This is a genomic window from Chryseobacterium sp. DT-167, assembly GCF_058310155.1.
The window spans coordinates 57,672-288,357 of sequence record NZ_JBZEEQ010000001.1; the positions used below are offsets into that span (position 1 = coordinate 57,672).

The window sequence follows — 230,686 nt, forward strand, 5'->3', positions numbered from 1 at the left end:
TTTTTAAGCACTTACAACATATTTTTCTATGATAGGTCTATCGCTATTTTCATCCCAAATTAATTTCCAATTTTCTGTTTCAACAACATTAATTTCTTTTTGGCTTTCTTTTTCTTTGGCTTGTAAATGTACTTGAAAACGTATATCAAATCCATTTCTTTCAATTTCCTCGATTATTAAATTTTTAACTTCATGTTTAATTGGAACTTCTAATTTTTCTTTTATTGCGTAGTACCATGCATTAAACTCGTTGTGTCCTTTCATGTTGCCGTATCCAGGAAATGTGAATTCTATATCTTTATGAAGGTATTGAATAAAGTAACCGTTTTCATCTAATCTGTCAAAATGGCTAAACCATTTGTAAATAAAAGTTTCCACCTTTTCTTTATTCCCTTTAGAAAACTCCTGAATTTTTTCAATTAGTTTTTCTGCATGAGCAATAGCATTTTCTTTTACTTCCGACATGGAATTGTATATTTCAGGAACATAAGCATTTCGATAAGAGTACAAAGGCTGATTATAAATCATTTGTATATGATAAATAGACTGCTGCATTGGTTTTAAAATATCTTCTATACTGAAACGATTATACCCAAGAGGTGTAAAAGACTCTTTTGATCCACCCAATGTGACACTTTGTAAAAAATGTTTGCCTTTAAGTTTATCTCCTCCTGTACCATAAGCGAATCCCCAAGTCATCACATCATCAAAATATTTTTTTAAAATAGATGGTGTAGAGTACCAATAAAGAGGATGTTGAAAAATTAGAAAATCTGCCTTAAGCAATGCAGTTTGCTCTGCCTCTATATCAATTTTATAATCAGGATATAACGATTCGAGATGACGCACCTCTAACTGAGATTCTGGGATTGTTTTTTTTATATGTTCTATAATTGTTTTATTGGCTATTGAATTCTCTAAGTCCGGATGTGATAATATGATTAAGATTTTCCTACCATTACGATTGTGAGTCGTTGAATTTTTTGTTGTCATTTTTAAACTATATTAATTATAGTTGCAAAACTATTTTTAAATTTGAACCCAATCAATAACTGTCAAATTTGACAGGTTAAAATAATTTGAAATGAATAGCAAAACATCTATATCAACTAACGAAATTAATGAATTGAAATTCCATTGTGAGATGGACGTTGCCATGCATTATGTAGGCGGAAAATGGAAAACGGTGGTGCTTTGGTATTTAATAGAGGATAAGAAAAGATTTAACGAAATAAAAAAACTCATCCCAAATATCACCGAAAAAATGCTTTCAATTCAATTGAAAAGTTTAGAAGAGGACGGGATTATAAAAAAAGAAGTTTTTAATGTAAAACCGCCCTTAAAAGTAGAGTATTCCTTAACGGACTTTGGCAAAACACTTATTCCTTTATTGCAATATTTGGTTACTTGGGGAGGTTTTGTTGTAAAAGAAAAATCATATTCAATACACACAAAAAAGTAATCCCGAAAGCATAGATACTGCAGATATTTAATCGAAAAACATAAATACTCATACCTTATTTTTCCAGTTTTTTCATGAAGCTGCGGATTTTTTCAATGATTGCTTCACCTTCTTCTTCCATGGCAAAGTGGCCTGTATCATAAATATTATAATCGATATTTTTGACGTCTTTTTTAAACCCTGCTGCACCGCTTTCCGGAAAATACACATCATTTTTACCCCAAACAACGAGTAATGGTGGTTGATAATCACGAAGATATTTTTGCCATTTTGGGTATAGCTTGACATTATTTTGGTAGTCATACCACAGGTCTAGATTTACCTTATGTGCATTGGGGCGAGACATTCGCAAATAATCTAGCTGCCAGGAATCAGGATTTATATTTTCTTTATTTCTGGTGCCGTGCGTGTATTCATTTTTCAGACCTTCAAGAGTAAAAGCTGGTAATAAAACCGATTCTGTTTTCTCATTCCGATCTTTCCATAATTCTCTTATAAGTTTCCATCCCTCACCGAGGCCTTCTTCATAAGCATTTCCGTTTTGTGTTATAATAGCAGTAACTCTTTCCGGATGCTTTGTAGCGATTCTAAATCCAATAGGAGCACCATAATCCTGCATTACTATTGCATAAGATGTTAATCCTTTTTTTTCTAAAAAATCATCTATGGTATTGGCTAAATTGTTAAAGGTATATTCATATTGATCGGGCGCAGGAAAGTCACTATCACCAAATCCAGGATAATCCGGAGCAATCAAATGGTAATCGTCCGATAACTGATCAAGCACTTTTCTGTATTGATGGGATGAAGCTGGATACCCATGTAAGAGTACCAGAGTAGGTTTTTCTGGATTTCCTGCTTCCCGGTAAGCGATATTGATTCCGTTTACCATTAGTTTTCTAAATTTTGTGGTTTTCATATCTGCATCTGTTATAGAATGATTATGTATTTCCGTTAATTTTTTGGATGTTTTATCACATCCCAATAGTAGCATTAATGCAAAAAATAGAATTATTGTGTGTTTCATAATGATTAAAATTATATTTACCAAACGTTCGGTAAAATATGTATTTAAATTTTTTTATTTGATATATCGTTGTTCAATATTTTTCAATGCATTTTCAAAAATAGTTGTATCGTTCAATATTTTAGAAAGAACCAAACTACCTTGAATATCTATTAAATTTTGGATAGCCAATTGTTCTGCAATTTTAGGTGATAAATGAAATGAAAGTCCGATGTTTGTGAATGAATTAATCCATTGTTGCATGCTTTCTTTGAGATTATTCTCAAAAAGTTGTAAACCTGCGTCCATGGATAGTGCTTTAAATATACACATGTTTTCGCCTCCTTTGTAGAGCAGACTGATTTGTTCCAAGCCTGTTTTTAATCGCGTAACTGAATCATTTTTTTTATCCGTTAGTGCAGAAAAAACATGATTTTCCACCCATTGGTCAAGGTATAGCAAAACAGATTCTGCCATTTCTTGTTTTCCATTAGGGAATCGATGATAAAGACTGGCCTTTTTCAATCCTGTTTCGTCTGAAAGTTCCTTTAAGCTGGCTCCTTCATATCCAAATGCACGAAAAGTTTTGGACAGGCTTTCCATTAAATCATTTTCTGATACTTTCTGTGGTCTCATAGTACAAAGTTACTAAATAATTCTAATTTTACCAATCGTTCGGTAATTATTTTATTCGATATTTTAGATATGAACTTTAAATGTAACAATATTTCAACTAATGATAAAAATCCCCGATCGATTGAAATCGGGGATTTCTCTTTTAAGAGACTATATAATAATAGGAAACTTGTCTTAAATAACAAATGACTTTACTTGAATTATTAGTCCATTTTTAAATTTCCAAATATCGCAGTAAGAACTTTCCTTTTCATTGCCAATATTTTCAAAAACGATCTGACCAAGCTCGATGACGATATCTTTTTCTGTGATATGATCTTCTGTTGTAAATGTTATCCCATCATAAGAAGAACTGATATATTTAAGGATTTCTGTTTTACCATTAAATGTACTTCCGCCAACATTAATCCATTTGATATCATCAGCGCAATATTCAATAAATTCTTCATAGTTTCCTTCTGCCAAAGCTTTGTTAGCTTTTATAAAAATTTCCTCGTTATTCATAATCCACTTTATTTAATACATGTTTTAATTACCGATCTGTACACCAATCTTTCCATAAAAATCAGGATCACTATCTCTGAACTCCAAAAGGCTGTGTGCCTTACCTATTTCTGCTAATGGGAAAACTTTGTTTAGGACAGGTTTTAATTTCCCAGACTCGATTAGTTTCGTAAGCTCGTCCAATTTGTTTCTGTTCTGTCTTGTAAATACAAAATGGTAAGTCGCATTTTTTCCCCATGCATGAATCAGATTTTGTGGAATTTCAATATCAACTAAAGTAACGACTTGTCCCATTTGGTTTAGAATCTTTCCGCTGTCCGAAAGGGTAGTACCGCCAATGGTATCAATTACAACGTCTACACCTTTACCGTTTGTCAGCTCCAAAATTGCATCGATATAATTTTCCTTTTCATAATCAATGATATGATCTGCCCCCAATCCTTTAAGGAATTCATGGTGAACACTTCTGGCTGTCGTATAAACAGTTGCACCCATTGCTTTTGCCAATTGAATGGTTGGTATTCCTACACCTCCTGCACCGCCATGTATCAGGATTGTTTGATTAATCTTAAGTTGTGCTCTCGTGTAAAGCATTTCCCAAGCCGTTCCCCCTGCTAAAGGAAATGTAGCGGCTTCCAAATGACTGATGTTTTTCGGTTTGATACCAATGATCGATTCTTTGGCTACGTGATATTCTGCATAGCTTCCATATCCATTAAAAATTTCAGGAGTATAATATACTTCATCACCGACTTTGAAATTATTGACACCTGTTCCAACTTCTACAATCACACCTGAAACATCGTGTCCTGTGATTACCGGAAGTTGTAACTCACTTTTATAATCTCCTCTGCGAACCTGAAAATCCAAAGGATTCACTGATGTTGCCATCACTTTTACTAATACTTCATCAACACCTGGTTTTGGGGTTGGAACATCTAATATTTCAAATTTTTCTACCGAGCCGAACTCGTTTAATACTGCTGCTTTCATAATGATTGTATTTATTTATTATTTATGTATTTACCTATTTAGGCAAAAGTCTAATTATTAATTAAAATTTTTTTATTTATTAATCGTGAATTTATTCTTTCTTTTCTATGTATAAATTTTCCATTACAGATTTGAAAAAGTTGTGACTTAAAAATTTGAACTTATCTTCTTTTTACTAAACAATTTAAATCAACCTGTAATCATAAAACCAAATCCGTTGTTGGATTTGCCTAATTAGGTAAATACCTAAATTTAAATATAAAAATTTTTATAAATCTTCTTTTATCATTCTGGCTAATTCCTGAATTGCTCTTTCATTTCTCTTATAATACGTCCACTGTCCTTGTCTTGTTGCGATCAGAATTTCAGCCGTTGACATTGTTTTTAAATAATCAGAGACCGTAGGAACTGACATTCCTGCTTTCTGTGCTATATCAGATACACAAACCCCTAATTCAGGAGAGTAATTACTTAATTCTTCTTCAGGAAAATGATCGAAAGGATCTTTTAACCATCCAAGAATATTGAGACGGGTCTCATTTGATAATGATTTGATAACTTCCAATAATTTCATACGACTTTGATTTTATTTTACAAATTTAGGTAATTTCCTAAATTCCTACAAATGTTAGGATGTGATTTTTAATATAAGAATTATTGACAATGACTATTATTAAATTATTCTACCGACTGTATATTTTTATTGCTTTTAGCGGTTTTCATGCCCCATTCTGAAATGGATTGAAGGATGGGTATCAGAGTTTTGCCGAAATCGGTTAATTCATAATCAACTTTAAGCGGAGGTTTACTTGTATGAACAGTGCGTTTAATTAAACCGTCTGCTTCCATTTCTTTTAATTGCAGGCTTAAAGTACGCTCTGTGATCATAGGACATTCTTTCCTCAATTCATTATAGCGCTTCTTTTCAATTAGGTGCATCAGGATTACCGCTTTCCATTTACCGCCTATATATTTCATGGTAAGGCTTGTGGTACAGGGGAATTTTTTGTTATCTATACAATACATATGCTACTATCATTTTTATCCGTTATTGCAAAAATAATAAACTATACTTAATTTTGCAACTATATAAAATATAGTTTAAATTTAAAATTAGAAAATATGAATTTTTTAGAGTTGACCAAAAAAAGGTACACTACAAAGAAGTATAATGCGGATAGAAAAATTTCTGCCGATAAAATTGCAGAATTAAAAGAAATTTTAAGATTAAGCGCATCATCTATCAACAGCCAACCATGGAAGTTCTCCTTTATTGAGAGCGAAACTGTGAAAAGTGAATTAGCAAGTGTATCATATTTCAACGAACAGAAAATCAATGACGCAAGCCATCTTGTTGTATTCAGTGCCGTTGATAAGCTACAGGTATTTGAAGAGGAATTGCTACAGAATCTTCCTGATGGATCACAGGGATACTATAATCAATTTTTAAAACCATTACCAGAATCAGAGATAAAGTCATGGTTGCAACATCAGGTGTATCTGTCTTTAGGATTTTTCCTTTCTGCTGCAATCAGTTTAGATTTAGACAGTACACCGATGGAAGGAATCCAAAGCGACAGGTACAAAGAAATATTGGGGTTAAAAGATTACAAACCTTTGTTTGCAGTGGCTCTCGGTTACAGAAATCCCGATGATGTAAATCAGCCGTCCATCAATCCTAAGTCTAGATTGTCTTTGGAAAAAATCATTCAATCTATTTAAAGAGATTTGTAAAGATAATTTTCTATATTTAAGAGTAGCAGCAAAGCTATGATACACTAATTAATATAAGTTTCACAAGTAAAAATTAAAAATATGAAAGCAATAGGGTTTAAAAAATCGTTGCCCATCAGCGATTCTGAAAGTTTCGTTGAATTTGAAACCGATAAGCCAAAACCAACAGCAAAAGAACTTTTGGTAAAAGTAGAAGCTATTTCCGTAAATCCGGTGGATTACAAAATCCGACAGAATAGCCTTAAAGACAAAACTCAGGATGAACCAAAAGTAATTGGTTGGGATGCTGTAGGTATCGTTGAGGAAATTGGAAATGAAGTTACTTTATTTAAAAAAGGTGACAAAGTTTTTTATGCAGGCGACATCACCAAACCCGGCTCAAATCAAGAATATCAACTTGTGGATGAGAGGATTGTCGGTTTTGCACCAAAAAACCTTACCATAGAGGAAGCTGCAGCAATGCCGCTCACTGCGCTTACAGCATATGAAATCTTATTCGACCGTATGGGATTGTCAAAAGAAAAAGATACTGGAAAATCCATATTAATCATTGGTGGTGCAGGCGGTGTAGGTTCTATTGCGATTCAAATAGCTAAAAAATTGTTGGGACTGACGGTCATCACCACAGCATCCAGACCGGAAAGTATAGACTGGTGCGAGAAAATGGGTGCAGATGTGGTAGTCAAACACGCAGATTTGGTAAAAGAAGTACGTAGTGCTGGTTTCGAAAACTTTGACTTCATTGTTGATTTTGTAGATCTTAATCAATATTGGGATGCACTTGTCACGTTAATCAAGCCACAGGGGAAGATTGCTTCCATTAGTGATCCTGCACATCCGGTGGATCTTCGACAACTCAAAGGAAAGAGTGTAAGTTTTTATTGGGAACTTATGTTTACGAGAGCTATGTTTCAGACCGATGATATGATTCGTCAACACGAAATTTTAAATATAATTTCCGACTTATTAGATAAAGGCATTCTAAAATCAACCTTAAATAATACCATAAATGGTTTCTCTTCAGAGAACCTCAAAAAAGCCCATCAGCAATTAGAATCAGGTAAAACAATTGGGAAATTAGTAATAAAGTTTTAAAGGAAATATAATGTTTCAATAACATAACTAAAATGAAGAAAGCTTTGCATTCTGGTTTAGAAAGTTTTTAGGTTTTTGATATACATTACTTCGATTGTTCAATTTAAATCAGATATACAGATTGTTTGAATTTTGTACTTTTATGCAATGATACCACAAACCGTCTTTCCGGATACTTACATCCAGGCAGCCCTAAAGCATAGAGGATTCAAAGTTAGCAGAAGCAAAGTGTCAAAAAGTGCCGCAAGCACATTTGGTAAAAGACATTTCTACAAAATTGTTTTAAGTATAGGCAATGTAACTGTTCTTTATGGAGAAAATTTACTGAAGCTTAACGGTGCTTATCTTTTTGTTTCTAATCCGTATGTTCCCTATTCAGTAGAGATAATATCTGAAGTCCAAACGGGGTATTCTTGTCTTTTTACTCAAGAGTTTATAGAGCCAGCGAGATTGGTTGAGAGCTTGCGGAAGTCTGTTCTTTTTGATAGAGGTATGATTCCTTCTTACAAACTTAGCGATGCGCAATGTTTAAGGATAAGTGATTTATTTGAGAAAATGATTACAGAAGAAACCTCGGGATATGAGAACAAGGATGATATAATGAGGCTATATGTATCTATGTTGCTTCACGAGACAATTAAAATGAGACCTAATGATGAGAGGGTATTACCTGTAGATGCATCCTATAGAATAACAAGACAATTTTTGGAATCATTAGAAAGTCAATTTCCTGTAGAAAACTTGAACAGATCAATAAGTTTGCATACACCACAGGACTTTGCAAACCACTTGGGTATCCATGTGAATTCCCTTAACCGGGCCATAAAAAAAGCAACCGGGAAATCTACCAACACAGTAATTGCCAATAGAATCACTACAGAAGCTAAGTCACTTCTAGAGTTGACAGATTGGAGTATTTCAGAAATTGCTTATGCCTTGGGATTTGAATATCCGAATTACTTCAGCACATTTATGAAAAAAAATACGGGTGAAACTCCAAGATTTTATCGAAAAAGCTAGATTGATAGTTATACTTTTTGGTTTGAAAAGTGTATAAATACAACCGGGATAGCACCTACCTTTGTTTGGCTGTTGAGAGACTGAAGTTTGCCTCAACGGATGAATAAAATAAATTCAATTGATATATTATGGAAAAAAGAAAGGTAGGATCTAGTGGTCTGGAAGTATCGGCTATCGGCTTGGGATGTATGAATATGAGCCACGGATATGGCAATATTGTAGAGAGAAAAGATATGATAAAGCTAATACATTACGCTTTAGATAACGGTGTTACTATGTTTGATACAGCAGAAATGTATGGTCCGTTCACCAACGAAGAACTGTTAGGTGATGCTTTAATGAAAAAACATGAACAAGTAATCATAGCTACGAAATTCGGATTTGATTATGATTCAAAAACAAATGAAATAAAAGGATTGAACAGCCATCCAGATCATATAAGAAAAAGCGTTGAGGACTCGTTGAAACGGCTCAAAACCGACCACATCAATTTACTTTACCAGCATAGAGTAGACCCTAATGTGCCGATTGAAGATGTAGCGGGTACTGTCAAAGAGCTTATTGCTCAAGGAAAAGTAGGATATTTCGGGCTTTCTGCTGCCGATGAGGAGACTATCCGCAAAGCTCATGCAGTTTACCCTGTTACGGCATTGCAAAGTGAATATTCTTTATGGAATCGTGATCTGGAGGAAACCATTTTTCCGACATTGCACGAATTAGGTATTGGATTTGTTGCCTATGGACCTCTAAGTCATGGTCTTCTTACGGGCAAAATTGATGCTGATACAAAGTTCGCAAGCAATGATATCAGAAATCGTTTGCCTCAGTTTTCAGAGGAAAATCGAAAAAAGAATCAATCTGTTTTTTCATTATTTTCTGAGTTTGCAGCAACTAAGGAAGCTACCCCTGCTCAACTGGCCATAGCCTGGATAATCAATAAAAATTCCGAATTTATACCGATCCCTGGGACAACTAAATTTTCTCGATTGGAAGAAAATATCGGTGCTGCACAGATTAAACTCTCACAGAAAGATATTGAAGAAATTGAGCAAATTGTGAAGGTAGAAAAGTAATCTAAACTAAAATCATTTTCATCTTTGCTATCTTTTTAATATTTGATTTACTTAGATTAAATAGGATAAGGGGATATGGTTTAAAATACAATGACAATTTTCAGAATACTCATCTTGGAACAATTGGGAAAAAAGAAAAAGAGATGGATAAAGTTTAAAATAATTAAATCTTGAAAGGAAAAATAAATTAATTGGGTATTAATAAAAATGAATAAAGTAATTTTTGATACAAAGTCTTTCTAAAAATTGATGTTATTTCAGTACGGTCTTACCCAATAATCTAATTTTCTATGACAGTTTCAACAATGGGCTATGGTAAGGTGTTTTTAGTGTTTCTCCATATAGCAATGATGAAATTTTCAAAAAATTTTAGTAATTTTGGAACAGTCGGGTTATAAGCTTCACGTATAATGACGGAATTCGTTGGAAAAAATACAAAAAACAAATCTTAAGAATTTTAACTCAATAACCATGCATCCGCTATTTCATTATATCAATCAATATGTTTTAATTTCCGAAGAAGATTTTGAGATCTTCAAAAGCCATTTTATTCAGAAAAAATTAAAGAAAAAGCAGTATTTATTGCAGGAAGGGGAGATCTGTAAATCTTTAGGCTTTATCGTAAAAGGTGCTATGCGTAAATATTATATAGATGAAAAAGGTGTCGAGCATACTGTAAATTTATATGTTGAAAATTGGTGGGCAGGCGACCGGGAGAGTTTTGTCATGCTAACTCCAAGTGCCTATAATCTAGACGCATGGGAAGATTGTGAATTACTTCTCATTTCCAGAGAAAGTACCTTAAAATTGCGTAATGAATCTCCTGCTTTCAACGAATTAACATTGAAACTCGATGAACAGAGTACAATTTCTACTCAAAAAAGGATAATTTCTTCCATAAACCTTACTGCTGAAAAACGCTATGAAGATTTCGTCAATAACTATCCGCATTTTACTCAGCGGTTTCCGCAACATATCATTGCTTCTTATCTTGGAATTACAAAAGATACACTAAGCAGGGTTCGTAAAAAAGCACTTAAAAAATAAGCTGCAAAACTTATTATTGAGTCACTTATAACTCAACAACATAATCTGAAATTAAAAAAATAATTAGACCAACTTTGTTAAGGGTAGTTTGTATTGATTTGTAGATATTTGTCATCTATTTTGTGGTTTGGTATTGTCTAATTTTGATTATTAATTGAAATACATTGTATGAATAATTAAAACGTAATCAAGACTGTAGCGGTAACTGGCGCAGGTGTTGGACTCGGACTTAAGTTAGCGATAGGATTTGCTGAATCTACTGCAGAAAGGTGACATTTGCACCCATTGTTAAAAATTATTCATTCTTTATTAATCGCTTTCCGCAACATATTATTGCCTCTTACATTGGTGTTAGGAAAGATACTCTCAGTCGGTTGCGCCGTCAGTTGGATAAATAAATGCTTTATTTTTATCCTGTAATTATTAAAGTTTTGAATCGCTAATATAAACTCTGATTAATACTTTTTGAACAACTAGCCCGGCGGAATGGCGGGCTAGATTATTCTTAAAAGAACACTCTGAAGAAGCTTCTTTTGTATTATTTATGATAGACTGCGCACGTTTTTTTTATTTATGATTACGCAATTCTTTTATTTTTTGAATGCCGGTTTCATCCATCCAATGTTCAAAACCAGTTAGTTTTGGCATCCAAGCAGCTATAAATTCGTAATCAATGGGATCATAGCCTTCTTGGTCAATCATTTCAACCAATCGTGCAAATGTTTCACTTTGCTGATAAAGTATTTCTAATGGTACCTGTACGAATTCGATGGGTTGGTTCAGTTTCTCTTCTAATAGTTTTAAGACTTGTTTTGGGGTAAAAAGTTCACCACCAAAATCAACTGTTTTACCGTTAAATGCTTGATAATTCTGAAATATTATTCGTGCAAAGGTACCAATGTCATGTGTAGTTACCCAAGAGATTGCTGTTTCTTCAGGCAAGGGATTGATAAACTTGCCTTCCCCTAATCCGAAACTTGGTAACAATAGATTTTCCATAAAAGAAGCGGGTCTTATTACAGCTCCTTTTAAATTGCTTTCTAACAAATATTTTTCGATGGTAAATTTAAATTTTGGTCTAAATGCATCCTGCTTATCCGAAGCAAGAACTGAAGAATAAAGAACAAATTTAACGCCTTGTTCTTCTGCTAATTTGATTGCTCTTATCCCGAGTTCCGCTTCTTTTTCATCAGTTTCATTGCTGGAAATCCATACTGGTGGAAGGACTAAATAAAGCCCGTCTATTTTTTTAAATAGATCACTTAAAGCTTCAATGTTTTCTAAATCGCCTTTTACCAAAACGGCTCCTGCCTTTTCTAAATTATTAGCTTCTGAAGATTGCGGATTTCTGGTAAGCGCAAATACCTCAAAATTATTTTTCAGCAATTCATATACTGCGGCACTGCCTTGTTTTCCGGTTGCACCTGTAACTAAGATTGTTTTCATTTTAAAATTCTTTTAAGCAAAATTACTTTCATTATTTAGTAATTTTGTGTTTAGTAACCTTTAGGAAAGTGGAAAAGAAAATAAAACCTTGTATAGAAAATGAAGAAATCTTAAAACAAAGATTTTTAGCATTAAGGGATACCTTAGATTTATTAAGTGGTAAATGGCGTTTTTGTATTCTTTTAAATTTACATTACTATGAGAAATTAAGGTTTAAAGATTTTTTTGAAGTATCAAAAGGCATATCGCCTAAAGTACTGAGTTCTGAACTGACTACTTTGGAAGTACATCAGCTCATTAAAAAAAATATTGAATATACCCCTTCACAAGATATTACGTATTATGTGCTGACGCAGCATGCTCAAGAAATCTGGACTGTATTGAATACATTAATTGAATTTGGACTCTCCAATCGTAAAGAAGTCATCAAATCACTATCGGAAAGATAAAGCTTAGTTTATATCAAAAAATCCATATTCTATTTCATATTACACGAAACTAAATACTACTATTCTAAATAATAAAGCTTTAAAATACTTTTTATATCCTTCTTATATCTTATAGCTGACAGTTATTATATAGAAATTCAACCTGCAATATTCACTGATTGCTGCATTTTCTATTTCATAGACATTTGTCTACGATTTTTTCTTTCCATTCGACGCAACTTTGAATTATTAAATTTTAAATCAAAAAGAAAATGGAAAAGTCACCTAAAATTGGTCTTCAGGGTTTACTTCGTCCGGAAGACAGTATCGTAGTGCTAATCGACCATCAACCTTTTCAGGTTGCTAATTTACATAGCCATGAACCTACATTGATTATTAACAATACAGTAGGACTTGCGAAAGCTACAAAAATATTCAACGTGCCAACTATTCTTACTACCGTTACGGAAGAACGAGGAGGTTATATCATTAAAGGTATTCAGGACGTATTCCCGGAACAAAAACCTATTAACAGAACATTCATCAATACGTGGGAAGATCCTGCAGTTACTGATATTGTAAAAGCAAGCGGTCGTAAGCAACTGATATTAGCAGGATTATGGACAGAAGTTTGTGTTGCAATGCCTGCAATTCAAGCTTTGGGAGAGGGGTATGAAGTATTTGTTGTTACAGATGCTTGTGGTAGCGTAAGTACTGAAGCGCATGATATGGCAGTGCGTAGAATGGTTCAGGTAGGTATCGTGCCAATCAATTGGTTAGCTGTGGTTTCAGAATGGCAACGTGATTGGGCTCGTCTGGAAACAGCATCTCAATTGGGACCTATTCTGTTCGATCATGGTGGAGGAAGTGGTGTTGCTTTAGCTTGGGAGTGGCAGTTACTTGCTACAACACCTCCACAACAATAATGTAATATCTCCTATAGTTAGTATTTAGCTGAAAGGCTGTTTCATATTTTTCAAACAGCCTATTAGTTACTTACCGAACGATTTCTTAGATAAAAATAATAACAAAAAATTGACCGTATGAATAATGACTTAGCCCTTCTTATGGAAGAAAATTTAGCTTGGGTATGGAGTGAAAGAGATGCTTCCAAAAGGATGAAATCCATAAAGACTATCTATTCGGATGAAAGCACATTATATCATGTAGGGCATCAGACGACAGGGTATGAGGCTATCAATGAAAGCGTAAATAATATTCTGACTGATATGCCTGAAGAATTTAGCTTTTTTAAATTAAAGCCAGTTGTGATCAATAACAATGTAGGCAGGCTAATTTGGGGAATGGGTCCGAATAAAGAATCAATTGTTGCTACAGGAATGGATATTGCCATTTTTGAAGATGGAAAAATAAAGTCATTATATGTATTCCTTGATTAAGCTAAAAAAAAATGAAAAATAAAGAAATAGTATTAAAAGCAATGAACGAACTGTTTCATGAAAAAGACAGTACAGCCATCGAAAAATATTGGCATGAAAATTATCAACAGCACAACCCATCGATGATGAATGGTCATGAAGGACTAAGAAATCTATTACCTGTTTTAGATTCAAATTTTAACTGGAAGCCAGGCATCATTGTAGAAGAAAATGATATGGTCATTACACATAGTTTGGTTCACGGTTGGGGATCAACTCCGGTTATCGTAGTTGATATTTTTCGTTTGGAAGATGGGAAAATAGCAGAACATTGGGATGTCGTACAGGAAGAAATTCCGGCGTCAAAATCAGCTAATGGAAATTCAATGACTTCTTTTTAAAATTGATAGAAATGAAAAATAAATTAACAGGAAACCGATACATAATGGATGTTGGCGAACTGAAAACCGAGCTCTTTTTCGAAACCGATGAATCTATGATCTTCACGGTTATAGAGGGTGGCTCTTTAACCCAAAGTGGCTACTCAGAAAAAGTAAAGATCACAGTGGCTAAAGTTCGTTCACAAGTATATATGATTGCATGGAAAGAAATTTCAGGAGCTACGGTAACGCATGTGGAAGATCATAAAAATGGAATTATTTACAGCAATGCGACATTGCCTGATGGTAGTTTTTATACCATGAAGGGTACAATAAGCCCCTTAAAAGATTAAAAAAGTAGGATATTACAATTCTGGAAATTATGGAACATTCAAATGAGTCAATTCGTATCGGTTACAGCCTTTCACTTTCAGGTCCGGTAGCTGAAAATACAAAGGCGGTTATGCTCGCACATAGTATTTGGCAAGAAGATATCAATAATAAAGGAGGACTTCTTGGGCGTAAAATAGAGCTTGTCTGCTACAATGATAACGGAGAAGCTTCACAAGTAGCTGATATTTATAAAAAACTTTTGGATGAGGAAAAAGTCGATTTAGTCATCGGCGGTTATGGAACAAATACTATAGCGGCTTCTATGCCTGTTGTTATAGAGCGTAATCGTTTTTTGATTGGTCTGATGGGATTGGGTGTTAATCTAAATCTTAAATATTCAAACTATTTTGCGATGATTCCTACTGGTCCTAAACCTAATTCGGCACTTACAGAAGGTTTTTTTGCCCTTGCAGCTTCCCGGAATCCCAAACCGTTAACTGTAGCAATACTTTCTGCCGATGCCGAATTTTCAAAAAACCCGGTTATAGGCGCCAGAGAAAATGCGGAAAAATATGGTTTTCAGATTGTCTATGAAGAAATTTATCCGCTTTCAACAGAAGATTTTACACCTTTAATAGAGGAGGTAAAAGCAACTAATGCGGACTTATTTTTTATCTGTTCCTATTTAAATGACTCAAAAGGCTTGGTGCGAGCGATTCATAAAAGTGATTATCGACCAAAAATGGTGGGTGGAGCTATGATCGGCCCACAAAGTGCTTCTGTAAAAACAGAGCTCGGACCACTATTAAATGGATTTGTTAATTATGAATATTGGCTGCCGGTTCCAAAAATGAACTTTCCGGGTGTTGCTGATATGTTGGCTAAATATCAAGCAAAAGCCAAAGAAAAAAAGGTAGATGAATTAGGATATTATATGGCTCCTTTAGCGTATGCTCAAATGCAGGTATTGGCGCAAGCGGTTGCTGTTACGGAAAGTCTGAATGATGAGGTTCTTGCAGAATATTGCAGATCGAATACTTTTGAAACGGTAATAAGTAATATTAGGTTCGGTGAAGGAGGTGAGTGGGCTGAGCCACGTGTTGTTCAGGTACAATTTCAAAATATTGAGAATAATGACATTGAGACCTTTAAAGACAGTCGTGTGCAAGTGGTTGTTGAACCTTCGAAATATGCATCTGGGTCGCTGATATATCCATATGCGCCATAATTTCAGTATTTCGACATCAGAAAAATCTGCAAATTGATCCAGCATTGACAGCCTATTATTTCAAAACCTATCTTTATCAATTCTTTTGTTACAGGGATTGCTCCGATCGCGGTAATTTTTTTACTCATGTTGCTTTTATTAATTGGTAATATTTATAATAGAAAGCTTAGTCGGTAATCTGGAAAAAGCCTTTTGCTACTTGAATGAACGCCTGAAGCTTTTTAGGTATTGCAAGTTGATCGGCTTTAGACATACTTAAAACTTCATCTGCCTTTTCTTCGTTCAATGCAAGCTGTACCCAACTCGGATTAATGATAAGTCCATGGCCGACTGCTACCAATGATAATCCCAGATCTAGTGCCTTTGTGGCATCTTCGTGCTGTTTGATGCCTCCTGCAGCGATCACCGGCACTCTATGGTCAACGTGATCGAGTATCAGTTCTAAAATAATAGCATCTCCATTTTCATTATCAACCGGTTTTTGTAAAAGCAGATCAGCCAACGAAACGTGAAGATAGTCAATACCGGATCCGATCAGTTTATCGATCAATGGAAAAGTATCTTTTACCCTGTAACCTTCAGGTTCTTCCGGTGAAATTCTATAACCTATCAAAAATGGTCTGTCCGCATATTTCTTGATGACATCCTGGATCTCCTTCAGAACCTCTACAGCAAAGTTCATTCGTTTTTCGTCAGATCCGCCCCAGTGGTCATCACGCTTATTATAATAGGGAGAAAAAAAGTTCTGCAATAGAAATCCATGAGCGCCATGCAGCTCAATTCCGTCAAAACCGGCCTTTATCGCTCTATGGGTAGCTTCACCGAAGGCTTTTATCATTTCAAGAATCTCTTCATTGGTCAGTTCACGTGATACGACTCCTCCCGCATAAAATGCCGATGGTGCCAACGCAACAGGACTTGCACTTACCGGAATACCATCAGGGATCAGATCCAGAACCGCTTTGTTCCCGGCATGGTAAATTTGAAGTATTGCTGGTGAGCCGCCTTTTTTTGCAGCTGCCGCCAGTTTTTGCAGGCTTGGTAAAAAGGAGTCATCATATGAGGCATATTCATTGTTAAATCCAATTCCGTTTGCTGCTACTCTGGTACATCCTGTGATGACCAATCCAACATTACCGCTACGGGCTTCGTAATGTTTGACCTCATCGTCAGATATGGTGTAATCATCGTTGCTGGCCCAGGTTGTCATGGGTGCCATTGCAATTCTGTTCTTTGTTACGATGCCGTTTTTAAATTCAAAATCTTCGAATAGTTGTTTTGTTTCTGTTTTCATTATAGTACTTATTTATGTTAGTATTGTATTAAAATTGTTATAGTGTGATCCGGGAGATCAGGTAAAAGCTGACCTGCTCAAATGATATATTCGAGTTATTTATTAAAGAAAATCTAATGTTCTGTTCTTCTAGTTTAGTTGATTGTCTCTGAAAACATTGGGGGGAATTCCTACCTCCTTTTTAAAAAGTCTTGCAAAGTAGTTGGCGTTTTCGAAGCCTAGAGAGAAAGATATTTCGGATATATTCATTTTTCCTTCCATCAAAAGATTCTTTGCTTCATCGATCAGATAAATGTGGATGAGCTCTATTGCCGTCTTTCCGGTTTCCTGTTTAAGCAGGTCACTGAGATAACGTGGAGAGACGTTTAACTTTTCCGCCATGTACGCTACAGTTGGAAGACCTGATCGATATGACCTTTGGTCATTGTAATATTCTGTAAGAAGTTGTTGAAACCGACCTGCATAAGCTCCAGTGATTTCTATGCGGTGAATGAACTGCCTTTTATAAAAACGTTGGGAATAGGTCAGTAATGTTCCCAGATGTGAGAGCATAATAAGTTTCGTGAAATCATCGGTATTGTTATGTGCTTCTTTTTTCATGATGCGCACCAGATTCCAGACTGTTTCCTCTTCAGCAGGTGAAAGATAAAGCGATTCATTGGCTTCATAGTCAAAAAAACCATAGTTCTTGATCTCTTTCTGCAAAGCAGACCCCGCTAAATAATCCGGGTGCACACAGATAAGAAAACAATCATCTTCTGATTTGACATTTTTAAATGTGATTTTTTGATGGGGTTTGAAAAATATCATTTTTCCCCTCTGATGATCGAATTCCTTTTTACCATAAGTGATATTCCCGGAGATAAATCGCCGGAAAGAGATCATGTAAAAGCCGGCACTAAAAATAATATCCTCATCAGTGATATCATTTCTGTGCCCGATAATGACACTCAATAATGGATGTTCCGGAGCTTTTTCCCCGATGTCCCTATTAAAATCGCTGATGTCGTTATAATGTTTCATAATCTGATCACTAATATCACAGTACAAATCTCGGTATTTTAAGGATATATGGAGGATACAAAAGTAGTTTATTATAGCACGTTTTTACGTGGAGCTTATCATTTGACAAATTCCTTCGGAACACGGCGTAGTGCCATCTTGATTGGCATTGGCGAACGGACACCGAATTCCCGCGCCTCATAGGAGCATGATGCCACCACGCCACGGTCACCTCCTCCGATGATCACAGGCTGATTCAAGAAAGCACAAAGAGAATATTTAAAGTTTAGGATTCAATTATTTTTAAAACAGATTGTCTTTCGTTTTTGCAGTTTAGACAATTGTTTAGTTGAGTAACACCTAAAGGATAAATATTACCTGAACTTAGGGAATTAGTGGCTTTCTCCTCAAATCTCAGCTTAAATCTTTCTCTGTTCATTTCGACCCGCAAAATGTTCAACTCACCCTATTGCACCGAGGAACACTCCAAAAGCGATTGCATCTTTGTATTGAATTTAAAACTTAATATCAATGCAAAAGATTATTTTAATGGCAACCTGGCTGCTTTTCAGCCTCAACATTTTTGCCCAGACAACCAATGATAAAATTTTGGGTAAATGGACAAACGAAGACAAAACCCGTATCATCGAATTTGTAAAGAGCGGTGATGCTTATGATGCCATCATCCGAAAGGCTGAAGACAATAGCATAGTTGGTAAAAAGCAAATCACAGCGTTGAAAGCAACTGGTACGACTTCATTTTCAGATGGTACACTGCACATTATCAAAAAAGGAAAAACGGCAAAATGCACGGCTTCACTTTCCGGGGATACTACGCTCTACATTAAAGGGAGCTATGGTATGATGTCTAAATCCCAAACCTGGACTAAGCTCTAAATTATTCCAGGCAATGAAGACTATTATTTCAGTACTATTGGGTTTCACCAGTTTCAATGCAATGAGCCAGGTACAGTTTGGCTCATTGCAGGAAGTGCTGGCCTATGCAGATAAAAATGCCATCTCTATCCAAAGTGCGTTGCATCAGGAACAGATAGCTGCTGTAAAAAACAAAGCATCAAAAACAGCCTTATTGCCTACTGTAAATGCATCTGCCGGATTTAATGATAACATTACCATACAACCCACCCTGATTCCTGCTAATTTATTTAATCCTGCTGCACCGGAAGGTACCTTCAATGAATATACTTTTGGAAAGAGATATATTTATAACGCTGGCGTACAAGCCAATTGGGATATTGTGAACTTTCAAAAATGGTTTGATATTAAGACTTCCCAAGCTGCTTTACAATTAAATCAAGCCAATACCATCAATACAAAATATCAGGTTTACAACCAGCTGGCTCAGACCTATTTTTCCATTTTGCTAACGGAAAGATATTTGACCATAAGCAAGGAAAATATTGTAACAGCAGATAATATTTACCAAATAGCAAAAAATAAATATGATACCGGAATTTTCACGGAAGAAAACCTGAACCGCAGCAATATTCAACTAGTACAGGCAAAGCAGCAAGTAAGCAGTCTGGAGTCTTCTTTAGAACAACTTTACAACCAATTGCAGTCACAACTTAACATCGATGAACCACTCGTTTTAAAAGATGAACTTCTGGATAAAGAAATGGATACAGGTGGTGATGCTGCAATAACGACATCTCATCCGGAGATATTGGTGCAGGAAGCACAGGTACAACTAAGCGAAAAGCAACTAGCCCAAACCAAATCATTGCATTATCCAACACTTACATTAGGCTATCAATATAATTATAATTGGGCAACAGATAAGTTAATGGATTTTTCGGGAGCCAATAACCTTCCACAACAATTTTTGGGATTAAAATTGAGTGTTCCTATATTCAACGGCTTCATTACCAAATCAAAAATCCAACAGTCGAAAATACAATTGGAACAAGAGCAAATGATGCTTGACAGTAAGAAGCTTGTGGCAAAAAAAGATGATGACAATCTGCAAATACAGTACAGACAAAGTATTGAGGATTTTAATAAGCAGGAAGAAATATTGCAATTACAATATAAAAATGATACACATTCCAAGAATCGCTACGACAGCGGTATCATTGGATTAGATGAGAGACTGGATAAATTCAGGGATTTGCTGGAAGTCCAAAATCAATATATGCAAAGCCTCAGCAACGAATATATCAGCTATTACAAGCTTTATATGCAGGCAGTTTTAAGTATAAACATAAATGTCATTATAAAATATCAATGAAAACAAATAAAATAATAGTTGGGTTATTCTTCCTTCCAATATTCTGCCTATTGTCTTGCAGCCGGCAGGAGGAGATAACCCCACAATACAAAACTATACAGCAAGCCATTTTTGCAAGCGGACACATAGAGCAGGAAGATGAATATATAATTTCAGCGGCTGCCGATGGTATTGTTCGGGAATTGAACATTCGTGAAGGTGATTATATTTCCAAAGGACAATTACTGGTAAGGATTGATAGCGATGTTTCCAATACACAGTTGCAGGAAGCACAAATAGTTTATAACGATGCAAAACAAAATTCGTCGGCTGATGCACCGCAATTAGAGCAGATAAAATCACAGATTAACCAGTCTAAGACTCAGCTCAATCTGGACAAAATCAACTATCAGCGTTATGCCGATTTGCGCAGGAAAAATTCTGTATCGCAGTTGGAATATGAAAAAGCAGAATTACAATACAAAGCCTCACAAAATAACTTGCAGGTATTGGAGAAAAGTTACAAACAAGCGCAGGATGCATTACAATTAAACGCCGACCGTAGTTTTCAACAAGTAAAAACACAACAAGCCATTTTAAACGATTATCGCATACAAGCAGATAAGGATGGTATTGTGCTGGAGGTTTTAAAAAAGAAAGGCGAACTGGTACGGAAGGGTGAGGTGATTGCCAAAATCGGTAGTGGTAAAAATATCTTGAAGCTATTTGTTGCAGAAGATGATATTGCAAAACTTTCCATAGGTCAGGAAGCGATTGTGCAAATGAACAATTATCCAGACACCACATTTACGGCATCCATCACAAAAATACTTCCAGCATTTGACGAGGCGGAACAATCATTCACAGCAGAGGCAGCCTTTGTAAATCCACCACAGCTTTTACTTTCGGGCACACAGCTGCAGGCGAATATTAAGCAGCAAGGCACAAAGAAAGTTTTGGTCATTCCGTCAGCAGCGGTCATCCGTGGCAAATATGTGGAGTTAAAAAATGGTGAAGAAAAAGAAATAAAGACCGGACAAAAATCAGGCAATTGGGTTGAAGTAAAACAAGGCTTGACCGAAAAAGATATTATTCTGTTACCAAAAGGAAAGCATACAGAAGAGGGCGTTACAATTCCGGGTACTGAATAGAAAGATATAAGTGTATGATAATTTTAAACAGGTATTCGTTTATCGCTTTATTCATTTTTTTAATGATAGACAAATCCTTTGCACAATTTCCGCAAGGCGACAAATGGTATCAGAATCCATTGGGATTTGAACCCTTAAAACTTCATACCAGTATGGGTTTTATTGTTCCAGCCGCAGTTGTAGGTACTGCCTTATTGCTTACCAAAAAAGACAGTACACTACAAGACAGATTGAGTATTTATTCAGAAATGGGTGTAACATTCGGGTACAAATATCCTTACAGCAGCTTAGTACAAAACAGTACAGGCGTAAACCTGATGATACGAAAATGGATGTCCGTTGGTACAGAATTCAGTATCACAGCACCTTTTGATGATTACAACAATACCGTGGGTTTTGCGATAAGACCTTTTGCACGATTTTATGCATTGAATAAACCGGATTGGAAATTATGGTTTGAAGCGGGTGGAGGGATGATATACTTTATTGATAATTTTCCAAATCCTACCACGCAAGACAATCGCCTTGGCACCTACTGGAATGGAACAACCAAGTACGGCATTGGAACATCAATACATCTCAAAAACAATATGGACTTACTGTTTGGTGCAAGACATCTTCATATTTCCAATGGCAATACAAAAGGTACAGAAAGAAACCCGTCACACGACAGCAATGGATTATTTGTTGGATTAAATTGGAATTTAAAAAAAGAAAGAAATGACAAATATAAATAACAAAATATCCTGGACACATCTTACTTCCAAAGTAAAACAGTTGATTGTAGCAGTACTAAGCGTAACATTTGGGATATCGATGTACGTTTTTATGAACAGCTTTATGAACGGTGTTAATAATGCCCAGACCGATATCACATTTACCTCAATGTCACACATAAGAGTTTATAATGACCCTGCCGGGGAACCCACAATACTGCTGTCGCAAAAGAACACTTCGGATACATTGACTATGGTAAGCAATGCCAGGCACATCAATTATACTGAAGGTATTCTCAATGCCGATGAAGTAAAACAAGTATTGCGAAAAAACAAAAACATTGTAGCCATTACCGAGCAGGTCAATCAAAATGTATTCTTCAGAAATGGCGTAACCAAAGTGAGCGGTTCACTTTCTGGTATTGATGTAGCGAACGAAATCCAGATGTTTAACACCACTGAGTATATCACCGAGGGCAATTTAAATGATTTAGACAAACGTTCGGATGCTGTGGTACTGGGCAGTGGATTGGCAGCTAAGCTAAGTGCATCAATGGGCGACAATATATCGCTTACTACAGCCGATGGCGGAAATAAAGTTTTTAAAGTTGTGGGATTAATAGAAACCGGGAGCGGAAGTGTTGATAAGAGCCGTGCAATTATTTCTATCAACACAGCACGACAGTTATTGTCTAAGAATAAAAGTTATGCTACTGATGTGATGGCAAATGTAAAGGACTACAACGATGCAAAAACTATTGCTAATGGAGTGCGTGCAGATATTAAATACAAAACAGAAGCCTGGCAGGAAGGCAATGCCCAATTAGAATCTGCAAATACCCTGCGGGACATCATAGCGGTTGCTGTTTCACTTACCATACTTATTGTGGCGGGTTTTGGAATTTATAACATTATGAATATGACCGTGAGTGAAAAGATACGGGAGATTGCCATCCTGAAAGCAATGGGTTTTGATGGCAAAGACATCGTACACATTTTCCTAGTCCAATCTGTCATCATCGGGTTAATAGGTGGTTTAATAGGCTTATTATTAGGTTTTGCTGTTGCTTCTATTGTAGACAGAATTCCATTTAAGATTGCTTCATTTGACACGTTGCCCATTACCTATCTGCCTTCAGATTATATTTTGGCAATGATATTTGGCTTGGTTATCACGTTTGTTGCGGGCTATCTACCTGCCAGAAAAGCATCCAAGGTAGACCCTGTAGAAATTTTGCGAGGATAATGGGACAGAATAATTTTAAGAAGAAGCTATTACCGAATGAAGGTTCGGAATTCATTTGGCTGACAGTTTTTTTAGGTGTGTTAACTCTACTTCTATATTACCTGGATTGCTATTACTATTACCAGTATGGTTATGAATGCGAATATTACTGGTTTTATGGGTGTTACTATTATTATGGATGTTATTAAAAATTAAAAATGAAAGCATTAACTGCAAACAAAATTACAAAATACTTTCACGACCCTGAAACGTTTCAGGTATTGAAAGACGTAAGTTTTGACGTAAACAAAGGTGAATTTATCTCCATTGTTGGTAAATCCGGTTCGGGTAAATCAACCCTTCTTTATCTACTCTCTACAATGGATACATCTTACGAAGGTAACATTACTATCAATAACACAACGGTTACCGGGTTAACACAAAACCAGCTGGCCAGATTCAGGAATGAGCATATCGGGTTTGTGTTTCAGTTTCATTATTTATTGCCGGAATTTTCCGTTTTGGACAATGTAATGCTGCCGGCTTTGAAGCTTAAAAAGAAATCCAAAGACGAAATAGAAGCCAGAGCAATGGAGTTATTGACATTGCTTGATATTAAAGGACACGAAACCAAAAAAGCATCTAAAATATCTGGTGGTCAGCAGCAAAGAGTCGCTATCGCAAGAGCTTTGATCAACGAACCAGCCATCATTATGGGCGATGAGCCTACTGGAAATCTGGACAGTAAAAACACCAAAATTGTGTTTGATATTTTTCGCCAGTTAGCCAAGGAAAAAGGGCAGACCATCATTGCCGTTACCCACGATGACGAATTTGCTGCCAATTGTGACCGGATTATTGAAATGGTGGATGGGAAAATTATTTACTAATCAAGGTTTTATAGTGGTTAACTGGAATTATAGAACTAGTACATAAAAACTCGATGTCTGTTAATCCATTGATTTAAAAAAACAAAAATGAATAAACAAAAGTGTCTTTTATTAACAATATTCTTATTTGCAAATAGCTTACTTGCTCAGGATAGGGATTTATTGAATGTCAGCTATGCAGTTTCGACATTAAAATACGGCGACACTAATGCTAATACCAATTTATTTGATGTAAAACTCAAACTTCCGGTGTTCCAAAAAAACAGCATACAATTGCCGGAGTATTAGGTTACAAAAATCTATCGTTACAGAATTTCCCGGCGGATTATACCGGCAATTTACACGGTCTCACTTTACAGGGAGCCTGGATTTATAAATTATCAGACAGAAAAAGCCTGACCTTTTTTGCTCAAACAGGATTGTTTTCAGATTTACAGGATGTTAGCGGCAAAGATTTTAGGTACACTACCGGCTTGCGCTACAGAGTAAAACATTCCGAAAAGTTGAGTACAGGTTGGGGATTGGCTTATTCAAGACAGTTTTTTGGTAACCAGATCATCCCATTCATTGATGTAGATTACAGACCCAATGATAAATGGAGCATTACGGGACAGTTTCCCATCAAACCAAAAGTGCTTTACCACTTTAATGATAAGTGGAGTGCCGGGATTGAATTATTCGCAGATGCATCCAGCTACAGGCTTTCAGCGTCAGAAAGTGACAATCAGTTTGTCCAGGTCAATCAATGGACTGGTTTGGCAAAGCTGGAATACCAGTTTGCAAAAATTTGGCAACTAAATATTGGGGTCGGTAGAAATTTTAGACAGAGTTACAAACTTTATGATGATGCAGCAACTACACCCTGGACCATTATTACGATACCTTTAGGTAAAAAGTCCGACCCCATCTATGAAATTGACAACAACGGATTGAATATTCAAGTGGGTATTTCATTTAAACCGTTCTAGAAAACCTTATCTTTTGTAACTTTATCAGAAAAATGAAACTGCCCATAGAAAAAATATTGCCCATTGCCTTATGTATCGTATTTCCGGCTTTAAATGCGATTACGACGAGGGGCATTATCAACATTTTTGATGTTGATTCCTTGATATTGCTTCGGTGGGTTTCTGTTTCCGCAATGCTTTACCTGCTTTGGATGTTGCTTGATTACATTTCAAAAAAAGCGGAAACATACAGATTTCTTAAATCAATCATTGCAGCAACTGTATTACTTATTATAGTTTACAATGTATTTCTGCTCACACCGCTATTTCAAAATAAGAATTTGAAATGGATGTTTGTGGTGAGGTATTTTATTGCCATTATTCCATTTTTAATCATTCAATATGCCTTTCGTGCCAACAAAAAAGTAGCACAATTAGAACTGGAAAAACAGCAGATACAAACAGAAAACTACAAGGTTCAATTAGAAGCATTACGCACCAAAGCTGACCCTCATTTTTTATTTAATTCACTTAATACCCTTCGTACAATGGTGCGGCATCGAGACCCGAAATCTGAACAGTTTATCCTCAGCCTTTCCGACTTTTACCGGCAAACTTTACGTTACAACGAAAGTACATTGATTAAACTGATTGATGAGGTAAAGGTACTGGAATCTTATTTATTTCTAATGAAAAACAGAAATGAGGAAGCCATACAAATCAGTATTCACATTGCTGAAGAACTGTACGAGCACCAAATTCCTACATTGGCATTGCAAACCGTGGTAGAAAACTGTTTTAAGCATAATATGATGACATCGAAAATGCCTTTGAATATTGATGTCAAAAGTACCGACAATTATATTGAAATTAAAAATAATGTTCAATCCAGGATGACCAACAGTTCTTCTTCTGGTTACGGATTGGAAAATTTGAAAAAGAGGTATGAATTGTTAAACATTGAAAACGGAGTGGATATTGAATCGACAGATGATTACTTTCTGGTAAGACTTAAACTTATTTAATGGAGGATGCCATCTAAATTCTCAATTGAAATAATATAATATGAATGTGCTGATAGTAGAAGACGAATTACATACCTCCAAATTGCTGAAAGAAGTAATTGAGCAGGATCAAGATTTTTTGGTAACCGAACGTTTGGAGTCGGTAGCAGAAGCCGTGCAATATTTAAGTAAACACCAGCAAAAATTAGACCTGATTTTTCTGGATATTCAGTTAGCCGACGGACATAGCTTTGAGATTTTCAACCACATTGACATTACTATTCCCGTAGTGTTTTGCACCGCTTATGATGAGTATACTTTACAAGCCATTAAAAACAACGGCATTGATTATATCCTCAAACCTTTCAAGGAGGAAGACATTCACCTCGCACTAAACAAATACAAAAGGCTGGCTCAAACTTTTAGGGATAAATCATCTACACCTTTACAATTTCCTGCTACAACTCAGTACCAGCAAAGCTTTCTGACACAATATCGGGATAAAACATTGGTAAAATATGTAAAAGACATCGCTCTTTTTTACATTGAATTTGAAACTGTTTATATATACACCATTGGTGGCGAAAAATTTTCCTTGTTCAAAAATCTGGAGTACATTGAATCGGTTTGTGACCCTAGACAGTTTTTTCGCATCAACAGGCAGGTTTTGATTAATAAAGAAGCAGTATTGTCTATTGAGCCATATTTCAACAGAAAAGTCATTGTTCAGACAAAGTTCAACCTATCAGAAAAGTTAATTGTAAGCAGATTGAAAGTTACTGCTTTTAAAGACTGGTTAGAATCGTAGTTTATATTCATCCCTATTTACAAGTGATATTTTGATAATTGCTTTCTACTAATTGCTATTTAGCCTTTAATTGAAAAATCATTACAATTAAATTCAATATCTCAAATGTTCAATTGAAGTTTTTGTTTGTTCAATTCATCCAAATTTTGATTTCTTTAAATGGTATTACTTAATAGTTTTGTTCGTATAAACAATAAAATTATTATGTTATGAAGAAAGTATCTATTTTAAAATTAATGATCATTGCAATGGCGGTAACAACTTTAATATCTTGTGATAATGATGATGAATGCTATTATGTAGAACAGGATGCAGCCCGCGGATTAATAGTCAACGCAAGTCCCAACTCGGGAGATTTGTATTTTTTTGCAGATGACAACAAAATCAATAGTAATGCGCTAAACTATGCAAATGCTCAGGGATATTATCGATTTTATGATGGGATGCGGACTTTCACTGTTCAGGATAATAATGGAAACATTCTGGATACTGAGGAAAGAGAAGTAAATGAAGGAGATGTTTTTTCTCTTTTTGCCGTAAACACTTTTAACCAACTGGAGCTTGTTAGTTTCTAGGACCATTTGGAAGCCCCCGGTTTTTATCATGCAGGCATCAGACTGATAAATCTCTCTCCTGATGCTCCGAACGTAGATATTTATCTTGATGGTCATTTGATTACATCCAATATTCCTTTTAAAACAGCTTCATCTTTTGTAAATGTTGAAGATGATGAATATAATGTGGAAATAAAAGATACACAAACTGGTAATACACTATTCCAGAAATCTTCGGTTGTTTTTTATCCTAACAGAATTTATACGCTCTATATGAAAGGATTCGTTAATGCTCCTTCAGGGTCAAACGATAAATTTTCCTTAGAAATTATTCGAAACTATTAAAAAATTGGAGTATCTAAAGTTGGATTTGTCTTGTCTTTACAACTATTTTTAGACAAAGTTTATATACTCTTTATATTAGATGTTTAGATGGTCAGACTTTTTGGTGGATCAAATAAGGACGAAAAGAAGTTTATCTGCTAATGGATTGTTTATTAGTTGCCTTGTCAGATAATAACTTTGATTTTAATTCAAGACCATATTTGTGGAGGTCTTCGTAGATGTTGAAAAATTGATCTTCATCGGACTCATCTAAGGAGGTGTTGAAAAATACGATCACAGCAACCTCTTTGCTCAGGTCAGAAAGCATAAATGTTCTTACACCCAGATCAGAACCGTTATGCCCGATCCTTTTGCCTCCCATTTTCGTTGCCCAGAAAATTCCTGAATTAAGCTTATCAGGTTTGACATTGTCAGGTTTATTAGATTCTGTGAACTGAAAACGGAGCATTTCTTCTGCCTGTTCTTTTTTCAGCAATATTTTATTGTTGTATTTGCCATTATTCAGCAGGATGATAAAAAATCTCGAAAGTTCATCTACTGATGTATGGACACCGCCATCTGGATAGGTTGTTCCTTCATAAAGCGGTATTGACTTTATTCTTCCATTTTCTTTTTGATAAGCTTTGGAGTGGTTCTTTATGTTGAACTCCGATAGGTTCCAACCTGAATTTTTCATTTTTAAAGGGTTGAAAATGTATTTTTTGCTGTACTCATTTAGTTTTTTCCCGGTTCTCAGCTCAATGATGTATCCTGCCAAACCTGCGCCGATATTAGAATAGTCACGATTTGTACCCGGTTTGGAATTTAGAAAATTATCTTTTGAATAATGTTTTCCGCCTTTTACAAAATAGTTTTTCAAGAAATCACCTAAAGGCTCTGGTTTTTGACCGTTAGAAACATAAGTACTGTCCGTATAAAAAGGATAACGATCTGCTAAACCCGAAGTATGGGTCGCCAGATTTCTCAAGGTGATTTTCTCATCGGGGAAATTAGGATTAATGACTTTGAAAGGCAGATAATGATTGATGTCTTCGTCCAAGTCAACCTTTCCTTCTTCTACCGCTTTCATGATGCAGAATCCTGTAAAGGTTTTGCTTATGGATGCAATATTCATAATAGTTTTAGGGGTAAATGGGATATTGTTTTCTTTATCTGCAAAACCATATCCTTTAGTCCAGACCAGTTTTTTATCGATGATAATGGCGGCTCCGATGCCGACGATTCCCGCCTGATCCATTTTCTTTTCGATAAGGCTGTCAATGGAGTTCTTTTTATCATTTTTGATATGGGTACTAATTTGTGCCGACAGATTTTGGATGCAAAGTAGGGCAGTCAGACAACAGATCAGTAAAAGTTTTTTGCTAAGTTTTTTCATAATATCAATGTCTTTTGATTTGTAATTAGCTGAAAATTGGCATGAATTATTTTTTTAGATTTTCAAGAGCCAGTTTAGCCATATCTTTTACCAACTGAGTAGGAGAGTTGCAGTCACAATTGCTGAATCCAAGTACATAAATGTCCTTATTTGGAATATAAACTGCCATTGATTTGAATCCGAAAATACTTCCGCCGTGTTCACGGGTCGGGATTCCGTTGATATTCTTCAAATGCCAACCGTAACCGTATTCTATTTCCTGACCGTTATTAAGTTTGTATTTGGTAAAGGCCTTTGTCTCTTCTTTAGAACTTAATAATAGATTTTGATTTAAAGCATTCTGCCACTTCAGCATGTCATCCAAAGTGGACATCAATGAACCCGAGGAAAATGGAACGCTGAAATTGATCACGGTTTTATTCACATAACCAGAACTTTTTTTGTGGTAGCCGTAAGCTCTGTTTTTTATAACCTTCCTGTCACTGGCGTAATAAGAATTAGTCATTCCAATCTTATCAAATATATTCTTCTTAATAAAATCTTCGTACGTTCCGCCTGATACCAGCTCAATGACATATCCCAGAACGACGTATCCTGAATTATTGTATTCAAATTTTTCTCCGGGAGCAAAATCTGCAGGCTCATTTTTAAAGAAGTCAACCATCTGTTCCGGTGTCATTTCCTTTTGAGCAATGTCTTGTAAGGATTTCATTTTCGTAAAATCCTTAATACCGGAAGTGTGGGTCAAAATATGATGAATGGTAATGTTATTTCCGTTGGGATAAGAAGGAATATATTTCACAACAGGATCACTTATCTTTAATTTACCTTGCTCTTCCAGCATCAAAATAGCGATGGCTGTAAACTGTTTGGTCATAGAACCGATCTGAAATACACTATTTGTATTCAGCTTGGCATCCAATTCAAGATTGGCCATTCCGAAGGCTTTTTCATAAACGGGTTTCCCTTTTTTGGCGATAAGGAAAACGCCACCCGGTCCATTAGGTTCCTTAAATTCGGATTGGATCAGACTGTCAATTTTTCGATTCAGATCCTGAGCATTCGAACGCATACAAGACCAAACAATAAAACTTAATAATAATAGTTTTCGCATTGGAGTTTAATTTTATGCAAAGATATATTTATTTATTAATACTATGTTATGCAAAGTAGTAATTTGTGTAAAAATTTTAGAAACTTTACATAAGCATTAAGAAAATTTTAGCGAAAAGAAAAAGAATTTTTCACCACTGTGTTAGAAAATAGTGTCATATTCTCCTAAGTATATGAAAGGTTTTGACCTTTATGTGTCAATTTGAAAGGGTAATTTTCAGATTTCGGAAATAGCCCTCTGTGCCTACATCGACAAATAAACCTACAGCCCCGGAAATATCTGCGCCATGCTTGAGGTCATTCACAATAAGGGAAGGTTGTTTGTCTTTGTTTAAAAAAAGCTTTGCCTGACTGCCTTTGATCTCAATTTTCATTGAGATCCATTCATTCAGACCCATGTCAGCATAGGTCTCATATTTCTCAGGATTCTCTTTTCTCAGACGTTCATATTTATAATCAGGATAAGAAAAGTATTGAATGGAGTGATTTCGTCTTACCTGATCTTCAGCTCTGCCATTTGTCGGACGTATATATATCGATTCAAATTTGGAATTGGTTTCATTGATCCTGAATGCCAATCCGATAAACCCGCGGTCAGTTGGAGAAGCGGTAGGGAGCAGCCGGCTTAGAACTTCCACCTCGATAATGCCATTTTTAAAATCAGTGTTCTTAATCCGTACAAAGGTAGGTTCGTCCGCTTCTTTCACGGTAGGATCTTTTACGACCCTTAAGATACTTTCACCTTGTGAATTATCGATTTGCATTTTGACCTTATTGGGCAGAAGATTGCTACTATCTAAATTTATTTTTTGGCTGTAAGCACTTTCTGCTGCAAAAAGAAAGAGAAACCAGATTATTCTTATATTTTTCATATTATTTAATACACATAATTTTAGAAACTGTATTGTAGTGCTCATTTTTTAAATAGTCCCGCATTTAATTCTGAACCTGCCGAACCTTCCGCCAATTGCAGGTAATTACGTTTACTCTGATCTTTTTCGATGATAACGGTTCCAGTGGTCTTTATATTTTTCATCTCCAGAAAATCCGTTGACGTGGCATCACTGTCGCTTAACGGGCCGCTTCCATATCCTGCCAGTTTATTGTAATTGACAAAAATGCAATCAGAAGCTTTGTACCTGCGTTTACTTCCTTTTTCCCTTATCCATATGGTACTTGTATTGGCGATGATGTTATGATGAAAGTCGAAGTCATCTCCATCGGTACCCTGTGTTGTCCAGACTCCGCAGAAGTAGCCGCCATAGACCAAAGAATGTCTCATGGCACTGCGACTGCCGGTGCTTTCATCGTTTTTCCAGAAGACAACAGGGATCTTACAGTTGAAAAAAACACAATGGTCGATCACCAAACCATATCCATTGGCTATGACACCGACGTGTAATGGCATTACATCTACGTTCCCGGCGAACATACATTGGGTCACCAGCAAGTCATCCAGTTTTTTTCCGTCACGCCATATAGGGTAGGAGCGGCGTAAATTATTGACATCTATGTAAGTATAATCAGGACTGCCTGTAAACCGTAGGCCTTCAATGGTCACGTGGCTTACCTCGGGTTGTATTCCTTTTGCTTCTTTTCCGCCTATACCGGTTTCAAGAGGTACGGCTGTTATGATGACCGGCATTTTATCGGGTGTCCAGTTTGCGTCATCCGGCATCACTTCGGCACGAATGATAAGACGGTTGTTAACGCTGTATTTATCATTGTTAAATAGCACGGTTTGAGTTAAAATATGAATACCTTCTGTAAGAATGATCGTTGTTTCTCCCTGCACTTTGTTCAAATTGACACGCCTGGCAGCTTCTGAAAGATTCTTTAGCGGTTGGGTTTTTGTTCCGGAATTGGCATCATTACCTTTCAAGGGATCAACATACAATTGCTCTGCCTTGATCCAAAGCAGGTTCATGAACAAGATTAAAAGACCGAATGTTGCAGATTTTATCATATTCTTTTTTCTGTAAAAGTAGAAAGATGCATCGCCTGCAAAAAGGTCATTTTATCTTTAAAGTTGTCATTTTATACTCTTACGGTATTGCTGGGGCGTGATGTGGGTAATTTTTTTGAAGAAACGGTTGAAATTGGAAGGGTCAGAGAATCCCAGTTCATAGCAGATCTCTTTTGCGGATTTATTCTGATGCAGCTGTTTCTTTATTTCTGAAACCAGCTTGTGATGGATCATCTGCTGCGCTGACAATCCGCTGAACTGCCTGCAGATCTTATTGAGGAATCCTGGACTGACGTTAAGCATTCTGGTATAGGACTCAACGGTCTGGTCCTGTAGGAATCTTTTTTCCAGCAGCAAACGGAATCTGTAGAAATCCGCATGAACATACGTATCTGGCTGAACATTGTACGCACCGGCATAATAGCGGTTGAGTACAATAAGCAGCTGGTATAGAATTGACCTGATCATATGATTGCTGTCATTCCTGATCTGTCCGAATTCCTGTTCTATTTCCTGCACAAGTTGCAGGCATTTCCTGAATGATTGTTCATCGATCTGCATTTCAGCGGGATGCGAATACTGATGAAAGTACTGGAACCGGTACAGAAAAAGTTCATCCGAAAAAAAAAGATGGAGAAAATCTTTTTCAAAGAACAGCGTGTATCCCTTGACCTGCTGTTCAATTTCCCAATGGCGAACCTGTCCGGGACTGGTGAAAATGACGGTTTGCGGTTGAATTGAGACTTTATTCTCATCAAGTGCCAATGTTCCGGAACCTTCTGTGATGAAGATAATTTCGTAAAAACTGAGTTGATGCAGTGTACTGTTTAATACATAATTTTTCAGCGTTTCAATACGTCCGATATCCAATAACAGCTCCGATCCATATTTGAAGGGCAGAAAATGATAGGTTTTAATTGGGGGGATCGATGCCATCTTTTATAATTAATTTACCATACAACGGATATGTTAAAAATAATAATTTTTTCCAATTTTCACACAACGTTTAGATATGAAACTCCTATAACTTAGATCAGGTAAGAATAGCAATTTGATTATTTTTTATCCTTTAAATAACCACTTGCATTGGTGTTATTAGGATTAAGTTCGAGTGATTTTTTATAATTGATGATGGCTTCTTTCCGATTTCCCATCGCTTCTAAAGTTTCTGCATAACTATCATAAACATTCGCACTGCTTGGAAATAACAAAGTATTCAATTGAAAAACCTGTAATGCGTCGTTTTTTTTATTTTGTTCCAAAAGTTGATAGCCCCAGGAATTTAATTCATCTTCGGAAAGTTTAAAATCTTTGTTGTTTTTTGTAATTTTCTTATAAATATTAAAAGCGTTCTGAAATTTATTCTCAATAAGTTGCTGACGTAATACTTTTAGATTTTTACTCAATCCAAAACCATTTTTAACTTTCATATCCGGGAAATAGTAACCGGCAATTTCGTCAATGAACCATTCAGGATTGGAACCTTGAAGATTGGTTAAGACCACAATTGATAGATCGTCCTTTGGATATACGAATAATGCCGAACGCATTCCACCAACCGGCGCTGCTGCAGGATGTTCTTCTCTCTCAACCGTTGGCCAGCCCAGCGCATATCCATTGGTCAATTTGTTGAAACCATCGATGTGTCCATCATTAAGTTTTGCGGAAGTGAAAAGCTCTTTTACACTGTTTTTATTGTGCAAGAGCTTCCCGTTTTGCAATGCGATAAGCCATTTGCTTAAATCTTCGGAGGTGGAAATGATGCCTGTAGCAGTTCTGAAGAATACGGGAAATGTAGCAAAAGCATTGTGCAGTTTTCCATCATTGACCCATTTTCCGTCTGTATTGATAATTGTGGAATATGATCCGGCATTGTTTGGGATGATATCATTGGAATCTCCAAACTGCGTTGCTATCATATTGCAAGGTTTGAATTGATTTTCTTCAATGAATTTTGTAAAATGCTGACCGCTTAATTTCGTGATGATTTTTCCTAAAATATAATATCCAGTTTGGTTGTAGCTGAACCTTTCTCCGGGTTTAAATTCCATCGGCAATGTCTTTACCAGTTCCCAGTTTTTCTCTTCAACACCATTACCTAAAACCTGTTCTTTTTCATCGATATTGTTAGGAAGTCCGGATGTATTACTTAATAATTGTGTGATAGTTATAGATTTCCATTCGTTGGGTATGTCCGAAATATATAGAGAAATGGGATCATCTATTTTTAATTTTCCTTGTTCTTGTAATTGCATAATTGCTACTCCTACAAAAGCTTTTGTCATAGAGTTGATAGAGAAAGTTGTTTTTGAATTGGTGGGAACGTGATGTTCCAGATTCGCAAAACCATAACTGTCAAGTTTTTCTAATTTCCCATTTTTAATAATTGCTAACTGAAGTCCGGGGATCTTCATTTGGGTCATTTTCTCTTTGATGAAAATATCGATGCTGTCCGAATTTCTTTGAGCAAACAACTGTTGTGAAAATGTTGTTATGAATAATAACACGATGGTTTTATTCGTTGTAAATAATTTTTTCATAATATTTTTATAAGTGGAAATCAAAATGAAGACAACCATAGCGACCAACTTATTACATTTGGTTGTTCCTATAAATATATTGATCATAGAAGTCTTCTTTACCAATCATTTTTATTTTTTCGTCGCTTCCATATTTTTAAAGTTTCACTAGTAAGTGAAATCAATAGTTTGTTTGGCGGCATCGCTTTGATTAACAAGGAGTTAGGAAATAAAAAAAACGACATAAGAGAGTGAAATCTTCAAATGTCAGTCTTGTGACCAACACGAGCGTATCTTCAAACACTTTTATAGATGATTTGGTTTATTTGAGCCAAATTAAACAAGAATTACAAGGTTCTTTTTTATTAAATAATCTTGTAGATTAAACTTATGTAATTTAGCTTTAATAATTGAAAAGATAAAAATTTGTCTTCAATTTTCATTATTCGGTTATTTTTGGCATGTACTGTCTATAGAAAAGATGTTGTAGGTAACTTTTTAATCAAAAATTTTTCACCAATCCAACTTCTGCTGTTTCATTAATGCTTTAGTTTTTTGTTTCTTTCGGAAATTCTCAAGTTTATGTCAAAATTCAATTTGAGTTTTCGAAATATTTTGAAAATTTTTAAAAAATCTACATAAATATGAGAGTAAATATTAACTTTTACATCTTGATAATTTATTAACTCAATTTCTTCGAAATGTTTTTTCCAATTAGGATATGTTTTTAAAATATCTTTTTTGGATTTTAATTTTCCCGTAATTTTGCTGATGATTTATAATAGTAAAAAGTTCCATAATTTGAACATATTATAATTGGCTATTATCACAAATTTATAAATAAAATGTTTCGGGAGCTCGTTTATATTGGAAGAGTTTCCCATAAAAGTACGAACACAATAACTTAATTGAAAGCTGGAATTGTATAAGAACTGTATTCTATATTTTATATTTGGCATATATAAAGCGGAAGAATAAGTATTAACTTCCGCTTTTGTTATAATAAAAAATGGTACAACTTGCCATATAATATTACCATTTGGCTTTAGGTGACGTTAATTCCAGCGATAGCCATATGTGTTGTTCGTACAGAGAATTTGAAACCGCTGGTAGAATGTGAGTAGTTAGTTTAGATTTTTAAAGTGGACGACAGTTTTATTTTCAGGATCTATAAAGCCAGTGCGTATGATATGACCAATAGTCCAGTAATCAAAGTTAACTTTTCGTACATGGCTTGGCTTATTTTCCCAGGCTCCGTCTGTAAATCTTGGTATAATAAGCATACCCCAAAACAAATTCTCGACACCAAACCATATAGACCATAGATTTTCTTGATTCTTATCTTTAATTCTAATATTATAATGCTTGTAAAAATCACGTTCTAAAAAAAAGAAGAATATATTCCCTAATAGTTTTAACCTTAAATATTCGCTGAATCATTGAAGGGCTTTCCCTGCTTAATATCGAATCCTTTAATCCCATAAGCCATGCTGCAATATAGTCATCATATGTTAAACATTTTCCATGTATTAAATCGGAGATTCTGCGATTTGTTATTACTATTGCAAGAATTGATTAATAAAGTTTTAAAATCCATAAATTTTCTTTAAATTTATAGTCTATTATTACGAAATTCTAATCCGCATGAACAAAATTCCAAATTTAAATCAGGAAGGTAAAATTAATGCAAATGATCTGGCACATCTTAATGTTTCACAAAAATATCAGGAAATACTAAAAGCATTAGGCAGGGCAAATTTTGGAAGTATTTGCATGGTCGATCTAGTGACTGAAAAATTAGAATTTATTTCTGCAAATCCATTTCTTTTCTCTGGTTTGGAATCAAGTGAGGTTGAAAAACTTGGGTATGAGTTCTATCGCCAATATGTTAAACCTGAAGATCTTAAAATACTTGATGCACTTAGTAAATCGGGATTCAAGTTCTTCGAACGGCTGCCCATTAATGACAGAAAATTATACACAATTACTTATGATTTTCATTTAACTGATACAGACAAAGCAGATGTCTTGATAAATCATAAAATTACACCTCTCGAGCTTTCAGCTGATGGTAGAGTATCGAAAGTAGTTTGTATAATTTCATATTCTTTAAATAAAGAGGCAGGCAATATGTGTGTGTCTTCAAATTCATCCAAAACTTTTTGGCGATACAATTATATAACTGGAGAATGGTCTGAAGAAAAAAAAATAATATTGAAAGTCAGAGAAATTGAAATCATCAGATTACATTTGCAGGGTCTGAAAATAGAGGAAATTGCAAAAAAACTTTTCGTATCACCAAATACAATAAAATTTCACCGTGGTAAGCTGTTTGAAAAGATCGGTGTCAATAATATTTTCGAGGCCATTTCCTATGTAGTATCACACAATCTTATTTCAATGGCTCTAACGACGCAATTCATTATCTGAATAAGCATTTTTACTAATAGTAATGGTGAATGGTTTTGGTGCTGCTGGTAATGGCGGTGAAGGTAGAGGCAAATTGTTACTAGTAACGGTCACTTCAAACGGAATTACCGAATCAGGAGACAGATACACAGATTGCGTATAGGCTTGTGTATAATGAAATGGAGCGATCTAGTGTTCTGTATCTCTCTGTGCAAAAAGAGAGCTGAACGAAAGAAAAACTAATACTAAGCTGAGTAGAAATCTTTTCATAAATTATGGAATTAGGATCTTAGTTTGGCTAAAGCTGCACCTATTAAGATGCAGCTTTAGTAAACCTTATGTTTGTTTTATTCTTTAATAAACTTCTTCTGTATATGTCCTTTCACATCTTCTATGTCAATAACATATAATCCGTTAATCAGGCTGCTTACATCAATTGCATTATTCATGATTAAGCCAGTTGATACAAGACGTCCTGAAGCTGAGTAAATCTTGTAATTTGCTTTTGCACTTATATTCTTTACATTTAATAAAGTGCTTACCGGATTTGGATAGATTAGAATATCATTTTGATTAACAGAATTTGGAACAGGAACTTTTGAAATTCTTATGGTATAATCTTCTACTTCACCACTATCGAAGTTTACACAATTTACTGGAATTCCATCCTTCTGCATTGCTACTCTCATGACCACATATTTGTAATCGGTCATACTTACAAACGCATCCGCAGGCACGTTAAACGTTGCAGTAGCTGTGGGACTTGTGTTTGGTCCATCAGCAAGAACTCTTTCGTCAATATCAAAATATCCATTTCTGTTGAAATCAATCCAAACCGCTACTCCAGCAATCGCTCCGTTAGTTAATGTTTTGTCAATAATAATCTGATTGCCAGAAGATCCCTGAACCATTTCAATGTACTTCGTTTGATCTCCTGTAAAGTCAGAGTAATTGGATGCAGGAGTAATATTGATCATTTGCGGTTTGCCAGTTGGTGTAGCCGTTACTTTCGAAATATACTCTGTTGCAGAATTATTTGAAGAAACCTGGCAATAAACAACAGTTGGTGTTGTAAAGTAGTAAAGAGGTGTAAAGTTACCCGGAGTTCCACTACAAACATTTGCAACCTGCATTTCATATTTCGTCAACTCTAACAATCCTGTGATTGTGTAAGTATTTGTATTAGTATTCACGGTCGTCCAGCTAGGAATACCTACTTTTCTATATCTTAAGATGTAACTGCCTGTAGCTCCTGTACCAGTAAAGGCATCCCAAACTACCTCTGCAGTCGTTGGTGTAATTGTGGTGATCGTCAATCCCGGTGGAAGTATTTCACAAACTCTTACCGTTGTAAATGTCTGAGGATTCGACCAAGGGTTTGGAGTCGTTTCACCAACACAAATATTTGCTATCTGCACCTCATACATAACAAAAGAAGATAATCCTGTAATGGTTATAGAATTAGCAGGCGGAAGCGGTGCTGTAAGACTAATCCAAGGTCCTGTACCTACAGCTCTGTACCGGATGATATAAGTCGCACTAGGAACGATTGGGTTCCAAGTTACCACAGCCGAAGTTGATGTAACATTTGTAACTGTAACATTCGGAGGTGTAGGATCACATCTTGTGGTAAATGTTTGCACTGCCGTGTAATTGCCCGCTCCACCATTTCCACACACTGCGGCTATTCTCACTTCATAAGTTGTTGCAGGTATTAAACCTGTAAGCTGTACCGGGGGATTACCACCAAGAACTGAAGCATTGATAACTGTCCAATTTGAAGCAGGTGTTGTAACCGCTCTGTATTCTAAAACAAAAGCATTGTTATTAGTTGCTGAAGTCCAGTTGACAGTAGCTGAATTATGAGTGACAGGATTTATATTTAAATTTGTCGGAGTTGCGTTACTGCACGGTCTCAATTTCACTGCATAATCTTCAACTTCACCATTCACAGGGTCTAAGCAGATTAGAGGAGCACTTCCACGTTTTAAAGCAACCCTCATCGTGGTTGTATAAGGTCCTGTATAAATTCCCGTAGCCGGAACATCAAATGTTGCCGTCACAGGTGTTGTTGTACTTGATGCAGATATCATTATTCTTTCAGAATCTGTAAAGACACCATCTCTATTCCAGTCAATCCACGCATAAACAGCATCTCCATAGGTTGTCCCAACCCATGCTTTTGAAACCGACAGTTGATTTCCTGAAGAACCAACTTCTAAATTAATTAATGTTGCCGGCGTAGTATAACTAATATAATTAGTCTGCAGCGACGTATTATCTATTAAAGGGAAATTCACAGGCGTTACTTTCACATTAGAAATGTAATCGTTGGTACCTATTCCAATCATGCTGCAATAGGTCAATGAAGGAGTGGTGAAATTCACTGAAGCACCGAAAGCTCCCCATGTAGTTCCACATTTTGCTTGAATCTGTACCTGATAAGCAGTCTGCTCAATAAGATTACTAATTGTGTAAAAACTTTGCCCAGCTGCCAATTCTACGTATCCGAGAGGCTGTAACTGCCAAGCTCCTGTAGTTCCCTGTCTCCATCGTATTCTGTAGGTAGCATTAGCTGTAGGTATCCACGAAACATATGCCGTCGAAGATGTCATATTAGAAACAACAGGAACAGGAGTTGTTGTGCTGCATGGCTGTAGATCAATAAACTTGACGGCGTAATCTTCAACTTCTCCGTATGTATTTCCTGAACAAGCTCCAGCTGCAGAAGAATAGGATACTACAACTCTCATCCTAGTTGCATTAGGACCATTATAAGTTACGGCCGGAACATCAAATGTTCCCGAAACAGGTGTTGAAGCATTAGATCCACTGGTATAAATCAATTCACCTGTATCGAAAATACCATTTCTGTCAAAATCGATCCAGACATTGGTGTAATTTGCATATTGAGTACCTGACCAGGTTTTTCCAACCGAGATCGAGTTATTCTGAGTGTTTCTTACAAGAGTAAGCTCTAAAGCCGGATTTGTAGAATAATCAGTATACTGAGATTGTAAAGATGTATTGTTAAGTATTGCGGATCCTACCGGATTTACTGTCACATTAGATATCCATCCATAGGTTGCACTTGTATACTGTGCAGCATGAGGACACCATGCAATTGCTGGTGTTGTAAATTGAACAGGGACTGAATAATTACCCGTAACCCCAGAACAAATATAAGCTACTCTAAATTCGTATTGAACCTGTTCATTTAGACCTATAAGTGTATGAGTACTCACTGTTGGGTTTGGATTCACTGGAATCCAAGCTGAAGCAGGACTAGTTACTGCCCTCCATTCAACAACATAAGATGTTGCTCCTTGAGCAGGCATCCACGATAAAACAGCACTTACAGGTGTAAGATTGGTCGCTGTTAAATTCGTAGGTGCTGCACTTGTACAGGGAACAGGATCTATAAACCTCACTGCGTAATCTTCAACTTCGCCATATGTATTCCCTGAACATGCACCTGCCGCCGCCGCATAAGAAACCACAACTCTCATTCTTGTCGCATTTGCACCATTGTAGGTTATAAGCGGAACATTGAATGATCCCGTAACGGGTGATGCATTGCTGGATCCGCTGGTATAAATCAACTCACTGGTGTCAAAAACTCCATCTCTGTCAAAATCAATCCAAACATTAGTATAATTTGCATATTGAGTTCCTGACCAGGTTTTCCCTACAGAAATGATATTATTCTGCGTTCCCCTTACAAGGGTAAGATCCAAAGCAGGATTCGTAGAGAAATTAGTATACTGAGATTGTATAGAAGTATTATTCAATGGCGCAGATCCCACTGGATTTACCGTCACATTAGAGATCCACCCATAAGTTGCACTGGTATATTGTGCAGCATGAGGACACCACGAAACTCCCGGTGTCGTGAAGGATACCGGAGCAGAAAATGCTCCTGAAGGACCCGTATTACAAACGGTTGCTAATTCAACTTCATATTGGGTAAATTCCAACAAACCATCTATTGTATATGTATTGGTAAGAGGTGTAGTAATGTTAATCGTAGTCCAGGCACCTCCCGGAAGCGATCTGTATCTTAGCACATATGTAGCACCTGCAGCAGGTGTCCATGAAACATTGGCTGAAGTTGCAGAGATATTGCTCACTGCAATATTTGTGGGAGGAGTATTCACACAAGGAGCCAAAGTGCTTCCCACCATCTGGATGATTGGAAGGACAGAGTATCTGCTTGTAGCCGTAGGAGGAGTTACAGGATTAGGATTGGTGGTCGTATTGTAATACAACATTCCCTTGTTTGTTCCGGCAGAATAGCTTCCCCAATTGGCAGTACATGAAGTTCCTGTAGAATTTTCATCCACAGCAATCACAACATTACTTGTTCCGTCCCAAAGGAAAGGCGTGCTCAACGGAATTGTCACCCAGGTGCCGGCAGTCATTGTAGGAAGAGTACCTGTGTAAACCTGAGCCAATTCTGAAAAAGGGATCCAGCTTGTGGTGGTCGCGAAATCAGTTTGGGCAGTATTACCCATATAAACTACCCACTGATTGTAGTTTGCCTGTGTAGCTGCAGTTGTAGAAACATAGAATTTGATGGAGGTAATATAAGTATTGATTCCAACAGCACCAGCAACTTCCGAAGCAGTATAAATTTGTTGAGAATAATTAAATCCTGAACAGGAATAAGCCGGCAAATATGCATGCGTAGAAGTTCCTCCACCAATCTGTCCGGGAGTAAACGGAGTACCTTCTACCCAAAGAGATTTGTCTGTAACCGAGCAAACCGACCTTACCCACCAGTAATAAGTAGTTCCCGGAACTAATGGAGTTACATCAGCCGTTGTTAACGTAGTTAAGGTTCCTGCAGTTCCTGCAACAGGAGGCGTATTGGTTGTAGAATAATAATATTCATATCCGTTTGCAGGGGCAGGTGCAGGAGTCAAAGGCGCAGTCCAGTTGATCGTTCCCGAATTAGGAGTGACATTTGTCACAGGAAGAGTTGTCGGCTCAAAGCAGGTTGGAGCCTGTATTACCTGAACCTCATCAAGTAAGATATCATCATAGAAATATCCACCTCCGAGTACATCTTTATCAACCGTAAATTTTAATTGAACGGTAGTTCCGACATATGATGCAGCCAAAGGAACACCAACAGTTCTCCATTCCGGATCGTTTGTGTTGCTTGCCCAGATTTGAACCCATCCTGATCCACTGTTTATTTCAAGCTTGAGTTGGTTATGTTCATAATTAGGCACCGTACCTGTGAGCGATGTCAAATGATTTTTAAACCATTCAAATTTCACATAAGGATTTGTCAGTCCTGTAAGGTTAATCTGAGGAGTCAGTAATTCTACATTATGCTCATTTGCGTAAGGAGAACTTGCGTCTACCCAGGCAAATGTTCCTGCCGGTCGTCCGCCATTACCAGTAGCGCCATATCCTGCCGTCCCGGAAAATCTCCATTTAACATATAAACTTGTTGATGTCGTTGTAGGATTCTGACTTACCCAGCAATTGGGTAAAGCGCCGGTACTGAATGACTCTAAAAATGGTACCGGAACTGGTGCGCATTGAGATGATATTTTAGCGATGAAAGCTAAGAAAAAAGTTATCGTTAGTAGAACTTTACCCATACTTAAATATTTTAGTTATACATTATTTTTGGAATTGTCGTGCAGTGCTTTTAAATACTATTAGAAAATCTGATGATCTGAAAATAGAAGATACTGAGTTATTCACACTAAATTTCAACATTTCACCTTATAAGTTCTAAGAAAGCGTTAAAATAATAAGTATCTGAAACTTTTCCGCTATACTAAATAATAGTTTTTATTTGTACCAACGAAAGTCATATTCGGCACAAATGGTATCACAATTTGAAATACCTTTTGGTAGGAATTTTATTCGGAATCGTGTTTGTAAAAGCTGAAAGTATGAGGTGGTTCAGAATCCAGGTGATGTCCATTTGCAGTCATTTCACATATATGGTGTGATTGGAAGTGCAGTTGTTACAGGGATGATTTCCGTTTGGGTCATCAAAAAATTCAAAATAAAAACCATTTATGGAGAAAAAATTTCAATTGCTCCTAAAACTTTTAACAAAGGACAAATTTACGGAGGTTTAATCTTCGGGTTTGGTTGGGCCATTACAGGTGCTTGTCCGGGACCTTTATTCGCACAAATCGGAACAGGAGCTTTTGCAGTTATTATTACTTTGGTGAGTGCTGTTCTCGGAACTTGGGTCTATGGATATTTCAGAGATAAGCTACCGCATTGATTTTTAGAATGCCATTTAAATAATTTTATAATATCATTAAGTGGGAAATTTTGTAAATAAAATATTATCATGGTTTCTTTAGCGTACATCACTGATACTGCCTTTGTACGAATATTAATTTTGATTGAAGATTCAACTTAACAGTTGATTGATGTTCTCTTTATAGGTTTGTCCAATTGGTATTTTGTGCACATCAATTAAAATCCTATTACCTTCAATTTGTTTAATTTTATTTTTGGCAACAATAAATGATTTATGGGTTCTTATAAATTCTAATTTAGGAAGCAACTTTTCAAAATCTGAAATCTTTTGAGGGCTAACAATTACATCATTCTTTAAATAAACTTTGATAAAATGTCCGTAAGCTTCTATAAATAATACATCTTCAAAATGGATTTGATGGTGCTTTTTATCAGCTTTTAAAAAAATACTACCGGCATCTGCTTTGGTTTCAGTAATTGATAAAGTCGGTATATTTTTCTTATTTTGAGCAGTAGAAATAGTTTTGTTAATCGCTTTTACAAATCGCTCAAAACTGAATGGCTTCAGTAAATAATCAGAAATATTGAGTTCATAGCCTTCTAAAGCAAATTCTTTGTAAGCAGTAGTAACAATTATTTTGGGTGGATTGGATAGTGTTTTTAAAAAATCGAAACCAGATAATTTGGGCATATTAATATCCAAAAACAACAAGTCTACTGCGTTTTCATTTAAAAACTGCATGGCTTCAAAGGCATTATAACAATTTCCTTTCTTTTGCAGATGTGGTAAATTTTCACAATAGTTTTCAATAATACGATGTGCAATTGGCTCGTCATCAATGATTAAATAGTAAATCATACTGTTTCTATTTTTAGTGTCAATTTATAAATATCATCCTTAACCTCAATTTGAATTTGATGTTTATTGGGATATAATAACTTTAAGCGTTGTTTTAAATTGTCTATTCCAATACCAATTGTCGCATTGGCTTCTCGTTCTTCAAAGTTATTTTCTATGTCAAAATGAATAATGTTGTTCTCAATTTTCATATTAATATGGATAAAAGCATCTTCTGTCAAACTTTCTACGCCGTGTTTAAATGCATTTTCTAAAGGAATAATGAATAGCAATGGAGCAATTTGATAACTTGTGTCCTGAGAATGATTAAAAACAATATCAACCGTTTTTTGATACCGTATTTTATGCAATTCAATATAGTTCTTTAGATATTCTATTTCATTCTTTAATGGCACCAAATCTTCTTTTCCCATATAAATGGTATAACGCATGATATCAGATAATCTTAAAACAACATTTGGTGCGTCATCCGATTTTTCGATTATTAAACCATACAAATTATTGAGGGTATTGAAAAAAAAGTGTGGATTAATCTGGCTTTTTAATAACGATAATTCTGCTTTTGATTTTCTTGCTTCCAACGTTTTCAACCATTTCCATTGCTGATAAAACCACATTAACAGCAACACAAAAAAAGGAGTGGTCAAGATGATTTTAATTTCTTTTTCTTGCTGGAGGTAGCGATTTACATCATCAATATAAACTCTGATATAATAGAAATAGCCAAAAGCTAAAATGTAAAATCCAATGATAATCAATGCGTATTTTTTGAAATAGGAAGGTGCTATAATTGAGAAAAAACATATTCCAATGATTATTAAGCCAGCAAAAGTTATTGGATTATCAGCTATTTTGGAATTTATATCATTTATAATTATAGCTAAAAAAATAAAAATCAATACAATTAACTTTAAACTAATTGTTTTATGTTGTTTTAAAAATGAAAAATAATGAATGGGCAGAGAGATTAGCATCCAGCTAAAAATAAAGCTCAACGTATTTGCCAATACGGCTGAATTGTCTATATAAATAAAATCAAAATGCAATAAAATAATGACTAATACCCGATGGATTAGCAATCCGTATAAAAAGGCTTTGTATTTTTTGAGAAATGCAATCATAAGTCAAAATTAAAGATAATTGAGCTTTTTCAACTGCAATATGCACCAACTTACCCAAAAGTAGCACGAACATTATTTTTTTCTGCATCAACTTAATTTGTGCATACCAGTCAATTGTCTGTGATGATTGAGAACATGTTTATGATAAATATTTTACAGCGTTTTCGTTTACCTATATGTTTGCTCAAAATTTAAACATTAAATATTATGAAAGTCTATTTTAAAATGACGCTATTAATGCTATTGGTAACCCTACAAAATGTAGTAGCACAAGAAAAAAACTCATTGCAAACAAAAGAAAAACGTGAGATTATAACTTCAATAAAAACGCATCTTGCAGAATCCTATATCGATTTAGATTTATCCAAAAAAATGATAACTGAGCTGGATAAAAATTTAAAATCAAATACGTATGACAAAGTAACCAGTCCAACTGAATTTTCTAAAAAACTAACCGAAGATTTGCAAAGTGTGAGTAAAGACTTGCACCTTAAAGTTCGATTTGAACCAGAGCGTATTGCTCAAGAAAAGCTTGTTGTTTCGGAAGAAAAGAAATTAGAAGCGGAAAAAAAAATGGCAATGCAAATGGCAGAAATTAATTATGGATTTACGGAAGTAAAAATATTAGATGGAAATATTGGCTATTTAAATTTACGCACGTTTGCAGATATAAAATATGCCGAAGAAACCGCTACAGCAACGATGAATTTTTTAAGCAACACCAATGCAATTATTATTGATTTGCGCACAAATGGGGGAGGTGTCCCAAATATGATGCAATTATTATCAAGTTATTTCTTTGATGAAACACCAGTTTTATTAAGCGATTTTTATGAAAGAAAAACAGATACAAAAACTCAGCTTTATTCTTTTGCAAAAGTAGCTGGTAAACGCAGTACGAACAAACCTATTTACATTTTAACGAGCAGGCAAACATTTTCTGCGGCTGAGGCATTTGCCTATACTTTAAAATATTTAGATAAAGCTGTTGTAGTAGGCGAAATTACAGCTGGAGGTGCCAACCGAACCAAACGAATTAATCTAAACGACAAGTTTACAATTTCGGTTCCGTATATCAAGTCTATTCATCCGATAACAAAAACAAACTGGGAAGGAAAAGGTGTGCAACCAAATATTAAAACAAATGAGAATGAAGCCTTTGTACACGCTTACATAGATGCCATTAATAAAACGGTTAAAAGCAATAAGAATGATTTTTTGAATAAAATTGGTTACGCCTTTTTGAAAGAAAAATCCGTTGATAATGCGATAATAGTATTTCAGGAAAACGTGAAAATGTCTCCCAATAATGTTAATGTTTGGGATAGTTTAGGTGAAGCTTATTTTATAAACGGCGATAAAGAAAATGCATTAAAATCATATCAGAAAGCTTTAGCGCTAGACCCAAATTCAGAATCGGCAAAATCAATGATTCAAAAATTAGAAACCATTAAATAAAAAAATGGGTAATAGTTTAGTTTCCGTTGCGTGCTATGAATGCAACGGAAACTCATTTTAAGGTTTAACTGGTCTAAGATAAATCAATACCAATAGCAAATACACCTGCAATGCAAACACATTTAGATTAAATAGGGATTTTTGGTGATTTAATATAAAGAGGTTCATTCTATATCTCTTCCTTTTCTCCATTATGCAAAACTCTGTAATATTTATTTCCTTCAATCAGCAGACCTTCTGATTTTTGGTTGGGAAGACTTTTAGAGTAATCTTTTGGGTGTTTTACATCAATTCCTATTACTTTTTCCTTGTATTTTCTATTGACTTTTGATTGTAGTGTATGCCCAACAACGATTGATTTTGCACTGAATTTATTTAATCCTCGTTCTACTTCTTTCTGGGTCAGTTCATCTTTAAAATAGCCTCTGTACCATACAATTCCTTTGTGAGAAGAAATTAACAATTGCTCCAAATTTTTCTGCGGATTCGGATAGTAAGGTTTATAATAATTGCTACGGATAATTTGATTGATTTCGTCCAAATTTGTTTTGTAACCTGCTAAATCTGGATGTATTCCGCCATGTGCAAAGAGAATTTTGTTAATTTTTTCAATTGAATTTTTGCTCGACATCCATCTTCCAAGAAATGAATTGGTACTATACAATTCGGTTTGTTGCTTTTTTAAAATAGAAGCAACGTGATAGTATTTGAGCGAAGTATTTTCAAAATTTCCCTGCATATTTTTCAATTCGTGGTTTCCCAAAATGTAATGAACATTTCCGCCTTTTTCTTTTGCTTCTTGCTCCAGTTTGTAAATAAACCAAAGCACTTGCGTAGTTGAAAAATCTCTGTCTACAAAATCTCCGAGCAAAACAAGGTGCCCATTTCCAAATGTCCAATTTAGCTTATTGTCAACGACTTTATTGGTAATCAAAAAATCACGAAAAGTTTTAAAACCGCTTTCAATATCAGAAATAGCCAAAATTTTAGAATTGTCGTTATACGTATTTTTAGGAATTTCGATTTTGTTATTTAAGGTAAATTCAAATCGTGTTGAATCTAATGGGAAATAGCAATAGGTTGAGATTTTTGAATCCAAAGGATGCTCTTTTTGGTCTAAATAAAATCCGTCATCTTGATTTCCTCTAACGTAATTTACAGTTACAACGCTGTCATTTTTATCAAAAATATATGGGCCATCTTTATCCCAATTCATCATTTCAGGATTTTCTGCATACCGAAAACTGGCTCCGTGATACAATCCGAATGAAACAGCAATAACTCCAATGACTACAAATGTGATAATGATATGTTTTGCATATCTCAAAAATCTCTTTTTCATTTTTCGATTAATTTCTGTAAACTTATTAATGCTTGTTCCGTTTCTAAAACAATTGTGACAAACAACCTCTGTAAATACATAAACAGTATTTGCATAAGTTTAAAGTGTTTTCATCACTCATTTTCATCATTTCAAAACGCTTTGGCTGTCGTTTGTCAACACGCTTGCAGAGGCTTGTTTATAGTCGTAATATTGCAGTATGATGGCTCTGAAAAGAAATATAAAATGGATTGTGATTGCATTATTGGCAATAGCAGTTGTTCCTGTAATGATTACGGCTTATGAAGTAATCTTTACGGAAAACAAATCCGTCGTATTTTTAGGAAATTACCACCCGAAAGTTGCCATCATTGTAATTTGCTACTACGTTTTGCTTTTTTGTTTGGGTGTAGTTTGGTTAGTTCGGGAGATTACTTTTATCACCAAACTGAAAAACGAAAAAATGAAAGCTGAATTGATGCTTTTGAAAAGCCAGGTCAGTCCGCATTTCTTTTTTAATACGCTCAATAATTTATATGGTTTGGTGGCAAAAGACCCCAAAAAAGCACAAGAATTGATACTGAAACTTTCAGATATGATGCGTTACAGTATTTATGAAGGCGAAAAAGAAAGAGTAAAGATTCAGGAAGAAATTGATTTTTTGAAAAACTATGTCGAACTCCACAAAATGCGTTATCATAAACTGATAAGCGTCGATTTTTATTGTAATATTGATGAAAATCGAAAAGTTGCTCCCTTGTTGTTTATCATCCTTTTAGAAAATGCTTTTAAGCACGGAGTCGAAAATTTGAGAGAGAATGCTCATGTCAAAATGAGTTTGATAACTTCACAAAACGAAATCTGTTTCGCCATTGAAAACAATTTTGAAAAAGGGGATAACCAATTCGGGATTGGCTTAAAAAATCTGAAAAGAAGATTAGAATTACTTTATCCCAATCAACACGAATTGACTTTTTCGGTAAATGAAAATATTTATAAAGCTCAACTAATTTTAAAACAATTATGATAAGCTATTTAATCATCGATGATGAACATATCGCCCACGACATCATTAAAGGATATTGCGATTTGATACCAAGTATGCAGTTGATGAAAAACTGTTATGATGCTTTGGAAGCCTTTGAATACCTGAACAAAAATGAAGTGGATTTAATTTTTTTGGACTTGAATATGCCCGTTTTAAAAGGTTTTGAATTTCTGAAAACATTGCAAAACCCACCCAAGATAATCGTAACAACTGCTTATCAGGAATTCGCTCTGGAAGGATATGAACACAACATTTCGGATTACCTGCTAAAACCTTTTGGTTTTGAACGGTTTTTAAAAGCTGTAAATAAATCGATTAGTTCGGTAGGTCAAAAAAATGTTTCTCCTGAAAAAAATGACGTCCCAAAACGAATCTTTGTTCAAAGCAATAAAAAGCACATTCAACTGGAAACAGAAAACATTTTATATATCGAAGCAACAGGTAACTATACCAAAATAATAACCACAACTGAAACCATTACCATTCGTGAAAAATTCTCTATTTTTTTAGAACAATTCACTATAAACGATTTTGTGCAAGTTCATAAATCATTTGCGGTTGCTCCAAAGCAAATCAATAGTGTTGAAGGAAACGTTATATTTATTTCGAATTACCAAATTCCAATTGGCAAAATTTATAAGATGAATATTGTAAAATTGTTAAAGTAGTTTATCTGTTACATTCTTTATCTCGCCACTTTAAGTACAACAAAACCAAATGAGGCAATAATTATTATTGGAATTGCTATATTTAGTATCAAAAAGTTATAACAATCCAAAAGAGAAGAAATACTAGAACCTTAATGAGACTCCAAACCATGCTTCAATACCGGATACCTTTCTTATTAAGCTTTCTTTTGATAAAAGCTTGGAGTCCATTAAATTAAGTGCGGACATCCATCTGCTGCAAAGAGCTAGCAATAATTTGCTGTATAACTGCATAAAACAAAACATAAATCCAGCTGACTGTAACATCAAATTCGTGATTTCTAATGAAAAGGAGTATGTTTTATTTTTTGTATCCGATGATGGAAGGAATGACATCAGATGAAATCACGGCTTTAAAAAAGCGATCGGAATATCTGTCAAAAAGTAATTTATTCAATCAAAAGCAGTACGGATTCAGACCTTATATCGTGGAACAAGTAAAAATACACGCAGGAAACACTGCTTTTAAAAGGTATCAAATAAGAGGGCCTGATGTTATTATTGCTCTTCCAATATAGTAGTTAATTTAAATTTGAAGAATTTGATCAATATTGAATATGGGCTTGTGAACATTATTTTACTTGGTATATTCTAATTACAAGCTTTTCCTACCAATATATTTCATCAATTCATCTTTATAATTAGGAGCGATTACTATTTGTTCTTTTCCGATAACGATATGATTTCTTTCGATAGCTTCAATTTTGTCAAGTGCAATAATGTAGGAGCGGTGAATTCTCATAAAATTTTCAGAAGGTAATTCTTCTTCCAGCTTTTTCAGGCTCATCAAAGTCAGAATCGGTTTGGGATTATCTTTCAGATAAATTTTCACATAATCTTTGAGACCTTCAATATAAAGCACTTCTGAAAAATTGATTTTAATCTGCTTGTATTCCGATTTTACGAAAATAAATTCCTGTTTTCTTTCTGGTTTTGTAACAGAAACAGATTGTTGAGATTCAAAATGATTTCTGGCTTTTGTAGATGTATTCAGAAATTCATTATAATCAAAAGGCTTCAGCAAATAATCGAGTGCATTTACTTTATAACCGTCAATTGCATATTGGTCAAAAGCTGTTGTAAAAACCACTTTACTTTTTTGAGGTAACAGTTTTGAAAACTCAAGACCTGTCAAATCCGGCATTTGAATATCAAGGAAAAACAAGTCAATATCTTTATCTTCTTCCAAAAACTGCATTGCTTCGATGGCGTTATTGCATTTAGCTTTCAGTTCCAGAAAAGGCGTTTTCAGAATATAACTTTCAATGAGATTCAAAGCCATTGGTTCGTCGTCGGCAATCAGGCAGGTTATTTTTTTCATTTTATTTCGTTTTCAATTTCACTTCGGCGATATACATTCCATCATTTAAACAATAATGAAACTCGTGTTTCTCGGGATAAAGTAAATTAAGTCTTTTTTTCAAATTTTCTACACCGATACCTGAGCCGCTTTTGTCAGTATCCGTTTTTGGGAAATTGGAATTAGAAGCTGTTAAATGAATTTCGTCATCCAAGATTTCGATTTTAAAATTAATATCAGAAGGCTGAGTTGCAGAAATGCCGTGTTTGAAAGCATTCTCAACAATTGAAATAAAAAGCAATGGTGCAACTTCCAAATTCGGAATTTTCGTTGGGAAATTGGTATAAACCTTTGTTTTATCATTCAATCTCAAAGACATCAAATCGATGTATTTATTAAGAAAATCGATTTCCTCGGAAAGACTGATTTTATCAACATCGGTTTTGTACAAAAGGTGACGCATCAGTTTGCTCAAACTGTGAAGGCTTTGCTTGGCTCTATCTGGCGCAAAATCTATTAATGAATAAATATTATTGAGCGCATTGAAAAAAAAATGTGGCTGCAATTGGTACTTCAGGTGCTGAAGTTCGGCCTGTAGTTTAATATTATCTGCTTCGATCTTTATTTCTTCAGCTTTCTGCATTTTTTTTCCGGAACTGATGGCAATTGAAAATGCAACAGGAATCAGATAGATCATAAAGTCTATAAAGTAACGCAACCCAACTGGAGGGTTTTTATCCCGGAAACCTCTTGGTTTTCCTGCTTCAAAAAAATCAAAAATTTCGTTTCTGAAATAAATTAAAACAAGAATCAAAGCCATATTTGTAAGAAAATAAACCGATTTTTTGTCCGAAAAAAACCACTTTATCAATATAAAATAATTGACATAAAAAATGATCGCTAAAAAAATCAGCTGTAACCAAAAATGCTGAAAAAGGTCTGTCCAACTTCCTTCTGACCCAATAGAAAATGCCGCGGGAAGAAAGAACAAAACCAGCCAGATCAAAAGATGAAGACTGACCTCTATATTTTTATTTTTAAGGTTTATCATTATTTTTATAATATTAGTAATTAGGTCCTTCGTCTTAAAATTTATACTTGCTCAATCCATTAAAAATTTTGGATCTGTGGAAGTTTCGACGAAGTAAATTTAAGAATTTTCCCAGCATTGTTCTTTTTTATTCATATCTCAAAGCTGTGATAGGATCTGCCTGCGCAGCCTTTCTGGCAGGATACCATCCGAAAAACACACCCGTAATTGTACAAACTGCGAAAGAAAGCACAATAGAACTAATAGTAATGCTAACCGGCCAGCCTGCAAATTGTTTGATGCCAAAAGTAGTCATCAAACCAATGACAACGCCCAAAACGCCGCCTGTAATGGAAATCAAAACCGACTCAATCAAAAACTGCATCAGAATATCTTTACTTTTCGCACCTATCGCCATTCTAAGACCTATTTCTCTGGTTCGCTCTTTTACAGAAACGTACATAATATTCATAATTCCTATTCCGCCGACCAATAAAGAAATACTTGCAATCGCTACGAGGAGAATCGTCAGCATTTCGCTGGTTGAGCTGAACATCGAAATAAGTTCCTGCTGGGAAGAAACATTGAAATCATTGTCTTCGCCAGGTTTTATTTTGTGCTGATTTTCCATAATGGATTTAATCTCATTTACTGCCTGTTCAGAATTTTCCTCTGTTAAAGATGATGCGACAATAGACTGAAGGTAAGTCTGCGCCAAAACTCTTTTCTGAACTGATGTGTAAGGCGCAAGGATAATATCGTCCTGGTCTTGCCCAAAGGTATTTTCACCTTTTTCTTTCAAAACACCTATTACTTTGAACGGAATGTTTTTGAAACGTATCATTTTTCCAATCGGATTTTCATTCGGGAAGAGATTTTTCTGAACTGTTTTTCCAATAACGACCATTTTAGAATAAGATTCAATATCATCTTCTGTGAACATAGAACCTTCTTCCACACCCCAATCCCGGATTTTCAGATAGTCTGTAGATGCGCCGTAAATGGAAGTTGGCCAGTTGTTGGAACCTGCAATACTTTGTCCGTTTCCGTTGACCAATGGTGAAATGTCTTTGATTAATTTCGCCTGAGATTTCAGAGCGTTATAATCTGCCATAGTCAAAGTCTGGGTATCGGATGCATCAGAACGAACGCCGCCCATCATTCCTGCACCGGGACGAATCGTAATAAGATTTGCGCCCATACTGGAAATATTCTTTTTGATACTTTCTTTGGAACCTTCTCCAATCGCAAGCATTGCAATCACAGAAGCGACACCAATGATAATCCCGAGCATCGTCAGCATTGCTCTGGTTTTGTTGAGGAGAATGGCTTTCCAGGCTATTTTTAATAAATTGGTGAAATTCATTTTGATTATTTTTAAAGGCTTCGATTCCGCTCAGCCTGACAGTGTTAAATCTTAGTGTTTTAATTATCAGAGATGTCACTCTGAGCGGAGTAGAAGCGTTTTTGATTTTTGTTTTAAAAAACTTTTTGCAAAACCTACTTCTTCATTGTCTTTTCATTGTCGGCTTCATTTTCTTGCTTCATTGCATCTTCATCTTCGTCTGCATTGTGGTTTTACAAAAAGTAAACTTCATTAATTCCTCTTCATTGAGATTTCTAAGTAATATAATAATTGAACAAATTTCTATTTACTCTGTTTTTGGAAGTTTCAATAATTCGTCTTTGGCAATCCATCGATTTTCTACGATTTTGTCTTCCTTGATGAGTCCGTCTCGCAAAATCACAGTTCTTTTGCTGAATCTTGCAATGTCTTCTTCGTGAGTTACAAATCCGATTGTAATTCCTTCGTCATTCAGTTGCTGGAAAAGATTCATCACTTCATAAGATGTTCTTGTGTCGAGATTTCCCGTTGCTTCGTCTGCCAAAAGGATTATCGGATGATTCACCAAAGCTCTGGCAATCGCCACTCTCTGCTGTTGTCCGCCGGAAAGCTGGCTCGGAACGTGTCCCATTCTGCTTTCCAAACCGACTTGTTTTAAGGCCTTCACAGCGCGATCCCTTCTCTCTTCCGCCGACACTTTGGAGTTGTAGAGCAAAGGCAACTCTACATTCTCCAGCGCGCTGGTTCTGGCCAATAAATTATAAGACTGAAATATGAATCCGATTTTCGTATTTCTGATTTCTGCTAACTGATCTTTGTTCAGACCTTTTACCAAAACCCCATCCAGTTCATAAGTTCCGGAGCTTGGCTGATCCAGGCATCCTAAAACATTTAGGAAAGTTGATTTTCCCGAGCCGCTGGTTCCCATAATCGTCACAAATTCGCCTTCGTTGATGGTCAAATTAATGCCTTTGAGAGCGTGAACGATTTCGTCGCCCATTTTGAATTCGCGTTTCAGGTTTTCTATTTTGATGATGGGTTTCATTTTAGCTAATGGTTTACGGTTGATAGTTGATGGATTTTCTTTAGGTTTAATATTTTACGATTGAAGTCTATCAACTATCAACCGACAACTCTCAACCCAATTAATTTCCTGAAGGCGGAGCTTGGTTTGAGCCAGATTTTTTGTTGCTGCTGCTTGGTCTTTTCGGCATAAACGGACTGCTTCCATCTTGTGATTTTGAAACTGGTTCTGCTTGTTCGTCTAACGAAGTTAAGATTTGTTCAGTTCCAGACAGCCCGCTTTTCACTTGAATATTAATACCGTCATTGATTCCGATTGTGATTAATTTTTGGGAAATACTTCCGTCATTATTTTTAATCCAGACGTATTTTTCTTTGTTCTTTCCGGTTTTGATTTCAGGAATTTTCGCCGTGATTTGATTTTGCTGATAATACTTCTCCAAAATCTCAGTATCCGGACTGAAAGCAATTGCAGCAGCTGGAACAGTTTCTGTATCTTTCAGTTCCTGAGTATAAATCGTAATGGTTGCGGTAAGTCCTGGTTTCAGTTTTTGGTCGGGATTGTCTGCATCGATAATTACCGTGTAAGTCACAACATTGGATTCTGTGGTTGCCGACAAACGAACCTGGCGAACACGACCACTGAATTCTTCCTGAGGATATGCGTCCACCGTGAAACTCACACGTTGACCGACTTCTACTCCTCCGATATCAGCCTCGTCAACATCAGCTTCCACCTGCATTTTTGTAATATCTTTTGCTATGGTGAAAAGCGTTGGAGTTGTCATACTCGCTTGCACAGTTTGCCCTTCTTCCACTTCTCTGCTCAGGATAATTCCGTCAATCGGAGCATAAATATTGGCGTAACTCAAATTGGTTCTCGCCTGCGCCAAAGCTGTTTTTCTCTGACTTACCGTTTGCTGAGAATTTTTCACCTGATAGGCTGCCTGCTCATAATCTGCTTTGCTGATAACACCAGATTTGAACATATTATTTTGACGGTTGTAGTTTTGCTGGTAATAATTAAGCTCGTTAAGCGATGCATTATATTGAGCCAAAGCGTTGTTCACAGATTCCTGAAGATTGGTCTTGTCCAATTCTGCCAGAAGCTGACCTTTTCTCACGGGAGAATTGTAATCTGTATAAATATGATTGATAATCCCGGAAACCTGTGTTCCTACATCCACCTGGTCAACCGGTTCTACAGTTCCAGTTGCAGTAACCGAAGTTGTAACATTCTGCTTCGACATTTTCACTGTTTGAACTGCAATATTGGTCGTTTTTTCCGTTGTAAAATATTTATAAACGAAGAAAATAATGACCGCCGAAACAAGAACGATAACGGAATTTCTGAAGTATTTTTTATATTTTGGATTCATAATCTTGATATTTTTGATTCGTTGATTATTAGTTTGTTGTCAATGGTTTACCTTGATAGAAATTCAGCAATTGGCTGTATAGAACTGCCATATATTTGGATTGAAGATAGGTTTGCTCATTGGTCAGATAAGTGTTTCTGCTTACCGAAAGCTCCGTTGTCGTCAAACCTCCGAACTCATATTTTTTACTTGACAAATCATAGGCGAGTTTTGCATTGTCTCTTGCCACTTTCGATGATTTTTGCTGAGCCTGATTGGCGATTGCATTTTGCCAAGCTGTTTCGATGGATGAATACAAAGTTTTGCTGGCACTTATTTTATCTAGTTTATTTTGTTCGATGTCGATTTGAGCGAGCTTTACATTCGTGTCATTTTGTTTTTTAGAGAAAATCGGAATGTTAAGCGATAAACCAACTGATTTGTTGAAATTATTTTTAAACTGATTCAGATAACTGTAATCCTGCGTACTTGTAAAACCTGTATTCAAACCTGCGGTTGCAGAAAGTGTCGGTAAATATCCTGCTTTTGAAATCTGTAACGCTTTTGCAAGAACCTCATTTTGAGAATCATAAATTTTCAGGTCAGGTAGATTCTCAATGGCTTGAGCAAAAACAGCTTGCTTATCAGGAATTGTTTCCATCAAATCATTTAAAGCAATTTTTTCAATTTGAAAATCCACGCTTGGGTCGAGTTCCAGTAATTGTTTTAGCTTTAAAACCTGTTGGTTGTAAAGATTTTCGCTATTCACAACCGTGTATTGATTTTGCGCATCCTGAGTTTCCACATCTGCCAAATCCAGTTTTGAAAGCGCTCCGTTTTTGTATTTGGTTTGAGTCAGTTTCAATTCTTCGGCTGAGGAATTGGCTGCATATTTTGCACTTTCGATGCCTTCATAATAATATAAAGATTGCAAATAAGCATCCAACACATTTAGAATAATATTGTTTTCCGCCTGTTTTTGGTACAATTCAGATTGTCCGACAAGCATCTTATTCTGTTCGATTAGAAGATTCAGTTTATTTCCCTCATAGATGGTTACATTTCCACTTAAACCAAAACTATTTGACAAAACATTCTGATTCACAAAAGAACTCGTAATCGGGTCGATACTGGAACCGTTAGTTAATCCAACCGAAGAAGAACCGTAAATCGTAGGAAGTTTATTGTTTTTCTGCTGTTGAAAATTAAGCTCTGCAGTTGTTTTGTCCAGAGCTTTCTTTTTGACAGTAATATTATTCTTAACTGCATAATCAAGACAATCCTGAAGCGTCCATACTTTTTGAGCCGGAACAAAAATGCTGATGAAAAATAATATGATGAAATATTGTTGCATTGTGTCTGTTTTACAAAGCAAAATTGCATCAGACAGAATTTAATATCAAATCTAATAGACGAACGGAAGCATTTTATAGAAGGAAAGCGATATTGTTTCGACAGAGAATTTAAACTTTATTGCAATTCATTTTTAAAAAATGAATAACAATCTGCATTGGTATAGCAGAGCTTTAGTTGGCTGTGATTGTCGTACCCAAAAACAAAATCGAACCATTTGGTAGAAGATTAGAAAGAATTTTTTTTAACTTAAAATAGATAATCTATCTTGTGAACTGACAGAACTCTATCCATATCGTTTATTAGCTGATATAGATGACATTTTGAAGATATTAATGGATGTTTAATTTTTATGAGCAGCAATTTCACAATTTAATGACCAACATCACCTCTTTTCGGTCTTGTACCCAATACCGAGGAAATAGCGAAAAATTTTAAAAATTCACAATTATATTTTTGAATTTACTAAAACAAAAAACTAAAATATCACTTGTTTTATAATTCAGGTTCATTAGTAAATAAGTAGTAAATTTTTTTATGTAAAATTACAATTTGGTACATTCAAGTATATTGTCACCAAAATTTTTTAAGATGACTTTAAAATAGAAAATCTTATTTAATACAACTGACCGCATTATTTTCTTTCTAAACATAGAAATTATTCAAAATTTATTTAGCGGTCGTTTCAGTGAGAATTTTTTTGCCGTTTTCATTATTAGGATTTAGATCAATGGATTTTCTGTACATTTCAATTGCTTTGTTCCTATCACCCATTTTTAATAAGATTTCCCCATAGCTGTCATAAACATTCCAACTTTTCGGAAATAGGTAAACGTTGAGTTTGAAGATTTCCAAAGCCTCCTTCTGTTGATTATTTGCCATCATTCGGTATGCCCAATTATTCAGTTCATCTTCCTTAGGGTTAAATTCAGGATTTGCCTTTTGTTCTTTTTTTACAAATTCAATGGCTTTATCAAATCCTTTTTCCCGCAGATTTTTTCTTAAATAGGTTAATGGATCGGCTTTCATGATATCCTGATTATAACATCCTGCGATCTCTTCGATAAAATCTTCGGGAGCACTTCCTGCAAGGTTGGTCAATACGATAATTGCCAAATTATCATCCGGATATACCATTATCACTGATCTGTTTCCTCCTGACATTCCAATCGCTTTGTGACTTTTCCTAAATTTTGTAATTCCCCAGCCACGTGCCCAATTGGTAGGAGCTCCATTATTGAACGTGGCTGGCGACCACAACATATCCAGTGTTGATGACTTTTTAAATAATTTGCCACTTTGCAAAGCGATTAGCCAGTTCCCAATATCTTCAGCGGTACTATTGATACCGGCTCCTGTGCGGGTGAAGTCAGGAAATTCTGTGTAGGTATTGGTCAGTTTCGCTTCACCTTTTTTGCCGTCAAAAAAACTATTGTAGCGATACGATGGTGCATAGTTCGGAACAATATCTCTTGAGTCTCCAAATACCGTATTTTTAAGATGTGCAATTCTAAACTGATTAGTCTCAAAATCGGTTGTAAAAGGTTTTTTGGCAAGCTTTTCAATAATTTTCCCTAGTAAATAATAATTGGTTTGATTATAACTGAATTGTTCTCCTGTTTTAAATTCCAGAGGTAGTGTCTTGAGTTTTCCCCAAATTGCTGATTCAGTTTTTAAAGGTCCTATATTCCCGGTCATAGGATCAAGAAGTTGCAGTATCTCCGGTAGTCCAGAAATATGGGTCAACAATTGGTCCACCGTGATTTTTTGCCACTCAACCGGAATATCAACCAGATATTTGCTGATCGGGTCATTCAATTTGATTCTGTCTTGTTCGACCAACTGCATCACTGCAACGCCGGTGAAAACCTTTGTATTGGAATTGATAGGAAAGATGGTTGTATTGCTTACAGGAATATTGTACTGCAGATTTGCGATTCCATAGGATTTGCTTAAAATAATTTTCCCTTTTTGTATAACTGCCAACTGTACTCCCGGGATTTTTCTTTCCTTCATTTCTCGGTTAATGATTTCATCAATACTGGGGTTCGTTTGCTGCGCAGAAAACTGTAATGAAAATAATAGTAGTAAAAAGTAGATTCTCATAATGTTGAGACAATTAGAACTGACTTTTTATTACATCATAAGAAAAAGACGAATTTATCAATACTTTATTTCTGGGCATATCTTTGAGAGATAAATTAAATTCTTTCCCTAAGCTTTAGTAATTTTTAAGGACAATTCTGGATACTATGTACAGACATATTTACTGTATCTCTCAAAAACATTTTTTCTTATTTATTGATCTATAATAAGCAGATCATTTCAACTGCCACGATTCCTCGTGAGGCGAACTGATTTTCTATAGCAAATATATTCCGTGGTCACTGCGGAAAAAATCTTATGAATACTGATTCTATTCAATTGTTGCCAAAAGTTTATCAAGAGATGATTTATTTTGGTTGATAATAATCAGTTGGCTTTTATCCTCCAAGAGGATTTTGTATACAAACTCTCTGTTTGAAACGTATTTCCATTTTTTCAGTTCTGTAAACTGACTTTTTATCAGACTCAGTTTTTGTGGATTGTTTTTTGAGACGATGATTACTTTGGTCAATGGCGTCATTTTCATCTTTTTTATATTGACAGGAGTTATTTCTGTTTCATTTTCTTCCATGGATCGATAACGAAACTTTCGGCGTATGGCAGTAAAATCATTTTTGTTTTCAGAAATGACATACCTGTAACTCATTATATTTTTAGGTTCATTGATCCAACTGGGGAAATTAATTTCATAGAGATGGATGTACTGATCGACAAAATTCTTATCAATTGACCTTTTTTTAATAATATATTCCTTTACCAATGGATAAATTTTCTTTGCCATTAAGTCGATATATTTATGGAAATACCAATCATTCGCATCCGTTTTCCCATTTAGAGTCTCATAAACATAGCCATTCCCTAAAGCTGTAGCCAAGACCTCATTCATTAGCAGATAGGCATAGTTACTGTATTTTGACGGGTTTTTTTTGAATGCTTCATCAATCTGGACTTTAACCTCAAGTGGTTCTTCGTTGTAAATGATATGATAGGTTTCGTGGAGCATTACACTGAACAGGTCTCCGTAATTTTTTAAATTGGTTTGAATGGCACTGATAAAGTTATTGTAAAATGCCTGAGCTGTAAAATACTCTGAATCAGGAAAGGGGTAGAATGCGATCTCAAACGGAATTGATGAATCCCAGCTCGAATTATAAAATAGTAATCCTGTCTCAAAGTAATTTTCCAGCTGGTGGTTATTGGCGTAGTTCGTAATTTCAGCTAATTGTTTTTCAAATTTTTCCTTGTTGGGCTGATAAATGATCTCATTGTATATCGGTGTAAACGCTGTAATATACGTTGTCAAATCATTCAAAACATTATTTGGGACAATGCCTATGGACCGAAGTTTAAAATCATTGAGATTATTGGTTTCAATGAGATTCTTTTTTAAGATATCTCTCGTTTGCATCGGTGTCTTTGACGCATAGGGAAACTCTTCAAATTGATAACTGTAGTCAATGGAGAGTTTGTCAAATTTAGAGATCAGTTTTTTATAGTCTTCAGTATTATATTTTGATTTTTCGAATTCAGTTTTGAAAACGTTTTCGGGATAATTATCCGAAAGGTTTTGTATAAAGATAAAAACTGCTAACGGTTCAGAATATTTAATGTTAAAATTAATTTTCTGTCCCCATAAAAATGGTGTTAAAACTAGAAGGATAGTGCTTAAAAGTTTATTCTTCATAGGAAAACTATTTAATATCAGTATTTTGCTATTTCACAAATATACAAACACTTAGAATTAGCTCAACCTCTTTTAAGCCTGCGGATGATAAATAATATGGCATCAATGATATAAATATTTTAATTCATGTTGCATTCTGATGTTGAACAGGTGTATTGGTAATGGCTAGTCTAGTGAAATCTTGTGAATGATCCGCTGTGAATTTGAAAGGTAAGTCCTTGTTATCTTTCTTCCGATAATGTTCATAATCGTAGATTTTAAAGATTGTACATTTTGATTTGTTCTCAATCTTTTCTCCGACCCATCCCCTAAAAGCCTTTTAGGCTTCGCTGAATATTTTTCAAAAGAAATACCGGAAAAAAGAAAGCAGATAATCAAAGCGGTCAATGCTGAAAGCCAAAAGGAAACGGAATAATTGGAGGGTACCTTTAGGGAGGAAACAGTTTATACCGTAGTCTTTTGACTGGGAATGACTGGGCTGGACGCTCTACCTTAGTTGCCTTTTTATCGGTTGATTATGAAAGAATAATCATTCAATAAATCCAAGTTAAACCTGATCCATTTTTAAAAGTCAGGATATTTTAAACCATATTTTGTGATCCTGCACGAGCCAATGGCTGCCAAATGAAGTCAGTCTCTTGGGTATGCATCAAAAATTATAATTGACAGGATATCTTGGTGGTTTGCAAAAAGAAATAATGCTAAATTTGTAATTATGCATCCATTGTCGTCCAATCTTTACAGCTCCGTTAAGCATTTAATTGAAAATGCAAAAAGTAAAATCGTCCGAAATATTAAAGGAGACGCTTAAAAATCTAAGTAAACAGCTGATAGAAGAATTTGGAAGAGGATACTCTGTGGACAATCTACAGTGTATGAGGAAATTTTATCTAATATTCCAAAAGAGAATTTCTAATGAAATAACCAAAACTTCCGGAAAATACGAAACACCGTCTCGTAATTCTGTATTTACATTGTCGTAGTCCCATTACATTCAGCTGATGAAAATTGACGATGAGAATGAGAGAGATTTTTACGAAATAGAAGCGACTAAACAATTGGAGTGTCAGAGAACTTACCCGGCAATTTAATTCGGCATTATACGAAAGATTGGCTTTGAGCAAGGATAAGGACGATATAAAACAATTGGCGCAAAAAGGTCAAATTGTCGAAAAGCCCACAGACCTGCTAAAAAGTCATTATGTTTTGGAATTTCTTGATTTAAAACAAGATCATCCCCACTCGGAGAGTGATCTGGAAACAGAGATCATCAACAAGCTGGAGCATTTTATGTTGGAATTAGGCAAGGGTTTCCTGTTTGAGGAGGCAACGCAGGTTCACTTTCGAAGGTGACAACTTTTTTGTCAACCAGGTATTTTATAACCGCTTGCTTAAATGCTTTGTACTGTTCGATCTGAAGATTGGTAAACTGACCCATCAGGATATTGGGCAAATGCAAATTACCTTTCTACTCCGGAGGTTGAAAATGACAGAAGAGCATTCACGGTATGCGGAGAGCAAAAAAAGAAGGCAGGCTAATGGGCATTGCCCCTTATGGCTATATTAACAGAGCCCACGAAAACGGTGAAAAAATATATCGCGATCAAAGAACCTGAGGCTTCAAACATTAGATGGGCTTTTAATGAGTTGGCTAAAGGCCATATTCCTGCTGACCATGTAAGACTTCAGATGAACAAGAGAGATGGAATATCGATGGGGAGAAGTGCGTTTGCCAAAGCCATGAGAAATCCTGTTTACTGCGGTAAAATCTATATTGAAGACTATAAACAGGAAGAGGCTTACTATATTGAAGGGAAACATGAGGCATTGGTCAGTGAAAGGTTGTTTCATCAGGTCCAAAAGGTCATGGACAAAAGAAGGAAAGTAGAGGGTCCCGGCGGGAGGGTACTAGGTAATGAACGTTTTCCGATACGCGGTCTTTTAGCCTGTCCAAAGTGTGGCAAAAATCTTACAGCAAGCGGTGCCAAGGGTAAAGCTAAAACGTACTACTATTATCATTGTCATTACAAATGCGGATTCAGATTTGATTCTGAGAAGTTGAATGAACTGTTTGAGCTGGAAATTTCAAAATTGGAATATAATCCGATCATCAAAGATCTTATGAAAGAGATCCTTTTGGATAATTATAAACAATTTACTTACGATATCGAAGCGAAAAGAAAGTCGATCTCGAAAGAGATCAATTTATTGAATGAAAAAGTTGCCAGTGCGAGAGACAAATATCTTGCGGATAAATTAGATGAAGAAGATTATAAAGAGATCAAAAGTATCACAAGATCACAAATTGAACAACTGGAGCAGGAGATTCAACACATCGTTTCAGAAAGCAAAGAACTTAACATCAGGACAAAAATAGAAAATGCGCTTGATTCAATGGAAAATCTCGCAAACCTATACCAGCAGTGCGATCTGATGACAAAAAGGACGATAGGGTGTTTGATATTTCCCAAAAAAGTAGAATTTGAAGGAAAAAGTTTTCAAACACCTAAAATGAATATTGTTGCCCAATGTATCTATCAGTATAACAATGGTTTAGGAAATAAAAAAAACCGACATAAGAGAGTAAAAACTTCAAATGTCGGTTTTGTGACCTCGACAGGATTCAAACCTGTAACCTTCTGAGCCGTAATCAGATGCGCTATTCAGTTGCGCCACGAGGCCTTTTTTAAAGGTTTGCAAATATAAGACTTTTTTGCTTTCTTTGAAAGATGAAACTGAAATTTTTATTATTTATTGTATTTTTATCGGTAATATCCTGTAAACAAGAGCAAAAAAAATCATATGATAATGTTGTTTCTTTATCTTCAAAACTCAATTATAGGGAAGAAGGAGAAAATTTTCATTTTGAATCAGGAAAATTTAAATATGATTTTAAAACAAACCAAATTCCTTTTAAAAAAGTTATTCTTCTGAATTCCAGTTTGCTGGGTTTTATTTCTGAAATTGGTTCAGAAAATACGGTTATCGGAGTTTCGAGCCCGGAATATATTTATTCAGAAAAAATTAATAATTTAATAACACAGGGGAAAATTCAAAACGTAGGAAACGAGCAGAAATATGATGTTGAAAAGATTATTTCTTTAAAGCCGGATGCGATTTTCACAAACTACATTGCAAGCTTCGAAAATACTTATGAACTTTTGAAAAATAATGGTATCCAGGTTATTTTTTTAGATGAATATATGGAGCAGAAACCATTAGAGAAGACTGCTTATCTTAAACTTTTCGGAAAACTTTTTGGAAAAGAAATAATTGCTGAAAAAAAATATTCAGAGATTGAAAAAAATTACAAAGAATTAAAACAATTAGCCTTAAAATCAAAATCACAACCAAAAGTGTTAGCAAATGAAATGTACGGAGATGTTTGGTATCTTCCTGGCGGAAGAACATTTACAGCAAACTATATTTCAGATGCTCATGCTGATTATATTTTAAAAAATAACTCTGAAGAACAAGCAGTTACGATGAGTTTTGAAGAAGTTTACGCAAAATCTGTTCAAACTCAATATTGGGTGAATGTAGGAAATCATCTTTCTAAGAAGGAATTGCTGAATATCAATCCGTATTATGGAAAGCTTGAGGTTTTCAAAAAAGGAAAAATTTATGGGCTTACCGCCAGAGAAAAACAAAAATCAAATGATTTTTTTGAAAGCGGAGTGGTGCGTTCAGATCTTGTTCTCAAAGATTATATAAAAATCTTTCATCCAGAGCTTTTGCCGGATTATCAGCTGACTTATATGAAAGAATTACAATAGATCGCCGGAATTTTTTATTTTTGCAGAAGTTTTTTAGCTTATGTGGAAAAAAATAAAACAGCTTATTTTCATCGTTCTTGTTCTGAACGTAGTATTCATCATCTGGGGAAGGTTTTTTAATCCACCCATTACCATTACGCAGATTGGCGGACTTTTCGAGTACGGTAAGCTCAATAGAGACTATATTTCTTATGATGAAATGGGAAGTAATGTGAAAAAAGCCGTGATCGCTTCAGAGGATCAGAAGTTTTTTAATCATAACGGATTTGATTATACAGCCATCGAAAAAGCGATGAAGAATAATGAAAAAGGAAAAAAACTGAGAGGAGGAAGCACTATTTCGCAACAAACTGCAAAAAACGTTTTTCTTTGGCAGGGTAGAAGCTGGATCAGAAAAGGTCTTGAAGCGATGTATACTTTTATCATCGAAAAAGTATGGACTAAAGACATCATTCTTGAAAGATATCTGAATTCTATTGAAATGGGGCAGGGCGTTTTCGGAATTGAGGCTGCGTCACATTATTACTTTGGCAAATCTTCAAAAGATCTCAATACCTCAGAAGCAGCGTGGATTGCAGCGGTTTTGCCTAATCCCAAAAAATACGATCCCAAAAACCCGTCTTCTTATCTGAGAAAGAAACATAACTGGATTATGCGGCAGATGAGAAATGTAAGTTTGAAATAGTATCTTTGTACTAATGAAATTTCTCAGTACAAGTACAAAAAATTTTGAAGCTGTTCTTAAAAAATATTTTTCTTTTAAGAATGAAACCCTTTCTCTGGAACCTTTTGCAGAGTTTCTGGAGAGCATAAAGAAAGCCGATTTTACCGACGTTCTCAATTGCTTTAAGGCAAATCCTAGCTTGGCAGATAATTTCAGATATTATATTCATAATATTTTCGAGGGCAGACCTTTCAATTTATCACTTACCGAAGCCAATATTTTATCAGAAAATGCCTTTATTCCGGAATTGAAAAAAAGAATTCTGAATAAAATTTTGCCACCCGTAGAAAACGAGAAAACGGTTTGGTATATGGTGGATAACATCAGTTTTAGACCCAAAAAAGACTTGGAATACCTGCATAATCTTCCTGAAAATGAGATGAATGAATTTTTTCATATTCTTGGAGTTTCAGATTTTATTCAGAAAAAGAAAGTAAAAAGAGAACTTATATTTTCAATGAATATCCTTTCATGGCGCGTCACAGGGATGGCTTTGGAAGTTGAGGTGGTGAGAATGGCTCCGGAGTACAGGAATTTTGACAATCCCTTTTTAGCTTTACAAAATGAGCTTGAAGCTTTGGCCGAAGAATTTAAAATCAATCCTGAAATTCAGCTGCATTCAAAAGACAGCAGATACAAGCAGATTAAAATTTACATAGAGCAATGTCTCGACTTTGTGAACATTGCATTCAAAAACTCTTCTAAATATGGTATTTCGGGAAAGATCAATCAGGCTCTCCTAAAAATCCGTCAGCAGACCCAGAGAATTTTTGAGATCGTACAGTTGTTGGTTATTGATAATGATGAGGATGTTATTGTTAAATCTAAGCAATTGATGTTTAATATTTTAAGCTATAAATCTCACAAAAATAATATTTCAGAACTTTTCAACGACAGTACGAGAATGATTTCTCATCTGATTACTAATCATACTGCAGAAACCGGAAGTCACTATATTACTTCCAATCGCAGACAGTACATGAAAATGTTTATGAAAGCAAGTGGTGGTGGTATTATCGTGGGTGCTTTATGCGTACTGAAAATGTTGTACGGTTTCATGCCCGGAAGCGACTTTTTCCATGCGTTTTTATATTCTTTGAATTATGCGATGGGATTTGTGATGATCTATCTCATGGGTTTTACTCTGGCAACGAAACAACCGGCAATGACGGCTGCAACGATGACCAAAGTTCTTTCTGAGCAGGGAAATACAAAAAGAAACAATACCGAATTCGCAGATCTGGTTTCCAAACTATTCAGAAGTCAGTTTATTGCGTTTGTTGGCAATGTTTTGTTGGCCTTTCCGGTTGCAATGGCAATTATTTATGGTTTGGATGTGTTTTTCTCACAGAATTTAGCGGTGGAAAAATCAGAAAAATTATTGAAAGATTTAGATCCTTTCAATTCTAAAGCGATTCTTCACGCAAGTATTGCCGGCTTTTATCTTTTTATTTCCGGAATTATCTCTGGAAATATTGGGAACAATTCTGTTTTTTTTCAGATTCCTGACAGAATTGCCAAAAACCAGTCTATTAAAAGGGTTTTTGGGGCTAAATTTGCCAAAAAACTTTCCAACTATTATGCTAAAAACTGGGCAGGAATTGTTTCCAATTTCTGGTTTGGCGTTTTTCTGGGTGCCACTGCACCGATAGGATTGTTTTTTGGGCTAGATCTCGACATTCGTCACATTACGTTTGCTGCGGGAAATTTTGCTTTAGGACTGTACGGAAAAGATTTTAACGTAGATTCTTATACATTCTGGATCGCGCTTCTCACGGTTTTCATTATTGGATTTTTCAACTTCTTGGTGAGTTTCAGTTTGTCAATGTTTTTGGCGTTCAGATCAAGAAAACTTAATTTTGGTGAAGTGGGTGAGATTTACCGGGAAATTTTCAGGTATTTTTTAAAAAATCCACTTAAATTTTTTATACCGTTACGCTCAAGTTTTGATTTTAAAACGAATGACATGGTACAAAAAACAATACCTACAAAATCTGAAGATCAGTAAATTTTTCTTCGCCGAATTTATCCTGAAACTTTTTTAAATAAAAGCTTTTACGCATTTTAAAATCATTTTTCAATAACGGAGAATCGATTTTTATAATAATCGTTTTGTCTTCCAGATTTACGCTTTCAATTTCACTGAATAAGCTTTCATCAAGATATTCTTCAAGGAAATCTTTAATTTCAAAAGCTAGTAATTTATCTTCAAAACCATATATTCTGGCAAAAGATTTTACGAGTTCTGAGGATTGAAATTCGCGTTTTTTATTTCGTTTCATTATTGAAGCCTTTATGTTTTGTTTTTAATCCTTTAGAATTATAAAATTTTTCTAGTTTCGAGTAAAAATTATCACACATACTATTTATTTCTAATGATTTTTCTGAATTGAATTGCATTCTGTGACAATCAAAACAAACTTCCAAAATTTCAAAGACTTTATCATTTTCATCATAAAATAAAATAGCATTTCTAGGAAAAAAGCACTTGTTTGTTTCACGCAAATCACTTGAAAATTTACCACAAGTATTATAAAGTAGTTTTGATAATTCAAAAGCTTCTTCGAAATTAAGTATTTTGGTTTGCTTAATTCCTTCCAGATTTTCCCTTTCTAAAATGTCTTTTAATTTAATTGGAAAAGTTTGTTCAGCAATTATTTTTTTTATTATTGTAGAATCACCATCTTTTCTTACCGCTGGTAACGGAATAGGAAATTCACTTAAAAAATCAATATTGTAGGAAACGATTTTAATTTTAGTAGTTTTATTAAACGGAAAGCTTTTCATTATTTCATTCATAGAAAACTTCTTTTGTCCAAAAACCAAAAATGAAAATAATAGAAAAATAAAAAGTAAAAATTTGTTCATTTATTTTAAATCTCAAAAATTATACTTTCTTCATTGATTTTTTTTACTACACTTTCTGTACGTTCTCGATGCGTATCTGTAATAAAAATCTGTCCGAAATTTTCCTGATTAACCAGTTTGATTAGCTGAGCAACGCGAGTATCATCAAGTTTATCAAAAATATCGTCAAGCAATAGAATTGGAGTTTTTCCTGTAAGCTCTTTTACCAAACTCATTTGGGCGAGTTTTAATGAAATTAAAAAAGATTTTTGCTGTCCCTGTGAACCGACTTTTTTAATGAGTACAGAATCCATTTCAAAAAGTAAATCGTCTTTATGAATTCCTTTTGAGGTATAAGTCAGCATTCTGTCTTTATCTAAACTTTCTTTTAATAAATTTTCAAAAGAATCTTGAGATAAATGTGACTCGTAAATCACTGAAACGGTTTCTTTTCCGCCAGAAATAATCTGGTAGAAATTCTGAACAATCGGATTAAGCTTTGCGACAAATTCTTTTCTTTTCTCGAAAATTTTGGTTCCGGATTTTGTGATCGGATCATCATAAATTTCCAGAGAATCTTTGTCCCATACTCTGTTTTTAGCGAAATATTTCAACAAAGCATTTCTCTGCTGAATCGTTTTCTGATACTGAATCAGATCAAAAAGATAACCTGAATCAGTTTGCGAGATCATTGAATCTAAAAACTTTCTACGACTTTCTCCCGAATCAGAAATCAGGTTTGAATCGTAAGGAGAAATCATCACGCTTGGCAAATAACCGATGTGATCTGCCATTCGGTCATAGCTTTTATCATTTTTTTTAATGATTTTCTTGGCTTCTTTCGGTTGAGAGATTTTAATGCTGTCTTCGCTGTCATCGTTCTGAACTTCAGCATCAATGGTAAAAAAATCTTCGTCAGTTTTGATATTATTAATATCGGTATTTCCCAAAAAGCTTTTCCCAACAGATAAGTAATGCAAAGCATCAAGAATATTGGTTTTACCCGCACCGTTGTTACCAACAAAACAGTTGATTTGCGGAGAAAACTCAAACTTTTTCTCAGAGTGGTTTTTAAAATTGTAAAGCGTGAGTTTTTTGATGATCATTTGTCAAAAATACTCCATTATTATTAAAAATAAAAAAGGAAGTATAGAACAAGATTCTACCCAAAAAGAAAAATAAGAATCGTTTCTTTTATTCTCTGAAAAATAAATTAAAATAAATGTGATGATCGAAGTGAAGAAAAAAGCAAACGAAAAATTAGTTTTTAAATAAAAGATTGAAATCAAGGAACTAATAAATACTAAAAAATAAGCAAGATATTTTGTATTCTGAATTCCGATAAGCTTTGGGAACGTTTCAATGGTATCACTTTTCATGTCACGAATGTCAAAGGGCAGAACCAAAGCCGTAATAAAAAAGAAGCTGATCAGAAAAATAGGAAGACTAAATTCAGGTAAAGTAAGCCAGCAATTGACCAAAGCCCAAACTAATCCTACATAAAATACTTTCAGAAAAGGAATTTTTCTTATATAATTTTCAAGGAAAAAACTATTGTAAAGTAAACCTAAAACTACGATAACAAACCATTTTATCAAACGTATTTCATTATGGTTTAGAATAATTAAAACGGCAGAGACAATTCCGGCAATTACATTTAAGATAAAAATTTTATAAAAATGTTTTGTGTTTTGAAATTTCGTATATAAATATCCGCTGAAATACGTTATAAATATCAAAAGCACAGACGGAAAACGGAATGTGTTTTGCTCAAGCATGAAAAATACTGCGAAAAAAGTTCCCATCAAAGAGACGTATAATTGGCTGTCGATGACAGAATTTTTCAGTACTTTTAAGAAATTCATTTATCAAAAATAACATTTATGCAAAGATTTTCCAAGATTTTGTTCCTCTTCCTTCTGTTGTTGAGTTTTTCTATAGCTTTTTCACAAAACTATTACGATCAGCAATGGAAAAAAATAGAAAAAAATAGTCAGGAAGGAACTTTTAAATCTAATCTTCCCATTGTTTTAGACATACAAAAGCAGGCCATGAAAGAAAATAATGCATTGCAGCTCATTCGTTCTCTCAAAGCTGAATTTACTATCACAAATCAGATTAATGATGACGATCAAAACAATTCTGTTTCAAAGTTTTTTGTCAAACTTCAAAATTCAGAAAAGAATTTGCAAGGCAATGATCTTTTATTTTACAGAGTTTTGTTGTCAGGTTTTTTTCAGGATTATTATAATGAGCATTTTTATGAAATTGACGGGAGAACCAATCTGAATTCTCAAGATTTGACACAAATTGAAACCTGGAGTAGACTTGATTTTAAAAATTATTTGAATAAGAGTTTTCAAAAGCTTGACACCGAGAAAAGCGAGATGAAAAAAATCTCACTTGAAAACTATAAAGTAGCCTTTTCAAATACCGATGATATTTCTTATTTCCCAACATTACTCGATTGGTATTTATTGAGAAAAGTTAATTTTTTGTCTGAAAGCAGAGTATTTACTGCAAATGAATTAAAGGAAAACAGATCTCAGATCAACGATGTTTTTGACGAACTGATTGCTCAGAATACAGGAAATTCAAAACTGTATTTTATACATAAAAAACTTCAGGAAAACTGTACGTATAATAATTGTAAAGATAAATTAGAGCAACTTCAGAATTTAGTTAGATCTAATATTGAAGGTGATTACAAAGTTCTCGTGATAGAAGAAATCATGAATGAATTGATTGAGAAAAATAAACAAAAAGAAGCTTTATCAATTGGTAATCAAGCAAAAAGCCAATATCCAAAATCTGCTTTTTTAGAAAATATTAAAAATAAAGAAAATCAAATTACAAATCCTCATTTAGCTCTTAAGTATGAAGAGCAAACACAGCCCAATTTACCGATTCATTTGGTTGCTGAGTTTAAAAATGTTTCAGATTTCTTATTAAATATTTATGAAGTAAAAGATGATTTTTCTTCGTTTATAGAATATACTAAAAACCCTTACATCAAGGATTTTGCAAAATTAAAAAAGACTTTGGTAAGGAAAGAAAATTATCAACTAAACGATCCTAAAGATTATCAACTTCATAAAACTTCACTCGAAATCAAACCACTTGCTTCGGGAATTTATGTCGTAGAATATTTGGTTGGAGGTGCAGGTACAAAAGATGATAACTCTAGGCAGAATTTTTATTTTTTGGTATCGAATAATAAAATTATTTATCAAAACAAGGATGAAGGAAACCAGGTTCTAAATGAATTGAAATTGGTAAATGCTGAAAATGGAAAAGTAATTGATAATGAAAATATTACATTTTACGAATTTTTAGAAAACAAAACTTTAAATAAAATTGCAGGTAAAACCAATGAGCAAGGATTGTTTAAATTTCCAACAACGGATAACAAAAATTATTATAGAAGCTTCCTGATTCATCAACCGAAAACTAATGATTTTCAAATCATGCAATTATATGGTTATAATCGCATAAATAATAATCCTAATAAAGAAACGCGAACAGAAGCTCAGATATTTACAGACAGAGCGATTTACAGACCAGGACAAACAGTTTATTTTAAAGTGATTAATACCAAAATTGATAAAGAAGTTGAATCTGTCATATCCGGAATAAACCAGAAAATCACATTAAATGATGCCAATTATCAGGAAGTAAGTTCTCAAAATTTCATAACAAATGAATTTGGCTCATATCACGGAAGTTTTGTGCTTCCAAAAGGAAAATTGAATGGAAGATTTTCTTTACAGACCGATGGCGGAACTAACGGCTATGCAAATATTAGAGTAGAAGAATACAAACGTCCCAAATTTGAAGTCACTTTTGACCCTGTAAAAGACGAATATAAATATGGACAAACCATTGAGCTAAAAGGAAAAGCAATGATGTTTTCAGGAGTTGCTTTGAGCAATACGAATGTCAGTTATGAAATTAAAAAACAAAATATTCGTTGGAGATATTTTCCATGGTATGAGAATAATAATGATGATAATGAAAATTCAATTCTTGGCGAAGTAAAAACCAATGAAAAAGGAGAGTTTACGATAAAACTAGACCTTAAAAAAGATGAGAAATTAGAAGGAATTCAGATTGATAATTATCTGATCAACGCATCGATTACTGATATTAATGGCGAAACGCAGTCTGCAGATACCAATCTTAAAGTAGCCTCAGTTTCTCATTACATCAAAGCAGATGAAATTAAAAACACTTTTGCTGATGAAAGTGTAAAACTAAAAGTGGAAACTAAAAATTATAACGAACAAAGTCTCAAAAGATCTTATCAGGTTAAATTGTCAAAACTGGAATCTCCGGACAGAATTTTCAGAGACAATTTTAAATCGGAAGTTCAGAATTTGCCTAAGTTCTCCAAAGAAGAATTTATAAGTAAATTTCCTCATGATTTGTATGATAAAAATGATGAATTAAAAAATTGGAAAGTTTCTTCCGTCATTTTGAATGAAACAAAAAGAAGCGAAGAATCTCTTGATCTCGGAAAACTTGATGCAGGAGATTATCAGCTTGAACTATACAATATCGAAGGGAAAGATACTATAAAATCTTCTCAGAATTTCAGTGTTTGGGATAAGAAATCTCTGAAGCCAAATCAAAAAACCTTCTTAACCGTTTTAGAACCTAAAAATGAATTTTCAAGAGGGGAAAAAGCGACGATTTATGTATATTCTGCAATTCCGGATGCTTTGGTCAATATTTTTATACAAGATGGCTTAGGAAAAACGATTTCAGAAACTCAAAAATTTAAAAATGGGATTTTAGAATATTCAGTTGATATTCCAAAAGAAAAAAGTGTAAGCAATCTGAATATTCAGTTTCAGTTGGTTGCATTCAATGACGTACAGACGGAAACGATCAATTTGAAAATAAAAGATGCTGAACAAGCTTTGAAAATTGAAACCATAACTTTCAGAGATAAGTTAGAACCAAATTCTAAAGAAAAATGGTCAGTAAAAGTTTCAGGAAATGAAAAGGAAAAGATCAACGCAGAAGTTTTGGCAAATATGTATGATATGTCTTTGGATCAGTTTGCTGTGAATACTTTTAATTGGGAGAAATTATATGTGCCTTATTCAATTGTAAATTCTTATGAAATTAGTGGAAATTTAGAGCAAAAATATTATCAGAAAAGAATGAAATATTATAATGGGAAATATGTTGATGTTCCACTATTTAATTGGTTTAATGATTATGAAGAATATTACAGAGGAGATAAATCAACAGCTTACGCCGAATATGCTCCTACTCCCGCGGTTGTTGCCAAATCTGCCGGATCACCAAGAATGAGATTGCAATCTGTGAGAATGGACGATCAGGCAATTGAAATTGTAAACTCAGGTAGAAAACTAACAGAGCAAGAAAGAGTGGAATATACGGATGTTGTTTACGATGGAACAGATGGTGACGGCGTTTTAGACAAAGATGATGAACCTTTAGAAAAAATTGCAGTCCGTCAAAACCTGAATGAAACAGCCTTTTTCTACCCAGACTTAAAAACAGACTCCGAAGGAAACGTAAGCTTCGAATTCACCTCTCCGGAAGCCTTGACAAAATGGAAATTAATGTTTCTTGCTCACACAAAAGACGCAAGAGCTGCAACACTGGAAAAAGAAGTCATTACACAAAAAGAATTTTCAGTTACACCAAATTATCCGAGATTTTTGAGAGAAGGTGACGAATTGAATTTACAATCAAAACTATCCAACTTAACGAGCAAAAAATTAAGCGGTTCTGCAAGTTTACAAATTTTAGATGCTTTTACCAATGAAGATATTTCATCAAAATTTGGATTGAATTCAAGTGTTCAGAATTTTGATTTAAATGAAAACGGAAACTCAGCTTTGACATGGAAAGTGAAAGTTCCGGACAACGTTTCATCCATTATCTTAAAAGTGGTTGCAAAAGCAGGTCAATATTCCGATGGTGAGCAAAAAGCGGTAGCAATCTTACCCAATAGAATGTTGGTGACAGATGCAATTCCTGTTTTTGTAAAAGAAGGAGAGACAAAAACGTTTGAATTGGAGAATCTTAAAAATGCAACTTCAACAACGATTTCAAATGTTTCAAATACGTTGGAATTGACCACAAATCCGATTTGGGAAATCATGTTCGCGCTTCCGAGTCTGAAAAATGATCAGAACAATTCCGCAGATGTGATCTTTAATAAATGGTTTGCAGATGTTTTGGCTTCGGAGATTTTTAAAGCTAATCCGAAACTGAAAACTGTTTTTGAAGAATATCAAAGCAAAGGATTGTTAAACTCAAATCTTGAAAAAAATCAGGAACTAAAACAGCTTTTATTAGATGAAACTCCGTGGGTTTTGGAAAGTAAAAATGAAGAAGAACAGATGAAGAAACTGGCATTGTTGTTTGATGCAAATACAATGAAAAATTCGATTAATCAGGATTGGGATGACTTTAAAAAACTGCAAAATCCCGATGGTGGTTTTTCCTGGTATCAAGGTTATCCGAGTTCGTATGGAACTTCATTGTATATTCTGAAAAATTTAGGGAAAATCAATGTTTGGTTGAAAGATAATGTGAAAGATTATCAGAGTGCGGATCAGAAAGAATTGGTTGCAAAATTAGTTCAATATGTTGACAACGAAATCAACAAATATGCAGATCTTACTAAAGGGAATGTTATCAATAACTGGACTTTAGATTATCTCGACACCCGAAACTATTGGGAAAAATCATATCCGTTGAAAGGAAAAGGAGCAACCTTGAAAAATTTAGTAAAACAAAAAACAAAAACTACGAAAATTACAGATTTCACTTTCTTCGGATTGCATCGTACAGCTTTATTGATGAGTGATTATGGCTTGAAAGATGTTTCCGATAAATTATTAAATTATTTAAAAGAAACTTCGGTAGACTCAAAAACCCAGGGTGTGTACTGGAAACAAAATCTTAATGATTGGGGTTGGTTCAGCTCAAAAGTCGTTAATCATGCAGGAGCTTTGGAAGCTTTCAACAAATTAAAGCCAAATGATCAGAAATTCATTGAAGACATGAAAATCTGGCTGATTACACAAAAAGAAGTGAATTCCTGGGGAAGTTCGAGAGGAACATCGGAAGTGATTTTTACGATTTTAAATTCAGGAAAATCCTGGACTACTTCAGAAAGCGATAAAGCAACCATTATTTGGGGCGGAAAAGAATTAAAACCTGAAACACAGGCAACAGGTTACGTGAAATCTACTGTAAAAACCGACGTTTTAGATAAAAACTTAGCAACAGTTACCATTACAAAACCTGGCGCAGGAATTGTTCAGGGAGGGTTATTCTGGCAATATTATGAGGATTTGGATAAAATAAAATCGTCTGAGAATTACATTTCGATAACGAAAGAACTGTACAAAAAAATCAAAACGGTAAACGGAGAAGAACTGCAGAAAATCTCACCTCAAACTCCGTTGAAAGTTGGTGATAAGATTACTGTACGAATGATTTTGAATACCGACAGAGCGATGGAATTTATTCACATCAAAGATATGAGAGCTGCAGGATTTGAGCCTTTAAATGTTCTTTCGGGCTATCAATGGAAAAATAGTTTAGGATATTATCAATCGACAAAAGATGCATCCACAAACTTCTATATTGAATCGATGCCGAAAGGGAAATATGTATTTGAATACGATTATGTAGCCAATGCATCCGGAAAATTCTCAAACGGAATTACCACCATTCAGAATTATTATGCGCCACAGATGAATGCGCATACAAAAGGAACAAACGTTATAATTGCAGAATAATTTAACATTAAAAAAACGTCACATTGTATTTGTGACGTTTTTTTATTTTTTTCTAAGAAATCCAGCTTGATACCACTCTTACACTCCAACCTTTTTTGGTTCGGGTAATTTCATATGTTCTGCCGCTGTATGATGCACTTTCTCTGAGAATATAGGTGTCTTTCTTTGTGTCACATTTAAAAAGCGGTGAAAAATTTTGTTTTATTATTTTTGATTTATTTTGTTTCTCATATTCTTTATATTCCTCTGTGGTAAGAATGATTATTGTTTCGTTTGGTGGAGCGATCTGTTGAAGATTTTTGTCATCGGTCACGATCATTTTTATAGTGCTGAAAATCTCTTTCATTGCTTCAAAATCAGGATCTTTTCCGGAATATAATTTTGGATTATTGGTGTCAATATCAAATTCTTCAAATAAACCTTTTCCACGAACTTCGTAATCTCCATACATTAACCCTTCATATAAAATGGTAAACTCGTTACTGCCTTTTTTGAATCGTGGATTCGTGTCTTTATGATCAGGAATTCCGTCATTATCGGTATCTGTGGAATTGGGATTTAAGAACAGTTTTTTCTCAGTAATATCATTGATTCCATCTCCATCGCTGTCTTTTAAGATTTCATTAATATCCATTATCACCAACGCATTATCTTTCACGGTTTCATATTCCGGTGGTAACGGATGCCCCATTTGATCGGTCATTCTTACAATATCAGCTTCGATTTGAATGTGATGATCATCTTTCCAAAGCGGAAGTTTTGAATTGGATTTGAATACATAATTATTTCTTTCTGAAAGCCCTGTATAATTGTATTTCCAGTTTTTTCCTGAATCTTCAGAATAAGCAAGCCAGTATCCGGCTCCGAAAGTAAGCAGTTCATCATATTTGAAATCGTAATATAAAATCGCCCATTTATTGTTATTCTTCTCGCTTTTTATTACTTTCGGTTTGCTTAGAGGTCCAACTGATTTTTTTGCTTCAATACTTCTGATGGAATCTTCAATGCTCATATACTTTTCAAAGCCATCCATATACGAAGTGTTGCTTTTTTTCTTTTTACCATCTTTTTCTTCAGAATAACCAACATCCATCAGATAATCGTATGCTTTCAATTTTATGTGTACAGAATCTATAATGTCCGAACTCTTTGCAGGATGATCCAGAAAATCAGTCGTTATAAAATTAAAAGGAGCTTTTACTGCAGAATCTTTTGAAATGGGTTCAAATTTATATGTTCTCCATTTTTTTTGATTTTCCTGGTCATACTTTTCAAGCTCCGAACATTTACAGGATTTTTTTTGTGCATTTAAAAGGTTTAATGATTGCAGGAAAATAAAAAAGAGAATGAGTTTTTTTCTATTCATCATAATTTTTTGATTTAATAAGTGATTTTTTTACGATAAAATATGGTTTTCAAATTTAATATTTTTCATCGTTGCCTGAAAAATTAAAATTTAAGATACTATTCTATATGAGACCAGTTTAATGATCTGGAATAATTTTTGACTTTAAGGAATTGATAATTTTTAAATACGTTAATTATGAAATTTTTAAAGGCAATATCTGCAGTATTAGTAATGTTTTTCATAGGAAATATTTCTGCTCAGAAGAAAACAGAAAAATTTGAAAAACTTCAGATTGAGATGTTTCCAGAAGCTAAAGAAGGATTTAAACAGGTTTACATTCAATTACCAGTAGCAAAAAATGAAAGTGATCTGAAAGTTGAATTTTTCGTGGGTGTTGAAAAATTACTGGATTGCAACAAACATTTTCTGATAGGGAAAGTAACAACTCAGGATTTGCAAGGTTGGGGTTACAATTATTATGAAGTGGAATCCAATGGTGAAACTGGCGGAACTTTAATGGCTTGTCCGGATCAGAAAAAAACAAGGAAATTTGTTTCTCTACAACCCGAAATTGTGAGATACAACAGCAAATTGCCTTTGGTTTTTTATGTGCCTAAAGATTTGGAAGTGCGTTACAGAATTTTACGTCCGGATGCTGCAATGAAAAAAGCAGTTCAGAAATAATATAGAAAATCATTTCAAAAATAGTCGGCTCCTCACAAATTTTGTGGGGAGTCTTTTGTTGTAGATTGAAGCAATGATTGTTCAATAATTCACAATTGAAGATTAAAAACAATTTTTAAAATCAGCCGAAATAATATTATATTTGTTTCTATACAATTTGATAAACTATGGAAAACGTATTTGATGCGAAAGACGCTCAGAATTATATCAATAGAATAAATAATTTAGTAGAAGATACACACGGTTTATGGGGAAGAATGACGGTAGATCAGATGTTGGCGCACTGTTGCATCACTTACGAGATGGTGTATGAGCCGGAAAAACATAAAAAACCGGGAGCTATTGCAAAATTTATTTTAAAAAGATTTGTAAAACCTAAAGTGGTCGGAGAAAAAGCCTATCCCAGAGATTCTCCTACAGCACCTCAGTTTGTAATCGCTGGAAGAAGAAATTTCGATGATGAAAAGAAACGGTTGATTGGCTTTATTCAGAAAACACAGCAATTGGGAGCGTCAGCGTTTCATGAGAAAGAATCTCTTTCTTTTGGTAAACTAAAATCTGATGAATGGAATAATATGTTTGCAAAGCATCTGAACCATCATTTGGCGCAGTTTGGAGTTTAAACAGATGGGATGAAAATACTTTTATTGTTATTTTTTCCTTTCATTACTTTTTATGCACAAACCAATAATTTTCCTCTGAAAGATCAGGATTTCAGTAAAATTTTATTAAATGAAAAATTGGGTTTTGACGGTGAAATTGACGGAATGAAAATAGACGTGAAATTTGAAACCGTTTCTAAAGATGGTAAAAAGCCGGAAAATTATCTATTAAAAGGCGTTTATACATTGAATGGTAAAACATTAACTTGTGCAGGAAAACTGACCTTCAATTATGTATTTAATGTGAAAGACCGTGCTGATGAAATGCTTGTTTTTGGAGATTTTCATTTAAATGGAACTCAGCCAGATATTGATGACGGTTTTTTCAAAGGGAAATTCCGTATTCAGACAAGAAAAGATATAAATAAGAGAGGAAATTATTCTAGTACGACATTCAAAGGAATATATACGAATTTAGAGAGTGGAAAAGAATCTGAAGCCTGGTTCAGCAACTTCTCTCACGATGATATTTCTAAAGTAATATTTAAATAAAAACAACAAGATGAAAAAACTTTTACTTCTCCTCGTTCTGATTTCCAATTTTGCATGGGCTCAAATGCCGAACATTGCAAATGTCTGGACGAATAATTCAAAACCGTACACCGGAACTATAGGCGCCGCAAATGAAGCCCTCAGACTTAAAGTCGAACTTTCCGAACAGGATAGAAAAAATGATCAGGAATACTTTGTTTCAGGATATTCTGTAGTCGAAAATACGACATCGAAATACGAAGGAAAGATCAGAATAACCAAGTATAAAGACGGAAAAAAGAAAGGTACTGTATATGGTGACTATGAGTTTGCCGAAGAAAACAGAGGAAAACATTCCGGCATTTTCACAGGCAAATTTATTTATACATTCAGCTGGAACAAAAAAACCGAGAAAATAGAAAATCCTTACATCGAATTCATCGGAAACTGGAAAAGCTATGACGGAACATTAGATTTTAAAACAAGACTAAAAAACCAATAGCTATGTTGCGAAAAATATTAGCAGTGATTGCCGGGATCATTTCCGGAGGAATAAGTGTCGGAATCGTTCAGACAATCGGGCATCATTTTTATCCGATGCCAAAAGGAATGAAAAGTGATGATATGGTAGCGATGAAACATTATGTAGAAACAGCACCTTTTATGGCTTTGTTTTTTGTGATAATTTCATATGCTGTTGCAGCATTAGTTTCCGGATTTGTTTCTACTAAAATTGCGAACGACGGCAAGAAAATTTATGCTTTAGTCTGCGGAATTGTTTTCCTGATACAGTCTATTTACATGATGTCTGTACTTCCTACACCAACCTGGTTCTGGATTTTGGGAATTTTGTCGTGGGGGTTGGTTTTTGCAGGATACAGATTGGCTTTAAATAAAAAATATAATATACAATGAAATTAGGAGCATTTTCCATAAGCTTAAGTGTAAAAGATTTAGAAAAGTCTAAAGATTTTTACGAGAAATTAGGTTTCAGTACGATGGGCGGAAGTATGGAAAGCAATTACCTGATCATGAAAAACGGGACCACATTGATCGGGCTTTTTCAGGCAATGTTTGACGGGAATATGCTGACTTTCAATCCCGGTTGGGATGAAAATGCCCATAATCTGGAGTCTTTTGACGACGTGCGCGAAATTCAGAAACATTTAAAAGAAAATCAGGTAACATTAGAAAAGCAAGCTGACGAAACGACTTCAGGACCAGAACATATTTTCCTGAAAGATCCGGACGGAAATATGATCCTGATTGATCAACACCGATAACATTTAACTTAAATATAAACACAAAAATTTTAAACTAAAATTATGGCAACAGTAAACGTTTATTTAACATTCAACGGCGATTGCAGACAGGCATTCGAATTTTACAAATCAGTTTTCGGGGGAGAATTTCCTTACATCGGAACTTTCGGCGAAATGCCTCCACAGGATGGGAAAGAAATGCCTCAGGAAGACAAAGATAAAATCATGCATGTTTCTCTTCCGATCTCTAAAGAAACAATCTTGATGGGAAGTGACACCGGTGGAGAATGGTCTTCAAATCTGAAAGTCGGAAACAATTTTTCCGTTTCAATCAATGCTGATTCTAAAGAAGAAGCCGACAAATTGTTCAACGGATTGTCTGAAGGCGGACAAGTTACAATGCCACTTGCAGATACTTTCTGGGGTGCGTATTTCGGAATGTTTACCGATAAATTCGGCATCAACTGGATGGTAAATTATGATGATCCTGCTAAAATGCAGCAACATCCTTAAATTTTTCAATTTTTAAAGAAAAATAATATTAAAATAACCGGCAGATTAATTTGCCGGTTTTCGTTTTAAATATATTACAGAAATAAATTATAAAAAACACAAACAATCTGGATAGCTTAGATCTGACTAAAGCTTCACCAACAAGGAGTGGAGGTCTAGAAATACTTATTTTTGATAATAACGGAAACGATATTTTAAAAGAAAAAGTACATTCATAATTCAGCCTGTTTTTGCTACCTGAATTCGGCTTGTAATTTATTTGTTATTATTGATTTAAAGCATTAATTTTGTTGTTAATGATAGATAATAGTAATAAATAAGTATAGAATGAGTATTTTCAGGCAATTTTCTTTTTTAATTATAATTAGTTTTTCATCATTCTTTCATGCTCAGAAAAGTGATCTTGGAGCGTGGTATATGTATTTTGGAAACAACAAAATCAGCAAAAAACTTAATTTTCATAACGAAATTCAATACCGTAATTTTGACGGTATCGGAGACTTAGAGCAGCTTCTCATCCGTACCGGAATAGGATATGATCTTACGGAAAACAATAATAATATTTTATTGGGTTATGGTTTTATTTTGAGTCAGCCTTATGTAAACGAAGAAAAAACTGAAAATATTGAGCATCGAATTTTCCAGCAATATATTACAAAGCAGAAATTCGGTCGTTTTAATATTCAGCATCGTTACCGTTTGGAAGAACGTTTTCTTCAGGATGATTTCAGGATGAGGTTTCGTTATTACTTAGGTTTTAACGTTCCGGTTACCAATAAAGAAATGTTGCCAAAAACTTTATATATTTCAGCGTACAACGAAATTTTCCTGAATCTTGACAGTCCGGTTTTCGACAGAAACAGAGTTTACGGAGCTTTAGGTTTTGTCATCAACAAAAATATAAGAATCGAAGCGGGTTATATGAATCAGATTCAGGAAAATAAAAACCGTGGACAGGTACAAATCGGTTTTTACAATAATATTCCGTTTACCAACAATTAATTTCATTAAAAAAACTAAAACTAAAAAAATGCATTCAGGAAAAAGATTCGGACCGGTAGAATTTATCATGTGGACAAGAAGAAGTCTTTACATTTTATTTATTATGTCGGCAATTCCAACTGTTCTTTATTATTTAGGATTTACTTTTGTTTCGTTTCCGTGGCAGCCGATTGCGATTATGGGAACAGCGGTTGCTTTCATTGTCGGATTCAAAAATAATGCGAGTTACAGCAGACTTTGGGAAGCAAGGCAGATTTACGGAGCGATCATCAATGACAGCCGAAGTTTCGGATATATTCTCAGAGATTCTTTGTCAGAAAAGAATTCAGATAAAGTAAAATTGATGTTTAAACGTCATTATGCCTGGTTAACGGCACTTCGTTTTCAGCTTCGGGAATCCAGAAACTGGGAAAATATGAGTACAGCACAGTTTAAAGAATATGCTCAGAAATATGAAATTCCGGAAAGATTGTCAACCTTGGATGCCGAACTGGAAAACTATCTTTCAGCTGAAGAACTTCGATATGTTTTAGGTAAAAAAAATCGTGCAACACAATTGATGGCGTTACAAAGTAAGGATTTGTCTGAAGCTTATGCTCAAAGTGAAATTAACGATTTCCAATGGTCTCAGATCAATCAGCAACTGGTGAAATTTACCGATAATCAAGGAAAAGCAGAGCGCATCAAAAACTTTCCTTATCCGAGAAATTTTTCTTCAATTACAACATATCTTTTGCATATGTTTATCATTTTTGTACCGTTCGGATTAATAAAAGAATTTGATAAAATGGGAGAGGGAACTGCATTGGCAGATTATACTTTGTGGTTTAATATTCCTTTTTCGCTATTGGTGACTTGGTGTTTTCATACGTTAGACAGTGTTGGCGAAGCTTCGGTAAATCCGTTTGAAGGAAGTCCGAACGACGTTCCGATTACTCAGATCAGCCGAACTATTGAAATTGATATGAGAGATATGTTGGATGAATCTGATCTTCCTGCAGCAATTGTTCCAAAAAATAATATTGTACTTTAAAATTTTTAAATATTAATCGAAAATAAGTAGCCACGATCTTTGTCATTCCGCAGGAATCTAGACAATTAATTTTTAATAAAATAGTTGAGATTCCTGCGGAATAACAAAGGGTGCTAGAATTGAAAATATTTTGATTGTTTTTAAACTTCTATCATTAACAAAAATAACACTAAAACAAAATAATATGATTCACACCTACGTCATTATATCCATTGCAGTTTTGCTTTCTGTGATGATATTGGTAATGATCGGGCAAAAGCTCAAAGTAGCTTATCCGATTTTTCTTGTGATTGCAGGATTGATTATCAGTCTGGTTCCGGGAATGCCGCATATTGAGATTGAGCCGGATCTGGTTTTTCTGATTTTCCTTCCGCCGATTTTATTTGAAGCGGCTTGGTTTACTTCTTGGCAGGATTTCCACAAATGGCGAAAACAGATTTTCTCAATGGCTTTCGGATTGGTTTTTCTGACCTCAATTGTGGTTGCGTACCTTTCTTCATCAATAATTCCTGGACTTACCGTAGCAATGGGATTTTTGTTAGGTGGGGTGAATTCTCCGCCAGATGCGGTTGCTGCAACTTCAGTTTTAAAGCATATGAAGATTCCAAAGAAAATAACAAGTATTCTCGAAGGAGAAAGTTTAATCAACGATGCATCGAGTTTAATTGTGTTTAAATTTGCTTTGGCAGCGGTGATTTCCGGACAGTTTATCTGGAGAGATGCGATCGGAGATTTTTTCAGCATGGCAGTTGGCGGAATCGCAATCGGAATTGCTGTCGGTTTGCTTTTCGGGTTCTTTTTAAGACTGATTCCATCGAACTCAAATATTGATACCGTCATTACGCTTATCGTTCCTTACATCTTGTATGTAGGAGCAGAACATTTTCACTTTTCGGGTGTTTTGGCGGTCGTTGCAGGAGGATTGCTGATGTCTTATAATTCGCATTGTTATCTGAGTCATACATCTAGAATTCAGTCCGGAAACGTTTGGAGTGTACTTATTTTTGTGATGAATACGATAATTTTCATTTTAATAGGTTTAGAATTGCCAGTTGTAGTGGCTGCAATGAAAGATTACACCATTTCAGAAGGTATTTTCTACAGCATCGTCATTGGCGGAGCGATTATTTTCACCAGATTGTTTTATAGTTATTCCATTATGTATTTTCCGTGGTTTTTGTCTAAAAAGTTAAGGTCAGAAAACCCGAAACCCGATTGGCGGGAACCATTTATCATCAGTTTTGCAGCGATGCGTGGAGTCGTTTCTTTGGCTGCAGCACTTTCTATTCCTGCATTTTTGCCAAATGGTGAAGCATTTCCGCACCGTAATATTATTTTATTTGTGACTTTCGTGATAATTTTGATAACTTTAGTCGGACAGGGATTGATGCTGACTCCGATTTTAAAATTGTTAAAAGTTGATGATGCCGGAAGTGATTTACCGGAGGAAAAACAGGAAGTCATTCTGATGAGAAAACTGAAGGAAACGGCTTTAAATAAACTGGAATCTGATTTTTCTGAACTGACAGTCACCAACAGTATGGTTCGTCATCAAAAGCACAGACTCGAAAATGAAATGCTGATGATGGCAGATAAATCGCAATGTATGGCTTCGACAGGAGATTACGTTACAGCAATGAATGAAAATAAAGATGTTGTAAGACAATTGATACAGGCTCAAAGAAACGAACTTCACCGAATGAAACGTGAGAAAATATTTGACGATCACGTCATGAGAACCATCGAGATGCAGCTCGATTTTGATGAGGCTAAAATTACAGGATTTGCCCACAGTTAATTTGATTTAAATTAAAAAATACAAAAATGAAAACTTCGATTATTGTCACAAAAAAGATCACTGCACCGATCGAAAAAGTCTGGAAGGCATTGACAGATAAAAACGAAATGCAGTCATGGTACTTTGATATTCCGGATTTTGAAGCTGAGGTTGGAAAATCATTTGATTTTCACGAACCGGGAGAAGAAAAAAAATACCTTCACCGGATCGAAATTTTAGAAATTATTGAAAATCAAAAACTGAAACATACATGGTTTTATCCTACATTTTCAGACGACAAAACGATTGTAACTTGGGAACTTAAATCAGACGGAGAAGATACAAAAGTTACTTTGACACACGAAGGAACAGAAAATCTGAAAGATTTGGGAGAAGGCTTTTCAAACGAAAGTTTTACTCAGGGTTGGAATGAAATCGTAGGTCAAAGTCTGAAACTTTACCTGGAAAACTGATGATGAAATTCAATTCGTTTTTTCCAGTGATCTGGACAGAAAATTTTGAAGAAACCATTGGTTTTTATCTGCATATTTTAAAATTTTCATTGGTGGATGCCAATTCCGGAATGCAATGGGCTTTTTTGGAAAAAGACAACGTCAGAATCATGATTTCAAAACCAAATAAACATGAAAAATTTGATAAAATCGGTTTTTCAGGCTCATTTTATTTTAATGTAAATGATGTGAATGATCTCTGGCAAGATCTGAACACAATCACCAAAATCTGTTATAAAATAGACAATTTTGACTGGGGAATGAGAGAATTTGCCATTTATGATAACAATGGCTACATATTACAATTTGGTCAACCTCTTGCTGAAATTAGTAAAGAGTGATAAATTTTGTTATTTTTGGGGAAATATTTTTAGAAAATAATAATGAAAAATAAAATAATAACAGGTTTTGCAGCACTTCTGTTGTTCGTGTCTTGTAATAATGACGAAAAAATACTGAATTCATTAGCTGATTACAACAATTCTATGGAAACCAAAGGTTATCATTTTGGTGATAAATTAGATCTTCCGAAAGATGTTCTCGATAATGCAGAAAGTATCTCAATAAGTTTTGGAGACAAAGAAACTTCAAATCTCGTAGTAGATTCTAAATATTTTACGCTGGGTGACAATGCTGTTACTTTTAATATTAAAACAAAAAGTGGAGAGGTTTTAAATCAAGATGCAACAATTAATGTTTTTGCGAAAAATCCTGAAGTGAAGATGACTTATACTTTGGTTGCAGAATATCCACACAACCCTACGAGTTTCACAGAAGGTTTTTACATGGAAGGAAATACAGTTTATGAAAGTGTGGGACAAGAAGGTGCGTCTAAATTTATGAAATATGAACTAGGAAGCGAAACTGTTACAAAAGAAGCAAAACAACCGGATACTGTTTTTTCTGAAGGCATTTCTAGTCTTGGAAACAAGATCTATCAGTTGACTTATAAAGAGAAAAAAGGATTTATTTATGATAAAAATACTTTTGAGCTTATTAGTGAGTTTGCTTATCCAAATGTAATCGGAGAAGGTTGGGGAATGACGACTGACGGAAAATATCTGATGGTCTCAGACGGAACAAAAAATATTTACTTCCTGAATCCGAATGATCCTTCAAAAATGGAAAGATTTATTTCTGTGGCAGGAAATTCTGAAGTTTATGACCAAATCAACGAATTGGAATATCACAAAGGATTTATCTACTCAAACGTATGGCATAAAAATATAATTCTGAAAATAAATCCTGCAAATGGTGAGGTTGTAGGTAAATTTGATTTATCTCAAATTGCGGATCAGTACACAAAAGCAAACAGCGAAAATGTGTTAAACGGAATCGCCTTCAAAGGTGACAATATGGTGATTACAGGTAAAAACTGGCCAAAAATATATGAAGTTGCCATTAAATAATTTTAAATTATTCAATTCTTTTAAACAAAATAAATGTAAATTGGTAGCGTTCCCCATGGAGCGCTATCATTCGTAAAATAGTTTTTTTTGAAATTAGTACAATTATTATTGGTTTTCATTTTCTGTTCGCTTTCTGCGCAGAGAGTTCTTCCTTTTGATACCCTGAGGATCAAAGAGGTGAGAGACTTGTTTGCGGATGATTACGGAAATATTTATCTGTATAAAAACAAAGATTTCAGTTTTACAAAATATGATTCTTTAGGAAAGCAGCTTGGCAAACTGATGTTTACTGTTCCTTTCAAAGTTCAGGGGGTACAAAATCCTTTAAGTATTGCGCTTTTCTCTGAAAATGCTCAGGAAATGAAGTTTGTGGATCAGAATTTAAATGAAATTCAAAAAATAGATTTCAAACAAAAATTTACTTACATCAAACATGCTTATGCTGAAGATCTTCAACAAATCTGGCTGCTCGATGAAAGCACAAAACGTCTTCTTCAGTACAATTTCAGGAATGATACAACCATTAATTCTTATCCCTTTGATGCGAGTTTCGATGAGTTGATTGATCTGTTGGTTTTTGAAAATAAAGTTTATATTTTAACCAAAAATCAATTCAGAATCTATAATCTGAAATTTGAAAAATTATATGAAGTTTCTGTCGAAAATGGAAAGAGACTGAGAAGGGAAAACGAGTTTGTTTTGATCGTAGCCAAAAACTCGGTGTTTAAATATATTCCGGAAAAAGAGCTGATAAAAATTTTCGAAGATCCCGATGTACAAATTGTGGAAAAAAACTCGCTTGCATATTTTGAAATCAAAGGCAACAAACTTTATCTTTACAATCTGGGAAATATCAAAGATTCTAAAATGCAGACCGTAATTGAAAGTCCGAAAAATGATACGGAGAAAACTGTAGACGAACTGATAAAAGAAAAGTCTGAAAAACCTGATATGCTGAAACTCTTGGACGAAATTCAGGATCTTGGCTTTTAGAATCAATCAATTTTTAAATAATAATACAGAAGACGAAGTATGCACATTGCAGTTACCGGAAATATTGGAGCAGGAAAAACGACCTTAACGACAATGTTGGCAAAGCATTATGGTTGGGACGCACAATTCGAAGATGTAGATCACAACCCTTATCTGGAAGATTTTTATGCAGATATGAGCAAATGGAGTTTTGCACTGCAGATTTACTTTTTGGGAAGCAGATTTCGTCAGGTAAAAGAAATCAGAGACAGCGGTAAAAACATTATTCAGGATCGTACAATTTATGAAGACGCTCATATTTTTGCAGAAAACCTCAATGATATGAAGTTGCTTTCAGATCGTGATTTTAAAAATTATGCTTCTCTTTTTGATTTGATGAAGACATTCGTTTCCGCTCCGGATTTGTTGATCTATCTGAAATCTGACGTTCCGAATCTGGTAAAGAAAATTTATAAAAGAGGAAGAGAATATGAAGCGTCGATCAGCATCGAATATTTGTCTAAACTGAATCAGAAATACGAAAAATGGATTTCAAATTATACAGAAGGAAAGCTTCTCATCATTGAAGTGGATGATCTCGATTTTGTAGAAAAGCCTGAAGATTTCGGTTTGATTCTAGAAAAAATTGAAACAGAACTGAACGGTTTGTTTTAGAAAATTATTTAGAAAAAATTAAATCCAGAATGAAGTTTTTTGGTGCTAAATTTGTTTAAGAAAATTTAGATTTTCATTTAAAATAAAAATAAAATGCTGGTAAAAGTTCTGCATAACGGAAATTGCTCAAAATCAAATGCCGTGTTGGAGTATCTGGACGAAAACGGAGTGCCATTTGAAATCATCAACATGACAGAAGATCCCTTGAGCGTTCAGGAGCTGAAAACGGTTTTGAAAAAGCTTAATGAAAATGTTTCTTACATCATCAGAAAAGAAGAGAAACTCTATCAGGAAAAATATGCCGGAAAAGACTTAACAGAAGATGAATGGCTGAAGATTTTATCAGAAAACCCTTCATTGATCCAAAGACCAATTCTTATTAAAGGCTCAGTAGCCATGCTTGGGAGACCGGTGGAAAATGTGAAATTCTTTATTGAACATTAAGATCAGAAATAAAAAGTCAGCAATTATGCTGACTTTCTTTCTTTTATAACAGAATGACCTCTTCTATTTTTGCCACTTCTTTGTAAATGTTCACTACCTGATCTGCATCGAGTACAAATGCATTGATATTGCAGGCGGTATATTTACCGTTTTTACTTTCGCGATTTCCAAGTGTAAATTTGATTCCGTCAAAAACCCTGTATATTTCTGTCAGCTTTGCCTGATCCGTAGGAATGATGAATTTAAAAAGGTAGTCTTCCGGAAAGTCATGATGACCTTCCAGTTTTTCCTTTAGTGAAATATAAAAATCTTCAGGATTTGCATGTTGATTTCCTTGTAATATGTCCATTATTGATACAAATTTATATAAATATAAGGAAAATTTAATTATTTTCCAAGTGGTCCGAGGAGAGACGCTGAATTTTGCTTTTCGTGATCTTCAATGATATTGAATAATCCGTTGACAATCTGCTCAGAAGCAAGCATGCTCAATCCTCCTGCATTAACATTGCTTTTACTGCCTCCCAATAAACTGCCCAGAAGATTACTTCCTGACAACGCGGTATTGATGGTCTTTACAATGCCGTATTTATTAAGCTCCTGCTCAACTTTTGGTGCGATTGCTGCAATGAGTTGTTGGGAAGTTTTTTCTTTTAAAATTAAAGTTGCGGTACCTTTTTCACCTTGAATAATTCTTGTCACATCCTGAGCGTTTAAGCTGTTTACTGCATTTTCGAGAATAGGTCTGGATATATTTACGGTATAAACTGCTGCATCAGCAATATATTCTCTTTCTTTTGCAACGAGTGACGGAGCGATCTTTTCTAAGGTAGTATTAATGTCTCTTAATTCTTTAGGTAAGGCTTTATCTACAAGATTGTTTTGGAGAAAAGCTTCTCGGTTACCGTAGATACTCATTCCCTTATTAATTCCGCCCAATAAAACTCTTTTGATGACTGCCAATCCCAAATCAGATGTGGCAAGTGTAGAGCAAGATTGTAATGTGGTATTAATTACTGCGCCTGTTCCAAAAACCAATGCAATGGCTATAATATATTTTTTCATTTTCAATTTTTTTATTATTGTCAAATAATACACCAAAGGTAAAAACAAATGTATGTTTAACAAAAATTAGTTTATAACTATTCTACGAAGACTATTGTAAATTGATTATTTTGCATACGCTTCCAAAATGAAATTAATTGTTGTTTAATTTATTGAAAGTAGATCATTTTAAAAGTCTAAAGTTAATTTTTGGTTAATATCTGACCTTTTTTAGGCTTTGCTTCAATATGAAATATTCATTTATATTAAAAAATTATGATTATAAATTTATTAAAATTTATAATATATTAACATAGTTTACAATTTAACAGGTTAATTTTAAAATATTTAAGTAAATTTAACATCATTTGATATTTTTCATATTTTTGAACAAAGTCTTCTTTTGAGAAAATAAATGAGACTGAGTAATTACACATTTGATTTGTACAAGATAAAATTAAACTATATGAAACAAACTAATTTAAAGTATTCTTGCCTGATTGCTGTTCTCTACTTCGGTATGAACGTCAACGGACAAACGACTCCACAAGATACGCTGCCAAAAGAGCAGAAGATTGAGGAAGTTGTAATGATTGGGTATGGTAGTAGAAAGGCTGTAGATAATACAACTGCTGTAAGTTCTTTAAAGGCAGAAGAAGTATCAAAAACTAAAGTTTTGAATGCATCTCAAGCCATTCAGGGTAAAGTAGCGGGTGTGCAAGTAACAGCTTCTGACTTACCGGGTTCGACTCCTACAATTTTAATCCGTGGTTTAGGTACTGTTGAAGGTGGAAGAAGTCCATTATATGTTGTTGATGGATTATTTGCTGATAACATCAATAATATCAATACCAATGATATCCTTACGTATGATGTTTTGAAAGATGCATCTTCATTGGCTATTTACGGTAACCGTGGTGCTAATGGTGTAATTATCATCACCACAAAATCAGGTCGTGGTAGAGGAGTTACAGTCGAATATGATGGATTTATTGGTGTTAGAAATCCTTTGAAAAAAGTTAAGATGGCTGGAAGCAATCTTTTTAGTCTTTATAATAACTTAGCACTCGGAACAACAAGATTTTCGCAAGATCAGCCAGTTAATACGGATTGGTTTGATACAGTTACAAGAACTGGCGTCTACAATCAACACAACGTAAGTATTTCTGGATCTTCTGAGAAGGCAAAATATTTTTTAAGTCTAAATAATTATGATGAAAAAGCAATACTAAGAGGAACTGATTATAATAGAGCAACAGTAAGAACGAATAATGAGTTCAAAATCTCCAAAGGGATCACTTTAGCACAGAATTTAAGTGTTGCATTTTCTAATATTACTCCTAAGCCTTTAAGTGTATTTACTTCAGCGTATAAGCAGTCTCCAATAGTTCCTGTATATTTTGCGGATGGACAATATGGTGTTTCAATTGTGGGGGCTGATGGTTTTGCATCTCCCACCGGTGTTTCTTCATTCAACAATGTGGGAAATCCTCTTGCTCAACTTGAGCTTAATAATGAAAGACAGAAATCAATGCAGTTGCAGGGTGGTCTCAAATTAGATATTGATTTATTTGATGGTTTAAAATTTACTTCTCAATTTAGTGGAGAGTATTATAATTTTAAAGGGTATGCATTTGATAATGGAATAAGACTAATAGGGCAAACTCCTGCAACATTTACAAATCAGCTTACTAATACCAACGAAAATTATTATAACTGGCAGCTTACAAATTATTTAACATATAGTAAGACATTTGCAGAAATCCATAACATAGAAGCAACCGCGGGTACAGAAACTTCATTCAGATCAGGTATTGATAGATTGAGAATGGTAAGACAGAATCTTTCCGGAAATAGTAATTACTGGAATTTAGATGGTATTGACTATGTAACGAACGGCAGTTTGAAAAACTTTAATAGTGTTGACTTTAACGAGAATAGAACAGTATCTTATTTTGGTAGAGCTCAATATAAATTAATGAATAGGTATTTGTTAACAGCAACAATCAGAAGAGATGGCTCTTCTCAATTTGCTGAAGGTCAAAAGTGGGGAAACTTTCCGTCATTTGGAGCAGGATGGATTGTGTCTGAAGAAAGTTTCTTGAAAGATAGCAATGTTATAAATCTTCTTAAACTTAGAGGAGGATGGGGCAGATTGGGTAATCAAAATGTCCCATTGAATGTTCCTACTCTGTCATCCGGAACAGATTATAATTATTCTTTTGGTGGCGCGGCTAATTCAAATGGAACAACTAATAATCAGCTTTTGGATCCTAACTTAGGATGGGAAATAACTGAAGAAACAAGTGGTGGAGTTGACTTTGCTTTTTTAAACAAGAGATTATCAGGATCTGTTGATATTTATAATAAAATTACCAAAAATATTATCTTAGGATCTACGGCACCATCTCCGGCGGGTTTGAGTATTCAGGGATATTCTCATCTTGGACAAGTATCAAACAAGGGTTATGAAATTAGCTTAGGATGGCAAGATACAGTTGGGCAAGATTTTAGCTATTCAATTAATGCAAACTACTCTCAGAATAAAAATAATCTTGATGAAGTGTTTTCAAATGTTAATATCAAGCAGGGAGGTAGTCTTGGAAATGGGCAATTCACAAAATATTTTGGTGAACAAGCGGTAGGACAGCCTTTAGGAAGCTTTTATCTTTGGGAAACTAGCGGTTATGATTCTAACGGAAATATGACATATGTAGATACCAATGGAAATGGAAGAACTGGTTCTCAGGATGCTGAAGACAGAAAATTTTTTGGATCTTATATTCCAAAATCTACAATGGGTATCAATATAGATTTACGTTACAAAAATGTAGATTTAGCAATTAACGGATTTGGTGCTTTTGGACATAAAGTTTATAATGGTAAAAAAGCTCAGCGATTTTCAGGAGAAAATGTAGAATATGATGTAGCATCTGATTTTTGGACGCCAACTAATACAAACGCTGCAAATCCGGCTCCATTTAATGCAGTTCCAATTGCTTCAACATATTATTTAGAATCTGGAGACTTTTTTAGAATTAATAATATAACTTTAGGTTTTAATCTTCCAAAACCTGCAGAATATATCTCTTCACTTAGATTTTATGTGAGTGCAATTAATCCTTTTATCTTCCAGAAATTCTCAGGATTTACACCAGAACTTAACGCTAATGGAAATCCTTATGAGCTTGCAGGGATTGAACTAGATGCATATCCATCCCTACGTTCATTCGTTTTTGGAGTAAATGTTAAATTTTAATTATTAAGTTATCTATTATGAAAAAAACAATCATATTATTATCCTTATTGTCACTTACTTTTATAAACAATAGCTGTAGTGATGATTATCTTGATACCACCCCGACTGAGCAGATTGCTTTAGAAGATATATTGAGTGAATATAACAACAATGAAGGCGCAGAGAGTTTTATTACATCTATTTATGCAAAGTACCTCGATTGGAATATCAGCTCATTTGCTTGGATCGGAATAAGCAGTATTACAACTGATGACGCTGACAAAGGATCTTCTCCAGGAGATTCGGGTTCAGATAAAGATGTATTAGATGCACTTACATTTTCTTCTACAACTCCTTCATTTCAAGATGTGTGGGAAGGACATTATCAAGCAATTAATAGATCAAATCAAGCATTGAAATATCTTCCGCTATTAGATAAAGCTGATGCATCTTTGAGAAGCAGGTTAGAAGGCGAAGCTAAATTTTTGAGAGCTTTTTCTTATTTTATTTTAGTACGAAGTTATGGTGATGTTCCTTTGGTAGATAGAGTTTTTGAAAATACTGAAGAAGATCGTAAAATGGTATTCACAAGAAAATCAAAAGCTGAAATTTATGCTTTTATAGAAAGTGATTTACAGGCTGCTATTGCTGCACTTCCGCAAAAGGGTGCTTATTCGGGTAACAATATAGGTAGAGCATCAAAGGGTGCAGCTCATGCATTATTAGCAAAAGTCTCCTTATATCAGAAAAAATGGCAACAGGTAATTGATCATTGTGATCAGGTAACAGGCTATTCATTGACTCCAAACTTCCAAGATATTTATAAAGTTTCTGGTGAAAACAACGCCGAATCAATTTTTGAGATTCAAGGTAAAGGAGGTCCGAGTCAACCTGGTATTCAGCAATATTCTCAAGTTCAGGGAGCTAGAGGAGCTGGAGGTTGGGGTTGGGGCTTCAATACACCATCACAAAGTTTAGTTGATGCGTTTAATGCTGAAGGTGATACCGAAAGAAGAGATGCTACTGTCATTATCAAACCAACTATATTGTATGATGGTAGAGTAATTCCTTCAACCGTAGAAAACAACTACTATAATTATAAAGCGTATTCATCGGCATTTACAGGAGATGATGATTCTGATGCGAATATTCGTTATTTGAGATATTCTGAAGTTTTATTAATGAAAGCAGAGGCAATGAACGAATTAGGTCAAACATCTAATGCCGCGACCTATTTGAATCAGGTTCGTAATCGTGCTGGTTTAGCAAATACTACGGCTACATCACAATCATCTATGAGAACTGCCATTTATAAAGAAAGAAGATTAGAATTGGCAATGGAGCATGACAGATGGTATGATCTTGTAAGAACAGGGCAAGCTCAAGCAGCAATGGCAGCAAATGGGAAAACTTTTAAAGTAGGAATACATGAGGTTTTTCCAGTACCAAATAAATTTATTTTAGAGGCAAAAGGTCTTGCAGCTCAAAACACAGGATATTAATCACAATATAGAAAAATATGAAATCATATAAAAATTTAAAATATTTTGGTTCTGCTTTATTGCTAAGTGCTATTTTACTAAGCTGTGAAGATAGTATCGATAAAGACAATCCAGCAATTCCGTATGCAGAAATCGGAGGATATTCAAATTCTGACGATATTGCTTCAGGAAATTTAATTACTAAATTAAGTTTTGATAATAATTTAACTGATAGTAAAAATAATATTACGGGGCAGATGCCAGTAGGTGTAACGTATGCTACAGGTGCTAAAGGAATGGCTTATAACGGATCTGCGTCCGAAATGAGATATTCTGTTGGAAATGCTAGTCCTGCGATCACAGGATTAAACGGAAGTTTTACAATCGCATTTTGGATGAAAAGTGATGGAACAGTTGGCACATCTACCCCTGGACAAGGAAAAGGCGCTCAAGGAATCTTCTCAATAGTTCGTCCTTCAGAGTTTTGGGGAGGGATAAATTTGTTTATAGAAAATCCAGATTCTTCAAAGCCAGACAGAATTCGTTTAAAATTAGGTTTAGAGGGTAGTAACCCATCGGCAGCATGGAAAGGACAAAGTGTTATTGCCAATTTAGATGGATATAAAGGTAAATGGGTACATATTGTTTTTGCCTATGACGCATCAACAAGTAAATGTTATGTTTATCAGGATGGTGAAGCAGCTAAAAATTTAGACGGGTTTGCTTATTCCCCAGCAGGTGGAGAGCTTAGTGGGGCAGCCAATTGGTTTGCTTCAGACCCAGGTGGAGCAAATAATCCTAATGGAGCATCTGGTTATGGAAGTTTTCAAATGTCAGGAACCAATGGAAAAGTTGTATTTGGATCTCACCAGTTTGAAACTGTTCCGCCTTTAAATAATGGTTCTCAGCAAGATTGGGCAACAAGTTTTGCAGGTCAGTTGGATGAATTTAGAATATACAATGTAGCTTTAAAATCATCTGAAGCCATTGCTTTATACAAACTCGAAAAAGATAACCGATAATCTCAAAAGAGCCCTTATCGGGCTCTTTTTTATATATTTGAATATGAAAAAGTTTACAGCAGCAATATTTTTTTTAGGATTGATTGTTAGTTCGTGTTCATCTGAAGATAGTACACCAAGTGCAGGTACACCTATTGGAGGTGGTGGAGGAACAGAAGTTCCTAATAACTACACAGACACTCAACTTCTCGGAATGGTTCAAAAAGATGCCTTAAAATATTTTTGGGATTATGCAGAAAGCAATTCAAAACTTGCCAGAGAAAGATACCATACCGATAATCCGGGACAAGATGCTAACGTTGTTTCGGCGGGAGGATCTGGTTTTGGATTAATGACAATTCTGGTAGGAATCAAAAATGGCTATGTCGCAAAAGCAGAAGCAGTTTCCAGACTTACGACAGCACTGAACTTTCTTCAGAATGCGAACCGATTTCATGGAGCATGGCCACATTGGATGAATGGTACCAATGGTCAGGTCATTCCGTTCAGTCCACAAGATGATGGCGGAGATTTGGTGGAAACAGCTTTTTTAGCTCAAGGTCTTATTTGTGTGCGTGAGTATTTCAAAAATTCTACAGATTCTTCGGAACTTGCACTGTCTCAAAAAGCAGATATGCTTTTCAAAGGTATCGAGTGGAATTGGTATACCAAAGGTGAAAATACATTGTATTGGCATTGGTCTCCAAATTTCAATTTTCAGATGAACATGCAGTTGAAGGGTTTTGATGAAACATTAATTACCTATGTAATGGCAGCAGCTTCACCTACTTCTACCATTACAAAACCAGTTTATCAGCAAGGTTGGGCACGAAGCGGCGCAATTGCAAATGCTGGTTCACAATATGGTTTCCCTCTAACTGTAAGTCACAACGGAGCTGCAAATACTGTAGGACCGATGTTCTGGTCACACTATTCTTTTATAGGGCTTGATCCAAGAGGTTTGACGGATGATTACGTTAATTATGGTAACGCAACAACCAATCATGCGAAAATTATGTACCAATATTCAGTAACCAATCCAAAAGGTTGGCAAGGATATAATTCTAAAAGTTGGGGATTGACAGCAAGTTACTCACGAAATACAGATGGCTCTACAGGATATTCTGCACATCAGCCAAATAATGATTTGGGGGTGATTAGTCCGACGGCAGCACTTTCAAGCATGCCTTACACACCGACAGAAAGTATGAATATGCTAAGGTTTTTATATAACGAAAATTACAGCAAATATATTGGAGTTGCAGGACCTTATGATGCCTATTCAATACATTATAACTGGGTGACCCCAAGATATTTGGCGATCGATCAGGGAACAATTGCACCAATGGTCGAAAATCATAAGTCGCAATTTCTTTGGCAACTGTTTATGAATGCTCCTGACGTGAGACAGGGTCTTATTAAATTAGGATTTCATTCTACACAGCACGGTTTTTAATCTATTACTTTGTTAAAGTTTAAAATCTTTAGCAAAGTTTTTTACATATAAAATTTAAAAATGAAAAAAATTGCATTGACAGGAGCTTTAGCATTAACATTGCTTTCCTGCAAAACAAATCAAAATGCTCAAAATATTACTACAAATAATACCGTTAAAAGCAATATTACTGATGAGCAATTGATGGATAAAGTTCAGAAAGATGCCCTAAAATATTTCTGGGATTATGCAGAGCCAAATTCAAAATTAGGAAGAGAGCGCTATCACGAAGACAATATCTATCCGGATAATGATAAACACTTTATTACAACGGGTGGATCAGGATTTGGATTAGCAACAATACTGGTGGGCGTTGAAAGAGGTTTCGTCTCAAGAAAAGATGCAGTAAAAAGGCTAAATACAATGATGGACTTCTTGGCGAAAGCTGATCGTCATAAAGGAGCCTGGTCGCACTGGATCAATGGAGAAACAGGAAAAACCGTTCCTTTCGGAAAGAAAGATAACGGAGGAGATTTAGTGGAAACAGCATTTCTTACTTCAGGAATTTTAATGGTTCGCGAATATTTCAAAAACGGAAATGCCGAAGAAAAAGCTCTTGCCAAAAAATGTGATGAACTTTGGAAGGGGATTCAATGGAACTGGTACACAAAAGGAGGCGAAAAAGTTCTTTATTGGCATTGGTCGCCGGAATATCAGTGGGAAATGAATTTTCCGTTACAAGGCTATAATGAATGTCTGATTACCTATATTTTAGCTGCTTCATCACCTACTTATTCCATCGATGCGGAAACTTATTACAAAGGCTGGACGAGAAACGGAACTTATCTTTCAGACAAAGAAAAATACGGGCTTCCATTGTATGTAAAACACAACGGAGCTGAAGAATACGGAGGTCCTTTATTTTGGACACAATATTCTTACATCGGTTTAGACCCGACCAATTTATCTGACAAATTAATTAAAAATTACTTTGATTTAAATAAAAATCAAGTTCTTATCGATTACAAATATTGTATTGAAAACCCAAAAAAATGGAAAGGTTATGGACCAAATTATTGGGGACTAACTGCGGGTTATTCTAGAAATAAAGACGGAAGCGTGGGTTACGATGCTCATTTTCCGCAGAATGATCGGGGAGTAATAACTCCTACTGCGGCATTAAGCAGTTTCCCGTATTCGCCAAAAGAATCAATGGATTTTTTAAGATTTATTTATACGCAAAAACCAGAATTTATTGGTTCTGCAGGACCTTATGATGCAACTTCGATCAATTATAATAATTGGACGACTCCAAGATATTTGGCGATCGATCAGGGAACAATTGCTCCGATGATTGAAAACTACAGATCAGGATTTTTATGGAAATTATTCATGAATGCACCTGAAATCAAGCAAGGATTAAAGAAATTAAGCTTCAAGTCTGAAAAGTATAACATTAAATAATTTTTTTCAGGAGCTGTTTCCCGCTTTCCGCACTCGCTATTTTTTGTGTATCGGCACGGCGGCTTTGCCGCCGCGCCGATACACAAAAAATGAGCTCAAACAAATGCTTCAATCGGGGCTATTGAGTGAGCCAAAGCATTTAAGGTTTAATCTGTAAAATGCTCTAGAGCAAATAGTATTAACTCTTTAATAAAAAGGAATTAATTAAATTGGTATCAGTCAAAACTTAGAAATTCTCATAATGAAATTTAAACTAAAACATACTCTTCTTTTATTTCTGCCATTTTCTATAAGCCTAAACGCTCAGGAAATCAAAGCCGAATTAAATAAAGAAATACAAAGACAGGAAAAAATCTCTTACATTTTAGATTATCCCCAAAAAGCAAAAGGGAATGTTCCTTTGATTATATTTCTTCACGGCTCGGGCGAAAGAGGAACTAATCTGGAAATCGTAAAAGCACACAGTCCGTTCACGTACAAAAGTCTGATCAAAGAGCCTGTTGCAATTTTGGCACCTCAATGTCCGGAAAATAGGTGGTGGGATACGGTGACGGTTTATCATTTGATTAAAGAAATTCAGTCAAAATATAAGATTGATGCTTCCAGAATTTACCTTACTGGACTGTCTATGGGAGGTTGGGGAACATTAAAACTGGCAATGGAGCATCCCGAAATGTTTGCAGCAGTGGTTTCAGTTTGTGCTCCTACGGACCGGGTGATGTATGCGAATATTGATCAGTATAAGAATTTGAACATGAAAATTTTTCATGGAGGAATGGATGATGTCGTTTTACCCGAAAATGCATTCAATTTTTATCAAAAACTTCATCCTGTAAATCCAACTGCAGAATTGACGATTTTTCCAAATGACAACCACAATTCCTGGGATTCGACCTATTCAAATCCGAAGTTATACGAATGGATGTTGTCAAAAAGGAAAGAAAAATAATTCATTTAAAATTAATATCATTAAAAAATAACTGAATATCCGTTTTCAACCTAAACTATTCAAGTAATGGAAAGCTTTGTGTTCTTTCTTAAGTAGAACGCCTTTGTGTAACTTAAAAGCAATTAGTAGTCAAAAAATCTTTGTGAACTTTGCGTTTAAATTAATTTTAGGTATTAAAAATGGACAATCAAATAAATAGAACTATAATTTAAGAAGATAGATTTATGAAAAAGTTAATTGTAATTGCAACTTTAGCACTTGCTCCGGTATTTTCGGCGCAGGAGATGGTGACGAAGCCCGTTCAGTCTTATCAGACGGCTCAATATCAGGCTAAAAAGAAAGCCTTTGTAGATAATCTTTTGTCGAAAATGACTTTAGATGAAAAAATCGGACAGCTGAATTTACCAAGTTCAGGTGATTTTACTACAGGTTTGGCTAAAAGTTCCGACATCGGGAAAAAAGTTGAGCAAGGTTTAGTCGGTGGACTGTTCAATATAAAAGGGGCTGATAAAATCAGAGCCGTTCAGAAAGTTGCTGTTGAAAACAGCCGTCTGAAAATCCCTTTGATTTTCGGGATGGACGTAATACACGGTTATGAAACCACTTTTCCTATTCCATTAGGTTTAGCGGCTTCCTGGGATATGAATTTAGTTCAACAATCGGCAAGAGTGGCTGCAAAAGAAGCTGCTGCTGACGGAATCAACTGGACGTTCTCGCCAATGGTAGATATTTCCCGTGAACCAAGATGGGGAAGGGTTTCCGAGGGTTCCGGTGAAGATCCGTATTTAGGAAGTGAGATTGCCAAAAACATGGTGTATGGTTATCAGGGAAAAGATCTTTCTGTTGGTAATACGATTTTAGCCTGTGTAAAGCATTTTGCATTGTACGGAGCAGGTGAAGCAGGAAGAGATTATAATACGGTTGACATGAGTCATGTGAGAATGTTTAATGAATATTTTCCGCCTTACAAAGCGGCTGTAGATGCAGGGGTAGCCTCTGTAATGGCTTCTTTCAACGAAGTTGACGGAGTTCCTGCAACCGGAAACAGATGGTTACAAACTGAAGTATTGAGAAATCAGTGGAAATTCAAAGGTTTCGTAGTAACTGATTACACAGGAATCAACGAAATGGTTGACCACGGAATGGGAGATCTTCAACAGGTTTCAGCTTTAGCTTTAAAAGCGGGAATCGATATGGATATGGTCGGTGAAGGATTTTTAACAACACTTAAAAAGTCTTTATCAGAAGGAAAGGTGACTCAGGCTGAAATCGACATGGCTGCAAAAAGAATTCTTGAAGCAAAATACGATTTAGGATTGTTTGATAATCCGTATAAACATGGAGACGCAAAGTTAGCTGCAAAAGAGGTTTACAATATGGAAAACCGAAATATTGCAAGAAATGCCGCAGCTCAGTCAATGGTTTTAATGAAAAACGATAACCAGATTCTTCCGCTAAAAAAATCGGGAACGGTTGCCGTGATTGGTCCGTTGGTAAACAACTCTCTAAACATGGCAGGAACCTGGAGTGTCGCTGCTCAACATGATAAAGCGGTTAATTTAATGCAGGGTCTTCAGGCGAATTTCGGAAAAGAAGTGAAATTTATTTCTGCGAAAGGTGCCAACATCGATTATGATGCGAAATTAGAAGATATTTATGCAGCTCACGGTAAGAAAACTGATAGAGACAGCCGTTCAAAAGAAGCTTTATTAAAAGAAGCGGTTGATATTGCCAATAAAGCTGATGTTATTGTTCTGGCAATCGGAGAATCTGCTGAAATGAGTGGTGAATCTTCTTCAAGAACAGAAATTACAATTCCTCAGTCTCAGATTGATTTATTGAATGAATTAAAGAAAACAGGAAAACCAATCGCAGTCGTACTTTTCACGGGTCGTCCTTTAGCTTTGACCAATATGAAAGATGTTCCTAATGCCATTCTTAATGTCTGGTTTGCAGGTTCAGAAGCAGGAAATGCAATTTCTGATGTTCTTTTCGGAAAAGTAAATCCTTCAGGAAAATTGCCAATGACTTTCCCAAGAAGTCTTGGGCAGGTTCCGATTTATTATAATGCTAAAAATACAGGTCGTCCTTTAGATCAAAAACTGGTGGATAAATGTGAATATCAGAGATTCCGTTCAAACTATATGGATGAGTGTAATACGCCATTGTATCCGTTTGGTTTTGGGTTGAGCTACACGAAATTCAATTATTCTGATATTACGGTTTCCAACGCAAATCCGAAAGGAAATCAGGCGATTCAGGCTTCAGTAACAGTAACAAACTCTGGAAACTATGATGGAGCGGAGGTGGTTCAGTTGTACATCAGAGACTTGGTGGGAAGCATTACAAGACCTGTGAAAGAATTGAAAGGATTCCAAAAAGTGATGTTGAAAAAAGGAGAATCTAAAAAAATTACTTTCGACATTACTCCTGAAAATCTGAAATTTTACAACGGAGATTTGAAATATGATTGGGAATCAGGAGAATTTGACATTATGATCGGAACCAATTCCGAGGATGTAAAACATTCAAAAATCAATTGGGCAAAATAGAGATCAATACAAAGCCATTCGAAAGAGTGGCTTTTTTATTTTCATATTCAGATTATTTTGAAGCTGTTTCCCGTTATCCACTCATACTCCTCACTCCAAAGCTTAATCCCATCACTTGCTGTGGGGTAACCGTTCCTACCGGGGCTAGGTTTGAAGACTTTATACTTCGTATGGTTTGCATAAGAAAAAGTTAGTTATCTATTTAAATTTACCATTTACAATTCACTAATAAGTTTGCAATTCGTTATTTTTGTTAAAATTAAAATAGATGAGGAAAGCAATTTTACTCGCAACAGTCGGTTTGGGACTGCTGTCCTGTACCACCCAAAACATCAGAAAAGATATGGATTTACCTACAGAATGGAAACACACCACTAATATTTATGAAGTCAATCTAAGACAGTATACTCAGGAAGGAACCTTCAGAGCATTTGAAAAAGAAATGCCACGCCTTAAAAACATGGGTGTGAAAACCTTGTGGTTTATGCCCATCACTCCAATTGCCCAACTTAATAAAAAAGGAAGTTTGGGAAGTCAGTACGCTGCTTCAGATTATACATCGATCAATCCCGAATTTGGTACGATGGATGATTTTAAACATATGGTGAACGAAGCGCACCGTTTAGGTTTTAAGGTAATTATAGACTGGGTTGCCAATCATACAGGCTGGGATCATGTCTGGACAAAAACTCATCCTGAATTTTATTTAAAAGATCCCGACGGAAGTTTCCATAAAGCTTCCGGAATGGATGACATCATCGAATTGGATTATAAAAACAAAGAAATGAGAAAAGCCATGATCGATGCCATGAAATTTTGGGTGAAAGAAACCAATATCGATGGTTACCGGTGTGATCTGGCATCTTGGGTCGAGGTAGATTTTTGGCAAGAAGCCAGACCCGAAGTTGAAAAATTGAAACCACTTTTTTTTATAGGTGAATTTGATGAGCTTGAAAATCCTGATTACGGAAAAATTTTTGATGCAAGTTATTCCTGGAAATGGATGCACAAATCTGCAGATTATTATAAGAAAAATGAACCTATTACTGAATTAACAGATTTACTCAAAAAATATTCTGCAATCGGAGATTCTTCTATGAGAGCATGGTTTACGACCAATCATGACGAAAACTCGTGGAACGGAACAGAATTTGAAAAATATGGTGATATTACTAAACCAATGGCTGTATTTTCTGCGACCTGGAACGGAATTCCGCTTTTATATTCCGGTCAGGAACTTCCAAATATGAAGAGACTCGAATTTTTTGAAAAAGATGTTATCGAATGGAACGGAAAGTATGAAATGGCAGATTTCTATAAAACCTTATTAAATTTAAAATCTTCAAATCCGGCGTTGAGAGGAGGAGATGCAAATGTAGCAACCTATCTTCTGAATACTTCAGCCAATGACAAAATTTTGGCATATATTAGAAAAAACGGAAAAGATGAGGTTTTAGTGGTGTTAAATTTTTCAAAAGAACCTGTGAATTTTTCCATTCAGGATGAAAATTTAGATGGAATTTTTAAAAATGTTTTTGATGAAACCAAACGAGATTTTACTGAAAGCAAAGATTTTAATTTTAAAGTTTCAGACTTTACTGTTTTTGAGAAATGAAGTTAAATACTTTTGTCTTACAGAACCTTTAATCCTTTAATCCTTTCACCCTGCCAGCGTTTTAAACGCTGGCAGGGTGAAAGGATTAAAGGTGGGTAAATTAAATTGAATGATCAACTATAAATTATTGCTATGTTGATAGATAGTATTGAAGAGGGCTACTTTTATCATATTTATAACAGAGGAAACAATAGCGGAAATATTTTTTTTGATGAAGAAAATTATGAATATTTTCTTAAACTGTTGGCAAAATATATAATCCCGGTCGCAGATATTTATTGCTATTGCCTTCTCAAAAACCATTTTCATTTAGTGGTTAGTATTAAAGAAATTGCTGATATTAGAAGTGATGAATTAAGTTATAAAACTACAAAAAAGCCTATATCTGTTAATGCTTCAAAACAATTTGCCCATATGTTTAATGCTTATGCGCAGGCAATTAATAAAAGGTATTTTAGAACCGGAAGTCTTTTTGAAAAACCTTTTGAAAGAAAAAGAATTACTAATGAAGATTATTTAAGACAAGTAATTTTATATATTCATCATAATCCAATCCATCACAGCTTTTCAAGCAGTATTGAAAACTATAAATGGAGTTCTTACAAGTCTATACTTTCTACTTCTGCGTCTAAAATAAAAAGAGAAGAAATTATTCAATTATTCGACAGTGCCGAAAACTTTATTTATTGTCATAAAAATTATGATTTTATAAATTCTGAATTTTAAGATAGTAAATAAAGTGAACCCTTCCAGCGTTTTAAACGTTGGAAGGGTTTCCAAGGTTGCAGGGTTAAAAGATTAGTAATAAAAAAGATGAAGTAAAAATCAAATGAACAAAACAAAAATATTAAATCTTTTAAAAGACAAAATAGCACACAAAGTTCAGGTTTTTGAAAATCTGATTGCCGAAACACGTGCTTCAAGCAATGATACCAAAAGCTCGATGGGTGATAAGTATGAAACCGGTCGTGAAATGCTTCAGCAGGAAATCAACAACGTGCAGAGACAATTGAATGAGACTTTGAATCAGCAGAGTTTTCTTCAAAAATTGAGTGCTGAAACCTGCTCAAAGGTTCAGAACGGAGCTTTGGTAAAAACCGACAAAGGTTTATTTTATATTTCAGCTTCTCTTGGCGAAATCACTTTTGAAAATCAGAAAATCATGACGATCTCAAGCGAATCTCCTTTGGCAAAAGAAATGTTCGGAAAAAAAGAATCTGAAACTTTTATCATGAATAAAATAAGTCAGACTATTGAAAAAATTTGGTAAAATATGAAACATCTTAGAAATTTTTTTCCGGTTTTATTTTTAGTCCTTTATTCTTTGGTTCAGGGGCAAATCATTGCAAATGTTTCTGCAAAAAACTATGATTTACAATCTGTAGATATCACAATTGGGGATTTGATCGTACAACTTAATAGTGTTGGTGAAATTTCAGGTTTTCATCCAGACAATTCTGACGGAGATGTCGATTATTATGATAGATCAAATTTTGATGAGTATAGATCTGGAAAATTAAAAACAATTGGGAACTTAAAAATTGATTATTGGGATATTTTAGACAAGAGTGATAGAAGATTTGGCAAAATTAAAAACATCGGAAACATTTCGATAGAATATTACGACAATTTTGATATTGAAAAATCTGGTAAGGTAAAGAAAATCGGGAATGTCCAGATTGATTATTGGGACAAAGATGTGATTGATAACAGCAGACTTGGGAAATTGAAATTGGTAGGGAATGCCTCAGTAGAATTTGGTTTGAAAGATAATATTGATTCGGGTAAATATAAAAAACTCATAAAGTTCGGAGCGGTGAATGTAGAGTATTGGAATGACAAAATTTTTGACAAAGAAAAATTCGGAAAGTTGAAATCTATAAAAGGAAATACGAAGGATGTGTCATTAAGACTGGTTTGGTAATAAAATTTAAGAAAAATTTATCATTGCTTCATATTGAATCTAAAATTGATTGTCGTAAATTTATTATATAATTAAAATGGACAAAAAATCTTATCAATATGGGAATTTTAAACAATAAAGTGGCTCTTGTTACAGGAGCAGGTTCAGGAATCGGATTGGCAATTGCTCAATCTTACGCAAAAGAGGGCGCAAAAGTAATCGTATCAGATATTAACGAAGAACACGGAAATCAGGCTGTTGAAAAAATAAAATCTGAGGGTGGTGAAGCTTCTTTCGTAAAAGCAGATACCTCAAAAGCTGAAGAAGTGGAAGCTTTGATCAAATCGACTGTTGAAATCTACGGAAGATTAGATATAGCTTGTAACAATGCCGGAATCGGAGGTGAGCAGAAACTGACCGGAGAATACGGACTTGATAGCTGGAGAAAAGTTTTAAGCATAAATTTAGACGGTGTTTTCTACGGTTGCAAATATCAATTGGAACAAATGGAAAAAAACGGAGGCGGAGTAATTGTCAACATTGCTTCAATCCACGGAACGGTTGCAGCACCTCTTTCATCAGCTTACACAGCGGCAAAACATGCTGTTGTTGGTCTTACTAAAAATATCGGAGCAGAATACGGACAAAAAAATATCCGTTGCAACTCTGTTGGTCCGGCTTACATCGAAACTCCTTTGCTGGAAAGCATAAGTGGAGATATGAAAGAAGCTCTGATTGCAAAACATCCGATGGGAAGACTTGGAACAGCACAGGAAGTTGCCGAGTTGGTCTTGTTTTTAAGCTCTGACAAAGCATCCTTTATGACGGGAGGTTATTATCTTGTTGATGGTGGTTATACTGCAGTTTAAATTTATAATAAATTTATTTCAATAGAAAACGGGCTTTAGCCCGTTTTTTCGTTTTTAAATGAAAAGTTTTAGCCAAATGTAATTTGCAAAATAAAACACCTGTAATCACAGGTGTTTTAATTTATCTCTCAATTGAATTATTATCTTTTCTAAAAGCTTCAATCATCTGATCTCGTCTTTCTTTTGTGAGACTTTTTCTTTGAGGGTAAGGGTTACTTTTAAATTCTTCTTTCTTTTTAAGATATTGTTCTCTAGTTACAGGAATTCCTGTTTGTAAAGGTGCTATCTCGATCTGCTTTTTTTCAATTCCTATAGCTTTAAACGAATGAAAATTGTTTTCATCATTAAGTTCTAAGATAAGACCTGTCAATCCTTTGAATCTATATGGTCCTTCAGATATTGGAATATCTTTGGTATACCAAGCAGTATAAAGTCTTTTATTAAAAACTGTAGTAGCTTTGTTACATACATATCCAAGAATAGTTTTGACGTCATTATAATTCGTATTCCATTTTAAATAACTGTTCTCAAACGTAAAAGAATCACGATCTATATTTGCCGTAACAAAAACTTTTGAATTTTGCCTAAATACATAATAACCTATATTATATTTGGGTAGATCCCCAGTATTTATATTTGTTTGTCTGTTGTTTTGGGCATCAATTGCTGCTTGTATAAAAACATTACGTGCAGCCATATATTGCTGGCTATAAAATAGTGATGTATTAGAATTCAAATCTAATAACATCAGTTCTCTTACCCGATGACTTTGATCTAAATCTGTAGTGTCCCGAACGAAAGAATATTCATACTTAATTTGAAGTTCGGAAATTATTTTACCATCCTTTTCTTGGGAAAAAAAAGTGACAAAAGAAAATATTAAGAGAATTAAAAAATATTTGTGCATACTATTTTTTTAGGATACTCAATATTATGCTAAAATTGGGTTATAAAATGGTGCTGCACATTCTTCTTCCATTTGTGCTGCATCTACTAGAAAACAGAATGGATCATCTTCTGGAGTAACTTCTACAATTTCTACATAACCACACGAAGAAGTGAGCGTAATTGGATGATAAAAAACTTGCGTTTTAGAATCAGCTTTACTTTCAACTTTTGAAACATTTTCTTTTGTTTCTTTAATTTCCGAGTTTTTTGCACTCATCAATCCTGCAACTCCTAAAGCTGCTAAAATAACTAATTTTTTCATTGTGTAAATTTTAATTTGTTAGTAATGCAAATATATACAGTTAGAGATTAAGATAAAAATCAGTTCTGAATAAATTTCATTCAAAACTGAATAAATAAGTTAAATTTTAATTATTTTTAATAATTATCATATTAATAATCTTATGGTTTGTCATTCCGGAGGAATCTCAACAGAGTATTTAATGTAAAAATTTAGATTCCTCCGGAATGACAAATTGTGAGTAAATTTTGTTTTCGTATTGAAAAAAGGGTAATCAACAAAATGAATGTCGGTAATTAGTAATAAGTTAGTTTTTAACGGTTTGTTTGTCATTCCGAAGAAATCTCAATAGAAAATTTAATGTAAACGTTTAGATTCCTCCGGAATGACAAATTGTGAGTAAATTTTGTTTTCGTATTTAAAAAAGGGTAATCAACAAAATGAATGTCGGTAATTAGTAATAAGTTAGTTTTTAACGGTTTGTTTGTCATTCCGGAGGAATCTCAATAGAAAATTTAATGTAAAATTTTAGATTCCTCCTGAATGATAAATTGTGAGTAAATTTTGTGTTTTATTCAAAAAAGGGTAATCAACAAAATGAATGTCGGTAATTAATAAGAACTTAGTTTTTAACGGTTGTTTGTCATTCCGGAGGAATCTCAATAGAGCATTTAATGTAAAAATTTAGATTCCTCCGAATGACAAATTATGAGTAAATTTTGTTTTCGTATTTAAAAAAGGGTAATCAACGAAATGGAAGTCCGTAATTAGTAAGAACTTAGTTCTTAACGGTTGTTTGTCATTCCGGAGGAATCTCAACAGAGCATTTAATGTAAAAATTTAGGCTCCTCCTGAATGACAAATTAAGAGTAAGTTTTGAATTATTATTCAAAAAAAGGAATTGATAAACATTACTTTTCAATAACATTTCCGAATAGAAATTTCTTAAAGAAACTAAAAAAACTATATTTGTATTAAAAATTGCAATGAAGCTTTCAGATAAACTATTTACCACTCGTACTTCAAGAAAACTTTCTAAACAAGAGGTCGCAGATATGTTGGGCATGGATGTAACTACTTATGGCAGGGTAGAAGCGGGAAAGAGAAATCTCGAAATAGATAAACTGAAACTTTTACCGGAAACGTTGGGTATAAAAGCCGAAGAAATATTAGAGCTTTTAGAAATAGAGAAAGGAAACATTTTCAATATAAACGGAGATTACGCATCTAATGGTAGTGGAAACGGTTATGTAGAAAATGTATATAATGAAAATAAAGAAACCTTAACAGAAGTAAAAAGTTTATACTCTGAACTTCTCAATCAAAAAGATATGATGATCGAATTTTTAAAGCAGGAAAACGACACCTTGAAAAATGCATTAAAAAAATAATTATGCAAAATTACTTAGACCTTTTAGCACATATAAAAAATAACGGAACAGATAAAACCGACCGCACAGGAACCGGAACGAGAAGTATTTTCGGGTATCAGTTGAGGTATGACCTTTCAGAAGGTTTTCCTCTGGTGACAACTAAAAAAGTGCATTTAAAATCAATTATTTACGAATTGCTTTGGTTTTTGAAAGGCGATACCAACGTAAAATACCTGAATGATAACGGAGTAAGCATTTGGGATGAATGGGCAGATGAAAACGGTGATCTGGGTCCTGTCTACGGAGCGCAATGGAGAAGCTGGAGCGGAGCCGATAATAAAGTGGTTGACCAGATTTCTGAGGTGATCGATCAGATCAAAAAAAATCCTGATTCAAGAAGATTAATTGTTTCTGCCTGGAATGTTGCAGAAATTCCGAATATGGCTTTGGCGCCTTGTCATGCATTGTTTCAGTTTTACGTAGCAGACGGAAAATTATCGTTGCAGTTGTATCAGCGAAGTGCAGATGTTTTTTTGGGTGTTCCGTTTAATATTGCGAGTTATGCATTGTTATTGATGATGGTTGCTCAGGTTTGTGATCTTGAAGTGGGAGATTATGTACATAGTTTTGGCGATGTTCATATTTATAACAATCATTTTGAGCAGGTAGAAAGACAGCTTTCAAGAGAGCCAAAACAGCTTCCTACAATGAAGCTTAATCCCGAAATAAAAGATATTTTCAGCTTCAATTTTGAAGATTTTACCTTAGAAAACTACGATCCTCATCCGGGAATTAAAGCTCCGGTAGCAGTTTAATTTTAAGTAATAAATTCATTAACTTTGATTTAAATTCAGAAATTATGGAAATTAAAATCAGTTTAAACGAATATGCAGATGTTCCTTTTATCAAAAAATTATTGTCACAAATAAAAGATATTAAAAGTATTGAAATATCAGAAGATGACAAAACCTATTCGTGGGAAGAGATTGAGAATTCTGATGAATTTAAAAAACTAATTGAAAAAAGTCGTAATGAATTCAAAAACGGAGAATATGTAGAATATTCGGAAGAATTGATGGATTCCATTTTTAAAAAGTAATGAAAATTATATTTTCAAATACTGCGATTGAAAGCCTTAAAGAAATCATAGATTTTTTGAATGAACGTTGGACTCAAAAGGAACTTAAGTTATTCAATAAAGACTTAGAAAAATTAATTGAGTCATTTAATGATCAATTAATTTCATATCAAACTATAGATTCAGATAATCAATTAAGATTTACATTGTTGGGAAAGAAACAGGTAAAGGTATATTTTGAAGTAAAAAAGGAATGTGTAGAAATTTTATTATTTCTTCCTTCAAAAGGTAATCCTGAAAATATTCAGAAATTATTAAATAAATAATATAAAGTGAAGCCTAAAAACTTCACTTTTTTTGTAACTAATCCTCACTTTTTACAACTCATCTATAAAAAATCTGGTATGATTAAGAAGCTTTATTTTTTAGTTGCTGTTAGTATTTCAGCGGTTGCATTTTCTCAAAATAATACGAGAGAAAAGTTAAGTAATTATCTTGATTCTCTGAATGTTCATCACAAAATCATGGGAAGCTTTGCCTTTGCAGATAACAGTCAGACTTCTTTTATAAAAGTTGTAGGATTTTCGGACGTAGAAAACAAGCAGAAAGCCAATATGAATACGCAATACCGTATTGGTTCGATTTCAAAGACTTTTACGGCGGTTTTGGTGATGAAAGCCGTGGAAGAAAAAAAGCTGACTTTAACTACAAAATTATCTCAGTTTTTCCCTGAAATTGTAAATGCTGATAAGATTACAATTGAAAATCTTTTACAGCACAGAAGCGGAATTCATAATCTCACGGATGAAGAAGAATATATGCAATATTATACTCAAACCAAGACTGAGAAAGATTTAATTAATATCATTAAAAATTATAAAAGCGATTTCAATCCCGGAATTAAATTCGAGTACAGCAATTCAAATTACATTCTTTTAAGTTTTATTTTAGAAAAAATTTACAAAAAATCTTACGCTGAATTAATTAAAGATAAAATTGCAAGACCTTTAAAACTGGCTTTAACGGAAGCTGGAGGCAAAATAGATTCCGGTAAAAAGCAGGCAAAATCTTATAATTATGAAGACGGAAAATACAATTTATCTCCCGAAACCGATATGAGTATTCCGATCGGTGCAGGAAATATCATTTCAACTCCGACAGAACTCCTTAAATTTATTTTAGGTTTGGAAAACGGAAAACTGATCACAAAAGAAAGTCTGAAGCAAATGAAAAATTTCTCAGATAATTACGGATATGGTCTGGTAAAAATTCCTTTCAACGAACACTCAGGTTTCGGACATAACGGTGGAATCGATGAATTCAGATCTTTTCTTTATTATTTTCCTGATTTAAAAGTTGCGGTGGCATCAGTGACCAATCAATCAGATTATGACAACAATGAAATCGCGATTAATATGTTAAAGGTAGCTACAGGAAAAGATTTTAGTATACCAAATTTAAAATCACTTCCTGAATCCGAATTACAACAGTTTGTAGGTATATATTCTAATCCGGAAATCCCTGTTAAATTTAATATTTTCATTAAGGATAAAACATTGATGGCTCAGGCAACGGAACAAAGTGCATTTCCACTGGAATCGACCTCGAAAAATAGCTTTAAATTTGATACAGCAGGAATTGTTGTTAACTTTGAACCTTCCAAAAAACAGTTTACCATCATTCAATCTGATGTAGAAACTGTTTTCACAAAAGAATAATCTTATGAAATATTTAAAAATAAATACTGAAGAAAAAGCCGATCTGGAATTGCTTCAAAATGCAATCCTTCAACTGAAAGGTGTGAATTCTGTTGAAATCATTGATGAAGAAAATCCTGAAAGCGAACTGAAAAAAGCTTTTGCCAAAACCAAAGAACAGCTCAAAAAAGGCGATTACGAAACTTTGGTTAATGATATTTTCGAAATAATTACAAAAAATAATACAAAAAAATAAGAAGAAAATAATGAAGAAAGTCATTTTATCTATTGCAATATTAGGAGCTTTGTTTTCCGGAAATGTATCTGCACAAACTGAAACTTCGGGCAGGGAAAAAGTATACAGAGCAACATCTGCAAAAGTTACTGAGCTTAAGCATACCAAGCTAAAAGTCAGTTTCGATTATCAGAAAGAGCAGATGAACGGGGAAGAATGGTTAACAGCTTCACCCTATTTTTATGCAACAAACGAGTTGATTTTGGATGCAAAAGGAATGTTGATTCACGAAGTTGCTTTAGATAACAATAGTAAAAAATCTCCTTTAAAATATGATTACAAGAATGATGTTTTAAAAATTTCCTTAGATAAAACTTATCAGAAAAATCAGGATTATACGGTTTACATCAAATACACAGCTCGTCCGAACGAGGTAAAGCAGGAAGGAAGTGCTGCGATCAGTGATGCAAAAGGTCTTTATTTTATTAATGCACAGGGACAAGATCCCGACAAGCCAACACAAATCTGGACACAAGGCGAAACTGAATCATCGTCTGCATGGTTTCCCACAATAGATAAATCGATTCAAAAGACGACTCAGGAAATCTTTATGACCGTTCCTGATAAGTATGTTACGCTTTCAAACGGTATTCTTAAAGATTCTCAGAAAGAAGCAAACGGCTTGAGAACCGACCATTGGGTGATGGATAAAAGACATTCAACCTATCTTTTTTTCATGGGAGTCGGTGAATATGCGATTGTAAAAGATAAATGGAAAAATATTGCCGTTGATTATTATATCGAAAAAGAATATGAACCATATGCAAAGCAGATTTACGGAAACACTCCTGAAATGATCGAGTTTTTCTCTAAAAAATTGGGTTACGATTATCCGTGGGCGAAATATGCACAGATTTCTGGTAGAGATTATGTAAGTGGCGCAATGGAAAACACAACGGCAACACTTCACGGAAGTGATATTTTACAAAAACCCGGACAGTTAATCGATGAAAATAAATGGGAAGATACCATCGCTCACGAATTATTCCATCATTGGTTTGGAGATTTGGTGACTGCCGAAAGCTGGAGTAATTTAACGGTGAATGAATCTTTTGCCAACTACTCAGAATACCTTTGGAACGAATACAAGTACGGAAAAGATCAGGCAGATTACCACCAGATGAGTGATGTGAATATGTATATACACAATCCTTCAGATTTTAAAAAAGATTTGGTGAGATTTGACTATGCTTCGCGCGAAGATGTTTTCGATTTGGTAACTTATCAAAAAGGTGGTGGAATTCTTCATATGTTGAGAAATTATTTAGGTGATGAAGCATTTTTTGCCGGAATGAATGATTATTTAAAAACCTACGAATATAAAAATGCTGAAGCCCATCAACTGAGATTATCATTCGAAAAAGTTTCAGGAAAAGATCTCAACTGGTTTTTCAATCAATGGTATTTCGGAAGCGGCCATCCGAAATTGAATTATTCTTACACTTTTGAGCCAGTGAAAAAACAGGTAACTGTTGTTGTGAATCAATCCCAGGAATTGCCTTTCGAATTTCCTTTAACGATCGATGTTTTCGATAACGGGAAGCCAAAAAGACAGCAGGTTTGGGTGAATGCAGCTGCAAAAAATACATTCAGTTTTGATGTTTCAAAAAATCCGGATTTAGTGAATATCAATGCAGACGGAATATTGGTTGCTGATATTACCGAAACCAAAACTCCTGAACAGAGTCTGATGCAGTTTACAGGATCTAAAGAATTTAAAAGCAGATATAATGCTTTAAATGCTATTAAAGATCAGGTTGGCAAAAATCCTGCAGCTACGAAATTATTATCTGTAGCGTTGAAAGATCCTTATTTCAGAGTAAGACAGAAAGCTTTGGAATTAATGGATTTATCAAATGCCGAACAAATGAAAGCCTTAGGTGGAGAGGTTGAAAAATTAGCTTCCAATGATCCTAAAACTTTGGTTCAGGGGGCAGCGATTGCGGCTTTGGCAAAAACAAAAGATAAAAAATACCTTCCGGTTTTTGAGAAAGGTGTTAATGCAGTTTCAAATTCTGTAAAAGCAAATTCTGTGGCGGCAGTTTTGGCTGTAGATCCTTCAAAAGCAAATACTTTGGCAGATAAAATCGATTTGGAAGGTGCTTCTGATGAATTATTGAGCCAGATGTTGCCAATCATTGTTAAAAATAAAGTGACATCGCAAATGTCGAATATTGTTCCGTTAGTTGCTTTTTATCCTTTCCTTAAATTCCAGAACCCTGAATTGGGAAAAGCTGCGGAAGAAGGATACAACTGGATCATGACTTCCGATAATTTAAAAGCTACGGAGAGCATTACCAAAATTTTAGGACAGGCAAAAAGTCAGATGGGAGATAATCCTCAAGTGAAAATGATGATCTCGCAAATGTTAAAAGACGGTTTGGTAAAAAAGATGGAACTTCTGAAACAGAATCCTCAAAAAGCTTCAAGCATTAATCCACAGATTGATGCGATTAATAAGGCAATCGAAAATTTCAAATAAGAATAGATTAAAATAATCTACATAAATAAAATTTTAATGATAAAAACCGCTGTATTTACAGTGGTTTTGTTTTTTTAATATATTGATTAATTGCTTATTTGTGGTAATTTCGTTGTTGTATTTTTATTTATTTTAAAATAAAATTGTATATTTGATATGAAATATCATTAAAAACTAATTAAATATGAAAACAAAACTATTCTTGTTAAAAGAGAAATTACACTTTTCTTTTTTTGCAACACTGTTATTAATAACAGTTGCCAATGCTCAAATAACCACATTTCCATGGACAGAAAATTTTGAAGACAGTTCGCCAACAAGAGCAAGCTGGACTCAGATTTATGAAGTGAACAATATGTCATGGACATTTGCTACTTCTGCTTCAACAGGAAGTTCTGGCGTAACGGCTTATGACGGGACAAAATTTGCAAACTATCCCGGAACTTCACATAACTTTGATAAAACAAAACTCGTAAGCCCGGTTTTGAATTTATCTGGAGTGACAAGTCCAACGGTTAGTTTTTACTATATCAATCCTTTTTGGAGTCCTGATCAAAACTGGTTAAGAGTTTTTTTCAGAATTTCGGCTACAGATCCATGGGTGCAGATTGCTGAGTTCCATTCAAATATAACAACTTGGACGTCTACCGGAAACATGGGTATCCCTCCAAACACGTATCAGATTGCCATAGAATGCGAGACAGATTATGGGTACTCTACATTAGTAGATGCAGTGGTTGTTACAGGAAGTAATTTAAGTGTCAATGACGCTGAAAAAGTATCAAAATCATCGATTAAGTATTATCCCAATCCTGCAAATGATGTATTAAATTTTGAGAGTAAAGAAAAGATTTCTGAAATTTCTGTTTATAATAATGTAGGACAAAGAATGATGGATTATAAGGTTGATTCAGATAAAGGTCAGATCAATGTTTCTGCCTTATTGAGAGGAACATACATGATCCGTGCTAAAACCGATTCGGGAATTAATACATTTAAAATGATTAAAAAATAATTATTAAATATTTTAAGATTACCAGAGCTACAGCATCTCTTTTTAGAGGTGCTTTTTTATGTTTATATTTTAATAATTCCTCAAAAATTTAGACGATAATGAAGTTTTTTTTGCATTATCTTTTATAAATTCGTTTTAAAATTAAACAATTATGAGTTTTGGAATTGAGGCAGCAAGTTACTATGTGCCATCTTTGTATTTGGAAATTAAAGACTTAGCAGAAAAAAGAGGAATCGAACCTGCAAAATTGGAGAAAGGTTTGGGCTTGCATAAAATGGGTTTTCCGGACGTTCATGAAGATGCTGCTACCTTCGCCGCAGAAGCTTTGTTGAAATTAATCAAAGATTACCAGATCAGTCCAAAAGAGATTTCAAGAATATATTTAGGAACAGAAAGCGCAATCGATGCCGCAAAACCTACCGCTTCCTACGCAATGCAGATGGTAGAAAAAGTTTTAGAAGCAGAGTTTGGTGAAAGATGTTTTAAAAACTGTGATGTTGTTGATCTGACTTTTGCCTGTATCGGTGCAGTCGATGCACTTCACAATTCATTAGATTTTGTAAGAGTAAATCCAGATAAAAAAGCTGTTGTCATTGCAAGTGATTACGCAAAATACGAGTTGGCTTCTTCAGGCGAATATACACAGGGTGGAGGAGCGGTTTCTCTTTTGGTTTCTGCAAAGCCTGATCTTGTGGAAATCGACAACGATTGGGGAGTTGCAACTGAAAGTGTTTTTGATTTCTTCAAACCAAGAAGACATTTCAAGAAAGAAGATTTAACAAATGCTCCCGAAAATTTTCCCGATAAAATTGAAATTTTCACTGACGAACCTGTTTTTGACGGACAATATTCCAATCAATGTTATCAGGATAGAATCCGGGAAGCGTATGAACACTATAAAGAAGTCTCTGGAAAAGAAAAGCCTTATGAAAGCTGGAAATATTTAATCTTTCATCTTCCGTATGCATTTCATGGGAAGAGGGTTTTTACGGAAATCTATAGCTTAGAAAACGGTTTGGATTATTCAACTTCAGAGGAACAAAAAGCGGTTGCAAAATCTGAAGATTATCTGAAATTTATTAATGATAAAATTGAAAAAACGCAACGGGCATCTTCAGAAATCGGAAATATGTACACGGCTTCAATTTTTATGGCATTACTTTCTGCGTTAGAGGTTTCATTTAATGAAAATGAAGAATTAGCAGGAAAAGAAATTGGGTTTTTAGGGTATGGAAGCGGTTCAAAATCAAAAGTTTTTGCCGGGAAAGTTTCTGAAAACTGGAAAGCGGTTGTTTCAAAATGGTATTTATTTGAAAAGCTGAATGATCGTTTAGCTATAGATTTTGATACCTACGAAAAACTTCACCGAAAACAATTGGAACATTCTGTAAAATCAGATTATTCTGGCTTTGGATTACAATCTGTAGAATTGGAAAATCCCGTTTTATTGGGAGCGAGATACTACGGTTATAAAGATTAAAAACTAAAAGAGCATCTCATTGAGGTGCTTCTTTTTTTATTTAGTCTAATTGATCTCTATTGCTTAAAATGAGTAAAAACACTATGATGACAATAAATAAAAAAGACAAATTCAAAATCAAATTTCCTTTTTTAGTCATTTTAATTCCGAACAAAAACTCAATTATTTTTTCTGGAGGAACCATTGTGTAATAGATTAATAAGTAATAATCTTATTCTGATAACTCTTTGGTGTCACGCCAACCAATTGTTTAAAAACCCGTGTGAAATAATTCGTGTCAGAAAATCCTGTCAGAAAAGCAGTTTCCTTGATGCTGTTGTTTAGTGCTAAAAGCTCTTTGGCTCTGTTGATGCGTTCCTGTAAGATAAAATCATTGGGCGAGGTTCCCAATTCATCTTTAAACATTTTAAAGAAATTAGATTTGCTTACATACGCCAGTTTCGCAATACTGTCAATGGAAAGTTTCTGATGAAGATTCTTTTTGATATAATCTACCACAAAACCGATTCTCGATTTATTTTTAGCTAAATTTTTCTCTACCATACTTCTTGCCTGTGTTTGCATGAGTCTTATTAAAAGTTCTTTTAAAGCGAAATCAGCCATGATGTCTTTTTGGGAATTATCATCCATAGCGATTCTCATAATATTGTTTGTAGCCGAAGCTAGTGATTTGTTGTTAAAGAGGAAATATTCGTCAAGTTGAAGATTCCATGTTGAGGTTTCGTCTACTTTTGCAAAATTGTAATTGAGGTGATTAAGAGAGTTTTCAATAAATTCAGGACTTAAACTTAAAGAAATGCATTGTGAAGGAGTTTCATCAGCTTCCGGAAAATCAATCACCATCGTTTCACCCGGAGCGACTAAAACGCTTTCACCGGGTAAATAATCAAAATAATTGGTTTTATTTTCCAGTTTCATGTGTTTTCTGCCCCGAAGCATTGCGGTGAATGCAATGTTTTCAAAATGCAGTTTTACGTCAAAAGCAGCCTGATGTGTTTCGTAGATGCTGAATTCACAATTGTTTAGATTGAATTTTGTCTGGTTTTCAACTATATGCAAAAGCTGATTTTCCTTCTTCAGTTCAGGAGTATTTAATAAAACCTTGTTATTATTCATTTCTAAACATTTTTTGTTGCCACTTCTTTCAAATATAGAAATTAAATGGCGAAAATTTTGTTAATGAAACCATAAAATCATCCTTCTGCACGATTTTGCAGTTTTTTTGTAGGATTTTGCTATCTGATTGTCTGAGCTAAGTGTAATTTGGTTGAAGATAAAAATCAAACAAACAATAATATGAGTACAGCAACAGAACAACAATCAGGTACCACTTTACAGTGGCCTGAGTTCAAAACCCAGTATGATAATTTCATTAACGGTCAGTTTACTGCACCTGTAAACGGAAACTATTTTGATGTTATTTCTCCGGTTGACGGAAGAGTTTTTACAAAAGCGGCACATTCATCGAAAGAAGATTTGGAATTGGCTGTTAATGCAGCGGATAAAGCATTCCAGACCTGGAAAAATACTTCATCTACTGAAAGAAGTATTATTTTAAATAAAATCGCCGACAGAATCGAGCAGAATCTCGAATATCTTGCAATTGTAGAAACGATCGATAATGGTAAGGCGGTAAGAGAAACTTTGGCTGCAGATTTGCCTTTAGCGGTTGATCATTTCAGGTATTTTGCTTCAGTAATCAGAGCAGATGAAGGTTCTCACAACGAATTGGATAAAGATACGGTTTCATTGATCGTTCACGAGCCACTTGGTGTAATCGCTCAAATCATCCCTTGGAATTTCCCAATTCTTATGGCGGTTTGGAAACTAGCTCCGGCTTTGGCAGCAGGAAACTGTGTGGTTTTGAAACCGGCAGAAAGTACACCGATTTCTATTTTAGTTTTAATGGAAATTATTCAGGATCTTCTTCCTGCGGGAGTTGTAAATATTGTTAACGGTTTCGGAGCTGAACTTGGTAGAGCTTTGGTGACAAATCCAAAAGTGAATAAAGCTGCTTTTACAGGTTCTACGGTAACGGGTCGTTTGGTCATGCAGTATGCAACAGAAAATATCATTCCAGTGACTTTAGAATTAGGAGGAAAATCTCCGAATGTTTTCTTTAGTTCTGTAATGGATGCAGATGATGCATTTTTAGACAAAGCAATTGAAGGAGCTGTTTTATTTGCCTTAAATCAGGGTGAAATCTGTACCTGTCCGTCAAGATTATTGGTGCAGGAAGATATTGCAGATGCATTTATTGCAAAAGTAATTGAAAGGGTAAAAGCCATCAAGGTAGGAAATCCTTTAGATAAAACAGTGATGATGGGAGCTCAGGCTTCAAAAATTCAGAAAGATAAAATCCTTTCTTATATCAAATTGGGCAAAGAAGAGGGTGCTGAAGTTTTGGTAGGTGGAGATGTAAATCATGTTGGAGAAGGTTTAGATGAAGGATATTACATTCAGCCAACCATTTTCAAAGGAAATAACAGAATGAGAATTTTCCAGGAAGAAATTTTCGGGCCTGTTTTGGCTTTTACAACATTTAAAGATGAAGAAGAAGGTATAAAAATCGCCAACGATACCATCTACGGACTTGGAGCCGGAGTTTGGACGAGAGATGCGCACCAGTTATACAATGTTCCACGTCAGATTCAGGCGGGTAGAGTTTGGGTAAATCAATATCACTCGTATCCTGCAGGAGCACCTTTTGGAGGCTACAAACAGTCGGGTATAGGTAGAGAAAATCACAAAATGATGTTGGATCATTACCGTCAGACGAAAAATATGTTGATCTCGTACAACAAAAATAAACTTGGTTTCTTTTAATTATTAAATATTTAGGGCGTGTCCGTTTGCCTCATCTGCAATGAGGCAAGACGGTCAGGCTATCCAGGGCTTCACTTCGTTTCGGTGCTCCGTTTCACTCCGCACCGGCTCGTTCCTCGCCGCCCTTCCTATCCTTCACGCAAATACTCACGATTTACTTATCGGTTTTTCCGGATGAGAAAATTTCATATTATCAAAAATCAATTTAATAATTAAGTGAAAATATCGAGCCCTGACAAGGCTTTCAAATTAAGTCAAATAAAAATAAAATATGATCCCAAAAACCATGAAAGCCGCTGTAGTACAAGGATACGGACAGCCTCTTAAAATTCAGGAAGTTCCTGTAAAAGTACCTGGAAGATATGAAGTCCTGGTAAAAGTCATCGCCTGTGGTGTTTGTCATACAGACTTACACGCTGTTGATGGTGATTGGCCTGCAAAACCAAAAATGCCACTGATTCCCGGACACGAAGGTGTAGGAATTGTAGTCGCTTGCGGTCCGGAAGCTTATGTGAAAGAAGGTGATGCAGTCGGAGTTCCTTGGTTGTACAGTGCTTGCGGATGCTGTGATTATTGCATCACAGGCTGGGAGACATTGTGTCATACTCAGCAAAATGGTGGTTACAGTGTTGATGGAGCTTTCGCAGAATATGTGATTGCAGATTCAAGATATGTAGGACATTTAAAATCGAATGTTAACTTTTTAGAAATTGCACCGATTTTGTGCGCGGGAGTTACCGTTTACAAAGGATTAAAAGAAACTGAAACAAAACCGGGGGAATGGGTTGCCATTTCAGGAATTGGTGGATTGGGACACGTAGCTGTACAATATGCTAAAGCAATGGGAATGCACGTTGCAGCAATTGATGTTTCAGATGACAAATTAGAATTGGCTAAAAAGCTTGGAGCAGACCTCGTGGTCAATGCAAAAAACACAGATCCTGGAGAATATTTACATAAAGAAGTCGGCGGAATGCATGGTGCATTGATTACGGCGGTTTCTCCCATAGCTTTTAAACAGGGAATTGATGTTTTAAGAAGAAAAGGAACGATCGCATTAAACGGTCTTCCTCCCGGATCATTCGAGTTGCCGATTTTTGAAACGGTTTTGAAAAGAATTACGGTAAGAGGTTCAATCGTAGGAACAAGAAAAGATCTTCAGGAAGCACTTGATTTTGCAAATGAAGGATTGGTAAAAGCTACGGTAACAGCAGCAAAACTGGAAGACATTAATGATGTTTTCGATAAAATGAAAGCTGGGCAAATCGATGGTAGAATTGTTCTCGACATCGCCGGAAGTGCAAACTAAATTATATTGAGTTTTATGGGTTCGGCGAAATTTATTTCGCCGAACTTTTTTAACTTTACTAAAGGAAGTTATTGCAAGAAGCAAAGTAATTCAGCGTCTTTGTTATTCCGCAGGAATCTAAGCGCAATTATTAAAATGCATTATAATCTTGGCTTAGATACAAAGATGCTGTTAAAGATTAATATGTATTTTATCAACGTAAAAATGAATAATCCTACACAAAACAAAGAAAATGGAAACCAAAATATCAAGACTCTCAGTCACAGAAAAAGCCCTCGAACTCATTTGGGAACTTGAAAGAAAACATGGAGAACTGATGTTTTACCAGGCCGGAGGATGCTGTGAAGGAACTCAGCCCCAATGTTTTGAAAAGGGCGGATATTTCCCAAGAATGAATGACGCCATGATCGGAACCATCAACGGACATGAATTCTGGATCGACCGTGATCTGTTTGAATATTGGAAGTATTCTCATTTTACCTTAGATGTTTTGGATGGTTTTGGTCCGGGAGGTTTTTCGTTGGAGACTCCATTAGGGAAGACATTTAAAGTACATTATAAACTTTTCACAACAGATGAATTAAATAATCTGGAAGATGTAAAACGAAGTGAGTAATTTTTATTGATAGCTTTTAAACCGATTGTTTTTCTGAACGATAAAATTTAATTCTCTTTCAAAATCATATTTATCTCTTTTTAAACACCTTTTCAAACCTGAATAATGAATCATGGTTAAAATAATTGGTAAAGCAATGATGAAATAATTATTGGTTTCTTTAATAAGTTGTATAGCAATAATTGAGCTTATCAGAGATACAAAAAGTAGGGCTGTTAGATGTGTGAAAAATGGTACGAATTCTACACTAATCAAAGTTTTATTATTCTCTTCCGAAATATTTCCTTTTATAACGCAATGAAGAACATTGAAATCAAAGAAATGTAATCTTCTTTTAACTGTAAAATTATCTTTATTGATGATTCCCCGATATTCAAACCTTGTAGGAATTCCGTGATCAGGAACAATTGAGATAAATGTTGTATTTGTTTTATATGTTACTTTTTTCAGGCTTTCAACCAACTCAGATTTATCCATCTCAATATTGAAATTTAAATGATCGTATAATCCAATATTTTTGTAAAAAGAAGTCATAACGTTATCATTTAATTAAATCGGGTAAAAAAGCGGCAAGTTTTCTCTCATTGGTTTTAAAAACTTCAATGGGTTTTGATGTTGAATATTAGTGCAATTTGCGCAAAAAGTTAGTGTTATTTTGTGTTTAATTAAAATCACACCTTCACAAACCGATTTACGAACATCGCAGCCACAATATCTCCGACAGCATTCAAAACCGTTGCCAACGGGTCAACCAAAGTCCCGATAATGATTACAGCAGGAACTGCTTCCTGTGGCAACTGATAAACAGAAATCATCAGCATTTCACCAATATAACCACCATTAGGAATTCCACCTGCAACGATGCTTACAAAGACAGTAATTCCTAAAGCTAAGAGAAGATTTGAAGGTTCGAAAAAATCTCTTCCAATGATCTGAAAAGCCACATAAATTTTAATAATAGAAGACATTGACGAGCCATTCTTATGCAAAGTAGTTCCGATCGGGATCACCAGATTGGCAATTGAAGACGGAATACCAATTTTTGATGCAGCTACCAAATTTGAGGGCATTGTTGCAAAACTGCTACACGTACTTAGAGCTGTTAAAGTCGGAAATATTGCATTTTTCCAGAAATCTTTAATTCCGTTTTTTCGGTCGGCAATAAATGCATACAATGAGAAAAAGACAAAGAAATAAATGATTCCTGAAATATAATAAAGACCTAAAGGTTTAGCATAAAACCCAAAAAGCTGAGGTCCCAAAGTTGCCACCTGATAAGCAAAATAAGCTCCCAAACCAATCGGTGCAATTTTCATAATCATTAAAAGCAATTCTTTCATCACTTCATATCCAGATGCAATAAAAACTCTGAAAGGTTTTCCGTTTTCACCGGATTTTCTTGCTGCAAAACCTGTAAGAAAAGCAAAAATCAACAGAGCCAACATATTTTTTCGTGAGAAAACTTCTGTAAATTCTCCCACGGTGAAGAAGCTTACGATTCTGTCGCCCCAATTTTCTTCTTTCGTTGCTTCTGTAATAATTTCAGAACTTCCCGAAATAGATGAAACAGGAAAAAGATACACCATACCAATCGTAAAAATAGCTGCGATCAAAATGAAAAGCAGAAAAGTAAAAGACATGGTGAGAATGATTTTCCCAAATTTCGATTGCTGCTCAAGTGACGAAATAGAATTGGCTACGGCAAAAAACACCAACGGAACGACGCTCACAAAAAGAAGATTCAGAAAAATATCTCCCAGAGGTTTTATATACTCAACGATTTGTGGAGCAATAATGCCGATAATGCTTCCAACGGTAATTCCCAGAAGTAAAAACAGAATTCCTGAGTAGTTTTTGAGTAGCTCTTTCATGTAGTGATTTTTAGTAAAGATAGATTTATTTTTAAGAATTTTTTAGATGTTTTTTCGCCTTAATTTTTCTAAATTTGAGTAAACATTCGTTTCTATGGCTTATATAGATTATTACAAAATTTTAGGCGTAGACAAAAGCGCAACGCAGGACGATATCAAAAAAGCGTACCGGAAACAGGCAAGAAAACTGCATCCCGATCTCAACCCGAATGATAAAGAGGCAGAAAAAAAATTCAAGGAATTAAATGAAGCCAATGAAGTTCTCAGCAATCCGGAAAACCGTGCTAAATATGATAAGTACGGAGAAAACTGGAAACACGGAGAAGAATACGAAAAGGCTCAGCAACAACAAAGACAATATCAAAGTCAGGGGGGAGGAAATTATGGAGGTGGTTTTTCTGGTGCTGAATTTGGCGAAGGTGAAGATTTTTCAGACTTTTTCCAGAGTATGTTTGGTGGAGAAGGAGGAGGGTTTGGAAGAAGTTCGCGTGGCAGTGCTTCAGGTAAATTCAAAGGGCAGGATATTGATGCAGAATTGAATTTAAATTTAAAAGATGCGGCAAAAACGCATCAACAGACTTTTGACATCAATGGTAAAAAGGTAAGAATTACAATTCCGGCAGGAGTTTACGATGGTCAGCAAATTAAATTAAAAGGTCACGGAAATCCAGGTTTCAACGGTGGTCCGAACGGAGATTTGTATATCACTTTCAATATCACTCCAGATCTGAATTTTGAGAGAACAGGAAATGATCTGAAAACTAAAGTTGTTATCGATCTTTACACCGCAGTTTTGGGAGGAGATGTGAAAGTGGAAACTTTAGAGGGCAGTGTTAATCTTAAAGTAAAGCCCGAAACCCAGACCGGAACGACTGTGAGATTAAAAGGAAAGGGGTTCCCTGTCTATAAAAAAGAAGGCGAGTTTGGCGATCTGTTTGTAACCTATGATGTGAAATTACCGACCAACCTTACCGAAAAGCAGAAAGAACTTTTTGAACAACTTAAAAATTCTTAAATCATGGGCGAAAGAATATCACGGGAAGAACTCGTAAAAATATATAATATTGAGATTACTTTTTTTGATGAATTGGTAGACTCGGGTTTGCTGAATATTCATACTGATGACGAAATTCGTTATCTGATGTATGAAGATCTTCCAACATTTGAAAGATTTACTAATTGGCATTATGATCTGGAAATCAATCTTCCGGGTTTAGAAGTAATTCACGATATGCTCGGTAAAATGGAAGATCTTAAAAAGAAAAATCGCGAATTGATGAATAAACTTTCAGCAATTAATGAGAAATTTGAGGATATTTAATTTAGTTTTGTAAACTTTAATATCCAGACAATGTTTAAAATCAACGACGATAAAATCATCAACCTAAAAATCAACAGAAAAGATTTTGAAGAGGTGTATCTTCATGGAAGTCAGGGAAGCCTGTTTTTTTCGCCTTCCGTAAAAGGAAAATTCATTACGACCGTAGTTGTTGCTTTTATTTTGGCGATATTATTTGTTTTTAAAGATGATTTGAGCAAAGAAAAATTCGGGATTCTATATTTTGTAAGCTTCCTTTTTCTGTTGTGTGCGGTTTATCTTTCTTTGGCAATCAACAAAGTTTCAAAATGGAAAAAAGAAGTGGTAAAATACCTGAAAACGCTGGAAAATGCTGAGATTTATCAAATTCAATTTAATGCGAAGGTTTTCAAAGTAAATCTTAATAACGAAAAAGAAACAAGCCTTTGGACAGAATTTACCGCTGCTGAGATTGATGATAAATTTATTGCTTTAGAAGGAAAATTCAATTATATGTTTCCAAAAAAATCAATGCAGTCATCAGATTTTGATTTGTTGAAACAGGCTGTGAAGAATAACGTTTTGAAATAAAAAATATTAATACAATGAAAAACTCAGAGCAAGTACTCTGAGTTTTGTTTTTTATAATGAAAAGCTGCTTAATCCAGCCAACCCATTTCTTTCATCCATTCGTCATTGTAGATTTTCCCTACATATCTTGAGCCGTGATCGTGAAGTAAAACTACAATGACATCATCTTTCGTAAACTGATCTTTCATCTGAACCAAAGAAGCCATCGCACTTCCTGCAGAATATCCACAGAAAATTCCTTCTTCTTTTGCCAGTTTTCTTGCATAGATTGCTCCGTCTTTATCGGTTACTTTTTCGAAATGATCAATAACCGACATATCGTAGTTTTCCGGAAGAATATCTTCACCAATACCTTCTGTAATGTAAGTGTAAGCATTTCCTAAATTGATTTCTCCTGTCTCATGAATTTCCTTCAAGATAGAACCGTATGTATCAACTCCGATGATCTTGATGTTTGGATTTTTCTCTTTGAAGTACATTCCACAACCAGTAATTGTACCTCCGGTTCCTGCTCCAACTAAAAAGTGGGTAAGCTTCCCATCAGTTTGTTCCCAGATTTCAGGAGCAGTTGACTCGTAATGAGCCGCTCTGTTTGATAAATTATCATATTGGTTCACGTACCATCCGTTTTCGGTTTCTTTAGCCAATCTTTTAGAAACTGAATAATAAGAACGCGGATCAGTAGGCTTTACATCAGTCGGGCAAACGATAACTTCTGCACCAACTGCACGAAGAATATCACATTTTTCCTTAGACTGTTTTGCATTGGTTACAAAAATGCATTTGTAGCCTTTGATGATGGCGGCAAGAGCCAATCCCATCCCGGTATTTCCAGAAGTTCCTTCGATGATGGTTCCTCCTGGTTTTAGTCTTCCGTCTTTTTCTGCATCTTCAATCATTTTCAGAGCCATTCTGTCCTTAACAGAGTTTCCTGGATTGAAGGTTTCCACTTTTGCCAAAACCAATGCTGGGAAATCTTCTCCCAATACTTTATTGATCTTTACAAGAGGTGTATTTCCTATGGTTTCGAGAATATTTTCTGCGTATTTCATACATTTTTTTTTCTGCGGGGCAAAGATACGTCTTTCAATTGATTTTGAGGCAGAGTAAAGATTGAATAAATTATTAAGGTGTAAAGAAATGTTTCAAAACAACAAACCGTTTTTTATTTAATTATGGTTAATAAATTTAATTGAGAATAATAAATCAGATGTACTTTCTGTCATTAATTTTTGAGTAAAAACTGCATGATCTCAACGTGGAAAAACGATTTTTATCTCTCATTTAAAAACCTTATTTTTGCATATCTAAAAAGTAAAAGAAAGAATGAATTCCTACAAAAATCCATTGGAAGAGCGCTATTCGAGCGAAGAAATGTTATTTAACTTTTCACATAATAACAAATTCCAGAATTGGAGAAAACTTTGGATTGCCCTTGCTGAAATCGAAAAAGACTTAGGTCTCGACATCACAGACGAGCAAATCGCTGAGTTAAAAGCGAATGCCGAAAACATCGATTATGATAAAGCAGCTGAGTACGAGAAAAAATTCCGTCATGATGTAATGGCTCACGTTCACACATATGGGGATGTGGCGCCTTCAGCAAAGGGAATTATTCACTTGGGAGCCACTTCGGCATTTGTAGGAGACAACACAGATTTAATTCAGATCCGTGACGGACTTTTAATTTTAAAGAAAAAGTTGGTTAACGTAATGAAAAATCTTTCGGATTTTGCCATTCAGTATAAAGATTTACCGACTTTAGGATTTACTCACTTCCAACCCGCTCAGCTAACGACTGTTGGGAAAAGGGCGACACTTTGGTTACAAAGTTTAGTTCTTGATATTGAAGAACTTGATTTCTTCTTAGAAACTTTACGTTTCAGAGGAGTAAAAGGAACGACTGGAACTGCAGCAAGTTTCTTAGAGCTTTTCAACGGTGATTATTCGAAAGTAAAACATTTAGATAAAGAACTTTCAAAAAGATTCGGGTTCGAAAAAGTTTTCGGAGTTTCCGGACAGACTTACGACAGAAAAATTGATGCTAAAGTGGTTGCCTTATTAGGAAATATTGCTCAATCTGCACATAAATTCACGAATGATTTACGTTTACTTCAAAATCTGAAAGAAATTGAAGAACCGTTCGAGAAAAACCAGATCGGTTCATCCGCAATGGCTTACAAGCGAAACCCAATGAGAAGTGAAAGAATCGGAGCATTGGCAAAATACGTTATGTCTTTGACAACGAGTTCTGCAATGGTGGCTTCAACACAATGGTTTGAAAGAACTTTGGATGATTCAGCAAACAAAAGATTGACGATTCCACAGGCGTTTTTAGCGGTTGATGCAATTCTATTGATCTGGAATAATATCATGAACGGAATTGTGGTATATCCGAACAGAATCAACAAACATATTATGGAAGAACTTCCTTTCATGGCGACAGAATACATCATCATGGAAGAAGTGAAAGCTGGTGGCGACCGTCAGGAAATCCACGAAGTAATCAGAGTTCACTCAATGGAAGCTTCCAAGCAGGTGAAAGAAGAAGGTAAAGAAAACGATTTGATCGAAAGAATCTTAAACGACCATTCTTTGAAGCTTGATAAATCAAAATTAAAAGAAGTTCTGGATCCTAAAAACTTTATCGGTTTCGCACCCATCCAAACGGAGGAATTCATTGCCAATGAAGTTCAGCCGATTATTGATGCCAACAAAGACCTGATAGGTTTGGAGGCTGATCTTAAAGTATAAATGGTATGCAGTCTTTTGGGCTGCATATTTTATTTTGAATTAGATATGAAGATTTTTACATTTTTTATCTTGGTATTCTTTCCTGTGATGATGTTTTCCCAGGATTTAAAACCGAATAAGAAAATTAAATCAACAACAGATTTCGAACATTCTTTTTCAGGAATTTCAGCTCCGATGAGTTTGGGAGATTTTTCCAGAACAGAATTGTCTACAAATTCTAAAAATGATAGTGTTTTTGCGGCGGAATACGAAGATCGAAACAATAATTTGTCTTTTAAATTTAAAATTGTACCTGCATCTCTTGATGAAGAAAGACTTTTAAGTCATTATTATAAAGATTTGCAGGAAAGAAAATATTCACCTAAAGAAAATAAAAAAATAAGTAAAGCGGTAACTATTAACGAAGGGAAATTTAAACTTCATGGTATCAGCTCTTATTTTAGCCATCTTGATCGATTGATTAATCTAAGGATTTATGATGCCGGATTTTGGGTTTTTATTTCAGAAGTCAGTCAAAAAGGAAATGATACTTTAGCTTTGAATAAAGCTCAGGATCTGTTTTTAAATAGAATACAACCTGCGAAAATAGTTGAGAAAAATCCGTTGACAAGATATGCCAATATTCTATATGCACCAGTTGCAGCTCAAAATAAGTCATTACTGAGAATCACGATGAGCAGTGCTACAAATAAGATGAAATGGATTTATGAAAATATAGATAAATACGAAAGAGCAGCGGGAATTCCTGGAATACTCTTGGATTTTCAAATTGCCGGAATTAATGGTTTTATTGATTATAAAACAGAGAAAAATCAAAATGCGATAGAAGGAAATAATTCTGCAACGCGATTGATTTCTTTCTTTACAAAACTAAGAAACGATGGTTTTATAGATGAATATTTAATGGAACAGTATTATTATCTGTTAACTCCTCCGGAAAACCATAAGTTCGATTATGAAGGTTATCAAAAATGGAAAGTGGAGAATTCAATCGATTATGATACTTCTAAAAAACTCTATATTATTGTAAATTCACGTAAGAAAACTGATCTGAGCAGAGACTAAAGTATCAGTTACAATAGATCAATATGAAAAAAATACTTTTAATCATATTATTAATGCCTATACTTTCTTTTTCTCAAAGGAAAGAAGTTCTAAAGTATTTTAAATCAAAAGATTCCTTGGTTGGAGTTAAAAATCAGGACGGTAAAATTATTGTCCCTGCACAATTCAAAGTTTTTTCTTATTTAAAAGATGGAGAACCGGTAAAAGGAGAAACGATCTATTTTGATGGGGATAAAAACAACGAAAAACCCGGAAAAAATGAATGGGGATATGTCTACGACAGAAAAGGAAATTTCCTGTACAGACCTTTCTTTTACGACAATGGAGCAGATTATTTCTCTGAGGGTGTAAGAAGGTTTGTCAAAAACGGGAAAGTCGGTTTTGCAGACAGAAATGGTAAAACTGTTATTGAACCCAATCACGATTTTGCGTCACCTTTCAATTATGGATACACAGCTTTTTGTGACGGTTGCGATTGGGAAAAAACCGAGGACGAACACAAAGCAATGGTTGGAGGAATCTGGGGAGTGATGAATTTCAAAGGTGAAATTGTAAAACCTGTTTCAAAATCAGAAAATACAATTGAAGTTGATGGTAAATATTTCCCGAATCCATTCAAATATAACGAAAAAGAGAAGAGTATTCTTCAGTTTTTTGAAAAACAAAATAAACAGCTTTCTGATATTTATTATGTAAATCACTATAATAAATTGTCTGAAAATGAAAAAAAGTTATTCTTTGAGATTGTTGAAAGACCAAAGGAAAATTTTCCATTTTACCAGATAAACAGCTATGATTACAGAAAAATGGAAGCAGGATTCTCGGACTACAAATTTTTAGTTTCAGAAGATGGCAAAAATGTGTTTGCCCTTGACTTTGAAAATGAAAAAATTCCTTTTGAAAAATGGCTTAAAAATGAAGTGAAAGAAGCCGAAAATTTTCAAAAAGAACATCCGGATAATCCTAATAAATTAAGTAAATAAAAGTCTAATAATATAATATCTGACATCTAATGTCTCAAAACAAAAGAATTTTCGTAGAAAAAAGAGGAATTTTCGATGTAGAAAGTCCAAAAATTTTTGATGAAGTAAAAGCGGTGGTTCCGTCTGTCAAAAATGTAAAAGTATACAATGTATACGATATTTTCAATTTGAAAGATGGCGAATTTGAAAAGGTTGTCAACAGCACTTTCGTAGACCCTGTTACTGATATTTTGCATGAAGAAAATCCTGCGGAAGGAATCCATTTTGCAATGGAATTTTTGCCGGGACAGTACGATCAGCGTGCGGATTCTGCTCAACAGTGTATCGCTTTACTGACTGGAAATGAGAAGTCTAAAGTAAGAAGCGGAAAGTTAATCGAGTTTGAAGGTGTTTCCGAATCTGATTTGGTGAAAATTAAAGATTTGTTAATCAACAAAGTAGAATCTCAGGAAAAAGATTTATCAATTTTAGATATTCCTGCAGAAGAAACACCGTCAAAAGTGATTGTTCACGAAGGTTTTATCAATTTTGATGATGCTCAGCTTGAAGAATTTTTTAACAATCACGGTTTTGCATTAGGTTTGGATGATTTGAAATTCATTCAGGAGTATTTTAAATCTGAACAGAGAAATCCGACAGAAACTGAACTTAAAGTTTTAGACACGTATTGGAGTGACCATTGCCGTCACACAACGTTTGAAACAGAATTGTCAAATATTGAATTTGAAGGACAGTTTAAACATACATTGGAAACCATTTTCAATGATTATATTGAAAAAAGAAAATTCTTAGGACGCGAATTAAAACCAATTTCTTTAATGGATCTGGCGACGGTTTGCGGAAGATATTTCCATAAAACAGGTGATTTGGAAAACTTGGTGGTTTCTGACGAGATCAACGCTTGTACAATCCAGATCGAAGCTGAATACGATGGTAAAAAAGAACCATGGTATTTATTATTCAAAAACGAAACTCACAATCACCCGACGGAAATTGAACCTTTCGGTGGTGCTTCAACGTGTTTAGGTGGTGCAATCAGAGATCCTTTGTCCGGACGTTCATTCGTTTTCCAGGCGATGAGATTAACGGGTGCTGCTGATGTTTTAGAACCTGTAGATCAAACGTTACCGGGTAAATTACCTCAAAAAACAATCACAAAACAGGCCGCAAATGGTTATTCTTCTTACGGTAACCAGATCGGTTTGGCGACTACAATGGTTTCTGAAATCTACGATGAAGGCTACAAAGCAAAAAGAATGGAAGTTGGTTTCGTTGCGGGAGCCGTTCCGGTGGACTGGGTAAGACGTGAAAAGCCTGAAGCTGGTGATTCTATCATCATTTTAGGTGGTTCAACTGGTCGTGACGGTGTTGGTGGCGCAAGCGGAAGTTCAAAAGAACAGGACGAAACTTCTATCCACACAATGAGTTCTGAAGTTCAGAAAGGAAATGCTGTTGAAGAGCGTAAAATCCAGAGATTATTCAGAAATCCTGAAGTAACGAGATTGATTAAAAAATCTAATGATTTCGGAGCTGGAGGTGTTTCCGTAGCAATCGGTGAAATTGCTGATTCTTTGGAGGTTAATTTGGATGTTTTACCTTTAAAATATGAAGGTTTGAATGGAACCGAGCTTGCCATTTCTGAATCTCAGGAGAGGATGGCGGTTGTGGTTGAACCAAAAGATAAAGAGCAGTTCATCAAATTCTGTGAAGCTGAAAATATTGTTGCCGTTGAGGTTGCAAAAGTAACAGATTCAGGAAGAATGCAGATGTTCTGGAAAGGCGATAAAATTGTTGACCTTTCAAGAGAATTTTTAGATACAAATGGTTGTTCTAAAAGTCAGGAAGTTAAAATCACTCATCTTAATGAAGTAAAAGAAGAAACTCCATCATTTAATGAAGAGAATTTCTTGAAAATTTTAGGTGATAAAAATGTAGCATCTCAAAAAGGTTTGTTGGAAATGTTCGATTCTTCAATCGGTGCGACTACGGTTGCGATGCCTTTAGGAGGGAAATATCAGCAGACTTTAATGGAAGGAAGTGTTCAGACATTACCGATCATCGGAGCAAAAAATATTGAAACAGTTTCTTTGGCAAGTTGGGGATTCGATGCGGAGATTTCTAAACAGAATTCTTTGTTGGGAGCTTCTTACGCTGTTGTTGAAAGTGTTGCAAAAATCGTTGCGATGGGTGGCGATTATAAAAATATCAGATTTAGTTTCCAGGAATATTTCGAGAAATTAGGTCAGAATCCTGAAAAATGGGGGAAACCGTTGGCTTCTCTTTTGGGAGCATATGATGCTCAAATTAACTTTGGTTTGGCTGCCATCGGAGGAAAAGATTCAATGAGTGGAACATATCAGGATTTGAATGTTCCGCCAACGTTGATTTCGTTTGCTTGTGCAAACGGAGAAAAGAAAAATATTATCTCTCCTGAATTTAAAGGTGAAGGAAATAAAGTTTATTTCTTCAATCATATCGCTCAGGAAAATGGACTTCCGAATTATGATGCCTTAAAAAATATTTTTGAATTAATTTTTGAAAATATTAAGTCTGGAAAAATTGTTTCTGTGAAAACGGTTAAAGAAGGTGGAGTTGCTGTGGCTTTGGCAAAAATGAGCTTCGGAAACAGATTAGGTGCTGAAATTACAGTTGATGAAAAAGTTTTATTAACTAAAAATATCGGTAGTTTAATCATTGAATCAAAAGAAGAATTAAGCTCTACAAATCTTCAATTGATTGGTCAAGTTGTTTTGGATGAGGTTTTAACGATCAACCATCAACCGACAACCATCAACAAATTATTAGCTGCAAATACAAACACATTTGAAAATCTTTTCCCAACAGTTGAAAAAGAAAAATTGACGGTTGAAATCGATGAGAAATTAAACTCAATCAACCCAAGAAATATTATCATTAAAAAGCATGGAATCGCTCAGCCAAAAGTATTTGCGCCGGTTTTCCCGGGAACAAACTGCGAATATGATACGCTGAACGCTTTCGCAAAAGAAGGTGCAGTTACAAGCAGCTTACCTTTAATCAATATCAATCACCAATTATTGGATGAGAGTATTGATGCTTGGGTAGAAGAAATCAAAACTTCTCAGATTTTGGCTTTCTCAGGAGGTTTCTCTGCGGGTGACGAGCCGGACGGTTCTGCGAAATTCATTGTAAACGTTTTGAAAAACGAGAAGATGAGAAATGCCGTTCACGAATTGTTGGACAGAGACGGAATGATCATCGGAATCTGTAACGGTTTCCAGGCTTTGGTAAAATCTGGATTGTTGCCTTACGGAAGAATCAAAGATTTGGATGAAAATTCTCCGACATTGGCTCACAATGCAATCAGAAGACACATTTCTCAAATGGTCAATGTGAAGGTTCTGAATGACGAATCACCTTGGCTGAAAGGAATGAAAGATCAGGTGTTCACGATTCCGATTTCTCATGGTGAAGGTCGTTTTATGGCTTCAGAAGGAGAAATCCAAAAGTTATATGAAAACGGACAGATTGCGACGCAGTATCTCGATTTAGATGGAAACATCGCTCACGGAATGCCGTTCAATCCAAATAATTCATTATTCGGAATTGAAGGAATCACAAGTCCGGATGGAAAAATTTTCGGTAGAATGGGACACCCTGAACGTTTTGCAGAAGGGTTGATGAAAAACATTCCAACTGCGAATTATCACAATATCTTTAAAAATGGAGTGGAGTATTTCAAATAGAATATAAGCTGTGCAATTGGCTTTTGAATCTAAAACCCCTAAGGTTTGATAAAATAACAAAATAAATTATCTAAATTGTTGAAGATTTAAAGATTCATTAACTGAAAGTATATGAAGAAAGATAATTTAAATAAAAAAATGACTGTCATCAATGGCAGTCATTTTTCAAATCTGGAAGGTTTCTACGAAGAAGTTTCCCAACTTTTCATGAAAGATGAGGATTGGAAAGTCGGAACATTGGATGGTTTTAATGATATTCTATACGGAGTAAAGACAGATATTACGTGGAAAAATTCTCAGAAGTCAAAAGGAGATTTAGGGTTTGATGCAACTAAAGAATTTTACGAAAATAAGATCAGACAGGGAAAGCTTTTTAATATTGAATTAATTCAACAAAAACTGGATGAATTGATTGATGATAACGGACAAACCTTATTCGAAATTTTAATCGAAATTATAGAATCGCATAAAAATATTACGCTAATTTTGGATTGATTATTTTCACTGGAATAACAGTTAGTATTAGCAATGTCATGCTGAGCCTGTCGAAGCATCTTAATAATCTTTAACTTCTTAAATTAAAGCCTTAATACTTCAAAATTAATATCATTTAAAACAATTATCAATGCCAAACCTATTTTCCTACGGAACACTACAAAAAGAACAGGTTCAGATCGAAACCTTCGGACGGATTTTGAAAGGTGAAAAAGATATTTTAACAGGATATAAGCTTGAAAAATTGGAAATTACAGATCCTGAAGTGTTGAGAAAAAGCAATCAACAATACCATCCAATTTTGGTTTTTTCCGGTAATAGCGAGGATGAAGTTGAAGGTGTTTTATTTGAAGTGACATACGAAGAAATCCTTCAGGCTGATGAATACGAGGTGGATGATTATAAAAGAATTGAAACTGTTTTTAAATCAAGAAAGAAAGGATTTATCTACATTGGAAAATAGATTTTAACACTAATAGCACTATTTTTTCACGAATAGCACAATCTGTTGATGAGATCATTAACCGAAAATATATTTCCAGTACACGAAAATTCCGACAATAACTGAAACCACTGTCATCAGAATAACTGCACCTGCCGAGACATCTTTAATAAAACCAATTCTCTTGTCAAATTCGGGTTGAATAATATCACAGATTTTCTCAATCGCCGTATTAAAAATTTCTGCACTTAAAACACCGAAAGAGACCATTAAAATAAGAATTATGTCAATACTGGAAAGCTGTAAATAAAAAATAAGAAAAAGATTAATTAAAAAAGCTAAAAACTCCAGCTGAAAATTCCTTTCAGATTTCAACATCATAAAAATGCCACGGAAAGCGTTGATGAAACTCTTATGAATAGGTAGCTTTCTCATTTTTAAAATTAAAGTTTAGCAAAGATAGTTGATTAAATAATTTCATGAAAAATTAAATTCTTTTGATGGTTGTTAATAACTCGCAGTATTATTTTTTTCTATCTGTTTTGTATTTGTTATATTTGTAAAAACTTATTTTTAAATCTATGAAATTTATTATTTCAAGTGGTGAACTTCAGAAAGCATTGCAAACTGTAAGTGGCGTAATATCAAGCTCTCAATCGAGACCAATTTTAGAAAATTATCTTTTTGAGTTAAACGAAAATAACCTTACCATTACAGCGTCTGATGGCGAAACAACTTTGGTGACTTCCTTAGATGTAAAATCTGACGATGCAGGTAAATTTGCTGTTCCTGCTAAAATTTTTCAGGATTTTATCAAGACCTATGGTGAACAGCCATTAACTCTTGTTGTAAAAGACAATGCAGAAGGTACGGGAAGCCAGCTTGAGATTTTAGATGAGAAAGATAATTTTGCAGTGGCATTAGACAACGCAGACGATTATCCTGAGCTTCCGGAATTTGACGCTGCTCAAAGCGTGACGATGCCTGCAGGAGTTTTATCTGAAGCTTTGACCAATACTCTTTTTGCGACAAGTAACGACTCTCTTCGTCCGGTAATGACAGGAGTTTTGTTCCAGTTTGGAGAAAATGAAACCAACTTTGTTTCTACAGATTCTCACAGATTGGTGGTGTACAAAAGAACAGATTTGATGAATGCCGAGCCAATGGAATTCATCATGCCTAAAAAACCTTTAAACATTTTCAAAAATATTTTAGCAAGTTCAAACGAAGACATCACTATTGATTTCAACGAAAACATGGCTAAATTTACTTTTGGTAAACATATCTGGATTTGTAGATTGATCGATGGGAAATATCCGAACTATACTGCGGTAATCCCTAAAGAAAACCCTAACGTTTTGACAATCAACAGAAACTTGTTGTTGGGAGCAATTAAGAGAGCTTCTATCATGTCAAACAAGTCTACGAATCAGGTAAGATTTAAGTTGTCTGCAAACATTCTTCATCTTCACGCAGAAGATACGGAATATGCAAACAAAGCAGATATGCAGATCCCTTGTGACTACAATGGTGAAGATATCAACATCGGATTCAGTTCTAAATTCTTAACAGAAATGTTGGGTATTCTTGGAGCAGATGACATCACGATGAAAATGTCTCAGCCAAACAGACCGGGAATCATCGAGCCTCTTGATGGTCTTGAAGAAAACGAAAATATCTTAATGTTATCAATGCCGGTAATAGGATTGTAATATTTAATGTAAATAAATTTGAAAAGAGGTTGATTATTCAGCCTCTTTTTTGTTTTTTAAACTCAGTTGAAAGGTTAAAAATTTCTCTGTTTCTCAAAAAAACACGACATTTGTAACTTGAAAAAATTCAAAATAAATTTTCAAAATTAAAGGATGAAGATATCAAACAACTGGCTGAAAGACTATATTAAGACGGAACTGAAATCTGAAAGAATCGGTGAATTCCTTACCGATATAGGTCTTGAAGTAGAAGGGATAGAGAAATTTGAAAGCGTAAAAGGAAGTTTGGAAGGTATTGTTGTAGGGAAAGTTTTAACCTGCGAAAAGCATCCGAATGCAGATAAGCTAAAGAAAACCACAGTAGACGTTGGAAATGGAAAGATATTGGAGATCGTTTGCGGTGCTCCGAATGTTGAAGCCGGGCAAACTGTTCCTGTAGCAGTTGTCGGAACCAAAATCTACGATAAAGCCGGAAACTTCTTCGAAATTAAAGCCGCTAAAATAAGAGGTGAAGTTTCACAGGGAATGATCTGCGCTGAAGACGAATTGGGATTAAGCGACGATCACGGCGGAATCATGGTTTTAGATGAAAATAAATATGAGGTAGGGAAAAATTTTTCAGATTATTTTGAATTGACCAATGATGAGGTTTTTGAAATCGGTTTAACGCCAAACAGAACTGATGCCATGTCTCACTACGGTGTTGCAAGAGACTTGTACGCATTTCTATCAACCAATCAGCAGAAAGGTGATTTTGAAAAAGTATCTTCCGTTGCTTTAAATAATGAAGGTTCGCATGAATTTACATTAGAAGTTGAAGATGCTGAATTGACACCGAGATACATCGGAGCCGTCATCGAAAACGTAAAAGTTGCAGAATCTCCTTCTTGGCTGAAAGACAGACTAAAAGCAATAGGATTGAGTCCGATCAACAATATTGTAGACATTACCAACTATATTCTCCATGGTTTTGGTCAGCCGCTTCACGCTTTTGATGCTGATAAAATTGCAGATAAAAAAGTGAAAGTAGGAACTGTTGCCGAAGGAACAAAATTTACGACTTTAGATGGTATTGAAAGAACTTTAAATGGTTCTGAAATCATCATTAAAGACGGAAAAGATAATCCTATGTGTATTGCCGGAGTTTTCGGAGGTGCAGATTCTGGAGTTTCTGACGAGACAACAACCATTTTTCTGGAAAGTGCTTATTTCAATCCTGTTGCAGTGAGAAAAGCTGCGAAAGCACATGGTTTGAATACGGATGCTTCTTTCAGATTTGAAAGAGGGGTTGATCCCAATATCACAAGAACGGCAATTACTCACGCCATCAAAATGATTCAGGATTTGGCGGAAGGGAAATTGGTTGGAGATTTATTGGAAGAATATTCAAAGAAAATCGAAGATAATTATGTGATCATCAGATTCTCAAAAATCGAACAGATTTTAGGAACGAAAATTCACAGAGAAAAAGTAAAAGAAATTTTAAAAGCTTTAGAAATTCAGGTTTTAAATGAAATTCAGAATGGTTTTGAAATCTCTGTTCCTGCTTACAGAGCTGATGTAACCAGAGAAATCGATGTTATTGAAGAGATTTTGAGAATTTATGGGTACAACAAGATCGAAGCTCCTCAAAAGATTTCATTTACGCCAGTAAAGCTGAATGCAAAAGATCAGGATGAGTTAGAAAATAATTGGGCGAGAACTTTACAAGGTTTAGGTTTCAATGAAGTAATGAACAATTCTCTGACTTCTGTGAAAGATGAAACTGATGCTGTGAGATTATTAAATCCATTAAGTAACGATTTGGCGTTTATGAGAAAGTCTTTATTAGAAGGGATTTTGCAGAATGCTGTTTATAATATCAACAGGAAAAATCAGGATCTAAAATTCTTCGAATTTGGTAAAATCTACCACAAAAAAGAAAAATACGAAGAGAGAAAGCAACTGGCAATTTTAGTTACCGGAAGAAATGTTGCTGAAAACTGGTTGCAGCCAAAATCTGCTACAGATTTCTACAATTTAAAAGCTTATGTGAAAGTTTTATTGGAAAGATTAGCAATTGATTACAAAGAAATTGCATTGTCTGACGATAGATTTTCTGATGCTTTAGCTTATGAATCAGAAGGCGAAACTTTGGTAAGAATCGGAAAAGTGGCTTCTCAAATGCTGAAAGATTTTGATATCGACCAGGATTGTTTCTATGCAGAAATTGAATTAGAATTGGCTCAGAAATTACGTTTTAATAAAGAATTGAAATTTAATGATATTCCGAAATTCAACAAAATCAGAAGAGATTTGGCGTTGTTGATTGATAAAAATATTACGTACCAGGAATTGTATCAGACTGCTAAAAAGAACAAATCTCCTTTCATTAAAAATATCAATTTATTTGACGTTTATGAAGGGAAAAATCTTCCGGAAGGTAAAAAGTCATATGCAATGAGTTTTGAATTGTTAAACGAAGAAAAAACCTTGGAAGAAAAAGAAATTTCAGAAGTGATGGATTCTTTGATCAAATCTTTCCAGAAAGAATTCAATGCTGAATTGAGATCTTAATATTTAATGTAAAAAATCAGTAAAATGGGTTTTGCCTGTTTTCTGTTTTTAACTATAAACCCTTTCAGAGTCTGAAAACTCTGAAAGGGTTATTTTTTACTTTTTATACATTCCTTTATTCAATATCTAACTGAGGAGATTCGCTAATTCTTCTTTGGTTTGTTTTTTCCATTCTTCTTTTTTCGTTAGGATCTTCGAAAATCATTCCCTGAAGATTAGACATAGCATTATATTTTACTTCTTTTGCTCTTTTCTTTGTCAGCTCTTTGTAATTTTTATCTTTTGGAAGTTGAATCGATTTTGATTTTTTCTTAAATATTGTGAGTGTAAAAAAGTATTCGGCTTTTTCGTCATACATATTAATTATCAAACCGGGAAGACCAGAAAACTTGTAAGGTCCGTAATTCAGAGGTAAGCTTTCTGCATACCACGCAATCCATTTTCTACCGTATGCATACGTGTAAGCTTTTCTTGTTTTATATCCCGAATAATTTCTGGTGTCTTTAAGGATGATCCATTTTAGAGAAACAGGCTCCAAATACTTTGTTTTTGCGTCCACTGTGTTTTCATATACAGTGAATATATCTTTTTTCCTCACAACTTCCTCACCAAGAGCGGTCATATAATTGAGTCCGGTCATAAAATCGCCATTATTAATTTTCCCGTTTGTTTTTAATGAATCTAAGACGTACTGATTTGTACTTTTATAATAACTTATATTTTCTTTACTATTTATAAATAAAAGAAATTGCTCAGTATTTTTTTGTTTATAAATTGGATATTCTACATTATAAGAAACCAGAAAATCTGTTTTCATATTTTGTGGAAAATAATGGAGACTGAATAAAAGTGAGAATAGAAGTAATAATTTTTTCATCTGGTATATTTTTAGAAAACCATGAAAAGCAGAATGCTATGTTCTGCCTTTCGTTTTTTTAATGTTAAATCTTAACCATTGATGACAAAATGCTTTGGAATTGAGCTGCAAAGGTCATAATTGATTACTGTCAAATATTCTTGCACTTGTTGGCTGTTTGAAGCGTGGCTTTTTTTGCCGCAGGTTGTAGTGATTGTCCAGTTTTTAGCAAAAGCTGCAACTGTCATTAAGAGCATTGAAGCTATAAATAGTTTTTTTCATAAATTGTCTAATTAAGTGAATAATTTACCGTTTAAAATCTGATTTTTATAGAAAAAGTATGTTAAAAATTGTGTTTGTGATAAAAAATTTGTGCACTATGCTTATATTTTCAAATTTGAGCAATTTCTTTTAAATCTGATACAATTTTTTATGGGTTTTTTGTGATTTTTTTCAGATATTGGAAAAAAAGTTTTTAACCAAACTAATGAAAGCGGTTCTATAGGATATGTTGAAACTTTACATCAGGAAAATAAAGAAGTTTATAAAAATCTAAAGATGACCAAATAGAGTTGTTGAAAAAAGCACTTGATCAAAAATAGAACCGGACTTCAGTCCGTTTTTTGTTTTTTAAATATTAAATTAAATCTAACCCTATAAACTGTGTTTGTCATTCGGTAGGAAACTAAGCTGATTTAATAGTACAGTTTAGTTTCCTCCGGAATGACAAACTATAAGTTTTAATCTTTAAACATTAGAGATTTGGATTTCACAAAGCAATAAAATCCCTCTGAAACCCGTTTAGAAAATATAATTTCCGTAAATTTGGTTTAAATCAAAAAGAAAAAAATGAAAAATCTTTTTTTAAGTATATGTACAGTTGCTTTTTTAGCTTCTTGCGGAACAATGGCAAATACTTCTTCATCAAAAGTAGGAAAATCTCAACCTTCAATTGCTGCGACCAAGTGGGTGTTGGCAGATAATGTAAAAGGGAAAACACCAACACTGAATATTGACGGAACAAAAGTAAACGGAAATGCAGGATGCAACAGCTACTTCGGAACACTGTCTACAGATACAGCTTCAGGAACTTTTACCGCATCCCAATTGGGTTCCACAAAAATGGCTTGTGAAAATATGAGTGTTGAGCAAAATTTTATGAGTATGATGGGGAAGGTGAATAAGTATGTGGTTTCCGGAAATACTTTGGAACTGTATCAGGATAATCTTTTATTATTGAAATTTAATAAAGCTGAATAAAATAAAAAAAGGAACTCAATTTTGAGTTCCTTTTTTTATGAGTAGTAAATTAATTGATTATTCTTCCTCTTCTTCGTCGTATTTTGCCAACTCTTCATCACACCATTTGAATGCAGCTTCTACAACCTTTGTAGCCTCATCTGCCATAGTTTCTTCGTCATCGCCTTCCAGATCATCTAACCATTCAACTTCTTCTTCCTCAACATTCAATATGAATCTTGGATATTCTGTATGAACTACGAATAAATCTTCAGGAAATTCCGAATTGTCTGCTAATAAAAACTTTGGTAATTTCATTTTTTTAATGTTTAAACTTTCTCAAAGATATATAAAATTATTGATATTTATTCTTGTCGATTTTAATTTTTTGTAAAACTTTGTAATAGGTTAATGTCTTTCTATTTAAGGTGTCAGAAGGTTTAAAAGTCAGATCTATATTAGGATTTACCGTACTGATCAATTCTGCGATCTGTATCTTTTCCAGATCCTCTTCGTTTTCTATATAATACAGTAAAGGAGTGTTCTCAAGCTTTTCATCTTTCAGAAATTTAGTTATAGCTCTTCGGTTTTCCAGATAATTGCCTTTAGAAAGTATGGTAAACAAAAGCCCTGAACAAAGACTCAGAAATCCTATTGCATACACTTTTGATCCGAAATTCTCAAACATTTTTTTGAAATACAGCAGCCAGATCATAAAAGAAAATGGGGCAAGTAATCTGTAATCTAATGGCGTTATTGCATAAAAGTACTGGATAAAATAAGAACAGATAATTCCGAAGATTCCAATAATTAATATAAATTTTTCTGATTCGTTTAATTTTTTACTTAAAAATAAATAAACCATCAAACAAATGTTGATGATTCCTATTCCGTAAATGGCGTAATTAATCATTCCACCTGCGGGATTTGCTATATGAATAAACGGATTGAATGTGGTCGCCAATCCCTGACCTAATTCTGTAAGCAGTTTTGATGTAGGATAAAGACCAATTTCAAGGAATGTATTCAGGTAACTGGAGTTAAAATAATCGATGAAAAGAAACTTGTACCCAACAACAAATGCCAATCCTACGATTGATGAAGTAATAAAAATCTTTGAGTATGCTTTTTTCCAAAATAATAATCCGAAAAATCCGGTCCCACCGATAAAGAAAAGTGAACTGTATCTTATATTATACAAAGCAATTAAAGATATTGAAAGATAAAAAACAGCTTTTCCGCCTGTCAGTTTTCCGTTGATGATTTGATTTGAACAATAAACAAAAAGAAAAACAAAAGGTAAAATCAAAGCTTCACTCATCGTAAAAGCAAATATGGAAAGAAAGCTGAATAGCGAACAGGTAACAATCGTTTCCTTTAAGAAGAATTTTTTTCTCCAGGCAAAACAAACGATGAACAAAAGAGAAAAAACACCAACGATTTTGCTTGACCAGAATTCGTCAGATCCGAAAAACGTAAAAAATTTAATGAAAAGCGGATATCCAACAGGCGTAGTCGTATTATCTATCTCAGGAAATACGTGCGCAAATCTCATGTAACGGATAGAATCCGGATTTGTCCTGCCTTTTTCATTGAGTAAAAAACGCAAAATGGTCATCACTAAAGTAATGATGACCATTGATATCTGAATGTATTTTTCTTTAAATTTCATTGGTTGCATATGGATTGCAGCCAAATTTATAACTTATAATTCAAAATTAATAACTCAGGAAACTATTTTGAAAACATTTTCGCCACTTTTTCTGCTTTTTTACTTTCAGAATAGTCGTAAAAACCTTCTCCTGATTTCACACCCAGCTTTCCAGCCATTACCATGTTTACCAATAACGGATTTGGAGCATATTTAGGATTTTTGAAACCATCGTACATTACATTTAAAATTGCTAAACAAACGTCAAGACCAATGAAATCAGCCAATTGTAACGGGCCCATCGGATGAGCCATTCCCAGTTTCATTACTGTATCAATCTCTTCAACTCCGGCAACTCCGTTGTATAGAGTTTCGATTGATTCATTGATCATCGGCATCAAAATTCTGTTGGCAACAAAACCAGGGTAATCGTTTACTTCTACAGGAACTTTTCCTAGAGTTTTGCTCATTTCATAGATCGAGTCAAAAGTTTCTTTAGAAGTAGAGTAGCCTTTGATGATCTCAACCAGCTTCATGATCGGAACAGGATTCATAAAGTGCATTCCGATTACTTTGTCTGCTCTTTTGGTAGCCGCCGCAATTTTAGTAATAGAAATTGATGAAGTATTGGTAGATAAAATACAGTTTTCAGGAGCAAATTCATCCATCTGAGCAAAGATTTTCAGTTTCAGATCCTGATTTTCTGTAGCAGCTTCTACCACAAGATCAGCATTTGTTACAGCATCTTTAAGCTCGGTGAAAGTTTTGATGTTTCCTAAAGTTTCTGATTTCTGTTCTTCGGTAAGGTTTCCCTTTGCAATTATTCTGTCAAGGTTGGTGGTGATGGTTTTTATTCCTTTGTCTAATGCATCTTGGGATACATCTACCAAATTTACACTAAAACCGCTTTGTGCGAAGGTATGTGCAATACCGTTTCCCATGGTTCCGGCCCCGATAACTACAATGTTTTTGATCATTTTTCCTTATTTATTTTTTAAATTATTTTTATAGATAATTAAGTTTTTTATTTTTAATAAATCTGCCTTCGTAACCCTCTTTGATGCTTCGAAATTAACGATTCCGTCACTATTTTCATTTCTTTTGCTGTTTTGTGAAGTAATTGCAGAAAGAAGACCTTTAGTGAAATTTGCTTTCTGAATTTTTGATAACTTATCAGTACCGATAAACAGATTAAATTCACCTTCTCTTCCTAATCCGGGTTGCTGAAGAATTTCAAAATCTTTGGTTTTGTTTTTTTTCTGAAAATCAGCAATATATTTCATTACAGGATCTGTTGACGGAGTACCGCAGCAAATACTTGCGTAGCCTATTTCTAGAAAATTTTGACCTTTCTGTGCAAAAACAAAACTGCAACAGAAAATAGCAAAGCTTATAACTGATTTTTTCATATTTAAATTTTTAAATGGCCATTTTAAGATTATTTTAATGGCAATATTCAAGGCTAAAAATAAGCTTTAAAATTTACTTATTAAAATGATCCCAAACTGCCTTCGAAATATCAGAAATCATTTTGCAATTCATAGCATCAGATTCCATAGAATCACTTACAAATACGGCAATTGCGTAATGTTTTCCGTCAGGCAAAGTCACGATAGCGATTTCATTTTCTGCACCTGTTAAGCCTGTATTGTTTTTTCCGGAAGCTCCCGTTTTTCTTGCAACAGGCGTGTTTTTTGGAAGCTGTTCGACCAGTTTATTCAGTCCGGTTGATGTTGAGAGCATCACTTTCATCAGATAGTCGGTAGATTTTTTTGAAAGTAATTTTCCGTCATAGAATTTCTTCAAAACATCAACGGCAGATTGTGTTGTGCTGTAATTTTCATATTGTACGCTCCAGTCTTTATGCATTGCGGCTTCATTATATTTGATCTGGAAACCTTTTACACCTTTAGAATCCATAAATTTCTGCACGTTCCGTGTGCCTCCCAAAAGTTTCAGCATAATATCACAACCGTTGTTATCGCTTTTTGCAACAGTAAATTCGAGAATTTCACTTAGAGGAATTCCGGGATTTCCGTTTGGATATTTATCCCGAAGCGGCGACCATGTATTTTCAAGTAAATTTGATTTGTCTAAAACAATTTTCTGTTCCAGAGAGAGCTTTCCTTTTTCAACAAAATCTAAGACTGCAGCAGCAATATGAAACTTGAAAACACTCTGCATCGGAAGTTTCTTATCTGAATTTTTATTGTATTTAAAACCATTTTTGAGTCCGAGAACAGAAATTCCGATGGTTGCTTTTTTATCTTTTGTAATCGAGTTGATTTTGTTTTCTAATGCTGAGTTTTGAGCCATTGCAAACGCAGAAATTATAAGAAATAAAAGGCTTATTTTTTTCATAATATTTGGAGTTAAAAAATCCCTTTTAGTTTCTAAAAGGGATTTGCAATTTAAGATTTTTTCTTATTTCAATTCAAAATAATTCAGATTGACTCCGTTGTTTTCAAAATAGATCCTGATTTTATTTTCTCCTTTTTTAAGGTTAATTCCTTTTGTGGAAGATGTTTTCCAGCTTTCATTTCCTCCTGTCGAATTTAACGGAACTGTTGCCAATTGTTTTCCTGAAGCGTCTTCAATTCTGATTTTTGCATCATTTTCACTTGAATATTTTATGTCAAAAGTATACGTTTTGTCTGTTTTGGAATTGACGGTATATTGCAGCCATTCTCCGGTTTCCGTTTTTCCGACATAATATTGATTGTCTTTTGTTTTGTAAATGTCAACACCATCATTTCTCAGCTGATTTCCGGAATTCCATTCTGATCTCTTCGCAGGATCACTTACCCAAAGATTGATGAAATCTTTATCTTCATAAGCTAAACCCATTCTTCCCAAATCGTAATCTGTTGCCAATATTTTTCCAGGAGACTGGTGGTTTTTAAATGGTTTTGTAGAATTTTCCTTAGTCTGTCTGAACATTGCATCGATCACATCATTTTTGATTTCAACATTAGAAAATTTATAATTTTCTGCGATTATCATTAATGCTTTTTTTGCAAATTCTTTTGATGGTTTTTCACCCCCGTTTTTCCAGTAATCCAAAAGTTCTTGATATTCAGGCGTGATTTTTACGTTGGTAATTCCTGCGATATTGTCGATTTTTTTCATCGGCCAGAAAGCATAACCAATATTGTGTTTGTCTAAGAGCTGAATCAGTTCTGTAAACCAGACGTTAGAATTTTCTCCGGTTTCACCCAACCAAATTGGCATATTGTGTTTTTCTCGCAGATCTAAGGCAAATTTCAGTGTTTCATCGTCATTATAATTCCAGTATTTATGAAAACTGAACGCCATATTTTTATCCCAAATCGGAATTAATCCGTTGTAATTGTTTCCCCAACCGTTTCCTTCCAGAAATATAATGTGTTTCTTATCGATTTGGCGGATAGCTTCTGTGATGTCCTTCTGTAATTTCCAAAGCGGGGCATTTGACATTTCATCAGTTCCGTTAGGATTTTTTCCTGTGAAATTGATGTTGGGTTCGTTGATGAGATCGTAACCTCCAATCCATACCTCGTCTTTATATCTTTCTGCCAGTTTTTTCCAAAGTGCAATGGTCTTTTTCTGATTTTCCTCACTTTCCCAAAGTGATGGTTTTGATTTGTCATTGTCTGAAATATTGGCATCATTTCCTTGTCCTCCCGGAGCGGCGTGAAGATCGAGAATCAGATAAATCTTATTGTCTTTACACCATTTCAATAAATCATCAGTCATTTTAAAACCTTCTTCCAGCCATGTGTTTTGTCCTTTTACAGATTCTTTTTCAATGGGTAAAGTGTAAAGATTATAATGCATCGGAAGTCGTACAGAATTAAATCCTGCCTTTGCTAAAAAATCAATATCCTGTTTTGTAATTCCATTTTTTAGGTAAGCTTTGTAAAATTCATTCATTCCGTCTTCACCGATCAATTCTGCAATTTTTTCTTTGATTTTAAATTGCGGACCGGCAAAATCTGCGGTTTTCAGCATGTAACCTTCCTGCAGCATCCAACCTCCCAATCCAAGACCTTTCAATTGAATGTTTTCACCTTTGTCATTAACAATTTTCTGTCCGTCTGTTTTCAATAACTGTGATGTCCCAAATTGAGACAATAAAACTGCGGATAATAGGATGGCTCTTTTCATAGTTTTGATTATTTTAAAAATTAGGGAAGTTTGTAAAGTTGAATTTTAAAGTATAAACAAATATATTCAAAATTTGTTGAATAAAAATTAAAATGAAAAATAATTGCAGCTGTAATTTTTTCTGTCATTCCGTAGAAATCTAAACAAAGTCTTTGATCTTTCAATCCTTACGATTCCTACGGAATGACAAAATTGGATGGTTAGGATTTTGTAATCAGATTTTGCTAATGAAAAAACGGACTTGACAGCCCGTTCTTATTGATGTGTATTAGTCATTTTTTGTGTATTTGTGAAAAATATTCTTATGATTTATATTTAAAAAAATTAAGAAATCAGCTTCATAATTTCCAAAGCTACTTTCAATGCCTCAGTTCCGTCTTCCAAAGAAACTTCCACGTTCTTGTCTTCCAAGATGGCATCTGCAAAACTTTCCAGTTCATCCAAAATAGCATTATTCGGCTGAATGTTTGGGTATTCAAATAAAATCTGATTCTTTTCACCTTCCGCATTTTCAATAATCATATCAAATGGAGTAGGATTTTCAGGAGCATCTTTCATTCGGATCACCTCTGCTTTTTTCTCTAAGAAATCGACCGATATATAAGCATCTTTCTGGAAAAACCTGCTTTTTCTCATTGCTTTCATTGAGATCCTTGACGTTGTCAGGTTGGCAACGCATCCGTTTTCAAATTCGATTCTTGCGTTTGTAATGTCGGGAGTTTTACTTACAACACAAACTCCGCTTGCATGAATGTTTTTGACTTTAGATTTTACAACGCTTAACAGAATATCTAGATCATGGATCATCAAATCTAAAACCACCGAAACATCCGTTCCGCGAGGATTAAATTCTGCCAAACGGTGAATTTCAATAAACATTGGATTCTGGATGTAATCTTTTGCCCCGATAAATGCTGGATTGTATCTTTCAACGTGTCCAACCTGTGCTTTAATACCATGTTCGCGACATTTGTAAAGAATTTCTTCAGCCTGTTCAAGAGTTTGGGTAACGGGCTTTTCAATGAAAAAATGAAGACCTTTATCAATGGCTTTTAAAGCATAATCGTAATGATAAATTGTAGGAGTAACGATGTCTAGCATTTCTATCCTGCTCAACAAGTCATCAAGATTTTCAAAATATTTATAACCAAATTCAGCTTCTAATTTCTTACCGTTTTCTGCGTCTTTGTCATGAAACCCGATAAAATCGTACTTATCCGACTGATTTAGAAGTCTTAAATGTATTTTTCCCAAATGTCCGGCGCCTACCAAACCTGCTTTCAACATAGCTTTTTAATTTTTGTAAATATAGTAATTTTAGGTATTAGGAAACAGATGATAGGTTTTAGGTTGACAAGTACTGATTGTTTTGCTATTTTTGTGGAAACTCTTATACAATTACCTAATAACTACTGAATAATAATGCAGGATTCATTCGTACACAAAGGAAAAAGAAAGATTTTGGTTGAATATCTCCGTCAGAAGATCGGAATTTCAGATGAGAACGTACTTTCGGCGATGAATGAAGTTCCTAGGCATCTTTTTATCGAAAGTATTTTCGAAGATTTTGCCTATGAAGACCGTGCGTTCCCGATTTTATCACATCAGACGATTTCGCATCCTTCAACGGTTGCCGAGCAGTCAGAATTGCTGCAGGTAAAAGCTGGTGAAAAAATTCTTGAGATAGGAACCGGTTGTGGTTATCAGACTGCTGTTTTATTAGCGATGAAAGGACTGGTTTATACAGTTGAAAGACAAAAGGAGCTGTTTGATTTTTCGAAGAAAAAATTCAGAGAACTTCATTTACATCCTAAGTTCCAAAGTTTTGGAGATGGTTTTGCCGGATTACCGACTTTTGCACCTTTTGATAAGATCATTGTGACTTGTGGTGCTGCAGTTTTACCAACGGAATTATTAAAGCAACTCAAAGTCGGTGGAAAAATGGTGATTCCTTTGGGTCAGACAGACGAGCAGGTTTTGTACAGATTTACGAAAACTTCACCTACGGAATTTGAAAAAGAAGAATTCGGAGCTTATAAATTTGTTCCGATGTTGAATGATACCAATCAATAATTTTAGTTTGATTTTTTTTTAGAAATATTCTTTGTCATTTCGTAGGAATCTCAGCAGAGTTTTTATAATTTAATTTTCACAAAATGAGCTTGGATTCCTGCGGAATGACAAAAACCTAAACAAATTCTTTTAAATTAAATCTAAAAACATGAATCTCAAAATTCAAAATTATAACAGTTTACAGGCTGAATCTGATCAGGAAATCTGCTCAAAATTATCTGAATTAATTGATGAAAATTTAAACAGTTCGGAGTCAAAAATCTGGCACGGTCATCCGGTTTGGTTTTTGGAAGGAAATCCGATTGTGGGTTACAGCAAACAGAAAAAAGGAATCCGATTAATGTTCTGGAGCGGGAAATCTTTTAATGAAGAAAAACTGAATGCAGAAGGTGAGAAATTTCAGGATGCGTCAATATTTTTTAATGATAAAAATGAAATTGATGAAGATGATCTGAAACGTTGGCTGGAAAAATCTAAAGAAATCCAATGGGACTATAAAAATATTGTAAAAAGAAAAGGCGAATTGATCAGATTAAAATGATTTGCTTTCTAATGCATCACAAAAGTAAGATATAAATCATTTCGGAATAAAAATTGAATTGATTTTTAAACCTAATCACATAAATCTTATTATTATGGACACTAACAGATTCAAATCGTCTCACGATTTCAGTAACATCGAAAAAAATCTGCGCAATAACCCTGGTTACACTATAGAAAGTTTTTCTCAGCAGGCAAAAGACTACATCAATGATATGAGAAGCCAGAATCAGGAAGCTACAAAACAGGGGTTTTTGTCTCACGCTCAGAAAACAGCACATGAAGTTTGGGAGGAAATTCAGGAAATGGCTTCAGAAGGGTGGGATAAAAATAAAGATCATTCAGATTTAGAGAAAGAAAAATAATCTTAAGTACAAAACGAATCTCACTTTTAAAAGGAGTGAGGTTTTTTATTGAATAAAAATAAGTAAATAATGAAAGTATTCATCAACAAAAGAATTCCGGAAATAGGAATCAAAATGCTGGAAGATGCAGGGCTTGAAGTTGTGATTCCGGAAAGCAGCGATCTTTCGCAGGAAGAATGGCGGCAATACTGCAAAGACTCGGATGCTATTCTGAATGTAGGGCAAAATAAATATAACAGGGAATTTTTTGAAGAATTTCCTAATATAAAAGCAATTGCTTTGTATTCTGTTGGCTTTGATCATGTTGATATTAAAGAGGCTAACAGAAGGAATATTCCTGTCGGAAACACACCGGACGTTTTAAGCAGGGCAACTTCTGACATAGCATTTTTGCTGATGCAGTCGGTTGCGAGAAGAGCGGGTTATTATTTTGAAAAAGTAAAATCGGGTGACTGGGAAGATTTTGATCCGCTGCACGCTTTAGGTCAGGAATTATACGGAAAAACGTTAGGTATTTTTGGCTTGGGAAGAATAGGGTTTGAGATGGCTGAAAAATGTAAAAAAGCTTTTGATATGAATGTCATTTATCATAATCGAAGTCATAATGAAGAAGCTGAAAAAGAGCTTAATGCAAAATATGTTTCTTTTGAAGAATTGATCGCTCAGTCTGATGTTTTAAGTATTCATGCAAATTTCACAGAAAAACAAAAAGAACTTTTCAACAGTTCTGTTTTTGAAAAAATGAAACCGAATTCGATTTTCATTAATACGGCAAGAGGTGGTTTTCATCATCAGATTGACTTATACAATGCACTTCTGGAAAAGAAAATCTGGGGAGCAGGTCTGGATGTGACCAATCCTGAACCGATTTTACAGGATGATCCGATTTTGAGACTTTCAAATGTCTGTGTTTTGCCGCACATTGGTTCTGCTACTGTAGAAGCACGAAACGGAATGGCAAAACTGGCTGCTGAGAATATTATTGCTTTTTCAAAAGGTGAAAAAATGCCGCACTGTGCAAATCCGGAAGTTTATCACCAATAATCACAGGTTGGAATCATTTTTGTCTTATCAATATCAACACTAAAAAATAATATTATGATTCCACAAGACAATACTGAAGAGCAGGAAAGAAAATTGGAAGAGATGGATTACAATCCGGGTGAAGATATTTTCAATAAAGAAAAACATATTCCTTTAGATGGAGACGGAAACCCTATTATTAATCCTAATCATGTAAATGACGGAATGCCTTACGGACTTGATGTTCCGGGTGCAGAAGATGATGATAATTTTGAACAGATTATTGATCAGCTTCCGGATGAGGAAAATGAATTTTACGGCAGAAGTGACAATGAAGATGATCATGAGGAAGAAAATGATGATATTGTAAGCTGATCTGTTATTAATAAAATTAATTAAAACTGTCTCAATCGAGGCAGTTTTTTTATATGAATTAAATATTAATTATATATAAATAAATATTTATGATTTAATTTTTTGTAATTAAAAAGTATTATTTTTGATAACAATTTATTTGTAAATGATTATTGTTTAATAAAATATTAATTTTTTAATTTTTAATGAAAAAATATTTATCGGCTTTATTAATGTTTATCGGTGTTTTGATCTTTTCCCAAATTCCTCTTCAGGTGAAAATAAAAGATGCTGCAGGAAATGAGAATTTTCATGTAACCTGTACTAATGATCTCGATGCCAATGGATGTCTGCAGCTCCATACAGAATATCCGATTTTAAAACAAACTACTTCTTATGCGTTGACATCGGAAGTGTATAATCCATCAATACCTTTAAACCAAGGAACAGCTTTGAATGCAAATTTTGACGATCTTTTTGCTGTAAAGCTTGATCTTCCGTTTTCTTTCTGTTTTTTTAACCAGAATTATAATGCTTTGGTAGTCGGCTCAAACGGAATGGTTACTTTTGACCTCGGTCAGCTTGGAAATATAAATTATCCCAATGTATACTGGCAAAATCCGAATGCAAGCCTTCCGAAAAATTCAATTTTCGGAGTCTATCATGATATGGTTTTTGCGGCAGGAGATTCTTCTGAAATATATTATTCTACGATAGGAACTGCGCCGTACAGAAAATTTGTCATCAACTTTTATGACGGAAGAGTAGCGGGATGTACAGACCGTTCTTCATCGCAGATTGTGCTGCATGAAACAACAAATATTGTAGAAGTTTTTGTCGATAAAAAACTGACTCCATGTCCCACGAGAAAGTTTGAAAATGCTTTGATCGGAATAATAAATAATGACGGAACTTTAGGCTATTCTCCGGCTTCAAGAAATACCGGAAACTGGGAGGCGTTGCAGGAAGCGTATAAATTTACCCCAACAGGAAACACCATCCAGCCGGAAGTTATCTGGACTAATTCTGCAGGACAAACCGTTGGGAATGGTGTACAGACTACAATTTGTCCCACTCAAAATGATACATATACAGCGACCGTTAAATTCAATGTCTGTGGAAGCAGCTTTCTGACTTTTACGGATGATTTTATTCTCGATTTTGATGCAGGTTATCCGGTTTCGAAAAATTATACACAAAGCTTTTGCGGAAACGCTCCCGTAAATCTTAATCTGAATAGTTTTAAGCCCAACCTCACTTCTCAGAATCCTTCAAATTTCAATTTCAGTTTTCATTCTACCTTGCAGGATGCACAGTCTGGTCAGAATGCTTTATCAACAACTTACAGCCTTAGTTCTAATGCTGTTTTCTATGTAAGAATTCAGAATCCGAATGTTCCGGGTTGCTTTAGGGTGGCAGTTCTTACACTAAATTTTCTTACTAAGAATTTAGTTAAAAATACGATCGAAATTTGCGATACAAACAATGACGGAGTAGAAAACGGATATGATTTAATTCTTTTAAATAATCAGATTCTACCACCAGGAACTACCGGAATTTCCTATTATCTTACACAGACTAATGCACAGAATAATACAAACTCTGTTTTAACGGCAAATATTACTGCATCTACACAAATCTGGGTGAGAATTCAGGATCCGGATTGTGCATATGTTTTAGGGCCGGTTAATTTCCAGTTTAAACCTGGAGTAAATGCCAATCTAACGATCAATTATCCGTATACAATCTGTGACATTAATGCTGATAATACAGAGCCATTTGACTTTGCTTTAAATATCGGTTCTCTTATTTCTACACAATCCGGAGCGATATTTACCGTATATAATACGTACAATGAAGCTTATACGGGAATCGGAACTGTTTTGAATACGATAAAAAATGGGAATTATCAGGTTTTTGTAAGAGTAGAAATTCCGGGAGGATGTTTTGCTGTCGTTCAGGTCAATATGAATGTGACTTTTACGGAAATCAGAGTGAATGAAAAAAACGAATACATCTGTTTCAACGGGACTGAAGATGTGAGTTTTAATTTACAGACACTTTCTGCAAATATGCTTGTTCTGCCGACTACTGTTCCTGTAACTGATTTTTATGCTAATTACGCCGATGCAGAGCTTGAAACCAACCCTATCTCTCCCAATCAGACGATTACAACCAACGGGGATTTCGTTACTCAAACCTATTTCGTGCGTTTTGAGCAATCTAATACATGTTATACAATCAGACCGTTGAGTGTGCATCTGGTTCATCCTGTCGTTGTAACTTCCAGTTTCAGCACTTGTGATTTTAATAATGATAATACAGAAAATGTTTTGCTAAGCCCGTTTTCGGGAGCAATCATCGGAGGTCAGAATGCAACTGTTTTATTTTATCTGAATCAGGCAGATGCACAGTCGGGAAATAACCCTGTGACAAACGCGATGATTACGGGAACTACACAGGTTTTTGTAAAAATCAATTCTTACAACTGTACCCGGATTTATCCTGTAAATTTTAATCTCATTTCAACACCGGCAGTAAATTCTACAGTAAATGTTGTTCTAAACAATATTTGTGACAACAATAATGATGGTGTAGAGAATTATAACCTTACTCTTGCTCAGCCTCAGATTTACAACGGTTCTGCCAATGTGACTTTTACTTATTATAGCTCTTACAATCAAACAACTCATGTTTTTTCTGGGGAAATCACTAATCCTGCTCAATTTCCGGTGCAGGGAAGTGCTATGGTGTTTGTAAAAGTGAAATTTACTGGCAACGAATGCTTTTCTGCTGCCCAGCTAAATATACAGATGTCTTTTTTACCGGCAGTTGTTTTGTCTAATGCAGTCTTAAATACCTGTGATGAAGATTTTAATCTGAGCGAAACTTTCCAGCTGAATGATGCGGTTTCGCAATTATTTGTACAGACTCAGAATACGTATTTACTTTCTGATATGAATATTTCGTATTACCTCACCTCAGCTGATGCCAATGCAGGGAATACATCCAGCCAGATAGGAAATACATACACTGCGAATATTTCAAGTGTGCAGGTTTGGGCGAGATTTCAATCTAAAACTACGGGATGTTTTTCTGTAGCTCCCATTCAGCTGAATACCTATTTTCCTCCAAAAGCGATCAACTCAACCATTACGGTTTGTGATGAGAATTTAGATGGAAGTTATGAGGTCAATCTACTGAATTACACCAATCTGTATGTGGATATTTCAAATACGATGAATACGTTCAGTTTTTATCTTACACAGCAGGATGCCCAGAATGGGGCGAATGCCATTCAGAATCCGCAGAACTTTACAGCTCAGCCTTTTCCGGCTCAGATTTGGGTAAAGATTCAGAATATTCCAGGTTGTGATGATATTGCAAGTATTAGTTTTATATTTGGAAGTAAAGTTGTTCTTCAGGATCCAGGACCATTTCAGATCAATGTTTGTGATACAGGAAATGATGGAATCGAGAATGTTAATTTAACTCAGTTTCAGCAATATATCTATTCAGGAAGCAATGCTGCTTTTACCTATTATCCGTCTTTGGCAGATTTAAATGCAGGAACGAACGTGATAAATAATCCATCCAATTATTTATTTAATCAAAATACAGGTTCAAGTACAGTCTATGTTAAAATAAGTGTTCCTGGTTCTTGTCCGCAAATGGTTGTGATCAATCTTTCACTGAAACCTACTCCTTTCTTTGATATTCCTACATTATATTTTTGTCCGGATGGTAGTTTAAATTATACTGTAAAAGTAGAAGGATATCAGATTACAAATTATGTATGGACAAACCCTTCAGGACAGGTAATTTCAAATACAGATACCATAACGGGAGTTACAGCTGTTGGAACTTACAGTCTTACAGTCACAGCTGCGAACGGATGTACCTATACCGATACTTTTGAAGTGAAACATTATGACGTACCTGTCATTCAGCAATTGGTGGCAAATGGCAATACTTATACAGTTACGGCAACAGGTTCACAAACAATTTTGTATTCTATTGACGGGATTACATGGCAATCATCAAATGTTTTTTATAATTTACCTACTGGAATCACCACTTTTTATGTAAAATATGCTGAAGGAAAATGTATCGTAAAACAGGACGGTCTGGTTTTGGATATTAAAAATGCCATCACACCAAACGGCGATGGAATCAATGATAAATGGATTGTAAGTGACCTTCATGTTTTCGGAAGCAGAATGACTAATGTAAAAGTTTTTGACCGTTATCAGTATTTAATTTTTGAACAGAATACCAATACTCAGATTATCTGGGACGGAACGATTTCCGGGCGACCGATACCAACAGCTAGTTATTGGTATGTGATCACTGTTCCGGACGGAAGAGTTTTCACCGGATGGATTCTTGTGAAGAATAATAATTAAAATCTTCAATAATTGAACGATAAAACCTCATTGATTTTCAGTGAGGTTTTGTTGTATTAAAAAAAAAATCAGCCGGATCTTTCCACAACGCAATTCCCCTCTTCTGGAGGGGTGGTGAAAATTCAAAGAATTTTTGACGGGGTGGTTTTAGATCAGTATCAAACATTAGAATTTTGCCATCCATCACTCTCAAACCACCCCGTCTAAATTTTCCCTGAAAATTTATCCACCCCTCCAGAGGAGGGGAATTGTAGTACATTGTATATTTTCACACATTAGTTGCAGGAATTTTTTAATTTGAATATCTTTAAAACTTTGAAAATCGAAATTTCATTATGAAAAAAGTTCTTACAAAATATCTGTTTTTCGTATTTCTTCTGCCTATTTTAATATTCATTTTAGCTTATTTTTTTGGAACTAAAACAGAAGGTGAAATAAAAACTTGGGGAGTCAATAGAACTATTAATTTTGGAGGAATTGATATTGATGCTATTTTAAGCAATCCGATTTACACGATATCTTTTTTTTATTCATCATATGCAATATATCTTTTAGGCTATTTTATTGTTTTCCTAGCTCAAAGAAGTACAAACCTTTTTTACTCGCTAATAAATCTCATTCTATTTGGAACAAACTATTTTTTACTTGTCATTGATACGATAAGCAAAATCCTTATTCCACTTAGTGTAATTGGTATTATAATTTTCATTTTTAATATCTTTAAAACCACAAAAAAGCCAACAACGATCAACCAACAACAATCAACTATATAATGACTTTCCAGGAACAGATACAACAGGGAATTCCAACAGAATTACCTCAGCCAAAACCATACGAAGCCAATATCAATCACGCACCAAAACGTAAAGAAATTTTAACGGACGAAGAGAAAATATTAGCCTTAAAGAATGCTTTACGTTATTTCGATCCAAAATTTCATGCAGAATTATTGCCTGAGTTTAAAGAAGAATTAGAAAAATACGGTAGAATTTATATGTATCGTTTCCGTCCGGATTATGAGATGAAAGCAAGAGATATAGCTGAATATCCAGGAAAATCTGAACAGGCAAAAGCAATTATGCTGATGATCCAAAACAATCTGGATTATGCGGTGGCACAACATCCTCATGAATTGATTACTTACGGCGGAAATGGAGCCGTTTTCTCCAACTGGGCACAGTATCTTTTGACGATGAAATATCTGTCGGAAATGACAGACGAACAGACTTTAACCATGTATTCCGGTCATCCGATGGGATTGTTTCCTTCGCATAAAGATGCGCCGAGAGTGGTTGTTACCAACGGAATGGTGATTCCAAATTATTCTAAACCCGATGATTGGGAAAAATTCAATGCGTTGGGTGTTTCTCAGTACGGACAAATGACGGCGGGAAGTTACATGTACATCGGTCCGCAGGGAATTGTTCACGGAACAACGATTACCGTTCTGAATGCTTTCAGGAAAATAAATAAAGAACCAAAAGGCGGACTTTTCGTGACTTCAGGTTTGGGCGGAATGTCCGGAGCTCAGCCAAAAGCTGGAAATATTGCTGGTTGTGTTACCGTTTGTGCTGAGGTGAATCCAAAGATCACAAAAATCCGTCACGAACAGAAGTGGGTGAATGAAATCCATGAAAACCTGGATGAACTGGTAGAAAGAGTAAGAAAAGCTCAGGAAAACAAAGAAACGGTTTCATTGGCTTATCTTGGAAATATTGTTGAGGTTTGGGAAAAATTTGATCAGGAAAATTTAAGAATTGATATTGGCTCAGACCAGACTTCGCTTCACAATCCTTGGGCAGGAGGGTATTATCCGGTCGGACAAACTTTTGAGGAATCCAATACAATGATGGCTGAAAACCCTGAATTATTTAAAGAAAAAGTTCAGGAAACATTGAGAAGACACGCTGCAGCCATCAATAAACATACAGAAAAAGGAACGTATTTCTTCGATTACGGAAATGCCTTTTTACTCGAAGCTTCCAGAGCCGGAGCCGATGTCATGTCAGACCATCCAACGATTGGAAGAGAGTTCAAATACCCATCTTACGTTCAGGATATTATGGGACCGATGTGTTTTGATTACGGTTTCGGACCATTCCGTTGGGTTTGTACCAGCGGAAAACCGGAAGATTTACAGAAAACAGATGAAATTGCCTGTCAGGTTTTAGAAGAAATGATTAAAACGTCGCCGGAAGAAATCCAGCAACAGATGAAAGATAATATCCAGTGGATTAAAGGCGCGCAGGAGAATAATCTCGTGGTTGGCTCGCAAGCTAGAATTCTATACGCCGATGCAGAAGGAAGAATGAAAATCGCAGAAGCCTTCAACAAAGCCATTGCAAAAGGAGAGATCGGAGCGGTAGTTTTAGGGAGAGATCATCACGATGTTTCGGGAACAGATTCGCCGTACAGAGAGACTTCCAATATTTATGACGGTTCGAGATTTACGGCAGATATGGCGATTCACAATGTAATTGGTGACAGTTTCCGTGGGGCAACATGGGTTTCCATCCATAATGGTGGCGGAGTAGGATGGGGCGAAGTGATCAACGGTGGTTTCGGGATGTTGCTCGATGGAAGCGAAGATGCCGACCGAAGATTAAAATCAATGCTTTTCTGGGACGTGAACAACGGAATTTCCCGACGAAGCTGGGCAAGAAATGAAGGTGCTGTTTTTGCCATCAAAAGAGCCATGGAAGCGGAACCAAATTTGAAAGTAACGTTGCCGAATTTTGTGGATGAGAGTTTGTTTTAAAATTCAAATAAACTAATAATGTACTGAAAATTTAATAGTTAGAACATGGAAAAACCGTCAAAAATTATAGATTTAGAGAATGAGTATTCTCTTAATTTCATTGAAGTTTTTAAGGTAGAAGAATTATTTCAATATTCTAGAGGGAAAGAAATCGGTAAATATCTAGTAGAGCGTAAACAAATAATTGGGTTAGCAATCTATAGATTTGCTAAATTTAATTTTAATCTTTTAAAACCTTTTACTGAATTAGTATATCTGGATTTAGCATTTAATCAAATTGAAAAAATTGAAAAAATTGATTATCTTAAAAATCTAACTCGATTAGAATTAAATGATAATAATATTACAAAATTAGAATGCTTAGATGGCTTAGAAAATCTAAAAATATTAAAGTTAGATAATAATAAAATTTCTATCATCGAAAATTTGAATTTTCTTAAAAATCTTGAAAAATTAGAATTAAGCCATAACCAAATTTCAAGAATAAGGAATTTAGATAGTTTAGAAAATCTAAAAGAAATTAATTTATACCATAACAAAATTTCTGTTATAGAAAATTTGGAATTCCTTAAAAATCTTGAAAAATTAGAATTAAGCGAAAACCAAATCTCAAAAATAGAGAAATTGAATGCTTTAGAAAATCTAAAAGAAATTCTTTTAGACGGTAATGAAATTTCTGTCATAGAAAATTTGGAATTCCTTAAAAATCTTGAAAAATTAGAATTAAGCGGGAACCAAATTTCAAAAATAGAGAACTTAGATGCTTTAGAAAATCTAAAAGAAATTCTTTTAGGCAGTAACAAAATTTCTATTATAGAAAATTTGGATTTCCTTAGAAATCTTGAAAAATTAGAATTGAATCATAACCAAATTTCAAAAATAGAGAACTTAGATGCTTTAGAAAATCTAAAAGAAATTCTTTTAGGCAGTAACAAAATTTCTATTATAGAAAATTTGGATTTCCTTAGAAATCTTGAAAAATTAGAATTAAGCTATAACCAAATTTCAAAAATAGAAAGTCTAGAAAGTTTACTAGGACTTACATACTTAGACTTGAGTGGGAACAGCATACAAAAAATTGAGAATTTGACTTCGTTGGTTAATCTTGAAATTTTAGTTCTTGGAAATAATAAAATTACAAATATTGAACAAATAGCAAATTTGAAGCTAGTAAAGGAAATAATTTTAAACGACAACCAAATTTTTGATGTCCGATATCTTTTAGAAAATTTTGTTAACAATTTTCATTTTCATTTTCATTTTTTGAGATATCGTGTTTATCCATTTAATGGAGATGATAAAATAATACTTTTAGAAGGAAATCCTTTGGGAGAAGATTTAGAAGTTCGTCTGGAAATAGAAGATTTGGAAGAAAGAAGAAACTCCTTATTAGATTATTATGAAAATATAAAATTAGGTGCTGCTCCTTTTCGAGAAGCTAAACTTATGTTACTTGGAGAAGGTGGCGCCGGAAAAACCAATTTCTCTAATTATATTATGGGAATTCCTTTTGAGAAAGGAAAAAGTGCAACAACAGGAATTAAAATTGACCATTGGAAACCTATCATTAACGAAAATAATTACCGTATTAATATTTGGGATTTTGGTGGGCAATGGATTCAGCAACAAGTTCATCAATTTTTTCTAACTTCTGAATGTCTTTATGTGATTGTTCTAAATGCAAGAAATTTGGAAAAACCTTATAAATGGTTAGATTGGATTAAAAATTATGGCTCCAATTCCAAAACCATCATTGTTGTAAATCAAATGGAAGAAAATGCCAACAGGTATTTGGAGGAAAACAATCTGAAAGCTGAATATTCTTTCATCAAGAGTTTTCATTACATTTCGCTTTTAAAAACTTCAGAAAATGATGATAGAGAAAAGCTAAATATGAATGATTTGATGAAAGATATTGAAAACCAATTAATGTCACTCAAAAATATTCACGCTTTACATCCTATTAATTATCATAATTTAAAATCAGATTTAGAAGATAATTTCCTAGATAAAAATCATTCCTTACCATTTAAAGATTTTGAAGAAAGTTTAATAGATAAACATTCTATTAAAGGCAATTCGGAAATACTTTTGAAAGTACTTCAAACGATGGGCACTCTCAGATATTTTGAAAATCACGACAGATTAATTTTAAGTCCTGAATGGCTGAGTGATGGAGTTTATAAAATTATGATGTCCGATTTGGCAAATAGTAAATTCGGGGTTCTAGAAGAAATTGACATAGTGCAAATAATGAAGGAAAGTGTATCTCAATATGTTTACAAAACATCGGATATTTATTTTTTAAGACAGTTGATGCAAGATTTTGAACTGGCTTATATTGATGAAAATAAAAATTACTTTATTCCCGCTCAATTTAAAACCGATATTCCAAATGATTTTTACATTAAGGAACTCAAAGAAGAGGCACGCTTGGAATTTGTCTTTGAATTTGATACCTATTTTCCAGAAATTCTTATAAGTAAACTGATCGTTTTTTTCTTTGGAAAAGTAAAGGATGATGTCTATTGGAAAACGGGAATATATCTTGAAGACAATGATGCAGATATAGAAAGATCGGTTTCAGCACTCGTCCAATCCTTAGAAAAAGAAAGGAGGATACGAATATTCATGTTTGGAGATGATGTAAGAAATTTCTTTAAGGAAATCCGCAACAAAATACTAGACTATCTGAAAAATACAAATTACACATATATAGAGTTCATAATTCCTGAAAATTTGGATACTAAAGTTAATTATAGGGAACTTATAACTTTATATAAAAAAGGAATTCCAAATAAACAGATTATATATAGGGATGATGTGATAAATTTGGAAGTAGCAAAAATGTTAGGCATGATAAATAATGATAAGGAGTTGGAAGTGCTCAAAAAAGAAAATGAAAAATTGAAGAAGAGAGAAAAATCGTCAGCAACAAACACTTACATCATCAATGGGAATGATGCTATAATACAAACTGGAAACGAAAGTAAACAGGTTAATAATAAGAACACATATAATTTTCAATTAGAATCAGCAAAACAAGAAATTGAGTCTTTTATTGATGAATTAAATGATTTAAAAAACAAAAACCAATATCAAGATAATATTAATGGAATTTTCATTGAACTTTTACAGGAACTATCAGAATTAAATATTAACGATTTAAGTTCTGAACCAGAAAAAGCTAAAACATTTCTTGAAAAATTATATGATAATGGCAAAAGACTAAATGATTGGAAGAATATTACAATACTTCCTTATGAGATATTAGATAAAGGATCTAAAATCATAGAAAGTGTAAAACCTCTCTCCAATATATTTTAGGTTATTATCGTAGATTTACCCAATTCATCTATTGCAATTAATATAAACCCTGTTTTATAGCTTCAGTATGACTTTAGGAAACCTTAGGAGAACTTCTTTGGTTTAAAACAACTCTGTTTGTAACTTCCGGAGTGCTACTGAAGTTTCCTACAAGTTGCGGGAAACCTCCGGAGAACTTCTTTGGTTTAAAACAACATTGTTTTTGACTTCCGTAGCATTCCGTTGATTTAAAATAAAACTGTTTGCTACCACAGAAGTTTTTTTTATATTTGATTTCTAATTTATTAATTAAAAACGCAAACAGATGAAAATTGCACTCACAAAGTTGAGCACTAAAGACCTTGCAACTTTGGCTCAGAGAATTATTATCAACATTCAGTCAGGAAAATATCCTGTGATTTCCAACCATCCTCTTACCGCAACTTTGCAGACTTCCTACAACGAGTACGATCTCGTCTATACCAAGCAGATCTACAGCGGAAAAGGAAATGATGTTGCCGCGGCAGATCACGACAGAGATGTCGCTTACAGCAATCTGAAAGCATTTCTGAACGGTTACCAAAAGATTCAGTCAGCACCCAATTATCAGTCGGCGGAAGATATGTTTGGGATATTTAAGACTTTCGGATTGAATCTCGACCGCTTAAGCTATTCTTCACAGACAGCTCAGATGAAAAAGCTGATCGAAGAACTGGAGATCCCTGAAAATATGCAGAAAATAAGCACTCTTTCTTTGGATGCAGCATTTACGGAAATGAAAACCAAACATGAAGCTTTTGAAACATTGTTTGCAGATCAGGCAGAAGCCAATGCAGACCTCCGAAACATGACAAGCGCAAGTGCCATTCGCAAGGATCTGGAGAAAAACCTGAAATCGTACATCAGTCTATTAACTGCAATGAAAGACGTTCCGGATTGGGAGCTTCTCTACAGCGATACCAATGAGCTGGTAAAGGCTGCGAAAAATTCGATAGTGGAAAAGAAGAAAGAATTATAACTTAAAATGCTGTTGAATTTCAACAGCATTTTTTTGATCAGGATGTAAAAATAGTTTCATGGTGCAGAACGCCTGTTTTGATCATGCATTCTTTCATTTTTTGATAGGTTCGCTCGATGTCATGGTCGAGTCCTATTGAAAATCGGATGAGTCCGTCAGAAATTCCCATTTCTTCCCGTTCTTCTTCGGGTATTTCAGATGAGGTTGAGCTTCCTGAGCAGGAGAATAATGTTTTGTAAAATCCTAAGCTTACCGCAAGATATCCGAGATTTTCCTGCTGCATCATTTCCATGAGTTCGTTGGCTTTTTCGGTTGTTCCGGCATCAAGCGTGAGAAGTCCGCCAAAACCATATTCTTTCTGCATCATGCTTTTCATTAGGTCATGATTTTTATGGGACTTCAAGCCGGGATATGAAACTTTTAAACCATCGTTTTCAAATCTTTCAGCCAGATACATCGCATTGTGGCTGTGCTGTTTCATCCGGATGTGAAGGGTTCTCAGGTTTTTTAGAATACTTGCAGACCTGAAGCTGTCCATCGTAGGACCAAGAAGCATACAGGCGCCGTTGTTTACATTTTTGGTATCATTGATAAATTCCTGCGTACCACAATAAACTCCGCCAACCGTATCACTGCTACCATTAATAAATTTAGTTAAACTGTGAATGACAATATCAGCACCTAAAAGCGTGGGTGATATGGAAAGCGGAGAAAAAGTATTGTCTACGATAAGTTTTAAGTTATGTTTTTTACAGATTGCCGAAAGTTTTCTCAGATCTGCAACTTCCAGAAGCGGATTGCTTACACTTTCACAATAGATAATTTTAGTATTCGGCTGGATCGCATTTTCTATCAATTCAAAGTTATTAATATCTACAAAGCTTGTTTCAATATTAAAAGGTGGAAGAAAGTTTTTAAGAAAAGCATATGTTCCACCATAAATCGTTCTGCTTGAGATGATGTGATCACCGCTTTTACAGATCTGCATCAGAACAGAAGTGATGGCTCCCATACCTGAAGCCGTCACATTGGCAGTTTCTGTGTTTTCCATTTTTGCCAATGCCTGAGAAAGGTAGAGATTCATCGGTGAAGAATGTCTTGAATAGAGATAACAGCCGTCTGCATTGCCTTCAAAAGTATCAAACATGGTTTTTGCAGAAAGAAAAGTGTATGTGGAACTGTCAGAAATCGACGGGTTTACTCCCCCGAATTCTCCGAAATATTGTAAATCCTGAATTTCGTTTGCTGCATTAAAATGATCCATATTTTTTTTGTTTTAAAAATGAATCTTTTTATATTTTGTTACAATAAATTTCTTCTATCTTAGACAATAAATCTATTAAAATCGATTTTGACCGATAAAAAGTTTATTATATTTGAATTTTGTAATTTTTAACCAATGATATTTCTATGCAATTTGACGAAACCGACAAAAAACTCCTCCTTTTTCTACAGCAAGACTGCAAACAAACCACCAAAGAGTTGTCTTATAAGCTAGGCTTGTCGATTACTGCTGTTTACGAACGTATCAGAAAGCTTGAAAACAACGGTGTGATTTCAAAATATGTAGCAATTTTAGACAAAACAAAAATTGATAAAAATTTTATCATTCTGTGTCATGTAAAACTGACTCAGCATAAAAAAGAATATGTGCTGAGATTTGAAAAAGAAGTAATGACGTTAAATGAAGTTACAGAATGTTTTCACGTAAGCGGAGATTACGATTATATTCTCAAAATCTGTGTAAAAGACATGGAAGATTACCGTAATTTTATGCTTACAAAACTCACGACCATTCAGCATATTGCAAGTACACAAAGTTCTTTTACAATTTCTGAAGTGAAAAATACTACTGAACTGGTGCTATAATTTTATTTAAACCAAAACACCATTTTTTGAAGCAATCGGTTCCGGAAGATCATCATTTTCACCGATCATCTGTAGAAGATCAATCTCGATCGTTCTGCAGATAGAAAGCATCGGAACGTCAAACATCAATCCCGCAAAAGGATTTTCGGAGTAATCGCCGACCAGTTCCATGATAATATAAATCCATCCGACGATGACACAAAACGGGATGCAGGTCCAGATTCCCCAATCTCCCAGTTTGCTGAATTCGCTTACCAGACCCAGCGGTAAAAGGATGATGAAAATAACAATAAAAATAAATCCTGAATTGGCAAACTGTCTTGGCGAAGGGAATTTTTTAATTCTTTCAGCCTGCCCCTGATAATCATAAAAATCATTGAGGCTATTCTGAAGCTGCATATGGTCAAAGTCTGTAATGACTTTTTTATTTTTTAGATAGTTTAAATCTTTTGCCTGCTTTGAGTTGAGGAATGTTGCAAAATTTTTGTAATCTTCCTGTACTTCCAATTCCTGCTCTGAAAGGTATTTCTGCTGGAAAAGATGGGTTCTTACATAATCCGGGAAACCAGCTTTGATAAGACGGTTTCTTTTGGTGTTGATCTCTCCGAAATGCCTTTCAAGGCTCATATGTTCCCATTCGGCAGGGATGAGAAGTTGTTCTCTTAAGGTATAAAGCCATGCAATATGACGATAAACAAGCTGCTTTTTAAAATCTTTGATATAGTGCATTTCGCCTTTCCCCGTATCAAAGGCATACAGCATTGAAGTAAATGACCGGCTCGAATTTACAATGGCTCCCCAGATTTTTCTGGCTTCCCAGAGCCTGTCATATGCCTGATTGCTTTTGAAACCGACAAAGAAAGCAACTGCTGTACCTACCAAAGTCAACGGAATCAACGGAATCGTCATCCATTGCCACTCAAAAAAGTAATAGATTGCAGCAACGAATGTACTCCATGCAGTAAGCCAGATAAGGTGCATCCCGGCAAGATTAGCAATTTGTTTGTAATTAAAATATTTTGTTGTGATCATTTAAAAAGTAATTAATAAAACCAAGTTAACAAAAACCGTACAAAAAAACCTCTAAAGGCTATTTAGAGGTTTTATTTTTTTAATATTTCAACATTTCGTCGATTTTCTTCGAAAGCTTTTCAGCGTTTGGAAGCATTTCTTTTTCCAGAATTAAATTAATCGGAACAGCGGGAGTGTCAAGCGATCCCATCGTTTCTACAGGAGCGTCCAGATATTTAAAGCAGTTTTTAGAAATACGGTGTGCAAAAGCTTCAGCAAATGAATTATTTAGTTGTTCTTCTGTAAGAACGATACATTTTCCGTGAGCTTTTACTCTTTCAAAAACCAATTCTTCATCCAAAGGAATGATGGTTCTCAAATCGATTACTTCTACTTTACCGCCGAAGTTTTTCACGGCTTCTTTTGCCCAGTAAACACCCATTCCGTAAGTGATTACGACAACAGTATTTCCTTTTTTAATTTCATTTTCGTCAGCTTCGATGATCACTTTTCCTTTTCCGAAAGGTAAAATATAATCTTCAGCAGGTTCGATGGTTTTTGCATCTTCAGTTCCCGGAACTTTGCTCCAGTAAAGACCTTTATGTTCAAGCATGATCACAGGATTCGGATCATAATAAGCCGCTTTTAACAGACCTTTAAAGTCGGCTGCATTGCTTGGATAAGCGATTTTAATCCCCTTTATATTGGCTAAAATACTTTCAACGCTTCCACTATGATAAGGTCCGCCGCCACCATAAGCTCCGATCGGGACTCTTATAATATTGCTTACAGGGAATTTTCCGTTGCTTAAATAATTTGACTTTGAAATCTCCGTAATCAACTGATTGATTCCCGGATAAATATAATCAGCAAACTGTACCTCAACAATTGGTTTTAAACCAACAGCACTCATTCCCGTGGTTGAACCAATAATATAAGCTTCCTGAATTGCCGTATTAAAAACTCTTTTGCTCCCGAATTTTTTTCCTAAAGTCACCGTCTCCCGGAAAACTCCGCCAATTCTTTCGCCAACATCCTGTCCGTACAACAAAGCTTCGGGATGTTTCCACATAATCTCCTGGATTGCGTGAATGGCTGCGTCAACCATTACTATTTTTTCTCCACCCTCCGGTTCACGGGTTCCCACCTCTTCTGTAATCGGAGTCGGTGCAAAAATATGTTGCATCACCGTTTCAGGCTTTGGATCTTCAGCTTTTTGAGCCCTTTCGAAGGCTTCTTCGGCTTCTAATCTTGCCTTTTTGGTGATTTGCTTTAATAATTCTTCGTCTGTACCAGATTCCAGCAATTGATTTCTAAGGATTTCTCCCGGATCTTTTGCTCTGTGTTTGGATAAATCTTCTTCATCTCTATAGAATTCTCTTCTCACTCCGGAAGTATGGTGGCCAATCAAAACTGTTTTTGCGCAAACTACTAAAGGTTTTCTTTCAGTTCTCACAAAATCTACCGCTTTTTTCATCACTTCAAAACTTTCAGCGAAGTCAGTTCCGTCAACTCTCATTCTTCCCAAACCTTCAAATCCGGCTACAAAATCGTAAGCGTCACAAGTTCTTGCTTCTTCTTTGGTTACAGAGATTCCCCATTCATTATCCTGAACAAGGAAAATGATTGGAAGCTGATGTAAAGCCGCAAATTGCAAAGCTTCACTCACTTCACCTTCAGTCACAGAATTGTCGCCCAGGCTGCAGATGACCACAGGATTGTTTTTAAATTGCTCTAAATTAAAATCCTGAATATATTTGATTCCCTGTGCAACTCCGGTGGTAGGAATGGTCTGCATTCCCGTTGCTGAACTTTGGTGAATGATCTTCGGCATATTTTCGTTTCTGCTCGAAGGGTGAGAATAATACGATCTTCCGCCCGAAAAAGGATCATCAGCTTTTGCCAGTAGCTGAAGCATTAACTGATAAGGTTCAAAACCAATTCCTAATAAAATACTTTCGTCTCTGTAATATGGAGAAATCCAGTCTTCTTTTTTTAGCTGATAAGCAGTTGCCAGCTGAATGGCTTCGTGCCCTCTCGAAGTACTGTGTACATATTTACAGATATTTCTGTTTTCTTCATAAATATCTGCCATTGCTTTCGCAAGCATCATGTGATTGTAAGCCTTAAGTAAAATATCCTGAGAAACTTTTTCGTGAAGTGTATTTTCCATAGAAAGCAAAGATAAACATATTTTGGATTTTGAAAAATAATTACCTAACAATTGATAGGGAAGATTATTTTCAGTAACAAAGTTTGAACGAAGTTGGTATGAAGTCTACTTTTTTCCAATACTTTTTTCTGAAACAGTATTTAATACAACCCTTCCAGCGTTTTAAACGCTGGAAGGGTTACCCAAAATTGCTATAAAAACCAAAAAATACATTAACTTTACATTCTTTTTTAAATAAAAGTCAGAGATAATTTATGTATTTAGTTTTTGACACAGAAACCACAGGTTTACCGAAAAATTTCAACGCACCGCTTTCAGATTCAGACAACTGGCCAAGAATGGTTCAGATTGCATGGCAACTGCATGATGATGATGGTGTCTTGCTTGAAAACCAGGATTATATAATTAAGCCGGAAGGTTATGATATACCATTCAACGCCGCAAGAATTCACGGAATTACTACAAAAATAGCCAACGAAGAGGGGCGTGATCTTCAGGAAATTTTAGAGGAATTTGCTGAAGTTCTCAAAAGAGTACGAGTTGTCTCCGGGCACAATGTTGAGTTCGATTACAACATTGTCGGTGCAGAATTTTTCAGGAAAAACATCAAAGATAATCTTCAGGAAAAGCCGAAAGCAGATACCATGATTCTGGGAACAGATTATTGTCAGCTCGGAGGTGGAAGAGGAGGGAAATACAAATCTCCGAAACTGGAAGAATTGTATGAAAAATTGTACGGTCACAAGTTTGATGAAGCGCACAACGCTGCAGCCGACGTGAATGCCACGGCTCAGGTTTTTTTTGAAATGATGCGTATCGGAATTATTCCTGCTGAGGTTTTGAAAACTTCTGAGGATCAATTGGCGTATTTTAAAACGCTTCATCCCAATCCGATCAAACCTTTTGAGATCGTTATCAGAAGGCAGGTTGCAGATTTTAATAACAAGAAAAAACAATCTGATGTAGGAAGCATTGATGATATTGATCTAGGACGATACTTCAATTTCGACAATAAAAGTGTTTTTTCAACGTTGACGGCAACTTCCAGCATTAATGATTTAATTAAAAAAGCTGCCGAAGAAAATTTCCCTGCCGTCGGAATGGTTGATCTCGGAAATATGATGGGGGCCTTCAAATTTGTTTCTGCTGTAGAATCTGCCAATTCTGACCGTTCAAAAAAACACAAAGAATATTTAGCAAAAAAACAGGAAGCGGAAGAAAACGGAACGGAATTTAACGAGACCGAACCTGTTTCAGAACCTTTGATTCCTGTCGTGGGCTGTGAATTTTTTATTTCAGACCGTTACGAGCAAAAGCAATTTACAAAAGATGATCCGGACAGAAGAACGCAGGTCGTTTTGCTGGCGAAGGATTTTAACGGATATAAAAATTTAGCAAAACTTTCAAGTATCGGGTTTTTAAAAGGATTCTATTTCGGAGTTCCGAGGATCAGCCGTGAATTGATTGCTGAATATAAAGAAGGATTGATTGCTCTTACCTCCGGTATCAACGGAGATATTCCCGATGCGATCTTAAATACAGGAGAACAGAAAGGAGAGGAACTTTTCAGATGGTGGAAAGATACTTTTGAAGATGATTTTTATGTTCAGATTCAGAATCATAAACTTCCAGAAGAAGAGCATTTAAATGATGTACTCTTACATTTTGCAGATAAATATCAAGTTAAAATTTTAGCACAAAACCAAACTTATTACACCGATAAAGACGATTCTAATATTCAGGATATTGTAAGCTGCATCAAAGATGGTGAGAAGCTGACAACACCTGTGGGGAAAGGTTTTGGTAAGAGAAGGGGATTGGCAACAGGAGAATATTATATTAAAAATTCGCATGAGATCAAGGAAGCTTTTCTGAATTATCCTGATGCTTTTGATGCCTATGAAGAATTTACGGCAAAATTCAGTCCTTACACTTTAAAAAGAGATGTACTGCTTCCGAAATTTGAAATACCGGAAGAATTTATTTGTGAAGAGGATGAGATTGATGGCGGAAAGCGCGGTGAAATGGCTTATTTGACACACCTGACGTATGAAGGTGCGAAAAAGAGGTATGTTGAAACCGGAATTACCCCGGAAATCAAAGAACGTCTTGATTTTGAACTTGAAGTTGTCGCTAATACAGGTTATCCCGGTTACTTTCTGATTGTACAGGATTTTTGTAATGAAGCCCGTAAAATGGGAGTCTGGGTGGGTCCCGGTCGTGGTTCTGCAGCTGGTTCAGCGGTTGCCTATTGCACCGGAATTACCAATGTTGATCCCATTAAATATGATCTCCTTTTTGAGAGATTTCTAAACCCGGAAAGGATTTCGATGCCCGATATTGATATTGATTTTGATGATGAAGGTCGTGATAAAATCATCAAATGGGTGGTTGAAAAATACGGTAAAAATCAGGTAGCTCAGATTATTACTTATTCGGTTTTAGGTGGGAAATCTGCGATTAAAGATGCGGGAAGAGTTTTGGATTTGCCAATTCCCGATACCAACAATATTGCAAAATTGATTCCGCCAAGTCCGGGAATGAATATTGCGAAAGCTTTAGCAAAATATGATAAGCTGAAACCTGAAGATCAGATGTTGGTCGACGAGATGAAGTTTGTTTTGGGTAATCCCGATGATCCTCGGCATGATGTTTTGGGAAGTGCCAAAAAGATGGAAGGCTGTATCAGAAATACAGGGATTCACGCTTGTGGAGTAATTATCACGCCTGAAGATGTGAGTAATCTGGTTCCTGTGACGATTGCGGCTAAAGATGCAGATATTTTAGTTTCTCAGTTCGACAACTCGGTTGCGGAAAGTGCGGGGCTGTTGAAGATGGACTTTTTGGGACTTAGAACATTGACGATCATCAAAGACGCTTTAAAATTAATTAAACAAAGACATCATATAGATATCGATCCGGATACAATCCCTTTGGATGATGCAAAAACATATCAGTTATTTAAGGAAGGAAGAACGGTCGGAATTTTCCAGTATGAAAGTCCGGGAATGCAGAAATATATGCGAGAACTGAAACCAACGGTTTTTGCCGATCTTATTGCGATGAATGCATTGTATCGTCCCGGTCCGATCAAATATATTCCAAACTTTATCAACAGAAAGCACGGAATTGAAGAAATCGTTTACGATTTACCCGAAACTGAGGAATACTTAAAAGAAACCTACGGAATTACTGTTTACCAGGAGCAGGTAATGCTTTTATCTCAAAAATTAGCCAATTTCACGAAAGGTGAAGCCGATACGCTGAGAAAGGCGATGGGTAAAAAGCAGATTGAGGTTTTGAATAAAATGTATCCAAAGTTTATTGAAGGCGGAAGAAAAAATAATCTGGATGAAGGACCTTTAGAAAAAATATGGAACGACTGGAAAGCCTTTGCAGAATATGCTTTCAACAAATCTCACTCCACCTGTTATGCTTTAATTGCTTATCAGACTGCATATTTAAAGGCGAATTATCCTGCAGAATATATGGCGAGTGTGATGAGTAATAACATTAACAACACCGACTCGATCACAATGTTTATGGAGGATTGTAAAAGTATTGGTGTAGATGTTTTAGGACCCGATGTGAACGAATCTCAGTATAAATTTTCGGTAAATGAAAAAGGTCAGATCCGTTTTGGGTTGGGAGCAATTAAAGGAATCGGGGAAGGACCGAGTGAAGCTATTACGAAAGAAAGATTAAACGGAAGATTTAAAAATATTTATGATTTTTTTGAAAGAATCTTACCTTCCCAAATGAATAAGAGAGTTGCTGAAAGTTTGGTTCTGGCAGGAGCTTTTGATGAATTTAATATGTATCACAGAGGTCAGTATTTTGATATTGATATGGCAGGAAGAACGAATCTTGAACGACTCATCAGATACGGACAGAGTTTTCAGGAAAGTAAAAATGAGATGGAAAATTCTCTTTTCGCAGACTTTGCCGAAGAGGTTCAGATCGAGCAGCCAAAATTAGCACCTTGCCCGGAATGGCCGAATATGCATAAATTAAACAAAGAAAAAGAAATCATCGGTTTCTATCTTTCTGCGCATCCTTTGGATGAATTCAAATATCATTATCAGTTTATGCAGGGTAAACTGTCAAAAAAAGCGGTATTGGAAAAAGAAGATGAGGTAAAAGTAGTGATTGATGAGGCTCCGATTCTGGAAGTTGATGACAAAGATGAAACGGCAGATATTACAGAAATCGTTTCTGACGATATTGTCGCCGGAGAAGAGGAAATTATTGAAGAAGCTGTTAAAAAAGCTGAGCCAAAAGGTAATTTCGGGTTTTTAAATCTTGATGAAGTTGATGCTTATAAAGAGCAGGCTTTTGCGAATAAACCTGCAGAACTGTTTGAAGAAAAAAAGAAAGACTGGAAAACCCTTCAGAAAGAAAGAGAAAATGGGGGTGGCGGAAAAGAATTTACCGTTGCCGGTCTGATTACTGAATATGTGGTAAAAGATGGTTTTAAAAGTGGAGAGAAAGTGGCATTTTTAACCTTAGAAGATTACTCAGGATCATACTCTTTCCGATTGGGCGACCGTGATTATATGAGATTAAAAGAAAAACTGGAAGTACAGCGTTTCGTTATTTTAAAAATAAAATTTGCACAGGTGAAAGATGGTCGGGTTTTCGTAAATGTTGTCGACGTTATCGAACTTCAGGAAGCATTTGAAAAGTTTGCAAAAAGTATTTCTTTGGTAATGGATATTATGGATTTCAGAAAAGAAGACCTTGAGTTTTTCAGAAATGTACTTGATCAGAATAAAGGTGATCAGAAGTTTAAATTTTTCATTAAAAACCCTGAAGAAGATTCTCATATTGAATTACAATCGATGAAGTATTCTGTTGATTTAAACGGTGATTTGATTAAAGAAATTCAGTTATTGAATAAATATGAGTTTTATCTCAATTGATTGTTGACTAAAATTCTTCAAAAAGCGACTTTTTTAGTCGCTTTTTTTGTTTATAATGATAATAAATTACAATCTTACATGGATAAATCCATTGTTGTTGATTTTTTTTGTATCAAATTAATGTGTTGGAAATCAATATATTGTAAATTTAATTCTAGTAAGTAATTAAATGGATGTTTAAATTATATTTAATTGTTTTTTAGTATTTATGTGTTTTAGATAAAAAATTAGGATAATTTTTGATAGATATTTCAAATATTTAGTAATTTAACTCCCTAATTTTAATTGAACTAAGTATGAAAAAATTAAATCTATTCTTTCTACTTTTAATGAGTTTATTAACTTATCAAAAGTATTGGGGACAAGCCTACACTGTTCCGGTTTGTAACGGAACAATTGGGACGAACAGCTATGGAGCGCCAAATAGTAATGCGACATTAAATTCTAAGAGTCGTGGAGCTTTTATTATTCCGGCATCACAATTAACGGCTATAGCTAATAATTCAATTACATCAACGTATTTGAAAAGGTATACTGCATCAGGAACCCTAAATGCTGATGCTAATTTCAAAATCTATTTGATGAATACCACTGCTACTGATTTTGGGTCAGGAGCGTTAGATTGGGCTACTGCAATTACCGGGGCAACATTGGTGTATGATTCTAATCCTCAAACTGCTGTAGGAAACTCTGCTGGTTTTAAACAATTTGTTCATTCGGTCAACTTTCCTTATACCTCAGGAAGTAATCTTGCCGTATTTACAGAATACAGCCAAACTACAGCGCAAGCTGCAACAATTAACTGGGAATATGAATATTCTTCCCCATGTGTAAATACAAGTAATAGCAATACAACAAAATATGTAACAACAACTTCAGCGTTTGGAGCTACTCTTACTTCATCAGATTACAGAAGACCTCATATTGCATTTGATGTGCCTCCGACCTCCGCTCCGAGTTGTACTACGCTGACTTTCCCTACTGCAGGAGCGATAAACGTTCCTTACTCTCCGACTTTGACATGGAATGCAGTTTCAGGGGCTGGTGCAGCATCAAGCTATAAATTAAGAATTGGAACAACTCCGGGTGGAGCTGATATTGTTGCTAATACTAATATTGGTAATGTAACTTCGTATGCTCTTTCAAATCTTACGGCTTCTACAACATATTATGTAACAATTACTCCTGTCAATATACTTGGTGAAGCTTCAGGGTGTACGGAAACTTCATTTACTGTAGCAGGTCCTCCTGTTAATGATAATTGTGCTAATGCTACTACCTTAACTGTGAATTCAGATATGAATTGTGGGGTAACTACAGCAGGAAATACTTTAGGGGCAACTAATTCGGGGATTACTATGGTGTCTCCGTGTAGTACAACGGCTGTTGGTGATGATGATGTTTGGTATTCCTTTGTAGCTACATCTGCAACACATGTTGTTACCTTGACAAATGTTGTTTCTACAGGAACTACAAGTACTACAGATGCATATTTTCAAGTATTAAGTGGTGCTTGCGGTTCTCAGGCTAGTGTACTTTGTTCAGATCCAAATGCTGCACTGGTAACGGGTTTAACTGCTGGGCAGACTTATTATATAAGAGTGTTTACATTTGGTGAATCTAACGCAGGAGGTAGAAATATTAGCTTTAATATTTGTGTAGGAACACCGCCGCCGCCGCCAGCAAATGATAATTGTTCAGGTGCGACATCTTTAACAGTAAGTACCGGATCTTTATGTGCTAATCCTGTAGCCGGAACTACTTTATCTGCTACGGATTCTGGCATTGCTGTTTCTCCATGTACAGGAACGGCAGATGATGATGTTTGGTATTCATTTGTAGCTACCTCTGCAACGCATACTGTGGCTTTGACAAATGTTGTATCTGTAGGAGTTACTTCCTCAACGTCACTATACCTACAGGTTTTAGGTGGTACTTGCGGGTCATTAACAAGTATTATTTGTGATACATCTTCTGCTACACCCGCACAGCTTACAGGTTTAACGGTTGGTAATACTTACTATATAAGAGTTTATAATAGTAATGGAGCGGGTTATGCCAATTCGTTTAATATTTGTGTTACTACTCCAGTTGCGCCGGCAAATGATAACTGTGCAAATGCTGTTACATTGACTGTGAATCCTGATCTTTTATGTGGTGTTACAACTGCCGGAACTACATCTAGTGCAACGAATTCATCTGTTGCGGTTTCTCCTTGTACAGGAACGGCAGATGATGATGTTTGGTACTCTTTTGTAGCAACAAATGCATCGCATATTATTGCTTTATCAAATGTAATTTCTACGGGAAGTACATCTTCTACAAGTTTATATACTCAAGTATTTAGTGGAGCGTGTGGAACATTAACAAGTGTTGTTTGTGGTACCTCAACCTCTACAACTGCTACTGGTTTAACATTAGGGCAAACTTATTATGTGAGAGTCTATAACAGTAATGGTGCAGGATATAGCAATAGTTTTAATATCTGTGTAGGAACACCACCACCACCGCCAGCAAATGATAATTGTTCAGGTGCAATTGGTTTAACTCCAGGAGCAACTTTCGTTCAGAATGCTATAACAGGAACAACAGTGAGTTCTGCTAATACACCAGCTTTAACAGCAAGTTGTTTAGCTACACCAACAAATGTTGGAGGAAATGTATGGTATAGTGTAATTGTGCCTGCTTCAGGTAATTTAACAATTGAAACAGATGCAGTTACAGGTTCGCCTTTATTAGATACGGTTGTATCTGTGTTTGCAGATTGTACATCAACCACATCTTTAGGTTGTAACGATGATGATGGAAATGGTAATTTTTCTAAATTGGTATTAACGGGTCAAACTCCAGGAGCTACCTTGTATATAAGTGTTTGGAGATTTTCAACTGCAATTGATGGTGCTTTTCAAATTTCAGCTTACGATGCGAGTTTATCGACATCAGAAGTGGTAAAAGTGAATGAAAAGATCAAAGTTTATCCAAATCCATTTGCTGATTTATTAAATATTTCAGATGTAGCTAATGTGAAATCAATTTTAGTAATGGATATTGCAGGAAGAATAGTGAAAACTATAGAAAAACCAAGTTCTACTCTTCAGTTAGGAGAATTGAAATCAGGAATGTACATAGTTGTTCTTAATATGAATGATGGTTCTAGACAAACTATAAAGGCAATTAAAAAATAATATTGCACTTTTAAATATTAATCAATAGCGGCTATTTATAGCCGCTATTTTTTTGAATTATTATAATTAGGCAATGTTTAAGGAAATTATTATTTTCTGGTATTTAATATGGTTAAGTAATTCTTGATTAAAATATATTAATTGTTCTTTGAAAAATTAGTTAAAAAAATCAAATGTTTGTTTGGAAATATTTAGTAGATTTTATTATTTGTTGAAATTTGTATAAAAATTTAAGATAATTTTCAATGTATATTACAAATATTTAGTAATTTCGCCCCCTAATTTTAATTTAACTAAGTATGAAGAAAATTTTACTAACGTACCTTTTATTTATAGGTGCATTTATCTCTGCTCAGGTCACCTTGGGATCTGGTACTACAAGTGGGGGAGTATCCACGTCAGTTGCTACTGTACCTTGGAGTACGTATTATGGCTACAGCTATACTCAGCAGATCTTGACAAAAACCGATATAAACGCAGATGCTGCAGGAAGTATAACGGGGCTCAAGTTTTATTTGGGAGCATCACAAGTAATTACTAACTCAAATGAAGTTGTAGTTTACGTAGGGTTAACAAACAAAACAAATTTCTCTTCCACAACCGACTGGATTCCTACAACTTCACTTACACAGGTTTTTAGTGGAGTAGCAACCAATAACGCAGGAGTTGTGGAAATTACTTTTTCAACACCATTTGCTTATGATAACGTAAATAATTTGGTAATTGCTGTAGATGAAAATAAATCTGGAGATGACGGCGGAGAACATTTTTACACGTATTCAAATGGATCTAATAAGACTTTGTATTATAGAAGCGACTCTACAAACCCTAATCCGGTATCAATTACACAAACTGGTACAAGATCTGCAACACAGTCTGTTGTTACTTTACTTGGTCTTACTCCTAGTCCTGTTCCTAGCTGCCCTTCAGTTACTTCGCCAGCTGCCGCTGCAACAGGTGTTTCTGTCACTCCGACAATAACTTGGGGAGTAATAGGTAATGCAACAGGTTATAAACTTTCGGTTGGTACAACAGCCGGAGGAACTGATGTAATAAATAGTCAAGATCTGGGTAATGTGACTAGCTTTGTTTTTTCGACGTCGCTTGAATATAATAAGCAATATTTTTATAAGGTAACTGCTTACAATGGAACTATTCCGTCAGTAAATTGCGTGGAAAGATCATTCACTACTGTAAATATACCATGTCCTGCTGTTTCTGCTCCTATAGCAAATGCAACAGACGTCCCATTGTCTCCTTCGATCACATGGGCTGCTATAAATGGAGCTACTGGTTATAAAATTAAAGTTGGAACAACAACAGGAGGTACAGATGTTGTAAATAATCAGGATGTTGGAAATGTACTGACGTATTCTTTTGCTACACCATTAAATTCATCTACTAAGTATTATTATACCGTAACTTCTTATAATGCTACAACTTCTTCTACAAGTTGTACAGAACGAAACTTTACTACAATTTGTACGGCGATTACAGCTCCATATGCAGAAAACTTTGATACTACTGCTGTAGGAACTTCTACAAATACCAATGCGCCTACTTGTTGGAGATATCTTGAGCCATCTGGATGGGCTGGATATGGATATGTGAGTACGACTGCTTTCACATCTGCACCTAATGGCTATTATATATATAGTGATGCTGCAAGTACAGGAGGCGGAATGTTAGTGTCTCCACAGACTACAAATTTGACAAACGGAAACAATAGAGTTCGTTTCTCTGCAAATGCTGGCGGAAGTTCATATACTATGGAAGTTGGAACTTTATCAGATCCTACTGATGCAAGTACGTTTGTTGCTATTGGTAGCCCAATAAATTTAACAACAACACTTACTCAATATACTGTAAATATTCCTGCAGGAACAAATCAGTATTTAGCTCTAAGACATGCAGGAGGTGGTACTTATAGATCTGTTCGTTTTGATGATATTAGTATTGAGCCGATTCCGGCTTGTTTAGAGCCAACAGCGGTTGTTGCGTCAGCTATTACTACTAATAGTGCTACTTTAGCTTGGACTGCACCTTCAACTGTACCTGCAAGTGGATATAATATTTATTATAGCACTACTAATACGGCTCCAACGGCTACAACAACACCAACATTAAGTGTTACAGCAACAACAACACCTCTGTCTCCACTTACTCCAGCAACAACTTATTATGTTTGGGTAAGATCAAATTGTGGTTCAAGTCAATCTCCTTGGACGACTATAGTAACATTTACAACTTTAGCACTACCACCAGCAAATGACAATTGTACAGCTCCTACATCAATAACTCCAGGTGCTGCATTTGCTCAAAATCCTGTAACCGGAACTACTATAGGTGCTACACTTACAAGTGATACTACAGCTACAACAGCTTGTCAAACAACAAGGTTTGCTGATACTTGGTATTCAGTAGTTGTACCTGCAAGTGGAAATATTACTATCGAAACTAAATCAGTAGTAGGATCTTCTGTTACAGATACAGTTTTAGGTGTTTATACGGGTTCTTGTGGCACTTTAACTTCTGTAGGTTGTGATGATGATAGTTCTACTGACGGAAACTTCTCACTTTTAAACTTAACAGCTGCAAATGGAATTACTCCAGGTCAAACTCTACTAATAGGTGTTTGGAATTATAGTTCTGCAAATAACGGTACTTTCCAAATTTCAGCTTATGATGCAAGTTTGTCAACTTCAGAAGCTGGTAAGATTAAGAATAACCTTACAGCCTATCCAAATCCATTTGCTGATGTATTAAACATCTCAGATGTGAAAAATGTAAAATCTGTATCGGTTATTGATATTGCTGGAAGATTGGTAAAAACTATAGAAAAACCAAGTTCAGCTCTTCAGTTAGGAGAATTGAAATCAGGAATGTATATGGTTGTTCTTAATATGAATGATGGTTCTAAGCAGACTATCAAAGCAATTAAGAAATAATATTTTCGAAATATTTTATTATAGAGGTAGTCATTTGGCTACCTCTTTTTTATGTACACACTAATGTAATTTAGATGTTTGTGATGTAATGTAATTTTAATATTATTTAATAGTATCCGTATAATAAAAATAATTTTATTTTGGTTATTCAATAGTTTTTTTATAAATTTCGTTATAAATTCAAAAAAAATATATATTTAAATGAAAAAAGCTTACTTTTTGGTGTTTGTCCTGTCTGTAATAGGCATTAGCGCACAAACCTACTGTACACCCGATTATACAAGTGGATGTAGTGGAGGTGATCAGATAGACGATTTTACAATTTCTACAGCAGGATTTAGTCATCTTGGTACGGGATGTTCTTCAGGAACTTACGGTGATTATTATGCAACACAGACTATTACTCTTGCTCCGACTGTCACTTATTCTTTTTCTGCAACGCATGCTTACGAAGGTCAGTATGTGAAAATTTGGGCAGATTTTAACAATGACGGTACTTTTGATGAATCAACAGAACTTATTGGTTCAGGATCAAGTGGTGCTACTATGACTACAAATGGTACAATTACTTTACCTTCGGCAGTTACAGCAGGTATTTACAGGCTCAGAGTTGCAGACCGTTGGAATACGGCACCAATACCTTGCGATACTAGTGGTTATGGAGAAGCGCATGATTATAAACTTATTGTGACTGCGCCGCCTACTTGTATTGCACCATCAGCTTTGACTACTTCAAATATAACTGCGACCAGTATCAGTCTCTCATGGACGGCGCCATCTACAGTACCTACATCCGGATATGATATTTTCTACAGCAATACGGGTGTTGTTCCAAATGCTGCTACTGTTCCAAATATGAATTCTTCTATACCGAGTGCTACAATAACTTCACTTACTCCGGGTAGTAATTATTGTGTCTGGGTACGGTCAAAATGTACGGCAACAGATGCGAGTGTATGGATCAGTACCTGCTTTGTAACTGCATGTGTTGCTGCAAACGTACCTTACTCGCTAAATTTTGAAAACACTACACCTCCGGCAATGCCGATTTGTACAGCTGTTACCAATGCCGGAGCAGGTAATAATTGGGTTATTGCTAATGATCCGGGAAATGGTTTTACTGATAATACGCTAACTTATTACTATAATTATCAGGAAGCAGCCAACTCGTGGTTTTTTACTCAGGGGATAAATTTGGTTGCCGGTACAACTTATAGAATAAAATATAAGTATGGTAATAACAGCGCCAGTTATTCTGAAAAAATGAAAGTTACTTACGGTAGCGCACCAACATCTGCTGCACAGACGAATGTTTTGCATGATTACACAAATATCATTGATGTTTTAAATCCTGTGACAGATTTTTATACATTTACTCCTGCATCAAGCGGTGTGTATTATTTTGGATTCAATGTTTATTCGGATGCAAATATGTTTAATTTGTATGTTGATGACATTCTTGTAGAGGTTAATCCGTCTTGTATTGAGCCAACTGGTTTGTCAGTAACAGCGGTTACAGCATTTACTGCCACAGCAAATTTTACTGCTACAACTCCTGCGCCATCTATTGGATACGAATATTATTTATCAACAACCAATACGCCTCCTACTTCAGCAACGGTTGCTACAGGAACTGCGAACAGTACAGCCATAAGTCTTACATCATTAGTTTCATCTACCACATATTATATGTGGGTACGCTCAGTATGTACTGCGACAGATAAAAGTGCATGGTCATCTGTTGCTACTTTCACAACCGAATCGTTCTGTCCGGTTGTTACAGGTCCTGCAGATGGTATTATCAATACGCCGCTAACTCCTACGATCAGCTGGACAGCTATGACGGGAGCTACAGGATACAGAATAACGGTAGGAACTACATCAGGAGGTTCGGATGTTCTGAATAATGTTGATCTAGGTAATGTTACTTCTTATACATTTAGTGCTCCTTTGGCAAATAATGTTGAGTATTTTTATATCATTAATGCTTATGGAGCAGGTGTTACCTCAACCTCTTGTTCTGTGAGAAGCTTCACTACAGCATGTGCGGCAATTACGCCAAATTATACAAATGACTTCACAAGTATTACTACTTCTTGTTGGGGGCAGGCTTCGGGAGGTTCTGTAAGTGGCGGATCAACCGGTAACAGCAGTAATTGGGAAGAAGACGGATTCCTTAATAATGGAACAACCGGAGCTGCTAAAATCAATTTATATTCTAACAATAAAACGGGTTGGTTGATTTCACCTACTTTCAATTTATCAGGAGCTTCTTATGATCTTAAATTTGATTATGGGATGACAATATGGAATACAACAAATGCTTCAACTCTTGGCTCTGACGATGTAATACAAGTTTTGATGTCAAATGACAACGGATCAACCTGGACGGCTATTCAAACATGGAATGCATCTACAGTGATCTCCAATACTTCTACTCAGTTTACATATACTGTAACTGGCGGAACCAATCAAATGAAATTTGCTATTTTCGCTACGGAAGGTGCAGTAGATGATCTGGAAGATAATGACTTCTTTGTTGATAATTTTGCAGTTACTCAGTCATCATTATCTACAGTAGAAAATTCTTTAACTCAAAACAGCATAAAAGCATATCCTAATCCATTCTCAGATGTTTTAAATATCTCAGATGTAAAGAATGTGAAATCAATTTCTGTGGTTGATATTGCGGGTAGAGTAGTTAAGACATTTGAGAAGCCAAGCTCTGATCTTCAATTACGAGAACTGAATTCAGGAATGTATTTGGTGGTACTTACCATGACTGATGGTTCCAAGCAGACAATTAAAGCAATTAAAAAATAAATACTTAAATAGCTTTTAAATTTAATAATGACGGTCTTTTGATCGTCATTATTGTTTTTGTAACTAATTATTCTTGAAAAATTAAAATCATAAATCGTTAGAATGTCATAAATTCGTATTCATATAGTTAAATGTGTTCGGTTATGAGAAAATTTTTACTTTTATGCCTGTTTTTGTTAAATATGGCTTTAAATGCCCAGATTACTTTGGGTGCGGGAAGTACTGCAGTTGGTGTTGCACCAATAAGTACTTATTATGAATACTCGTATGTTCAGCAAATCTTCACAAAAAATGAGATCAATGCAAATGCAGCGGGAAATATTACAGGTCTTAAGTTTTATCTGAGTCCGTCATCAAGCATTACCAATTCTTCAAGTTGGGTAATATATTTGGGAACCACTTCAAAAACTACTTTCACCTCCGGCTCAGACTGGATTCCTGTCTCTCAGCTCACGCAGGTTTTTTCAGGAACTGTTACCAGCGTAAACGGAGTTGTAACAATTGTTTTCCCGGTACCTTTTGCCTATAATAATTTAAATAACTTGGTAGTTGCAGCCGAAGAAAATTCTGCAGGCTATGATGAGAATGGTTTTGATGATGCTTTTTATGGGTATAATTCAACTCAAGGCTCAGTTTTATCTTATCAGAATGATAATACGAATCCAAATCCTTCATTTCCTCCGGGCGGATCTTTAGATAACAAAAAATCTGTGATTACTTTTAATGGTTTAAATGCAAGTTCAACGATTGCTTGTCCGGATGTTAGTTATCCTTCCAATAATGCAAATTATATCCCGTTGTCACCGACTGTCGAATGGAATACAGTCACGGGAGCGACAAGCTATAAAGTTTCTGTGGGGACAACGAGTGGTGGTTCAAATGTCGTCAATCAACAATCTGTTACTACCAATAGTCTTTTAATTCCGGTAACTTTAGCATCAAACACCATTTATTATATAAAAGTAGTTGCGGTAAATGCTTCAGGGGAATCACAGGGATGCTCATCAGTGATGTTTAGAACAACACCGGGACAGCCTGCAAACGATGAATGTGCCAATGCAATTACATTAACGGTTAATCCTAATGCAGTCTGCACAGCTTCTACACAAGGTTATACTTTAGGAGCAACAAGTTCAGGGCTGGCTCCCGCTCCTTGTTATGGAGATCCTGATGATGATGTCTGGTTTAAATTTGTTGCTACGGCTGCTTCACATAAAATTTCTCTTAATAATATTGAATCCATAGGTACAACTGACAATGATGATCTTTATTTTCAGGTTTTTAGCGGAGTCTGTGGTAATTTGAGCAGTATTTTATGTTCCGATCCGGCTTCTTCTATGGTTACAGGGTTGACTGTTGGAGCAACTTATTATGTCAGAGTTTACAGTTATGATGGTGCAGGGAGCAATCAGAGTTTTAATATTTGTGTCGGAACGATTCCGCCGCCGCCAGTTAACGATGCGTGTTCCGGAGCTTTGTCGGCAACATCTTTTCCATATTCTTATACTCAAACTGATGCTTTAGGAGCTACTAATAATTCAGGATTTTTAACAACCTGTACAGACGGAATGAATGACGGAACATGGTTTAGCTTTGTGGGAAATGGGGGTAATGTTGATGTTATTGTATCATTGCCGGTAGGAAGTTCTTTTGATCCACAGGTTGGTGTGTTTACAGGAAGCTGTACTTCACTTACTTGTATAGATACTGAAGACAGTGGCGGTGATGGTGAAACGGAAATACTTTCTGTACCTACTGTTTTAGGAACTGTTTATTATGTAAATGTTGGGCACTATGACAGCTCAGATAACGAACTGGAAGATACTTTCACAATTAATATTATATCAGATTTCCTGGCAGCTACAGAAGTTTCGCAGGTAAAGACTAAAATGAAAGTTTATCCAAACCCATTTTCTGAGGTGATTAATATATCAGATGCTGAAAATGTAAAATCTGTCTATGTAATTGATATGGCAGGAAGAACTTTAAAAACAATAGAAAATCCGGATTCAGTCATCCATTTAAATAATTTGGAATCCGGGATGTATATTTTAACTTTAATAATGAAAGATGGCTCTAAGCAATCTTTAAAAGTTATTAAAAAATAAATTAGATAAAATAAACTAATAAAAAAGGATGCAGGTAAAATAATTATCTGCATCCTTTTTATATGTATAAAAACTGATTCTATTCTGAAGGTGGTACTGGTTTTATGTCTCCCGTATTCATTAGGTCAAATACAGTCGGGAAAAACATAACGAGTATAAAATAGATAATGATCATCAAGATAACTAAAGCGAATAAGATAATCACTAAACTGTTGGGCTTGTTTTTCTTTTGTGGTTCCATGATTTTTGAGATATTTAGATTAATAGATTATTTGATAAGAAATACTATGCTAATTTCTTGCCACATTGTTTGCAATACCTTGCATCATCATCAATATCTTCATTTCCGCAACGTTCGCAGATCAATTCCAGGTTCTGTCTTTTGTTTCTCATTTCGGCAGTGACAATTCCTGTGGGAACTGCAATGATAGAATAACCGGCCAACATGAGTATCACCGCAAAAAATTTTCCCATGGGTGTAATCGGAGAAACATCACCATATCCTACAGTCGTTACCGTTACTACAGCCCAATAAATCGATTGCGGAATTGTCTCAAAACCGGGTCTTCCGCCTTCCACCATAAACATCAGCGAACCTACGATCACCGAAAATATAATTAAAAATAGAAGGAAAATATAAATTTTTCTCGAACTGTTTTTTAACGCTCTCACAATGACAAAGCCGTCATTCATAAAATCCAGCAAATTAAAAATCCTGAAAATCCTCAGCATTCTCAGCATTCTGAAAATCAGAAAATATTTGGTCACAGGAAAAAAGAAGCTCAGGTAAAAAGGAACCAGTGAAAGAAAATCTATAATCCCGAAGAAGCTGAAAATATAGTGCTTTTTATTTTTTACAACAGCTATTCTCATCCAGTATTCTGCAGTAAAAATTACAGAAATGATCCATTCACAAATAATAAAATAAACATGAAACTTTTTGTCGAGCTTCGGGATACTTTCCATCATAATGATAGAAGTGCTCACAAGAATAAGAGAGAGAAGAGCGACGTCAAACAATTTGCCCAGTTTTGTATCTGAGCGGTAAATAACGCGGTACAGAAATCTTTTCCAGAGCTTATCTCCGGGAACAAGATTGTGTTCTTTCTCCATGATCAGAGTTTTTTTTAAATTTAGCAAATTATCCCTATTTTCGTAACAAACATACATAATAAAATGACAATACAAAAAGTAATTGCAGAGATAGAAAAACACATTGCCATTTCACAGGCAGAAGACTTTGATAACGTAGGACTTCTCTGTGGATTGCCCGATCGTAACGTTTCCGGGATTCTGGTTTGTCATGATGCCCTGGAAAATGTTGTAGATGAAGCAATTCACCGAAACTGTAATCTAATTGTATGTTTTCATCCTATCATTTTTTCTGGTTTGAAATCTCTTACCGGGAAAAATTATGTTGAAAGAGCTGTTTTAAAAGCAATAGAAAACAAAGTGGCGATTTATGCCATCCATACAGCTTTTGATAATGATTTTCACGGAGTGAATGCCGGAATCTGCAGTCTTTTAGGGTTAAAAAATCTGAAAATCCTTCAGCCTAAAAAAAATAATTTAAAACAATTGACTGTTTTTGTTCCAAAAGATTATTCTGAGAATGTAAAAGAAGCACTTTTCTCTGCAGGAGCCGGAAATATCGGATTTTATGACGAATGCAGTTTTAAAATAGAAGGAAAAGGAACTTTCAGACCAATTGAAGGTTCTCATCCGTTTTCTGGAGAGCAAAATGTTCGCGAAAATGCTGAAGAAGATATGATTTCTGTGATTTTTGAATCTTTTAAACAAAATCAAGTTGTTGCCGCAATGAAAGCTGCACATCCTTATGAAGAAGTTGCGTATCAGATTTATCAGCTTGAAAACGAAAATCAATATTCAGGATTGGGAATGTATGCTGAATTTGAAACTGATATGGATGAAACGGATTTCCTGAATTTTGTAAAGGAAAAATTTAATTTAAATATGATTAAACATTCAGATTTAAATCATAAAAAAATCAAAAGAGTAGGAGTTTTGGGAGGTTCCGGAGCAAGCGGAATAAAAGCTGCGCTGTCAAAAAAATGTGATGCGTATCTTACGGGAGATCTCAAATACCACGATTATTTTCTGGCAGAATCTAAAATGCTGATTTGCGACATTGGACATTACGAATCGGAGCAATTGGTAAGTCAACAATTATTTGAAATTTTGTCACAAAAATTTAGTACATTTGCAGTCTTAAAATCTAGTGAAAAAACAAACCCAGTAAATTATTTCCTATAGATATGGCAAAAATCACCGAAATTTCAGTTGAAGAAAAATTAAGAGCTTTATACGATTTGCAAATCATCGATTCAAGATTGGATGAGATCCGAAATACAAGAGGAGAGTTGCCAATCGAGGTTGAAGATCTTGAAATTGAGATTGAAGGCCTGGAAAAGAGAGCGGAAAAATTTCACGCAGAGATTAAAGAGCAGAATGATCAGATCAGCAACAAAAATGAGGTGATCAATCATGCAAAAACTTTAATCGACAAATACAAATCTCAACAGGATAACGTAAGAAACAATAAAGAATTTGAAGCTTTAGGAAAGGAAATTGAATATCAGGAACTTGAGATTCAGCTTTCTGAAAAAAGAATTAAAGAATTTGGAGCTAAGATCGGTCACAAAGAAGAAACTTTAAACGAGTTGAATTCTAAAATCGATGATCTTAAAAATCACCTTAAATTCAAAAAAGAAGAATTGGAAGGTCTGATCTCTGAAACTCAGAAAGAAGAAGAGTATCTGATCACAAAATCTGAAGAGTTTGCTTCTAAAATCGACGAAAGATTATTGGCTTCTTACCACAGAATCAGAGCTAATTCTTCCACAGGTCTTGCAGTTGTAGGTCTTGAAAGAGGTGCTCCGAAAGGATCTTTCTTTACAATTCCGCCACAAAAACAAATGGAAATCGCTCAGAGAAAGAAAATCATCATTGATGAGCATTCAGGAAAAATTCTTGTGGACGACGAGTTAGTAAACGAAGAAACTGAAAAAATGAATTCTGTAATTAAATTCTAATAAAATTTAATTCAGATTCTTTTATAAAAATAGAAAACGGCTTCAGATTTTGAAGCCGTTTTTTATTGCGGTATGTTTTTTTATTACATCATGTTTATCATTCCGGAGGAATCTCAACAATGTTTTAATTCTAAGCTGATATGCCTCTGGAATGACAAAGTGAATGTTGATATTGAATGTTAAAAACATCTAAATAGTAATCAGTGTCACTCTCCAAAAACATTAGTGCAATTTGTGTTTAGAAATAAATAAACCGTTCCAGAACTGAAACGGTTTCATTTATTTAATCATGATGATCATACATCTTGTCGTAAAGATCTTTGAACTTCTCTTTTACGGCTTTTCTTTTCAGTTTGAGAGTGGGAGTCAGAAGTCCGGCTTCGATGCTCCAGACTTCAGGAGTAAGTTCAATTTTCTTTATCTGTTCCCAGTTTCCTAAATGTTCATTGATGTCGTCAATTTCTTTTTCGATTCTCTCTTTCAGTTCAGGGCTTTTGGCAATTTCCTGTGGAGTAGATCCGATGTTGAGGTTGTTTCTCATTGCCCAGTTTTTGGCAAATTCAAAATCAGGCTGTACAAATGCGCAAGGCATTTTTTCACCATCTCCGACAACCATTACCTGCTCTATGAATTTTGAAGCTTTGGCTAAATTTTCAATCGTTTGAGGAGCAATATATTTTCCTCCGGAAGTTTTAAACATTTCTTTTTTACGGTCGGTGATCTGTAAAAATCCTTCACTGTCGATATGTCCGATATCTCCGGTTTTGAAAAATCCGTCTTCTGTGAATGTTTCTTTTGTCTGTTCTTCATTTTTAAAATAACTTTTAAATACAGAAGGTCCTTTTACGGTAATTTCCCCGTCCTCCTGAATTTTTACCGTTAAATTATCTAAAGGATGACCTACAGTTCCCACTTTCATTTTTCCAAAAGAGTTTACAGAGATTACCGGGGAAGTTTCCGTTAAGCCATATCCTTCAAGAATCGGAATTCCCGCATTTTGAAACATTAAATTTAATCTTGTTGATAAAGCTGCAGAACCTGAAACTAAAGTGATGATCTCACCTCCCAAACCTTCTCTCCACTTTTTGAAGACCAGTTTGTCGGCAATAATTTCAGAAAGACCTGAAGGTTTTGTAACTTCTTTCTTTTTCTGAATCAAATTCAAAGCCCAGAAGAATATTTTTTGTTTCAAACCGCCTGCAGAAGAACCTGTATTATAGATTTTATCATACACCTTTTCCACCAAACGCGGAACAACACTCATGTAATGTGGTTTTACTTCTTTTACGTTTTCACCCATTTTTTCGATGCTTTCAGCAAAATAAATTGAAAAACCGTTATATTGAAAAAGATAAAAAAGCATTCTTTCAAAAATATGGCAGATCGGCAAAAAGCTCAGCACTCTTGTATCTTTATAGTCTAAACTTTTCTTCTTTGGAATTCTCGGAACCGAGCCTAAAACGTTTGAAACAATATTTTCATGGGTCAGCATCACACCTTTTGGTTTTCCTGTCGTCCCTGAAGTATATATTAAGGTTGCCAGATCTTGTGTATTGATAGCTTTTGAAAGGTCTTCTACCTCAATCTGTGTAGAATCATCTTCACCAAGATCAAGAATTTCCTTCCAGTTTGCTGCTCCTGTGATGTTATCAAACGTAAAAATGCCTTGCAGAGAAGCTACATTATGCTTGATCTTCATTACTTTCGCAAGCAGCTCTTTATCTGATACAAAACAGTATTTTATTTCTGCGTTGTTGAAGATAAATTCATAGTCTTCCGGAGAAATGCTTGGGTAAACAGGCACAGAAACTACGCCGATCTGGGAAATTCCGAGATCCATTATTGCCCATTCTGTACGTGAGTTGGTAGTGATCAAAGCGATTTTATCCCCGGGTTTTATTCCCAGTTTCAAAAGACCTCTAGAGATTTTGTTTCCCTGATTGATAAATTCCTGTGTGGAAGTTTTTTGCCACTCTCCCTGATATTTTGTGGCAAACATAACATCATTTGGGAGTTTTTCTAAAGCAAAATGAGGTATATCGAATAATCTTTTAATTGTCATAATTTATTATATATTTAATAAAGAATTTAAATATAAGCATTTTTTTTATTATAAATTTAGATTTTTAAAATAAATAATTAAGTACAAAAAGATCAGTGATATATAGTGATTTTTGATATTTGTTTCAACGGTAAAACTGCATGAGTAAAGGAAAATTGGAAGTTGCGGTTACTAAATTCTATTAGTATTTTCAGATTTGGTTAAAAAGTGTAAATTTACGACCATCTAATTATAATTTTATGGACTTTAATTTATCCGAAGAACAGCTGATGATTCAGCAGGCAGCAAGAGATTTTGCACAAAACGAGCTATTACCTGGAGTAATAGAAAGAGACCGTGACCAGAAATTTCCTACTGAGCAGGTAAAAAAAATGGGAGAAATGGGACTTTTGGGAATGATGGTTGATCCTCAATACGGCGGAGCCGGGATGGACAGCGTTTCTTACGTTTTGGCAATGGAAGAGATTGCGAAAATTGATGCTTCTGCGGCGGTTGTAATGTCTGTAAATAACTCATTGGTTTGTGCGGGTCTTGAAAAATATGCATCTGAAGAGCAAAAAGTAAAATATCTTACACCTTTGGCAAGCGGTCAGGTAATCGGAGCATTTGCTTTGTCTGAGCCGGAAGCCGGTTCTGACGCAACTTCTCAGAAAACAACTGCTGAAGATAAAGGAGATTATTATCTTTTAAATGGTGTGAAAAACTGGATTACCAACGGAGGTACAGCCTCTTATTATATTGTGATCGCACAGACAGATCCTGAAAAAAAGCATAAAGGAATCAACGCTTTTATCGTAGAAAGAGGGTGGGATGGTTTTGAGATCGGACCAAAAGAAGACAAATTGGGAATCAGAGGAAGTGATACGCATTCTTTGCTTTTCAACAATGTAAAAGTGCCCAAAGAAAACAGAATTGGTGAAGACGGTTTCGGATTCAATTTTGCAATGGCTGTGTTGAACGGTGGTAGAATAGGGATCGCCTCTCAGGCTTTAGGTATTGCTTCCGGAGCTTACGAAATGGCTCTTAAATATGCAAAAACAAGAAAAGCTTTTAAGACTGAAATTATCCATCATCAGGCAATTGCTTTCAAATTGGCAGATATGGCAACTCAGATTACAGCTGCAAGAATGCTTTGCTTTAAAGCTGCAGTAGAAAAAGATGCAGGAAAAGATATTTCAGAAATCGGAGCAATGGCAAAATTGTACTCTTCTCAGGTTGCGATGGATACTACGATTGAAGCCGTACAGATTCACGGTGGATACGGATATGTGAAAGAATATCACGTAGAAAGACTGATGAGAGATGCGAAGATCACTCAGATCTATGAAGGAACTTCTGAAATTCAGAAAATTGTGATTTCGAGAAGCATTTCAAAATAATTTAATACAAACACTATTATGAAAAAATCTTGGTTAATCGCTTTGGGAGTTGTTTTACTTCTTGTAGGAGTTTTTATCTGGTACAAATTTTTCTTCGTTTTCGGAGAAGGTGTAAAATCCGGATACCTGAATTATGCCATCAAAAAAGGTTATGTTTTTAAAACTTATGAAGGAAAACTTATTCAGGAAGGTTTTGGAAAAGGAAAAACCGGAACGGTAACAAGCTATGAGTTTGAGTTTTCTGTAGAAAATCCTGAAATTTTTAAGCAGTTGGAACTCAATAGCGGGAAAACTTTTGATCTTCACTACAAAGAATACAACGGAACCCTACCGTGGAGAGGAAACACAAAGTATATTGTAGACAAAATAGTGAACATGAAATAATCATAAAAGGCTCTCAAATCGAGAGCCTTTTACTTTACACCAAATCACAAATATAATATATGAAATATTAAATTCTTTACTCTTTGATTATATTTGCCTTATTAAGTTAAATACAATGTGGGTTTTATTATAACTTTAACATTTATTAATGCAAATGTATGAGGAATTTCTTTTCGAAAAGTATTTTTTTCTAAAATTTTATTAATTTTTATTTAGAATTAATTTCCCGGAAGATTTTTGTCTTTCTTCTTATAGAAATAATAAGCAATTCCGGCAATTAAAAACAAAGGCCAAAGCGGAAGAATAAACAGGAAAATAGAAGTGATAACATTCCATCCGGAAGATACTGCAGCCAGTGATTTTGCTCCGAAACCTTCAGGCTTTTCTTTTATTGGTAAATTTTCCTCATTTCCATACAATGTAATTTCTACATCACATAAAGTATTGTTCACAAAATCCTGACCAGAGACATCGATGCCTTTATTTTCAACCTCACCAATATTATAACTGAGATCATCCATCAGGTAATCAAATTTCTGAATAGGAACTTTCACTTTCAGATATGCGATCTTCTTATCATTATTGTTGAGAGAAATATTTTCACTTCTGATAAAACCGTCATATTTTTTTACCTGTTCTTTTACGATTTCTTTGGCAGTTTCTGCATTGTTTACAGTAAGTTCGAGAACTCCGGATTTCAGCATTCTGTTTTTAGAAATCGTTAAAACTTCAGAATTTGTTTTTGGTTTATCCTTGTAAATGATTTTTGTTTCTTTAATAATTTTCGGAGCCGGAACATTTACTACAATTTTTTCATTTTTTGTTAGTGAAGAATCTTTTTTATCAATCTTAGACTCCAGTTTCATGTTTGCGATTTTGTCTGATATAGAGTCGATACTTTTAGAAGTAGACTCTATTTTTTCGGTAACCTCACTTTTTGTTTTTTCAAAATCTTTAATTTTGATACTTGCAGAGTCAAAAACTGCTTCTGCATCGTTACTTACGGAATAGATTTTTTCGGTAGCATTTGTGAGAGTACTGTCTGCCGACGCAACGGTACTTTCGATTTGAGAAGTTGAAGATTCTCCTTTTTTACACATGATGAAAGTGCTTGATACAGCTACTAGTAAGAGATACTTTTTCATAAGATTATTTTTTTTGCTGAAGTAAAATTAGAAGGTTATACCTCTTCTGATTTGTAAAAGAAATGTATGATTTTGGTAAAATTTTATGTTGCTGAAAACCAATTGATTATAAATTGATTACAATTGTTTTACAAAGTTTTTTGTTAAATATAAAAAATGTTAAAAAAAAACTTTCTTTGGAAATATAATAATATTTACCTTTGCTTTTTGAGAGTTTAATAATGAAATATGCTTGGTTATTAGTATTGTCGTTTTTAACAGTTGCTACCGGCTTTAGTTGTAGAAATATTTCTATAGCAAAAAGTGAAATAAAAAAAGAGGAAGGAATGTCTAAAGGGGATGAAACTGTCGCTTTTTCAGAAGTCAGAAGGATAAACCGCAATATACAGATGAGCAAATATATGATTATCTCTGATTTTAGTGAAATGGTAAAATTATACAGCAAACTGGATGATAGAAAATTCTCCCGCTCAGAACCAATTCCAACACTGTCAGATAACGAATTTTTTCTGATATTAAAACCAAAACTTGAAAAAGAGCAGTATGGAGATATTGAAGTGACAAAAATTGATAAAAACGGGACTGTTTTGAATGTATATTATAAGGAAATAACCAATAATGAATATTTATTAAACCAACAAAGTAATCCTATACTGATCCTGAGAGTGACCGGTATAATTCCGACCGATGTAAAACTTTTACTCCAGAAAAATTAAAAAAATTGAAAAAATATGAAGAGAAAACTACTAATTCTGGGCTCCCTGCTTGTCTTATCGGCTACAGGATTTGCTCAGCAAAATCACTGGAAGAAATTTGATTCTAAAGTAAACAGTGAAGTACGTGAGAGTAATGTGAGATTATCTGATTATTCTTTATTTACACTTAATGTCAACGACATTCAGAATCAGCTTAAAAATGCTCCGGACAGAGATCAATATCCTGCTGTAAAGGGAGTAATGATTACCTTCCCGAATCTTCAGGGAGGTTTTGATACGTATGAAGTTTTTGAATCTTCAACAATGCATCCTGATCTTCAAAACAGATACTCTGATGTAAGATCTTACATAGGATTCAAAAAAGATGACAAGTCATCAATGTTGAGATTTACCATCGATCCTTATTTCGGATTCAACGGTATGGTGAGAAATGATAATGGTATTTACTATATCGATTCTCATACCAAAGATAATAATGTCTACAAAATGTATGACAGAAAAAAAGCATCATCACTGAATCAGTTTGAATGTCTTTTTAATGGTGACAGCGACTTGAAAGATGCGGCGTCGGCTGTTGCTCAGAAAACAGTTATTGACGGACTTAAAAGAAAGTACAGACTTTCAATTACAACAACAATAGAATACACTGCTTATATCGCAGGACAGGCTGGTGTGGGTACAGGAACAGATGCTCAGAAAAAAGCTGCCGTTCTTGCTGCTGTTAATTTAGTAGTTACCCGTCTTAATGAGGTTTTTGAAAGAGATATGTCTATAAGGTTACAACTGATAGCTAATACAGATGCACTATTTTTCATCAGTACTGATACTTTTAACACATTGGATGCTGCTCAAATGCTTAATGAAAACATTTCAGTAACCACAACTACGATTGGCGCAGCAAACTATGATATCGGACACTTGTTTTTCAGAGCAACGGCGGGTAATGATAACGGTTTGGCTGCTACTCCTTCTGTATGTGGTACCAGCAAAGCAGGGGGTGTTACGGGGTCTGCCATTCCTGTAGGAGATCCTTTCGTGATTGATTTTGTTGCTCACGAAATGGGACATCAATTTGGTGCTAAGCATACTCAGAATAATGGCTGTAATAGAAATGGTCCTACGTCCATAGAGCCGGGAAGTGCAAGTACTATTATGGGATATGCAGGAATTTGTGCACCCAATGTTCAAAATAACAGTGATGCTTATTACCACGCAGTTAGTATAAGAGAAATGTATACAACGCTTACAGGAACAGGATCACCTTCTACCTGTGGTGAAAAAACGCCGATAAATAATGCGGAGCCTATTGCTGATGCAGGATTAGATAAGAGTATTCCTAAGAGCACACCATTTGTGTTAACTGCCTCAGCAACAGATGCTAATAATGATTCACTTACGTATACATGGGAACAGATAGATCCGGGAACTGTCGCTGCTACAGCGCCGCCAGCTTCTACTCTTGTTGCAGGTCCTCTATTCAGATCTTTTAGCCCGGCAACTGTAAATTACAGATATTTCCCAAGATTACCTGTTATTGTAACTCCATCTACTTTAAGCACCTGGGAAGTTCTTCCTTCTGTCGCAAGAGAGCTTAACTTCTCTGTTTTAGTGAGGGATAACAATGCATTGGGAGGTCAGACTGGTCGTGATGATGTGAAATTAACAGTAGTAAATACTGCGGGACCTTTTGTAGTGACTTCACAAAATACAGCAGGTGTCGTGTGGACCGAAGGACAAACCCAGACAATTACATGGGATGTTGCCAATACAACCGCAGCACCGGTAAGTACTCAGAATGTAACAATCTTATTATCAAAAGACGGAGGTCTTACATTCCCTACTGTATTGGTTGCAAGTACTCCCAATGATGGTTCACACAGTTATACAGTTGCAGGTGGTCTTGGAACGATCACCAACAATGCAAGAATCATGGTGAAAGCTATAGATAATGTATTTTTAAATGTAAATTCACAAAACTTTACCATCAATTCATCAGCAGTTGTAATTCCTCCGGGAGGCGGAAATCCAGGGGGTGGAAATCCGGGAAGTCCAGGAACTCCAAGTGGTCCTCAATCACCAATTTTTCAGGGTATGATGATTTATCCTGTTCCTGCAAATGACGGGTATGTTTATATTAAGACTGATTTCCCGCCGAAGTTTGATGCCAACAGACTTCCTGCTCCATATAAGGTAACTTATGAAATTTATTCAATGGACGGAAAATTAGTTGTACCAAAAAGAACAAGACATATTTTCTCAAGAACTGTTGATAACAGAGCAGATGAGAAGATTGATTTAAGAACTCTTCCTACAGAAGCTTACATGATTCATGTAACGGTAGATGATGAGAAGATTGTTAAAAAATTATTGATGCTTAATAAATAATCTATTAATCACAAGCATAAAAAAACCGTTCAATTGAACGGTTTTTTTATTTTTAAATAAGAATTAATTCTGTCTGAATTCACTAATGAAATGTAATTTCACATTCGGAAACTTCTCCTGTGTCATGTGTATTGTAAATGATGAATCAGCCAAAAATACCAATTGATTGTATTTGTCTCTTGCAAGGAATCTCTGCTTCAATCTCGCAAACTCTTTAAACTCTTCAGATTTTTCATCAGCTTCTACCCAACAGGCTTTGTGCATAGAAAGTGGTTCGTAAGTACATTTTGCTCCATATTCATGCTCCAAACGGTATTGGATAACTTCGTACTGAAGTGCACCTACCGTTCCGATGATTTTTCTGTTGTTCATTTCAAGTGTAAACAATTGTGCAACACCTTCATCCATCAACTGATCAATACCTTTTGCTAATTGTTTAGCTTTTAAAGGATCATTATTATTAATATATCTGAAATGTTCCGGCGAGAAGCTTGGAATACCTTTGAAGCTGATTTTTTCACCCCCCGTCAAAGTATCACCAATCCTGAAACTTCCCGTATCATGAAGTCCCACAATGTCTCCAGGAAAACTTTCGTCTACAACTTCTTTTTTATCTGCAAAAAAGGCATTCGGCGATGAAAATTTCATCTTTTTACCTTCTCTTACCAACAGGTAATTTTCATTTCTTTTGAATGTTCCCGAAACGATTTTCACGAAAGCCAGACGGTCTCTGTGTTTAGGATCCATATTGGCGTGAATTTTAAAAACAAATCCCGTAAACGAAGGCTCTTCAGGTTTTACCAAGCGGGTATCACTTTCCTTGGGTTGTGGCATTGGCGCAATTTCAATAAAAGCATCCAGCAATTCACGAACTCCAAAATTATTTAAAGCTGAACCAAAGAAAACCGGTTGCAATTCGCCATTCATGTAATCTTCACGGCTGAATTCAGGATAAACAGATTGTATTAATTCCAATTCGTCCCTTAAATTCTTCGCAGGTTTTGCACCGATGATTTCGTCGATTGTAGGATCGTTGATATCGTCAAATTTAATGGCTTCACCTACTTTCTGTTTCTTTTCTTCTAAAAATAACTGAATATTGTTTTCCCAGATGTTATAAATTCCCTGAAAATCTGCTCCCATCCCGATTGGAAGCGAAAGAGGAACAACTCTTAAACCTAATTTCTGCTCAACTTCATCCAAAAGATCAAAGGCATCTTTACCTTCACGGTCTAATTTATTAATGAAAACCAACATCGGAATGTTTCTCATTCTGCAAACTTTCACCAATTTTTCTGTCTGTTCCTCAACACCTTTTGCAACATCAATTACAACGATTACAGAATCTACAGCAGTCAAAGTTCTGTAGGTGTCTTCAGCAAAATCTTTGTGACCGGGTGTATCGAGAATGTTGATTTTGTAACCTTTATATTCAAATGCCAGTACGGAAGTCGCAACGGAGATACCTCTCTGTCTTTCAATTTCCATAAAGTCGGAGGTAGCTCCTTTTTTAATTTTATTCGATTTTACGGCTCCGGCTTCCTGAATAGCTCCCCCGAAAAGAAGCAGTTTTTCTGTAAGCGTGGTTTTTCCGGCATCGGGGTGAGAAATAATTCCGAATGTTTTTCTTTTCTCTATTTCTTTGATTAAGTCTGACATAGTGTATTTTGAATTTGCAAAAATCGGGATTTTTATCGGATTTTGAAAATCGTATTTCATGACTTTTTCAATTTTGTTTTAAGAATATAAGCAACTCCCAAACCTGTAAAAACCATCAAAGCACTGAATGGAAAGATATATTTCATTCCCCAGATATCGGCAACACCTCCAATTAACGGACCTGCAACACCAAGAGAAAGATCAATAAAAAGTCCGTAACCCGCCAATGCAGAACCCTGACTTGATGGCGAAACACTTCTAATAGCCACAACTCCAAGTGCAGGAAAAATTAATGAAAATCCTAAGCCGGTAACTCCAGCTCCAAAAAGTGCCATCTCAGAATTGCTGGCAGACGAAATGATTAAAAGCCCTATTGTTTCTACTAAAAGACAAGCGATTGCGACTCTGATTCCTCCATAATTATTGATGACATTGCTGAAAACCAATCGTCCGGCAACAAATAATCCTCCGAAAACACTGAGGCAAAGCGCACCGTTATTCCAATGAAAATAGTTGTAGTATAATGTGATAAAAGTGGATATGCTTGCAAAACCAATTCCGCCCAAAGCCAGACAAATCCCGAATGGCGAAACTTTCCCCAAAACTTTCCAGAATGATTGAGAATCATGAGTATGAGAATTGGTGTAGTTTGTTTTGGTCTTGGCAAAAAGAAACCCCAAAATACCAACGATGATAGAAAGAATTCCAATACCATAAAGTCCAAATTGATGTTCAATAATTATTCCTAGTGAAGCACCAATTGCCAAAGCTCCGTAACACGCAACTCCGTTGTAGGAAATAATTTTTGCGGTATGTTTTTCACCTAAAGCCATGATTGCCCAATTGATCGGACTTGCGCCAATCATTCCTTCGCCGCAACCTGTCAATAGACGTGTGATAATTAAAAATCCTAAACTGATGAATGGTGAAAATTTAAAATAGTAAGCCAGGACCAGAAAAATCCCGGTCGGTGAAAAACTCAGCATACTAAATAAAACAGCAGGTTTCGGACCTTTTCCGTCAATGATCTTACCGGAATAAGCTCTCAAAAAAAATGTTGCAACATATTGTAAACTGATCACCAATCCGGCAACAACCAAAGTGAAACCTAAATTTCTACTGATGAAAATCGGAAGTACAGAAAGTGATAAACCAATGATGAAATATCCTAAAAAAGTAAAACATACATAAGAAAGAAGTGATAAATTGACATTCTCTCGATCGACTGCATTTTCCATATTGAAAAAATAAGTTGCAAAGATACTTCGGAAAAACTTTTTAAAACAGATTATACGTTAGAAATAGATAGGATGAATTGAAATATGTTTCTGCAGCAAAACAGCTTTATCATCCCGTATTTTCGTAAAATCGATTATCTTTGTTTTTCAAATTCAAAAAAAAATGGAAAACAGCAGGTATCCGAAATTTACATTCACCTGGCTCGGAGGTTTGATATTATTTGCAGGTTTTGTAGTTGGTTCTATAGCTGTCGGAGTTTTCAATGTTTTCTGGATGTTGTTTTTTAAAGAAAATCTGCAATATAAAGATTGGTTTTTGATGGCTTCAAATGCAGTTGTGTTTTTATCTTCTATCGCTTTTTTCGATTTTTTTGTTGTAAGGCTGCAAACTAAACAAAAATTAAATTTCAACTTTTCTCCGACTAATTTTTATACCTATTTGCTCATATTCCCCATGATGTTGGGAATGATGCTTATCGGTGAATTTCTAACATCTCAAATTCCGATTACAGGACCATTTTTCGGAAAGTATTATGATTTTTTTACAGATTTGATGAGTCAGTTGACGGATGATCCTGTTATGATGATTCTTACTGCCGTGATCATGGCTCCGATCTTTGAAGAAATTATTTTCAGGGGAATTATTCAGAAAGGAATGATCAATAACGGGATGCAGCCCTGGAAAGCGATTGTATTTGCCTCAATTATTTTCGGTTTGGTACACGCAAATCCTTGGCAGTTTGTAGGTGCAGTTTTGCTGGGGTGTGTTTTAGGCTTAGTATATTATAAAACAAAATCTTTGCTATTACCAATGTTGCTGCATGGTTTTAACAATCTATGTTCATCAGTTTTAATCCTTTATACAAAAAATGAAAGTTTTGCAGAAGCATTCAAAGTTTCTGAATGGATAATATTAGGAGTCGGAATTGTACTTTTTTCTCTGTTCTATTATTTATTTATGAAAAAATATAAAGTGCATTATTCGGAAATTTAAATTTAATTAAAACACAAATCAAAAAAATCGTTTTCACAAATTTCACAAGACTATTGATTTTATTTCTGCAAAAGTTATTGATGGATTCAGTGTTTCAAAAATAAAAAATTATCATGGAATTATTAGTTGCCACACACAACGTACATAAAAAAGAAGAAATTCAGCAGATCTTAGGTGATCAATTTAAAGTTAAAAGTCTGACAGATTACAATATACATGAAGAAATTGTGGAAGATGGAGATTCCTTTAACGCCAATGCCTTGATTAAAGCTAAATATTGCTTCGAAAAAACAGGAATTCCAAGTTTGGGAGACGATAGCGGTCTGGTTGTGGAATCTTTAGACGGAAGACCGGGGATTTTCTCCGCACGTTACGCAGGAGATCATGATTTCGCAAAAAATATTGCAAAAGTGTTGAGCGAAATGGAAGGTGTTGAAAACAGAAAAGCTTATTTCATCACGGTTTTATGTTATTATGATGAAAACGGGGCTCAGTATTTTGATGGCAGAGTTCATGGAAATTTACTCACAGAAAATAAGGGGCATAAAGGCTTTGGCTACGACCCGATTTTTGTTCCTGAAAATTATGAAATGACTTTTGCTGAAATGAATCCCGAAGATAAAAACAAGATCAGCCACAGAAAACAGGCTTTGGATTTGTTTTTGGGTTTTTTGAAGATGAAAGATTAAATTTTAATCACAATTTGTCATTGTGACGAAGGAAGAATCTCAAGATGTTAAAAGAGATTTTTTAACTTAACGATGGCACGTTCAGAATGACACCGTTTAAGTTAAAAATCTGTCGTACATTTGCCCGTAATAAACTATTGATTTGAGTACTTATTTAACGATTTTAGGCTTTAATTCAGCTATTCCTACTGTCAATACATCGCCAACAGCGCAGCTTCTGGAAATGGAAGAAAGATGTTTCCTGATCGATTGTGGTGAAGGAACGCAGGTGCAGCTGAGAAAAGCAAAAGCAAGATTTTCAAAAATCAATCATATATTCATTTCTCATCTTCATGGCGACCATTGTTTTGGTCTGCCGGGACTCATCGCTTCGTTTCGCCTGTTGGGAAGAGACGTTCCTTTGCATGTTTACGGTCCGAAAGGAATTAAAAAAATGCTGGAAACAATCTTTGCCATTACTGAAACCCATCGAGGTTTTGAAGTGATTTATCATGAATTGGATAAAGATTATTCAGAAAAAATATATGAAGACAATAGAGTAGAGGTTTATACCATTCCGTTGGATCACAGGATTTACTGTAACGGTTATCTTTTTAAAGAAAAACAAAAAGACAGACATCTTAATATGCAGGAAATTTCAAAATATAAAGAGATAGAAACCTGCGATTATCACAATCTGAAAGCCGGAAAAGATTTTGAATTGAGCGACGGATATTTGCTAAAAAATGAAGTTCTGACAACAGAACCTGCTCAACCTGTTTCATATGCTTTCTGTAGTGACACAAGATATTTGGAAACTGTAATTCCTATCATAAAAAATGTCACTGTGTTGTATCATGAGTCTACTTTTTTGCATGATTTAAAGGAAATGGCAGATTATACAGGTCACACTACAGCTTTGGAAGCAGCGAGAATTGCAAGACAGGCAGGAGCTGGTAAGCTGATTTTAGGTCATTTTTCTAACCGATATGGTGATTTGACTGTTTTTACGGATGAAGCGCGGACTGTTTTCCCAAATACATTTTTACCTAAAGCTCTGGAAGTAGTGAAAATTTGATGTGATATGCTGAATTTTGAAGAGTTAAGAGATTTTCTGAACGAAAAAGCTGATGTCTACAATAGTTTTGAATTCATTCAGGATGATCCCATACAGATTCCGCATCGTTTTTCTTTGAAGCAGGATATTGAGATCGCAGGCTTTTTGGCAGCTACGATCTCATGGGGAAACAGAAAGTCGATTATCAAATCTGCTGAAAAGATGCTTGATATGATGGGGAACTCTCCGTATGATTTTGTGAAAAATTATTCTGAAAATGATTTGAAATCAATTGAAGAGAAAAGCATTCACCGTACTTTCAACGGAGAAGATTTTGTATATTTCATCAGACAGTTCAACAGAATCTATAATGAAAATGAAAGCCTTGAAAATTTATTTCTTATCAAAGATGCTGAAACGAATTTTTACCACGCTATAGAAAGATTCAGAAAGCTTTTTTTGAATATTGAAAAGCACAGAAGCCACAAACACGTCAGCTCGCCTTATAAAAATTCGTCTTCAAAAAGAATCATTATGTTTCTGCGATGGATGGTGCGAAATGACAATCGCGGAGTAGATTTTGGAATTTGGGAGAATATTGATTCAAAACATTTATCCATACCTTTAGACGTTCATACGGGAAATATTTCAAGAAAATTAGGCTTGATTACAAGATCGCAGAATGACTGGAAAACTGTTTTGGAGCTTGATGATATCATCAGGAAATTTGATGAAAAAGACCCTGCAAAATATGATTTTGCCTTATTCGGATTGGGAGTAACTAAAGAATTATTTTAAAAATAAAAAAAATAATGAAAACATCGCACGAGAGAATAGAATTTTTAGAGAAAATTGCAGACGGTATCACTTCATGGATTGGTTCTATACCCTCTCTCATCATTCACACATTGCTGTTTCTTACTGCATTTTTGCTGCCTAGTTTTGGTATCGTTGATTTTGATAAAATGCTTTTGGTGCTTACAACCGTGCTTTCTTTAGAGGCAATATATCTTTCAATTCTTATTCAGATGTCGGTGAATAAAAGTCATGAAAAAATTGAAGATATTCAGGAAGATATCGAGGAAATCAGTGAGGACATTGAAGATATTCAGGAAGATTTGGAAGAGATAAGCGAAGATATTGAAGAAATAACGGAAGACATTGAGGATATTCAGGAAGATATCGAAGAGATCAACGAAGATGAAGATGATGAAGATCATATAGAAAAAGCTAAAAAAGCAATTTTAAAAAGCAATGTAAGTTCCAATAAAAATGAGATTAAATTATTGAAGGATAAAATTCAGGAACTACAAAATATGATTGACGAACTTAAAAAAGATTAAAACATCCAATTTTTGTTTTTATTTTATTTATGTTTAATTATAATTAAATTTTCTTATCAATTTATAAATAGATACTTTAAATCTTAATGTTTTAGATTTATTTTTATTATTTTTGAACAAACAATAATAAAAATGTTAAAATATCGAATAAAGAATTACTTTAGGTTAATTTTCTTTCTGTTATTCCTCATTAGCGCCTTTTCTTATGGGCAAACAGTGAAGAAAAAAAGATTGGAATCAGCAAAAAATACGATTCCATCGTCGTCAGCTAAGGCTGGTGATTTGATAGACGTAAATGTAACTCCATATGTTGGGTCTACTTATACTCCGACGCAATTGGTTACAAATGTCTTAGTTGGAGGCTCATCCTCATGTGGGACACCGAATATTTCTAATGTTACAATTTCACCGGTTCAGCCTGTAACTGACAATGAGAGATTTTGGGGTTATTTTCATAAAGGCACTTCAAATTTCCCTTTCAATGATGGTATTGTACTGACAACAGGTACAGCACGTCTGGCAGGAAATACTCCTGAAGGACAACTTGGTGTTGATCTTACAACAGGTACTGATGCAGATTTAGAAGCTGCTTTAGCTGGCAGTACGCTTGATTTGGAAGATGCTGTAATTTTAGAGTTTGATTTTGTACCGTCGAGTTCGCAGATGACGTTTAATTATATTTTTGCTTCAGAAGAGTATGATGGTGGATTCCCTTGTTCAGGGTATGAAGACGCTTTTGCTCTTTTATTAAAACCAAATACAGCGGGAGGTACATATACCAATCTGGCTGTTTTACCGGGTGGTGCGGGACTTGTTACTGCCACCAATATTGTTCCTGCAAGTTTTTCTTGCGGTCCAATTAATGCACAATATTATGAAACATCATCCCCTAATAATCAAACCAACCTTTTTGGAAGAACAGTTCCTTTAACAGCGTCTGCAACTGTAATACCGGGACAATCTTATCATATTAAGATGGTAATGGCTGATGATAATGACGGAACTCATGATTCTGCTGTTTTCTTGGAGGCTGGGTCTTTCGATATTGGAATTAGTATTGTTGATAGTGCAGGAAATCCTTTACCGGAAATTCTCAATATTTGTGATAATACACCACAGATTCTGAAAGCTCAGGTAGTTGCAACTCCTGGGATGACCTTTCAATGGTTTAAAGATAATGTGGCTATTCCTGGAGCTACCAATATTACTTATACTGCTACTTCACCAGGAGTTTATACCGTGAAAGTTACAGTACCGGGTGGAAACTGTCCCGGAGAGGCGAAAGTAACGATAGTAGGTGGAACAAGTCCTGTTGTACAAAATGCAACTTTAAAGATTTGTACTACACCAAGCAATTTTACATTTAATTTAGACTCTGTCAAACCGCTTATCAGTACGACAGCTGGAGCTGTTTTTAAATTTTATGTAGCTCAGGCAGACGCAGTAGCGGGAAATAGCAGTAATATAACCAATACAGCAGCATTTAACGGGAATGATGGACAGATTATTTATGTAAATGTTTCAAATGGAGCTTTCTGTTCTAAAGTAGCTACTTTAACTTTAAGAAAAGAAGAAACACCTACTGCTGCTGTTACTTCTACAGAGTTAAAAATTTGTGTAGGAGAATCAGTTACTTTAACAGCTTCCGGAGGCGTGACCTACCAATGGGAAGGTTTTTCCGGAACAGGTGCAGTACGTACGGTTTCTCCAACACAGACTACGACGTACATAGTGTATGCTATCGGTGCTCAGGGATGTAAATCTTTGCTGCCGGCATCAGTGACTGTAGAGGTAGTTCCGGCGATTACTTCCAATCTTACAGGAGGATTCATTTGCGTTGGTGACAGAATTACTCTGGATGCAGGAGCAGGTCCTAATTATTCTTACCAATGGAACAACGGGGAAACTGCGCAGACAGTTGCTGCAGAACTACCGGGATTATACTCTGTAACGATTAGCAACGGTGTTTGTTCTAAAGTCTTTACCACTCAGGTTTTCCAGGCAATTATTCCTCAGATTATAAAAGTGGATTACAATGAATCAGGAACGATGGTGGTGACAGCAAGCAATCCGAGCAACGGGCAATTAGAATATTCTAATGATAATGGTGTTACATGGCAATCTTCCAATGTATTTACAAATGTTCCAAACAATACTTTAGTTTCTATAAGAGTTAAAGTAAAAAACACAAGTTGTGTTGGTTTCTTAGAATATTTCACATTTGTTATGAAGAACGTAATTACTCCAAATGGTGATAACGTGAATGATATGATTGATTTCAGAGGAATCAGTGATCTTAAAGATTTCCAGGCAGTAATTTCAGACCGATATGGTAAAGCAGTATTTAAAGCTGAAAAAATAAGACCATTCTGGGACGGATTCTTCCAGGGTAAAAAATTACCGACCTCATCTTATTGGTATCAGGTAACATTTGAAGATCCAGCAACAAAAAAATTAACAGTAAAAACCGGATGGATTTTACTTAAGAATTTTGAATAAATTTTATTACATATTTAAAAAGACCGATAGCTTATCGGTCTTTTTTGTTTTGAGTATCTAATTAATGAAATTGCTTATTTACCACTTCTCAATTTGTGTTAATAATAATATAAATATTTTTGAATTAAATTTAAATCAAAAAAAATAGTATTTTTGTTAAAAATAATACAAAATGTTAAATAAAAGTGCAGGAAGTTTATTTTTGGCTCTGTTTTTAGTTCTTATTGGAAATTTTACATTTTCTCAGACTAGAGAAAGAGGTAAAAGTATGCAGAAAGCTTCTTCTCAAACAATGAAAGCAGGCGCTTTTATAGATGTAAATACAACCAATTATCCCGAGTCTTCTTACAGCATTACGCAGTTGGTGAAAGATGTTCTTATTGCCGGTGGCTCTACGTGCTCCACAGCTAATGTAACGAATGTTGTTGTATCACCCAATTTGGCAGTAAGTAATCAGGCAAGAACGTGGGGTTTTTTTAATAGAGGTACAACCAATTTTCCTTTTGAGAAAGGTATTATATTAACTACCGGACATGCAAGAAAAGCAGGAAACGTTTTTCAGGCAAGCGAACTCAGTGACGGTGTGCCTGTACAGGGAGATATTGATCTGGCAACAGCCTTAGGAATTTCAAACGGAAATTTGAAAGATGCTACATACATTGAGTTTGATTTTGTCCCTAGTTCTACCGAAGTTACATTCAGATATTTATTTGCATCAGAGGAGTATGAAAACAATTATCCCTGTACCATCGGTGATGGTTTTGCTCTTTTGTTGAAAAAATCGACTGATCCTACGTACACCAATTTAGCTGTTTTACCAAATGGTACACCTGTGAGTGTTACCAATATTCATCCCGCTAATGAATTTGATGGTTCCCCATTGGCTTGTGGAGCATCTAATGCAGCTTATTTTGCCGGATATAATACTACAGCAATAGAAACTAATTTTAGCGGAAGAACCGTTCCGCTTACTGCTAAAGCGACAGTCATTCCTGGTCAGACTTATCATTTCAAGATGGTTTTGGCAGATTATCAGGATGCGGCTTTCGATTCTGGCGTATTCTTAGAAGCCGGATCTTTTGATATAGGTGTTCAGATTTTGGGACCAACGGGAGTTCAGCTTCCGGCATCAATCAATGTTTGTGATAATGCTCCTCAGACTTTTACAGCATCAACTCAGATTCCAAATGCAACCTATCAATGGTTTTTAGGAACCAACCCGATACCGGGAGCAACAAATGCTTCATACACAGCAACGCAACCCGGTGTTTATTCTGTAGAAGTAACAATTCCAGGAAATTCTTGTCCGGGTAAAGCAACTATAACCGTTGTGGGCGGTACATCACCAACAGTGCAAAATGCTACATTGACGAGTTGCTATACAACGGGTAATGCGGTTTTTAATTTAACATCAGCTCAGTCTTCTATAAGTACTACTCCAGGTGCTACATTTTCATATTATTTAAATCAGGCAGATGCCGATGCGGGCAATACCAACACCATAGCTTCACCTACCACTTTCTCAAGTGCAGGAAATCAGACTATCTATGTTTTAGTAAAAAATGGTTTCTGCTCTAAAGTTGCACAGTTACAATTGGTGAAAGCTGCTGAAATCACTGCAACGATAGCAAATCCTGCGGCACTAACGTGTACAAATACACAGGTTACATTAAATGCATCTGCATCAGTTTATCCTGCGGGTTCTACGTTTGCGTGGACAACTACGGGTGGAAACATTGTGTCTGGAGGCACAACATTAAATCCGGTAGTTAATGCAGCAGGAACATATACATTGACGATTTCGAATACTTTCGCAGGAAATGTTACCTGCACGGGAACAGCCAATGTAATCGTAGTGGGAGACAGCGCACCACCTGCAACAGGACTTACAGCTAGTAAACTAATTATTTGTGCAGGAGAATCTGTAGTTTTAACAGCAACAGGAGGGGCATCTTATAATTGGGCAGCTCTCACAGGTAACGGAGCAACTCAAACTGTAACTCCAACCACAACGACAACATATTCTGTAACGGCAGTTGGTGCAAACGGATGTGTGTCGACTTCACCGGCAACTGTTACGATTCAGGTTTCGCAACCTTTTACCGCTCAAAATGCAAGTCTTTTGAAATGTTATCAGCAGGGAAATATTACGTATGATCTTACCTCTGCTCAAAGCCAGATCACTACAGCTACTTCGGGTATTACATTTACATATTACGTCAATCAGACAGATGCAAATGCAGGAAATACCAATAATATTGCCGTTCCGACTACATTCCAAAGTGCGGGAAATCAGACTGTTTATGTTTTGGTGAGCAACGGCGGATGTAAGTATGTGGTCACGCTTCAGCTATTAACCACAGCAACAACAACATTGACGATTGCTGCGCCTCAAACGATTACCTGTACAACGGCTCAGGTTACTTTAAATGCTTCAGCCTCAGTAATACCGGCAGGCTCTACAATCACCTGGACAACTACAGGTGGAAATATTGTTTCTGGAGCAAACACTTTAAATCCTGTCGTAAATGCAGCAGGAACCTATACTTTAACGGTTACTAATATAACACAACCAGCAAATTTAACCTGTACATTTACTGCAACAGTAACGGTTATTCAGGATAAAGTTTTACCGGTTGCCAATTTAACATCTACATTCCAGCAAATCTGTCCCGGAGAATCTGTTACTTTGACAGCTTCTGGTGGAGTAACTTATAATTGGGGCAACGGTCTTACGGGAAATGGACCAACGCAGACGGTTTCTCCCACTACAAATACCACTTATACTGTTTTCGCAGTAGGAGCCAATGGGTGCGTCTCTGCCAATCCGGCAAGTATTACAATTGTTGTAGGACCACCGACTGCAAGTGTTGCAGCCTCAAAAATAAAAATATGTGCAGGCGAATCGGTAACATTGACTGCAAGTGGAGGATTTACATATAATTGGGTAGGTCTTACAGGAAACGGAAATACTCAGGTTGTCACACCTTCTGTTACGACTACTTATTCGGTATTCGCACTGGGTGGAAATGGTTGCGTCTCTAATATTCCTGCAACCATCACTATTGAAGTTGTTCCGGCAATCGTTTCTACATTACAGGATGTATATGCATGTGCCGGTGATAACGGAATCTTAGATGCGGGAGCAGGACCGAATTATACTTATTTATGGAATACCGGTGCCACTACACAGACGATCACAACCAATATTCCGGGATCGTATTCTGTAACAATCAGCAACGGAACCTGTTCTAAATTATTTACTGCACAGTTGATCAATCCTGATCTTCCTCAGTTTACCAACGTGGTGTTTGAAAATAATGTATTAACAATATCAGCAACAAATCCTACTGGCGGAACTCTGGAATATTCTATCGACGGAGGTGCTACATGGCAGTCATCTAATATATTCTATAATGTTTTAAATAATACCAACTACACGATTTCTGTAAAAGTGAAAGATGCAAAATGTGGTAATTCGTTGCAGTATTTTACATTTGTTATTAGCAATGCGATTACTCCGAATAGTGATGGTGTGAATGACTATATAGACTTTACAGGAATCAGCAATTACAAAAGTTTTGCGGCATCGATTTTTGACAGATACGGAGCAGAATTATTCAAAGCAGATAAATCTAATGTGAGATGGGATGGCTCACTGAAAGGTATCAACCTGCCAACCGCAACCTATTGGTACAGGGTGCAATGGGAAAATCCTGCAAGTAAAAAACTTGAATTAAAATCGGGCTGGATTTTACTCAAAAACAGAAATTAAATAAAATTTAAAGTCTTCCTCTGGGGAGACTTTTTTATGTTAAAAAAATGAGTTATTGATGATATTTATGTAAAAAAAAACTAAATTTGTTGAAACAAAAATTATTATGAAGAGATATCTACTATTGTTTTCATTATTCCTCATAAGTTTCTTTTCTCATGCACAAACGCAAACAGAAAAACAAAGAAGAATCGAATTAACAAAAAATTCTAAACCTTCTCCTTCAGCTAAAGCAGGGAATTTAATAGATGTAAATGTACCTCCTTATCCTGCATCTACTTTTACACCATCACAATTGGTAATAGATGTATTGGTGGGAACGACATCTAACTGCGGTACGCCAAATATTACAAATGTTTCAATTTCACCTAATCAACAGGTGTCCAATACTGAAAGGTTTTGGGGATATTTCAACAAAGGAACTTCAAATTTTCCTTTTACTGAGGGTATCGTACTGACAACAGGTACGGCACGTTTGGCAGGAAATAACCCTGAAGGACAACTTGGTGTTGATCTTACTACCGGTACTGATACTGATCTGGAAGCTGCTTTAGTTGGCAGCACTCTCGATTTGGAAGATGCGGTTATTTTAGAGTTCGATTTCGTTCCAACGAGTACACAAATGAAATTCAACTATATTTTTGCTTCAGAAGAATATGACGGTGGATTTCCTTGCTCCGGGTATGAAGACGCTTTTGCTCTTCTCCTAAAACCAAATACTCCGGGAAGTACCTATACCAATCTGGCTGTATTGCCGGGAGGTGCAGGGCTCGTTACTGCTACCAATATTGTGCCTGCAAGTTTTAGCTGCGGTCCGATTAATGCACAATATTATGAAACATCATCCCCTAATAATCAAACCAATCTTTTTGGAAGAACAGTTCCTTTAACAGCGATGGCAACTGTAATACCGGGACAGTCTTACCACATTAAGATGGTAATGGCTGATGATAATGACGGTACTCATGATTCTGCCGTTTTCTTAGAAGCCGGTTCTTTTGATATAGGAGTAAAGCTTTTAGATCCAGCTGGTGCAACATTGCCTGAAGAGATCAATGTATGCGACAATGTACCACAAGTAATTACAGCTTCTACAAGCGGTCCAAATTTAGTATACCAGTGGTTTCTGAACGGAGCCGCTATACCCGGAGCAAATACTAATTCTATTACAGCAATACAACCCGGAACTTATAAAATTGAAGTAAGCGTTCCCGGAAATCCTTGTCCTGGTTCAGCTTCGATTAAAATTAATGGTGGGACTACGCCTTTAGCTCAGGATGCGTCATTCAGATTGTGCAGCACACCGGATATTACAACATTTGATTTAAATAATGCAAAACCATTAATCAGCCCTACACCAAATGCTGTTTTCAGGTTTTATGTAAATCAGGCAGATGCAATCGCTCAAAATGCTAATTTTATTCAAAATCCAGCCAATTATAACGGAACTGACGGACAGATTTTATATGTGGTAGTTTCAGACGGAGGTTTCTGTAGTAAAACCATTAAGTTAACGCTAATTAGAGAAGTTACCCCAATTGCAGGGGTTACCTCTTCAAGAATCAGAGTATGTCCTGGGGAATCTGTGACTCTTACTGCTACCGGTGGTGTAACTTATTTGTGGGATAATTTCACAGGAAATGGCAATACTCAGACTGTTCCGGTTTTTCAAACTACAACATTTACGGTATATGCTATCGGAGCTAAGGGATGTAAATCTTTATTGCCGGCAAAAATAACGGTTGAAGTTGTACCTGATATCACGTCTCCGTTACTTGATGTTGAAATGTGTATTGGTGACACCATTGTTTTAGATGCAGGAGCAGGAACCAATTATTCTTATGTCTGGAATACGGGAGCAGAAACTCAGACCATTGTAGCAACACAATTAGGAATTTATACGGTAACAATTAATAACGGGATTTGTCAGAAACTTTTCACAGTTAAAGTACATGGTGCATCATCACCGTTCTTTACCAATCTTAGTTACGAAAACAATACGTTGACAGCGATTGCTACCAATCCTTCAATCAACAATATTTACGGAACTCTGGAGTATTCTGTTGACGGAATCAATTGGCAGGATTCTAATGTATTTACCAATCTTACGGATAATACGACATACAATGTTCAGGTGAGAATAAAAGGGACAAGTTGTGTGGGTGCAGTTGAATTCTTTACATTGGCAATCAACAATGTCATTACACCAAATCAGGATGGAGTGAATGATGTATTGGATCTTACTAATCTGAAAGACTTCAATAATTTCACAGGATCAATCTATGACAGATATGGTGTTGAGATTTTCAGATTCTCAAAAGAAAGACCAATCTGGGACGGAACTGTGTCAGGAAAAAGATTACCGACAGCAACATATTGGTACAAATTTAACTTCGAATATAAGAAGTCTAAAGTACAGATGAACAGAGCCGGATGGATCATGTTGAAAAACAGAGAATAATCTTAAAACAGATATCAATAAAAATAGCCTTTCAAATCCGAAAGGCTATTTTGTTATGTTATGCTAAAATCATTAAATGAATTGCTGTTTATTGATTTTCTTTCCAAAGTTGAGTGAAGTGAATAAAATCTTCTACACTTAATTCTTCAGCTCTTTTATCCATAAATTCGTGAGTTTTTAAGGCTTCAGGAATATTAAGAACTTTCCATGAGTTGGATAATTTTTTTCTTCTTTGTCCGAAACCTGCTTTTACGATTTGCTTAAAAAGAATTTCATTTCCAACCAAACCTTCTTTCGGATTTCTCGTCAGTCTGATAACACCAGATTTTACTTTCGGTGGCGGATTGAATACATTTTCATGAACTGTAAAAAGATAAGTCACATCATAATATGCCTGTACCAAAACAGACAAAATTCCGTAATCTTTAGTTCTCGGAACAGCAGCAGTTCTTTCTGCAACTTCCTTTTGAAACATTCCTACCATCTCAGGAACAATCTGATAATAGTCAATGATTTTAAATAAAATCTGAGACGATATATTGTATGGGAAATTACCGATTATGGCAATTTGCTCATTATTGATAAAGTTAAAATCCTGCTTTAGGAAATCTCCTACGAAGGTTTCTTCTGTAGCTTTTGCATAGTTTTTTTTTAGATAATCTATAGATTCTATATCTATTTCTGCAAGATAAACGGTTTGATCTTTTTCAAGAAGATATTTGGTAAGTACTCCCATTCCCGGTCCCACTTCCATGACGTTGTTGTAGTTTTCATAGCTTAAGCCTTCTACAATATTTTTTGCGATGTTTTCATCCGTCAAAAAGTGTTGACCCAGATGTTTTTTTGCTCTTACACTCAAAGTTTATTTATGATTTCGTTAACAATGATTTTCTCTTATTCGTTCCAAATTTCGGTAGAATTTTTCTATTTTAGCCAAAAATTTTAATATTAATGGCGAAATCTGTAGAAGAGTTTAATAAGAAAAGGCTTCGGTCTAGCAATATTACTGTTGTAATAAGTATTGCCCTTGTGTTATTTTTGTTGGGATTAATGGGTTTGATTTTGATCAATGCGCAGAAATATTCTGATTATCTGAAAGAGCAACTTGTTGTAAATGCGTACTTTGACGAAAATTATGATGTAAAAGATTCTGCCAGAATTGTAAAGCAGGAAGCGGAAGCAGTTCAGCAAATTCAAAAACTGGAGTCTGTAAAGCGTACTACATATATTTCTAAAAAACAGGCTTCAGCAGAGGCCAAAAAAAGTTTAGGTGTCAACAGTGAAGCGCTTTTTGAAGACGATATTTTCCCTGCTTCTGTAGAAATTGCCTTAAAACCTGAATATACAGACTCAACCAAAATTGGTGCAGTTTTAACTCAAATCAAATCAGTTCCCGGAATTGTCGATGTGAAAAATGATTCTGATTCACAAAAGATTTACGATAAATTGAATAAAATTCTAAAATGGATTTTAGCGTTCTGCGTTCTGTTTTTAGTTTTGGCGATTGTTTTAATTAACAATTCAATAAGATTAAAAGTTTTCTCAAAGAGATTTATTATTAAAACCATGCAGCTTGTAGGTGCAAAAAGAAGATTTATCTTAACTCCATTCATCAAAGAAGCTTTGATTCTTGGTTTGTTAGGTGCCGTTCTAGCTCTATTGGCATTGTCTGGACTTTGGTATTACTTTACAACTACTATAAAAACTCCTTTTGTACAAGATACCAATCAGTATTTCTGGTTAGTTCTTTTGATTTTTGGAGTTGGTATTTTCATTACAATATTAAGTACAATCGTTGCAACTTGGAGATTCTTGAGATCAAATGTTGACGACTTATATTATTCTTAAAAAATGGGCAAAAAAACACATAAATTTTCCGCGTCAGATTTTGGGACGGAAAGAGAAGTTTCAGAAAAACAGGCTTTCTATTTCGGAAAAGAAAACTACAAATGGATGCTTATCGGTTTAGCTTGTATCGTTGTCGGTTTCCTTTTAATGATGGGACCAGATGCGAATACAGTTGATGGTAAATTAGATCCGAATTCATGGAATGACGGTATATTTTCAATCAGAAGAATCAGAGTTGCACCATTACTAATTGTAATTGGTTTCGTGATTGAAATTTACGCGATCCTGAAAAGAAAATAAAAACTTTAGACATAAAGATTAAAGAGTTAAAAGATTTGAATGCAATTTGAATCTTTTAATCTTTTTAATCTTTTAATTTTTAATAAAGAAAAATGGATTTAATCAAAGCAATTATCATTGCGATTGTAGAAGGACTTACAGAATATTTACCGATTTCGTCAACCGCTCATATGGGTTTTGCAGCCAATTTGATGGGCTTAGAAGAAACAGAGTTTCTTAAAATGTTTCAGGTTTCCATACAGTTTGGGGCAATTTTATCCGTTGTAATAGCATATTGGAAAAAGTTTTTTGACCTGAAAAATCTTCAGTTTTATTTCAAATTGGGTTTTGCTGTTATTCCGGCTTTGGCTTTAGGATATATTTTTGATGACAAAATTGAAGCGGTTTTAGGAAATCAGATTGCCATTTCGTCAGTTTTGGTTCTTGGTGGTATAGTTCTACTATTTGCAGACAAGTGGTTCAAAAATCCTGTTATTCATGATGAGAAAGAACTGTCTATAAAAAAAGCGGTAATCATTGGTTTTTGGCAATGTCTTGCAATGATGCCCGGAACAAGCAGAAGTGCAGCTTCTATCATTGGTGGTATGACGCAGGGTTTGACAAGAAAGGCTGCGGCAGAATTTTCTTTCTTCCTCGCTGTTCCTACAATGTTGGCAGTAACGGTATATTCAGTTTTTGTAAAAACCTGGGGTAAAGCAACGGGAAATCCGATGAAAGGATATGAGATGATTCTTGAATCTCAAGATCACATCATGATATTTATTGTTGGGAATATTGTAGCATTTATCACAGCACTTATCGCAATCAAAGCATTCATTGGCGTTCTGAATAAATATGGTTTCAAACCTTGGGGATGGTACAGAATTATCGTCGGAATTGCTTTGTTGGTTTATTTTTATTGGTTTAAATAATTTTAGGGCAGCTAAGAACTTCGTTCGTAAACTTCGATAAAGCTTTGCTTTTTCTCATTTATGCCTTCCACTCCCGCTTTTTTGCCTACGCTTCGTTCCGGTAAAAAGAGCTCTGTTCAAACCTAACGAAGTGGTTAGATGATTCAACTTGAAAATAAATAAAATATCATCAAGTCGTGCTGCGAAAGATTCAACGTAAATAAAATATTACTCATTACCAATTACTTATCAACTTTATGACAGCAGAACAACTTCTTGAAGGACACATCTTTCTTTTAGATAAACCTCTGGACTGGACTTCCTTTCAGGCGGTCAATAAAATGAAATACAAACTCAAAAGTGAGTTTGGTCTTCCGAAAAAATTTAAAATCGGTCATGCAGGAACTTTGGATCCAAGAGCAACCGGTCTTTTGATTGTCTGCACAGGAAAATTCACAAAAAAAATTCCTGAAATACAGGATGCTCCCAAAGAATACTGGACAGAAATAAAAATTGGAGTACAAACGGAATCTTACGATACTGAAAAACCTGAAATTCTTCAACAGGATATTTCGAATATTACTGAAGAGAACGTAAAAGAAATTCTAGAAAAATTTTTAGGTGAAATCGAACAGACTCCACCGATTTTTTCTGCCATTAAAATTGATGGGAAAAGAGCGTATGATATGGCTAGAGCAGGGCAGGAAATAGAAATGAAATCCAGAAAGACAACCATTACTTACATAAAAGATGTAGAAATCAATTTTCCGTTGGTAAGTTTTATGGTAGGTTGTTCGAAAGGAACCTACATTCGCAGTCTCGCTCACGATATTGGTCAGGAATTAGGAGTGGGTGCTTATTTAACACAATTAAGAAGAACAAAAATAGGAGATTACAATGTAGAAGATGCAACAACAGATTTTTTAGAAAACGGATACAAATTTGAAAATTTATGATCAGAAATTTATTATTAATATCATTTTTATTGATTTCATCACAGTCATTTTCGCAGGTAGATCAGTCGAAAAAGCCGAAAATGAATTTTTATTTTAATCCAAATTTAAATGTGGGTTATAATTTAGGGAACCAAATCAAAGAAAATCAGAACAAAGATTCTTACGACTACCAACAAAATATTGCGCCTTATCTTCCTAACAAATATACGTACGGAATTTCGGCAATCGGAGGTTATCAATTTCTTCCTAACTTTGCAATTGGTACCGGAATAAAATATAGTTACATAGATCCCAATTTTCATTTAATGTATTGGATGATTCAGCCAAAAGTTATTTTTAATCCGGGAGATGAAGCTTTTTTTATTGATCTTACCTATGGCAGACAATTTAATAGGTCGGTGGTTTCAAATGCTGACTTCTGGAGTTTAAAAGCAGGTATTCAGGTTTCTTATTCAAAAAGACTTAGCCAGGAGGGAGGTTTATTTTTGGAAGGAGCTCAGCTTGGAAATACAGGTGCGGTATTTATAGGATTAAGTTATGGAATTACGATTTTCAGTAATAAAAATTACACAGTAGAAGGAATAGACTAATGGAAAAAACACGTATCAACAAATATCTATCGGAAGTTGGTTTCTGCTCAAGAAGAGCTGCAGACAAACTTTTGGAAGAAGGCAGAATAACGGTCAATGGTAAAGTACCCGAAATGGGAACAAAAATATCTGATGAAGACATTGTGGAAGTTGACGGAAAACCCATTCGTGAATCTGAAGATAAACCTGTTTATATTGCTTTCAACAAGCCGGTTGGGATTGTTTGTACTACAGATACAAAGCGTGAAATTGATAATATCATTGAATATATCAACCATCCAAAAAGAATTTTCCCGATCGGGAGATTAGATAAACCTAGTGAGGGTTTGATTTTATTGACAAACGACGGCGACATCGTCAATAAAATTCTTCGAGGAAAAAATAACCACGAAAAGGAATATCTGGTAAGAGTCGACAAACCGCTCAATACAAAATTCCTCGAAAAAATGCGAAACGGCGTTCCTATTTTGGATACTGTTACCAAAAAATGCGAGGTGGAGAGAATTGATGATATGACTTTCCGTATTGTTTTGACACAAGGTTTGAACAGACAGATCAGAAGAATGTGTGAATTCCTAGGGTATGAAGTGAAAAAACTAAAACGTATCAGAATCATGAATATCAAACTTGATCTTCCTTTAGGAAAATGGAGAGATTTGACAGATGAGGAACTTTCTGAACTCAATATTCTACTGGATGGCTCGTCAAAAACCTTTGAATAATTCTATTGATAAGATACTTACTACTTATAAATAATATTGGAATACTTTAAGAGTATAATAATAGCTCAATAATAAATATCTGATACATAGAAGTTTGAAATATAAACAATAATATAAAAAAGTATTGTCATAATTAAATTTTTTCGTAATTTTGCACTCACTTTTGTGAACGTACTTTCGGCGAAGTAAAACATTAACAATTAACGACTTCCATATTTTTCAGGATTCACAGCAAAGCCAAAGTCTGTAAGAATAGGAATACAAATTTTATTAGAAAATGTCAAAAGAGACAAATTCAGCAGAGGTTATTCTTAACCAAAACGTAGCACCAGAACAATTTGACTGGGATTCTTTCGAATCTGGTCTTGATGCAGATGCTAGAAAAGAAAAAAGCGATCTTGAAGAAATCTATAACGGATCTCTTAGCAGCTTAAATGATAACGACGTTATCACTGGTAAAGTTGTAAGATTGACTGACAAAGAAGCTATCGTAGACATCGATTTCAAATCTGAAGGTGTTATTTCTCTTAACGAATTCCGTTACAACCCAGGCCTGAAAGTAGGTGATGATGTTGAAGTAATGGTTGACAGAAGAGAAGACAAAACAGGACAGTTACAGTTATCTCACAGAAAAGCTAGAACGCTTAAAGCTTGGGATAGAGTAAACGAACTTCACGAAACTGGAGAAATCGTTAACGGTTTTGTTAAGTCTAGAACTAAAGGAGGTATGATCGTTGACGTACACGGAATCGAAGCATTCTTACCAGGTTCTCAAATCGACGTTAAGCCAATTAAAGATTACGATCAGTTCGTAGGTAAAACTATGGAGTTCAAAGTTGTGAAAATCAACCCTGAGTTCAAAAACGTAGTAGTATCTCACAAAGCATTGATCGAAGCAGATATCGAAGGTCAGAAAAAAGAAATCATCGCGCAGCTTGAAAAAGGTCAGGTTCTTGAAGGTACTGTGAAGAATATTACTTCTTACGGTGTATTTGTAGATCTTGGTGGTGTTGACGGATTGATCCACATTACAGACCTTTCTTGGTCTAGAGTGAACCATCCATCTGAAATCTTGGAAGACGGACAAACTGTGAAAGTGGTTATCCTTGACTTTGATGATGAGAAAACAAGAATCCAATTGGGTATGAAGCAATTAGAAGCTCATCCTTGGGATGCTCTTTCTGCTGACATGAAAGTTGGTGATAAAGTAAAAGGAAAAGTAGTAGTTCTTGCTGACTATGGTGCATTCGTAGAGATCGCTCCAGGTGTAGAAGGATTAATTCACGTTTCTGAAATGTCTTGGTCTACTCATTTGAGAAGCGCAGGAGATTTCGTAAAAGTAGGTGACGAAGTAGAAGCTGAAGTACTTACTTTAGATAGAGAAGACAGAAAAATCTCTCTAGGTATGAAACAATTATCTAAAGATCCTTGGGAAAATATCGAAGCTAAATATCCGGTAGGTTCTGAGCACGTTGGAACTGTAAGAAACTTTACAAACTTCGGTGTATTCGTAGAATTGGAAGAAGGTATCGATGGATTGATCTATATCTCAGACCTTTCTTGGACTAAGAAAATCAAGCATCCATCAGAATTCTGTGCAGTTGGTGATAAATTGAATGTTATCGTTCTTGAACTAGACATCCAGGCTAGAAGATTATCTCTAGGTCACAAGCAATTGACAGAAAACCCATGGGATAAATTTGAAACTAAATATGCTGAAGGAACTATACATGCTGGTAAAGCTGTAGAAGTACACGATAAAGGTGCTTCTGTACAATTCGAAGATGCTGAAGTAGAAGCTTTCTGCCCTTCAAGATTATTAGAGAAAGAAGATGGATCTAAAATCAAAAAAGGTGAAGATGCTCAATTCAAAGTTATCGAATTCAATAAAGAATTCAAAAGAGTAGTTGTTTCTCACACAGGTATCTTCAGAGACGAAGAGAAAAAGAATGCAAGAGAAGCATCTAACAACAGATCTAATAACAACAATAACACTTCTTCATCTAACAACGAAGAAAGATCAACTCTAGGTGATATTGATGTATTAGCTGAATTGAAAAAGAAAATGGAAGGAGGTAAATAATCTTCAATCATTTTTAATCATATGAAGCCACTCTTGCGAGTGGCTTTTTTTTGCTTTCATTCTTTTAAACTACTGTTATTCAGTAGTTTTTATATAGAATTAGTTATTTTTATCTGCTTTACAGTAAAGGATGTTTTTTAATAAAGATTTTAGACGTGATTTCACAAAATGTTCATATTTTTATAAAGCATTAATAACTAAAGTCATGAATTATAATTTTATTCATAATATAAAAACAAAAATTATTAAAATTCTATTTTTACTTTTTGTTTTACTCCCTTATTTCATCTTTTCCCAACAGCAGAAAAGATTGATAACGAATTACTTTCAGACAAAACTGATTCAGGATTTCAAAAAAACAGATTTAACAGATTTTGAGATTGATAACATAGACTTATCAAAATCATTAGGGGGAGAAGTGATTAAAATTCAGCAAAAATTTAAAAATTATCCTGTTTATAATGCAGTAGGAACAACTTTGATTAAGGAAAATAAAATTGAATATTTTTCAGATTCTTTCGTAAAAGATTATCGTAATTCAACTTCTACTGTACCATCGTTAAACAAAGAAAATGCACTTGAAAAGATTGCCTTAATTTTAGGAAAAGAAGAAATCGCAAATTTTCAAATTCTTGAAAATTCTTCTCCGGAGCCAAATCATAGGAAATTTGCAAAACAAAAGTTAGTGTTTATTGAGATAGATTCTGATTTAAGACTTGCCTACCAATTTTTTCTTTACGAACCGCAATCTACCAACTTCTGGAATATTTTAGTCGATGCAAATACCGGAGAAATTTTAAATAAGGACAATCTTAATCTATCATGTAGTTTCCATCCTGGAGCTTATGGTCATGATCATTCAAATGAATATCTTGTGACAACCCCAAAAAAAGCATCCACATCAAATATTTTCGCTCCCGATAATGCATCTTATAATGTTTTTCCGTTGCCAATTGAAGCTCCGACTTTCGGAAGCAGGTCAGTTCTTTCTAATCCCTGGAATTTAACTGCATCTCCGGAAGGATGGCATTCGGATGGTGCAAATCATTACACAATCACCAGAGGAAATAATGTTTTTGCTTACGCAGATACCTCAGACACAAACCAGCCCGGATTTTCTCCGGATGGCGGTACAAACAGGAATTTCAATTTTCCATTTTCAATCAATGGAACTCCTGCATCTAACCAAAATGCAGCTATTACCAATTTGTTTTATATCAATAACAGAGTGCATGACATTTTTTATCAGTTCGGATTTACAGAATCTGCGAGAAATTTTCAGCAAAATAATTTTGGAAAAGGCGGGGTAGGCAATGACTATGTCATCGCTGAAGGTCAGGATTCGGGAGAGTTAAATAATGCCAACTTTGCAACACCTCCAGATGGAAACAGACCTTTGATGCAAATGTATCTTTGGTCGACTTCCAATAGATACTTTTTTTACAATGCTCCGCTATCAGCAATTCCAAGCGTTCCTCAGGCAAATCCGGCTCAGTTCGGACCACCACTAAATGGAACGGGAGTTACCGGAGATGTAGTTTTAGCATCAGTAATTGATGGCTGTACAGCATTACCTTCGGGATCTTTGGCAGGGAAAATAGGTCTTATCGAAAGAGGCGGTAGTACGCAATGTACATTTGCTCTTAAAGTGAAAAATGCACAAAATGCAGGAGCAATTGCTGCGATCATCTATAATAATGCTGCTGCTGTAAATTTTCCATCTTCAATGGGCGGAACTGATCCTACAATCACTATTCCGTCAGTTCTGATTACCAATAGTGAAGGTGAATATATCAAAACTCAATTGAGTAACGCAGTTACAGTTAATATAACTTTAAAAAGTGATCCCTCAACCGCAATTACTCCTGATGGAAGTTTTGACAACGGAATCATCACCCACGAATACGGGCATGGAATTTCGAACAGACTTACCGGGAACGGATACACCTGTCTTTTAAAATCGGCAAGCAAAGAACAAATGGGAGAAGGTTGGTCAGATTTTTTTGCATTAATGCTTACCAACAATCCAGCTGATAACGCAAATGTTCCGAGAAGTATCGGAACTTATGCAAGCGGACAATCAACAATTGGTGCGGGGTTAAGACCGGTAAAATATTCACCTGATTTTGCGGTTAACAATTATACCTATGGCAGAACCAACGGAATGGAAATCGAAGAAGATTCTGAAATAGTTCCGGATGTCCACAGAATTGGATTTGTATGGGCGACAATGCTTTGGGATTTGCATTGGCAATATGCAGCGAAATATGGATATTCATCTGATGTAACTGCAAATGCGACTAATGGAAGCTCAAGGGTGTTGCAGCTTGTAACTGATGCTTTGAAATTACAGGCTTGTAATCCGACATTTATAGACGGCCGTAATGCTATTTTATCCGCAGAAATGCTTACAACTAAAGGTGAAAACCGATGCATGATCTGGAAAACTTTTGCGAAAAGAGGTTTGGGATTAAATGCTTCTGCAGGTAACAAAATGAATATCAGTGATCAGGTTGAAGATTTCTCAATACCCAAAGATTGTACTGACGGAAATTCAAACATTCTTATTGATAAAAGTCAGATCGCAATTTATCCAAATCCTGCTCAGGATGAATTTTTCATTTATTTAAAAGATTTCACAATAGGTAAAGTTCATGTTCAGGTTTATGATATGTCAGGAAAAATGGTACTATCCGAAGACAGATCTTCACCTGATTCAAGAATTCCGGTTTCTACAAAAGATTTTGAAAATGGAGTTTATGTGGTAAAACTGCAAGGTCTGGGAATTGACATTACTTCAAAAATTATTGTCAAAAAATAGCATCCTGAAAAATATTAAATAAAATCACTTTAGAATTTCTGTGGTGAGTTATTTAATATAGAATTCAACCCAAACAAATTTTTATGTTGTAACTTTGCCGGCTGTAAAAATTGATATGGAGAAGAAGAATATTTTAAAAGGAGTGATTTTTGTCGGGATTGGAGCAAGTATTTACGGGATGTTGGCAACGTTTGTAAAAATGTCTTACAAAGAAGGTTTTACAACTTCAGAGGTGACAACGGCACAATTTGTAATGGGTTTCTTGGGATTATTGATTTTAAATTTTATTCAGACAATTACCTCAAAAAAAGCATTATCATCACCGAGTTCCAAAGAATTTAAAATGCTGATGTTGGCAGGAACATCTTTGGGATGTACGAGCTTATTTTATTATATATCAGTACAGTATATCAATGTTTCGATTGCTATTGTACTTTTGATGCAGTCGGTTTGGTTCAGCGTTGTTGTGGAAAGTTTTTTAACTAAAAAATTTCCTGATGCTAAAAAGATTATTGCAACTTTCATTGTTTTGGCAGGAACGGTTTTAGCTACCAATCTCATCAGCTTAGAAGTGAAAATTGATTGGCGCGGTATATTTTGGGGATTGTTGGCGGCGGCTTCATTTACCATGACGATGTTCACTTCCAATACTTTGGCAACCAATTTACCGGTTCTTAGGAAAAGTATCATCATGCTTTCGGGAGGATCAGTCATTGTACTTTTATTTCTGTTTTTTGCTCAGATTGGACCATTACATTTTGAAGGACTAAGATCCTTTTACTTAAATTTCACAGAAAATACGCAGCATATCCGTCCGTTTGACTATTCAATATTTTGGACTTATGGATTTATCCTGGCACTTTTCGGAACCATCATTCCTCCTATTTTATTTAATCTAGGTTTCCCAAATACAGGTTTGGGTTTAGGAAGTATTATTTCATCATTGGAGCTTCCTGTTTCTGTGATGATGGCTTTTGTTTTGTTGGGCGAACAGGTTCTTTTCATCCAATGGACTGGAATCACATTAATCCTTTTCGCGATTGTTTTAATGAATCTACCTTCTAAAAAAGAATTGGAAGTAGCAGAAATACAGTAAAAAGCACTAATAAACTAAAAAATAACATTCTAAAACCGTTTCTTTTGAAGCGGTTTTTTTAATTTTAATATCTAAAATCAAATTCATGAAATATTTTAAAAATGCCGCAGTAATAATGTTGTTTTCAATTGCATCTGTTCCTTTATTTTCACAGGTAAAACCTTTAGATGCAATGCTTTCAAACTACCAATATCCTTACGAAGTTCATTTCAAAGATTTAAAATCACAAAATCAAACCTTAAAAATGGCTTATATGGATGTAAAACCCACTAAACCAAACGGAAAAACCATCATGCTTCTTCACGGAAAAAACTTCAACGGAGCATATTGGCAAAAAACAGCAAAAGATTTATCCGATAAAGGTTTTCGGGTGATTATTCCCGATCAGATCGGATTTGGCAAATCTTCAAAACCGCGGAGTTATCAGTTTTCATTTGCTCAGTTGGCAAGTAATACCAAAGCAATTTTAGATGATTTAAAAATTGATAAACTGATTGTTTTAGGACATTCAATGGGAGGAATGGTTGCCACAAGATTCACTTTAATGTATCCCGAAAACGTTGAAAAATTAATTCTCGAAAATCCTATCGGATTGGAAGATTACAAAATTTTGGCAAAATATCAGACAATTGATGATGCGTATCAATCAGAATTAAAAAATACCGCAGAAAGCTATAAAAATTATCAGCTTAAATTCTATTACGACAACAAATGGAAAGCCGAATACCAACCGTGGCTTGATCTCATCGCAGGTTGGACATTACACAAAGATTATCCACAAGTCGCCTGGAATGCGGCTTTGACGAGTGATATCATCTTCAATCAGCCTGTCGTTTATGAATTTAAAAACATCAAAACTCCAACCTTACTGATTATCGGAACAAGAGACCGCACAGCGATCGGAAAAGATCGAGCTCCCAAAGAAATTCAGCCTACAATGGGACAGTATCAGGAATTGGGTAAGAAGACACAACAGCAAATTACCGGATCAAAATTAGTCGAGCTCGAAAACGTAGGTCACTTGCCGCACATTGAAGTCTATGATAAATTCTGGAATGCTTTGTATGATTTTATTAAATAATTGTGAGATTTAATTAACATCCGTTTTTCATTCCTTAGGAATTTAAATATTGAAAACATGACGTTTAGATTCCTCCGGAATGACAAACTTAACGCTGATTAATTTAAAAAAATCGCATAGTTTCCTACCGGAAAAAAGTGAATTCTAAAGTATTTCAAAATAAAGAGAGACCACTAATTGTAGCGGTCTCTCTTCGTATGTGTTGTTGTCTGAATTATTTCTTCTTGTAAGCAGCGTCTTTAATTCTCGCTTTCTTACCTCTAAGATCTCTGAAGTAGTAAATTCTAGATCTTCTAACTCTACCTCTTCTGTCAACTTCGATTTTTTGAAGAGCAGGCATGTTGATAGGAAAAACTCTCTCTACACCTACATCACCACTCATTTTTCTGATGGTGAAAGTCTTTGTAGAACCTGTTCCTCTCAATTGGATTACGGTTCCTTTGAAGAACTGAGTTCTTGTTTTTTGACCTTCTTTAATTTCGTAATACACAGTGATTGTATCACCTGCTTTGAATTCAGGGAATTCTTTTTTTGTAATGTACTTGTCTTGTACGTACTTTAATAAATCCATTATTAATAAAATAAAATGTGTTACGCTAAGCAACTTACACGGACTTCGTCAGAGGTTGAATAACAGATTGCAAAAATAAAATAAATTTTTCTGTTAGCCAACAGTTTACGAAACAATTTTTCAGGAATTTTAATTTAATTTTTAGACAACAAAATATCAGTATTCAATTATATCTCCAACACCGAAACTCTACAACCCAATCATGGCGTGTCCTTCGCTCGGTCATTCCGCTGCGCTCCATTTCCTCACTCAGGTCGGGCTGTCCGCTTTATCTTTTTGGGGTTGCGGCGGCTTTGCCGCCGCAACCCCAAAAAGGATGTCGCTTCCATCCCTCACGCAAAATACGGCCTTTCAAATCAAAAGATTACAAAATTGAGAAAATTCCCAAAAAAATTGTAATTTCAGACCACAAATTTTAAGCAGTACAATGATAGATAAAAGAGTAGAAAATGCCACTGAAGCGATAGAAGGAATCAAAGACGGAATGACCTTAATGTTAGGCGGATTTGGTCTTTGCGGAATTCCTGAAAATTCGATCAATGCTTTGGTAGAAAGTGATGTGAAAGATCTTACCTGCATTTCAAACAATGCCGGAGTTGATGATTTTGGTTTAGGATTATTGCTACAGAAAAAGCAGATCAAAAAAATGATATCTTCTTACGTTGGAGAAAACGCAGAATTCGAAAGACAGATGCTCTCAGGCGAATTAGATGTCGAGCTGACTCCACAAGGAACACTTGCGGAAAAATGCAGAGCTGCACAAGCCGGAATTCCTGCTTTCTACACGCCTGCAGGTTTCGGAACTGAAGTGGCACAAGGAAAAGAAGTCAAAGATTTCAAAGGTAAACCCCATATTTTGGAACATGCTTATGAAGCAGATTATTCTATTGTAAAAGCATGGAAAGGAGATCATGCAGGAAACTTAATTTTCAAAGGTTCTGCAAGAAACTTCAATCATCCGATGGCTGGAGCAGGGAAAATTACCATCGCTGAAGTAGAGGAATTGGTAGAGCCGGGAGAATTAGATCCTAATCAGATTCATATTCCGGGAATTATGATCCAAAGAATCTTTCAGGGAGAAAAATTTGAAAAAAGAATTGAACAGCGTACTGTCAGAAAAAAACAAGACTAATTCTTATTTAAAACTTTGCTGAGTGTAACTTGTACAAACTTAAAAACAGCATGTTTTTCAATAAAAATTTTGCGCTCTTAGCGTTAAAAAGAATTACTTAAATTATAATAATCAAAATTTTCAAACAATACTTATGTTAAGTAAAGAAGATATAGCAAAACGTATTTCCAAAGAAGTAAAAGACAGATATTATGTAAACTTAGGAATTGGAATTCCGACTTTGGTTGCCAATTACGTTCCGGATAATCTTTCGGTAGAGTTTCAGAGTGAAAACGGAGTTTTAGGAATGGGACCTTTTCCTTTTGAGGGAGAAGAAGATGCAGATGTCATAAATGCAGGAAAACAAACGATCACAATTTTAGAGGGTGGTTCATTTTTCGATTCGGCTTTTAGTTTCGGGATGATCAGAAGCCAGAAAGTTGATTTGACCATTCTTGGAGCAATGGAAGTTTCAGAAAACGGAGACATTGCCAACTGGAAAATCCCCGGCAAAATGGTTAAAGGAATGGGTGGCGCAATGGATTTGGTTGCTTCCGCTGAAAATATTATCGTTGCAATGATGCACGTCAACAAAGCCGGAGAAAGTAAAATTCTAAAAAAATGTACACTTCCTCTTACCGGAATCAATTGTGTAAAAAAAGTGGTTACCGAATTAGCCGTTTTAGATATTACTCCGGCCGGATTTAAGCTTGTTGAAAGAGCTCCGGGAGTTTCGGTAGAACACATTATAAAATCCACAGAAGCAGATTTAATCATCGAAGGTGAAATTCCTGAAATGCAATTCTAATAAAGCAAAAACCTTGTCAATCGACAAGGTTTTTTATTTGTAGTTTATTGACATAGGAAAATGGAACGTTAATAAATTAAAAATTATCCGTTAAAAAATTTCCACTGTTCGAAGCGCGGCATAAACCTTTAATCAAAAAATAAATCTCGAATCCGCGCAAGTTTTGGAAATTTTAGGATTAAATTTTAATTTTTAGTGGAATTTTCCTAGTCTTGAATTTTTGTTTATTTTGTTTCAAGACAAAAGAAAAATTAATTGAATTTGTCTTATTAACTTTATAAAAGAAAAATTATTTCCCGTCCTGCGCTCCAAAAACCTTTTGCAAAATACTCGTCGTTCTCATTACAGAATTATTTCTGATTCCGCTTTCTTTTTCTGCCACCATTTTGAAAACACCATTGATTGTTTCATTGGTAACATATTCGTTCAGATCAGTAGAAACAGCATTTCCTGTCAATGTATTGTATTTAGAAATCAAATTATTCCAGACTTTATCGGCACCCACTTTTCCTAAAGAAGCCTTTACTTTCGGCTGAAAAGCGGTGAAAAGTTGAGATTGTGTTTTACTTTGTAGATAATTTGTTGCAGAATTATCACCTCCCAGCAAGATATTTTTAGCATCGGTAATCGTCATTGATGTAATCGCTTTTGTGAAAATCGGAGCAGATTCAGTAACCGCATCTTCAGCGGCTCTGTTGAGTAATTTCACCCCCTGATCAGCTAAACTGCCCAATCCGAATGCACGGAGTTTTGTGTCAATTATTCTTAATTTTTCAGGCATTAAGATTTTCACAGCTTCATTTTTCAGAAAACCATCAGTAACACCAAGCTTTTTCACGCCTTCCGTTACACCAAGACTCAAAGCTTCTTTTAAACCCGACGAAATCTGAGTTGAAGTCAGACTGTTGATATTTACAGATGGTGATTTTGTTGTGGTTGAAGTTGTGGTACTTGAAGTTGTTTTTGTCTTTACCGGATTGTTTAGATCAACTCCTGTTTGGTTTTTAACAGTTGATTTTATAATATCTAAAATCTGTGCGTGTGCAGAAACTGAAAATAATAATCCAGCTGCTAGAATAAAAGTTTTTTTCATCGCTTATTTTATACAAATTTAGATGTTTTATTGTTTAATAAGTTAAATTATAGACCTAAATTTTTCAGAAAAGAATTATATTCGCTAAAATCTAAACTCTACAAGATGCTGCGTATTCTATTGGTTTTTTTTCTATTCATTTCAACTTATTTTTTCTCTCAAACAAAATTGAATTTAATCCCTTATCCACAAAAAGTTGAGTTTCAAAAAGGAGAATTTATTATTCCTGAAAATTTTATTTTAGATGAAAATCTGCCAAAACAAGAAACTGAATACTTCAAAAAAAAATTTAATAAAGTATTTGTTTTTAAATATGGAAATTACAAGGAGGGGGTTCATTTAATAGAATCTTTATATCCGCCAAAAATATCGCATTTACCGATAAACGAAGAACAAAAAAAAGAAAAATATACCATTCATATTTCTTCAACGAAGATTGTCATCAATTCATATACGAGACAAGGGTATTTTTTAGCACTTCAAACGCTGATCCAGTTATTCGAGCAGTATAGAGATGAAGGCAAAATTCCGGCAATGAAGATTGAGGATGAGCCAAAATTTGCTTGGAGAGGAATGCATCTGGATGTTTGCCGTCATTTTTTCACGGTTAAAGAAGTAAAACAATACATTGATTATCTCACAATGTATAAGCTCAATACTTTTCATTGGCATTTAACAGATGATCAGGGATGGAGAATTGAAATTAAAAAATATCCGAAACTAACGCAGATTGGTTCAAAACGTAAAGAATCAATGATCGGAGCTTACGTTGACAATACTTTCGACGGAAAGCCTTACGGACCATATTTTTATACTCAGGATCAAATAAAAGATGTAGTAAAATATGCTCAGGATCGACATGTTACCGTTGTTCCGGAAATTGAAATGCCGGGTCACGCTTTAGCGGCGTTATCTGCTTATCCAGAACTGGCATGTACGAAAGGATCTTTCGAACCCGCAGCAAAATGGGGCGTTTTTGATGATGTTTTTTGTCCGAAAGATGAAACTTTTACGTTTTTAGAAAATGTTTTGGATGAAGTGATGGCTCTTTTTCCGTCACAGTATATTCATATTGGAGGTGATGAATGTCCGAAAACAAGATGGAAGGAATGCGCTCATTGTCAGGAATTAATCAAAAAAAATAATCTGAAGGATGAACATGGTTTACAAAGCTATTTCATTCATAGAATTGAAAAATATGTAAATTCTAAAGGTCGAAAAATCATTGGTTGGGATGAGATTCTGGAAGGCGGATTAGCGCCAAATGCAGCCGTAATGAGCTGGACGGGAATTAAAGGAGGCGTGGAAGCTGCAAAATCCGGTCATTTTGTCGTAATGACTCCCGGTTCGTATTGTTATTTCGATCATTATCAGGGAGATCCTGCGACCGAGCCGAATGCTTTTGGAGGTTTTACTCCTTTGGAAAAAGTGTATTCTTACAATCCGATTCCGAGTGAATTGAATGCTGAACAGGCAAAATATATTTTGGGAGTTCAGGCGAACTTATGGACAGAATATATTCTCGATTTTAAACAGGTTCAATACATGATTTTCCCAAGATTATTTGCTCTTTCAGAAGTCGGATGGGGAACTTCTGATCCTGAAAATTATAAAGAATTTGAAGGGAGAGTTATTAATGAATTCAAGGTTTTGGAGAAAATGAATGTGAATTATGCTAAAAGTATTTATAACGTTTCAGGAAAAGTAATTCCCAATAACAACGGTGTTTCTTATGAACTTTCAACTTCACAAAATTCAAATGGAATAAGATATACTTTAGACGAAACAGAGCCGAATGCAAATTCACAAACCTATCAAAATACGATTCCGGTTTCAAAATCAATGACGATAAAATCAGCGTATTTTGAAAACGGACAATTAAAAAGTGCAGTTTCTTCACAGACTTTTACGGTTTCGAAAACGACTGGAAAGACTATTACATTAGAAGAACAACCAAGTGAAAATTATTCTTTCGGCGGAGCCTTCACTTTAGTTGACGGAATTGTCGGGAATGTAAAACAATTGGGGAAAACATGGCTTGGCTTTCAGGGAAAAGATGTTGTGGCAACAGTTGATTTTGGAAATAAAACTCAATTCTCGGAAGTGTATTTTAATACATTGGAAAACAAAGGAAGCTGGATTCATTTGGCAAAATCTGCACAGATTTTCGTTTCTGATGATAATAAAAATTTTAAAATGATCAAAGAAATCGGAAAAGATGAAATTCAAAATTCAAAAGGGAAAATTAAATTAAATGTAGGAAGTCAAAACTCAAAATACATTAAAATTAAAATAGTAAACGCAGGAATTATCCCGGCCGGAAATCCGGGAGCAGATTCAAAAGCCTGGCTTTTCGTTGATGAAATCGGAGTAAATTAAACAACGCATTGATCTAAGCTGTAATTCCTAAAACCTTATACCTGAAAAACAATGAACTCACGCAGAAAATTTCTAAAAAACACCGCATTGGCATCTTCAGCATTATTGTTGAATCCATTGGATTTAATTGCTAAAGATTTACCTGAAAATAACAATAAAGTTGTAAACAAACCGATCGTCATTTCTACATGGAATTTTGGTTTAAAAGCTAATGAAGAAGCTTGGACGATTTTAGGAAAAAACGGAAGAGCTTTAGATGCAGTAGAAAAAGGCGTTCGTCTGGTTGAAAATGATCCTACAGAAAGAAGTGTTGGTTATGGCGGTCGTCCCGACAGAGACGGAAGAGTGACATTGGATGCCTGTATTATGGATGAAAATTATAATATCGGTTCGGTTGCCTGTTTAGAAAATATTAAAAATCCTATTTCTGTAGCAAGAGCAGTAATGGAAAAAACACCACATGTTATGTTGGTGGGTGACGGAGCTTTACAATTTGCCATTTCTAAGGGTTTTAAAAAAGAAAATATTTTAACTGCCGAGTCTGAAAAAGAATGGAAAGAATGGCTAAAAGACAGCAAATACCAACCTATTGTAAACATTGAAAATCACGATACGATCGGAATGATCGCTTTGGATGCACAGGGAAATCTTTCCGGAGCCTGTACAACGAGCGGAATGGCTTTTAAAATGCACGGAAGAGTTGGAGATTCACCGATTATCGGAGCGGGTTTATTTGTTGATAATGAGGTGGGTGCAGCAACGGCGACAGGTCACGGGGAAGAAGTCATCCGAATGGTTGGAACTCATTTGGTGGTTGAATTGATGCGACAGGGCAAAAATCCTCAACAGGCTTGTAAAGAAGCAGTTGAAAGAATTGTACAGATTACTAAGAGAAGAAATAAGAATTTAAAAGATATTCAGGTTGGTTTTATTGCTTTAAATAAAAAGGGTGAATATGGCTCGTATTGTATTCAGGATGGATTCAATTATGCTGTTTATGATCAAAAAGGGAACCGTTTGGAAAAACCGGAGTTTGCTTTGAAATAAATTGTAGAAATTAGAAATTAGAAATTAGAAATTAGAAATTAGAAATTAGAAATTAGAAATTAATTTTGCTAAACCCTAAACCCTAAACCCTAAACCCTAAACCCTAAACCCTAAACCCTAAACCCTA

Annotated in this window: 193 protein-coding genes, 1 tRNA gene and 3 pseudogenes; 133 read left to right on the forward strand and 64 right to left on the reverse strand. The window is 35.0% G+C overall.

Features of this window, described 5'->3' with window-relative positions:
- Window positions 1-3: 3 nt before the first annotated feature.
- Window positions 4-993, reverse strand: a complete 990-nt coding sequence (locus tag AC4FQ5_RS00235) for an NAD(P)H-dependent oxidoreductase (RefSeq protein WP_491140492.1) — start codon at window positions 991-993, stop codon at window positions 4-6.
- A gap of 91 nt (window positions 994-1,084) precedes the next feature.
- Here AC4FQ5_RS00235 and AC4FQ5_RS00240 point away from each other — a divergent pair, with 91 nt between their 5' ends.
- A complete protein-coding gene (locus tag AC4FQ5_RS00240) occupies window positions 1,085-1,462 on the forward strand; it encodes a winged helix-turn-helix transcriptional regulator (RefSeq protein ID WP_491140493.1) in 378 nt (125 codons plus the stop codon).
- Between the two features lie 55 nt (window positions 1,463-1,517).
- On the opposite strand, the gene AC4FQ5_RS00245 is transcribed toward AC4FQ5_RS00240, so the two are convergent.
- From AC4FQ5_RS00245 to AC4FQ5_RS00270, 6 genes are all read right to left on the reverse strand, one after another.
- On the reverse strand, window positions 1,518-2,489 hold the full coding sequence (locus AC4FQ5_RS00245) for an alpha/beta fold hydrolase (RefSeq protein WP_491140494.1): 972 nt from the start codon (window positions 2,487-2,489) through the stop codon (window positions 1,518-1,520).
- A 54-nt stretch (window positions 2,490-2,543) separates the two neighbouring features.
- Window positions 2,544-3,104 (reverse strand): TetR/AcrR family transcriptional regulator, encoded by a 561-nt coding sequence (locus AC4FQ5_RS00250; protein WP_491140495.1) that lies wholly within the window; start codon window positions 3,102-3,104, stop codon window positions 2,544-2,546.
- A gap of 174 nt (window positions 3,105-3,278) precedes the next feature.
- Window positions 3,279-3,608, reverse strand: a complete 330-nt coding sequence (locus AC4FQ5_RS00255; protein WP_491140496.1) for a nuclear transport factor 2 family protein — start codon at window positions 3,606-3,608, stop codon at window positions 3,279-3,281.
- 24 nt (window positions 3,609-3,632) lie between these two features.
- Window positions 3,633-4,601 (reverse strand): zinc-dependent alcohol dehydrogenase family protein, encoded by a 969-nt coding sequence (locus AC4FQ5_RS00260; protein ID WP_491140497.1) that lies wholly within the window; start codon window positions 4,599-4,601, stop codon window positions 3,633-3,635.
- Window positions 4,602-4,869: 268 nt separating this feature from the next.
- Window positions 4,870-5,175, reverse strand: coding sequence for an ArsR/SmtB family transcription factor (locus AC4FQ5_RS00265; RefSeq protein ID WP_491140498.1), 306 nt, complete (start codon window positions 5,173-5,175; stop codon window positions 4,870-4,872).
- Between the two features lie 104 nt (window positions 5,176-5,279).
- A complete protein-coding gene (locus AC4FQ5_RS00270) occupies window positions 5,280-5,627 on the reverse strand; it encodes a winged helix-turn-helix transcriptional regulator (RefSeq protein WP_491140499.1) in 348 nt (115 codons plus the stop codon).
- A 96-nt stretch (window positions 5,628-5,723) separates the two neighbouring features.
- Between AC4FQ5_RS00270 and AC4FQ5_RS00275 the strand changes: the two genes are divergently transcribed.
- The 6 genes from AC4FQ5_RS00275 to AC4FQ5_RS00300 all read left to right on the forward strand — a co-directional run bounded on the left by AC4FQ5_RS00275 (window position 5,724) and on the right by AC4FQ5_RS00300 (window position 10,570).
- Complete coding sequence (locus tag AC4FQ5_RS00275) at window positions 5,724-6,323, forward strand: nitroreductase family protein (protein WP_491140500.1); 600 nt, start codon at window positions 5,724-5,726, stop codon at window positions 6,321-6,323.
- Between the two features lie 93 nt (window positions 6,324-6,416).
- A complete protein-coding gene (locus tag AC4FQ5_RS00280) occupies window positions 6,417-7,430 on the forward strand; it encodes a zinc-binding alcohol dehydrogenase family protein (protein WP_491140501.1) in 1,014 nt (337 codons plus the stop codon).
- Window positions 7,431-7,577: 147 nt separating this feature from the next.
- Complete coding sequence (locus AC4FQ5_RS00285) at window positions 7,578-8,450, forward strand: helix-turn-helix domain-containing protein (RefSeq protein ID WP_491140502.1); 873 nt, start codon at window positions 7,578-7,580, stop codon at window positions 8,448-8,450.
- 128 nt (window positions 8,451-8,578) lie between these two features.
- Window positions 8,579-9,523 carry an aldo/keto reductase gene (locus tag AC4FQ5_RS00290; protein WP_491140503.1) on the forward strand — a complete coding sequence of 315 codons (945 nt, stop codon included), beginning with the start codon at window positions 8,579-8,581 and terminating at the stop codon, window positions 9,521-9,523.
- Window positions 9,524-9,561: 38 nt separating this feature from the next.
- The gene (locus AC4FQ5_RS00295; RefSeq protein ID WP_491140897.1) at window positions 9,562-9,681 is read left to right on the forward strand and encodes a DUF4260 family protein; all 120 of its coding nucleotides are present in this window, start codon (window positions 9,562-9,564) and stop codon (window positions 9,679-9,681) included.
- 313 nt (window positions 9,682-9,994) lie between these two features.
- On the forward strand, window positions 9,995-10,570 hold the full coding sequence (locus AC4FQ5_RS00300) for a Crp/Fnr family transcriptional regulator (protein WP_491140504.1): 576 nt from the start codon (window positions 9,995-9,997) through the stop codon (window positions 10,568-10,570).
- Between the two features lie 567 nt (window positions 10,571-11,137).
- Here AC4FQ5_RS00300 and AC4FQ5_RS00305 read toward each other — a convergent pair.
- Window positions 11,138-12,016, reverse strand: a complete 879-nt coding sequence (locus AC4FQ5_RS00305) for an NmrA family NAD(P)-binding protein (RefSeq protein WP_491140505.1) — start codon at window positions 12,014-12,016, stop codon at window positions 11,138-11,140.
- A 68-nt stretch (window positions 12,017-12,084) separates the two neighbouring features.
- Between AC4FQ5_RS00305 and AC4FQ5_RS00310 the strand changes: the two genes are divergently transcribed.
- The 6 genes from AC4FQ5_RS00310 (at window position 12,085) to AC4FQ5_RS00335 (ending at window position 15,764) form a co-directional block, all read left to right on the forward strand.
- A complete protein-coding gene (locus AC4FQ5_RS00310) occupies window positions 12,085-12,465 on the forward strand; it encodes a winged helix-turn-helix transcriptional regulator (protein WP_491140506.1) in 381 nt (126 codons plus the stop codon).
- Between the two features lie 251 nt (window positions 12,466-12,716).
- Window positions 12,717-13,370 carry a hydrolase gene (locus tag AC4FQ5_RS00315; protein ID WP_491140507.1) on the forward strand — a complete coding sequence of 218 codons (654 nt, stop codon included), beginning with the start codon at window positions 12,717-12,719 and terminating at the stop codon, window positions 13,368-13,370.
- Window positions 13,371-13,487: 117 nt separating this feature from the next.
- Complete coding sequence (locus AC4FQ5_RS00320) at window positions 13,488-13,844, forward strand: nuclear transport factor 2 family protein (RefSeq protein ID WP_491140508.1); 357 nt, start codon at window positions 13,488-13,490, stop codon at window positions 13,842-13,844.
- A gap of 11 nt (window positions 13,845-13,855) precedes the next feature.
- Complete coding sequence (locus tag AC4FQ5_RS00325) at window positions 13,856-14,224, forward strand: nuclear transport factor 2 family protein (RefSeq protein WP_491140509.1); 369 nt, start codon at window positions 13,856-13,858, stop codon at window positions 14,222-14,224.
- An 11-nt stretch (window positions 14,225-14,235) separates the two neighbouring features.
- Window positions 14,236-14,556 (forward strand): MoaF-related domain-containing protein, encoded by a 321-nt coding sequence (locus AC4FQ5_RS00330; RefSeq protein WP_491140510.1) that lies wholly within the window; start codon window positions 14,236-14,238, stop codon window positions 14,554-14,556.
- A 29-nt stretch (window positions 14,557-14,585) separates the two neighbouring features.
- A complete protein-coding gene (locus tag AC4FQ5_RS00335; protein WP_491140511.1) occupies window positions 14,586-15,764 on the forward strand; it encodes an amino acid ABC transporter substrate-binding protein in 1,179 nt (392 codons plus the stop codon).
- Window positions 15,765-15,930: 166 nt separating this feature from the next.
- Here the strand turns inward: AC4FQ5_RS00335 and AC4FQ5_RS00340 are convergent, their stop codons facing one another.
- From AC4FQ5_RS00340 to AC4FQ5_RS00350, 3 genes and pseudogenes are all read right to left on the reverse strand, one after another.
- A complete protein-coding gene (locus AC4FQ5_RS00340; RefSeq protein WP_491140512.1) occupies window positions 15,931-17,058 on the reverse strand; it encodes an NADH-dependent flavin oxidoreductase in 1,128 nt (375 codons plus the stop codon).
- A 129-nt stretch (window positions 17,059-17,187) separates the two neighbouring features.
- Window positions 17,188-18,081 carry a helix-turn-helix domain-containing protein gene (locus AC4FQ5_RS00345; protein ID WP_491140513.1) on the reverse strand — a complete coding sequence of 298 codons (894 nt, stop codon included), beginning with the start codon at window positions 18,079-18,081 and terminating at the stop codon, window positions 17,188-17,190.
- Between the two features lie 113 nt (window positions 18,082-18,194).
- Window positions 18,195-18,311 (reverse strand): annotated as a pseudogene (locus tag AC4FQ5_RS00350) (Y-family DNA polymerase); the annotation flags it as partial.
- Between the two features lie 280 nt (window positions 18,312-18,591).
- On the opposite strand from AC4FQ5_RS00350, the gene AC4FQ5_RS00355 reads away from it, so the two are divergent.
- From AC4FQ5_RS00355 to AC4FQ5_RS00405, 11 genes are all read left to right on the forward strand, one after another.
- Complete coding sequence (locus AC4FQ5_RS00355; RefSeq protein WP_491140514.1) at window positions 18,592-18,957, forward strand: DUF2147 domain-containing protein; 366 nt, start codon at window positions 18,592-18,594, stop codon at window positions 18,955-18,957.
- A gap of 13 nt (window positions 18,958-18,970) precedes the next feature.
- Window positions 18,971-20,311: a TolC family protein gene (locus AC4FQ5_RS00360; RefSeq protein ID WP_491140515.1), complete on the forward strand. Its 1,341-nt coding sequence runs from the start codon at window positions 18,971-18,973 to the stop codon at window positions 20,309-20,311.
- A complete protein-coding gene (locus tag AC4FQ5_RS00365) occupies window positions 20,308-21,441 on the forward strand; it encodes an efflux RND transporter periplasmic adaptor subunit (RefSeq protein WP_491140516.1) in 1,134 nt (377 codons plus the stop codon). The genes AC4FQ5_RS00360 and AC4FQ5_RS00365 overlap by 4 nt, the downstream gene beginning before the upstream one ends.
- 62 nt (window positions 21,442-21,503) lie before the next feature.
- Window positions 21,504-22,178, forward strand: a complete 675-nt coding sequence (locus AC4FQ5_RS00370) for an acyloxyacyl hydrolase (RefSeq protein ID WP_491140517.1) — start codon at window positions 21,504-21,506, stop codon at window positions 22,176-22,178.
- Window positions 22,162-23,403 carry an ABC transporter permease gene (locus AC4FQ5_RS00375; RefSeq protein ID WP_491140518.1) on the forward strand — a complete coding sequence of 414 codons (1,242 nt, stop codon included), beginning with the start codon at window positions 22,162-22,164 and terminating at the stop codon, window positions 23,401-23,403. The genes AC4FQ5_RS00370 and AC4FQ5_RS00375 overlap by 17 nt, the downstream gene beginning before the upstream one ends.
- A 197-nt stretch (window positions 23,404-23,600) precedes the next feature.
- Window positions 23,601-24,272 (forward strand): ABC transporter ATP-binding protein, encoded by a 672-nt coding sequence (locus AC4FQ5_RS00380; RefSeq protein WP_491140519.1) that lies wholly within the window; start codon window positions 23,601-23,603, stop codon window positions 24,270-24,272.
- A gap of 272 nt (window positions 24,273-24,544) precedes the next feature.
- Window positions 24,545-25,240 (forward strand): DUF6268 family outer membrane beta-barrel protein, encoded by a 696-nt coding sequence (locus AC4FQ5_RS00385; RefSeq protein WP_491140898.1) that lies wholly within the window; start codon window positions 24,545-24,547, stop codon window positions 25,238-25,240.
- A gap of 32 nt (window positions 25,241-25,272) precedes the next feature.
- Complete coding sequence (locus AC4FQ5_RS00390; protein WP_491140520.1) at window positions 25,273-26,244, forward strand: sensor histidine kinase; 972 nt, start codon at window positions 25,273-25,275, stop codon at window positions 26,242-26,244.
- Between the two features lie 40 nt (window positions 26,245-26,284).
- A complete protein-coding gene (locus AC4FQ5_RS00395) occupies window positions 26,285-27,031 on the forward strand; it encodes a LytR/AlgR family response regulator transcription factor (protein WP_491140521.1) in 747 nt (248 codons plus the stop codon).
- Window positions 27,032-27,240: 209 nt separating this feature from the next.
- Window positions 27,241-27,606, forward strand: coding sequence for a DUF4397 domain-containing protein (locus tag AC4FQ5_RS00400; RefSeq protein WP_491140522.1), 366 nt, complete (start codon window positions 27,241-27,243; stop codon window positions 27,604-27,606).
- A gap of 6 nt (window positions 27,607-27,612) precedes the next feature.
- Window positions 27,613-27,930 carry a DUF4397 domain-containing protein gene (locus AC4FQ5_RS00405; protein ID WP_491140523.1) on the forward strand — a complete coding sequence of 106 codons (318 nt, stop codon included), beginning with the start codon at window positions 27,613-27,615 and terminating at the stop codon, window positions 27,928-27,930.
- 130 nt (window positions 27,931-28,060) lie between these two features.
- Here AC4FQ5_RS00405 and AC4FQ5_RS00410 read toward each other — a convergent pair whose 3' ends face one another.
- The 6 genes from AC4FQ5_RS00410 to AC4FQ5_RS00435 all read right to left on the reverse strand — a co-directional run bounded on the left by AC4FQ5_RS00410 (window position 28,061) and on the right by AC4FQ5_RS00435 (window position 34,924).
- Window positions 28,061-29,305, reverse strand: a complete 1,245-nt coding sequence (locus AC4FQ5_RS00410; protein ID WP_491140524.1) for a serine hydrolase domain-containing protein — start codon at window positions 29,303-29,305, stop codon at window positions 28,061-28,063.
- Window positions 29,306-29,351: 46 nt separating this feature from the next.
- Window positions 29,352-30,419, reverse strand: coding sequence for a serine hydrolase domain-containing protein (locus AC4FQ5_RS00415; RefSeq protein WP_491140525.1), 1,068 nt, complete (start codon window positions 30,417-30,419; stop codon window positions 29,352-29,354).
- Window positions 30,420-30,615: 196 nt separating this feature from the next.
- Window positions 30,616-31,290 (reverse strand): 3-keto-alpha-glucoside-1,2-lyase-like domain-containing protein, encoded by a 675-nt coding sequence (locus tag AC4FQ5_RS00420; RefSeq protein ID WP_491140526.1) that lies wholly within the window; start codon window positions 31,288-31,290, stop codon window positions 30,616-30,618.
- 41 nt (window positions 31,291-31,331) lie between these two features.
- Entirely contained in the window at window positions 31,332-32,096 is a 765-nt protein-coding gene (locus AC4FQ5_RS00425; RefSeq protein WP_491140527.1) for a hypothetical protein, read from the reverse strand.
- A gap of 354 nt (window positions 32,097-32,450) precedes the next feature.
- Window positions 32,451-33,320 (reverse strand): helix-turn-helix domain-containing protein, encoded by an 870-nt coding sequence (locus AC4FQ5_RS00430; protein ID WP_491140528.1) that lies wholly within the window; start codon window positions 33,318-33,320, stop codon window positions 32,451-32,453.
- A 119-nt stretch (window positions 33,321-33,439) separates the two neighbouring features.
- Window positions 33,440-34,924 carry a serine hydrolase domain-containing protein gene (locus tag AC4FQ5_RS00435; RefSeq protein ID WP_491140529.1) on the reverse strand — a complete coding sequence of 495 codons (1,485 nt, stop codon included), beginning with the start codon at window positions 34,922-34,924 and terminating at the stop codon, window positions 33,440-33,442.
- Window positions 34,925-36,547: 1,623 nt separating this feature from the next.
- Between AC4FQ5_RS00435 and AC4FQ5_RS00440 the strand changes: the two genes are divergently transcribed.
- Window positions 36,548-37,333 carry a response regulator transcription factor gene (locus tag AC4FQ5_RS00440; RefSeq protein WP_491140530.1) on the forward strand — a complete coding sequence of 262 codons (786 nt, stop codon included), beginning with the start codon at window positions 36,548-36,550 and terminating at the stop codon, window positions 37,331-37,333.
- Between the two features lie 326 nt (window positions 37,334-37,659).
- Here the strand turns inward: AC4FQ5_RS00440 and AC4FQ5_RS00445 are convergent, their stop codons facing one another.
- A complete protein-coding gene (locus tag AC4FQ5_RS00445) occupies window positions 37,660-42,927 on the reverse strand; it encodes a GEVED domain-containing protein (protein ID WP_491140531.1) in 5,268 nt (1,755 codons plus the stop codon).
- A 186-nt stretch (window positions 42,928-43,113) separates the two neighbouring features.
- On the opposite strand from AC4FQ5_RS00445, the pseudogene AC4FQ5_RS00450 reads away from it, so the two are divergent.
- A pseudogene (locus AC4FQ5_RS00450) lies at window positions 43,114-43,571 on the forward strand (DUF6691 family protein).
- A gap of 132 nt (window positions 43,572-43,703) precedes the next feature.
- Here AC4FQ5_RS00450 and AC4FQ5_RS00455 read toward each other — a convergent pair.
- Window positions 43,704-44,411: a LytR/AlgR family response regulator transcription factor gene (locus AC4FQ5_RS00455; RefSeq protein WP_491140532.1), complete on the reverse strand. Its 708-nt coding sequence runs from the start codon at window positions 44,409-44,411 to the stop codon at window positions 43,704-43,706.
- Window positions 44,408-45,532 (reverse strand): sensor histidine kinase, encoded by a 1,125-nt coding sequence (locus AC4FQ5_RS00460; protein ID WP_491140533.1) that lies wholly within the window; start codon window positions 45,530-45,532, stop codon window positions 44,408-44,410. The genes AC4FQ5_RS00455 and AC4FQ5_RS00460 overlap by 4 nt, the downstream gene beginning before the upstream one ends.
- 207 nt (window positions 45,533-45,739) lie before the next feature.
- Between AC4FQ5_RS00460 and AC4FQ5_RS00465 the strand changes: the two genes are divergently transcribed.
- Window positions 45,740-46,990 (forward strand): S41 family peptidase, encoded by a 1,251-nt coding sequence (locus AC4FQ5_RS00465; RefSeq protein ID WP_491140534.1) that lies wholly within the window; start codon window positions 45,740-45,742, stop codon window positions 46,988-46,990.
- A gap of 169 nt (window positions 46,991-47,159) precedes the next feature.
- Here the strand turns inward: AC4FQ5_RS00465 and AC4FQ5_RS00470 are convergent, their stop codons facing one another.
- A complete protein-coding gene (locus AC4FQ5_RS00470) occupies window positions 47,160-48,332 on the reverse strand; it encodes a metallophosphoesterase (protein WP_491140535.1) in 1,173 nt (390 codons plus the stop codon).
- Window positions 48,333-48,531: 199 nt separating this feature from the next.
- Here AC4FQ5_RS00470 and AC4FQ5_RS00475 point away from each other — a divergent pair, with 199 nt between their 5' ends.
- The 3 genes from AC4FQ5_RS00475 (at window position 48,532) to AC4FQ5_RS00485 (ending at window position 50,584) form a co-directional block, all read left to right on the forward strand.
- Window positions 48,532-49,338: a sensor histidine kinase gene (locus tag AC4FQ5_RS00475; RefSeq protein ID WP_491140536.1), complete on the forward strand. Its 807-nt coding sequence runs from the start codon at window positions 48,532-48,534 to the stop codon at window positions 49,336-49,338.
- Complete coding sequence (locus tag AC4FQ5_RS00480) at window positions 49,335-50,027, forward strand: LytR/AlgR family response regulator transcription factor (RefSeq protein WP_491140537.1); 693 nt, start codon at window positions 49,335-49,337, stop codon at window positions 50,025-50,027. The genes AC4FQ5_RS00475 and AC4FQ5_RS00480 overlap by 4 nt, the downstream gene beginning before the upstream one ends.
- 335 nt (window positions 50,028-50,362) lie before the next feature.
- Window positions 50,363-50,584, forward strand: coding sequence for a hypothetical protein (locus tag AC4FQ5_RS00485; protein ID WP_491140538.1), 222 nt, complete (start codon window positions 50,363-50,365; stop codon window positions 50,582-50,584).
- A gap of 77 nt (window positions 50,585-50,661) precedes the next feature.
- On the opposite strand, the gene AC4FQ5_RS00490 is transcribed toward AC4FQ5_RS00485, so the two are convergent.
- From AC4FQ5_RS00490 to AC4FQ5_RS00525, 8 genes are all read right to left on the reverse strand, one after another.
- On the reverse strand, window positions 50,662-51,387 hold the full coding sequence (locus tag AC4FQ5_RS00490; RefSeq protein ID WP_491140539.1) for a LytR/AlgR family response regulator transcription factor: 726 nt from the start codon (window positions 51,385-51,387) through the stop codon (window positions 50,662-50,664).
- Window position 51,388: 1 nt separating this feature from the next.
- Window positions 51,389-52,417: a sensor histidine kinase gene (locus AC4FQ5_RS00495; RefSeq protein WP_491140540.1), complete on the reverse strand. Its 1,029-nt coding sequence runs from the start codon at window positions 52,415-52,417 to the stop codon at window positions 51,389-51,391.
- Window positions 52,418-52,544: 127 nt separating this feature from the next.
- Window positions 52,545-53,762, reverse strand: coding sequence for an ABC transporter permease (locus AC4FQ5_RS00500; RefSeq protein ID WP_491140541.1), 1,218 nt, complete (start codon window positions 53,760-53,762; stop codon window positions 52,545-52,547).
- Window positions 53,763-54,048: 286 nt separating this feature from the next.
- Window positions 54,049-54,786, reverse strand: coding sequence for an ABC transporter ATP-binding protein (locus AC4FQ5_RS00505; protein WP_491140542.1), 738 nt, complete (start codon window positions 54,784-54,786; stop codon window positions 54,049-54,051).
- A gap of 100 nt (window positions 54,787-54,886) precedes the next feature.
- A complete protein-coding gene (locus AC4FQ5_RS00510; protein WP_491140543.1) occupies window positions 54,887-56,143 on the reverse strand; it encodes an efflux RND transporter periplasmic adaptor subunit in 1,257 nt (418 codons plus the stop codon).
- A gap of 28 nt (window positions 56,144-56,171) precedes the next feature.
- Window positions 56,172-57,476: a TolC family protein gene (locus tag AC4FQ5_RS00515; RefSeq protein ID WP_491140544.1), complete on the reverse strand. Its 1,305-nt coding sequence runs from the start codon at window positions 57,474-57,476 to the stop codon at window positions 56,172-56,174.
- Between the two features lie 668 nt (window positions 57,477-58,144).
- Window positions 58,145-59,581 carry a serine hydrolase gene (locus AC4FQ5_RS00520; protein ID WP_491140545.1) on the reverse strand — a complete coding sequence of 479 codons (1,437 nt, stop codon included), beginning with the start codon at window positions 59,579-59,581 and terminating at the stop codon, window positions 58,145-58,147.
- Window positions 59,582-59,891: 310 nt separating this feature from the next.
- Window positions 59,892-61,265: a hypothetical protein gene (locus AC4FQ5_RS00525; protein WP_491140546.1), complete on the reverse strand. Its 1,374-nt coding sequence runs from the start codon at window positions 61,263-61,265 to the stop codon at window positions 59,892-59,894.
- Between the two features lie 767 nt (window positions 61,266-62,032).
- Here AC4FQ5_RS00525 and AC4FQ5_RS00530 point away from each other — a divergent pair.
- From AC4FQ5_RS00530 to AC4FQ5_RS00540, 3 genes and pseudogenes are all read left to right on the forward strand, one after another.
- On the forward strand, window positions 62,033-62,248 hold the full coding sequence (locus AC4FQ5_RS00530) for a DUF1016 N-terminal domain-containing protein (RefSeq protein WP_491140547.1): 216 nt from the start codon (window positions 62,033-62,035) through the stop codon (window positions 62,246-62,248).
- 223 nt (window positions 62,249-62,471) lie between these two features.
- Window positions 62,472-62,832: pseudogene (locus AC4FQ5_RS00535) on the forward strand (PDDEXK nuclease domain-containing protein).
- Window positions 62,833-62,849: 17 nt separating this feature from the next.
- On the forward strand, window positions 62,850-63,908 hold the full coding sequence (locus tag AC4FQ5_RS00540; protein ID WP_491140548.1) for a recombinase family protein: 1,059 nt from the start codon (window positions 62,850-62,852) through the stop codon (window positions 63,906-63,908).
- On the opposite strand, the gene AC4FQ5_RS00545 is transcribed toward AC4FQ5_RS00540, so the two are convergent.
- Window positions 63,874-63,947: transfer RNA gene (locus AC4FQ5_RS00545), tRNA-Arg, on the reverse strand. The two genes, AC4FQ5_RS00540 and AC4FQ5_RS00545, sit on opposite strands and share 35 nt — an antisense overlap.
- 47 nt (window positions 63,948-63,994) lie before the next feature.
- Here AC4FQ5_RS00545 and AC4FQ5_RS00550 point away from each other — a divergent pair.
- Genes AC4FQ5_RS00550 through AC4FQ5_RS00560 form a run of 3 tightly spaced genes read left to right on the forward strand, consistent with a single transcriptional unit; the run spans window position 63,995 to window position 67,773 of the window.
- A complete protein-coding gene (locus AC4FQ5_RS00550; protein WP_491140549.1) occupies window positions 63,995-65,041 on the forward strand; it encodes an ABC transporter substrate-binding protein in 1,047 nt (348 codons plus the stop codon).
- A gap of 40 nt (window positions 65,042-65,081) precedes the next feature.
- A complete protein-coding gene (gene mtgA / locus AC4FQ5_RS00555) occupies window positions 65,082-65,726 on the forward strand; it encodes a monofunctional biosynthetic peptidoglycan transglycosylase (protein ID WP_491140550.1) in 645 nt (214 codons plus the stop codon).
- Window positions 65,727-65,739: 13 nt separating this feature from the next.
- Window positions 65,740-67,773, forward strand: coding sequence for a recombinase (locus tag AC4FQ5_RS00560; protein ID WP_491140551.1), 2,034 nt, complete (start codon window positions 65,740-65,742; stop codon window positions 67,771-67,773).
- Here AC4FQ5_RS00560 and AC4FQ5_RS00565 read toward each other — a convergent pair.
- Genes AC4FQ5_RS00565 through AC4FQ5_RS00580 form a run of 4 tightly spaced genes read right to left on the reverse strand, consistent with a single transcriptional unit; the run spans window position 67,751 to window position 70,477 of the window.
- A complete protein-coding gene (locus tag AC4FQ5_RS00565; RefSeq protein ID WP_491140552.1) occupies window positions 67,751-68,047 on the reverse strand; it encodes a hypothetical protein in 297 nt (98 codons plus the stop codon). The genes AC4FQ5_RS00560 and AC4FQ5_RS00565 overlap by 23 nt on opposite strands.
- Window positions 68,034-68,633 (reverse strand): hypothetical protein, encoded by a 600-nt coding sequence (locus AC4FQ5_RS00570; protein ID WP_491140553.1) that lies wholly within the window; start codon window positions 68,631-68,633, stop codon window positions 68,034-68,036. Before AC4FQ5_RS00570 ends, AC4FQ5_RS00565 begins: the two co-directional genes overlap by 14 nt.
- Before the next feature lie 5 nt (window positions 68,634-68,638).
- Entirely contained in the window at window positions 68,639-69,718 is a 1,080-nt protein-coding gene (gene recF / locus AC4FQ5_RS00575; RefSeq protein WP_491140554.1) for a DNA replication/repair protein RecF, read from the reverse strand.
- A 3-nt stretch (window positions 69,719-69,721) separates the two neighbouring features.
- Complete coding sequence (locus tag AC4FQ5_RS00580) at window positions 69,722-70,477, reverse strand: UbiA prenyltransferase family protein (protein ID WP_491140555.1); 756 nt, start codon at window positions 70,475-70,477, stop codon at window positions 69,722-69,724.
- Window positions 70,478-70,495: 18 nt separating this feature from the next.
- Between AC4FQ5_RS00580 and AC4FQ5_RS00585 the strand changes: the two genes are divergently transcribed.
- Window positions 70,496-76,405, forward strand: a complete 5,910-nt coding sequence (locus AC4FQ5_RS00585; RefSeq protein WP_491140556.1) for an alpha-2-macroglobulin family protein — start codon at window positions 70,496-70,498, stop codon at window positions 76,403-76,405.
- A gap of 52 nt (window positions 76,406-76,457) precedes the next feature.
- On the opposite strand, the gene AC4FQ5_RS00590 is transcribed toward AC4FQ5_RS00585, so the two are convergent.
- On the reverse strand, window positions 76,458-77,774 hold the full coding sequence (locus AC4FQ5_RS00590; protein ID WP_491140557.1) for a thrombospondin type 3 repeat-containing protein: 1,317 nt from the start codon (window positions 77,772-77,774) through the stop codon (window positions 76,458-76,460).
- A gap of 174 nt (window positions 77,775-77,948) precedes the next feature.
- Between AC4FQ5_RS00590 and eco the strand changes: the two genes are divergently transcribed.
- From eco to AC4FQ5_RS00670, 16 genes are all read left to right on the forward strand, one after another.
- The gene (gene eco, locus AC4FQ5_RS00595) at window positions 77,949-78,437 is read left to right on the forward strand and encodes a serine protease inhibitor ecotin (RefSeq protein ID WP_491140558.1); all 489 of its coding nucleotides are present in this window, start codon (window positions 77,949-77,951) and stop codon (window positions 78,435-78,437) included.
- Between the two features lie 167 nt (window positions 78,438-78,604).
- Window positions 78,605-79,060, forward strand: a complete 456-nt coding sequence (locus AC4FQ5_RS00600) for a DUF1569 domain-containing protein (RefSeq protein ID WP_491140559.1) — start codon at window positions 78,605-78,607, stop codon at window positions 79,058-79,060.
- Between the two features lie 9 nt (window positions 79,061-79,069).
- Window positions 79,070-79,591 (forward strand): hypothetical protein, encoded by a 522-nt coding sequence (locus AC4FQ5_RS00605; RefSeq protein WP_491140560.1) that lies wholly within the window; start codon window positions 79,070-79,072, stop codon window positions 79,589-79,591.
- Window positions 79,592-79,601: 10 nt separating this feature from the next.
- Window positions 79,602-80,072, forward strand: coding sequence for a hypothetical protein (locus AC4FQ5_RS00610; RefSeq protein ID WP_491140561.1), 471 nt, complete (start codon window positions 79,602-79,604; stop codon window positions 80,070-80,072).
- 2 nt (window positions 80,073-80,074) lie between these two features.
- The gene (locus AC4FQ5_RS00615) at window positions 80,075-80,485 is read left to right on the forward strand and encodes a hypothetical protein (protein ID WP_491140562.1); all 411 of its coding nucleotides are present in this window, start codon (window positions 80,075-80,077) and stop codon (window positions 80,483-80,485) included.
- On the forward strand, window positions 80,482-80,853 hold the full coding sequence (locus tag AC4FQ5_RS00620) for a VOC family protein (RefSeq protein WP_491140563.1): 372 nt from the start codon (window positions 80,482-80,484) through the stop codon (window positions 80,851-80,853). Before AC4FQ5_RS00615 ends, AC4FQ5_RS00620 begins: the two co-directional genes overlap by 4 nt.
- 42 nt (window positions 80,854-80,895) lie before the next feature.
- The gene (locus AC4FQ5_RS00625) at window positions 80,896-81,345 is read left to right on the forward strand and encodes a VOC family protein (RefSeq protein ID WP_491140564.1); all 450 of its coding nucleotides are present in this window, start codon (window positions 80,896-80,898) and stop codon (window positions 81,343-81,345) included.
- Window positions 81,346-81,672: 327 nt separating this feature from the next.
- The gene (locus tag AC4FQ5_RS00630; protein ID WP_491140565.1) at window positions 81,673-82,347 is read left to right on the forward strand and encodes a DUF2490 domain-containing protein; all 675 of its coding nucleotides are present in this window, start codon (window positions 81,673-81,675) and stop codon (window positions 82,345-82,347) included.
- 28 nt (window positions 82,348-82,375) lie between these two features.
- Window positions 82,376-83,380 (forward strand): bestrophin family protein, encoded by a 1,005-nt coding sequence (locus AC4FQ5_RS00635; protein WP_491140566.1) that lies wholly within the window; start codon window positions 82,376-82,378, stop codon window positions 83,378-83,380.
- A gap of 184 nt (window positions 83,381-83,564) precedes the next feature.
- Window positions 83,565-85,178 (forward strand): Na+/H+ antiporter, encoded by a 1,614-nt coding sequence (locus AC4FQ5_RS00640; protein ID WP_491140567.1) that lies wholly within the window; start codon window positions 83,565-83,567, stop codon window positions 85,176-85,178.
- Window positions 85,179-85,204: 26 nt separating this feature from the next.
- A complete protein-coding gene (locus tag AC4FQ5_RS00645) occupies window positions 85,205-85,630 on the forward strand; it encodes an SRPBCC family protein (protein WP_491140568.1) in 426 nt (141 codons plus the stop codon).
- Complete coding sequence (locus AC4FQ5_RS00650; protein WP_491140569.1) at window positions 85,630-86,010, forward strand: VOC family protein; 381 nt, start codon at window positions 85,630-85,632, stop codon at window positions 86,008-86,010. Before AC4FQ5_RS00645 ends, AC4FQ5_RS00650 begins: the two co-directional genes overlap by 1 nt.
- 42 nt (window positions 86,011-86,052) lie before the next feature.
- A complete protein-coding gene (locus AC4FQ5_RS00655) occupies window positions 86,053-87,078 on the forward strand; it encodes a glutaminyl-peptide cyclotransferase (RefSeq protein WP_491140570.1) in 1,026 nt (341 codons plus the stop codon).
- Window positions 87,079-87,165: 87 nt separating this feature from the next.
- The gene (locus tag AC4FQ5_RS00660; protein ID WP_491140571.1) at window positions 87,166-88,071 is read left to right on the forward strand and encodes a hypothetical protein; all 906 of its coding nucleotides are present in this window, start codon (window positions 87,166-87,168) and stop codon (window positions 88,069-88,071) included.
- Between the two features lie 39 nt (window positions 88,072-88,110).
- The gene (locus AC4FQ5_RS00665) at window positions 88,111-88,725 is read left to right on the forward strand and encodes a deoxynucleoside kinase (RefSeq protein ID WP_300350616.1); all 615 of its coding nucleotides are present in this window, start codon (window positions 88,111-88,113) and stop codon (window positions 88,723-88,725) included.
- Between the two features lie 93 nt (window positions 88,726-88,818).
- Window positions 88,819-89,169, forward strand: coding sequence for an ArsC/Spx/MgsR family protein (locus AC4FQ5_RS00670; protein ID WP_491140572.1), 351 nt, complete (start codon window positions 88,819-88,821; stop codon window positions 89,167-89,169).
- A gap of 43 nt (window positions 89,170-89,212) precedes the next feature.
- Here AC4FQ5_RS00670 and AC4FQ5_RS00675 read toward each other — a convergent pair whose 3' ends face one another.
- Window positions 89,213-89,518, reverse strand: a complete 306-nt coding sequence (locus tag AC4FQ5_RS00675) for a DUF493 family protein (RefSeq protein WP_491140573.1) — start codon at window positions 89,516-89,518, stop codon at window positions 89,213-89,215.
- A gap of 38 nt (window positions 89,519-89,556) precedes the next feature.
- Window positions 89,557-90,234, reverse strand: coding sequence for a DUF4197 family protein (locus AC4FQ5_RS00680; RefSeq protein WP_491140574.1), 678 nt, complete (start codon window positions 90,232-90,234; stop codon window positions 89,557-89,559).
- Between the two features lie 445 nt (window positions 90,235-90,679).
- On the opposite strand from AC4FQ5_RS00680, the gene AC4FQ5_RS00685 reads away from it, so the two are divergent.
- The 12 genes from AC4FQ5_RS00685 (at window position 90,680) to AC4FQ5_RS00740 (ending at window position 106,720) form a co-directional block, all read left to right on the forward strand.
- A complete protein-coding gene (locus AC4FQ5_RS00685; protein ID WP_491140575.1) occupies window positions 90,680-93,472 on the forward strand; it encodes a SusC/RagA family TonB-linked outer membrane protein in 2,793 nt (930 codons plus the stop codon).
- Between the two features lie 17 nt (window positions 93,473-93,489).
- Window positions 93,490-94,953, forward strand: coding sequence for a RagB/SusD family nutrient uptake outer membrane protein (locus tag AC4FQ5_RS00690; RefSeq protein ID WP_491140576.1), 1,464 nt, complete (start codon window positions 93,490-93,492; stop codon window positions 94,951-94,953).
- Between the two features lie 17 nt (window positions 94,954-94,970).
- Window positions 94,971-95,954, forward strand: coding sequence for a LamG-like jellyroll fold domain-containing protein (locus AC4FQ5_RS00695; RefSeq protein ID WP_491140577.1), 984 nt, complete (start codon window positions 94,971-94,973; stop codon window positions 95,952-95,954).
- Between the two features lie 43 nt (window positions 95,955-95,997).
- Window positions 95,998-97,389 carry a glucoamylase family protein gene (locus AC4FQ5_RS00700; protein WP_491140578.1) on the forward strand — a complete coding sequence of 464 codons (1,392 nt, stop codon included), beginning with the start codon at window positions 95,998-96,000 and terminating at the stop codon, window positions 97,387-97,389.
- A 60-nt stretch (window positions 97,390-97,449) separates the two neighbouring features.
- Complete coding sequence (locus AC4FQ5_RS00705) at window positions 97,450-98,832, forward strand: glucoamylase family protein (RefSeq protein WP_491140579.1); 1,383 nt, start codon at window positions 97,450-97,452, stop codon at window positions 98,830-98,832.
- Window positions 98,833-99,073: 241 nt separating this feature from the next.
- Window positions 99,074-99,781 carry a carboxylesterase family protein gene (locus tag AC4FQ5_RS00710; RefSeq protein WP_491140580.1) on the forward strand — a complete coding sequence of 236 codons (708 nt, stop codon included), beginning with the start codon at window positions 99,074-99,076 and terminating at the stop codon, window positions 99,779-99,781.
- Between the two features lie 224 nt (window positions 99,782-100,005).
- Window positions 100,006-102,333 (forward strand): beta-glucosidase BglX, encoded by a 2,328-nt coding sequence (gene bglX, locus AC4FQ5_RS00715; RefSeq protein ID WP_491140581.1) that lies wholly within the window; start codon window positions 100,006-100,008, stop codon window positions 102,331-102,333.
- A gap of 268 nt (window positions 102,334-102,601) precedes the next feature.
- Entirely contained in the window at window positions 102,602-103,948 is a 1,347-nt protein-coding gene (locus AC4FQ5_RS00720) for an alpha-amylase family glycosyl hydrolase (RefSeq protein WP_491140582.1), read from the forward strand.
- 132 nt (window positions 103,949-104,080) lie between these two features.
- The gene (locus AC4FQ5_RS00725; protein WP_491140583.1) at window positions 104,081-104,674 is read left to right on the forward strand and encodes a transposase; all 594 of its coding nucleotides are present in this window, start codon (window positions 104,081-104,083) and stop codon (window positions 104,672-104,674) included.
- Between the two features lie 103 nt (window positions 104,675-104,777).
- Entirely contained in the window at window positions 104,778-105,218 is a 441-nt protein-coding gene (locus AC4FQ5_RS00730; RefSeq protein ID WP_491140584.1) for a hypothetical protein, read from the forward strand.
- A 3-nt stretch (window positions 105,219-105,221) separates the two neighbouring features.
- Window positions 105,222-105,872: a hypothetical protein gene (locus tag AC4FQ5_RS00735; protein ID WP_491140585.1), complete on the forward strand. Its 651-nt coding sequence runs from the start codon at window positions 105,222-105,224 to the stop codon at window positions 105,870-105,872.
- A 98-nt stretch (window positions 105,873-105,970) separates the two neighbouring features.
- Window positions 105,971-106,720: an SDR family NAD(P)-dependent oxidoreductase gene (locus AC4FQ5_RS00740; protein WP_491140586.1), complete on the forward strand. Its 750-nt coding sequence runs from the start codon at window positions 105,971-105,973 to the stop codon at window positions 106,718-106,720.
- Window positions 106,721-106,841: 121 nt separating this feature from the next.
- Here AC4FQ5_RS00740 and AC4FQ5_RS00745 read toward each other — a convergent pair whose 3' ends face one another.
- A complete protein-coding gene (locus AC4FQ5_RS00745) occupies window positions 106,842-107,627 on the reverse strand; it encodes a GLPGLI family protein (protein WP_491140587.1) in 786 nt (261 codons plus the stop codon).
- 24 nt (window positions 107,628-107,651) lie between these two features.
- Window positions 107,652-107,930 (reverse strand): hypothetical protein, encoded by a 279-nt coding sequence (locus tag AC4FQ5_RS00750; protein WP_491140588.1) that lies wholly within the window; start codon window positions 107,928-107,930, stop codon window positions 107,652-107,654.
- Window positions 107,931-108,895: 965 nt separating this feature from the next.
- Here AC4FQ5_RS00750 and AC4FQ5_RS00755 point away from each other — a divergent pair.
- From AC4FQ5_RS00755 to AC4FQ5_RS00795, 9 genes are all read left to right on the forward strand, one after another.
- Window positions 108,896-109,300 (forward strand): helix-turn-helix domain-containing protein, encoded by a 405-nt coding sequence (locus tag AC4FQ5_RS00755; RefSeq protein ID WP_491140589.1) that lies wholly within the window; start codon window positions 108,896-108,898, stop codon window positions 109,298-109,300.
- A 2-nt stretch (window positions 109,301-109,302) separates the two neighbouring features.
- Complete coding sequence (locus AC4FQ5_RS00760; protein WP_491140590.1) at window positions 109,303-110,097, forward strand: thymidylate synthase; 795 nt, start codon at window positions 109,303-109,305, stop codon at window positions 110,095-110,097.
- A 44-nt stretch (window positions 110,098-110,141) separates the two neighbouring features.
- The gene (locus tag AC4FQ5_RS00765) at window positions 110,142-110,381 is read left to right on the forward strand and encodes a hypothetical protein (RefSeq protein ID WP_491140591.1); all 240 of its coding nucleotides are present in this window, start codon (window positions 110,142-110,144) and stop codon (window positions 110,379-110,381) included.
- The gene (locus AC4FQ5_RS00770; RefSeq protein ID WP_491140592.1) at window positions 110,381-110,686 is read left to right on the forward strand and encodes a hypothetical protein; all 306 of its coding nucleotides are present in this window, start codon (window positions 110,381-110,383) and stop codon (window positions 110,684-110,686) included. Before AC4FQ5_RS00765 ends, AC4FQ5_RS00770 begins: the two co-directional genes overlap by 1 nt.
- Before the next feature lie 78 nt (window positions 110,687-110,764).
- Window positions 110,765-112,078 carry a serine hydrolase domain-containing protein gene (locus tag AC4FQ5_RS00775; RefSeq protein WP_491140593.1) on the forward strand — a complete coding sequence of 438 codons (1,314 nt, stop codon included), beginning with the start codon at window positions 110,765-110,767 and terminating at the stop codon, window positions 112,076-112,078.
- Between the two features lie 4 nt (window positions 112,079-112,082).
- Window positions 112,083-112,313: a hypothetical protein gene (locus tag AC4FQ5_RS00780; RefSeq protein ID WP_491140594.1), complete on the forward strand. Its 231-nt coding sequence runs from the start codon at window positions 112,083-112,085 to the stop codon at window positions 112,311-112,313.
- 10 nt (window positions 112,314-112,323) lie between these two features.
- A complete protein-coding gene (locus AC4FQ5_RS00785) occupies window positions 112,324-114,834 on the forward strand; it encodes a M1 family metallopeptidase (RefSeq protein WP_491140595.1) in 2,511 nt (836 codons plus the stop codon).
- Between the two features lie 184 nt (window positions 114,835-115,018).
- On the forward strand, window positions 115,019-115,849 hold the full coding sequence (locus tag AC4FQ5_RS00790; protein ID WP_491140596.1) for a T9SS type A sorting domain-containing protein: 831 nt from the start codon (window positions 115,019-115,021) through the stop codon (window positions 115,847-115,849).
- 151 nt (window positions 115,850-116,000) lie between these two features.
- Complete coding sequence (locus AC4FQ5_RS00795) at window positions 116,001-117,329, forward strand: hydroxymethylglutaryl-CoA synthase family protein (RefSeq protein ID WP_491140597.1); 1,329 nt, start codon at window positions 116,001-116,003, stop codon at window positions 117,327-117,329.
- Window positions 117,330-117,524: 195 nt separating this feature from the next.
- Here the strand turns inward: AC4FQ5_RS00795 and AC4FQ5_RS00800 are convergent, their stop codons facing one another.
- Window positions 117,525-118,445, reverse strand: a complete 921-nt coding sequence (locus AC4FQ5_RS00800; RefSeq protein WP_491140598.1) for a helix-turn-helix domain-containing protein — start codon at window positions 118,443-118,445, stop codon at window positions 117,525-117,527.
- 180 nt (window positions 118,446-118,625) lie between these two features.
- On the opposite strand from AC4FQ5_RS00800, the gene AC4FQ5_RS00805 reads away from it, so the two are divergent.
- The 3 genes from AC4FQ5_RS00805 to AC4FQ5_RS00815 all read left to right on the forward strand — a co-directional run bounded on the left by AC4FQ5_RS00805 (window position 118,626) and on the right by AC4FQ5_RS00815 (window position 122,080).
- Window positions 118,626-120,155: an aldehyde dehydrogenase family protein gene (locus AC4FQ5_RS00805; RefSeq protein ID WP_491140599.1), complete on the forward strand. Its 1,530-nt coding sequence runs from the start codon at window positions 118,626-118,628 to the stop codon at window positions 120,153-120,155.
- 271 nt (window positions 120,156-120,426) lie between these two features.
- Window positions 120,427-121,464, forward strand: coding sequence for an alcohol dehydrogenase AdhP (gene adhP, locus AC4FQ5_RS00810; RefSeq protein ID WP_491140600.1), 1,038 nt, complete (start codon window positions 120,427-120,429; stop codon window positions 121,462-121,464).
- 232 nt (window positions 121,465-121,696) lie between these two features.
- Window positions 121,697-122,080: a DUF779 domain-containing protein gene (locus tag AC4FQ5_RS00815; RefSeq protein WP_491140601.1), complete on the forward strand. Its 384-nt coding sequence runs from the start codon at window positions 121,697-121,699 to the stop codon at window positions 122,078-122,080.
- Between the two features lie 3 nt (window positions 122,081-122,083).
- On the opposite strand, the gene AC4FQ5_RS00820 is transcribed toward AC4FQ5_RS00815, so the two are convergent.
- Together AC4FQ5_RS00820 and AC4FQ5_RS00825 are read right to left on the reverse strand one after the other, a co-directional pair.
- Window positions 122,084-122,614 (reverse strand): hypothetical protein, encoded by a 531-nt coding sequence (locus tag AC4FQ5_RS00820; RefSeq protein ID WP_491140602.1) that lies wholly within the window; start codon window positions 122,612-122,614, stop codon window positions 122,084-122,086.
- A 137-nt stretch (window positions 122,615-122,751) separates the two neighbouring features.
- Window positions 122,752-123,951 carry a dicarboxylate/amino acid:cation symporter gene (locus AC4FQ5_RS00825; RefSeq protein ID WP_491140603.1) on the reverse strand — a complete coding sequence of 400 codons (1,200 nt, stop codon included), beginning with the start codon at window positions 123,949-123,951 and terminating at the stop codon, window positions 122,752-122,754.
- 94 nt (window positions 123,952-124,045) lie between these two features.
- Between AC4FQ5_RS00825 and AC4FQ5_RS00830 the strand changes: the two genes are divergently transcribed.
- From AC4FQ5_RS00830 to AC4FQ5_RS00840, 3 genes are read left to right on the forward strand one after another with little or no spacing between them, the layout of a single operon-like run.
- Window positions 124,046-124,966: a DnaJ C-terminal domain-containing protein gene (locus AC4FQ5_RS00830; protein ID WP_491140604.1), complete on the forward strand. Its 921-nt coding sequence runs from the start codon at window positions 124,046-124,048 to the stop codon at window positions 124,964-124,966.
- 3 nt (window positions 124,967-124,969) lie between these two features.
- Window positions 124,970-125,272 carry a chaperone modulator CbpM gene (locus tag AC4FQ5_RS00835; protein WP_491140605.1) on the forward strand — a complete coding sequence of 101 codons (303 nt, stop codon included), beginning with the start codon at window positions 124,970-124,972 and terminating at the stop codon, window positions 125,270-125,272.
- Window positions 125,273-125,302: 30 nt separating this feature from the next.
- The gene (locus tag AC4FQ5_RS00840) at window positions 125,303-125,839 is read left to right on the forward strand and encodes a hypothetical protein (RefSeq protein ID WP_491140606.1); all 537 of its coding nucleotides are present in this window, start codon (window positions 125,303-125,305) and stop codon (window positions 125,837-125,839) included.
- Window positions 125,840-125,907: 68 nt separating this feature from the next.
- Here the strand turns inward: AC4FQ5_RS00840 and AC4FQ5_RS00845 are convergent, their stop codons facing one another.
- On the reverse strand, window positions 125,908-126,891 hold the full coding sequence (locus tag AC4FQ5_RS00845) for a PLP-dependent cysteine synthase family protein (protein WP_300350706.1): 984 nt from the start codon (window positions 126,889-126,891) through the stop codon (window positions 125,908-125,910).
- A gap of 274 nt (window positions 126,892-127,165) precedes the next feature.
- Between AC4FQ5_RS00845 and purB the strand changes: the two genes are divergently transcribed.
- From purB to AC4FQ5_RS00875, 6 genes are all read left to right on the forward strand, one after another.
- The gene (purB, locus tag AC4FQ5_RS00850) at window positions 127,166-128,593 is read left to right on the forward strand and encodes an adenylosuccinate lyase (RefSeq protein WP_491140607.1); all 1,428 of its coding nucleotides are present in this window, start codon (window positions 127,166-127,168) and stop codon (window positions 128,591-128,593) included.
- A 45-nt stretch (window positions 128,594-128,638) separates the two neighbouring features.
- A complete protein-coding gene (locus AC4FQ5_RS00855; protein WP_491140608.1) occupies window positions 128,639-129,658 on the forward strand; it encodes a hypothetical protein in 1,020 nt (339 codons plus the stop codon).
- A gap of 23 nt (window positions 129,659-129,681) precedes the next feature.
- Window positions 129,682-130,641: a WG repeat-containing protein gene (locus AC4FQ5_RS00860; RefSeq protein WP_491140609.1), complete on the forward strand. Its 960-nt coding sequence runs from the start codon at window positions 129,682-129,684 to the stop codon at window positions 130,639-130,641.
- A 29-nt stretch (window positions 130,642-130,670) separates the two neighbouring features.
- Window positions 130,671-134,366: a phosphoribosylformylglycinamidine synthase gene (locus AC4FQ5_RS00865; protein WP_491140610.1), complete on the forward strand. Its 3,696-nt coding sequence runs from the start codon at window positions 130,671-130,673 to the stop codon at window positions 134,364-134,366.
- 111 nt (window positions 134,367-134,477) lie between these two features.
- A complete protein-coding gene (locus AC4FQ5_RS00870) occupies window positions 134,478-134,861 on the forward strand; it encodes a barstar family protein (protein ID WP_491140611.1) in 384 nt (127 codons plus the stop codon).
- A 130-nt stretch (window positions 134,862-134,991) separates the two neighbouring features.
- Window positions 134,992-135,324: a gamma-glutamylcyclotransferase family protein gene (locus AC4FQ5_RS00875; protein WP_491140612.1), complete on the forward strand. Its 333-nt coding sequence runs from the start codon at window positions 134,992-134,994 to the stop codon at window positions 135,322-135,324.
- A 57-nt stretch (window positions 135,325-135,381) separates the two neighbouring features.
- Here AC4FQ5_RS00875 and AC4FQ5_RS00880 read toward each other — a convergent pair whose 3' ends face one another.
- A complete protein-coding gene (locus tag AC4FQ5_RS00880) occupies window positions 135,382-135,738 on the reverse strand; it encodes a diacylglycerol kinase family protein (RefSeq protein ID WP_491140613.1) in 357 nt (118 codons plus the stop codon).
- A gap of 146 nt (window positions 135,739-135,884) precedes the next feature.
- Here AC4FQ5_RS00880 and dnaN point away from each other — a divergent pair, with 146 nt between their 5' ends.
- Together dnaN and pheT are read left to right on the forward strand one after the other, a co-directional pair.
- A complete protein-coding gene (dnaN, locus tag AC4FQ5_RS00885; protein ID WP_047446090.1) occupies window positions 135,885-137,015 on the forward strand; it encodes a DNA polymerase III subunit beta in 1,131 nt (376 codons plus the stop codon).
- Between the two features lie 153 nt (window positions 137,016-137,168).
- Window positions 137,169-139,571 carry a phenylalanine--tRNA ligase subunit beta gene (gene pheT, locus AC4FQ5_RS00890; protein ID WP_491140614.1) on the forward strand — a complete coding sequence of 801 codons (2,403 nt, stop codon included), beginning with the start codon at window positions 137,169-137,171 and terminating at the stop codon, window positions 139,569-139,571.
- 115 nt (window positions 139,572-139,686) lie between these two features.
- On the opposite strand, the gene AC4FQ5_RS00895 is transcribed toward pheT, so the two are convergent.
- A complete protein-coding gene (locus tag AC4FQ5_RS00895) occupies window positions 139,687-140,448 on the reverse strand; it encodes a GLPGLI family protein (RefSeq protein WP_491140615.1) in 762 nt (253 codons plus the stop codon).
- Window positions 140,449-140,519: 71 nt separating this feature from the next.
- The gene (locus tag AC4FQ5_RS00900; protein ID WP_491140616.1) at window positions 140,520-140,675 is read right to left on the reverse strand and encodes a hypothetical protein; all 156 of its coding nucleotides are present in this window, start codon (window positions 140,673-140,675) and stop codon (window positions 140,520-140,522) included.
- Window positions 140,676-141,276: 601 nt separating this feature from the next.
- Here AC4FQ5_RS00900 and AC4FQ5_RS00905 point away from each other — a divergent pair.
- Window positions 141,277-141,687, forward strand: coding sequence for an META domain-containing protein (locus tag AC4FQ5_RS00905; protein WP_491140617.1), 411 nt, complete (start codon window positions 141,277-141,279; stop codon window positions 141,685-141,687).
- Window positions 141,688-141,744: 57 nt separating this feature from the next.
- Here AC4FQ5_RS00905 and AC4FQ5_RS00910 read toward each other — a convergent pair whose 3' ends face one another.
- The 7 genes from AC4FQ5_RS00910 to AC4FQ5_RS00940 all read right to left on the reverse strand — a co-directional run bounded on the left by AC4FQ5_RS00910 (window position 141,745) and on the right by AC4FQ5_RS00940 (window position 148,750).
- The gene (locus AC4FQ5_RS00910) at window positions 141,745-141,984 is read right to left on the reverse strand and encodes a DUF8828 family protein (protein WP_007845674.1); all 240 of its coding nucleotides are present in this window, start codon (window positions 141,982-141,984) and stop codon (window positions 141,745-141,747) included.
- Between the two features lie 37 nt (window positions 141,985-142,021).
- A complete protein-coding gene (locus AC4FQ5_RS00915) occupies window positions 142,022-143,338 on the reverse strand; it encodes a hypothetical protein (protein WP_491140618.1) in 1,317 nt (438 codons plus the stop codon).
- A 62-nt stretch (window positions 143,339-143,400) separates the two neighbouring features.
- Window positions 143,401-144,291, reverse strand: a complete 891-nt coding sequence (locus tag AC4FQ5_RS00920; RefSeq protein WP_491140899.1) for a 3-hydroxybutyryl-CoA dehydrogenase — start codon at window positions 144,289-144,291, stop codon at window positions 143,401-143,403.
- Window positions 144,292-144,300: 9 nt separating this feature from the next.
- Window positions 144,301-144,726: a hypothetical protein gene (locus tag AC4FQ5_RS00925; RefSeq protein ID WP_491140619.1), complete on the reverse strand. Its 426-nt coding sequence runs from the start codon at window positions 144,724-144,726 to the stop codon at window positions 144,301-144,303.
- A gap of 73 nt (window positions 144,727-144,799) precedes the next feature.
- Window positions 144,800-145,678 carry a CGA/CIA family class A beta-lactamase gene (gene bla-A, locus AC4FQ5_RS00930; RefSeq protein ID WP_491140620.1) on the reverse strand — a complete coding sequence of 293 codons (879 nt, stop codon included), beginning with the start codon at window positions 145,676-145,678 and terminating at the stop codon, window positions 144,800-144,802.
- A 63-nt stretch (window positions 145,679-145,741) separates the two neighbouring features.
- Window positions 145,742-147,463: a cellulase family glycosylhydrolase gene (locus tag AC4FQ5_RS00935; protein WP_491140621.1), complete on the reverse strand. Its 1,722-nt coding sequence runs from the start codon at window positions 147,461-147,463 to the stop codon at window positions 145,742-145,744.
- Between the two features lie 324 nt (window positions 147,464-147,787).
- On the reverse strand, window positions 147,788-148,750 hold the full coding sequence (locus AC4FQ5_RS00940; RefSeq protein ID WP_491140622.1) for a Gfo/Idh/MocA family protein: 963 nt from the start codon (window positions 148,748-148,750) through the stop codon (window positions 147,788-147,790).
- Between the two features lie 135 nt (window positions 148,751-148,885).
- Here AC4FQ5_RS00940 and AC4FQ5_RS00945 point away from each other — a divergent pair, with 135 nt between their 5' ends.
- From AC4FQ5_RS00945 to AC4FQ5_RS00990, 10 genes are all read left to right on the forward strand, one after another.
- A complete protein-coding gene (locus AC4FQ5_RS00945) occupies window positions 148,886-149,536 on the forward strand; it encodes a protein-L-isoaspartate(D-aspartate) O-methyltransferase (protein ID WP_491140623.1) in 651 nt (216 codons plus the stop codon).
- 148 nt (window positions 149,537-149,684) lie between these two features.
- Window positions 149,685-150,077: a DUF1801 domain-containing protein gene (locus tag AC4FQ5_RS00950; RefSeq protein ID WP_491140624.1), complete on the forward strand. Its 393-nt coding sequence runs from the start codon at window positions 149,685-149,687 to the stop codon at window positions 150,075-150,077.
- Window positions 150,078-150,171: 94 nt separating this feature from the next.
- Entirely contained in the window at window positions 150,172-150,441 is a 270-nt protein-coding gene (locus AC4FQ5_RS00955; protein WP_491140625.1) for a prevent-host-death protein, read from the forward strand.
- A gap of 69 nt (window positions 150,442-150,510) precedes the next feature.
- On the forward strand, window positions 150,511-151,485 hold the full coding sequence (locus AC4FQ5_RS00960) for a 2-hydroxyacid dehydrogenase (protein WP_491140626.1): 975 nt from the start codon (window positions 150,511-150,513) through the stop codon (window positions 151,483-151,485).
- A 54-nt stretch (window positions 151,486-151,539) separates the two neighbouring features.
- Window positions 151,540-151,839 carry a hypothetical protein gene (locus tag AC4FQ5_RS00965; RefSeq protein WP_491140627.1) on the forward strand — a complete coding sequence of 100 codons (300 nt, stop codon included), beginning with the start codon at window positions 151,540-151,542 and terminating at the stop codon, window positions 151,837-151,839.
- Between the two features lie 185 nt (window positions 151,840-152,024).
- A complete protein-coding gene (locus AC4FQ5_RS00970; protein WP_491140628.1) occupies window positions 152,025-156,224 on the forward strand; it encodes an FIDD domain-containing protein in 4,200 nt (1,399 codons plus the stop codon).
- A 335-nt stretch (window positions 156,225-156,559) separates the two neighbouring features.
- Window positions 156,560-156,997, forward strand: coding sequence for a hypothetical protein (locus AC4FQ5_RS00975; RefSeq protein WP_491140629.1), 438 nt, complete (start codon window positions 156,560-156,562; stop codon window positions 156,995-156,997).
- The gene (hutU, locus tag AC4FQ5_RS00980) at window positions 156,997-158,982 is read left to right on the forward strand and encodes a urocanate hydratase (protein ID WP_491140630.1); all 1,986 of its coding nucleotides are present in this window, start codon (window positions 156,997-156,999) and stop codon (window positions 158,980-158,982) included. The genes AC4FQ5_RS00975 and hutU overlap by 1 nt, the downstream gene beginning before the upstream one ends.
- A 45-nt stretch (window positions 158,983-159,027) precedes the next feature.
- Entirely contained in the window at window positions 159,028-162,309 is a 3,282-nt protein-coding gene (locus tag AC4FQ5_RS00985; protein ID WP_491140631.1) for a leucine-rich repeat protein, read from the forward strand.
- Between the two features lie 304 nt (window positions 162,310-162,613).
- Window positions 162,614-163,306, forward strand: coding sequence for a DUF6261 family protein (locus tag AC4FQ5_RS00990; protein ID WP_491140632.1), 693 nt, complete (start codon window positions 162,614-162,616; stop codon window positions 163,304-163,306).
- 37 nt (window positions 163,307-163,343) lie between these two features.
- On the opposite strand, the gene AC4FQ5_RS00995 is transcribed toward AC4FQ5_RS00990, so the two are convergent.
- Complete coding sequence (locus AC4FQ5_RS00995; protein ID WP_491140633.1) at window positions 163,344-164,570, reverse strand: aminotransferase class I/II-fold pyridoxal phosphate-dependent enzyme; 1,227 nt, start codon at window positions 164,568-164,570, stop codon at window positions 163,344-163,346.
- Between the two features lie 146 nt (window positions 164,571-164,716).
- Between AC4FQ5_RS00995 and AC4FQ5_RS01000 the strand changes: the two genes are divergently transcribed.
- Window positions 164,717-165,175 carry an Lrp/AsnC family transcriptional regulator gene (locus tag AC4FQ5_RS01000; protein WP_491140634.1) on the forward strand — a complete coding sequence of 153 codons (459 nt, stop codon included), beginning with the start codon at window positions 164,717-164,719 and terminating at the stop codon, window positions 165,173-165,175.
- Window positions 165,176-165,181: 6 nt separating this feature from the next.
- On the opposite strand, the gene AC4FQ5_RS01005 is transcribed toward AC4FQ5_RS01000, so the two are convergent.
- Both AC4FQ5_RS01005 and AC4FQ5_RS01010 read right to left on the reverse strand, forming a co-directional pair.
- On the reverse strand, window positions 165,182-166,207 hold the full coding sequence (locus AC4FQ5_RS01005) for a bestrophin family protein (RefSeq protein WP_491140635.1): 1,026 nt from the start codon (window positions 166,205-166,207) through the stop codon (window positions 165,182-165,184).
- Between the two features lie 79 nt (window positions 166,208-166,286).
- Complete coding sequence (locus tag AC4FQ5_RS01010) at window positions 166,287-168,359, reverse strand: alpha-ketoacid dehydrogenase subunit alpha/beta (protein ID WP_491140636.1); 2,073 nt, start codon at window positions 168,357-168,359, stop codon at window positions 166,287-166,289.
- Between the two features lie 254 nt (window positions 168,360-168,613).
- Between AC4FQ5_RS01010 and dnaE the strand changes: the two genes are divergently transcribed.
- From dnaE to AC4FQ5_RS01035, 5 genes are all read left to right on the forward strand, one after another.
- On the forward strand, window positions 168,614-173,281 hold the full coding sequence (dnaE, locus tag AC4FQ5_RS01015) for a DNA polymerase III subunit alpha (protein WP_491140637.1): 4,668 nt from the start codon (window positions 168,614-168,616) through the stop codon (window positions 173,279-173,281).
- Between the two features lie 296 nt (window positions 173,282-173,577).
- Window positions 173,578-176,466, forward strand: coding sequence for a T9SS type A sorting domain-containing protein (locus AC4FQ5_RS01020; protein WP_491140638.1), 2,889 nt, complete (start codon window positions 173,578-173,580; stop codon window positions 176,464-176,466).
- 299 nt (window positions 176,467-176,765) lie between these two features.
- Window positions 176,766-179,414: a fibronectin type III domain-containing protein gene (locus AC4FQ5_RS01025; protein ID WP_491140639.1), complete on the forward strand. Its 2,649-nt coding sequence runs from the start codon at window positions 176,766-176,768 to the stop codon at window positions 179,412-179,414.
- A 201-nt stretch (window positions 179,415-179,615) separates the two neighbouring features.
- On the forward strand, window positions 179,616-182,237 hold the full coding sequence (locus AC4FQ5_RS01030) for a GEVED domain-containing protein (RefSeq protein WP_491140640.1): 2,622 nt from the start codon (window positions 179,616-179,618) through the stop codon (window positions 182,235-182,237).
- Between the two features lie 143 nt (window positions 182,238-182,380).
- Window positions 182,381-184,345, forward strand: coding sequence for a T9SS type A sorting domain-containing protein (locus AC4FQ5_RS01035; protein WP_491140641.1), 1,965 nt, complete (start codon window positions 182,381-182,383; stop codon window positions 184,343-184,345).
- Window positions 184,346-184,630: 285 nt separating this feature from the next.
- Here the strand turns inward: AC4FQ5_RS01035 and AC4FQ5_RS01040 are convergent, their stop codons facing one another.
- Complete coding sequence (locus AC4FQ5_RS01040) at window positions 184,631-185,458, reverse strand: ion transporter (RefSeq protein WP_491140642.1); 828 nt, start codon at window positions 185,456-185,458, stop codon at window positions 184,631-184,633.
- A 63-nt stretch (window positions 185,459-185,521) separates the two neighbouring features.
- Here AC4FQ5_RS01040 and AC4FQ5_RS01045 point away from each other — a divergent pair, with 63 nt between their 5' ends.
- Both AC4FQ5_RS01045 and AC4FQ5_RS01050 read left to right on the forward strand, forming a co-directional pair.
- Window positions 185,522-186,619: a Nif3-like dinuclear metal center hexameric protein gene (locus AC4FQ5_RS01045; protein WP_491140643.1), complete on the forward strand. Its 1,098-nt coding sequence runs from the start codon at window positions 185,522-185,524 to the stop codon at window positions 186,617-186,619.
- A 2-nt stretch (window positions 186,620-186,621) separates the two neighbouring features.
- Window positions 186,622-187,398 carry a zinc ribbon domain-containing protein gene (locus AC4FQ5_RS01050; protein ID WP_491140644.1) on the forward strand — a complete coding sequence of 259 codons (777 nt, stop codon included), beginning with the start codon at window positions 186,622-186,624 and terminating at the stop codon, window positions 187,396-187,398.
- A gap of 283 nt (window positions 187,399-187,681) precedes the next feature.
- On the opposite strand, the gene AC4FQ5_RS01055 is transcribed toward AC4FQ5_RS01050, so the two are convergent.
- The gene (locus AC4FQ5_RS01055) at window positions 187,682-189,460 is read right to left on the reverse strand and encodes an AMP-dependent synthetase/ligase (RefSeq protein WP_491140645.1); all 1,779 of its coding nucleotides are present in this window, start codon (window positions 189,458-189,460) and stop codon (window positions 187,682-187,684) included.
- Window positions 189,461-189,699: 239 nt separating this feature from the next.
- Here AC4FQ5_RS01055 and AC4FQ5_RS01060 point away from each other — a divergent pair, with 239 nt between their 5' ends.
- Together AC4FQ5_RS01060 and AC4FQ5_RS01065 are read left to right on the forward strand one after the other, a co-directional pair.
- Window positions 189,700-190,839 carry an acyl-CoA dehydrogenase family protein gene (locus AC4FQ5_RS01060; protein ID WP_491140646.1) on the forward strand — a complete coding sequence of 380 codons (1,140 nt, stop codon included), beginning with the start codon at window positions 189,700-189,702 and terminating at the stop codon, window positions 190,837-190,839.
- An 18-nt stretch (window positions 190,840-190,857) separates the two neighbouring features.
- Entirely contained in the window at window positions 190,858-191,223 is a 366-nt protein-coding gene (locus AC4FQ5_RS01065) for a hypothetical protein (protein ID WP_491140647.1), read from the forward strand.
- Between the two features lie 218 nt (window positions 191,224-191,441).
- Here AC4FQ5_RS01065 and AC4FQ5_RS01070 read toward each other — a convergent pair whose 3' ends face one another.
- Complete coding sequence (locus AC4FQ5_RS01070) at window positions 191,442-192,368, reverse strand: DUF4349 domain-containing protein (protein WP_491140648.1); 927 nt, start codon at window positions 192,366-192,368, stop codon at window positions 191,442-191,444.
- A 221-nt stretch (window positions 192,369-192,589) separates the two neighbouring features.
- Between AC4FQ5_RS01070 and AC4FQ5_RS01075 the strand changes: the two genes are divergently transcribed.
- Both AC4FQ5_RS01075 and AC4FQ5_RS01080 read left to right on the forward strand, forming a co-directional pair.
- Window positions 192,590-193,084, forward strand: a complete 495-nt coding sequence (locus AC4FQ5_RS01075; protein WP_491140649.1) for a hypothetical protein — start codon at window positions 192,590-192,592, stop codon at window positions 193,082-193,084.
- A 15-nt stretch (window positions 193,085-193,099) separates the two neighbouring features.
- Entirely contained in the window at window positions 193,100-195,469 is a 2,370-nt protein-coding gene (locus AC4FQ5_RS01080) for a zinc-dependent metalloprotease (protein ID WP_491140650.1), read from the forward strand.
- A 63-nt stretch (window positions 195,470-195,532) separates the two neighbouring features.
- On the opposite strand, the gene AC4FQ5_RS01085 is transcribed toward AC4FQ5_RS01080, so the two are convergent.
- Together AC4FQ5_RS01085 and AC4FQ5_RS01090 are read right to left on the reverse strand one after the other, a co-directional pair.
- The gene (locus AC4FQ5_RS01085) at window positions 195,533-197,128 is read right to left on the reverse strand and encodes a peptide chain release factor 3 (RefSeq protein ID WP_491140651.1); all 1,596 of its coding nucleotides are present in this window, start codon (window positions 197,126-197,128) and stop codon (window positions 195,533-195,535) included.
- Between the two features lie 56 nt (window positions 197,129-197,184).
- The gene (locus tag AC4FQ5_RS01090) at window positions 197,185-198,366 is read right to left on the reverse strand and encodes an MFS transporter (protein WP_491140652.1); all 1,182 of its coding nucleotides are present in this window, start codon (window positions 198,364-198,366) and stop codon (window positions 197,185-197,187) included.
- A gap of 163 nt (window positions 198,367-198,529) precedes the next feature.
- Between AC4FQ5_RS01090 and AC4FQ5_RS01095 the strand changes: the two genes are divergently transcribed.
- From AC4FQ5_RS01095 to AC4FQ5_RS01130, 8 genes are all read left to right on the forward strand, one after another.
- Window positions 198,530-199,360, forward strand: a complete 831-nt coding sequence (locus tag AC4FQ5_RS01095; protein ID WP_491140653.1) for a CPBP family intramembrane glutamic endopeptidase — start codon at window positions 198,530-198,532, stop codon at window positions 199,358-199,360.
- Between the two features lie 113 nt (window positions 199,361-199,473).
- On the forward strand, window positions 199,474-200,049 hold the full coding sequence (gene rdgB / locus AC4FQ5_RS01100) for an RdgB/HAM1 family non-canonical purine NTP pyrophosphatase (protein ID WP_491140654.1): 576 nt from the start codon (window positions 199,474-199,476) through the stop codon (window positions 200,047-200,049).
- Between the two features lie 142 nt (window positions 200,050-200,191).
- Entirely contained in the window at window positions 200,192-201,106 is a 915-nt protein-coding gene (locus AC4FQ5_RS01105) for a ribonuclease Z (RefSeq protein WP_491140655.1), read from the forward strand.
- Between the two features lie 6 nt (window positions 201,107-201,112).
- The gene (locus AC4FQ5_RS01110; RefSeq protein WP_491140656.1) at window positions 201,113-201,883 is read left to right on the forward strand and encodes a TIGR02757 family protein; all 771 of its coding nucleotides are present in this window, start codon (window positions 201,113-201,115) and stop codon (window positions 201,881-201,883) included.
- 14 nt (window positions 201,884-201,897) lie between these two features.
- Window positions 201,898-202,428 carry a DUF1003 domain-containing protein gene (locus AC4FQ5_RS01115; RefSeq protein WP_491140657.1) on the forward strand — a complete coding sequence of 177 codons (531 nt, stop codon included), beginning with the start codon at window positions 201,898-201,900 and terminating at the stop codon, window positions 202,426-202,428.
- Between the two features lie 216 nt (window positions 202,429-202,644).
- On the forward strand, window positions 202,645-204,927 hold the full coding sequence (locus tag AC4FQ5_RS01120; protein WP_491140658.1) for a choice-of-anchor L domain-containing protein: 2,283 nt from the start codon (window positions 202,645-202,647) through the stop codon (window positions 204,925-204,927).
- Window positions 204,928-205,099: 172 nt separating this feature from the next.
- Window positions 205,100-208,702: a choice-of-anchor L domain-containing protein gene (locus AC4FQ5_RS01125; protein WP_491140659.1), complete on the forward strand. Its 3,603-nt coding sequence runs from the start codon at window positions 205,100-205,102 to the stop codon at window positions 208,700-208,702.
- A gap of 106 nt (window positions 208,703-208,808) precedes the next feature.
- Window positions 208,809-211,163 (forward strand): choice-of-anchor L domain-containing protein, encoded by a 2,355-nt coding sequence (locus AC4FQ5_RS01130; protein WP_491140660.1) that lies wholly within the window; start codon window positions 208,809-208,811, stop codon window positions 211,161-211,163.
- Between the two features lie 88 nt (window positions 211,164-211,251).
- Here the strand turns inward: AC4FQ5_RS01130 and rsmA are convergent, their stop codons facing one another.
- Window positions 211,252-212,022 carry a 16S rRNA (adenine(1518)-N(6)/adenine(1519)-N(6))-dimethyltransferase RsmA gene (gene rsmA, locus AC4FQ5_RS01135; RefSeq protein WP_491140661.1) on the reverse strand — a complete coding sequence of 257 codons (771 nt, stop codon included), beginning with the start codon at window positions 212,020-212,022 and terminating at the stop codon, window positions 211,252-211,254.
- A 92-nt stretch (window positions 212,023-212,114) separates the two neighbouring features.
- On the opposite strand from rsmA, the gene AC4FQ5_RS01140 reads away from it, so the two are divergent.
- From AC4FQ5_RS01140 to AC4FQ5_RS01185, 10 genes are all read left to right on the forward strand, one after another.
- Window positions 212,115-213,011, forward strand: coding sequence for a cell division protein FtsX (locus tag AC4FQ5_RS01140; RefSeq protein WP_491140662.1), 897 nt, complete (start codon window positions 212,115-212,117; stop codon window positions 213,009-213,011).
- A gap of 3 nt (window positions 213,012-213,014) precedes the next feature.
- Complete coding sequence (locus AC4FQ5_RS01145; RefSeq protein WP_491140663.1) at window positions 213,015-213,311, forward strand: DUF3098 domain-containing protein; 297 nt, start codon at window positions 213,015-213,017, stop codon at window positions 213,309-213,311.
- Window positions 213,312-213,403: 92 nt separating this feature from the next.
- On the forward strand, window positions 213,404-214,222 hold the full coding sequence (locus AC4FQ5_RS01150) for an undecaprenyl-diphosphate phosphatase (RefSeq protein ID WP_491140664.1): 819 nt from the start codon (window positions 213,404-213,406) through the stop codon (window positions 214,220-214,222).
- A 236-nt stretch (window positions 214,223-214,458) separates the two neighbouring features.
- Window positions 214,459-215,157, forward strand: coding sequence for a tRNA pseudouridine(55) synthase TruB (gene truB, locus AC4FQ5_RS01155; protein ID WP_491140665.1), 699 nt, complete (start codon window positions 214,459-214,461; stop codon window positions 215,155-215,157).
- Window positions 215,154-215,747 carry a hypothetical protein gene (locus AC4FQ5_RS01160; protein ID WP_491140666.1) on the forward strand — a complete coding sequence of 198 codons (594 nt, stop codon included), beginning with the start codon at window positions 215,154-215,156 and terminating at the stop codon, window positions 215,745-215,747. Before truB ends, AC4FQ5_RS01160 begins: the two co-directional genes overlap by 4 nt.
- Window positions 215,747-216,469 carry a 23S rRNA pseudouridine(2604) synthase RluF gene (gene rluF, locus AC4FQ5_RS01165; RefSeq protein ID WP_491140667.1) on the forward strand — a complete coding sequence of 241 codons (723 nt, stop codon included), beginning with the start codon at window positions 215,747-215,749 and terminating at the stop codon, window positions 216,467-216,469. Before AC4FQ5_RS01160 ends, rluF begins: the two co-directional genes overlap by 1 nt.
- Window positions 216,470-216,746: 277 nt before the next feature.
- On the forward strand, window positions 216,747-218,552 hold the full coding sequence (gene rpsA, locus AC4FQ5_RS01170; protein ID WP_491140668.1) for a 30S ribosomal protein S1: 1,806 nt from the start codon (window positions 216,747-216,749) through the stop codon (window positions 218,550-218,552).
- Window positions 218,553-218,757: 205 nt separating this feature from the next.
- Window positions 218,758-221,373 carry a T9SS-dependent M36 family metallopeptidase gene (locus tag AC4FQ5_RS01175; protein WP_491140669.1) on the forward strand — a complete coding sequence of 872 codons (2,616 nt, stop codon included), beginning with the start codon at window positions 218,758-218,760 and terminating at the stop codon, window positions 221,371-221,373.
- Window positions 221,374-221,488: 115 nt separating this feature from the next.
- Window positions 221,489-222,469 carry an EamA family transporter gene (locus AC4FQ5_RS01180; protein WP_491140670.1) on the forward strand — a complete coding sequence of 327 codons (981 nt, stop codon included), beginning with the start codon at window positions 221,489-221,491 and terminating at the stop codon, window positions 222,467-222,469.
- An 85-nt stretch (window positions 222,470-222,554) separates the two neighbouring features.
- A complete protein-coding gene (locus AC4FQ5_RS01185; protein ID WP_491140671.1) occupies window positions 222,555-223,550 on the forward strand; it encodes an alpha/beta fold hydrolase in 996 nt (331 codons plus the stop codon).
- A 214-nt stretch (window positions 223,551-223,764) separates the two neighbouring features.
- Here the strand turns inward: AC4FQ5_RS01185 and rplS are convergent, their stop codons facing one another.
- Window positions 223,765-224,121, reverse strand: a complete 357-nt coding sequence (gene rplS / locus AC4FQ5_RS01190; RefSeq protein ID WP_034709455.1) for a 50S ribosomal protein L19 — start codon at window positions 224,119-224,121, stop codon at window positions 223,765-223,767.
- 427 nt (window positions 224,122-224,548) lie between these two features.
- On the opposite strand from rplS, the gene AC4FQ5_RS01195 reads away from it, so the two are divergent.
- Together AC4FQ5_RS01195 and AC4FQ5_RS01200 are read left to right on the forward strand one after the other, a co-directional pair.
- On the forward strand, window positions 224,549-225,253 hold the full coding sequence (locus AC4FQ5_RS01195) for a CoA transferase subunit A (RefSeq protein WP_491140672.1): 705 nt from the start codon (window positions 224,549-224,551) through the stop codon (window positions 225,251-225,253).
- Between the two features lie 133 nt (window positions 225,254-225,386).
- Complete coding sequence (locus AC4FQ5_RS01200) at window positions 225,387-226,040, forward strand: 3-oxoacid CoA-transferase subunit B (RefSeq protein WP_491140673.1); 654 nt, start codon at window positions 225,387-225,389, stop codon at window positions 226,038-226,040.
- Window positions 226,041-226,329: 289 nt separating this feature from the next.
- Here AC4FQ5_RS01200 and AC4FQ5_RS01205 read toward each other — a convergent pair whose 3' ends face one another.
- Complete coding sequence (locus tag AC4FQ5_RS01205) at window positions 226,330-227,133, reverse strand: DUF4197 domain-containing protein (protein WP_491140674.1); 804 nt, start codon at window positions 227,131-227,133, stop codon at window positions 226,330-226,332.
- Window positions 227,134-227,238: 105 nt separating this feature from the next.
- Here AC4FQ5_RS01205 and AC4FQ5_RS01210 point away from each other — a divergent pair, with 105 nt between their 5' ends.
- Together AC4FQ5_RS01210 and AC4FQ5_RS01215 are read left to right on the forward strand one after the other, a co-directional pair.
- Complete coding sequence (locus AC4FQ5_RS01210) at window positions 227,239-229,512, forward strand: glycoside hydrolase family 20 protein (RefSeq protein WP_491140675.1); 2,274 nt, start codon at window positions 227,239-227,241, stop codon at window positions 229,510-229,512.
- Window positions 229,513-229,563: 51 nt separating this feature from the next.
- A complete protein-coding gene (locus AC4FQ5_RS01215; RefSeq protein ID WP_491140676.1) occupies window positions 229,564-230,559 on the forward strand; it encodes an isoaspartyl peptidase/L-asparaginase family protein in 996 nt (331 codons plus the stop codon).
- Window positions 230,560-230,686 lie beyond the last annotated feature (127 nt).

What these genes read in the sequence shown, in the direction of transcription:
- AC4FQ5_RS00235 (WP_491140492.1), bottom strand. Translation starts at nt 993, where the DNA reads ATGACAACAAAAAATTCAACGACTCACAATCGTAATGGTAGGAAAATC.
- AC4FQ5_RS00240 (WP_491140493.1), top strand. Translation starts at nt 1,085, where the DNA reads ATGAATAGCAAAACATCTATATCAACTAACGAAATTAATGAATTGAAA.
- AC4FQ5_RS00245 (WP_491140494.1), bottom strand. Translation starts at nt 2,489, where the DNA reads ATGAAACACACAATAATTCTATTTTTTGCATTAATGCTACTATTGGGA.
- AC4FQ5_RS00250 (WP_491140495.1), bottom strand. Translation starts at nt 3,104, where the DNA reads ATGAGACCACAGAAAGTATCAGAAAATGATTTAATGGAAAGCCTGTCC.
- AC4FQ5_RS00255 (WP_491140496.1), bottom strand. Translation starts at nt 3,608, where the DNA reads ATGAATAACGAGGAAATTTTTATAAAAGCTAACAAAGCTTTGGCAGAA.
- AC4FQ5_RS00260 (WP_491140497.1), bottom strand. Translation starts at nt 4,601, where the DNA reads ATGAAAGCAGCAGTATTAAACGAGTTCGGCTCGGTAGAAAAATTTGAA.
- AC4FQ5_RS00265 (WP_491140498.1), bottom strand. Translation starts at nt 5,175, where the DNA reads ATGAAATTATTGGAAGTTATCAAATCATTATCAAATGAGACCCGTCTC.
- AC4FQ5_RS00270 (WP_491140499.1), bottom strand. Translation starts at nt 5,627, where the DNA reads ATGTATTGTATAGATAACAAAAAATTCCCCTGTACCACAAGCCTTACC.
- AC4FQ5_RS00275 (WP_491140500.1), top strand. Translation starts at nt 5,724, where the DNA reads ATGAATTTTTTAGAGTTGACCAAAAAAAGGTACACTACAAAGAAGTAT.
- AC4FQ5_RS00280 (WP_491140501.1), top strand. Translation starts at nt 6,417, where the DNA reads ATGAAAGCAATAGGGTTTAAAAAATCGTTGCCCATCAGCGATTCTGAA.
- AC4FQ5_RS00285 (WP_491140502.1), top strand. Translation starts at nt 7,578, where the DNA reads ATGATACCACAAACCGTCTTTCCGGATACTTACATCCAGGCAGCCCTA.
- AC4FQ5_RS00290 (WP_491140503.1), top strand. Translation starts at nt 8,579, where the DNA reads ATGGAAAAAAGAAAGGTAGGATCTAGTGGTCTGGAAGTATCGGCTATC.
- AC4FQ5_RS00300 (WP_491140504.1), top strand. Translation starts at nt 9,995, where the DNA reads ATGCATCCGCTATTTCATTATATCAATCAATATGTTTTAATTTCCGAA.
- AC4FQ5_RS00305 (WP_491140505.1), bottom strand. Translation starts at nt 12,016, where the DNA reads ATGAAAACAATCTTAGTTACAGGTGCAACCGGAAAACAAGGCAGTGCC.
- AC4FQ5_RS00315 (WP_491140507.1), top strand. Translation starts at nt 12,717, where the DNA reads ATGGAAAAGTCACCTAAAATTGGTCTTCAGGGTTTACTTCGTCCGGAA.
- AC4FQ5_RS00320 (WP_491140508.1), top strand. Translation starts at nt 13,488, where the DNA reads ATGAATAATGACTTAGCCCTTCTTATGGAAGAAAATTTAGCTTGGGTA.
- AC4FQ5_RS00325 (WP_491140509.1), top strand. Translation starts at nt 13,856, where the DNA reads ATGAAAAATAAAGAAATAGTATTAAAAGCAATGAACGAACTGTTTCAT.
- AC4FQ5_RS00330 (WP_491140510.1), top strand. Translation starts at nt 14,236, where the DNA reads ATGAAAAATAAATTAACAGGAAACCGATACATAATGGATGTTGGCGAA.
- AC4FQ5_RS00335 (WP_491140511.1), top strand. Translation starts at nt 14,586, where the DNA reads ATGGAACATTCAAATGAGTCAATTCGTATCGGTTACAGCCTTTCACTT.
- AC4FQ5_RS00340 (WP_491140512.1), bottom strand. Translation starts at nt 17,058, where the DNA reads ATGAAAACAGAAACAAAACAACTATTCGAAGATTTTGAATTTAAAAAC.
- AC4FQ5_RS00345 (WP_491140513.1), bottom strand. Translation starts at nt 18,081, where the DNA reads ATGAAACATTATAACGACATCAGCGATTTTAATAGGGACATCGGGGAA.
- AC4FQ5_RS00355 (WP_491140514.1), top strand. Translation starts at nt 18,592, where the DNA reads ATGCAAAAGATTATTTTAATGGCAACCTGGCTGCTTTTCAGCCTCAAC.
- AC4FQ5_RS00360 (WP_491140515.1), top strand. Translation starts at nt 18,971, where the DNA reads ATGAAGACTATTATTTCAGTACTATTGGGTTTCACCAGTTTCAATGCA.
- AC4FQ5_RS00365 (WP_491140516.1), top strand. Translation starts at nt 20,308, where the DNA reads ATGAAAACAAATAAAATAATAGTTGGGTTATTCTTCCTTCCAATATTC.
- AC4FQ5_RS00370 (WP_491140517.1), top strand. Translation starts at nt 21,504, where the DNA reads ATGATAGACAAATCCTTTGCACAATTTCCGCAAGGCGACAAATGGTAT.
- AC4FQ5_RS00375 (WP_491140518.1), top strand. Translation starts at nt 22,162, where the DNA reads ATGACAAATATAAATAACAAAATATCCTGGACACATCTTACTTCCAAA.
- AC4FQ5_RS00380 (WP_491140519.1), top strand. Translation starts at nt 23,601, where the DNA reads ATGAAAGCATTAACTGCAAACAAAATTACAAAATACTTTCACGACCCT.
- AC4FQ5_RS00390 (WP_491140520.1), top strand. Translation starts at nt 25,273, where the DNA reads ATGAAACTGCCCATAGAAAAAATATTGCCCATTGCCTTATGTATCGTA.
- AC4FQ5_RS00395 (WP_491140521.1), top strand. Translation starts at nt 26,285, where the DNA reads ATGAATGTGCTGATAGTAGAAGACGAATTACATACCTCCAAATTGCTG.
- AC4FQ5_RS00400 (WP_491140522.1), top strand. Translation starts at nt 27,241, where the DNA reads ATGAAGAAAGTATCTATTTTAAAATTAATGATCATTGCAATGGCGGTA.
- AC4FQ5_RS00410 (WP_491140524.1), bottom strand. Translation starts at nt 29,305, where the DNA reads ATGAAAAAACTTAGCAAAAAACTTTTACTGATCTGTTGTCTGACTGCC.
- AC4FQ5_RS00415 (WP_491140525.1), bottom strand. Translation starts at nt 30,419, where the DNA reads ATGCGAAAACTATTATTATTAAGTTTTATTGTTTGGTCTTGTATGCGT.
- AC4FQ5_RS00420 (WP_491140526.1), bottom strand. Translation starts at nt 31,290, where the DNA reads ATGAAAAATATAAGAATAATCTGGTTTCTCTTTCTTTTTGCAGCAGAA.
- AC4FQ5_RS00425 (WP_491140527.1), bottom strand. Translation starts at nt 32,096, where the DNA reads ATGCCGGATGACGCAAACTGGACACCCGATAAAATGCCGGTCATCATA.
- AC4FQ5_RS00430 (WP_491140528.1), bottom strand. Translation starts at nt 33,320, where the DNA reads ATGGCATCGATCCCCCCAATTAAAACCTATCATTTTCTGCCCTTCAAA.
- AC4FQ5_RS00435 (WP_491140529.1), bottom strand. Translation starts at nt 34,924, where the DNA reads ATGAAAAAATTATTTACAACGAATAAAACCATCGTGTTATTATTCATA.
- AC4FQ5_RS00440 (WP_491140530.1), top strand. Translation starts at nt 36,548, where the DNA reads ATGAACAAAATTCCAAATTTAAATCAGGAAGGTAAAATTAATGCAAAT.
- AC4FQ5_RS00445 (WP_491140531.1), bottom strand. Translation starts at nt 42,927, where the DNA reads ATGGGTAAAGTTCTACTAACGATAACTTTTTTCTTAGCTTTCATCGCT.
- AC4FQ5_RS00455 (WP_491140532.1), bottom strand. Translation starts at nt 44,411, where the DNA reads ATGATTTACTATTTAATCATTGATGACGAGCCAATTGCACATCGTATT.
- AC4FQ5_RS00460 (WP_491140533.1), bottom strand. Translation starts at nt 45,532, where the DNA reads ATGATTGCATTTCTCAAAAAATACAAAGCCTTTTTATACGGATTGCTA.
- AC4FQ5_RS00465 (WP_491140534.1), top strand. Translation starts at nt 45,740, where the DNA reads ATGAAAGTCTATTTTAAAATGACGCTATTAATGCTATTGGTAACCCTA.
- AC4FQ5_RS00470 (WP_491140535.1), bottom strand. Translation starts at nt 48,332, where the DNA reads ATGAAAAAGAGATTTTTGAGATATGCAAAACATATCATTATCACATTT.
- AC4FQ5_RS00475 (WP_491140536.1), top strand. Translation starts at nt 48,532, where the DNA reads ATGATGGCTCTGAAAAGAAATATAAAATGGATTGTGATTGCATTATTG.
- AC4FQ5_RS00480 (WP_491140537.1), top strand. Translation starts at nt 49,335, where the DNA reads ATGATAAGCTATTTAATCATCGATGATGAACATATCGCCCACGACATC.
- AC4FQ5_RS00485 (WP_491140538.1), top strand. Translation starts at nt 50,363, where the DNA reads ATGTTTTATTTTTTGTATCCGATGATGGAAGGAATGACATCAGATGAA.
- AC4FQ5_RS00490 (WP_491140539.1), bottom strand. Translation starts at nt 51,387, where the DNA reads ATGAAAAAAATAACCTGCCTGATTGCCGACGACGAACCAATGGCTTTG.
- AC4FQ5_RS00495 (WP_491140540.1), bottom strand. Translation starts at nt 52,417, where the DNA reads ATGATAAACCTTAAAAATAAAAATATAGAGGTCAGTCTTCATCTTTTG.
- AC4FQ5_RS00500 (WP_491140541.1), bottom strand. Translation starts at nt 53,762, where the DNA reads ATGAATTTCACCAATTTATTAAAAATAGCCTGGAAAGCCATTCTCCTC.
- AC4FQ5_RS00505 (WP_491140542.1), bottom strand. Translation starts at nt 54,786, where the DNA reads ATGAAACCCATCATCAAAATAGAAAACCTGAAACGCGAATTCAAAATG.
- AC4FQ5_RS00510 (WP_491140543.1), bottom strand. Translation starts at nt 56,143, where the DNA reads ATGAATCCAAAATATAAAAAATACTTCAGAAATTCCGTTATCGTTCTT.
- AC4FQ5_RS00515 (WP_491140544.1), bottom strand. Translation starts at nt 57,476, where the DNA reads ATGCAACAATATTTCATCATATTATTTTTCATCAGCATTTTTGTTCCG.
- AC4FQ5_RS00520 (WP_491140545.1), bottom strand. Translation starts at nt 59,581, where the DNA reads ATGAGAATCTACTTTTTACTACTATTATTTTCATTACAGTTTTCTGCG.
- AC4FQ5_RS00525 (WP_491140546.1), bottom strand. Translation starts at nt 61,265, where the DNA reads ATGAAGAATAAACTTTTAAGCACTATCCTTCTAGTTTTAACACCATTT.
- AC4FQ5_RS00530 (WP_491140547.1), top strand. Translation starts at nt 62,033, where the DNA reads ATGCAAAAAGTAAAATCGTCCGAAATATTAAAGGAGACGCTTAAAAAT.
- AC4FQ5_RS00550 (WP_491140549.1), top strand. Translation starts at nt 63,995, where the DNA reads ATGAAACTGAAATTTTTATTATTTATTGTATTTTTATCGGTAATATCC.
- mtgA (WP_491140550.1), top strand. Translation starts at nt 65,082, where the DNA reads ATGTGGAAAAAAATAAAACAGCTTATTTTCATCGTTCTTGTTCTGAAC.
- AC4FQ5_RS00560 (WP_491140551.1), top strand. Translation starts at nt 65,740, where the DNA reads ATGAAATTTCTCAGTACAAGTACAAAAAATTTTGAAGCTGTTCTTAAA.
- AC4FQ5_RS00565 (WP_491140552.1), bottom strand. Translation starts at nt 68,047, where the DNA reads ATGAAACGAAATAAAAAACGCGAATTTCAATCCTCAGAACTCGTAAAA.
- AC4FQ5_RS00570 (WP_491140553.1), bottom strand. Translation starts at nt 68,633, where the DNA reads ATGAACAAATTTTTACTTTTTATTTTTCTATTATTTTCATTTTTGGTT.
- recF (WP_491140554.1), bottom strand. Translation starts at nt 69,718, where the DNA reads ATGATCATCAAAAAACTCACGCTTTACAATTTTAAAAACCACTCTGAG.
- AC4FQ5_RS00580 (WP_491140555.1), bottom strand. Translation starts at nt 70,477, where the DNA reads ATGAATTTCTTAAAAGTACTGAAAAATTCTGTCATCGACAGCCAATTA.
- AC4FQ5_RS00585 (WP_491140556.1), top strand. Translation starts at nt 70,496, where the DNA reads ATGCAAAGATTTTCCAAGATTTTGTTCCTCTTCCTTCTGTTGTTGAGT.
- AC4FQ5_RS00590 (WP_491140557.1), bottom strand. Translation starts at nt 77,774, where the DNA reads ATGATGAATAGAAAAAAACTCATTCTCTTTTTTATTTTCCTGCAATCA.
- eco (WP_491140558.1), top strand. Translation starts at nt 77,949, where the DNA reads ATGAAATTTTTAAAGGCAATATCTGCAGTATTAGTAATGTTTTTCATA.
- AC4FQ5_RS00600 (WP_491140559.1), top strand. Translation starts at nt 78,605, where the DNA reads ATGGAAAACGTATTTGATGCGAAAGACGCTCAGAATTATATCAATAGA.
- AC4FQ5_RS00605 (WP_491140560.1), top strand. Translation starts at nt 79,070, where the DNA reads ATGAAAATACTTTTATTGTTATTTTTTCCTTTCATTACTTTTTATGCA.
- AC4FQ5_RS00610 (WP_491140561.1), top strand. Translation starts at nt 79,602, where the DNA reads ATGAAAAAACTTTTACTTCTCCTCGTTCTGATTTCCAATTTTGCATGG.
- AC4FQ5_RS00615 (WP_491140562.1), top strand. Translation starts at nt 80,075, where the DNA reads ATGTTGCGAAAAATATTAGCAGTGATTGCCGGGATCATTTCCGGAGGA.
- AC4FQ5_RS00620 (WP_491140563.1), top strand. Translation starts at nt 80,482, where the DNA reads ATGAAATTAGGAGCATTTTCCATAAGCTTAAGTGTAAAAGATTTAGAA.
- AC4FQ5_RS00625 (WP_491140564.1), top strand. Translation starts at nt 80,896, where the DNA reads ATGGCAACAGTAAACGTTTATTTAACATTCAACGGCGATTGCAGACAG.
- AC4FQ5_RS00630 (WP_491140565.1), top strand. Translation starts at nt 81,673, where the DNA reads ATGAGTATTTTCAGGCAATTTTCTTTTTTAATTATAATTAGTTTTTCA.
- AC4FQ5_RS00635 (WP_491140566.1), top strand. Translation starts at nt 82,376, where the DNA reads ATGCATTCAGGAAAAAGATTCGGACCGGTAGAATTTATCATGTGGACA.
- AC4FQ5_RS00640 (WP_491140567.1), top strand. Translation starts at nt 83,565, where the DNA reads ATGATTCACACCTACGTCATTATATCCATTGCAGTTTTGCTTTCTGTG.
- AC4FQ5_RS00645 (WP_491140568.1), top strand. Translation starts at nt 85,205, where the DNA reads ATGAAAACTTCGATTATTGTCACAAAAAAGATCACTGCACCGATCGAA.
- AC4FQ5_RS00650 (WP_491140569.1), top strand. Translation starts at nt 85,630, where the DNA reads ATGATGAAATTCAATTCGTTTTTTCCAGTGATCTGGACAGAAAATTTT.
- AC4FQ5_RS00655 (WP_491140570.1), top strand. Translation starts at nt 86,053, where the DNA reads ATGAAAAATAAAATAATAACAGGTTTTGCAGCACTTCTGTTGTTCGTG.
- AC4FQ5_RS00665 (WP_300350616.1), top strand. Translation starts at nt 88,111, where the DNA reads ATGCACATTGCAGTTACCGGAAATATTGGAGCAGGAAAAACGACCTTA.
- AC4FQ5_RS00670 (WP_491140572.1), top strand. Translation starts at nt 88,819, where the DNA reads ATGCTGGTAAAAGTTCTGCATAACGGAAATTGCTCAAAATCAAATGCC.
- AC4FQ5_RS00675 (WP_491140573.1), bottom strand. Translation starts at nt 89,518, where the DNA reads ATGGACATATTACAAGGAAATCAACATGCAAATCCTGAAGATTTTTAT.
- AC4FQ5_RS00680 (WP_491140574.1), bottom strand. Translation starts at nt 90,234, where the DNA reads ATGAAAAAATATATTATAGCCATTGCATTGGTTTTTGGAACAGGCGCA.
- AC4FQ5_RS00685 (WP_491140575.1), top strand. Translation starts at nt 90,680, where the DNA reads ATGAAACAAACTAATTTAAAGTATTCTTGCCTGATTGCTGTTCTCTAC.
- AC4FQ5_RS00690 (WP_491140576.1), top strand. Translation starts at nt 93,490, where the DNA reads ATGAAAAAAACAATCATATTATTATCCTTATTGTCACTTACTTTTATA.
- AC4FQ5_RS00695 (WP_491140577.1), top strand. Translation starts at nt 94,971, where the DNA reads ATGAAATCATATAAAAATTTAAAATATTTTGGTTCTGCTTTATTGCTA.
- AC4FQ5_RS00700 (WP_491140578.1), top strand. Translation starts at nt 95,998, where the DNA reads ATGAAAAAGTTTACAGCAGCAATATTTTTTTTAGGATTGATTGTTAGT.
- AC4FQ5_RS00705 (WP_491140579.1), top strand. Translation starts at nt 97,450, where the DNA reads ATGAAAAAAATTGCATTGACAGGAGCTTTAGCATTAACATTGCTTTCC.
- AC4FQ5_RS00710 (WP_491140580.1), top strand. Translation starts at nt 99,074, where the DNA reads ATGAAATTTAAACTAAAACATACTCTTCTTTTATTTCTGCCATTTTCT.
- bglX (WP_491140581.1), top strand. Translation starts at nt 100,006, where the DNA reads ATGAAAAAGTTAATTGTAATTGCAACTTTAGCACTTGCTCCGGTATTT.
- AC4FQ5_RS00720 (WP_491140582.1), top strand. Translation starts at nt 102,602, where the DNA reads ATGAGGAAAGCAATTTTACTCGCAACAGTCGGTTTGGGACTGCTGTCC.
- AC4FQ5_RS00725 (WP_491140583.1), top strand. Translation starts at nt 104,081, where the DNA reads ATGTTGATAGATAGTATTGAAGAGGGCTACTTTTATCATATTTATAAC.
- AC4FQ5_RS00730 (WP_491140584.1), top strand. Translation starts at nt 104,778, where the DNA reads ATGAACAAAACAAAAATATTAAATCTTTTAAAAGACAAAATAGCACAC.
- AC4FQ5_RS00735 (WP_491140585.1), top strand. Translation starts at nt 105,222, where the DNA reads ATGAAACATCTTAGAAATTTTTTTCCGGTTTTATTTTTAGTCCTTTAT.
- AC4FQ5_RS00740 (WP_491140586.1), top strand. Translation starts at nt 105,971, where the DNA reads ATGGGAATTTTAAACAATAAAGTGGCTCTTGTTACAGGAGCAGGTTCA.
- AC4FQ5_RS00745 (WP_491140587.1), bottom strand. Translation starts at nt 107,627, where the DNA reads ATGCACAAATATTTTTTAATTCTCTTAATATTTTCTTTTGTCACTTTT.
- AC4FQ5_RS00750 (WP_491140588.1), bottom strand. Translation starts at nt 107,930, where the DNA reads ATGAAAAAATTAGTTATTTTAGCAGCTTTAGGAGTTGCAGGATTGATG.
- AC4FQ5_RS00755 (WP_491140589.1), top strand. Translation starts at nt 108,896, where the DNA reads ATGAAGCTTTCAGATAAACTATTTACCACTCGTACTTCAAGAAAACTT.
- AC4FQ5_RS00760 (WP_491140590.1), top strand. Translation starts at nt 109,303, where the DNA reads ATGCAAAATTACTTAGACCTTTTAGCACATATAAAAAATAACGGAACA.
- AC4FQ5_RS00765 (WP_491140591.1), top strand. Translation starts at nt 110,142, where the DNA reads ATGGAAATTAAAATCAGTTTAAACGAATATGCAGATGTTCCTTTTATC.
- AC4FQ5_RS00770 (WP_491140592.1), top strand. Translation starts at nt 110,381, where the DNA reads ATGAAAATTATATTTTCAAATACTGCGATTGAAAGCCTTAAAGAAATC.
- AC4FQ5_RS00775 (WP_491140593.1), top strand. Translation starts at nt 110,765, where the DNA reads ATGATTAAGAAGCTTTATTTTTTAGTTGCTGTTAGTATTTCAGCGGTT.
- AC4FQ5_RS00780 (WP_491140594.1), top strand. Translation starts at nt 112,083, where the DNA reads ATGAAATATTTAAAAATAAATACTGAAGAAAAAGCCGATCTGGAATTG.
- AC4FQ5_RS00785 (WP_491140595.1), top strand. Translation starts at nt 112,324, where the DNA reads ATGAAGAAAGTCATTTTATCTATTGCAATATTAGGAGCTTTGTTTTCC.
- AC4FQ5_RS00790 (WP_491140596.1), top strand. Translation starts at nt 115,019, where the DNA reads ATGAAAACAAAACTATTCTTGTTAAAAGAGAAATTACACTTTTCTTTT.
- AC4FQ5_RS00795 (WP_491140597.1), top strand. Translation starts at nt 116,001, where the DNA reads ATGAGTTTTGGAATTGAGGCAGCAAGTTACTATGTGCCATCTTTGTAT.
- AC4FQ5_RS00800 (WP_491140598.1), bottom strand. Translation starts at nt 118,445, where the DNA reads ATGAATAATAACAAGGTTTTATTAAATACTCCTGAACTGAAGAAGGAA.
- AC4FQ5_RS00805 (WP_491140599.1), top strand. Translation starts at nt 118,626, where the DNA reads ATGAGTACAGCAACAGAACAACAATCAGGTACCACTTTACAGTGGCCT.
- adhP (WP_491140600.1), top strand. Translation starts at nt 120,427, where the DNA reads ATGATCCCAAAAACCATGAAAGCCGCTGTAGTACAAGGATACGGACAG.
- AC4FQ5_RS00815 (WP_491140601.1), top strand. Translation starts at nt 121,697, where the DNA reads ATGGAAACCAAAATATCAAGACTCTCAGTCACAGAAAAAGCCCTCGAA.
- AC4FQ5_RS00820 (WP_491140602.1), bottom strand. Translation starts at nt 122,614, where the DNA reads ATGACTTCTTTTTACAAAAATATTGGATTATACGATCATTTAAATTTC.
- AC4FQ5_RS00825 (WP_491140603.1), bottom strand. Translation starts at nt 123,951, where the DNA reads ATGAAAGAGCTACTCAAAAACTACTCAGGAATTCTGTTTTTACTTCTG.
- AC4FQ5_RS00830 (WP_491140604.1), top strand. Translation starts at nt 124,046, where the DNA reads ATGGCTTATATAGATTATTACAAAATTTTAGGCGTAGACAAAAGCGCA.
- AC4FQ5_RS00835 (WP_491140605.1), top strand. Translation starts at nt 124,970, where the DNA reads ATGGGCGAAAGAATATCACGGGAAGAACTCGTAAAAATATATAATATT.
- AC4FQ5_RS00840 (WP_491140606.1), top strand. Translation starts at nt 125,303, where the DNA reads ATGTTTAAAATCAACGACGATAAAATCATCAACCTAAAAATCAACAGA.
- AC4FQ5_RS00845 (WP_300350706.1), bottom strand. Translation starts at nt 126,891, where the DNA reads ATGAAATACGCAGAAAATATTCTCGAAACCATAGGAAATACACCTCTT.
- purB (WP_491140607.1), top strand. Translation starts at nt 127,166, where the DNA reads ATGAATTCCTACAAAAATCCATTGGAAGAGCGCTATTCGAGCGAAGAA.
- AC4FQ5_RS00855 (WP_491140608.1), top strand. Translation starts at nt 128,639, where the DNA reads ATGAAGATTTTTACATTTTTTATCTTGGTATTCTTTCCTGTGATGATG.
- AC4FQ5_RS00860 (WP_491140609.1), top strand. Translation starts at nt 129,682, where the DNA reads ATGAAAAAAATACTTTTAATCATATTATTAATGCCTATACTTTCTTTT.
- AC4FQ5_RS00865 (WP_491140610.1), top strand. Translation starts at nt 130,671, where the DNA reads ATGTCTCAAAACAAAAGAATTTTCGTAGAAAAAAGAGGAATTTTCGAT.
- AC4FQ5_RS00870 (WP_491140611.1), top strand. Translation starts at nt 134,478, where the DNA reads ATGAAGAAAGATAATTTAAATAAAAAAATGACTGTCATCAATGGCAGT.
- AC4FQ5_RS00875 (WP_491140612.1), top strand. Translation starts at nt 134,992, where the DNA reads ATGCCAAACCTATTTTCCTACGGAACACTACAAAAAGAACAGGTTCAG.
- AC4FQ5_RS00880 (WP_491140613.1), bottom strand. Translation starts at nt 135,738, where the DNA reads ATGAGAAAGCTACCTATTCATAAGAGTTTCATCAACGCTTTCCGTGGC.
- dnaN (WP_047446090.1), top strand. Translation starts at nt 135,885, where the DNA reads ATGAAATTTATTATTTCAAGTGGTGAACTTCAGAAAGCATTGCAAACT.
- pheT (WP_491140614.1), top strand. Translation starts at nt 137,169, where the DNA reads ATGAAGATATCAAACAACTGGCTGAAAGACTATATTAAGACGGAACTG.
- AC4FQ5_RS00895 (WP_491140615.1), bottom strand. Translation starts at nt 140,448, where the DNA reads ATGAAAAAATTATTACTTCTATTCTCACTTTTATTCAGTCTCCATTAT.
- AC4FQ5_RS00900 (WP_491140616.1), bottom strand. Translation starts at nt 140,675, where the DNA reads ATGACAGTTGCAGCTTTTGCTAAAAACTGGACAATCACTACAACCTGC.
- AC4FQ5_RS00905 (WP_491140617.1), top strand. Translation starts at nt 141,277, where the DNA reads ATGAAAAATCTTTTTTTAAGTATATGTACAGTTGCTTTTTTAGCTTCT.
- AC4FQ5_RS00910 (WP_007845674.1), bottom strand. Translation starts at nt 141,984, where the DNA reads ATGAAATTACCAAAGTTTTTATTAGCAGACAATTCGGAATTTCCTGAA.
- AC4FQ5_RS00915 (WP_491140618.1), bottom strand. Translation starts at nt 143,338, where the DNA reads ATGAAATTTAAAGAAAAATACATTCAGATATCAATGGTCATCATTACT.
- AC4FQ5_RS00925 (WP_491140619.1), bottom strand. Translation starts at nt 144,726, where the DNA reads ATGAAAAAATCAGTTATAAGCTTTGCTATTTTCTGTTGCAGTTTTGTT.
- bla-A (WP_491140620.1), bottom strand. Translation starts at nt 145,678, where the DNA reads ATGAAAAAAATAAGCCTTTTATTTCTTATAATTTCTGCGTTTGCAATG.
- AC4FQ5_RS00935 (WP_491140621.1), bottom strand. Translation starts at nt 147,463, where the DNA reads ATGAAAAGAGCCATCCTATTATCCGCAGTTTTATTGTCTCAATTTGGG.
- AC4FQ5_RS00940 (WP_491140622.1), bottom strand. Translation starts at nt 148,750, where the DNA reads ATGTTGAAAGCAGGTTTGGTAGGCGCCGGACATTTGGGAAAAATACAT.
- AC4FQ5_RS00945 (WP_491140623.1), top strand. Translation starts at nt 148,886, where the DNA reads ATGCAGGATTCATTCGTACACAAAGGAAAAAGAAAGATTTTGGTTGAA.
- AC4FQ5_RS00950 (WP_491140624.1), top strand. Translation starts at nt 149,685, where the DNA reads ATGAATCTCAAAATTCAAAATTATAACAGTTTACAGGCTGAATCTGAT.
- AC4FQ5_RS00955 (WP_491140625.1), top strand. Translation starts at nt 150,172, where the DNA reads ATGGACACTAACAGATTCAAATCGTCTCACGATTTCAGTAACATCGAA.
- AC4FQ5_RS00960 (WP_491140626.1), top strand. Translation starts at nt 150,511, where the DNA reads ATGAAAGTATTCATCAACAAAAGAATTCCGGAAATAGGAATCAAAATG.
- AC4FQ5_RS00965 (WP_491140627.1), top strand. Translation starts at nt 151,540, where the DNA reads ATGATTCCACAAGACAATACTGAAGAGCAGGAAAGAAAATTGGAAGAG.
- AC4FQ5_RS00970 (WP_491140628.1), top strand. Translation starts at nt 152,025, where the DNA reads ATGAAAAAATATTTATCGGCTTTATTAATGTTTATCGGTGTTTTGATC.
- AC4FQ5_RS00975 (WP_491140629.1), top strand. Translation starts at nt 156,560, where the DNA reads ATGAAAAAAGTTCTTACAAAATATCTGTTTTTCGTATTTCTTCTGCCT.
- hutU (WP_491140630.1), top strand. Translation starts at nt 156,997, where the DNA reads ATGACTTTCCAGGAACAGATACAACAGGGAATTCCAACAGAATTACCT.
- AC4FQ5_RS00985 (WP_491140631.1), top strand. Translation starts at nt 159,028, where the DNA reads ATGGAAAAACCGTCAAAAATTATAGATTTAGAGAATGAGTATTCTCTT.
- AC4FQ5_RS00990 (WP_491140632.1), top strand. Translation starts at nt 162,614, where the DNA reads ATGAAAATTGCACTCACAAAGTTGAGCACTAAAGACCTTGCAACTTTG.
- AC4FQ5_RS00995 (WP_491140633.1), bottom strand. Translation starts at nt 164,570, where the DNA reads ATGGATCATTTTAATGCAGCAAACGAAATTCAGGATTTACAATATTTC.
- AC4FQ5_RS01000 (WP_491140634.1), top strand. Translation starts at nt 164,717, where the DNA reads ATGCAATTTGACGAAACCGACAAAAAACTCCTCCTTTTTCTACAGCAA.
- AC4FQ5_RS01005 (WP_491140635.1), bottom strand. Translation starts at nt 166,207, where the DNA reads ATGATCACAACAAAATATTTTAATTACAAACAAATTGCTAATCTTGCC.
- AC4FQ5_RS01010 (WP_491140636.1), bottom strand. Translation starts at nt 168,359, where the DNA reads ATGGAAAATACACTTCACGAAAAAGTTTCTCAGGATATTTTACTTAAG.
- dnaE (WP_491140637.1), top strand. Translation starts at nt 168,614, where the DNA reads ATGTATTTAGTTTTTGACACAGAAACCACAGGTTTACCGAAAAATTTC.
- AC4FQ5_RS01020 (WP_491140638.1), top strand. Translation starts at nt 173,578, where the DNA reads ATGAAAAAATTAAATCTATTCTTTCTACTTTTAATGAGTTTATTAACT.
- AC4FQ5_RS01025 (WP_491140639.1), top strand. Translation starts at nt 176,766, where the DNA reads ATGAAGAAAATTTTACTAACGTACCTTTTATTTATAGGTGCATTTATC.
- AC4FQ5_RS01030 (WP_491140640.1), top strand. Translation starts at nt 179,616, where the DNA reads ATGAAAAAAGCTTACTTTTTGGTGTTTGTCCTGTCTGTAATAGGCATT.
- AC4FQ5_RS01035 (WP_491140641.1), top strand. Translation starts at nt 182,381, where the DNA reads ATGAGAAAATTTTTACTTTTATGCCTGTTTTTGTTAAATATGGCTTTA.
- AC4FQ5_RS01040 (WP_491140642.1), bottom strand. Translation starts at nt 185,458, where the DNA reads ATGGAGAAAGAACACAATCTTGTTCCCGGAGATAAGCTCTGGAAAAGA.
- AC4FQ5_RS01045 (WP_491140643.1), top strand. Translation starts at nt 185,522, where the DNA reads ATGACAATACAAAAAGTAATTGCAGAGATAGAAAAACACATTGCCATT.
- AC4FQ5_RS01050 (WP_491140644.1), top strand. Translation starts at nt 186,622, where the DNA reads ATGGCAAAAATCACCGAAATTTCAGTTGAAGAAAAATTAAGAGCTTTA.
- AC4FQ5_RS01055 (WP_491140645.1), bottom strand. Translation starts at nt 189,460, where the DNA reads ATGACAATTAAAAGATTATTCGATATACCTCATTTTGCTTTAGAAAAA.
- AC4FQ5_RS01060 (WP_491140646.1), top strand. Translation starts at nt 189,700, where the DNA reads ATGGACTTTAATTTATCCGAAGAACAGCTGATGATTCAGCAGGCAGCA.
- AC4FQ5_RS01065 (WP_491140647.1), top strand. Translation starts at nt 190,858, where the DNA reads ATGAAAAAATCTTGGTTAATCGCTTTGGGAGTTGTTTTACTTCTTGTA.
- AC4FQ5_RS01070 (WP_491140648.1), bottom strand. Translation starts at nt 192,368, where the DNA reads ATGAAAAAGTATCTCTTACTAGTAGCTGTATCAAGCACTTTCATCATG.
- AC4FQ5_RS01075 (WP_491140649.1), top strand. Translation starts at nt 192,590, where the DNA reads ATGAAATATGCTTGGTTATTAGTATTGTCGTTTTTAACAGTTGCTACC.
- AC4FQ5_RS01080 (WP_491140650.1), top strand. Translation starts at nt 193,100, where the DNA reads ATGAAGAGAAAACTACTAATTCTGGGCTCCCTGCTTGTCTTATCGGCT.
- AC4FQ5_RS01085 (WP_491140651.1), bottom strand. Translation starts at nt 197,128, where the DNA reads ATGTCAGACTTAATCAAAGAAATAGAGAAAAGAAAAACATTCGGAATT.
- AC4FQ5_RS01090 (WP_491140652.1), bottom strand. Translation starts at nt 198,366, where the DNA reads ATGGAAAATGCAGTCGATCGAGAGAATGTCAATTTATCACTTCTTTCT.
- AC4FQ5_RS01095 (WP_491140653.1), top strand. Translation starts at nt 198,530, where the DNA reads ATGGAAAACAGCAGGTATCCGAAATTTACATTCACCTGGCTCGGAGGT.
- rdgB (WP_491140654.1), top strand. Translation starts at nt 199,474, where the DNA reads ATGGAATTATTAGTTGCCACACACAACGTACATAAAAAAGAAGAAATT.
- AC4FQ5_RS01110 (WP_491140656.1), top strand. Translation starts at nt 201,113, where the DNA reads ATGCTGAATTTTGAAGAGTTAAGAGATTTTCTGAACGAAAAAGCTGAT.
- AC4FQ5_RS01115 (WP_491140657.1), top strand. Translation starts at nt 201,898, where the DNA reads ATGAAAACATCGCACGAGAGAATAGAATTTTTAGAGAAAATTGCAGAC.
- AC4FQ5_RS01125 (WP_491140659.1), top strand. Translation starts at nt 205,100, where the DNA reads ATGTTAAATAAAAGTGCAGGAAGTTTATTTTTGGCTCTGTTTTTAGTT.
- AC4FQ5_RS01130 (WP_491140660.1), top strand. Translation starts at nt 208,809, where the DNA reads ATGAAGAGATATCTACTATTGTTTTCATTATTCCTCATAAGTTTCTTT.
- AC4FQ5_RS01140 (WP_491140662.1), top strand. Translation starts at nt 212,115, where the DNA reads ATGGCGAAATCTGTAGAAGAGTTTAATAAGAAAAGGCTTCGGTCTAGC.
- AC4FQ5_RS01145 (WP_491140663.1), top strand. Translation starts at nt 213,015, where the DNA reads ATGGGCAAAAAAACACATAAATTTTCCGCGTCAGATTTTGGGACGGAA.
- AC4FQ5_RS01150 (WP_491140664.1), top strand. Translation starts at nt 213,404, where the DNA reads ATGGATTTAATCAAAGCAATTATCATTGCGATTGTAGAAGGACTTACA.
- truB (WP_491140665.1), top strand. Translation starts at nt 214,459, where the DNA reads ATGACAGCAGAACAACTTCTTGAAGGACACATCTTTCTTTTAGATAAA.
- AC4FQ5_RS01160 (WP_491140666.1), top strand. Translation starts at nt 215,154, where the DNA reads ATGATCAGAAATTTATTATTAATATCATTTTTATTGATTTCATCACAG.
- rluF (WP_491140667.1), top strand. Translation starts at nt 215,747, where the DNA reads ATGGAAAAAACACGTATCAACAAATATCTATCGGAAGTTGGTTTCTGC.
- rpsA (WP_491140668.1), top strand. Translation starts at nt 216,747, where the DNA reads ATGTCAAAAGAGACAAATTCAGCAGAGGTTATTCTTAACCAAAACGTA.
- AC4FQ5_RS01175 (WP_491140669.1), top strand. Translation starts at nt 218,758, where the DNA reads ATGAATTATAATTTTATTCATAATATAAAAACAAAAATTATTAAAATT.
- AC4FQ5_RS01180 (WP_491140670.1), top strand. Translation starts at nt 221,489, where the DNA reads ATGGAGAAGAAGAATATTTTAAAAGGAGTGATTTTTGTCGGGATTGGA.
- AC4FQ5_RS01185 (WP_491140671.1), top strand. Translation starts at nt 222,555, where the DNA reads ATGAAATATTTTAAAAATGCCGCAGTAATAATGTTGTTTTCAATTGCA.
- rplS (WP_034709455.1), bottom strand. Translation starts at nt 224,121, where the DNA reads ATGGATTTATTAAAGTACGTACAAGACAAGTACATTACAAAAAAAGAA.
- AC4FQ5_RS01195 (WP_491140672.1), top strand. Translation starts at nt 224,549, where the DNA reads ATGATAGATAAAAGAGTAGAAAATGCCACTGAAGCGATAGAAGGAATC.
- AC4FQ5_RS01200 (WP_491140673.1), top strand. Translation starts at nt 225,387, where the DNA reads ATGTTAAGTAAAGAAGATATAGCAAAACGTATTTCCAAAGAAGTAAAA.
- AC4FQ5_RS01205 (WP_491140674.1), bottom strand. Translation starts at nt 227,133, where the DNA reads ATGAAAAAAACTTTTATTCTAGCAGCTGGATTATTATTTTCAGTTTCT.
- AC4FQ5_RS01210 (WP_491140675.1), top strand. Translation starts at nt 227,239, where the DNA reads ATGCTGCGTATTCTATTGGTTTTTTTTCTATTCATTTCAACTTATTTT.
- AC4FQ5_RS01215 (WP_491140676.1), top strand. Translation starts at nt 229,564, where the DNA reads ATGAACTCACGCAGAAAATTTCTAAAAAACACCGCATTGGCATCTTCA.